Raw genomic sequence first — 224,788 nt, forward strand, 5'->3', positions numbered from 1 at the left:
CCAGGTCGGTGCCGTCGAGCGTCAGGGTGCGCCAGCTGACGAAATCGGCCTCGTTGACACGGTCCTGCAGACGCAGATCGCTCAGGCCGACACGGCCCTGGTAGCGCACGCTCAGGCCGCGGCGGGCGTCGTCTTGCACTTGCACCCGACCGGCCGCCTGGGCACGCGCCCCGGCGATGTGGATGTTGAGGTGGGGATCGAGGTAGGACTGCAGCACGCGCAGGTCCACGCCGGCCAGACCGACCTGGCCCTGCACGGACAGCGGCTGCGGCCGCACCTCACCCTGGAAGTTCACCTGCCCCTTGCCCTGGGCCTGGGTGCGCAAGTCAACTTTCAAGGGCTGGCGCAGATCGGTGGAGGCGTTGGCCACGCTCAGTTCGGTGCGCTGCAGGGACAGCAAGGCCGCAGGGCTGACGGTCTGGTCGGTGAGCTGGACGCGGCAGTCCTGGCAACGCAGCAGCTTGACGGTGACCGGCGGTAGCGCGGCCTCCTGCGGCTTCGCGGAAGTGCGATGTGCGGTGGCCGGTGCCGGACGGGGCGGCGCCATGCCCAGCCACTGGCCCTGACGGCCGCGGGTCACGCGGGCATCCAGGCCATTGACCGTCACCGTCTCCAGGCTCAAGCGGCGCAGACCGGGCTGGGCTGGCGCCAGCGACAGATGGGCATCGGCGCCCTCCACTGCCAGTTCGCCCAGCTGGATCTGATCGCGCACGCCTGCGGCCGTGGCCTGCGTCTGCAGACCTGCCAGACGGACGGAACCGCCGCTCAGGTTCAGCCCGGGTTGGGCCAGCTCAGAGGAGGTCGCGGCCGGGTCGGCCTGCAGGCGCGCGCTGAGTTGCGCCTGCAAGGACAAGGCGCCCTTTTGGACGGCCAGCGGCAAGCTCAACGATTGCGCCAGCGGCGCCAGCCAGGGTTGCACACCGGCCTGATCCAGCGCGAGCTTGGCCTCGACCTGCTGGCGGGCCACCTGGGCTTGACCGTTGGCGCGCAAGGTCATGCCATGCTGATCGGCCAGGTCGAGCTGCCAGGTGGCAGCAGGCGCCTTGGCGGAGGCGTCCAGGCCCTTGACGTCGAGCACCACGCGGTCCAGACGTGGCCAGGGCACGGCGGCGGTTTGCACGTCGATGGCCTGGGCCGCCAGATGCACGGTGCCCACGGACCACTGCCAGGGCGTGTCCGACGCACTGCGTGCAGGCGCTGCGTCTGAGGCGCGGGAGGCCGTCGAGGCGGCAGATGTGGCCGATGCCTCAGGCGCCACGGCCACACGCGAAGCGGCGGGCACCACCTGGGGCGCAGCACCCTCTGCCGATGCGGCGGCTCCGCCAGCCAGCGGACGCGCCTTCAGGTGCAGCCCGTCCAGGCTCACGCTGGCCACACGCACCTTTTTCTCCAGCGGCAGGGCATCCAGCCCGGCCACCTTCAGCAACTGCCAGCCCGTGTCCACCTGCCCCAGACCTGGCGCCTGCGGCAGACCCAGGCCCAGCTTGCTGAGCTGCAGTCCGCCAGTGATGCGCAACATCGGCACGGCGGGGGTCGGGCGCTGCTCGAACTGCACGGTCAGGGCCGTGTCGAGCTGCCCCTGCTGCGGCGTGAACTTCACGCTCGGCGGCAGGAAAGGCTGGGCCGCCGTCAACCAGTGCGCCACATCCACCGACTGCCAGGCCAGTTGCACCTCGGAGCGATGTCCCTCCTGGAAGGGCAGCGTCTTGCCTTCGATCTTCAGGGGGCTGCCGTCGATGCGCGCCTGCAGGCGGGGCTGCACGTCCACTGCGATGTCGCTGGGCAGGTTGGACACGAAAGGCACCCCGACCTGCAACTGCTCGACGCGGTGCTCCTGCTTCAGGACGCGGTCGGTGTAGCGCAGCAGGCCGTCGCGCACCTCGATGTTGAAGACGGCGAAGCGGGTCGGTTCGCTGTCGGGCTTCGGCTCCGGGGACGGGGCCATCAGGCGGGCCATCACCGGGCTGATGTTGAACTGATCGGCGCTCTGGCGCTCCAGCCAGAACATCGGCTCGGTCAACTGCACGCGGCGGATGACCGGCGCCAGGTGGCGCACGGAGGCCAGCGAGAGCTGGGTCTGCGCCTGCTTCAAGGTGAACCAGGGTGCGGTCTGCGGCCCCACGGCCACGCCATCGACCTCGACGGCCAGCGTCCAGGGATGGATGCGCACCGCGGCAACGGTCACCGGGGTGCCGAGGGCTTCGGTGGCCGCCGCTTCGATACGGGGCCGTGCCCAATCGGGCAGCCACATGCCCACCACGCCGGTCCACGCAGCGGCCACGGCCGCCACCCCCGCCAGGGGTTTGGCCCAGGCACGCCAACGGGCCGAAGGCGCCACGGGAGAAGCAGTTTCAGGACGGGTCATGGGTCAAGGCACAGCAGATCAGACAGATGTCAGGATGGTACCGCTGACACCTGCGCTGCGCACGTTCCCGGACCCGCATCGCCCTCGCAAGTTCAGCCGCGCGGACGCCCCTGGAAGCGCAGCACCACCTCGCCCAGGGCGCCAAAGCGCACGCGTAGCAAGGGCCCCACGGGCACCCAGGGTGCGCCGGCATACGAGCCGGTGATGACCACCTGTCCGGCCTGCAATCCCTGGCCCCGCGCCCTCAGGAACTCGGCCAACCAACACAAGGGCGCCATCGGCTCACCCGTCGGGTGCACGCCGCGCTGCGACAGCAGCACTTGTCCGTCGGCGTTCAGCTCGATATCCAACGACTGCGCCGTGCGTGCCCGGGCGAGGTCGATGGCTGGTCCCAGCCACAGGCCCTGGTTGACCAGCCCATCGGCCAGGCGATCGGCAAAGCGCAGCGGGGTGGCGTCGTCGTAGCGGTTGTCGATCAATTCCAGCGCCACGTGGGCGGTCGCCACGGCCGCCGCCACCTCCTCGGTGTCATAAGGCTGCGCACGCGGCGGCAGATCACGCCCGAGCACAAATGCCAGCTCGGGCTCGACCTTCACCTGCCCGTTCTGAGTCCACACGGGCCAACCGTCCGCCGGTGCGTCACCCAGTCCTTCACCTGGACCATCACCGCGGTACAGCGTGCCCGCATACAGCGGGGCCAGCACCCAGGTGTCCGGGCCCGGCAGGCCGCACTTCCAGCCCGCCACGCGCTCACCGGTGCGCTGCGCCAAGGCCTGGGTCACGGCGCCCTGCACGGCCAAGGCGTCGGCCAAGGTCGCGGGGCGACATGTGGCAGGCAAGGCCCCACCCACCTGCCCGGTGAGCCGACGCGTGGCCAGGGTGTGTGCCGCGGCCGTGATGGCATCGGCGGTCAAGGTCAGTTCAGGCGTGTGCATGGTGGCGCATCATAGACAACCACCCGAAACAAGCAGCAGGCACGGTCAGGGCGGCAAGGCACCCTCACCCGCTGCGGCACGCTGCACATCGCGGCTCACGGCCTCAGCTGCCTCGCGCCAGGCGGGCTCACTCTGCGCACGGCGCACGGCGGCGTCGGCGGCGGTGCGCGCGCCGGGCAGGTCGCGACGCTCCAGCCGCAGGCGGGCCAGGTTGTGCCAGGCGGGAGCACTGTCATGGCGCTGTGCCACCTGGGCGTAGGCCGCTTCGGCATCGGCCCACGAACCGGCCGCATACAGCGCATTGCCCAGACCCAGGCCCAACACCAGGCTGTCAGACCAGCGTTGCAGGGCCGTGCGGTAGGCTTGCGCCGCCAGCGGTGGCGGCGCCACGCGCTCAAAGGCCACACGGGCCTCGGTGACCGCAGCCTCATCGGCCTGTGCAGGCAAGCGATCGGGCGGCAGCACCACGAAGGCCCATTGGCTGGAGCGCGCCCAGGTGTGCTCGAAGGTGCTCAGGGGCATCACCTCGCGCTGGACTGTGCCCGAGCGCAACAGGATGTCGCCGGCCGGCAGGTCGTAGCCCACCACCACGGCGTAATGCCACAAGGGCCGGATGGACAAGCCGAGGTTGAGCAGCACCACCGGCGCCTGTCCGGCGGCCACCTCGCGCAGCAGCGACAACAAATCGGGTCGGATGCGGGTGGCAATCTGGCCATGCCGGCGCGGCGCGGCCAGCATCTCGATTTGCAGGCTGCCTTCGCGCGCCGGCACGAACACGGCCGTGCCCAGCACCTCGGGCACGATCGTCACACCCACCGCGCCGAGGGCGGTGGCCAAGGCGGCGGGACCGCACTGGTTGAGCTCCTGCGGGAAAAACGGCACCTGCGCCCACTCGACGCGCACCGGCAGGTCTGAGGGTCTCTGGGCGAGCAGGGCCCGGGTCTGCGAGGCCGTCAGGCTGGCGCAGCCGCTCAGCACCGCCAGCCCCCCCAGCGCCCCGGCTCTCGCCAGCCAGCGGCGACGTCCGGGTCGCATGCGGGTCACACGCCTCAGCGGATGGAACGGGTGAAGGGGAAGACCTTGGTGAAGCCCAGGATGTCGGTGATCAGCAGCACCAGGAAGATGAACACGATGGTGCCCAGCACACCGCTGGCACCAGCCGGAGCGTGTTCCAGTTGGTCGGCCAGGGCCACCACTTCCTGGTCGGACAGCGACGCGATGCGGGCCCGGGCCGCCTCCATGTCCACACCCTTGGCGACCAGGGCTTCGGACACGTCAGCACGATTCAGGGTGGCCAGAACCTGGGCACGACGTGACTCGACCTGCACCAGCTCGGTGCCAGCGGCGACCGATTCGGTGGCGATCATGCCGGCGTGAGCCGCTTGCAGGCCCGCCGTGTGACACAGGGCGGCGGCCACGATCCAGGAAACCAGTTTTTTCTTCGGGGTCATGCAACTTCCTCACCAATACAGGATGCGATACGGTGATCTTAGAGCAGCCTGCCGGTCTTTGTCTGCATGGATCTGTGAGGGGATGTATGTGTCCGGAGCCGGCCACGGTGGTGCGTTCCAACCCCACGCAAAATAAATGTGATGTCGGTGCGTGATCGTGTCAACGCGCCAGGATGGCGGCGCGTCATGTACTGACTTGCCACCGTCGCGGCAAGACGTTTCGCCTCTGGTACCCCTTTGAAAGGTCCACATCATGATGAAGAAGTCGATTCTCGCCGCCGCCCTGTTGAGCGTGTTTGCTGCTGCTTCCTTCGCACAGGCGCCTGCGCCCGTGGCCCCGATGCCAAGCGCCAAAGCCTCTGCCCCGGCCATGCACAACGCCGAGCACAAGATGGCGCCCAAGCACGAGCAGGCCATGGAGCACAAGGGCGAACACAAAGCCGAGCCCAAGATGGAACACAAGGCCAAGCACAGCGCCAAGAAGGCCAAGACCCGTGCCGAGCACAAGGCAGCACACCATGGCGCCACGCCTGCCGCACCGGCCGCCCCTGCCACGCCAGCGGTGCCCCCGACCAAGTAAGGGCTGCGGCCCTGCAGGGCAGCGCGGGTGAGGCCTGCCCTGCCCTGACTCAGCGAACGGCTTCGCGCGCCAACAAGGCTTGTTTGCGCGCCAGCCCCCAGCGGTAGCCGGACAGGCTGCCGTCGCGGCGCACCACGCGGTGACACGGGATGAGCACGGCCAGCACATTGGCCGCACACGCACTGGCCACCGCCCTGACGGCACGTGGCCGCCCCACTTGGTGCGCCAGCTCGCTGTAACTCACGGTCCGCCCGGGCGGGATCCGCCGCAAGGCGGCCCACACCGTCTGCTGGAATACCGTTCCGCCCAGATCCAAAGGCAAGCTCATGTCATGAGCCTGTCGTGGCGTGGCGTTGTCCAGTTGGGCGATCACGTCGTTCACCCACGGGTGCGCCGCCTCAACGTGCCGCAAGGGCACCCCCGGGAAACTGCCACGCAGCTCGGCCAGCAAGGCGTCATCGTCATCGGCCATCAAAACCGCGCGCACCCCGGTCGGTGTCCAGGCCACCAGCGCCCGTCCCATGTTAATGGGCTGAATCTGCCAGGTCAAAGCGGTGCGGTCGGTCGCGGAACGCGTCATGATGAAAGCTCCCCGGTGAGCCCTGGCCCATGCATGGCACCCGCCACGCATGCGCCGCTGGTGGGCGGCGTGAATCGAGCCGCTCAGTAATGCGGCGGCAACTCGTCACGCAGGCTGCGAAAGGCCGGACTGCCGCCCCCGTCGTCCTGCTGTTGGCGCAAGTGGGTCACTTCCCTCATCAGCAGGTCGATGTGCTGCTGCTGGCGGGCGACCGTTTCATTGAGGTTGTCGAGCAGGTCCTCCATGAACCCGATTTTGATTTCGAAGTCGATGAAGCGCTGTTCGGTGTCGGCGGGTGAAGGCATGGTGCGTGCGCGGCCGGCTCAGTCGATGTGCAATTCAGGCGCCTGTGCCAGCAAGCTCTGCATGAAGCCTTCGGGGCGCGGGACCACTTTCTTGTGCACCTTATCGACAAAAACGATGCCACTCTTGCCCCGTGCCACCTCGCGCCCACTGGAGACCTCGGTGAGGCAAAAGACCAGATCGAAGCCGTACTTGTTGAAGTCAGCCGGCACCATCTCGACCCGGATGACCTCGCCGTAGAAGCCTTCGGACTTGTACTGGGCCATCATGTCGCCCACCACGATGGCCACGCCCTCGACGTCGAACTCGGTGTAACCGAGCCAGCGGAAAAAGCGCGCGCGGCCTTCCGAGACCAGGGTCAGCAGCTGGGCGTTGTCGAGGTGACCGGCCTGGTTGACGTGGCTGACGTAGATCTGCACCTCGGTGGTGAAGATGAAGTGATCCGGCAGTTCAAATTGGACGCGTGCCATGGCTGTACGAGGTCAGGAGAGGGAAAAGGGGATCAGACACCGAGCGCATCGCCGATGCCAAACAGCACCAGCACGCCCAACACGGCAAAGATGGCTGCAGCAATGGTGTGCACCAGCTTCATGGGGATGCGGGCGGCGAACTTGTCGCCCACAAACACGGCGGGCACGTCGGCGATCAGCATGCCCAGCGTGGTGCCGATGACCACCAGCAGCGGCTGCGCATAGTGTGCGGCCATGGCGACCGTGGCGATCTGGGTCTTGTCGCCCATCTCGGCCAGGAAGAAGGTGATCAAGGTGGCACCGAAGACGCCCAGGCGGCTGGCAATGTTGGTTTCTTCTTCCTCGATCTTGTCGGGAATCATGGTCCAGATGGCCATGCCCAGGAAGGACAAGCCCAGCACCCAGCGCAGCACGTCCGGGCTCAGGGTGGTGGTGATCCAGGTGCCCAGGGCACCGGCCAGGCCGTGGTTGAGCACCGTGGCCACCAGGATGCCCAGGATGATGGGCAGCGGCTTTTTGAAGCGCGCGGCCAGGATGAAGGCCAGCAATTGGGTCTTGTCACCCATTTCAGCCAGGGCGACCACGCCCGTCGATACCAGAAGGGATTCCATACAGGTTGTTTCAAAGAAGCAGCCCGACATCGTAGCAGGCGGGTGGGTCGGCAGGTGCTTCAGTGGGGTGAGCCGGACCGCCCGGTGTCGGCCGGATACAGGCGCCAGCCGCCCTCGCCGGTCAGCTCCAGCACCTGCTGGTGGAAGGCCCCCACGGCTTCATGGTGGCTGACGCTGATGGGGGTGATCGACAGGCCCTCCAGCTGACCGTACAGCAGGGCCTCATTGGCCCCGTCCAGCGCGCTGGTGGCCTCGTCCAGCAAGAGGTAGCGCGGCTTGGCCAGCAGCGCACGGGCAAAGGCCAGGCGCTGTTGCTCCCCGGCCGAAAGCACTTTGCCCCAGTCCAGCTCGGCTTGCAGGCCGCCGAAGCGCTGCGCCAGATCGGGCAGGTTCACGGCGTGCAACCACTCATGCAATTCCGCGTCGGAGATGTCGCGCTCGGTGTGCGGGTAGAGCAGCTGGGTGCGCAGGTCGCCCAGGGGCAGATAAGGGTACTGGGGCAAAAAGAGCATGTCCGGCCCCGCCGGGCGCAACACCTGGCCCGTGCCGGTGTGCCACAAACCGGCCATCACCCGCAGCAGCGAGCTTTTGCCCGAACCGCTGGCCCCCGTGATCATCAAGCCCTGCCCCGGCGGCACGCTCAGCGACAAATCCCGCAGCAGCAGGTGCTCGCTGTGGGGCGTGTACACCGTCAGGTTCTCAAGGGACAGATGCGGGTCGGAGACGGTGAGGATGCGGCGCGGCGTCCCGGTGGGCTCCTCGCGCTCGGCCTCGGCCTGCCGGTCCAGCGTGTCGGAGAAGGCATGCAGGCGGTCGATGCCGGCCGAGAAGCGGCTCAGGCCTTCGAAGTGCTCGACGATGACCGTCAAGGCGCTGAGGATGGCGGTGAAAGCGCCAGTGGCCTGGATGGCGCGCCCCACTTCCAGCTCGCCCGACAGCACCTGGCCGGAGATGATCACCACCGGCAGGACGATGGTGAGGAAGCTGTGCGCGTACTGGAAGGTGTTGAGGCGCAGCTGCCAGGACAGCACCTGGCGGTAGTTGGCGAACAGCGCGCCGAACACCCGCATCAGGGCTGACATCTCGCGTGCCTCGCCGTTGTGGAAGGCGATGGGCTCGGCATGTTCGCGCACCCGCACGAGGTTGAAACGGAAGTCGGCCTCGCGCTGCAGCTGCTTGAAGTTCAGCCCGATCAGGCGGCGCCCGAACACGCTGGCCGTGAACACGGTGGTGACCAGGGCGTAGGCCAGCAGGAAGTACACCAGGCCCTGCGAGATCGTCCACAGCACGCTGGCAAAGGCGACCAGCTGGATCACCGAGGACAGCACGATCATCGAGAAGTACAGGGACTGCTGCGTGAACGAGTTGATGTCTTCGGCGATGCGCTGGTCCGGGTTGTCGATGCTGGCATCGGCATGGAGCCGGTAGTAGGCCCGCCCACTGAAATAGCGCGTCAGGAAGTGCTGCGTGAGCCAGCGGCGCCAGCGCAGCCCCAGGATGTCGCGCACGTAGTAATACAGGCCGTAGATGGGCACGGCCGCCGCAAGAATGAAGGTGTAGCGCCAGATGGAGGCCCAAAAGCGCTCGGCGTCCCCGGCGGCCAGGGCCGAGGTGAACTCGCCCGTCTCGTGGTTGAACAGCACGTTGAAGCCGGTCTGCCCCAGCAGCAGCAAGATGAGCAGGCCCAGCATGCCCACCGCCCGCCAGCGCTCTTCCGACGTGCGCCAGTAAGGCGCGGCGATGTGGGCAAAGCGGCGCCACAAGGTGGCGTTGAAACCGAGGGCGGCAGCGGGGCTCATGGTGGCAGCGAGAGACAGGTCTGACATGGTAAGGCAGCGGGTTTGTCACATGCCCTTTGGGCCCACGGCATATTTCAGAGGCACCACAATGGTGCCTTATTTGACTCCCCTGCCCCCATGTCTGCTGCCCTGCTTCGTCGGCTCCAGCACCTGCTGACCGCCGACACGCCTGCCTTGTCTCGTCCGGAGCGCCGGCGCGCCAGCCTGGGTGCGCTGCTGAGCGTGGCCTTGAGCGCCATGGTGTTGCCGTTGGTGCCCGGCGCGCACGCCTGGCTGATGGCGCCCATCGGGGCCAGCGTGGTGATCCTCTTCGCGCTGTCGCACAGCCCCTTGGCCCAGCCCTGGCCCGTGTTCGGCAGCTACCTGGTGGCCACGCTGATCGGTCTGGCCTGTGTGACCCTGATCCCCCATGCCGGCTGGGCGGCCGCCGTATCGGTGGGCCTGACGGTGTGGCTGATGGCGCGCCTGCACTGCCTGCACCCACCGGGGGGCGCCCTGGCGCTGTTGATCGTGCACGAGCACCATGGCCGCGTGATCGACGTGTGGCATACCCTGGAGATGGTGGCCTTGAACGTGGGCGTGCTCTTGCTGGGGGCGGTGCTGATCCACCGGCTGCTGTGGCGCCGGCCGTATCCCTATCGCGCCCCGGCCGACACCGCCCACCTACGTCATCAGACCCGTGATGCGGCCCCCTTGCAACGCGGCGGCCTGGACCACGCCGACCTTGCGCATGCGGTCAAGCAGCTCGACATCTTTGTCGACGTGCAGGAAAGTGAGCTGATCACGCTGTACAACCTGGCGGTGTCGCACGCCTTCGAGCGGCATCTGTGCCTGACCTGCGGGGACATCATGTCGCGCGACGTGGTGACGGTTGAGTTTGCCACCGAGCTGGAAGACGCCTGGCAGATGTTGCGTCGGCACAAGGTCAAGGCCCTGCCGGTGGTGGACAAGTTCCAGCGCCTGATCGGCATCCTGACCGTGGCCGACTTCTTGCGCCAGATGGACGACACGCGCACCGCCGGCCTGGCGGCCAGCCTGCAGGGGCTGTTGCGGCGCACGCCTGGGCCGAACTCGGACAAGGCCGAGGTGGTGGGTCAGATCATGAGCGCGAACGTGATCAGCGCGACGCCGGACACCCCCGTGGCCACCCTGGTGCAACAGCTCAGTGACCAGGGCCTGCACCGCGTGCCCATCATCGACGCACGCCGCCAGGTGCTGGGCATGGTGACGCAGTCCGATCTGATTGCGGCGCTGTACAAGCACATTGCGCTGTCGGCCGGTGGGCTCGGCACGACCGCGGAGCCGAGTCAGCTGCGCTAGCATGAGCGCCTCAATCAACAGGAGTGCGGCATGAAGGCGATCTGGAACGGCGTGGTGGTGGCGGAGAGCGACGACATCGTCACCGTGGAAGGCGAACACTACTTCCCCCTGGCGGCGCTCAAGAGCGAGTACACCAGCTTCAGCAACCACCGCACCAGCGACTGGAAGGGCCAGGCCTACTACCAGAGCCTGTTCGTCAACGGCGAGATGAAGGCCGATGCCGTCTGGCACTATCCCGAGCCCAGCGAGTCGGCCGCCAACCTGAAAGACCGCGTGGCCTTCACGGCCGGCGTGGCCATCGTCGATTGAGATTGACGACCGAGCCTGAGCTTGCGCACCCCAGACTGATCCCCGTGAACGATTCCGCTCCCCCTCCCGATACCGACACCCCCGAGCCCCCCGAGACGATCAAGGAGGCCCGCGTGTGGGCCGACAACGGCTGGACCGCGCGGGTCATCAAGAACGAAGACGACGACGGCTGGGCTGTGGCCATGTATGTGGACGGCGAGTCCGAGCCCGCCCTGGTCGGGCCCTGGACCATGGGCCGCGACAAGAAAAACCCCAAGCCACTGGACGTGTCCGCTTTCAACACGCTGGTGAAAACCGCCTCGGAAGTGATCCGACGCCACGAGCAGCAGCTGCGCGCGCAGCTGCACAAGAACGTGTCCGTGCAGGCGGCTGGCGCCAGCTGGCAGGTCACCCTCGACATCGTCCCCGACGAATTCGAGCCGCACGCGCTGCTGGCCGCGCTGGACGAATACGGTGAGCGCGTGGCCCAGGTTCGCGTGCGACCGGACTTCAAGCTCAACAGCGCCAGCGCCGTCCGCTGGATCGACAGCGGCTTTGCTCAGCCGTCCTGACGGCGGCTCTGGCGCAGGGTGTAGAGGTACAGGCCTTCGACCTTCTCGCGTGCCCACGGCGTCTTGCGCAGCACCTTGAGGCTGGAGGCGATGCTGGGGTTCTGCGCAAAGCAGCGCAAGGCAATGCGTTGGGCCAGGCCCTCCCAGCCGTAGTAATCCACCAGATCGGTGAGGAGCTGCTCCAGCGTCAGGCCGTGCAGCGGATTGCGGGGTTGTTCTTGATCGCTCATGGGACGAGGTTGTAACGCAAATCAAACTAGGGATGGACACCTTTGAAGGCGACCCTCTAGGCTGAGCGGGTCAACAACCCGGAGAACCCTCATGGCCTCATCGCTCCGTTCGCTTACCGCCACCGTGCTGAGTACCCTGCGGGGGCACTGAGGGCACTGCCATGCAAGCGCTGGGCGTGGGGGTGGTGTACTGGCCGATCCTGGACCCCTTGCTGAGGGAGCCCGGATCGCTGGCCAGCGTGGTCGAGATCGAGCCCCAGGCCTTCTGGGAAATGAGCCACGACGCACACCACGGCTGGCGCTACCGGCCCAACGCGGCCCTGCTTGATGAGCTGGCCGCCCTGCCCCAGGCCAAATTGATCCACGGCGTGGGCCATCCGGTGGGCGGCACCGTGACCGACCCGCTGGAGCACCTGAACTTGCTGCAGGACGCCGTCACGCAACTGGCGCCGGCCTGGGTCAGTGAACACCTGAGCCTGAACCGCTTCGAGCGCCCCCAGGGCGGACCCGAGCCCCTCGACCAGGTCGAGCATGCGGGCTTTCTGCTGCCGCCCAGCCAGACGCCCTCCACCACCCGAGTGGCGGCCGACAACCTGCAGCGGCTGCGCAGCGCCATGGACCGCCCGATGGCGTTCGAGACTGGCGTCAACTACCTGCGCCCCCAGGCCGGCGAGATGAGCGATGGCGATTTTTTCGCGGCCGTGGCCGAGACCAGCGACTGCGGCATCGTGCTGGACCTGCACAACCTCTGGTGCAACGCCTGCAACGGGCGCCAGTCGGTGGACGAGGTGATGGCGCGCCTGCCGCTGGAGCGCGTGTGGGAGGTGCACCTGGCCGGTGGCATGCGCCAAGGTGCCTACTGGCTGGACGCCCACAACGGGCGGGTGCCCGAACCGGTGGTCGAGCTGGCAGCACGCTGGATTCCGCACCTGCCCGCGCTGGGCGCGCTGATGTTCGAGATCCTGCCCGAGCACGTGCCCACCTTGGGACTGGACGAGGTAGCTCAGGAGTTGAGCCTGCTGCAGACGATGTGGGCCTTGCGCGCACCCCGCATGGTGCACGTGGCCCGAGGTCGCCCGGCCCCACCACCCACCGGCCACAGCCGCCCGGAGGACCGTGCCGCCGTGCGCGCGTGGGAGTGCCAGCTGGCCGCCGCCTTGCACGGTGAGGCCCCGCCCGACGACGCCTTGACGCGCGACCCCGGCTGCGCGCTGCTGGCGCGGCTGATCCAGGACTTCCGGCGGGCCAACCTGACGCGGGCCCTGCGCTTCACCCTCACCACCTTGCTGCTGGGCCTGGGCGAAGACGACACCGAGGCCCTGCTGCAGGCCTACGCGCGCCACAGCCCGCCCCAGCCCTTTGCGGCGCTGGAGGCCGAGCAGTTCGCCGCCTTTGTCTGGGGGCACATTGGGCACTGGCCCCACCTGCCGCACCTGTGCGAGGTGTTGGCCTTCGAGCACGCTCTCATCCGCGCCAGCCTGCATGGCGACAGCACCCAACTGCACTGGTCCGTCGACCCGACCCAGGTGCTGGAGGCACTGGAGGCAGGCCAGTTGCCCCCGCCCCTGCCCCCCGTGCACAGCGTCATGCACATCCAGGCGACATGAAGCCCCTGGTGTGCCCCCCCAGACCGCCAACACCCCCACCGTCTCCGCACGTCGCGCACATCGCATAGGATGGCAACCGCATTGCCACTTCCTTTCGGAGCGCCCTTCTGTGAACCAGCCCCTCGACACTGCCGCCCTCAACCAGCTTTTCACGCAGGCCCGCACGTTCAATGCGTTCACCGACCAGTCCGTGAGCGATGAGACCCTGCATCAGCTCTACGACCTGCTCAAGTGGGGCCCGACCTCGATGAACTGCCAGCCGGCCCGCTACCTGTTCCTGCGCAGCGACGCGGCCAAGGCCCAGCTGCTGCCGGCCCTGAGCCCCGGCAACGTCGACAAGACCCGCGTGGCCCCGGTGACCGTGGTCATCGCTTCGGACAAGCGCTTCCAGGACCAGCTGCCCACACAGTTCGCCGCCTACGACGCCAAGCCGATGTTCGACGGCAACCCGGCCCTGGCCGAGACGACGGCGTTCCGCAACAGCACCCTGCAAGGCGCCTACCTGATCCTGGCCGCCCGTGCCCTGGGACTGGACTGTGGCCCCATGAGCGGTTTTGATGCGGCCCAGGTGAACGCGGCCCTCTTCCCGGAAGGCCAGTGGCAGGTCAACTTTCTCGTCAACCTGGGCTATGGCGCGCCCGATGGGGTCTACCCGCGCGGCCCACGCCTGCCGTTTGACGACGTCGCCCGCATCCTGTGATGCCTGCGCTGACCTCGCCATGAACCGACTGCAATCCGAGTGGCGACGCCTGTATGCGCCCACGGGCACTGCCTGCCCTGACAGTCCGGATGCGGCGCCACAGGCCCACCCGATCGACGGTATCGACCTGGTCGATGCCCAAGGCCGCGTGCGCGCGCTGGTGCTGCAACTGGCCCGCCCAGCCGACTGGAGCGCCCTGTCGCGCGTCTGGCAGGGCGTGCAGCTGGACCTGGGCTGGCCCGCGCCGGCCATTGCGGTGTCCGGGACGGACGGCTATCAGCTGTGGTTTTCGCTGACGCAGGCCGTGCCAGTGGCGCAGGCCCGCGCTGTCCTGACCGCCTTGCAGGCCCGTTACCTGGGCGACATCGCCCCCGCCCGCGTGGACCTGTGGCCCATGCTCGACGCCCGCGCCCCGCGGGGGGTGCAGCACGCGCGCCCGATCCCCGCTGAGCCCGACCGCCCGGAGCAGTGGTCGGCCTTCGTGGCCCCCGACCTCGCGCCCGTCTTCAACGACACGCCCTGGCTCGACCTGCCCCCCAACCTTGAAGGCCAGGCCGAGCTGCTGGCCCGCCTGCTCAGCATCTCGCCCACCGAGTGGGAGGCGGCCCAGGCACAGCTCGGCGTCACGGCGGCAGCCCTGCAGACAAGGCCGACCGCCGCACCGCCAGCGCACAGCGCTCCGGCCACGCCAGTCGCGACCGGGCACTCACCAACCGGCTCGCAGACCGATCCGCGCCGTTTCCTGCTCGACGTGATGAACAACGAGACCATCGACATGTCCCTGCGCATCGAAGCCGCCAAAGCGCTGCTGCCCTGGGTGCCCCCGAACTGAGCCGGCGGGACGCGTGAGACCCTTGCCTTGACCAGCGCTCGACCGGCGACCGGCATCCAGCATCAGGGTCGCCATGCAGCCAGGAAGGCCTCCAGATCGGCCACATTCAGGGGCCGACTGAACAGATAGCCCTGATAGGCGTGGCAACCTTGCGCGCCCAGAAAAGCCGACTGGGCCTCGGTTTCCACGCCCTCGGCGATCACCCTCAAGCCCAGGCTCTCGGCCAGCACGATGACGGTGCGCGCGATCGCCGCGTCGTTCGGGTCGTCCAGGATGTCGCGCACAAAGCCCTGGTCGATCTTGAGCTGGTCCAGCGGCAGGCGCTTGAGGTAGGCCAACGAGGAGTAGCCGGTGCCGAAGTCATCGAGCGAAAAACACACGCCGCGGGCCTTGAGCGCGTCCATCTTGCGGATCACGCTCTCCACATCGGTCACCAGAGAGCTTTCGGTCAGCTCCAGCTCCAGGCGGGCCGGATCGGCGCCCGTGCGATCGAGGATGTCGCACACATCGGCCACGAAGCGCTCCTGGCGGAACTGCCGCGCACTCACGTTGACGGCGATGCTCAAGCCCGCCTTGTCGGGGTCGGCGGCCCACTGCGCCAGCTGCGCGCAGGCGGTCTCGATCACCCAACGCCCCAGCGGCACGATCAGGCCGTTCTCTTCGGCCACCGGAATGAAGTCGGCCGGCGACACCATGCCCCGCTCGGGATGACGCCAGCGCACCAGCGCCTCCACCCCAATGATCTGCCGCTCGGCCGAGACCTGCGGCTGGTACTGCAGGAAAAACTGCCCCTTCTCCAGCGCCGACCACAGCCCGGCGTCCAGCTCGGCGCGCGCGTGGATGTCGGCCTGCATCTTCGGATCGAAGAAGCACAGGTGGTTGCGCCCCGCCAGCTTGGCCTGCGCCATGGCCAGATCGGCGCGCTTCAAAGGCTCGTCCACGCTCTCGGCGGGGTTCTCGCCAAACAGCGTGATCCCGATGCTGGCCGAGCCCCGGTGCTCGGAGCTGCCCAGCTGGAAGGTCCGGTGCAAGGCCTGCAGGATCTTGGTGCCCACAATCTCTGCATGGCGGGCGGCCTCCATGTCGTCCTCGCTCAACGCCTCCAGCATCACCACGAACTCATCGCTGCCCAGCCGGGCCACGGTGTCTTCCTCTCTCACGCAGCTTTGCAAGATGCGCGAGACCTGCTCCAGCAGCAGGTCGCCCTCGTGGTGCCCCACCGTGTCGTTGACCGACTTGAAGTTGTCCAGGTCGACCACCAGCAGCGCGCCCTTGCTCTTGTGGCGGGCGCAAGAACGCAAGGCGTGCTCCAGACGCTCCAGCAACAGGCGCCGGTTGGGCAACTGGGTCAGGGGGTCAAAGAAGGCGAGCTTGCGCACCTGCTCTTCGGACGACTTGTTCGACGTGATGTCGATGAAGGTGGACACATAGTGCGTGACGCGACCGTGCTCGTCCTTGACGGCGCCGATGGAAATCGCCTGCGGGTAGATCTCGCCGCTCTTGCGCCGGTTCCAGATCTCGCCCTGCCAGGAGCCTCGCGATTGCAGATCGGACCACATCAGCGCGTAAAACGCCGCATCGTGGCGGCCTGAGCTGAGCAGGTGAGGCGTCTGTCCGATGACCTCGTCGGCCGCATAGCCGGTGACCTCGGTGAACGCCGCGTTGACGCGCACGATGCGCTGCTGCGCGTCGGTGATCAGCATGGCCACCTGGGAGTCGAAGGCCGTGGCCGCGATGCGCAGGTTCTCATCGGCCTGTTTGCGCTCCGTGATGTCGCGGGCTGACCCGAAAATCACCGGCTGACCATGCAGATCCAGCGAAAACGCCGTGATCTCGACCGCACGCTCGCTGCCATCGCTACGACGGTGCGTGGTCTCGAACGTGGTCACCTTATGCGAGGCACGCACCCGCGCGATCAGCGCCCGGATCTCCGCCTCGGACAGCGCAACGTCCCACTCTGTCACGCTCATGCCGATGGCCTCGCTGCGAGGCACCCCCAGCATCCGACAGAAGGCATCGCTGGCCTCGATCACCCGCCCCTGCAGGTCAAGGATGTGGATGCCATCGCTGGCGTTCTGCAACAGGATCTGGCTGCGGCGGTGGGCCCGCTCGTTCGCGCGGATCAGGCGCCACAGCAGCCAGGCGGTGCACACGGTCACCAGCAGGAACAGGCCTGAGAGGATGGCAGCCTTGCGCACGTCATCGCGCCACTGCGCCAGATAGTCGGCCTCGCCCAGGCCCACCACCACGAAAGCCGGCATCAGGGTCAACTTGCGGAAAGCATTGGTGCGGTTGACCCCGTCGGCGGTGCGCGCGCTGTAGAACGTGGCCTGCTGTTGGCCGCCAGCGATGATGTCGGTCAGCTCCTGCGACCCCCCTTTGCCGCCCACCCGCCCGGCCGGCGCATCCAGCCGCGGCGCCCGCGCGATCAGGACCGTGTCCATGTCACGCATGAGCGCAATGCCATGCGCCCCCAGATTCAGGCCCGCCAGCAAGCGGTCGAAATGCCTGACCGGCACGGCCGCTGTCACGACCCCGGCAAACCGGCCGTCGGGATGGCTATAGCGACGCGAGAACACCGTGACCCAGGTGCCCGCGATGCGCCCATACAGCAGCTTGCTCGCCATCGTACGCCCGTCGTTGTGGGCCTGGTGCGCGAGGAAGAAATCGCGGTCGCCATAGCTCACGCGGGTGTCAGGCGTCACCCCATGTCCGAGCAGCACATGGCCCTGGGCATCCGACACCCGCAACTCGGCGATCTGCGCGAGCCAGTTTTCGTGCAACTTCACCAGCGCCACCGTGTCGGCATCGCCCAGCGGCGTCTGGTTGCGCAAGCTCCGCTCCAGATGCAACTGCACCTCGCGCAAGGACTGATCGATCCCCCTGATCGACGAGGACACGTTTTGGTCCAGCAGCAAGGCCAGGTTTTCGACCGTGGTGCGTACCTCGGCCTCCTTGCGCACCTTGGCTTCGCTCAAGGCCACCGTGAACAGCCCCACGAGGAACAGGTTCAAGGCCACGACCGTCGCCACCAAGGCCAGCAGGATGGTCTTTCTTCTCTGTTGCATGACGGGGGGAAAGGAGAGGTCGGTACGGGGCGAGGAAAGCGAGCAAGGCGGCCTCAAGGCCCCTCAAGGATGTCATTCTGCCTTGGACTGAGCACATCCCGCCCCGTGGCTTCCCCTGAAAGCGCGAGATGGTTACGATGGGTGGTATCTGCACAGGAGCCTGGCCATGGACCATCAAGTCATTCGCGGCGTTGATCAGGAAGAAGCCATTGGCGCCCACAGCGGGTTTCGCATCCGCGTGGTGACCGCCTGGGATGCGCCGAGTCGGCAGTTTGTGGTGAATGCCTTTGTGCGCGGCTCGGAAACCGAAGAAGAGATCATGATGCCGACCCAAGGCCAGCACTTCGCCTTGATGCAGGATGCGGAGGATCACGGTTTTGCCGTGGCCACGCAATGGATTGATCAGCAGGCGAGTGGGTGAACGGGCCTCACGTCAGTAGATCTTGCCCCGACAATCGGGCCTTGGCTTTTTTGCATCCACACACCCATGAAAACGTACGACATCGAAATTCAGCGCCTGAAATCAGCCCGGCACCACAAAGGCCTGATCGAACTGGGCGTGGAGGTGTTGGTGCAGCCTCGCGCGGCGCGTGACGAGAGCAGCGTCATCAGTTGCCTGTCGCTGGAAGTGGACGATGCGCGCACCCTGATGATCCTGCTCAAGCAGCAGATCGCCGAGCTGGACAAGCTGCAACCGCGCAGCCGGCGATCAGGACGCTGCTGAGCGGGCTACCGCCAGGCAGGCCTGCACACCCCGGGTCGCAGCGTCGACCGCGCCGGCACGGTAGCCCGGGAACTGCAGCGACCACTCCCTGCCGATGATGGCGACGCGAGCACTGGACGGGCTCATGTGATGAGCCCCGTCAGATGACCCGTCTTGAGGTACATCGTCACGCCATCCGCACCGGCCGCGAGCGCGCCACTGGCGCCCGGCGGAAAACGCATCCAACTGCCGCGCCCGAACTGCTCGTGCCCCTCGGTCAGCTGACCGTCCAGCACCAGCAGTTCGGCGCCACCCTGCGTGTCCACGGTCACCAGCGCGCCAGACCGGAGCCGCTGGAGGCTCACCTGCTCGCGCTCGCTCTGATACAGCGGGCACACCTCCTGCGCGCCTTCTCGATGCCACAAGGCCGGATCGTGGGTGTCAATCCGCACCGTGGTCGACTCGTCCTCCGGCATCTGCCAGAGCTTCACGAAGATGAGTGCCCCGTCAAGGCTCGACGGCTGGTGCGAAGAGCCCGGTGGGTTGCGCAGGTACCAGCCCGGCCCGTAATCGCCGCTGTCATCGGAGAACGTGCCGGACAGCACAAGGATCTCCTCCCCCCCGGGATGTCCGTGCGCAGGAAAAACGGAGTGCGGTTGGTAGCGCACCAGGCTCGTTGCGCGAGCCCGCTCGCTGCCGATGCGGTCGAGCATCACGCGCTCGACACCCGGCTGCGGAGACGCCACCCAACGGTGGTCTGCAGCCGTGACGATGGCCCGACGTGAAAAATCCGAGTTGATGAGCATGGCCGTGGTGAGTCGACAAACAATGAAGACCGCATCATGCGGCCTTCGGACGCGGTCTGATCCGATTCATTCCTGCGTCACACCCAGCACAGTTGGCGCTCAAGATGGGTCACACGGGCATCCACGCGGCCACGGATGACCATGCCTGCGATGGGTTAGCATGGGCCGCATCCACCACTGAATCGGCGCCACTTGCTTCCCGGATGAAAACACCTCCCAGACTGCAGTCCCTTGTTGAAGAAGGCTTGATCGACACCGTCGTGCGTCAGCTGATGAGCGGCAAGGAGGCCATGGTGTACGTGGTCCGGCGTGGGGACGAAACGCTGTGCGCCAAGATCTACAAAGAGGCGACGAACCGCAGCTTCCGGCAGGCGGTCGACTACACCGAGAACCGCAAGACCAAGAACACCCGCCAGGCCCGCGCCATGGCCAAAGGCACCCGTTTTGGACGGCAGGCGCAGGAAGCCGCATGGCAGAGCGCCGAGGTCGACGCGCTCTATCGCCTGGCCGCGGCGGGGGTGCGCGTGCCGCAGCCCTACAACTTCCTGGATGGCGTGCTGCTGATGGAGCTGGTGGCCGACGCCGAGGGCGATGCCGCCCCCCGGCTCAATGATGTGTGCTTCACGGCGCAGGAAGCGTGCGACCACCATGCGACCCTGCTGACCGAAGTGGTGCGCATGCTGTGTGCCGGTGTGGTGCACGGCGACCTCTCCGAGTTCAACATCTTGCTGGCACAGGACGGCCCGGTCATCATCGACCTGCCGCAGGCGGTGGATGCGGCCGGCAACAACCACGCCAAACGCATGTTGCTGCGCGACGTGGGCAACCTGCGCGACTTCTTCGGCGGCTTCGCCCCGGATCTGCTGTCCACCCATTACGGGCCCGAGATCTGGGCGCTGTATGAGCAAGGGGCCTTGACCCCTGAGACCCCGCTGACGGGCCAGTTCACCCAAGCCAGCGGGCCGGTGGATCTGGGCGGGGTGATCCGCGAGATTGACGATGCGCGGGACGAAGAAGCCCTGCGGCGCCTGCGGATGCAGCAGTGAAGCGGCCCCGCAAGGCGTGCCTCTTCCTTGCTATGCTGTCCGCGCCATGATCCAGAACCCTGCCCTTGCATCACGCCTGATCCGTTTCAACAAACCTTATGGTGTCGTCAGCCAGTTCACGGCTGAAGGGGCCTGGCGTGGCCTGAAGGACTTCATCAATCTGCCCGATGTGTACGTGGCAGGACGGCTGGATGCCGACAGCGAGGGCCTGTTGCTGCTCACGAACGACGGCAAGCTGCAGGCTCGCATCGCCGATCCGCGCTTCAAAATGGACAAGACCTACTGGGTTCAGGTCGAAGGCGTCCCGGACGAGATCGCCTTGGCCACGTTACGCCAAGGCGTCATGCTCAAGGATGGCATGACCCGTCCGGCGCGGGTCAGACGGATGGAGGCACCGCCCCATCTGTGGGACCGAGACCCGCCCGTTCGCATGCGCAAAACCATTCCCACCTCGTGGATCGAACTGGTGATCAGAGAAGGCCGCAACCGCCAGGTGCGTCGCATGACGGCCGCCGTGGGCTTTCCGACCTTGCGCTTGATCCGCGCGGCCATCGGGCCGTATACCCTGGAAGGCTTGGCTTGTGGTGTATGGATGGATGCGGGCGTCGACGGGGTGTTGGGTCGGTAGTGGACGGCGTTCTCGCGGAACGCGGCTGCCTTCGCCTTCGCTTTCACCCTTCTCTCCCAGTGCGGGGACGAACTCTGCATAGCTCGCCAGGAGTTGTGACTTGCTTGCGGCTTAATGAACCCGCAGCACCTCAAACTGCTGTCGGCTTGGAGCGACCTGTATCGACACCTCATCACCCTCGCATTTACCCAGCATGGCCCTGCCCAAAGGGGATGCGCTGCTGATGACCTGAACGAGCTGAGTGCCGCTGACCAACTTCATGCTGCCCCCATCCGGGCCGAGAAAGATCTGTTGCTGCTTGTCGTCGGAATCGACCAGACAGACCAGCGCGCCGAGCTGTATGCCTTTGCTGGCGTCGTAGGGGCGCGGGCGGAATTGGCGCCAATGGGCCATCGCCTGGCGGATGGCTTCAGCGCGACGAGCTTGGCCGGTGGCCAGGTAGGCGGCTTCGAGTCCCAATGTGTCGTATTTGTTTTCGGCGATGTTTTCTTCGTGAGTCGCCGTTTCATGGGCCGCCCGCGCTGCCTGTTCGGCTTGCAGCAGATCTTCGGCGAGCCTCTCCAGCACCTGCTGCTGCAGCAAGAATTTATCCATGATGAAAGGTGGGCATCTCAAACAAGCGGGGGGCAGGTTTTGATTATGAAGGGCTCCACCAGCCTTCGACGCTTCTGTGGGTTGCGGGTCAACTTCAGCCATGGGGCGGTTGCTGCCGGCCAATGAGTGCAGTGCGAAGGTTCGCGACCAGCCTGAATCAGTCACAGCAGCACAAGCCGAAGGCCCCCTCTGCAGCGGTTGCGGACAATCACCTTCGAACCACCACAGTCTACTTTCGTTTAAAAAGCAGAATTAGGAACAGGGGTCAGCCGCATGTGCCCGTCAGCAAGGGGTTCGTGGCGATGGAGGGCCAATTTGCCTGTCGATGTTGCCTAGCTGTTGAATCACGAGCAAAACTGAGCCAGGCGTCACGTCCAAAACTGAGCCACTAGGTTGACGAAGAAATGGACTGCTCGGATGTGGATAAGTCTACTGTCTGGTCTGCTCCTTTGGGTGTTTTGATGCGGTTGGACTTGCTGGCGGCCGGTTGTGCCGTCGAGTGCCTGAATCGCCAGCTCTGATTGCCGGTCTCGACGATGTGGCAGTGATGGGTGAGCCGGTCCAGTAGCGCCGTGGTCATCTTGGCGTCGCCAAACACGCTGGCCCACTCCGAGAACGACAGGTTGGTGGTGACGACCACGCTGGTGCGCTCGTACAGCTTGGACAGCAGGTGGAACAGCAAGGCGCCACCGGCCTGACTGAAGGGTAGATAGCCCATCTCGTCGAGGATGACGAGATCGACGTACATGAGCCGATGCGCCAGTTGCCCGGCCTTGCCCAGTGCTTTCTCGGACTCCAGCATGTTGACCAGCTCCACTGTGGAGAAGAAGCGCACCCGCTTGCCATGTGCACGGATGGCGTGAATGCCAAGGCTGGTGGCCAGGTGAGTCTTGCCGGTACCCGGTCCACCCACGAACACCACGTTGTGGGCTGAGTCGATGAACTTGAGCTCGTGCAGCTGACGCACCAGCGCTTCGTCCACTTGGGCCTGATCGAAGGCGAAGCCCGCCAGGTCTCGGTGGTGAGGAAATCGGGCTGCCCGCATCTGATAGGCCATGGAGCGCACTTCACGATGTGCGCCCTCGGCCTTGATGAGCTGATGCACCAGGGCTTCGTGGTCGAGCGATTTGAGCCGGGCGATGCCCAGCAGTTCCGGCCAGGCACTGGCCATGCCGTGCAGACTCAAACCCTTGAGGGCTGCAGTGATGTCATTGGACATGGTCACCCTCCTGGATCTGGCGCAGGCGGTCATAGCGCGACACGTCGGCCTGAGGCGGCTCCTGCAACGTCAGTGAAGGCAAGGCGGTTTCGGGCAGGCTGTGCACAGCTTCGGGCTCCTTGAGCCGGGCCAGCACGTTGAGCACATGGTCGGCGCTCACGCGGCCGGATTGCAGCGCCAACTCCACGGCCACCAGCACGTCATCGAGCCCGTGCAGGGTGTGATGGCCATGAGCACCTGGGCCATCACCCGGTCGCCGCCAGGGTGGCGAAGCAGGTGCGCTTGCAGATGCTGCAAGGGCTCGGGCATGGTCTTGAAGGGGGCGCCGTTGCGCAAAGCGCCGGGCTTGCGTTCGAGCAAGCTGACGTAGTGCCGCCAGTCGTACAAGGTCTGCCCGCGCTCGAAGCAGCGCGGCAGGATGACAGGCAGCTCCGGTTCATCGGCGCTGGGCCCGACCACTACCAAGTGGTCAGGATAGGCCCGCACACTGACACTGGTGTGGGCCCACTCGCACGGCACGCTGTAGCGATTGCGCTGGTAGTGGATCAGCGAGGTGGCCGTCACACGAGCCATCTGCTCGACATAGCCGTCGAAGGCGGCTGGGTTGGGCATCAGGTGCGTTTGCTCTTGCTGCCAGACGTCGGCGATGGTCAACTCTGGCCACTCGGGGTGAGGCAGCTCATGCCAGGCGTCCAGGCAAGCCTGGTGCAGCCACGCATTGAGGCTCTCCAGGTCGGGCCAGCGGCGTTCCGCTGCCTCCATCCAGATGCCACGACGGCGATCCTGCACGTTCTTCTCGACGATACCTTCTCCCAGCCTGCGGCCCGGTTGCAGAACTCTGGCTCGAACAGGTAGTGACCCGTCATGGCCTCGAAGCGCGCATTGACGGTGCGGCTCTTGCCCTGACCAACCTTGTCGACGGCGGTCTTCATGTTGTCGTAGATGCCCCGGCGCGGCACGCCACCAAAAGCCGCAAAGGCCCGGGCATGGGCGTCGAACAACATCTCGTGGGCCTGGCTGAAGTAGGCGGTGAGCATGAAGGCCCGACTGGCCGCCAGCTTGGTGTGCGAAGCCTCCAGGCGTTTGCGCAGGCCGCCCACGAACAGGTACTCGCAGCTCCAGTCGAACTGGAAGGCCTCGCCCATCTCGAAACTCATGGGCACGAAAGCCATGCGCGTGGGCGCATCGGACTGCGCCTGCTGCCAGCGCTTGGCGAACTCATAGACCGGGCCTCGGCTGCCAGGGTAGCCCATGGCCTGCAGTGCCCGGAACATGGCCTTGATGCCACGGCGCTCGCGCTTGTTGCGGTGGCTGTCGGCCTTCAGCCAGTTAGCCAGCTGTTCTTTGTACGGATCCACAACGCTGGGGATGGTCGCCCGCTTGGGGTATCGGGGCTCGACCATCTCATCGGCTTGAAGCCACTTGGTGGCTGTGTTGCGAGAGATGCCCAGCCTGCGGCTGGCTTCGCGCACGCTCAGGTGGTCGCGGTGGACCATGCGGCGCAATTTGCTCAATGTGCTCACGTTGATCACTCCTGCACCCCACTGCTGCAAAAAACAGCAGGGTAGGTGGATAACGTGGCTCAAAATTGGGCGTGACGGATGCCCTTTAGTGGCTCAGTTTTGCTCGTGATTCAACAGCGCCAAGACGCTGCCCAGCCGGAGCACCCATGATCGCATTGTCTGCTTTGAAAGCGCCGTTGATGGGCGCCTTGCTCGGCCTTGGTGCCCTGGCCGCCGTGGCCGCCGAGGCCACACCCGCGGCCCCTGAACAGCCCCGCCATGGCGAGCTGAGCACAATTGCATCCCTGGATGTGCCACGCTACATGGGCACCTGGTTCGAGATTGCCAAGTACCCCACGTGGTTTCAGAAAAAATGCACCGGCGGGGGCACGACCGCCGAATACCGTCAACAAGCGGATGGCACAGTGCAGGTCATCAACCGCTGCCGACTCGAGAGCGGGGTCATGAGCGAGGCCATGGCCACGGCCAGGCAGGTGGGCTCGGCCACGTCCCCCAAACTGAAGGTGCGCTTCGCGCCCGCGTGGCTCTCGTTTCTGCCTTTCGTGTGGGGCAACTACTGGGTGATCGACCTGGATGAGGCGTATCAACTGGTGGCGGTGAGCGAGCCGAGTCAGGAGTACCTGTGGATCCTCGCGAGAACCCCGCAGGTGGACCCGACCGCCTACAACGCCCTGCTGGCCAGACTCGCCCAAAAGGGATTCGATGTGAGCAAGCTCGAACCCACGCGACAGGACTGACAGGCCTGGTTCACGATGTCGCGACCGCGGGGAGGTGAAACAAGGCCGCAACCAGATCCGATTGCGTCACCATGCCCACCACCTTCCGCTCCGCGTCAACCACGGGCATGTGGTGCAGTCCACCGTCCGAGAAGGCGGAGACCAGATCCGCGATCGGTTGATCAGGAAAGACGGCCACGACCGAGGTCGTCATGATCTCGCTCACGAGCCTTCCTGGCACGATCTTTCTCAAGGCCCGATCTGTAGGGCTGAGAAAGAAGTCATGCAGGGACACGATGCCGACCAGTTGCTGGAACTCATTGACGACTGGCAGTGCTTTGACTTTGTGCCGCGAAAGGCGGGTCCAGACTTCTTCCACACTGCAGGTGGCGCTGACCGTGACGACGTCACGGGACATGATGTCATCGCAGCGCACGGTCGCCCATTGGCGACGCTGTGCTTGCAGGTTCGCACGGAGCACAATGTCCTCCAGATCGTCGCGCTCAATGTCCAGCAGCTCGCCGAACGATGCCAGCGCGGCGTCCAGGTCTTGCGCCTGAACCCCCACGCGTTGACTTGGCAGGGGATCGCTGGTGTGGTGGGGTGATGTCGGCGATGGTGAGGGGCGATGGGGATACCGCCTACCGGCGAGGTTGTTCAGCAACAGCGCCATCAGCACCAGAACCATGGAGTTCAGCCCGACCTGCGTCAGCGCGAACTCGTACCCCAGCTCATGCGTCGGGACGCCACCCTGCGCGGCCATCAACGCGAACGCACCACCGGGAGGATGCAGGCACCTCAGCGCACACATCGCCGTGATCGCCATGGCTGCGGCCAGGGCGGCGCACCATCCCACGTCACCAAAGCACTGGTGGATGAACACGCCGATCAGCGCGGACAGCACGTTGCCACCGATCACCGCCCAGGGCTGCGCCATCGGGCTCACGGGCAGCATGAACAGCAGCACCGCCGAAGCCCCCATCGGGGGCATGAACCAAGGCGAACTGGCCCCCAGCCAATGACGGCTGACCCACTCTGTGCATGACAAGCCGACAGCGGCGCTGATCATGCCCAAGACAAGCGCTTGCCGGCCTGCGGGCACAGAGGGAGCGGGCAGCCAGTGCTGCAAACGCAGGAGCAAGAAAATTCGGATCTGGTCTGTTCTGGATACGTGATGCATGCGGGTGAGATCTGAATGAGCGGGGCACAAGCCATGCGGTTGTCCGCAGTGATGCATTGCAATGCACATGCCATAACCCTTCGTTTGTCATATCAAACACTTGCAGCACACAATGTCGAACTGACCTATCTTGAATTCGATTCAATATGACTCGAACACCCGTCAAAATGACAACAGCGCTGTGGTTGAGTACCTTGGTGGCATTGGTGGGGGACTTGCCGCAGGAGATCCCCGAGCGAGAGCGATATCGACGCTTGTTGCAAGCGGCACGCGCGCTGTTTTCCTGCGATGCCGTGGCTTTGCTCAAGCTGGATGGCGAGGTGCTGTTGCCCCTGGCCACTGAGGGGTTGAGCAGCGACACCCTGGGGCGTCGCTTCAAGGTCGCGGATCACCCGCGTTTTCAATGGCTGCTGGCCAGCGGGCAAGCCAAACGCTTTGACGCTGACAGCGCATTGCCCGATCCTTATGACGGCCTGATCGAGGGAGATCAGGCACACCACGAGGTTCATGACGGCATGGGATGCGTGCTGCAGGTGGAGGGACGGATTTGGGGTCTGTTGACCCTCGCGTCTCTGGAGCGCGGGCGATTCAGCGACGCGCATCTCGCGCTGTTGCAGTCGTTTGCCAACCTCGCGTCGGCCACAGTGGGGGCGGTGATGCGCATCAACCGATTGGCGACGCTGTTGCAGACCGAGCGCACCCGTGCGGAGTCCTACAAACGTGCAGCCGGGCAACCCGAGCGCGAACTGATCGGACAGAGTGCCGCCTTCAAGCAGTTGCTCAAGGAGATTGCCCTGGTCGGGCCCAGTGAGCTGACGGTGTTGATCACGGGCGAGACGGGTGTGGGCAAGGAGTTGGTCGCCCAAGCCTTGCATGCCCGATCTGGCCGAGCGGATCGCCCCTTGATCAGCTTGAACTGTGCTGCCTTGCCTGACACGCTGGTGGAGAGCGAGCTATTTGGGCACGTGCGCGGCGCATTCACCGGGGCCGTCAGTGAGCGTCAGGGCAAGTTCGAACTGGCCGATGGGGGCACCCTGTTCCTCGACGAGATCGGCGAACTGCCGTTGGCCGCTCAGGCCAAGTTGCTGCGTGTGCTGCAAAGTGGACAGCTACAACGTTTGGGGTCAGACCGTGAGCATCGGGCTGACGTGCGCCTGATTGTGGCGACGAACCGTGACCTGGCTGCCGAGGTGCGCGCAGGTCGTTTGCGAGCGGACATCTACCATCGGCTCAGCGTCTACCCCTTGGCAGTGCCCGCCTTGAGAGAGCGTGGACGGGACATCCTCTTGCTCAGCGGTTTCTTTTTGGAGGAGAACCGCGTGCGCCTGCACCTTGGCGGGTTGCGACTTGACCCCGATGCGCAGGCCGCCTTGCTTGCCTACGACTGGCCCGGCAATGTGCGTGAGCTGGAACACCTGATCGGGCGAAGCGTGTTGCGTGCCCTGGGTCGCCATCCGACACGACCGCGCATTCTGACCTTGACCGCCGAGGACATGGGACTGCAGGAAGGCGGGACCCCGTCGACGAGCGTGTCCAGCCTACCGTCTCATGCAGCGATGCCGGGCGCCGTCTCATCCACCCCCGCCCCGCAGTTGGGGCTGAGGCAGGCGGTGGAGGCATTCGAGCGAGATCTGGTGCAGGCCACGTTGGTTCAGCATGCGCACAACTGGGCCAGTGCAGCGAGGGCCCTGCAGATGGACCGGGCCAACCTGACACGTCTGGCCAAACGCCACGGTCTTTACGACAAGCGGGCGCAGCGCGCGCGGCACTCAAGTTGAGCCGTGCGCGCCGTGGGCGCTCCCGCAGCGACGGGTTTGCCGCCACGCAAGCACGCCCAGCGCCAGGGACATCAGCACCAAGCCGATGCCCGTGTGACGCTGGTCATCGATCAGGTAGTTCACGCACAAGCGTGCGGGCGTATCCCAATACAGCATGCCTGCGGTCGCGCTCATCCAGGCCAGGTTACCGATGAAGAACCACAGCACCTCAGGTGCCATCCGCTGCCAACTGTGACAGAGCCACCCGCCCACCCACCACCAACTGAGGTACTTGGTCGCCGCCATCCACGGAGACATGAGGGTGGCATCAAGGGCCAGGGGCAGCATCCAGAAAATGGCAACGCAACTGGTGGCGGTGGCACCGAGCCACCCATGGGGATCCAGCCATGTCAGGACGCGCACGGGACCTGCACCCCATGGCGTCACCCGCATGGAGCGCCAGGCAAGCCACCCTGAAGCGAGCAACATGGGGAACTCCAGCAGCATGTGCAGGGACATCCGGCTTTCCACCAGATGCCGAACCGTGGGCCAGCACAGCGCCAGCGGTGCGACGAGCATCAGGCTGCCTCCCACACCCCGCACGCCTTGTGCCCACCGGTTCCCGCCCGTCACAACGCGCCCCCCTTGGCACCGCTCGCGAAGCGGTAAGCGGCATTCAAGGCATCGCGCCACTGCCCCGGCTCATACAGGCCAAGCAGACGCCCATGAGCGTTCAGCACATGGATGGCACCGTTGTGCACGAAGCCATCCTGGCCGTCGGGTATCACCACCACGCCCAAGGACCGCAACAAGGCCGTCGCATCGTCCTGCGACGCGGGAACGCCTACTTGCCACCATTGTGGATCGGCATGCATCTGCGCCGCGTACGTACTCAGGCCAGGCACGTCGTCCCCAGCCACATCAAAGGACATCGACACCAATCGCACCCGTTTCGATGAGGGGTCCGTCGATGCTCGCAGGGCGCTTTGCATTTGCTGAAACTCGCTACCCAGGGCGCGGCAGACCGTGGGGCAGCGCGTGTAGATGAAGTCCACCAGATAGATGCGAGCGTTCGCATCCGAGCGGACGTGTGGCCATGGCCAAGATGGCGTGAACCCCTTCACGCTCACCTTTTGAGCCTGCATGGCCCCCTCAGCAATCTGTTGCTGCCGCCAGTCTTCAAATGTCCAGACGGTCAAACCCCGCGTCAGGCGCCAGACACCGCAGGTGAACAGCATCAGCAACACCAGGCAGAGGAGCCCACTGTGGCGTCTACGTTGGTCAACGCCTGCGGCGTGGGAGGGCCCGCTTGCAAGGAGGCTCATGGCGCAAGCTTCAGCTGATTCAGCTCCGCCTCACCGTGATAGGCCTCGGTGCGAGTGGCCGTGGCTTTGCGAACACGCGCCACGACATCGACGCCGATGGGCGCGGCCTGGTTGCCCCAACTCTTGCGAATATGGGTCAGGACGGCAGACATCTCGGCATCGGACAGTTGTGCCGCAAAACTGGGCATGACGCCTGAGTAGACCTTACCCTTGACCGTCAGCTGCCCCTGGATGCCGTGCAGCACGGCGGCGGCCAGGGTTTGACTGTCTCCCCGGACCCACTCCGAGCCGGCCAAAGGCGGGAATACGCCAGGCAGGCCTGCACCGCTCGCCTGATGGCACGCTGCGCATCGCGCACTGAAGATGCCGCCGCCATCGATGCTCCCGGCGGCATCGCCAGACGGCCCTTGCAGCTCGGCAACCGTGCGGCCGTCGCCCCATTCTGGCGGCGCATTGATGGTGGTGCGCCACAGGTACACGATGCCGAACAGCAGCAGCGCGATCACCAAAGCAGCCACGTACCATGGCAAGGCCCCGTCGTTCTCGTGAGGCTCCTCATGCTCGCGTTGTTGAGGTGAGGACGGTGGAAGCTGGTTCATGGCTGGGCTCCCTTCTGAGCCACAGTGGGAGAGACGGGATAGCTGCGATCGAGCGACTGCAAGTAGCGCACGAGGTCCAGCGCCTCGGGTCGCGCCACAACCACCTTGCCGGGCGGACTTTGTCCTGGGGGGAGTTGCACCTGAACATCGCCCGCGGCAACTTGATCGCTGGTCTTGAGTTCAAACAAGAACGGGTAGCTGGGCATGATGCTGCCCGGCACGTATGCGCGAGGCTGATACAGATGCCCCAGATGCCACTGTTCGCTGGGCTGGCGCACCCCGATGTTCATCAGATCCGGGCCTGTGCGCATGGTGCCCAGCAGGTGTGGGCGGTCATAGACGTAATCTGCCGCTACGGTGGCGCGGCCCCAGCCGCGGGCCAGATCGGGCCCGAAGCCCTGGGCACGCGGCTGCTGGGTGTGGCAATAGACGCATCCGTTGGCAATGTAGACGTCCCTGCCGCGCAACTGGGCGCTGGTGTAGGGCTTGAGCCCCTCGGCAGGCGCGATGTTTCGCACTTGAAGATAAGGCACCACCACCAAGGCACTCGTCGACAGGCTGAGCATGACCATGGCCCCTGTCAGCAGCTTGAACTCGCTTTTCATCGTGCCCCTCCTTTGTTCCACTGAACCGAGAGGACGGCAGCCCCCTGTCGCTGCGGACCGCGTTGAAGCACCAGGGAGATGAAATGCCATGCGAACACCAGATGGCTGAGCACCATGAGCCCCCCCCCTACGCTGCGGCCACGCAGATAAGGCAAGGTGATGGCCACCGACGCCATGAACGGCTGCTTGGCATCCAACATGGCCAACCCTTGCAGCCAGCCGCCCACCGTCAGACTGAGGAAGTAGATGGCAATGCCAATGAAGGCCAACCAGAAATGCGCCGAGATCAGCCGTGGATACGGCCACTCACGCGTGGTGACGCGTGGCAGCACGAAGTACATCGCCCCAAAGAAGACGAAGCTGACGAAACCATACAAGCCCAGGTGCGCATGCCCCACGGTGTAATGGGTGAAGTGCGTCACGGCGTTCATGCTGCGCAAGGCCTCAAACGAGCCTTGGATGGAGCTGGCCGTGTACATCAGCCCCCCCACCCCAATGAAGCGCAAGGTGGGTGAGTGGCGCAAGGCACCCAGATGTCCTTGCAGTGTCTGGTACTGGTTCACCGTGAAGGCGAGCACGGGAATGATCATCATCATGCTCTGGACGATCGACAGGGTGACCATCCACTGTGGAACCGGGCCGCCAATCAGATGGTGCCCACCGACCTGTCCATAGAAGAACGCCAGCCCCCAAAAGCCTAACAAGGACAGGTTGTAGGACTGGATCGGACGGCCGATCACCTTGGGCAGGAAGTAGTAGACCGACGCCAGTGCCAAAGGGGTGTAGAACAGCCCCAGCACGTTGTGGCCGAACCACCAGTTCACGGCGGCTTGTTGCACACCCTGGTGCAGCCCCGGAATCTTGGCGACGATGAACAAGACCGGCAACCAGAACAGCGCACAGGCCATGTACCAGACCGAAACATACAGATGCGCCACGCGTCGGTTCACCAAGGTGTAGATCAAAGGCATGGCCATCAAGGCGCCGCCTGCGGCGAACAGCATGTCGATCTGCCAGGGAATCTCCAGCCATTCCATGCCATCACTGATGCCCACAGCGACGCTGCCCAGCCCGGCGATCAGGGCGGCGTTCCACAGCATGGCGCCAACCAGCGCGTAACGCGCCCCCATGAGGGGCCGATTCAGCAAGCGTGGAATCACGAACATGGCGATGCCCAAGCCCGCCATGGGCGCCCACCCATAGGCCACGGCATTGAGATGCAAGGTGCGGATGCGCCCAAATGTCAGCCACGCTTGCTGCGTCAGCCAATCGGGTTCATGCAGTTTGACCGAGGCGGTCAGGCCAGCCGCAGAGGCGACCAGCAACCAGACCACGGCGCAACAAAAGAGCAACAGCACCAGGGGCGCCGTTGAGGCATCGGCCTGCGCCCGATCACGCAACGCCTGCGCATCCGCGTGCGATGCCGTCTGCCCCTTGACCGCGTTCATCGCTGACTGCAACTGCCCCTGCTGCTCAAGCGAGGCGGCGGGCTCCTCGACTTGACCGATCTCGCCAGAGGCAAAGATGATTTCTGCACCGCTGGCGCGACGGTCAAACAAGCCGTGGCTTTGCGACCAGATGAAAACCAGGAGCGCGACAAACGACAACACAAACGCCGACAAAAGTATGAAAGCCGTATCCACAGCAAAGAGCCCTCAGAGCCATAACCAAGACAAATGAACCACGCTGCTTCAGCGCAACTCGCGTGCCAACGGACTCTTGATGTGAATCAATAACTTACCTTTGATGGCGTCACAATGACTCCGATGAAAATGGAGTCGTTGTGACGCGCAGCATGTCAATACGACTCTATGCTCTGATGGCGTTGCTGGCTGAGAAGCTCGTCTAGAATGTTCAAGCCGGTCTGTATCTCCTGCGCCGTGCTGTTGAGCCGAGGCATGAAGCGCAAGCAGTGCGGCCGCGCGGCGTTCACCAGCAAGCCCTGTGCGCGGCAAGCCTGCACCACCTCGCCGGCGTTGTCGCTGCCCAGTTCCAGCGCCCACAACAAGCCGGCGCCTCGCACCTCGCCCAAGCCGTGCTGCCGCGACAGTTGCAGCAGCCCGTCTTGCAACTGCAGGCCCCGCTCACGCACCTGTGTCAGAAACTCCGGCTGTCCGCGCCGATCCAAATCTGAGCCACCGTGCCGATCCAATATTGAGCCAGGTCTGGTAGCCGACCAAAGGGTCGGTCAGCTGTGGATAAGTGTAGAGCCTGGCCTTGGTTTTGAGTCTTCCGGCCGGCTTGGTTGAACATCAAGGGGGAAGCCGCGCAGCGGCTTCCCCCTTCGCTTTGAGCTTCAGGCCTTGCCCTCTGCTGCAGCCTGCATCCGATACTGCTCTCGTGCCTTGATGCGCCTCTTGGCCGTGCTGGAGCTGTGCAGGAACCGATGTGACTCGTTGCCCGTCTCCAGGATGTGGCAGTGATGCGTGAGCCGGTCCAGCAGTGCCGTTGTCATCTTGGCGCACGCCCTGCAGCTCCACTTTGAGCTGCAGCACCTTGACGTTTTTGGTGGATGACCCGACGAGCTTGAGCGAGGGCCTGTTCGATGAGGTGACCATGGCTCACATGGTGCCGATGGTCTGGGGGGCTCATGCCGCCTGGCGTTGCTCTGCCGTGGCCTGTTGCGGTGGGCACAGCCGCCCACTCATCATGAGTCTGATTTGGTTCAGTCGCAGAGTTTTGAACGCGCGCACTACCTGCAGCCTTGTTGTTGAATCACGAGCAAAACTGAGCCAGGCGTCACGTCCAAAACTGAGCCACTAGGTTGACGAAGAAATGGACTGCTCGGATGTGGATAAGTCTACTGTCTGGTCTGCTCCTTTGGGTGTTTTGATGCGGTTGGACTTGCTGGCGGCCGGTTGTGCCGTCGAGTGCCTGAATCGCCAGCTCTGATTGCCGGTCTCGACGATGTGGCAGTGATGGGTGAGCCGGTCCAGTAGCGCCGTGGTCATCTTGGCGTCGCCAAACACGCTGGCCCACTCCGAGAACGACAGGTTGGTGGTGACGACCACGCTGGTGCGCTCATAGAGCTTGGACAGCAGGTGGAACAGCAAGGCGCCACCGGCCTGACTGAAGGGTAGATAGCCCATCTCGTCGAGGATGACGAGATCGACGTACATGAGCCGATGCGCCAGTTGCCCGGCCTTGCCCAGTGCTTTCTCGGACTCCAGCATGTTGACCAGCTCCACTGTGGAGAAGAAGCGCACCCGCTTGCCATGTGCACGGATGGCGTGAATGCCAAGGCTGGTGGCCAGGTGAGTCTTGCCGGTACCCGGTCCACCCACGAACACCACGTTGTGGGCTGAGTCGATGAACTTGAGCTCGTGGAGCTGGCGCACCAGCGCCTCATCCACCTGGGCCTGCTCGAAGGCAAAGCCAGCCAGGTCGCGGTGATGGGGAAATCGGGCAGCGCGCATCTGATAGGCCATGGAGCGCACTTCCCGGTGCGCTCCCTCGGCCTTGATGAGCTGATGCAGCAAGGCTTCATGGTCGAGCGACTTGAGCCGCGCGATACCCAGCAGTTCAGGCCAGGCACTGGCCATACCGTGCAGGCTCAAGCCCTTGAGGCCAGCGGCGATGTCATTGGACATGGTCACCCTCCTGGATCTGGCGCAGGCGGTCATAGCGCGACACATCGGCCTGAGGCGGCTCCTGCAACGTCAGTGAAGTCAAGGCGGCTTCGGGCAAGCTGTGCACAGCTTCGGGTTCCTTGAGCCTGGCCAGTACGTTGAGCACATGGTCGGCGCTCACGCGGCCGGATTGCAGCGCCAACTCGACGGCAACGAGCACGTCATCGAGCCCGTGCAAGGTAATCGCCATGAGCACCTGGGCCATCACGCGGTCGCCGCCAGGGTGGCGCAGCAGGTGCGCCTGAAGATGTTGCAGGGGCTCGGGCATGGTCTTGAAGGGCGCGCCGTTGCGCAAGGCCCCGGGCTTGCGTTCGAGCAGGCTGATGTAATGGCGCCAGTCGTACAAGGTCTGCCCACGCTCAAAACTGCGTGGCAGGCTCACTGGCGGCTCGGGCGCATCGGTGCTGGGGCCGACCACCACCAAGCGGTCAGGATAGGCGCGCAGGCTCACCGTTGCGTGCGCCCACTCGCAAGGCACGCTGTAGCGGTTGCGCTGATAGTGGATCAGCGAGGTGGCCGTTACCCGTGCCACCTGCTCGACATAGCCATCGAATGGCGCAGGGTTGGGCATCAGGTGCGTCTGCTCTTGCTGCCAGACGTCGGCAATGGTCAGCTCGGGCCACTCGGGGTGCGGCAGTTCATGCCAGGCGTCCAGGCAGGCCTGGTGCAGCCACGCATTGAGGCTCTCCAGGTCAGGCCAGCGGCGTTCGGCCGCCTCCAGCCAGATGCCGCGACGGCGATCCTGCACGTTCTTCTCGACAATGCCCTTCTCCCAGCCGGCGGCGCGGTTGCAGAACTCAGGCTCGAACAGGTAGTGGCCCGTCATGGCCTCGAAGCGGGCGTTGACCGTGCGGCTCTTGCCCTGGCCAACCTTGTCGACAGCGGTCTTCATGTTGTCGTAGATGCCCCGGCGGGGCACGCCACCGAAGGCAGCAAAGGCCCGCGCGTGGGCATCAAACAGCATCTCGTGGGCCTGGCTGAAGTAGGCGGTGAGCATGAAGGCGCGGCTGGCCGCCAGCTTGGTGTGCGCGGCCTCCAGGCGTTTGCGCATGCCGCCCACGAACAGGTACTCGCAGCTCCAGTCGAACTGGAAGGCCTCGCCCATCTCGAAACTCATGGGCACGAAGGCCATGCGCGTGGGCGCATCGGACTGCGCCTGCTGCCAGCGCTTGGCGAACTCATAGACCGGGCCTCGGCTGCCCGGATAGCCCATGGCCCGCAATGCCCGGAACATGGCCTTGATGCCACGGCGCTCGCGCTTGTTGCGGTGGCTGTCGGCCTTCAGCCAGGTGGACAGCTGTTCCTTGTAAGGATCTAGAACGCTCGGGATGGCCGCCCGCTTGGGATAACGGGGTTCGACCATCTCATCGGCTTCAAGCCACTTGGTGGCCGTGTTGCGGGAGATGCCAAGCCTGCGGCTGGCTTCGCGCACGCTCAGGTGGTCACGGTGGACCATGCGGCGCAATTTGCTCAATGTGCTCACGTTGATCACTCCTGTCCCCCGCTGCTGCAAAAAGCAGCAGGGTAGGTGGATAACGTGGCTCAAAATTGGACGTGACGGAGACCCTTCAGTGGCTCAGTTTTGCTCGTGATTCAACACACAGGAAGACTGGCGTTCAATGACCGCAAGACTTCATAGTGCAGCACTGTGGTGCCAATCACGAGGAGCAAACAGGTGACAAAGACGAGCAGCATATCGGGTTCTAGCGCGTAAATTTGGTTAACAGCCCCTGGGGTGCGGAGTCGATCAAAAGGGGAAATGAAGATGTCGAAAACAGGCCATACGTTGGAGTCTGAATTGAATCCCAGGTGAGGCTGGTGCTATGGGTGGGGACCACAACTTTCGCGCGGAGTCAGCTTCAGTGAAGCGCACAAAAAATCCGTCATGCGCTTTATGTGAGCTGGACCAAGGCTCTCGGTCAGGTCATGTCCGCCCGGTACGGCCAGACAGGCGGACGCCCCTGCGCCGCTGGCTTTAGCCAGGCGCAAGGCGTCAGTGAAGGGGACGGTTTCGTCATCCTGACCATGCACAAAGAGGGTCGGGCACGAGACCGCACCCGCACTACGCAGCGGGGCGATGTCGTCGAAGCGGGCACCGATCACCTCCTGCACATGGGACAGGATCCAGCGACCCGGCCAGCGTGTGGGAATACGCATCTGCGCCAGCCAACGTTGCATGACCTCCGCCGGATGAGCGAAGGCGCTCAGACTGATGACCGCGCGCACATCGGGCTGGCGCGTGGCCGACAGCAAGACCGCGCCCGCGCCCACCGAATGGCCGATCAAGGCCAGGCGGGAGGCGTCAACTTCCGGCTGCTGACGTAACCAGGCTAGGCCGGTATCTACGTCTTGCGCAAAGCGTGGCAAGGATTGAAAGTCCACGGCGCTGCTTAGACCATGGCCGCGAGCATCAAGCACAAGGAGGGCCAGCCCGGCTTCGTGCAACCAAGGCGCTGCTGGCAACATCAATCCAGCATGTGCACCCCACCCGTGGATCAACACTGCTCCCGGCGCGAGCAGGCTGTGCCTCGCAGGCGGAGCAATAAACCAGCCGAATAGCTTGCTACCGCCTTCACCTTCGATCCAGACCGGACGAATCTGCTGTCCTGGCAGTGCCAGCCCCTCGGGCATCACAGGGTGTGTCAGGCGCTGCGCCCGCAACCCCCACAGCAAGGCACGGTGGGCCAGAGCCTTGACCAGATTCAAGACGTTTTCCCCGGATGCTCTACACGACGAAGTAAGCGCACATGCATGGGACGCGTGAAGTCGGCGCCTTCGGGGCCGCAGTACGGCGCGAATGCCGTGGCCACACGCTGAATTAGGTCGTCGGTTAGAGCATGATCGGCAAAAGTTGGCCGCATCATTCGCTGCTCGAACTCGTTGAAATCGGCATAGTGCACCGGCATGTCAAACCAGCGCTCGTCCACCTGCTGCCATGGACCGTGAGCCAAAGCCCGGTCCACCGCAGCCTGTGCGGCGGCGCGCACCTCGCCCTCGTCATTGAAGATGCGTACGATCTCATTGAGGGGGCCGTCGTACACGGGCTCAGACACATACAGGAGTCCTCCGGGGCACAGCACGCGCGCGACCTCAGTCAAGGCCTGATCCAGCAGGCGCAAAGGCACATGGTGCAAAGACTTCAGCATCAGTGCCAGATCAAAAGACGCGTCAGCGAAAGGCACCGCTTGCGCGCCGGCGGCCACAAAGCTAAGTCGCTCTTGCTGCACTGCCAGGTTCTTAGCGTGTTGTCGTTCGTCCACCTCCAGGCCCGTTACATGACTGGTGGGATAGGTGTCCAGTAACTGGCGGGCGAGACGGGCATTGCCACAACCCAACTCAATGATGCGCAGACCTTCCAGCGGCACCAGGTCGCTCAGGACTTGCAGTTCGTCGTGGATCAAGGGTGAGGCGGCAGAGGCAGGCATGGCTGACATGGGTACAACAGGTTCAAGGGGCTTCGCGCAGAGCACGCAGGCGGGCTTTCAAGGCAGGTTCACTCAGCCCTCCAAAATGAAGATCGACAATCCGACCATCGGCGTTGACGAATAATGTCGCTGGCAGCCCAGCCACCCCGACCGCGGCCCCCAATGCCGATGACGGGTCCAGCCAGACGCCCTGCAAGGACAGTTTGGCACTTTGCAGGTAGGTACGCACGTCTTGCACCGACTCCCCCTGGTTGACGAACATGAATCGCACGTCAGTTTCGGTGCTTTGCAGCGCAGAAAAGATCGGCATTTCCTGACGGCATGGTCCGCACCATGAGGCCCAGAGATTGATGACCCGCAACTGCGCTCGCCCCAGCGACTGCAAGGACTGCGCTGAGCCATCTGCCTCGCTGTGAACGGTCACTTCGGGAAGGAAGGGCTGTGCGGACTCTGAGCTCACAGCCCAGGTGATCCCACCCCACACCACCGTACCGGCAACGGCCCCCACCCCGATGGCTTGTCGCCAACCGGGGTTGCGCCATGCCTTCCAGAACAGCCATACCAGCCCTGCAGCCCAACCGCTCCAAGCATGCCAGCCGCCGTCGCGCACATCGAGGATGGCAATGGGCCTGGCCAGATACAAGTCGGCATGCAGGCCTACGTATACCAGACGCGCGCACAGTAAGCCCCACCAAGCGGCATGGATGAGTTCGTCGCCTGGGCGCTCACCCGAAGGCGCATTCTGGCGATAACGAGCCCATCGACCTGCCGCCCAGGCGCCCAGCCACACGCCACAGATCAAAACCAAAGGGGCCACCGGCAATGCCAGAGGCCCTACGGAGAGAGAATTCAAGTTCGTCTCGCTTGGAAAATAGGCCCAGGAAAAGTCAAGGCTTAGTGCGCCTGAAGAGGCGTCAGGCTACATCAAAGCCACGAACACCGCGCACCCCTACAGACAGGACTCGCAAGGGTAGCCCCAATTAAATCGCGGAGAAGGACCAAGGCGGCGGGCAAGCCCAGCGGACTGTGAATGGCTGAGTAATCAGCGTAAAAGTCAATGCGTGCCACCTTACCGGCCTTCAACGAATTGAAAATCAGCGCTTTGTCTTTCGTGGGACACAGCCGCAAATTTGCCACCGCGGCTGAGAGGTAGTTCATGCAGGCTCACACCATCTTAGGATCGGATGGTCAAGCGCACGGGGATACCTCTCAGCGGTACTGCTGGAGGTAGCGGTTTTCAAAGGCGCGCTTGGCCCAGTGGAACAGGCGAGACGAAGGCAACATGATGTTGCGAGTGGGTGTGCGGTAGATCAGGGTACCGTGGTCCACGGCATCGACGATGCATATCAACTCCACCTTGAACGTGACGGATGATGGGTTCCCTGCCAGGTCGGCCAGCAAGTTGACGGCGGCGGCGCGTGCCTGTAGGTCGGCCATATGAGCCTGCTTTGGCATCCAGTCAGGTCCGGGGAAGCTGCCCGAGTCGCCCACCACGTACACACCTGGCCAGCCCGCAATGCGGCAATGAGCGTCAGCCTGCACCATGCCGCCTGGAGAACGCGGCAGATCGGTGGCATCGAACCAGGCATTGCCCGTCATGCCAGGCATGAACAGGATCAGGTCGGCGCGGAACTCGCCGCCTTCAGTGACCACCTTGTCAGCTTCGAAGCGAACCATCTTGTGCCCGAGGTGGGTGATGATGCTACGGCGCGCCATGTCACTCAGCAGATGCCTGACTGCCTTGGGGCCCAGACGGGCCCCTGGCTCGGTCGATGGATTGAAAAAGGTCAGATCGAAGCGGTCGCGCCGACCCTCCCTGCGCAGTTGCTCGTCGATGCCGAACAGGAACTCGAACATCGGACCACCGCGTACCGCTGTGGGCTCATTGGCGTTACCGGCAAATCCGATGGCGATATGGCCGCCTTGCAAGGCCTTGAGTCGGTCGCGGATCTGCTCGGCCGCAGCGATGCCCTCGCAGGGGGTGATGACGTGCTCAATGCCAGGCAGCTTCTTGATGAAGCGCCCACCCGTGGCAATCACCAAGGCATCGTTGCGCACCGGGCCAGCGGTGGTAAGCACCACTCGTCCTTGCTCGGTCAGTCCCTCCACCTCGGCCTGGATGAACTGGACGTTCATGCGTTGGAAAAAATTGTGCAAGGGCACCACCAGATCTTCGCGGCGGCGCAGGCCACAGGGAATCCAGATGATGCCGGGCAGGTAGTGCAACTCGGCTCTCGGCGCAATCACCGTGATGCGCACATCGCGGTCGTGTTTGCGCACTTCACGCACGGTGGAGAGCGCGGCAAAGCCTGCCCCTAGCACCACCAGATGCTGAGTAGAGGTTTGAGCGGACATGATGAACCTTTCAGTGCATCGATTTGAAATATGCGGCGGCCAACAGGCCCAGCATGCACGACCAGCCTGAAAACAGCCAACGCCACAACCAATACTTCGGCACGAAGCCCACGCCCCGTATGAAGCCAGCGCTCATGGCCCAGAACAGCGCCATGGCAAGGCTGTGATCCGCCTTGCCGGCAGAATCGGCCATCAGCGGCGGGTACAAGGTACCGACAACCATGATCAGCACGGCCACCAACAGTGAAGGCCAGTGCAGACCAGGGCGAGGCGACGGTGCTTCGGTGATTGGCGCGCTCATTTCAGCGCTCACCCTTAGCACGGGCTTCCTCGTTTTCGCCCCACATCGCGTTGAGGATGGCCAACAGCACGGCAAAGCCCACCCCCAGAATCCAAGCGAAATACCACATGACTGTCTCCTCAAGTATCGAAGTTGGCGCTCAGGTCAGTAAGCGGCATGGTCGTTCTCACGGATGTAGGCCTCGGTGACTTTGCCGCGCATCACGCGGTATGCCCAGCTCGTGTACATGACGATGAGCGGCATGAAGATGACGGTGGCCCAGAACATGATCCCCAGCGTCAGGTGGCTGGACACGCTGTCCCACACCGTCAGGCTGGCGTTGGGCATGCTGCTCGACGGCATCACGAAGGGGAACATGCTGGCACCCGCCGTGCCAATCACGCCCACGATGGCCAAGGCCGAAGACACGAAGGCCGTCAAGGTATGGCGCGCGCGCAGCAGCATGGCCGCACCCACCGCGCCCACCACCCCCAGCGCTGGCAAGATCCACAGCAGCGGCTGGGCCGCGTAGTTGCTCATCCAGGCACCAGCTTCACGCACCACGGTCTTGCTCATGGGGTCGGGCAAGGCAGACGGGTTGATGACCGAGGCGATGCGATAGCCATTGATACCCTGCAGCCAGATGCCCGCCCCGACAAAGCCCAGCACCATGACCACAGCGGCCCAGGTCGCCCCTTTGATAGCGCGGGCCTGGACACGGCCTTCCGTGCGGTGGGCCAGGTAGGCGCCCCCGTGCATCGTGATCATGGCACTGCTGACCACCCCGGCCAGCAAGGCGAAGGGGTTGAGCAGTTGCCAGAAGCTGCCGGTGTAGGTCGAAATCAGGTACTCGTCAAAGCCGAAGGGCACACCTTGCAGCAAGTTGCCGAAGGCCACGCCAAAGATGACGGGAGGCACGAAGCCGCCCACGAACAGGCCCCAGTCCCACACGCTGCGCCAGGTGGCGTTGTGGATCTTGCTGCGGTAGTCAAAGCCCACCGGGCGGAAGAACAAGGCCCACAGCACGGCCAGCATGGCCCAGTAAAAACCACTGAATGCCGTGGCGTACACCAGCGGCCAGGCCGCGAAGATGGCCCCGCCGCCCGTGATGAACCAGACCTGGTTGCCGTCCCAATGCGGGCCGACGGTGTTGATCACCACACGGCGCTCGACGTCGTTCTGACCCACGAAGGGCAAGAGCGTGCCGACGCCCATGTCATGGCCGTCCATGATGGCGAAGCCGATGAGCAGCACGCCCACCAGCAGCCACCAGATGATCTTGAGGGTTGGGTAATCCAACATGGTGTGACTCCGAATCTGCTCAGGCGTGAGCGGTGTGGTGCGTGGCTTCGCGGTCGTAGCGACCTGTGCCCAGGCTGCCCGGCCCCATGCGAGCGAACTTGACCATCAGGTACATCTCCACGATCAGCAGCACGGTGTAGAAGCCGATGAAGCCCGCCAGCGAGCCGTACAGGCTCTCCACACTCAAGGTGGACACGCTGAGGTGCGTGGGCAGCACGCCATAGATCGTCCAGGGCTGGCGCCCGTACTCGGCCACGAACCAGCCCACTTCACAGGCGATCCAGGGCGCGGGCAGCATCCACAACGCCGTGCGCAGCAACCAGGGGCGCTTTGTGAAAGTGCCCTTCACCGAGGTCCAGAAGGTCAAGGCGAACAGGGCCAGCATCGCGAAGCCCAGGCCCACCATCACGCGGAAAGACCAGAACATCGGCGTGACACGGGGCACGGTGTTGTCCACCGCCTTATCTATCATCTCGTTGGTGACCAGGCGCATGTTGTTCGTGTACTTCTTCAGCAGCAGGCCAAAACCCAGGTCGGCCTTGTACTGCTCGAACACCTGCTTGGCCCCCTCGTCGTTGCGGTCCTTGCGGATGGCCTCCAGAGCTTTGACGGCTTCGATGCCACGGATCACCCGGTCACGGTTCTTGGCCTTGATCTCGTGGATGCCGGGGATTTCCTTGTCGAGCGAGCGTGTGCCAATGAGGCCCATGACGTAGGGAATCTCGACTTCCCAGTCGTTCTTTTGCTCGGCTTCATTGATACCGGCGATCAGCTTGAGGCCGGCTGGCGCCGGTTCGGTTTCCCACATGGCTTCGAGGGCGGCCATCTTGGTCTGCTGCGCCTCGCCCACCGTGTAGCCCGACTCGTCACCCAGCACGATCACGCTCAGCACCGAAGCCAGGCCGAAGGCCGAAGCCACGCGGAACGAGCGCTTGGCAAACTCCACGTCACGACCCTTGAGCAGGTACCACGACGAGATCGACAGCACGAACATCGCGCCCGTCACATAGCCGGCCGAGACGGTGTGGACGAACTTGGCCTGGGCATCCGGGTTGAACACCACCGCCCAGAAGTCGACCATCTCCATGCGCATCGTTTGATAGCTGAACTCGGCACCCACGGGGTTTTGCATCCAGCCATTGGCAATCAAGATCCACAAGGCCGACAGGTTGGTGCCGACGGCCATCAGCGTGGTCACCAGCAAGTGCTGCGTCTTGCTCAAGCGGTCCCAACCAAAGAAGAACAGGCCGATGAAGGTGGACTCCAAGAAGAAGGCCATCAGCCCCTCAATGGCCAGCGGGGCGCCAAAGATGTCGCCGACGTAGTGGGAGTAGTAGGCCCAGTTGGTGCCGAACTGAAACTCCAGCGTGATGCCGGTGGTCACGCCCAGGGCGAAGTTGATACCGAAGAGCTTGCCCCAGAAGCGGGTCATGTCCTTCCAGATGACCTTGCCTGTCATCACATACACACTTTCCATGATGACCAGCAACCAGACCATGCCGAGGGTCAACGGCACGAACAGGAAGTGGTACATCGCTGTGGCGGCAAACTGCAGCCGCGACAGGTCAACCAGTTGTTCGGATATCACTTGGAGGCTCCTTGAGATGAGACGACACCGCCCAGGTGTTGGCCTATGCGGTCGGTGTCCACCGGAACGCGGGCGTCACGGATGAACAGCCACCACAGCGCCGTCAGCACGACGAGCTTGATCATCACGGCAGTGATCAAGTGGCGCAGGAGACGACGATCGGCAGATGTCATACCCTTACCTGTATACATGAACCGTGCCATGCAAAGTTTGCTCATGAGCATGAGGCAAATCAAGGACTTGGAGATACCCCTCTGATACTGGACTGACACCATGACTGCCAACATGGCAGAATTGACTGCCAACTTGGCAGGCTTTTTTCACATGCAAGGAGCGACCACCATGTCCGAAGACCTGCCCGCACTCATGTCCTATCTGGATGGATTGCCGGAGCCCCACATCGTGTTCGACATGGATTACCGCATCGTGTCGGCGAATGCGGCGTACCTGCGCGAGTACGCGCCAGGGCAGGACGTGCGGGGACAGACGTGCTACGAGGTGTCTCATCGCTTTCAGGCGCCGTGTGACCAAGCCGGTGAAAGCTGCCCCCGCGCGCGTGCGCTGGCATCGGGGCAACGCGAACGTGTACTGCACTTGCACCATACGCCATGCGGAGAGGCCTATGTCAATATCGAACTGGCTCCTTTGAAGGACCGACGCGGCCGCATCCGTTACTTCATCGAGAAGATGGAGTCACTGGCCCTCCAGCATGGCACCCCGGTGGAACAAGGCATGGTGGGGCGTGCGCCCGCATTTCGGTCCACCCTGGAGATGGGGCTGCGGGTGGCGCCATCGTCTGCGAGCGTGCTGCTGCTGGGCGAGTCAGGTACAGGCAAAGAACTGATGGCCAAGGCCATCCACGAATCCAGCCCACGCGCCAGTGCGCCGTTCGTGGTGGTGGAATGTGCCAGCCTCACCGAAACCCTGTTTGAAAGCGAACTGTTCGGCCACGAGAAAGGCGCGTTCACCGGGGCCACATCGACCCGTGTGGGCCTGGCCGAATCGGCCAATGGGGGCACCCTGTTCCTCGACGAGGTAGGCGACATCCCCATGAGCATGCAGGTGAAGTTGCTGCGCTTGCTGGAAACCGGCACCTTCCGCCACGTCGGGAGCAGCGAATTGAGACGAACCGATGTGCGCGTGATCGCGGCCACCCACCGTCCCCTGCAAGAGATGATCGGCCAACAGCAGTTCCGCGAAGACCTTTACTACCGCCTGAGCACCTTCCCCATCCGGCTGCCACCTTTGCGCGAACGACGGGAGGACATCCCTTTACTGGCCGAAACGCTGCTGGCCCGCGTGACCCCTTTGCGCCGACTGAGTATTTCTGCCGCCGGGCAGCATCGGCTGATGAGTCACCCCTTCAGCGGCAACATCCGCGAGTTGCGCAATGTGATGGAGCGTGCCGCGTTGTTCTGCGATGGCGACGTGATTGAGCTCTCACACATTGAACAAGCCTTGACTGCTGATGCGTGGGGGCCGGGCGCAGACTCTCCATCGGCTAGCGCGACCACAACACTGTCCTCAGACCATCGGCGGACCATGACCGATGCGTCCTTGTTGCAAGCGGCTCAAGCCCATCGGCTCAGCCGCGCCGAGTTGGCCGCGAGTTTGGGGGTCAGTGAGCGCACGCTGTATCGAAGACTTCAGGATCTGAAGATGACGCAGAAGCCAGACGAGTCGCGTTGATGCGTCAGCGGATCACAACGAGTTGGCGAGGCTCGATTGCGGCGCACAAGCGTCAGGTGATCTTCGGCTCATGAAGATCGCCATTGAGCGACCTGCCAGGCCAAAGGAATCCACTTGACGAGCCAAGATTGCAAGCCGTAGGATAGTAATAATTTACTATCTTAATCATGAGCGCCAAGCACCTGCCCGCAGACGAACGCCGCGCCGCCACGGTGGAGGCGGTGATGCAACTGGCTGCGCAGCACAACCCCAGCGACATCACCACCACCCGCATCGCCCAGCAGATGGGCGTGACGCAGGGGGCGCTGTTCAAGCATTTCCCCACCAAGGAAGCCATCCTGGAGGCCGTGATGAGCTGGGTGGCCGAGCGCCTGCTGGCACGCATCGACCAAGCGACGCAAGGCTGCGCTTCGCCGCTGGCCGCGCTGGAGGCCATGTTCATGGCCCACATCGGCTTCGTGGCCGAACACCCCGGTGTGCCACGCATGCTGTTCGGCGAGTTGCAGCACCAGGGCGACACCCTGCCCAAGAAGATGGTGCAAACGCTGATTCGACAGTACCGTGGACGGCTGCAGCAGGTGCTGGAACAAGGCCAGGCGATGGGCGATCTCGATGCTCACTTGGATGTCGATGCCGCGGCCGTGCTCTTCATTGGTTCCATTCAAGGCCTGGTCATGCAGTCGCTCATTGCCGGTGATGTGACGCGCTTGCGAGCCGACGCCCCGGGCGTCTGGGCCATTTACCGTCGCGGCATCGGAGGCGCACCATGACCTTTCCCCGTTTTCAACGCCGCACCCTCGCGGTCATCGCCGTGGTGCTGCCCTTGTTGCTGGTGTTCGGGTACGTCGCCCTGCGCTCTGGCCCCTTGGCCCCGGTGGCGGTCACCGTGACCGCGGTCGAGAACCTTTCGATCACGCCCGCCTTGTCGGGCATCGGCACCGTGCAGGCACGCTTCACCCACAAGATTGGCCCCACGGCAGCGGGCCGCCTGCTGCGACTCGACGTGCATGTGGGGGACGTGGTGCGCGCCGGCCAGGTGCTGGGTGAGATGGACGCCGTGGACCTGAACGACCGCATCACCGCGCAACAAGCCGCCATCCAGAGTGCCCACGCCGCGCTGAGGCAGGCCGAGGCCAAGCGGGCCTTTGCGCAAACACAGGCCCAGCGCTACGAACAACTGCTGCCCGCACGCGCCGCGACCGAGGAGTACGTGGCCACCAAACAGCAGGACCTGCTGCTGGCCCAGAGTGCGCTGGCTGCCACCCGCGAAGACCTCCGCCGTTTGCAGGCCGAGCTGCAGGCCCTGCAGGCCCAGCTTGACAACCTGCGGCTCATTTCGCCTGCGGCCGGCATCGTCGCTGCGCGCCAGGCGGACCCGGGCTCCACCGTGGTGGCAGGGCAGCCGGTGATCGAGGTATTCGATCCGGCCAGCGTGTGGGTCGATGTGCGTTTCGATCAGATCAGCGCGGAAGGACTTGCGCCCGGATTGCCTGCTCAGGTGACGCTGCGCTCTCGCCGCAGCCAAGCCATCGCGGGGCGCGTGCTTCGCATCGAGCCCCGTGCCGATGCGGTCACCGAAGAAACCTTGGCCAAGGTGGTCTTTGCCAACGTGCCGTCGTCGCTTCCCCCGCTGGGGGAGCTGGCGGAGATCACCGTGCAGTTGCCGGCGCAGCCCTCAGGACCGGTCATTGCCAATGCCTCCATCCGCACGGTCGACGGCCGTCGCGGTGTGTGGAAGCTGGTGGGCGACGATCTCACCTTCACCCCCGTCACCCTGGGTCGTTCCGATCTCGATGGCCGCGTGCAGGTCACCCAGGGCCTGACCTCGGGTGACCGCGTGGTGCTCTATAGCGAGAAGGCGCTGACGGCACGCAGCCGCATCCACATCGTCGAGCGACTGCACGGAGTGGCGCCATGATCAGCCTGGCCGGGCGCGACATTCTGCATGCCTGGGGCAAGTTCGTCTTCACCGGCATCGGGCTGGGCCTACTGATTGCAGTGACCTTGACCATGGCCGGGGTCTATCGCGGCATGGTCGATGACGGCAAGGTGCTGCTCGACAACAGCGGCGCCGACCTGTGGGTGGTTCAGCAAGACACACTGGGCCCGTATGCCGAATCGTCGAGCATCCCCGACGACCTGTGGCGCAGCATCCGCACCATGCCCGGTGTGGCGCAGGCCGCCAACGTCACCTATCTGACGATGCAGGTCGGCAAGGGCGATCAGGACGTGCGCGCGATGGTGGCGGGCATCATGGCCGGTGAGCCAGGCACGCCAGGCTGGCCACCTCAGCTCATTGCCGGGCGTCAGATCACCCGAAGCCACTACGAGGCCGTCGCCGATGTGGCCTCGGGCGCCCAACTGGGCGATGTGCTCAAGATCCGCCGCAACCAGTACACGGTGGTGGGCCTGACCCGACGCATGGTGTCATCGAGCGGTGACCCGATGGTCTTCATCCCCCTGAAGGACGCACAGGAAGCGCAGTTCCTCAAGGACAACGATGCCATCCTGATGCAACGCCGCCGCACCGAGGCCAACCCTGCGTTCAACCGACCGAACGTACCCGGTTTGCTTGATGCCGTGATCGAATCACAGACCCGCAACAGCGCGGTCAACGCCGTGCTGGTGCGCATCCAACCCGGCGCCTCGCCCGACGAAGTGGCCGAGCCCATCCGTCGCTGGAAGCGCTTCACCGTGCATGTGCGCTCGCAGATGGAAGGCATCTTGGTGGGCAAGATGATTGCCACGTCTGCCAAACAGATCGCCATGTTCCTGGTGATCCTGTCCATGGTCAGTGCGGCCATCGTCGCCTTCATCATCTACACGCTGACGATGGACAAGATCCGCGAGATCGCGGTGCTCAAGCTCATTGGCACACGCAACCGCACGATCGCCAGCATGATCCTTCAGCAGGCCTTGGTGCTGGGTGTGATCGGCTTCGTGGTGGGCAAGATCGCCGCCACCTTTGCGGCCCCGATGTTCCCCAAGTACGTGCTGCTGGTGCCCGGTGACTCGATCATTGGCTTTTTCGTCGTGCTGGGCATCTGCATGGTGTCGAGTCTGGTGTCCATCCGCATGGCACTGCGCGTGGACCCCGCCGAAGCGATCGGAGGCTGAACATGGCAGGCAAAGGCATCCACATCGAAGGGCTGAGCAAGCGCTACGGTGAAGGCGATACCGCTGTGCTGGCCCTGAAAGAGGTGACCATGCACGTCGAACCCGGCGAGGTGGTGGGCCTGATTGGCCCCTCGGGCTCGGGCAAGAGCACCTTGCTCAAATGCCTGGGCGCCGTGATTGACCCAACCTCCGGACGCATGCAACTGGGCGACGAGGTGATCTTCGACAACGGCTGGAAAGTGCCCGACCTGCGTGCCTTGCGCCGCGACAAGATCGGCTTTGTGTTCCAGGCGCCTTACCTGATCCCTTTTCTGGATGTGACCGACAACGTGGCCCTGCTGCCCATGCTGGCCGGCATGCCCAATGACCAGGCACGGCAGCGCGCACTGGAGTTGCTGACTGCGCTGGATGTGCACCACCGCGCCAAAGCCATGCCCTCGCAGCTGTCAGGCGGCGAGCAGCAGCGCGTGGCCATTGCGCGGGGCCTGGTCAACCGGCCGCCGGTGATCCTGGCCGACGAACCCACCGCCCCCCTGGATTCCGTGCGAGCGATGTCGGTGGTGCGCATCCTGCACGACATGGCGCAGCGTTTCGAGACCGCCGTCATCGTGGTCACGCACGACGAGAAGATCATCCCGACTTTCAAGCGGATTTATCACATCCGTGATGGAGTCACCCACAAAGAGGCGGGTGAAGGACGGGCGCTGCGCTGAGGATGGCTTGACGCCCGATGGGGACGGGGGTATTTTCCGGACAGATGTGGATGTGGCGCACAGCCCATGCCGAACGAGCGACGACCGTTCTTCGAGTTGCCCCTGCAGTCCCCAAGGCACTTGGCTGGGCACCGCGACCTTGTTGTTTCTTTGACCAAGGAGCGAAGCATGAAAGCCGTTCGAATGATCGTTTTGGCATCCTTCATCGGATTGCCAATGGGTGCCGCTGTGGCTCAGCACGGCGGTGGCAAGGGACCCGGTGCAGGTCCAGGTATGGGGCCGGGTCCGGTTCCGATGGGCGCCGGCCCGGTCGCCAGTGCGCCCGGCATGGGTATGGGGATGGGCATGGGGCCCGGCAGTGGTCACGGCGCTGCGCGCTGGGGTTCGGACTACACCCCAGGCTGGGCGCTCATGACGGAACAGGAGCGCAACGAACACCGCGAGCGCATGCGTGCGATGAAGACGTACGAAGAGTGCAAGACCTACCAGGAACAGCACCACGAACAGATGGCCGCACGCGCGAAAGAGCGCGGCGGTAAGGCGCTGCCGCAGCCACGGCGTGACGCCTGCAGTGGCTTGAAGAAGTAGTCCGTCAACCCAAAACAGGGAGAGCCCACATGAAAAGGCGTTTGTTCAACGCTTCGTTGTTCGCTGTAACCGCGGGGGCGCTCGTCGCCTGCGGTGGCGGCGGTGATGACGCCCCCACTTCCGTGATGACCGTTGACGCCAGCGGGATATCAACCTTCAACCTGGCCAGTCTGACCACCGTGTTGACGACCTACCCGCTGGCGTCGCTGTCGACTGCGGAAGCGGACAGCTTGGCGTTCATGCGGGAGGAAGAGCAACTGGCGCATGATGTCTATGCCGTCAGCGCGACGCTCTGGAGTCCACCGATTTTCGCGAACATTTCGGCCAGCGAGGCCACTCATGCGGCAGCCGTAAAGGCCCTGCTTGATCGCTACCAATTACCAGACCCACTGGCCGGCCTGCCGAACGGGACGTTCAAGACGCCAGCCTTCCAGTCACTCTACGACTCGCTGGTCGCCAGGAGCCAGGTGAGTTTGATCAATGCGCTGGTGGTCGGCGTGGAGATTGAGGAGCTGGATATTCGCGACATCGCCGTGCAGAAGGCCAGCATTGACAACGCCGACAGTAAGCGTCCGACCAAGGCCCAACTGGGCAGCGCACGACTGGTCAGCTAGAGCTTGATTTCATACAAGCGATCCTGGACGTCCTGCACGTTGAAGGCATTGGGATCGAGGGGGCGCCCGATCCAAGCGGTCATGTTGTCATGCTCCGGATGCGTCGGGTCGGCGATGGCCTGCAAGAAGTCAGCATAGCCAGGGGCGCCACCCACGTCCTCAGGTGGGCAGGCTCCAGCGCCTGCCAGGCACATGGGGAACTGCAGCTTGAGCTCGGCGGGCATGGTGTCGACCCGCTCGACCTTGATCCTGTGAGTCCAGTTGTCGCCGAAGTCATATGTCCAGTTGAACGTGGCGCTGTAGCCGAGTGCCTTGTTTAACGTCACCTTGGATTCGTCGTCCAGCGACTCATCGGGCCAATCTGGATCCGGCACGCCATATCTGCCTTCGGCGAACTCAAACTCATGCAGATGCCCGCCGTCCCACCCCATGGCACGCAGCAAAACCACATGAAGCTTGGGCAGGCGGATGCTCGATGGCACCAACACGCGCCGCCAGACCTTGGGGCGCACGCCTTGCAACTCGACCTTGAGTTGCAGCACTTTGATGTTTCTGGTGGGTGACCCCACGAGCTTGAGTGAGGGCCTGTTCGATGAGGTGACCATGGCCCACATTGTGCCGATGGTCCGCTCGCTCATGCCGCCTGGCGTTGTTCAGGTGTGGCTTGCTGCGGCGGGCACAGCCGCCACGGCAGCAGCTCATCAACGCGATTGATCGGATGATCGGCAATGCGTGTCAGCACCTGGTGCAAGTAGGCATACGGATCGATCCCATGCAGCTTGGCCGTGCCCAGCAGCGTGTAGACGATGGCGGCTCGCTCGCCACCCGCATCCGAGCCCAGATGCAGGTAGTTCTTGCGCCCGATGGCCACGCCGCGCAGTGATCGCTCGGCGATGTTGTTGTGCGCCTCCATGAGACCATCGTCCACGAAGCGCGTGAGTGCCCGCCAGTGGCTCAGGCTGTAGCCGATGGCCAGTGCCATCGGTGACTTGGCAGACAGCTTTGCCTGCGTCTCGATGAGCCATGTGTGCAAGTCTGCCAGGATGGGCGCGGTGCGTTGCTGTCGCTGCCTTCGTCGCTCATCAGGTGGTTCTCCCTGGATGTCAGCTTCGATGGCGAACACTCGGGCGATGCGCAGCAGGGCCTGGTGGGCCAAGGTGCCAGGCTGCTGGTGCTGCTGCATGTGTACGTCGTAGAACTTGCGCCGGGCATGGGCCCAGCAGCCGGCCTCGATGATCTCGCCGCTGTCAAACAGCCGGTCGTAGCCCGCGAAGGCGTCTGCCTGCACGATGCCCTTGAAGCCGGCCAAGTGACGCCTGGGATGCTCGCCTTTGCGATTGGGGGAGTATTGGAACCATACAGCCTGTGGCCTGGCGTCACCGCTGGCGCGGTCGTCGCGCACATAGGTCCACAATCGCCCAGTGCGTGCCTGTTGACCCTGGCCACCCAGAACCCGGATCGGCGTGTCGTCGGTGTGGATCTTGGCGGCGGCCAGCACATGACGGCCGATGGCTTGCGCCAAGGGGCTGAGCAACGCAGCCGCTGCCCCCACCCAGTCAGCCAGGGTCGAGCGCTCCAGATCCACACCCTGACGGGCATAGATCTGCGAGAGGCGATACAGCGGAGTGTGATCGGCATACTTGCTCACCAGCACATGGGCCAGCAGGCCGGCGCCGGCCATGCCACGATCGAGCGGACGGCTGGGCGCACTGGCTTGTACGATGCTGTCGCACGCCGGGCAGGCCAGGCGGGGCCGCACATGGCGGATGACCTTGAACTGACCGGGCAGGTAGTCGAGCACTTCACTGACGTCTTGGCCAATGGGGCGCAGCGCGTCCAGGCAGGCGCCGCAAGCGCAGCCCGCATCGGGCGTGTGCACCACGATCTCGCGTGGCAGATGGGCTGGCAAGTCGCGCAGGCCTTGGCGGCTTTTGCGTGAGCGCTTGCGGTTGTTGGCACCACCTTCAGGCTCGTCGTTGGCCGCTGGTGGCTCCACCGTTGTCGCGGGTGCCAACAGTTCCATCTGTGCGGCCACATCGAGTTGCTCGCTGCTGCGGCCAAAGTGCATGCGGCGCAGGTAGGCGATCTCGGTCTTGAGCTTGTCAATCAGCAGCTTGGCATGGGCCAGTTCCTGGCGGCTGTCGCGCAACTGGCGAGACAGCTCGCAGTGGTCATGCGGGTGCGGATCGTGTGGCATGACGATACTGTGCCCAAGCGACAGTGATCACGCCACAGGAGATGCGATGTCAACCAGATTCAGGTTGCACGTTCTGGTCGCCAGGTGCGCTCTGGCATGCGCCAGTCGATGCCCTCCAACAGCATCGACAACTGCGCCGGGCTCAGGCTGACCTTGCCGCCATCGGCCTGCGGCCACACGAAGCGGCCCTTCTCCAGGCGCTTGCTCAGCAGGCAAAGGCCTTGTCCATCCCACCACAGCAACTTGATGATGTCACCTCGCCGGCCACGGAAGACGAAGACATGGCCGCCGAACGGGTCTTGCAGCAAGATCTCTTGTGCCACAGCAGCCAGACCATCGAAGCCCTTGCGCATGTCGGTGTGGCCTGCAGCCAGCCAGACGCGGGTGCCAGCAGGCAATCCGATCATGGCAGTGAGCGCAGCACTTGCAGAATGCTGCGCAGATCCTGCGCGGCAAAGCCAGGCGGCAGGCACAGGGTGGCGCCATGGATGTTCAGTTCGATGGGCTGCGTGGCTGCTGGCTGTGCAGGTGGTGCATCGGGCTCTATCATCACCGGCAACAGCACTGGCGCACGGGCCATGGGCGCAGGCCCTGGCGGCAGCCACTTGCGAATCACGTTGGCGTTGATGCCATGGCTCAGGGCAATCGCCGACACCGATGCGCCGGGCATCAGGCATTGCGCCGCCACCTCGGCCTTGAACTGTTTGCTGTACGTCCGCCGCTTGCGTACACCCACAACGCCTGTCTTGGCGTCTGAGTCTTGTTTTGCGATCGCGTCCACCATCTTCTCCATAGTGGACGCGATCTTCACGCTGCCATCACGCCTTGGCTAGAGGGTGGCCGTCGGACGCTTACCGCCGACATCCTGATGGTGTACGACCACCTGCTGCGCGGCTCGCGCAATCACCTGAGAGCGTTCATGAAGGTTCTGACCCAGCAAGGCGGCACCTACGTCCCGCAGTACATCAGTCAGGTCGAATTCGATGCCATTGTGAATTCACCCATTGAGACAGGGCCTTGAGCATCGCTCTTACAGCGACAAACATATCGTGCAAGCTTGTGCGCTCATGAGTGCACAAGCTTGAATGTATTTGCTCATCCAGCGCGATGCGCATGCAGAGTCAGTGTGCTCAATCGTTTAGCAGCACACAGTGACCTACCAGTGCGTAATGATCGTAATGATCAATTGTCAGATTGCACACTGTGCCAGGCTGAAGCTTGTCAAAGGTCAGCCCACTGTTGCTGCGAGTGACCGTCCATGTGTGCTGATCATCATCAACCATGTAGGCAAGTCCTACCGTCGGCAGCACTTCGCTGGTCACAGCTTTGACTGTTGAACGCTTGACGACTTCGGGTGCCATCACGACTCTCTGTTACACAAGATACGTCGCTACTTTAATCCGGTTCACGGGTGAAGGTAAACCCTAAAAGATACATTTTTTTCGAGTGTTCGGGGGACTGCGGTTGTCTTTCAGCTTCGCAGGGCTGACGGCGTTTGCTCCATGTTTTATCTCGTCTTTCGAGCGGACATTTGCTGACGAACAACGAATGCCGAACGACTGGTATTGGGGACGGATCAGCCCGTCGAGACTCTGCCCATTGAATGGCTGGTGACGGTAATCGCAGTCACTCGGCTTTCGAATCTCAGTGACCCATGACAGCCTAGACCCGTCGCACGTCACAAGCCACAACCATGCCACTGCCATTAAAAGACATTGCCCCTCCGATCATGTTGTCTCAGACATTAATGCCATGTCTCAGACTTTAATGCGCTGTCTCAGACATTAATGGCAAAGAACATCAAGGCAGCCCCTGTTTACGATTTTCATTCCACGGTGACCGACTTGGCCAAATTACGAGGCTTATCGACATCCGTCCCCTTCGCGCACGCCGTGTGATACGCCAGCAACTGCAGCGGCACCACGTGCAGGATGGCAGACAGCGCGCCATAGTGCTCGGGCAGGCGGATCACGTGGATGCCGGGCTCGGCCTGGATCTGCGTGTCCACGTCGGCGCACACGTACAGCTCGCCGCCACGCGCCTTCACTTCCTGCATGTTGCTCTTGAGCTTTTCCAGCAGGGCATCGTTGGGCGCCACCACCACCACGGGCATCTCTGCGGTCACCAGCGCCAGCGGGCCGTGCTTGAGCTCGCCGGCCGGGTAGGCTTCGGCGTGGATGTAGCTGATCTCCTTGAGCTTGAGCGCGCCCTCCAGGGCGATGGGGTAATGCAGGCCCCGGCCCAGGAACAGGGCGTTGTCCTTGCGGGCAAAGGCCTCGGCCCAGGCCACGATCTGCGGCTCCAGCGCCAGCACGGCTTGCAGGGCCACGGGCAGGTGGCGCATGGCGCTCAAATGTTGAGCCTCAGCCTCGGCCGTCAGGTGGCCGCGTTGCTTGGCCAGCGTCAGCGTCAGCAGGAACAAGGCGGCCAGCTGCGTCGTGAAGGCCTTGGTCGAGGCCACGCCCACTTCCACGCCGGCACGCGTCACGTAAGCGAGCTTGCACTCGCGCACCATGGCCGAGGTGCTCACATTGCAGATGGTCAGCGTCTGCGTCATGCCCAGGCTGCGCGCGTGCTTGAGCGCGGCAATCGTGTCGGCCGTTTCGCCCGACTGGCTGATGGTGACGACCAGGGTGCGCGGGTCGGGCACGCTGTCGCGGTAGCGGTACTCGCTGGCAATCTCCACTTGCGTGGGGATCTTGGCGATCGACTCCAGCCAGTACTTGGCCGCAGAACCCGAGTAATAGCTGGTGCCGCACGCCAGAATCAACACGCGGTCGATCTGCTGGAACACGGCTTCGGCCTCGGCGCCGAACAGCGTGGGCGTGATGGCCTCGACGCCTTCGAGCGTGTCGGCGATGGCGCGCGGCTGCTCGAAGATTTCCTTTTGCATGTAGTGGCGATACGGACCCAGCTCGACCGCACCGCTGTGCGCGGTCACGGTGCGCACCGGGCGCTGCTCGGGCTCGACGCGCTGGTGCACGCCATCGGCGCCCAGGTGCTCGATCCAGTGGCGGCCCGGCTGCAGGTCCACCACATCGCCCTCTTCCAGGTACACGATCTGGTCGGTCACACCGGCCAAGGCCATGGCGTCCGACGCCAGGAAGCGCTCGCTCGCGTCCACGCCGCCCACGCCCATGATCAGCGGTGAACCCTGGCGCGCACCGATCACACGCTGCGGTTCGTCACGGTGGAACACGGCAATCGCGTAGGCGCCGGTCAGCCGTGCGGTGGTGGCCTTGACGGCGGCAAACAGATCGCCGTCGTACAGGTGGTCCACCAGATGGGCGATGACCTCGGTGTCGGTCTGGCTCAGGAACACATAGCCCTTGGCCTGCAGTTCGCGGCGCAGCTCTTCGTGGTTCTCGATGATGCCGTTGTGCACCAGGGCCACGCGACCGGGCTTGGTGGTGGGGGCGTCAGCACCGGGGCCATGCGAGAAGTGCGGGTGGGCGTTGTGCACCGCCGGCACGCCGTGTGTGGCCCAGCGGGTATGTGCGATGCCCACGGTGCTGGCAATGCCGTCGTGTTCGGTCTGGTGCCCCAGTTCGGCGACACGCTGGGTGCTGCGCGAGCGACGCAGTTGGCCGTCTTGCAGCACGGCCACGCCACAGGAGTCATAGCCCCGGTATTCCAGGCGCTTGAGGCCCTCGACCAGAACCGGAACGATGTTGCGCGACCCAACGGCGCCGACGATGCCACACATGCTTTGCTCTCCCAGACTGCGATGTCATTCAATCCAAGCAGCCATCCTAGAGACTTTGCATGGAAATATCCTCTCTAATTCATCGACACAACGGAAGGATCCACCATACCCAACTCGCGAGAGAAATTTTCATTAAACAAATGATCTATGGTGAAATATTCACCCATGAACAACCCGTCACCCCTTCAACTCGATGCCACCGACCTGCGTCTGCTCGCGTTGCTGCAGGACGACGCCAGCCTGTCCAACCAGGCCCTGGCCGATCTGGCCCACCTCTCGCCCGCCACCTGCCACCGCCGACTCAAGCGCCTGCGCGACGAAGGGATCATCGAAAAACAGGTCGCAATCCTCTCACCGCACCGCGTGGCCGAGGCGCTGGGCTGGGGGGTGAGCGCCCTGGTCGAGGTCAGCCTGGACGTGCAGACGCAAGAGGCGCTGGACGCCTTCGAGGCCCACGTGGTGGCCGATGCCCAGGTGCAGCAATGCTGGCGCGTGTCGCCCGGTCCTGACTTCGTGCTGGTGGTGCAGGTGCCCGACATGCCCGCCTACCAGGCCCTGGCGCAGCGCCTGTTCACCGCCCACCATCAGGTGCGCAATGTGCGCGCCTTCTTCGCGGTCAAGCGCGCCAAGTTCGGCACGCAGATTCCCTTGCCGCCCGCCTGATCAAATCAACGGGGGCGCGCTGCGGGCTTGGGCGCCGTGTCCGGCGCCAGCGGGTCGATCAACACCCCTTCGGTCCGCAGGTTCAGGGGAGTGCCATCCAAGGGATGACGCCCGGCCACAGCGCCGCGGCCGCCCCGGGGCGTCGCCACCGAAGGCAGACCACGCACGCTGCCCGAGGTAGACGCCTCGCCCAGTGTGGGCAGCACCTGCAACAACTCCTCGTCGGACAAGCGCGACAACTCGTCAACGCTCAAGACCCCTGAAGCGGCCCCTGCCGACGGCGTCCCGCGCGGCATCCCCCCCTCGGGCACCGACACGCCTGACGCCGCCGCACCATACGGCAGCGCCATCCCTTGCGTGAACTGGTTCGATTTGTACAGCTGCCACAACCAGACCCCGGCACCGATCACGATGAGCAACGCCAGCGCGCCGCCCACCCACACCACCGGCTGCCGCGTCAGGGGCCGGGGCGGCTCCAAGGCCGGGGCGTCGTACACCGACTGCCAGGGATCGGCCAGCTCATCGTCGGCCGCCCCAGCGTCTGTGAGGGAGGCCATGCCCGGTACCGCCAGGGCATCCAGGGCAATGTCCAAGTCCAGGTCCGCGTCGGCAGCTGCCGCCACATCGGGTGGGGCCGCATCCACCTCGATGTCCGGCACGAGCACCGCCAGCACCGTGTCGTAGGCCTGGCGGGTTTCCGGGTCGATCAGGGTTTCGTAAGCCGTGTTCAGGGCGCGCAGCTGCGCCTCGCGCTGCGCATCGTCCGGGAGCGCCAGTGCCAGCGCCCGGTACGCCGCACGGATCACCTCAGGCGGGGCATCCTGGGTGACTTTCAAGCGTTCGTAGTGGTTCACGGCAACAACATCCGGCACAGCAATTGGTGACAGGATGTTAGCCGTTCAGCGCTTGATTTTCTGGGGGCGTTTCCACTCAGCCAGGGTGACCTGTTTGCCGCGCGCCACGGCCAGGCTCTCAGCCGGCACATCCTTGGTGATGGTGCTGCCACCGCCCACGGTCACGCCGGCGCCCAGGGTGACCGGGGCCACCAGCACGCAGTTCGAGCCCACGTGTACGTCGTCGCCGATCACGGTGCGGTGCTTGTTGGCACCGTCGTAGTTGGCGGTGATGCTGCCGGCGCCATAGTTGACGCGCTCACCCACGGTGGCGTCGCCCAGGTAGGCCAGGTGGTTGGCCTTGGCGCCCTTGCCCAGCGTGCTGTTCTTGACCTCGACGAAGTTGCCGATGTGCACCTCGGCGCCCAGTTGCGCACCGGGGCGCAGGCGGGCAAACGGGCCGATCAGCGAACCCTCGCCCACGTGCGCGCCCAGCGTGTCGCCGTCAATGTGGGTAAAGGGGTGGATGACCGCACCGCGCGCGATCGTGGCGTTGCGGATCACGCAGTTGGCGCCGATCTGCACCTCGTCGCCCAGCACCACGTTGCCTTCGAAGATGCAGTTGACGTCGATGTCCACGTCCTGACCGCACTGCAGCGTGCCACGCAGGTCAAAACGGGCCGGATCGGCCAGGCGCACGCCCTGCTCCATCAGGCGTTCGGCCTGCGCGCGTTGGTGGCGGCGCTCCAGGTCGGCCAGTTGCGCCGGGCTGTTGACGCCCAGCACCTCCACCTCGTCGCGCGGCTGCGCGGCCACCACGCTCAGGCCCTCGGCCTGGGCCATGGCCACCACGTCGGTGAGGTAGTACTCGCCCTGGGCGTTGTCATTGTTCAGTTGCGACAGCCAGTGCTTGAGGCGCGCGGTGGGCGCGGCCATCATGCCGGTATAGACCTCGCAGATGGCGCGCTGCTCGGGCGTGGCGTCCTTGTGTTCGACGATGGCCAGCACCTTCACGCCGGTTTCGTCACGCACGATGCGGCCGTAGCCGGTCGGGTCGTCCAGGCGGATGGTCAGCAGCGCCAGCTGCTTGCCCGCGCACGCGTCCACCAGCGCCTGGGCCGTGCTGGCATGGATCAGCGGCGTGTCGCCATTGAGGATCAGGGTGATGCCGTCATCGGGCAGCACGGGCACGGCCTGCTGCACCGCGTGGCCGGTGCCCAATTGGGGCTCCTGGCGCACGAACTGCAGCGGGGCCTGCGCAAACTCGGTCTTCATCGCCGCTTCCACCATCTCGGCGCCGTGACCGGTGATCACCACCTGCTGCGCCGCGTGCAGACCCGAGGTGCTGGCGATCACATGCGACAACATGGGCCGTCCGGCCAGTTTGTGCAGCACCTTGGGGCGCGAAGACTTCATGCGGGTGCCTTTGCCCGCGGCCATGATGACGATCGAAAGCGACATGAAAACCCTGAATTGACTTGGAAGATCAGCGATTGTCCACCGGCCGTGTGACGGTCACGGTGCGGGGGCTGACAGCCGGGTGCGGAAAGTCCTTGAGCGCCGCCTCGAACAGGTAGGGCAGCAGGTCCAGATCGACGGTGTTCTGGCGGTCGTGCACCGCGTGAGTTTCGTACAGCACCTGGTTGCTGCGGCGATCCCGAATCAGCACGTCCACCTGCATCTGCACCCAGGTGGGCTCCATGCGCATGCTCATGCCAATGCCGCCCCAGCCACCGCTGCCCCACCAGCCGCCCCAGCCAAAACGCCCACCGCCCCAGAAGGGGTCGTAGCGCATGCTCTGGTCCTCGCGGCTCTGGGCGCTGAGCTGCACGCTCACCTCGGCCAACTCGGGCTTGGTCACCTTGCGGAAACCGGCCGCGCTCAAAGCTGGCTCGGCCGCCGCTTCCAGCCGGTCTTGCAGCCCCGCCTGGGCCTGCTGCGAGGGCAAACGCTCAAACACATACGTGCCCGGTGCGCGGCCAGCCGGCCAGCTGCCATAGCTGGACACCTGGCTCACCACATTCGGGGTGCCGGCACAACCAGCCAGCCCCAAGACACTCAGAGACCACAATACAGCCAGCAGCCAGCGTCGCATGTCACACCGCCTTTCGGATCGGGATGGCCGACAGGGACACGGCGGTCTCGGCCGGCAGGCCATTGTTCACATCACCGCAGCCTTCGTCCTCGTCGAACGCGATGTCACCGCCGGGCATGGGCTTGCCGGTGGCCTGGATCGTCGTGAACGGATAGAGCTTGCGGTCCATCAGGTGCGAGGGAACGATGTTCGACAGCGCCGTGAACATGTTGTCCACGCGCCCGGGGAACTTGCGATCCCACTCGTTGATCATCTCGCGCATCTGCTGACGCTGCAAGCCTTCCTGGCTGCCGCACAGGTTGCACGGGATGATGGGGAACTCGCGGTGCTCGGCGTAGCGGGCCAGGTCCTGCTCGCGGCAGTAGGCCATGGGGCGGATCACCACGTGCTCGCCGTTGTCGGTCACCAGCTTCGGCGGCATGCCCTTGAGCGTGGAGCCGAAGAACATGTTCATGAACAAGGTCTGCAGGATGTCGTCGCGGTGGTGGCCCAGAGCGATCTTGGTGCAACCCAGTTCGGTGGCCACGCGGTACAGGATGCCACGGCGCAGGCGCGAGCACAGCGAGCAGGTGGTCTTGCCCTCGGGCACCACGCGCTTGACCACGCTGTAGGTGTCCTGCTCTTCGATGCGGAAGGGCACCCCGACCTTGGTCAGGTACTCGGGCAGCACGTGCTCGGGGAAGCCGGGCTGCTTCTGGTCGAGGTTGACGGCCACGATCTCAAATTTGATGGGCGCCCGCTTTTGCAGGTTCATCAGGATGTCGAGCATGGCGTAGCTGTCCTTGCCACCCGACATGCACACCATCACCTTGTCACCGTCTTCGATCATGTTGAAGTCGGTGATGGCCTGGCCCACCTCACGGTGCAGGCGCTTGCTGAGCTTGTTGCGCTCGAACGCTTCCTTCTTCAGGCGCGCAACTTCGGCGGCATCGATGGCGGCGTTGGCCGCGTCCACGGCAGGGGCTTCAGGCAACAGAGTGGATTCGGACATGGCGAGGGCGGCTGGGGTCATAACCCTCCATTTTCGCCGATTCGCCTTCAGACACCAAACTGGCGGGCGCCATGCCCCCTCAGGCCGGGGCAGAACCCGCCCCCCCCCGGGAGCCCCCCAGTCTCAGGAACTCACCACTGACCGGCTTCCATGTGTATGGCGACTTCGCAATCGTCAAAAATTTCCAGCTTGGCGATGCGCACGCGCACACCCTGCACGCCGGGCAGCTCCATCAGGCGCTTGCACAGCTTGCCAATGAGCGTTTCGAGCAGGTTGACGTGCTGAGCGGTGCACTCTTCGATGATGATGGTGCGCACGCGGCGGTAGTCCAGCACGTGCATCAGGTCGTCGTCGCTGGGCAGCAGGGGCTGGCTGCCCATGTTCAGCTCGGCGTCCACCATGATCGGCTGCGGCGCGGTCTTTTCATGATCGAGCACGCCCAGGTTGGCGTCGAAACGCAAGCCGGTCAGGTTCAGGGTCTGGGTGCCTTTGGTCAGGGACATGTCTCTCACATCATGGAAAAGTCGCGCTCGAAGCGCTGAAGGTGCTGGCCGCCGTCGACGAGCAGCGTCGTGCCCGTCATCGAGCGGTTGCCCAGGGCAAAGGCCACGGTGGCAGCGACGTCCTCGGGGGTCGACGAGCGCCCCAGTGGCGACAGCGTGTGGGCCTGCGCGAAGGCCTCGCCCTGCAACCAGTCGCTGGTCAGCGTCAGGCCCGGGGCCACGCCCACCACGCGCACCTGCGGGGCCAGGGCCAGCGCCAGCAAGGTGGTGGCCGACTCCAGCGCCGCTTTCGACAGGGTGTAGCTGAGGAAGTCCGGGTTGGGGTTCCACAGTTTCTGGTCCAGCAGGTTGACGACCGCGCCTTGCGCGCCGCGCTGCGCCACATGCTCGGCCAGGCCCTGCGCCAGCACGATGGCCGGCGCGGTGTTGGCGCGCAGGTGGCGCTCCAGCATGGCGTAGCTGAAGGTGGCGGCGGTGTCGTATTCAAAGGTCGAGGCGCTGTTGACCACGGCATCGAGCTGACCCAACTCGGCCACGGCCAGCACGGGCAATGCCCGCGCCGCCGCCTCGTCCGACAGGTCGGCACTGAGCACCACGGCCTGCCGACCCAGGGCGCGGATCTCGTCGGCCGTGGCCTCGGCCTCGGCGCGCGAGGTGCGGTAATGCACGGCCACGTCCCAGCCCTGCTGGGCCAGGGTGAGCGCAATGTGGCGGCCCAGGCGCTTGCCGGCACCGGTCACCAGGGCCACGCGGCGCACACCGGAGGCAGCGGCGCCAGCGGTGGAGGCGTCAACCTGGGGCTGAGGCAAGGTCACAGACGAATCAGGCATGGGTGTTTTTACAATGGGGCATGAACCGCCCGACGACAACGGACCACAGTGTAGTGGCCGCCCCCCTGAACGGCCACCCGCTGGCCGACCTGATTGCGCACGAAATCCGCGAACGTGGCGGCTGGATGCGCTTTGAACGTTTCATGGAACTGGCCCTGTATGCGCCGGGCCTGGGCTACTACAGCGGCGGGCGGCGCGTGATCGGCACCGGCCCGCAAGACGGCAGCGACTTCGTGACCGCCCCCGAACTGACACCGATTTTTGGCCAGGTCGTGGCCACCCAGCTGCGCCAGGCGCTGGATGCCACCGGCACGCACGAGATCTGGGAGTTTGGCGCGGGCACCGGGGCCCTGGCCGAGCAGCTGCTGGGCGAGCTGGGCGAGCGCATCACGCGCTACACCATCGTCGACCTGTCGGGCACCCTGCGCGACCGCCAGCACCAGCGTCTGCAGAAAGAGCACCCGAGCCTGGTGCACAAGGTGGTGTGGGCCGACAGCCTGCCCGACACCCTGGAAGGCGTGATCGTCGGCAACGAGGTGCTGGACGCCATGCCGGTGCACCTGATGAGCTGGGACGGCCAGCGCTGGCTGGAGCGCGGCGTGGGCCTGGCTGGCCCCGAGGATGCGCCCGAGGCCGTTCCCGATGCGGCGCCGGCCGACGCAGCAGACACCGCCCCCCGTTTCATCTGGCTGGACCGCCCAGCACCCGAAGGCGTGCGCGCCCCCACTGAGCGCACCGACAGCGAGTACGTGCCCGGCACCGTCACCGAAACCCACGGCCAGGCCGAGGCCTTCGTGGCCACGCTGGCCGAACGCATGACGCGCGGCGCGGCGTTCTTCCTGGACTACGGCTTCCCCGAGGGCGAGTACTACCACCCGCAACGCACCGGCGGCACCCTGATGTGCCACCACCTGCACCAGAGCGACCCCGACCCGCTGGTCAAGGTGGGCGAGAAGGACATCACCAGCCATGTCAACTTCACCGGCATCGCCCTGGCCGGCCAGGAGGCCGGCTGGGAGGTGCTGGGCTACACCTCGCAGGGGCGTTTCCTGACCAACTGCGGTCTGGGAGAAGCGCTGGCGCGCACCGGCGAGGCCAGCACCGCCGAGCAGTTCAAGGCCCGTGGCGCCCTGCAGATGCTACTGGCCGAGCACGAGATGGGCGAGTTGTTCAAGGTGATCGGCTTCGTCAAGGGCCCGTGGTTCGAGGCCATCGGTTTTGCCCACGGCGACCGCACGCACACCCTGTGACGTTTTCAATCGTCGTGATAGACCCGCTTGACGGCACGAAATCGGTACAAACGCGATAATCCAAGGATGCTGCCACAACGCACCCTCAAATCCCTCACCCGTGCCGTTGGCGTGGGCCTGCACAGCGGCCAGCGCGTCGAGCTGACGCTGCGCCCGGCGCCGGTCAACACGGGCATCGTGTTCCGCCGCGTGGACCTGCCCGAGCCGGTGGACATCCCCGTCAACACCGGGGCGGTGTGCGACTGCCGCATGGCCACCACCATCTCGCCGGGCGGCGATCCGGGTCTGGCCAAGGTCAACACCATCGAGCACCTGATGTCGGCCTGCGCCGGCCTGGGGCTGGACAACCTGTATGTGGACATCACCGCCGAGGAAGTGCCCATCCTTGACGGCTCGTCGGCCGCGTTCGTGTACCTGCTGCAAAGCGCCGGCATCGAGCTGCAGAAGGCGCCCAAGAAGTTCCTGCGCGTGCTCAAGCCCATCGAAGTGCGCGAAGGCGAGGGCCGCTCGCTGAAGTGGGCGCGCCTGGAGCCGTACCACGGCTACAAGCTGACCTTCGAGATCGACTTCGACCACCCCGCCGTGGACCAGACCGGTCAGCGCGTCGAGTTCGATTTCAGCACTGGCCAGTACAAGCGCGACATCGCCCGCGCCCGCACCTTCGGTTTCACCAAGGATGTAGAGATGATGCGCTCGCGCGGTCTGGGCCTGGGCGCCAGCATGGACAACGCCATCGTGGTGGACGAGCACCGCGTGCTCAATGCCGACGGCCTGCGCTACGACGACGAGTTCGTCAAGCACAAGATCCTGGACGCCATTGGCGACCTGTACGTGGCGGGCCACCCGCTGCTGGCGGCTTACACCGCCTACAAGTCGGGCCACGCGATGAACAACCAGCTGCTGCACGCCCTGATGGCGCAGCAGGACGCCTGGGAGATTGTCACCTTCGAAGACGAGGCCAAGGCGCCGCGCGGCATGGCCGAGCTGGCCCCCGCCTGGTAAGCCGGCGCGGACACCCCCATGGTGCTGTTTCGCGCGCTGGCCGTCATCCTGGCCCTGGGCTTTTTGCTGAACATGGCCGTCTTCACCGTTACGGGCCAGCCACGTTGGCGGCAGTGGGCCATGCTGTCGCTGCGCTGGGGCGTGGTGCTGGGCCTGTGCTTCATCGGTCTGATCGTGCTGCGCCGCGCCGCGGTGTTCATTTGACGCAGATCAAGTCTGGGCGGACTGACCACGGGATATTCCCCTCCCCCCTGAATCAAGGGGCGAACTAGCATCTGCGACCTGAAGCTCCGGCTACCCGCTGGGGCGTTTCAGGAGCAAGCATGAGCTACCGCGCGCTGTACGAGCGTTCCATCCACGAACGCGACACCTACTGGGCTGAACAGGCCTCCCGCATCCACTGGCACCGCCCGTTTGACACGGTCTGCGATGTCAGCAACCCGCCGTTTGTGAAATGGTTCGGCGGCGGACTGACCAATCTGTGCCACAACGCGGTCGACCGCCATGTGCACGACCGGGCCGACCAGGCCGCCCTGGTCTTCGTGTCCACCGAAACCAACACCGAAGAGACGATCAGCTACGCTCAGTTGCTGGTCGAGGTCGAGCGCATGGCCGCCATCCTGCACGGCCTGGGCGTCGGCAAGGGTGACCGGGTGCTGATCTACATGCCCATGATCCCGCAAGCGGTGATCGCCATGCTGGCCACGGTGCGCCTGGGCGCCATCCACTCGGTGGTGTTCGGCGGTTTTGCCAGCCACGCGCTGGCCAGCCGCATCGACGACGCCACCCCCACCGTCATCGTCACCGCCGATGCGGGCTCGCGCGGCGGCAAGGTCATCCCCTACAAACCCCTGCTGGACGAGGCTCTGCGCCAGAGCAGCCACCACGTGCCCCACGTGCTGTTGGTCGACCGCAAGCTGGCCCCGGCCGAGATGGACACCCCACGTGACGTGGACTACTGGGACGCCCGCAGCAGCGTGATGGACGCCATCGTGCCCTGTGAGTGGGTCGAAGCCACCCACCCCAGCTACACGCTCTACACCAGCGGCACCACCGGCAAGCCCAAGGGCGTGCAGCGTGACACCGGCGGCTACGCCGTGGCGCTGGCCGCGTCGATGGAGCAGGTCTACTGCGGCAAGCCGGGCGAGACCTTCTTTTGCGCCAGCGACATCGGCTGGGTCGTGGGCCACAGCTACATCGTCTACGGCCCGCTGCTGACCGGCATGACGACCATCATTTACGAAGGCCTGCCGGTCCGCCCCGATGCCGCCATCTGGTGGTCGCTGGTCGAGAAGTACAAGGTCAATGTGATGTTCTCGGCGCCCACCGCCATCCGTGTCCTCAAGAAGCAGGACCCGGACTGCCTCAAGCGCCACGACCTGTCCAGCCTCAAGCAGCTGTTCCTGGCCGGTGAGCCGCTGGACGAGCCGACCGCCGCCTGGATTGGCGAAGCCATCGGCAAGCCCATCATCGACAACTACTGGCAGACCGAAACCGGCTGGCCCATCCTCAGCCTGGCGCGCGGCGTGGACCCGACGCTGACGCCGCGCCTGGGCTCGCCGGGGTTCCCGATGCCCGGCTACCAGGTCAAGCTGCTGGACGACCAGACCGGCGAGGAGCTGACCGGGGCCAACCAGAAGGGCGTGCTCACCATCGAAGGCCCGCTGCCACCGGGCTGCCTGCAGACCGTGTGGGGCGATGACCAGCGTTTCGTCAGCACCTACTGGTCCACCTTCCCGAACAAGCAGGTCTACAACACCTTCGACTGGGGCATCCGCGATGCGGACGGCTACTACTTCATCCTGGGCCGCACCGATGACGTGATCAACGTGGCCGGCCACCGCCTGGGCACCCGCGAAATTGAGGAGGCCGTCAGCAGCCACCCCGGTGTCGCCGAGGTGGCCGTGGTGGGCGTGGCCGACCAGCTCAAGGGCCAGGTGGCCAAGGCCTTCGTGGTGCCGCGCGATGCCAGCCGCGTGACCGACGACGAGGGACGCAAAGCCCTGGAAGCCGAGATCATGCACACGGTGGACCAGCAACTGGGCGCCGTGGCCCGCCCGGCGCGGGTGCACTTCGTCAACGTGCTGCCCAAGACCCGCTCGGGCAAGCTGCTGCGCCGCGCCATCCAGGCGGTGTGCGAGGGCCGCGAAACCGGCGACCTGAGCACCATCGAAGACCCGACCGCGCTGCAGCAGTTGCAGGAAGCGGCGCAACGCTGAAGTTCAGCGTGCCCCGAGGGCCTGCGCAAGGCCCTCGGGATGGTCAAGCGCAGCCCCATGTCGCACAATGCGGGTTTTGATGCCCTGAATTGCCCGACCATGAAAAAAACGCCCGCACTCACCGACGCCGAAATCAACGAAATCGACGAGCTGCTGGCCGCTGTGCCCGCACCCTTTGAAACCGTCGACGCCGTGATCCTGGACGGCTACCTAGCTGGCGTGCTGGTGCAGCCGGTGCTGCTGCAACCGGAAGACTGGCTGCCGCCGATCTTTGGCACCGAAGGCATGCCCGAAGCCGGCATCGAAGGCTGGAGCGAAGCCCAGCACAACCGCCTGGTCAGCCTGATCACCCGCCGCAAGGACGAGATCCTGCGCGGCATTCTGGAAGACGGCTGGTTCGACCCCATCGTCCCGATGATCGAAGACGACGATGGCAAGCCCGCCGAAGGCAAGGACGCGCTGGAAGGCATCGGCTACTGGGCCGCAGGCTTCGAGTGGGCGCTGGCCAACTTCCCGCAGCTGGAAGAAGCCGCCCTGTCGGGCGTGCCCGACCTGCTGGACTCCATCTGGCGCCATCTGCCCGAACAGGACGAAACCCAGCAGGCCATGACCAAGGCCCTGGACGAAGAGCACCCGCTCAAGAACCTGGACGAGGCCATCGAAGCCCTGGTGTTCGACGTGGTGGACCTGGCCCAGATCGGCCTGGCCGAAAGCCACAAGGTGGAAACCGTGATCCGCGAGCACCCCAAGCTCGGCCGCAACGACCCCTGCCACTGCGGCAGCGGCAAGAAGTACAAGAACTGCCACGGGGCCAACTGATTGCACGCTGACGGTCGCTTGACGCTCCAGCTGCTGTCTGACCTGCACCTGGAGACCGAAGACTTCACGCCCTCCCCGGCCCCCGGCGCCGACCTGCTGGTGCTGGCCGGTGATGTGGACAGCAGTTGGCAAGGCCTCTCGCGCTTTGCGAACTGGCCCGTGCCGGTGCTGTTCGTGCCCGGCAACCACGAGTTTGACGGTCGTGATGTGGACGCTGCGCTGGCGGGCCTGCGTGAGCGCGCCCGCGAACTGGGCTTCACCCTGCTGGAGCGGGAGACCGCTTTCGTCACCGCCCCCGACGGGCGGGTGATCCGCTTTCTCGGCACCACCCGCTGGTCGGACTTCGACCTGTTCGGCGAAGACCAGCGGCCCAAGGCGATGCGGGCCGCCCACTACTTCGTCAAGGTGATGCGGGCCACCCGAGGCGGCGAGCCCTTCGGCCCCGAGGCCGTGCGCGTCGAAGCGCTGCGCTGCCGTCAATGGCTGGCCGACACGCTGGCCACCGCGCCCAGCGCCACACAGAGCTGGGACGCCACCGTGGTCATCACCCACTTCGGCCCCAGCCTGCGCAGCGCTGACCCGCGCTATGGCCGCCAACCCGGCACAGCGAGCTTTTGCAATGCCGACGACGACCTGATGCCCGGCGTGGCCCTGTGGCTGCACGGCCACCTGCATTGCCGACACGACTACCTGGTCCCGCACGAACGCGGCGTCACGCGCGTGGTCAGCAACGCGCGTGGTCACGGTCACAAAAACGAATCAGCCGGCTACGATGGCAGCTGCTGCGTTCGGATCTAGGATCTAGACTGATCGCTGTGCTGGCATGACCAGTTTTTCTACAGACACAACCGAGGAACATCCATGAAGATCCTGCTCCCCGTGGACGGCAGCTCCTACACCAAGCGCATGCTGGCCTGGCTGACCACACACGACGAATGGCTGCAGGGTCAGCACGAATACACCGTGCTGACCGTGGTGCCGCAGATCCCGCCGCACGCCGCGGCCATGTTCCCGGCCGACCAACTCAAGTCCTACTACGACGACACGGCCGAGGCCATTTTCAAGCCCATCCGCAAGTTCACGGCCAAGCACGACCTGGGCACGGCCTATGTGGGCAAGATCGGCCACGCGCCCGACGTCATCGCCAAGATGGCCGAAAAGGGCAAGTACGACCTCATCATCATGGGCTCGCACGGTCACAGCAACCTGATGAACCTGGTGGCCGGCTCGGTCGCCACCAAGGTCATGGCCGGCTGCAAGACGCCCGTGCTGCTGGTGCGCTGAACGCGTTCAGCCTGTGGGGTGGCTCAGGCCACCACACTGCGGTGGCGACCGGCCGACTTGGCCTCGTACAAGGCCTGGTCCGCCCGGTGCACCGCTTGGTCGGTGCTCTCCCCCATGCCGTGCGCGGTGACGCCTGCTGAAAACGCGATGCGCAACGCCGATACCTCGTCGCTCACACACACGGTCGTCAACGCCTCGCGCAAACGCTCCACCAAGAGCGCGGCCCCCTCGGCCGAGGTTTCCGGCATGACGATGAGGAACTCTTCGCCACCCCAGCGGGCCACCACGTCGGCCTCGCGTGTGACCTGGCGGGCCTGCTGCGCAAAGACCTGCAGCACCCGGTCACCCATGGCATGGCCATGTTCGTCGTTGACCTGCTTGAAGTGGTCAAGGTCGATCAAGGCCAGCGCCAGGGGCCGCCCGTTGCGGTCCTTCAGGTGCACATGGTGATCGATCAACTCCTGCGCGTAGCGGCGGTTGTAGAGCCCGGTCAGGCTGTCACGGTTGGCCAGCTCCTGAATCCGGTCCAAGGCGGCTTCGAGTTCGCGCTTGCGACTGCGCAGGCGCCGGCGCATTTCACCGAACTGGGCGCCCAGCAAGGCGGCCATGAACTGCAGGGTCAGCAGGATCAGGAAGTGCACCGCCTCGACTTCGGGCGGGAAGTTGACCGGGGCGTGCACACTCATCCAGAGCATGCCGGCGCCCATGGTGAGCAAGGCGTACAGGCTCATCGCCCATTGACGCTCGCGCGAGAGGCTGAAGGTGCCAAAAGAGGTCACGGCCACACTCAAGCCAATGAGGGCGCCGCGGAACTCGTGCAGCATCACATAGGCCACCACGGCCATGGTCTGCCCCACAAGCATCTGTGTCATCGTCATGGCCGGATCACGGAAGTCGCGTGTCCAGCCCCAACGCACCATGGCGTAGCTGATGAGGCCGGCCGTCAGCGCCGCGCCCTGGAACACCCGGGCCGGCCTCAGGTCGGCCACGCCAATCGACACCGCCACCTCGGCAATCAGCACCCCGAGCAGATAGCTGAAGGCCGCCAGCAGGGTCCGGAGCACATAGCCCCGTTGCCGGCTTTCTCGTCCCAACAGCACATCCAACACGAATCGCAAATCACTCTCCCGAACAGGATTCGATTATGTCCACGCCCGGTGACGCCGCGCTGTCGCCAGAATATTCGCCCCCAGGTGTGTCGTGACTTTCTGGCGTCTCTAGAATGTTTGCGCGCCCATGCCGCAGGCATTTCCCTGTGGCAGACCCTTAGAAGGTGACCCATGTCCGATATCCGCATCCGCGGTGCCCGCCAGCACAACCTCAAGAACCTCGACCTCGACATCCACACGGGTGAGCTGACGGTCGTGACGGGGCCCAGCGGCTCGGGCAAGTCGTCGCTGGTGTTCGACACCTTGTATGCCGAAGGGCAGCGGCGCTATGTGGAGACCTTCAGCGCCTACGCGCGCCAGTTCCTCGACCGCATGGACCGCCCCGCCGTGGACCGCGTGGAGGGTGTGCCGCCGGCCATTGCCATTGACCAGAGCAACCCGGTGCGCACCTCGCGCTCGACCGTGGGGACGATGACCGAGCTGAACGACCACCTCAAGCTGCTGTTCGCGCGCGGCGCGCAACTGTTCGATCAGGACACGGGCCAGCTGGTGCGCGAGGACACGCCCCAGTCGGTGTTTGCCGAGCTGCTGCGGCGCTGCGCCGCCACGCCCGGCGGCCGTCGCGTGGTGGTCACCTTTGGCGCGGTGCTGCCGGCCCACACCACGCCCGAGCAAATGGCCGACTGGCTGTCGGTGAGCGGCTTTTCGCGCATCCAGGCGCAGCGCGTGGTGAAGGCGCACGACCTGCCCTCGGCCGCGCTGACCAGTGCGCAAGTGGCTGCCTCGCTGGATGAGGAAGGGGCGGCGGCCAAGAAGAAACCCGCCGCGAAGAAGGCCAGCAAGAAAACGAAGGATGCCGCCAGCGCCGAACTGGGGGACGACGAGCGCCTGGTGCTCGATGTGGTGGCCGACCGCTTCCGCATCGGCGCCGACCCGAGCGGCGCCGATCTGGACCGCCCCCGCGTGATCGAGGCACTGGAAGTGGCCTTCAAGCGCGGCAGCGGCCACATCACGGTCTACGCCCTGCCCGAGGGGAGTGACGAGGCTGAGCCCGAGCTGTGGCGCTTCTCCGCCGGCCTGCACTGCCCGGACAGCCACCGCCGTTACAGCGCCCCCACGCCGGGCATGTTCTCCTTCAACTCGGCGGCCGGCGCCTGCCCGACCTGCCGCGGCTTTGGCCGCGTCATCGGCGTGGACTGGGGCTTGGTCATTCCCGATGCGAAAAAGACGCTGCGCGGCGGCGCCATCAAGACCATCCAGACGCCGGCTTGGGCCGAGTGCCAGGAAGAGCTGATCAAGTACGCGGGCGAAGCGGGCGTGCCGCGCGACCTGGCCTGGTCACAGATGACGCCCGAGCACAAGGCCTGGGTGCTGGACGGCGACCCGAACTGGAAGGGCCAGTGGCAGAAGCAGTGGTACGGCATCAAGCGCTTCTTCGAGTACCTGGAGAGCAAGGCCTACAAGATGCACATCCGCGTGCTCTTGTCCAAGTACCGCAGCTACACGCCCTGCCCCACTTGCGAAGGCGCGCGCCTGCAGACCGAGTCGCTGCTGTGGCGCCTGGGTTCGCGCGAAGACGCCGATGCCGTGCTGGCCCCGGCCAAGCGCTTCAAGCCGCGCGGTGCCGCCCTGCCCCGCGTCGCGCTCGAAGCCCTGCCCGGCCTGAGCCTGCACGATGTGATGCTGTTGCCGATCTCGCAACTGCAGCGTTTTTTCTCGTTTGTCACGCTCGCCCATCAGGAAGACGCCGAGGCCCTGCAGTTGCTACTCGACGAGATCCGCACCCGCCTGAAGTACCTGGTGGACGTGGGCCTGGGCTACCTGACGCTGGACCGCCAAAGCCGCACCCTGTCGGGCGGCGAGGTGCAGCGCATCAACCTGACGACCGCTTTGGGCACCTCCCTGGTCAACACCCTGTTCGTGCTGGACGAGCCGTCCATCGGCCTGCACCCGCGCGACATGGACCGCATCAACGTGGCCATGCAGCGCCTGGTCGATGCCGGCAACACGCTGGTGGTCGTCGAGCACGACCCCGCTGTGATGCTGGCCGCCGATCGCGTCATCGACATGGGGCCGGGCCCCGGCCACCAAGGCGGCCGCATCGTGTTCGATGGCTCACCCGATGAGCTCAAGCATGCCGAGACCCTGACCGGTGCCTACCTGGGTTCGCGCCGCACCATCGGCCTGGGCCTGCGCCGCCCGGTGGCCGAAAACACGCCGCGCCTGATCCTGCAAGGCGCGCGTCAGCACAACCTGAAGAACCTGAACATCGAGTTCCCGCTGCAGCGCCTGGTGGGCGTGACCGGCGTGAGCGGATCGGGCAAATCGACGCTGATTCAGGACATCCTGCACCCGGCCCTGCTGCGCCACTTCGGCCTGGCCACCGACTCGCCCGGCGAGCACGATGAACTGCTGGGCGCCGACTGGCTGAGCGCGGTCAACTTCGTCGACCAGTCGCCCATCGGCAAGACGGCCCGCTCCAACCCGGCCAGCTATGTGGGCGCCTTCGACGCCGTGCGCACGCTGTTTGCGGTGACGCCGCTGGCCCGTGAGCGCAAGTACACCGCCGGCACCTTCAGCTTCAACGCGGGCACGGGGCGTTGCGCCACCTGCGGCGGTTCGGGCTTCGAGCACGTCGAGATGCAGTTCCTGTCCGACGTGTACCTGCGCTGCCCGGACTGCGATGGCACGCGTTTCCGCGCCGAGGTGCGCGAGATCACCATCGAGCGGCTCAACAAAAAGCTCAGCATCTCCGACGTGCTGGAGCTGACCGTGGCCGAGGCCGTTCGCCTGTTCGCGCAGGACGTGGACGTGGTGCGTGCGCTGCAACCGCTGGCCGATGTGGGCCTGGACTACGTGAAGCTGGGGCAACCGGTACCGACGCTGTCGGGCGGAGAAGCGCAGCGTTTGAAGCTGGCCGGCCACCTGGTCGAGACCGCGCAGCAGGCCAGCAAGTCGCGCCAGAAGCTCGCTCGCAAGGGCACGCTCTTCATGTTCGACGAGCCGACCACCGGCCTGCACTTCGACGACATCGCCAAGCTGATGCGCGCCTTTGCCAAGCTGCTGGACGCGGGCCACTCGATCATCCTGATCGAGCACAACCTGGACGTGATCCGCGCCTGCGACTGGCTGATCGAGCTCGGCCCCGAAGGCGGTGACGCCGGTGGCCAGCTGGTGGCCTTCGGACCGCCGGAGCAACTGCGCCTGGGCCAAACCCACACGGCCATCGCCTTGCGGGAGTACGAACAGGCGCTGGGCCTAGAGGTGCCCGCGCTGCCCGCTTCGACTGACCGCGGTGACGCCGCAAACGCGTCACAGGTCTTGCAGGTGGCCGAGAAAGCCCCGGCCTACCACCTGGGCCGCGACACGGCCGAAGACGGCCCTTCGCTGCAGGCCCTCATCAAGGCCCGCCGCGACGAGCGCCGTGCCCGCGCGGCCACCGCGCCGGGTCACGACAGCATCGAAGTCGTCAACGCGCACGAGAACAACCTCAAGGGCCTGAGCGTCCACATCCCGCGTGGCAAGTTCAACGTCATCACCGGCGTGTCGGGCTCGGGCAAGTCCACGCTGGCCTTCGACATCCTGTTCAACGAGGGCCAGCGCCGCTACCTCGAATCGCTCAACGCGTATGCACGCTCGCTGGTGCAACCGGCAGGCCGGCCCGAGGTGGACGCGGTCTACGGCATCCCGCCCACGGTGGCCATCGAGCAGCGCCTGTCGCGCGGCGGGCGCAAGTCCACCGTGGGCACCACCACCGAGGTGCACCACTTCCTGCGCCTGCTGTTCGTCAAGCTGGGCACACAGCACTGCACCACCTGCGTCGACGAAGACGGCCACCCCATCCCCGTGCTGCCGCAAACCCCCGAGGCCATTGCCGCGCAGTGGGTGCGCGACTACCGCGGCCTGCACATCGGCCTGATGGCGCCGCTGGTCGTCAACCGCAAGGGCATCTACACCGAGCTGGCGAAGTGGGCGTCGAGCAAGGGCTTCGACCACCTGCGGGTCGACGGCGAGTTCCTGCCCACGGCGGGCTGGGGCACGGCCAAGGGCCCGAAGATCGACCGCTACCGCGAGCACACCATCGAGCTGCCCGTGGGCGACGTGGTCGTCACGCCCGAGAACGAGCCGCGCCTGCGCGAACTGCTGGCCCAGGCGCTGGAGCACGGCAAGGGCGTGGTCCACCTGATCACCGGGCTGGAAGGTCTGGCCGAAGCGCTGGCCACCGGCAAGTCCACGCTGCGCATGGGCCGCGTCAAGGTGTTCTCCACCGAGCGCGCCTGCCCCAGCTGCGGCACCAGCTACCCCGAGCTCGACCCGCGCCTGTTCAGCTACAACAGCAAGCACGGCTGGTGCCCCGACTGCGTGGGCACGGGCCTGGCCCTGACGCGTGAACAGCGCAAGGTGATGGACGACTCTCAGCCCGACGAGAAGAAGGGCCGCGAATCCGGCCGCGAGCAAACCTTTGCCGAACCCGATGTGGAAGACGTGACCGACGCCGCCTGCGGCAGCTGCCACGGCGCGCGCCTCAACCCGGTGGCGCTGGCGGTGCAGTTGCGCGGTCAGTCGATTGCCGAGCTGTCGGCCCTGGCCGTCAAGGACGCCCGCAAGTGGGGCGAGAAGCTCAAGCTCGACGGCCGTGAAGCGACGATTGCCCGCGACATCGTCAGCGAGATCAAATCGCGCCTGGCCTTCATGGAGCAGGTCGGCCTGGGCTACCTCAGCCTGGACCGCGCCGCGCCCACGCTGTCGGGCGGCGAAGCCCAGCGCATCCGCCTGGCGGCGCAACTGGGCAGCAACCTGCAAGGCGTCTGCTATGTGCTCGACGAGCCCACCATCGGCCTGCACCCGCGCGACAACCAGCTGTTGCTCGATGCGCTCCACACCCTGGGCGCCGAGGGCAACACCCTGGTCGTGGTCGAACACGATGAAGACACCATCCGCCGCGCCGAGCACGTCATCGACATCGGTCCAGGCGCCGGCGTGCGCGGCGGCACGGTGGTCGCGCAAGGCAGCGTGCAAGACATCATGGACGCGCCCGACTCGGTCACGGGCCGCTGCCTGCGTGCCCCCATGGCGCACCCCTTGCGGGTCGATGCCGACGGCCAGGCCATTGGCCGCCGCACGGTGGACGCCGGCACGCCGACCTTGCACCTGAAGGGCGCCCGCCTGCACAACCTGCAAGGCGTGGACGTGCAGGTGCCGCTGCTGCGCCTGGTCGCGGTCACCGGCGTGTCGGGCTCCGGCAAGTCCACGATCGCGCGCGATGTGCTGCTGACCAACGTGCACGCGGCCGTCAGCATCCCTTTCAAGGAACGCGCCACCGCCGTCCCCCAATGGACCGGCTGCGACGGCCTCGAAGGCTGGGGCCAGGTGGACCGTGTGCTCGAAGTGGACCAGACCCCCATCGGCAAGACCCCGCGCTCCTGCCCGGCCACCTACATCGGCTTCTGGGACACCATCCGCAAGCTGTTTGCCGACACGCTGGAAGCGCGTGCGCGAGGTTGGGCGGCAGGCCGCTTCAGCTTCAACACTGGGGAAGGTCGCTGCCCGGCGTGCGAGGGCCAAGGCATCCGCACCATTGAGATGGCCTTCCTGCCCGACGTGAAGGTGCATTGCGAGACCTGCAACGGCATGCGCTTCAACCCCGAAACGCTAGCCGCCACCTGGCGCGGCAAGCACATCGGCGACGTGCTGAAAATGGAGGTGGACGAGGCCGTCGAGTTCTTCGCCTCCATGCCGTCCATCGCCCACCCGCTGCGATTGCTACAGGACGTGGGCCTGGGCTACCTCACGCTGGGCCAACCCTCGCCCACGCTGTCCGGTGGCGAGGCGCAGCGCATCAAGCTGGTGACCGAGCTCAGCAAGGTGCGCGACGACATCACCCGCCGTGGTCAGAAGGCGCCGCACACCCTGTATGTGCTGGACGAGCCCACCGTGGGCCTGCACATGGCCGATGTGGAAAAGCTCATCCGCGTGCTGCACCGCCTGGTCGACGGTGGCCACAGCGTGATCGTCATCGAGCACGACCTGGACGTGATCGCTGAAGCCGACTGGGTCATCGACATGGGGCCGGAAGGGGGCACGGGCGGCGGCAAGGTCGCGGCCGCTGGCTCACCCGATGAGATCGTCAAGCGCAAGACCCACACCGGCGTAGCGCTCAAGGGGGTCTTGCACCGCACCGCCTCGGCCTGACCCGAAAGGACAGGCCAAGCCAGGCCCGACGCGTCCGTCAGCGGCGTGCGTGCGCGCGCAGCTGCGCCTGCCACGCCGCCAACTCGGGGCAAGCGGGCAGCGGGTCGGCCTGGATGCTGGCCGCCAACTGCGCCAGCAAAGCCTGCTGCGCGGCGCTGTACGTCGTGGGGGTCAAGGCCTGCAGCACGACATGCAAAGGCCCGCGCGAGCCATCCTTGTTCGGAAAGCCCATTCCCGGCAGCGTCTGCTCGGCCCCATCGGCCAGCGCCAGCTTGATCAGGTGCCCCTCCAACGTCGGCACCTGCACCACGCCATGCGCCAGCACCGTGAAGAGGTCCACCGGCACGGTGCAGCTCAAGGTCTGGTCGGCGCGCCACGTGAACAGCGGGTGGGCTCGCAGGCGCATCGTCAGCACCAGATCGGCCTGTCGCGCGCCACAGCGCTGCCCCTGCCCGCGCAAGACCACCGTCTGGCCGTCCCGCATCCCCGCAGGGATGCGAACCTCGTAGTGATAGGCCCGTGCCGCAGCCAGCTCGCCGGATCCGCCACACGACTCACAGGCCTGCCGCTCGCGGCCATCGCCTCCGCAATGCGCACACGTGATCCACGATCCTGATCGGCCACCCGGCATACGCCCCTCGCCATCACAAGCATGACAGAGCGTGCGCGGCGACACCCAGCGTCCCATGCCCTCGCAGTCGGGGCACAGGTCCGTGATCAGACCCTGAACCCGGTGCGTGCAGCCCGAGGCCGCCGCCTCCAGCGTGATCTCCACCTCGTGCGTCAGCGGGCGCGGTGCGGCCTCGCCGTCGGGCTCCCAGCGCGGCTTGCCCCAGTCCCGCTCCCACCACTTGCGCTTGGCCTTCGGATCAGGAGGCGGTGATGCCTGTTCCCGCTCCGGCGGATCGGGCTCAACCGGTGCATCGGCATCGGCATCGTCCGCCCTGGCCTCCACCCGCTCACACAGCTGCCGGTACGCCTCGTTGATCCGCTGCATGCGTCGCACCGCTTGCGGATCGGCATTGCGATCGGGGTGCCAGCGCGCCGCCAGTCGCCGGTAAGCCTTCTTGACCTGCGCCAAGGTAGCATCGGCCTGCAGGCCCAGCTCTTCATGCGGCTCCACGCCGGCCCCGTCCACGCCTGCCACCTGACCTCACCCCTCGTCGCGCTGGTGAAAACAGTAGGTGCCGCGCCCCATCACCTTGGCACGGTACATGGCCTCGTCGGCCCCGGCCAGCAAGGAGCTCACATCGTGCGCCTGCACCGGGTACAAACAGATGCCCACACTGGCCCCGATGTGCAGGCTCACGTTCTGAATGTGGAAGGGCGCGTCCATCTGCTGCACGATGTCCTGCGCCACGCGCGCCGCATCGTCCGGCCCATGCACATCCCCCAGGATGACCGTGAACTCGTCACCGCCCCGGCGCGACACCGTGTCGCTTTCGCGCAGGCAGCCACGCATGCGCTGCGCCACTTTCTTCAGCAACAGATCGCCCATCTCGTGGCCGTGTGCATCGTTGACGTCCTTGAAGCGGTCCAGATCGATGTACAACACCGCCAGCTGCTGACCATGGCGACGCGCCCGCGCCATCTCCATGCGCAAACGGTCATCGAACAAAAGACGATTGGGCAGCTGCGTCAAGGCATCGTGGTAGGCCAGACCGGTCAGGTGCGCCTCGGTACGGCGCTGCTCGGTCACGTCATGCACCGTCTCCACGAACAGACGCCGACCATGCAGAAATGCGGGGTGGCGCTCGACAGCCACCGGAAACGTGCTGCCATCCGGACGCACGCCCACCGCATCACCCTCACGGGGCACGACCAGCTCATCAAAACGCATCCCGATCAGCGTCCCGGGGTCGCGTCCGAACAGGCGCTCGGCGGTGTGGTTGTTCTTGATGACGGTGACCCCATCCTCGTCCAGCACCATCACGCAGGCGGCCACCTTGTGAATGACCTCGTCGAGCAGATCGTGCTGCTCGCTCGCCCGCCGAATGCGCCGCTGGTACAGGGCAAACACGCCCACGAAGTTCAGCAGCGCCAGCGCGAAAGTGATGCCCTGGTACCAGCGCATGCGGGTGGCCTCGCTGCGCGTCAGCACCTCCAGCTCGGTGGTGAGCGCGTTCATCAGCGACAACAGCTCCAGGTTGTGCGCCTTGGCATAGGCCACCACCACCGGCAGACGCACGCGCAACTGCGCGGCATCGGCCACCAGCACGCCGCGGCTGAGCTCGCGGTAGGGGTCCCAGATCTCGCGGGCCTGCGCCACCAGCTGTCGCGTGTGCGGCTGCGTCACCGGCGCCAGGTACACGCGCTCGCCCTGCCCCCCCTCGGTTTCACGGCCCTCCCAGAACCCCTGCAAGGTCTGGTCGAACAACGCTGAGGTCAGGGCCAGCTCCTGCATGGGCTCGGCCAGGGGCTCACCCGCCCGCTGGGCATCTTCCAGCTGCAGCAAGACCTTGGCCATGCGCTGCGACAGCATGCGCTGACGCCCCGCCAGGTTGATGCCCACGGCCTCGCGCTCGATCTTCACCGACATCCACACGTTCAAGCCCAAGGCCGCAAAGTCGAACAGCAGGAACAGCGACACCGCCACGACCATGGAACGAGACAGACGTGGCACGTGGGACAAGGGCATGGGAAGCAGTTGCAGTCTCGGGTAGGCAGCCGACGTAGGCCAGTTGGCCCAATGAGCCGTTTATTATGAACTTCGGAACGGTGAGCTCATGATCAGCGCACGCGCAACATCGCCAAGATGCCGCCGCGGCGCACCACGCGCCAGCCCAGCAGCAGCGCCAGGATCACGGCATAGACCATGACCTCGCTCACATCGTTCTTGGCCGCCTTCTTCAAATAGAAATGCAGCAAGCCCAACAGCGCCACGGCATAGACCAGCTTGTGCAGCAGCTGCCACCTGCGCCCACCCAGCGCGCGGATGGCCGCATTGAAGGAGGTCAACGCCAGCGGCAACATCAAGGCAAACGTGAGCATGCCCACCAGGATGAAATTGCGCTTGAACACATCGGCCACGATGTCATCGATCACCCAGCCCTTGTCCAGCCAGGCGTACGACAGCAGGTGCAGCACCGCATACACAAAGGCCGTCACCCCCAGCGTGCGCCGGTAGCGCACCAGCGCCGGCAGCGCGGCCATCTCGCGCAACGGCGTCACCAGCAGGGTCAGCCACAGCCAGCGCAGCGCCCACTGCCCGGTTTCCTGAATCAGCGTCTGCGCTGGGTTCGCCCCCAGCCCATCGGTCAATGCCCCCACCAGCAGGGCCAACGCCGGCACCGCCGCCACCGCCCACAGCAGGGGCTTGCACCAGGGCTTGAGCAGCCATTGGTTCGCCATCGACAAAGCCATCAGTAAAACTTCCTCAAATCCATGCCGGCATACAACTGCCCCACCTGGGCGGCATAGCCATTGAACATCAGGGTGGGCTTGCGCGGGGCAAACAAACCGCCCTCCCCGATTCTGCGCTCAGTTGCCTGACTCCAACGCGGATGGTCCACCGTCGGGTTCACGTTCGAGAAATAGCCGTACTCGCGGGGATTGGCCTTCATCCAGCTCGACGGGCTGGGCTTTTCGGTCAGGCGGATCGCCACGATCGACTTGGCGCTCTTGAACCCGTACTTCCAGGGCACGACCAAGCGCAGCGGCGCGCCGTTCTGCGGCGGCAGCACCTCGCCATACAGGCCAAAGGCCATCAGCGTCAGCGGGTGCATGGCCTCGTCGATGCGCAAGCCCTCCACATACGGCCAATCCAGCACGCTGCCGCGCACGCCGGGCATCTGCTGCGCATCGGCCAGGCTGATGAACTCCACATACTTGGCCCGGCTGGTGGGCTGCGCCCGCTGCAACAGTGTCGACAGCGAATAGCCCACCCACGGGATCACCATGGACCAGCCTTCCACGCAGCGCAGGCGGTAGATGCGCTCTTCCATCGCCCCCAGCTTGAGCAGCTCGTCCAGCCCCAGCTTCAGCGGCCGGCCCACCTCGCCCTCGATGCTCAGCGTCCACGGACGGGTTTTGAGGGTGTGGGCGTACTCGGCCGGATCAGACTTGTCCGTGCCGAACTCGTAGAAGTTGTTGTACGTGGTGATGTGCTCGTAGGAGGTCAGCTTGTCCACCGCCAGGGCACCCGGCACGCTGCTGCGCACCGCAGGCAGGGCCGCACGTTTGCCCGGCCGTGTCACCGTGGCCGACGTGGCTGCGGCGGGCTGGGCCAGCACCACGCCCCCCGGCAGCGCCGACGTCAGTACCCCACCGCCCAGCAGCGCCGCCTCGCGCAACCACTGCCGCCGGCCGGCGTACACCGCTTGCGGTGTGATCTCACTGGGCACGGCATGCACCCTCCCACTGTCGGGGTGTGCCGCATGTCGAGAAGTCAGGATGAAAGGCATGGCCATGCTCCGCCACAAAGACAGAGCCGCACCTTACACCGGGCCACGCCCGGCTGCCGGTTCACTGAAACTTGGTCAACTCGCCAGCAGGGCCTCGGATCTGCATCAAGCGCCCCGCCAGCCGAGCCTGCACGGTCGATGGCAAGGGCGCAAAGCCCGTGCCCCGCGTCAACTCATCGCCATGCATGAAGCACCAGTAGACGAAGCGCGCCGTCCAGTCCGCCTCGCTCATATGCTTAGGGCGGGCATCCAGCAACACAAAGCTCGTGGACGTGATCGGCCAGGCATCCGGCCGAGGGCGGTTCAACAAGCTGGCCGTATCGTCCCCCTTGCGGTAGACGTCCGACGCCAGGATGGCCGCCCGGAAACCCGCCTCTGAGGCACTCAGCACCTGCCCCGTGCGGTTGCGCAGGCGCACCCCCACCAGCTTGTCCTTCACCACCCGGTCATACGAGACATAGGTGAAGCTGCCCGGCGTGGCCTTGACCAGGTTCGACACGCCATCGTTGCCCTTGGCCGCCAGCGTCTCACCCGGCCAGGCCGGCTTCTGGCTGATGGGCACCGCCTTGGCAAAAGCCGGCGACGCATCGGCCAGATAACGCACCCACACCTCGGTTGAACCCGATTTGTCCTCACGCACCACCCGCACCACAGGCAACGCGGGCAGTCTCAGACCCGGATTAAGCTCGGCAATGCGCGGGTCGCTCCACGTCGCGATCGCCCCTCGGGCCATGTCGGCCAGCACCTCGCCACTGAGCACCAGCTCATTGGGCTGCACGCCGGGCAGGTTCACCACGGGCACAAAGCCCCCCACCAGCAGCGGGATCTGAACCAGCTTGTGCTCGGCCAGTTGCGCAGCGCTCAAAGGGTTGTCGGTGCCACCGAAATGCACCGTGCGGGCCTGGGCCTGGCGGATGCCATCACCCGATCCCGTCCCTTGGTACTGGATCGAGGGGCCGGGGCGCTCGGCCATGAAACGGGCTGTCCAGCGCTCATACACCCGCGACGGAAAGGTCGCGCCCGCGCCCTTGATCGACGCCTGAGGCGTGGTCTGCGCCTGCGCCGACATCCCCCAGGCGCACAGCGCCAACACACCACCTGCCAACCACTGCGTGCCCCAGGCACGACGCCACTGCATTGCCATGTACTTCCATGTCCGATTCAACCGAGCGGAATGTACAAGGGCAATGCGTCAGGCGCGTGACGCTCCCGCCGATCAGGCGGCCTTCTTCGCCACCGCTTTCTTCGCAGCGGTCTTCTTGGCCGCCGGCGCCTTGGCAGCGCGGGGCTCGAACTCGAAGCCCACCTTGCCGGCCTTGGAATCCCAGCTCAGGAAGGCCTTGAACTTGCGCCGCGTCTTGTTCGAGACGAAGTTCTCCAGCAGATCGGTCTTGCCGGTTTCCAGCAGCTTGGTCACCTGCTCCGGCGTCACCGGCTGCTGCAAGATGATCTTGCCGCTCTTGAAGTCACAGGTGGCCGGCCCCGTCGTGTGTTCGCACACATAGTTGGCGCCGTGCTCGTACACGTCCCCACCGCACTTGGGGCACTTGCCCAGGCTGGTCTGCGCACTGAAGTCCACCGCCTCACCGGAGCCCTCGTCCTTCTTCGCGTCTTCCCCGAAGTCGAACTCCATCTTCCAGTTGGCCAGCTCCTCGTCGCGCACCATGCGCAGCTCGGCCGTGAACGGCCAGCCCGCCTTCGAGCGGAAGCCTTCCAGCGGCCCGATCTTGCGATCGCGCAGCAGTTGCTCCACCTCGTGCAGCTCAAAGCTGCGCCCGGCCGGAATCTTGGTCATGCTGAAGCCACAACCCGTTGTACCCTCGGCATCGCCACCGCCCTTGCCCGTGCAGGTGAAGCGGCGGTAGTTCTCCTTGACCACGCCGCCGCAATTCGGGCAGGGCGTGCTCAAGGTGGCGTAGTCACCGGGGATGGTGTCGCGGTCGTATTCCTTGGCCTTTTGCACCACGCGCTGCGTCATGGCGGCGATCTCGGCCATGAAGGCCTCGCGGCTCAGGCGGCCCTTTTCCATCTCGGACAGCTTGAATTCCCAGTTGCCGGTCAGCTCAGGCTTGGTCAGGTCTTCCACCCCCAGGCCGCGCAGCAGCGTCATCAGCTGGAAGGCCTTGGCCGTGGGGATCATCTCGCGCCCCTCACGGTAAAGGTACTTCTCGGTGATCAGGCCTTCGATGATGGCCGCGCGGGTAGCAGGTGTGCCCAAGCCCTTCTCGGTCATCGCCGCCTTCAGCTCCTCGTCGTCGATCAGCTTGCCTGCGCCTTCCATGGCGCTCAGCAGCGTCGCTTCCGTGTAGCGGGCCGGCGGCTTGGTCTTCAGGGCGTTGACCAGCACCTCTTCGTTGCGCACGGCCTCGCCCGGCTGCACGGCCACCAGCGTGGTGTCGTCGCCCTCTTCGGCCGCTTCCTTGCCGTACACGGCCATCCAGCCCGGCTTGACCAGCACCTTGCCGTTCGTCTGGAAGTGGTGCACCTGGTCGGCCACCGGCACCTTGGTGATGCGCGTCGTGACCATGAACTCGGCCGAGGGGTAGAACACCGCAATGAAGCGCTTGACCACCATGTCGTACAGCTTGGCCTCGGCCTCGGTGAGGCTGCGCGGCGCCTGCAGCGTCGGGATGATGGCAAAGTGGTCCGACACCTTGGCGTTGTCGAAAATGCGCTTGTTGGGCTTGATGTAGCCCTCGCGCACCGCCTTGCCGGCGTGCGTGGCCAGGGCGCGCAGCGGGCCGGGCAGGTCCTCGCTGGCAATCATCGCCATCGTTTCCTTCACCACCGGCAGATAGTCCTCGGGCAGCGCGCGCGAGTCGGTCCGTGGGTAGGTCAGCACCTTGTGCTTTTCGTACAGGGCCTGCGCCAGCGACAGCGTGGTCTTGGCACTGAAGCCAAAGCGCGAGTTGGCCTCACGCTGCAGCGTGGTCAGGTCATACAACAGCGCGCTGGCCTGCGAGCTGGGCTTGGCCTCTTCCGTCACGGTGCCGGTCTGGCCGCGCACCGCATCGGCAATCGCCTGCGCCTCGGCCGCCGTCCAGACCCGGTCCGCCTTCAGCTCGGCGTCCTGCGAGCCCTCCACGGCGTTCTTGACCTTCTTGAACTCCGGGTCGAACCACTTGCCGTCGTAGCTGCCGGCCGACACCTCGAAGCTGCCGCGGATTTCCCAATAATCGCGGAACACGTGCTTGCGGATCTTCTCTTCGCGCTCCACCACGATGGACAGCGTGGGCGTCTGCACCCGGCCCACCGTCGTCAGGAAAAAGCCCCCGTCGCGCGAATTGAACGCCGTCATCGCCCGCGTGCCGTTGATGCCCACCAGCCAGTCGGCCTCGGAGCGGCAACGCGCGGCACTGGCCAGCGGCAGCATCTGCTCATCGGTGCGCAAGGCGTCAAAACCATCGCGGATGGCCTGCGGCGTCATGCTTTGCAGCCACAGGCGGCGCACGTCCTTGCCCAGGCCCTTGGCACGCAGCGTGGCGGTGCTGTCTTGCGCGTACTGCGCAATCAGGCGGAAGATCAACTCTCCTTCGCGCCCCGCGTCACACGCATTGATCAAGGTGGTGACGTCCTTGCGCTTGATCAGCTTGACCAGGGCATTGAGGCGCCCCTTGCTCTTGTCGATCGGGTTCAGATCAAAGTGCGGCGGGATCACCGGCAGGTTCGCGAAGCTCCACTTGCCGCGTTTGACGTCGAATTCCTCCGGCGCCTTGATCTCGACCAGATGGCCGACGGCGGAGCTGACCACATAGTGCTCGCTCTCGAAGTATTCATCGTGTTTCTCGAACTTGCCATCCACCGGCGTCAACGCGCGCACGATGTCTTGGGCAACCGAAGGTTTTTCTGCAATGACCAGGGCTTTGCTCATGGGCGTGTTTATATATGCAAACCGTTCATACAATCGGGTTTCTCGCGCGCACACACGCGCGCACCCGCACATTTCAATATAAACACACTGGTCGATGACGCAAGCCGCGCACAAACCCACGCCCGCCGCCCGCACCGCCGCACACAGCGACAAGGCGTCCGGCACAGGCCGCCGCACCCAGGTGCGTGACTCGGGCATCCACGGCAAAGGCGTCTACGCCGTGCGCCCCATCCAGGCCGGCGAGCGCGTGCTCGAATACAAGGGCGAAATCATCACCTGGGAAGAGGCCCTCGACCGCCACCCACACGATCCCGAGCAGCCCAACCACACCTTCTACTTCCACCTCGACGACGGCCACGTCATCGACGGCAAGTACGAAGGCAACTCGGCCAAGTGGATCAACCACTCGTGTGAGCCCAACCTCGAAGCCGAGCAGGTGGGCAACCGCGTCTTCCTCGACGCCTTGCGCGACATCGCCCCCGGCGAAGAACTCTTCTTCGACTACGGCCTGGTCATCGACGCCCGCATGACGGCCAAGTTGAAGAAGGAATACGCCTGCTGGTGCGGCGCCCCCACCTGCCGCGGCACCATGCTGGCCCCCAAGGAACGCAAGAGCCGCTCAGGTCGCCGCTGACGATGTCTACCGCGCCCGCGTCCAGCCCTGATCACACCGACCGCGACCCTGCGCTGGCCCCGGTGCTGGCCGAGCTAAACGGCGCGGCCGAGCGCATCTGGCTGGCCAGCGCGGCCACCTGCCCCGGCCTGAGCATCGAGGTGCTGCCCGAGCTGGGCTCCACCAACACCGAGCTGATGGCGCGCGGCCGCCGTGGCGAGACCGCCCCCACCCTGCTCGCCGCCGCCCGCCAGACCGCCGGACGAGGACGCCTGGGCCGCAGCTGGCAGGCCGAGCCAGGCGACACCCTGACCTTCTCCCTGGGCCTGCCCCTGGACCTGGCCCACATCCCCGGCGGCGCGAGCGCCTTGTCGCTGGCCGTCGGGCTCTCCCTGGCCGAGGCACTCGATGCCGGCTTGGGCGCACCCAGGCCCCAGAGCCATACCTACCATGTGGGCCTGAAGTGGCCCAACGACCTCTGGCTGGCGGGCCGCAAGCTCGGCGGCATCCTCATCGAAGCCAGTCCCGCCCCCGGCTTGCCAGACGGCCACCGTTGGGTGGTCATCGGCGTGGGGCTCAATGTGCGACCGGGCTCGGCGCCGGCAGGCTCGGCCAGCCTCGCCGAGGTCAATCCCTCCACCCACCCTCGCATCGGCGATGTGTGGGCCTGGATGGCCCCCGCACTGATCCACGGTGTGCAGGCGTTTGCCACCCAGGGCTTTGCCACCCTGCAAGCCGCCTACGCCCAGCGTGACGTGCTGCGAGGTCAAGGCGTAGGCCTGTGGAGCACCCCCGGCCAGTATCCGGCCGATGGCCACCCACCTACTCAGACGGGTGTCGCGCAAGGCGTGGACGCCCAAGGCGCCTTGCTCGTGCATACTGAACAGGGTGTGCAGGCATGGCACAGTGGCGACGTCAGCGTACGACCGCACGCCGCCTGACGCCTGCCCCGATCAACCCTTCACGACCTGACCCGGCCCCCTCGCCCATGCTGCGCTCCCTGGTGCTGATCCTGCTGCTTCTCAACCTGGCCTTTTTCAGCTGGACCCAGGGCTGGCTCACCAGCCTGGTGGGCGTCCATCCTTCCCAGCAGCATGAGCCGCAGCGATTGAGCCTGCAACGTCATGCCGAACAACTGGAAGTGATCCCTCCGGAGGTGCTGCCCTCGGCCAGCGCCGCGTCGGCCGCCCTGGCACAGGCCATTGCTTCCGCTGCCTCGTCAGCCTCACAGGCCTCGGAGGAGAACGACGGCACCCCGCTGGCCGCCCCCCCCTCTGCCACGCCCGGCGCCTCTGCCGCAGTCGCCTCCGCGACGCCAGCCAACCCGGGCACACCGGCCAGCGCGACCGCTGCCCCCACCGTCTGCTTGGCCGCTGGCCCCTTCGGCTCGGCTGAAATGGGCATCGTGAGCTCGAACCTGCAAGGCATCCTGCCGCTTGAGAACTGGCGCACCGAAGACGTCACTCTCAACGGCCTCTGGTTCGTCTACATGGGCCCCTATCCCGACCGCGAGCTCTTCAATCGCAAACAGGCCGAGCTCAAGGCCCTGGGCGGCATCACCTTCCGCGAAGTGCGCACCCCCACCAGCCTGGCCAATGGCTTCGTGTTGGGCCGCTACGAGCAGGCGCAAGAGGCGCAAGCCGCCCTCAACAAGCTGAAAGAACGCGGCGTGCGCTCGGCCCGCGTCGTCGTCATCCGTCCGCGCATGCAGGCCCAGAACGTCATCGTGCCGCAGGCCACCGCCAGCGTGCAGACCAGCCTCAATGGCGTGCGCCTGCCTCAGGGCAAGCGCTTTACGGCCTGTCCCTGACACACCAGCCGCCGCCCTCCTCAGGCACAAAAAAACCTCCCAAGGCCTGAGCCCGGGGAGGTTCTTCGATCACAGCGCGGTGGCCTCAGCCACCCACACCCGTCAGATCACTTGGCGATGACGCGTGCCATTTCCAGGCACTTGTTCGAGTAGCCCCACTCGTTGTCGTACCACGACACGACCTTCACGAAGGTCTTGTCCAGGGCGATACCGGCTTCGGCATCGAACACCGAGGTGCAGCTCTCGCCACGGAAGTCCGAGGCCACCACCTTGTCTTCGGTGTAACCCAGCACGCCCTTCATGGCGCCTTCCGAAGCGGCCTTCATGGCCTTGCAGATGTCTTCGTACGAAGCTTCGCTGTTCAGCTCCACCGTCAGGTCCACCACCGACACGTCGGAAGTGGGCACGCGGAAGGACATGCCAGTCAGCTTCTTGTTCAGCTCAGGAATCACCACGCCCACAGCCTTGGCAGCGCCCGTGCTCGAAGGGATGATGTTTTCCAGGATGCCGCGACCGCCGCGCCAGTCCTTGTTCGACGGGCCGTCCACGGTCTTCTGTGTGGCAGTCGCTGCGTGCACGGTGGTCATCAGGCCGCGCTTGATGCCGAAGGTGTCGTTCAGCACCTTGGCCACAGGGGCCAGGCAGTTGGTGGTGCACGAAGCGTTGGAGATGATGGCCTGACCGGCGTAGGTCTTGTCGTTCACGCCGTAGACGAACATCGGGGTGTCGTCCTTGGAAGGAGCCGACATGATGACCTTCTTGGCGCCAGCCTTGATGTGGGCTTCAGCGGTTTCCTTGGTCAGGAACAGGCCGGTGGACTCGATCACGACGTCGGCGCCGACTTCGTCCCACTTCAGCTCAGCCGGGTTCTTCACGGCGGTCAGACGGATCTTCTTGCCGTTGACGACCAGGGTGTTGCCCTCGACGGACACGTCACCCTTGAAGCGACCATGCACCGAGTCGTACTTCAGCATGTAAGCCAGGTAGTCCGGCTCCAGCAGGTCGTTGATGCCGACGATTTCGACGTCGTTGGCGAAGTTCTGCACAGCAGCGCGGAACACCATGCGGCCGATGCGGCCAAAACCGTTGATACCAATCTTGATGGTCATGATCTTGTCTACCTTGCTCTAAGAAAACGAAAAACCGCTCAGAAAACCTGATTACTTCTTCTTGGACAGCACCTTGCGCACCGTCGCCACCACGTTCTCGGTGGTGAAGCCAAAGTGCTTGAACAGCACACCAGCCGGGGCCGACTCACCGTAGCTGTCGATACCGATCACGGCGTCGCAGCCATACTTCCACCAGAAGTCGGTCACACCGGCTTCAATGGCAATGCGCGGCAGCTTGTTGGGCAGCACGGCCTTCTTGTAGTCCATCGGCTGGCGGTCGAACACGGTGGTCGAAGGCATCGACACCACGCGCACCGGAATCTTCAGCTCGGCCAGTTGTTGCTGGGCGTGCAAGGCCAGTTGCACCTCGGAGCCGGTGGCAATGATCACGGCCACCGGCTTCTTCTTCAGGCCCACCTCAGCCGGCTCGGCCAACACGTAAGCACCTTGGGTGATCACGTCGGCATCGGCCTTGGGCGCGTAAGGCAGGTTCTGGCGCGACAAGAGCAGCGCGCTCGGGCGGTGCTTGTTGGCCAGAGCCATGGACCAGGCGACGGCGGTTTCCGTCGTATCAGCCGGGCGCCACACGTCCAGGCCCGGGATCAGGCGCAGGCTGGCGGCGTGCTCGACCGACTGGTGGGTCGGGCCGTCTTCGCCCAGACCGATGGAGTCGTGGGTGAACACGTGCACCACGCGGGTCTTCATCAGCGCGGCCATGCGGATGGCGTTGCGGCTGTAGTCCGAGAAGGTCAGGAAGGTGCCGGCGTAGGGGATGTAGCCACCGTGCAGGGCCACGCCGTTCATGATGGCGGCCATGCCGAACTCGCGCACACCATAGTTGATGTGGCGGCCTGGCTTGCCATCGGTGGTCACGACCTTGCCTTCGTCGTCCACGCGGAAGGCCGGGGTGCTCTTGGTGTTGGTCAGGTTCGAGCCGGTCAGGTCGGCCGAGCCGCCCAGCATTTCCGGCACGCCTGCGGTGAAGAACTCCAGCGCGATCTGGCTGGCCTTGCGGCTGGCCACGGTCTCGGCCTTGTCGTGCGCAGCGGCCACGGCCTGCACAGCGATCTCGGCAAAGTTGGCTGGCAACTCGCCAGCCATGCGGCGGGTGAACTCGGCAGCCTGTTCAGGGAAGGCCTTGGCATAAGCAGCAAAGCGCTGGTCCCAGTCGTTGACCAGCAGCTCGCCATCGGCCTTGGCATTCCAGTCTTCATAGACCTCAGCCGGGATCTCGAACGCACCGTGCGTCCAGCCCAGGTTCTCGCGGGTCAGCTTGATTTCATCGGCGCCCAGCGGCTCGCCGTGGGCCTTGGCCGTGTTGGCGCGGTTGGGCGAACCATGGCCGATGGCCGTCTTGCACACAATCAGCGTGGGCTTGTCGGTGCTCAGCTTGGCCTTCTCGATGGCGCCATCGATGGCGTCCACGTCATGGCCGTCCACATCGGCGATCACGTTCCAGCCATAGGCGGCGAAACGCTGCGGCGTGTTGTCGATGAACCAAGGCGTGACCTGGCCATCGATGGAGATGCCGTTGTCGTCGTACAGCGCGATCAGCTTGTTGAGCTTCCAGGCACCTGCCAGCGCGCAAGCTTCGTGGCTGATGCCCTCCATCAGGCACCCATCGCCCAGGAAGGCGTAGGTGTGGTGGTTGACGATGGTGTGGCCTTCGCGGTTGAACTCGGTGGCCAGCAGCTTTTCGGCCAGTGCCATGCCCACGGCGTTGGTGATGCCCTGCCCCAGCGGACCCGTGGTCGTTTCCACGCCCGGGGTGATGCCCACTTCGGGGTGACCGGGGGTCTTGCTGTGCATCTGGCGGAAGGCCTTGAGGTCGTTGATCGACAGGTCGTAGCCGGTGAGATGCAGCAGCGAGTAGATCAGCATCGACGCATGACCGTTGGACAGCACGAAGCGATCACGGTCAGCCCACTGAGGCTGCGCCGGGTTGTGGCGCAGATGGCGCCCCCACAAGGCCACCGCCATGTCGGCCATGCCCATCGGGGCGCCGGGGTGACCGGAGTTGGCTTGCTGGACGGCGTCCATGGCCAGCGCACGGATGGCGTTGGCCATGGCAGTGATGTTCTTGGTGGAGTTGGGCATGGTGGGAGGGCGCAGAGACGGAAAACCGGCATTTTAGCCGCTGCTAGGCATGAGCCCATTGAATCCCTGATCGCCCGGCGCCCTCTTAGACGCCCGCTAGCCATTGATGAGGCAAGCCTGACATCGACACCCCGGGCATCACTATGGGCAACACCTCGCGCTGCAACTCACGAAATCGCCCCAAAAGCGTCGTCTCACCGCCCTGAGCCAACAAACGCTTTAGGTGATCCATTTCCTCAAGCGCCTCGCTGAGATGCCCCGCATGGGGAAGCCGGTTCATTTTGCTGAACGGAAAACTGGTGACTCGGAGCTGATGAGATCGCCCCAACAGGTACGACGCGATGCGCTCCATCAAGAACACCTTGCGCTGTACAAGCTTGGACTCGCCAGTGGCAACGGTGTACAAAAAGCCTTCGCAGAGCCCGTCCCGTTGGTCTCCTTGCTCCGAAGCCTGAACGAGGCGCTCACACACCTCCAACCACATCCGCCAAAAATGGGGCTTCGCAAAAAAGAAGTTTGAAAACACCACACTCTGGGCGTGATGCACCATGCGTGCAACCTCACACTCATCGCCCATGCTGCGGAAAAAACGCTGACAGACTTCGAAGAAGTCCGGATCAAACACCTGCTGTTGCTCAAAAACGTTCAAAAAACTGGTCCCATGCTCCGGAAATGGTGAGAACAGCACCACATCAGCATCGGGAACCGACTCGATGAATGTGACCACCTCCGCGCCACTGAGCCCAGTTTTCATACCAAACTTGGGTGACAAGAAACCGTACATCACGGCTTCGTCAATCTCGCTCTCTAAAAAAAACTGCCGTATCGGCCAGTATTCAAACCAGTCCGGCCTGACAGCGTGGTCATTTGACAATGGCTCAAAGTCCGGATCGACCTGAGAACGAGTGACTTCGTTGTAAACGATCTGGTAGCCGCGGACCTCAGCCAAGGCGGGCGCGAACGAACGCGCGCGCCCCCGCCCCCGCCCCCAGCTCAAGATTCTTTTTACAAACCGCAAAGCAACTCCCCAAGCAACGACGAAGCATAGCAGCGCGCTGCGCGGAAGTCCGAGCAGGACAAGCTACCATCCCTAACCCTTGGCTTGCGTCACTTCCTGCGAACACCATGCATCATTACCACTGGTTGCGCAACACAATCCGCAACAAATTTCAACGCACCTTCATTGGCAAGGCGCTGACCAACCTCACCACACCGGATCAGCAATCAATTTGCTTCGTCTCGGCCACTCGACTCAACGAAAAAGAGTTCTGGAGCAAAAGCCTCTTGGGCCGGAGCCTGCGGCCACGCCTGAATCAGACCACCATCACCTGCCACATCGCCTTTGAAAACACACGCGGCCTACCAGAGCTCTACAACGAGGCAATCCAAGAGATAGACACAGACATCTTGGTCTTCCTGCACGACGACGTATGGCTGGAAGATACCCAATTGGTGCAAAAGATCCGGGCCGCACTAAAGCTCAACGATGTGATTGGCGTAGCCGGGAACATTCGCCGCGTCAAAGGTCAACCGGCTTGGTTGTTCTTACGAAGTGCATCCGGCAACTTGGAATTGGATCGTCCCAACCTCTCCGGTGCCATCAAGCACGGCAAGCCAGGTCAATATGAAGTTTCGAATTTTGGACCCACACCTGCGCAGTGCGAATTGATGGATGGCGTTTTCTTGGCTGCAAAAAGACGAACCTTGCTTAATGCGCAAGTTCAGTTTGATGATGAATTCAAGTTTGACTTTTATGACATGGATTTCTGCCGCACCGCCAGACAAGCCGGCCTGTCACTGAGCACATGGCCGATCGCATTGATTCACCTAAGCTCAGGCATCTTTGGTAGCGACTCCTGGAAAGCCATGGAAAAAGTGTACTTAAAGAAGTGGCCTGGTTGAGCAATCACCGATAGGGCGACTCACACACAGCAAGGAGCGCACATCCTCGGCTGCCCCCCGCTTGCAAGCATCTTAGAGGGTTTTCTCGGGCACGGCATCTCAAGTGCATGCGCCCCCGTCAAAGCACAGATTTCACAGAGAAACTTTCGACCGCCGATGACACCCAGTCCATACGCACAAAGAACAACCCGCCGCCCAGAAATACAAATTTCAACAACACGCCCTCCACGCAACAACCACACGAAGGGCACAACAAACAAAACCACCAATTATTTACGCTTCAGCATTTCCGAACCCAGACCCTCGAAAATGAATTCCAAATTTGAAGAAGCCACTTTACTTACCATGTTACGCTGAAGGCCCACAAACGCCCTGAGAGCTGCCTCATCACCTGAGCCCGCGTACACCTTCTTCAGATCATCCATCTGATACAACTTCTCTGCGAAGCCACAAGGATAATCGGGCAAAGGCACCTTTTCAATAGGATATGCGGCAACCTTGTACGAGTCTGAGTAGTGAATCACACACGACGCGACCCTCTCCATCAGAAAAACCTTCCTCTGCACAAGCTTTCTAGACCCATAAATATCCTTATAACTTAATTCTTCACATAAAACATCCGCCAGCACACCACCTTCAGACGCAAGAAACAGTTTTTCACAAACTGCCAACCACTCGCGCCAAAAAACCGGCTTGGCGAAAATAAAGTTGCAATAAACCACATCCCCAGAGTGATTCACCATCGTGCGCAAATTTATATGTGGAGAATGTTGAGCAAAGAATCTTTCCGCAACATTTAGCAACGACACATCAATAAGCCCTCCCTGCTCAAAAACATTCAAAAAAACTGCCGAATTATCAGCGAACGGAGAAAACAAGACGACATCAGCGGCAGCATTTTCCTCAACAAACGAAACGGCGTCAAAACCACTTAATCCGGTCTTGGCGCCGAATTTAGGCGACAGGAAGGCATAAAATGTTGCCTCATCAACTGCATTCGAAGAAAAATAACGCCTGATCACCCAATACTCATACCAATCCAAACGCTCAGCATCACCATTTTCCAAACACTCAAACTCCGGATCAACTGCCCCCCGAGTGATGTCATCATAAACTATTTGAAATGCGCGCACTTTGACTCCCGCGACCGCTTTCGCACGACCGACGCCACGGAGAAGTCTTTTTGAAAAATCAAAAATCATATCACCCTTACAGCTCCTGACGCCACCTGATTTATGACCGCAATTCTCCTTTGATCTTCCGTGTGCTCGGAGTACTTAACAACCCCACCCTCACCTGAAACAAGCGCATTGCAAAAATCCTCTTTCCTATCCGTAATGCGATCCGGAAAGTCGACCAGGAATTGGCGATCTTTCAAGAAAACAGCAACGAAGTCGTTCCACCCTCCATCCCCAGACTGCATGGAAACATATGACTCCATCAACTCAGCATCAATAGAGTTCCGCTTAGCCCAGGCAACCAATGCGCGCCCACTATCCGGATAAAACCTCCAACAATCAACCGGGTATCTATGAAAACTACCATTCGAGGGCACATTCAAATAGAACAAACCTTTAGGCTTTAAAACCCTCATCACCTCCAAAAACACCAACCAAAACATCTCAGAATGCTCAAAGCACGAGCTTGAGAGGACAATATCAAAGGATGCATCCTCAAAAGGCAGAGAGTAAGGATCATCCAATACATGATCCACCCCACGCCCCGCAACGAAATCAACCCCGGTATACCCCCACCCGGAAGGCGCAACAGATCGGAGCGTGCCATTCACATCTTGCGAGCCAATCTCTAGAATATTTACAAAACCATCAAAACCGAGGGAATAATTTTCAAAAAATTCCTTACAATTTTTTAAAGCGGTTTGGTGCATTTTTACCCCAAAATACTCACACAGTCAAAATACGTCAAGCAACATCAATACGCGCCGCTGACGCAATACAAAAATATCTTAAGCAATGCCTAGCGTCAATGCATGCCAAGTACCGGCACCCCATTCACAGCATAACAACGCAACACCTGTGCAGCGTGATGGACCGTTTCAACCGGCACTGACAACACCATCCCATCCTCGCCGTCCATACTGAACAACGGGAACCTATATTTCTCTTGTAGACGCAATAGACCTGGGTAACGTTCACGGCGGTCCTGCACAGGCATCTCCCTCACCAATACGCCAAGACCACGATGCACGGCCAATCGTCCGCCAGCTTGTCCAACGCGGAAAACCCAGTCTTCCTCCAAAGCCCAACCAACCCCTACAAGTTCATCGTCGAACTCCGCACACGGCACCTTGCCCACACGGATACCCAACATCACACCGTCCAGCACGGCCTGACCACCCATCAGCACCCCAGGCGAGCTGCCCAGGCATTGCACGTCATACATGCCTTCAGCATCTCGGGACTCAACTATGAATCCCCCCGCCTTGTATTCAAACTGATCACCGCGCCAATGAGAACGCGTCCATCGGCTGGCCCCTGCCAAGCTGACGACATCTTGGTCGGACAAGGCCTCCAGCACCTCTGGGAAAAAGTCGGGGGTCACAGCCTCTGCCACTCTCTGCATGACGACGAGCACGTCAGCCTCGCCACCCGCGAGCCAAGCCTTGTAGGCTTTCGCACGGGTGCGCTCCGCACAACGTTCAAAGCGCACATACCAGCCATCGGGCACCTCACACTGCACCCGCATGCGCATGACCCAAGCCTGGAAGTACTCGTCATCATCACAAGGCACCAGCACCACCAACTTCCCGCCCCCCCCCAAGGCCGCCGAGGCCTCAGGGAGTAAGCACTGCACCTCAGATACAGCCAAGCAGACGCGATAGAGCTTCAATTGCATGTCATCAAAGCGATCATCGCCCCCCAAGTGCTCCGCACGTGCCAGCCAAATCAACGCCTGCTCATGATTGCCCTGGATCATCAGCCAGCGGATGATGACAATCATGGCCCCCACCTGATCAACCCGATCAAAATGCGACAGACGCTCCGACAAGTATTGAATGGCTTCCGCTTGCAGGCCCTTATCACCCATTTGCTGCGCCACAAACAAGTGGGCACCACCATGTTCAGGATGTAGCGCCAAGCAATGATTCAGAATGCGCACGGCTGCATCGCCGTTCCCTGAACGCCAGACACCATAAGCGCGCCGCATGATCTCTTTAGCCGGCAGCGGCGGAATGGCATGCTGGTAATGCATGTGCCCGGCGTGCTTCTCTCCCAAATAGGCTTCGCAAGCCTGCTCGAAATCACGCGCAAACATCTTGCCGTTGCCCAATGGGGTCGTTTTGAAACCATCACGGGCCGTGCGCTTGAAGGTGCGCAAGAAGGTCAGGTCTTGGGCCGCCGCAATGGCCTTCTGCACGTATGCCTCATCGGTATAAGCCACCCAGTCTTCGAAGCCAAGATTCGCCATGGCTGACAAACCCATGCGGCTGATCAGCGAGTCACCCGCCCGCGTGATCACCGGAACTCCCATGTACGTGGCGAAACAGGTTGTGGTGCCGCCATTGAACGGGTAAGTGTCCAGGATGATATCGATATCGTTGTATGAATTGAAGTAGGCTACGCCACCCTGCGCATCCATCAAATCGACCCGGCTCATGTCGAATCCCGCCTCAGCCATGCGCTGGGCCATCGCCGCTTTGGCATTGGGATCCTCAAAGTTGATCGCGCGAATGAGCAGCCGACTGGTAGGCACCGCCGCCATGATCCGGTTCCACCACCCCATTACCTCGCCATTGATTTTGGCAATGTTGCCCACACAAGCAAAGGTGATGTGGCCCTTGCTGTCAACTGGCGGCGCGACTGCCAACTCACCTTCGTCCACCCCCATCGGGTCATAGCACCAAAATGACGATGGCAGCACCATCGGCTTTTCCGCGTAATGGTGAATCACATCCGCATTCACGATGTGGCGGTCCAAGATCTTGGCGTCAATCGAAGCCAAGCCAGTCGTCGGAGGGTAACCAATGCCAGAGACCTGCAAGGCAGCAAAACGATTGTTCTTGAACAGCAGCAGTCGATTGGCCGAGGTGTGCCCCGCCATTTCGACGAGGATGTCTAATTGATGCGAACGCATCAATTCAAAGAGTTGCACATCGTTGAGCAAGAACACATCGTGGAAGTGATCACAAGCGACCTTCATGGCCTCGGTCTGCGCGTCAGAGGCGAAGCAATCGTGATAGAGATGCACCTCGAATCGGGATCGATCATGATTCTCTAACAACGGGCGGAAAAAATATCGAACCGAGTGGTTGCGCAAATCCGGCGACCAATAGCCGATGCGCAGCTTTCGGGCGTTTGGCATCGCATCTGGCAAGGATGCAATTTGCCAATTTTCACCGGCCTCTTGGGCGCGACGCTGCGCCTCTTCGCTCAGCAGGGTGTCGCGCAAGGTGTCCGCCCAGAACCTGTGCTCCACGGCGGTTTCTTGTTCGCTGCCACAGTAACTGAGCGGGAACAAATAGGCATTGGCCATGCGCAGGCTGTCAAACGCCCCCAACCAGGCCCTCAAGTAGAAATGGCGCGCGCGCACCGTGTCACCCATCTTGAAACACAACGAAGCGTAAATCGCATAAATGTTGCCAAAGTCTGGCTCACAAATGTGGATGTGTTCAAGCAGCTCCAGTGCCCGAGTGGTTTCTCGGTTGTCAACCAAGGTCTTGGCGTAATTCGCCACGCCGGGAATGTAGCCGTCATCCAGCGAATACGCCAATTCAAACCTGTCGCGCCCTTCGCTTTCGCGTCCTACATCGACCAGGCACGCACCCAAGCTGTTGAGTAGCTCAACATTTCCTTCGTCGACCTCAAGACACTCTTCGTACAATGCGATGGCCTCGTGCAACTCACCGCGCATTCGGTGGTCATCCGCTGCCTTGATCTTGGATTTCAGATCAAACACATAGGTTTGGGATTTGCGGGCACCAAACAATCTACCAAATATCTTGGACAGCATCACATTGCACCAACGAAGCTAAAGCAATCAGATTTCAATTTTCTTGGACAGAGCAACCACCAAACCTTCTGTGGCCATGTCAGAGAAATCATCGGGATACCCGATTTCTTTCAAACCCCATTTAAACGAATTGGCCATCACAGCACGGCCAAAGAAGCCGATATGCTGAGCGTCCTTGAATTCAGACGCAGATTTATACACGCGCTCTAAGTGGCGAGTGATTTTATTGACCGAAACCTTACCTCGTCCATCGTTGATCAAGGCTGGCGGCAAGTCCTTGACCAACTGGAGCACCAACTGCGCCACAAACGCTTTCTCCTTGGCCCGGCTAAAGAAATTCAGAATACTCATGCAACACCTAAAATAGAAAAGCCCCTCGACGAGGGGCTTTGAGATTTTACATCAGTACTTAGCCGCGGCAAGAACCGGGGACATAGCGCTGATCAGAGCCGGAGCACTTCCAGGTCAAAGTGCCACCAGCAGCTGTAGCAGGCGTCAATGTCAAAGTAATCGCAGCACCAACCGAGCTCGTGGTCGAATCACCGGTCACGGTGATCACGCCACTGTTACTAACCGTCGCACCTGTCACCTTACCGGCTGCAACGATCGAGCAATCGGTTGCCAACGAAGAGGGGAAAGCTGCATTTGACTGATATGCCTCCGTCACACAGGTGCGGCCCGCACTAGCAGCCAGCATCAGTTCCGACACCTTGGCGCGAATGGTGTAGCTCTGGTAAGCAGGCAACGCCACAGCAGCCAAAATACCAATGATGGCCACCACGATCATCAGTTCGATCAGGGTGAAGCCCTTTTGTACTTGCTTCATCATCTTCATGGTCAACTCCTAGGGCCTTCGCCCGATTGATAACAGAGGTCACCCCCTGGAACAGAGGGTGTGTAAGTCTTTCATGCATATGGCGTGCCAAGCCATCACTCCGGATTTGTGTGCGAATTACCTCAAGTCCAGGCCTCGACGCCTGACAAAACACGCCACACCTCGCAACATTCCGCAGCATTGCCGACAAAAATGGTCACACCGTCACCGCTTGCGACCAATCCGGTCGTGTGCTCGCCAATTTTAATGGCGAACATCAACTCTTCACCGGTACGGGGAACTCGCTGAACAGCTGCCTGAAATAGGCTGATCGTGTGAACACCCACGCCATACAGACATCCAGTAGGGCAAAGCCCGCCATCGCCAACTGGCCCCTCGTGAACTCCCAACTTGACTGTGTCGACGAGTAAGCAAACCACGCCACATTGCAGGCGGCCGTGATGACCACCAATACATGCGCACGGCGCCATAACCAACGCCACGCAGCGCCGGCCTCGGGTTGACGGTTGCCCGCCGCCACGATGGCTGCCATGGCAAAAATCTCACCAGCCAAAGCCAGCCAAGGGATCTTGCCGCCCATCACGCCCAAAATGGCACCAGCCTGCCCTCCCGACATCAACATGGCCAGCATCAGCGCCCAATATCTCACCAACACAGCCATACCGAGCCAAAACATGCCCGGCACGCGCAACACGCCATATTGATCTACGTCCAATAATCTCTCGTCCATTTCGCGCCTTGTGATGGATCCATACTGCAGCGGGCATTCTGCCCTGCATTGAGTCACATCTGCCGCCTGTCCACGACCGGCGCATGAAACCTCTGCCCCTCCCGCAAGGGCTCGATCACATGCCGCGTGTCCAATGCCCGAATCTGTGACAGCACCGCCGGCACTTCACCGGGCTTGGGGTGGGTGATGTACACGCTCACCTCGCCGTCCAGCAGCAACAGCTCTTGCGCCAGCGTTTGCGGCGACAGGTGCCCGCTGATCTCGGCCAGATAAGCCTCTTCGTCGCCAAAGGCGGTTTCAATCACCAATTGGGCAATTTTCTGACCGGCCAGCACGTCCCACAGCGCGGGGTTGGGGCCGGTATCGCCGGTGAACACCCACCAGCCCAGTGGCGTTTCCACGCCAAAGCCCACAGCCGGCACGGTGTGCGCGGCGGGCAGCACATGCACCACCCGTTCAGGCAGCGCCCCGCGCGCCGCAAACGTCAGCACCTCCCCCACCGCCAGCTCATGGAACACCAAAATCGGATGCTGCACGCTGGGCAGCCGCGTGAAATCGGGCCAGATCACCCCATTGAACAGGTGATCACGCATTGCCTGCAGCGTTTCGGGCAGCGCATGCACATGCACCGGCTGCAAGGCCATGGGCCCCGCGCCGCCCATGCGCAGCTTGATCACACTGTCGGCCAGCAGCGGAATGCTGAGGATGTGATCCAGGTGGCTGTGACTGATGAGGATGTGGTTGATGCGGGCCAGCTCGTCCAGGCGCAACTCGCCCACGCCGGTGCCTGCGTCGATCAAGATGTCATCATCGAGCAGAAACGAGGTGGTGTGGCAACGCGCCGCAATGGAGCCCGAGCAACCCAGCACACGGATCATCTCAAAGCCTCCGACACGCAGTCGCCTGCATCAGCCCTGCATGAACTGCATTTGCGTGCCAGCCAGCTCAATCACGTCACCGCTCTTGAGGTGCACGGGTTCGGCCCCCACAGGAGCGCCGTTGACCGAGGGTCGGGCGGCACCTTCCACGTGGGCAAAGACATAGCCACCCGGCCGTTTGGTGAGCGAAGCCACCTGCACACCAGGCTTGCCCACGGTGGTCACCACCTTGGTCAGCGGCACTTCACGCCCGGATGCCGCACCGTTGAGCACCTTGATGAACGCTGGTGCCTGGGGCGCAAGGCCGCCAAAACCCGACGCCAAACCGCCGGGCGCCGGGCGCCGAGTGCCCGAAGCCTGCAGCGGCTTGCGGTGTGTAGGTGGCCGCCGGTGAAGGCGGTGCCGAACGCGGCGCCGCCATGGGCGAGCCCGCCAGCGGCGATGCCGAAGCCGCAGGAGACGGCGAGCCATGACGCATGATCATGGTCTTTTCGAACTCGTTGCTTTCTTCGCCCAGGTACTTGATCTTGTACTTGCCGATCTCGACCGTGTCGTTGTGCTGCAGCAGCTGCTTCTTGACCGCACGGCCGTTGATGTAGGTGCCGTTGGTGCTGTTGAGGTCTTCAATGAACACATCGCTGCCCACCATTTGCAGCACGGCATGCTCCCCACTGACAGCCAGGTTGTCGATCACAATGTCGTTGTAGGGACGGCGCCCCAAGGAGGTCTTGTCCTTCGTGAGTTGGACCTCTTTGATGACCACGCCGTCCAGCGAGACAACCAGCTTTCCCATTCGCAACCCCTTGGGTTTGGATCTATCAATGACAATCAAGCATGCCCACTCAGGCGCTTGAACGGCCACCACGACTTGGTGGTCGAAGGTTCGTTTGTCCCCACAGCCCGGGCCAGCACCACCGCGATATTATCCCGCCCGCCCGCTTCGTTCGCGGCCGCGACAAGGGCTTCCCCCATGTCGGACAAACTCGGGTGTGCAGCCATGATCTCGGCAAGCTGCGCATCGCGCAACATGTCTGACAGACCATCGGAACACATCAGGTACACATCGCCCGGCAGCACGTCGTGCTGATGGGTTTCAAGCAGCACCATGTCCTCCACGCCCAGGGCGCGGGTGACGAGGTTTTTGTTGGCGGCGTACTGCGCCTGCTCCGGGGTCAGCATGCCAGCGTCAATCTGCTCTTGCAGTAACGAATGGTCTTTGGTGATCTGCTGCAACACCCCGTTGCGCCAGCGGTAGCCCCGCGAATCGCCAATGTGGCCCATCAGCAGGCGGCCAGGTCGGAACACCCCCACCACCAGCGTCGTGCCCATGCCGGCGTAGGTGGGGTTAGAGTTGGCCGCACCGAAGATCGCCTGGTTGGCGTTGTCGACACAGATGTCCATGGCCCGCTTGACGTCGGCGTCGCTGGCGGCAGCCGAGGCCTCGTGCAGCCAGCGCCCCAGCTCGGCTTTGATGAAATCGCAGGCCATGCCGCTGGCCACCTCGCCGGCGGCGTAACCACCCATGCCGTCGGCCAGCACGGCCACAGCACAGCTTTCATCCAGGGCGACCGAATCCTCGTTGTTGGTTCGCACCCGCCCGGTGTCGGTTTGACTATAGAACTCGAAGTTCATGCGCTGATTGTCGCTGTGTTTTGGTGATCAGAAAGACCTCGCTCAGGCGAGAACTGGGGGGGTGAGCCGAACAGCCACAGCCCGCAGGTCATCGGCCATCTGTCGGCCGTTCGCGTAGCGGATGTTGGGATGCTTTTCGAGCGCCAGGGCCACGATGTCGCCCAGCGCCGGCGGCAGCTCGGGGCGCAGGTCGCACACATTGGGCACCTTGTCCCGCGCGATGGCACGCATCAGCGTCGCCATCGAGTCGTTGCGGTAGGGTAACTGGCCGGTGAGCAGCTGAAACAGGGTCACGCCCAGCGAGTACAGGTCGCTGCGCCCATCAATGACCTGGCCAGACAGCTGTTCGGGCGACATGAAGGTCGGCGTGCCTAGCACCACGCCGGTACGGGTGCGGGCGGCATCGGCCACGCGGGCCACGCCAAAGTCCATCACCTTCACGCGGTCGGCCGCCGGGTCGATCATGATGTTGGCCGGCTTGATGTCGCGGTGGGTCACGCCCCGCTCGTGCGCGTAGGCCAGCGCCTCGGCCACGCGGGCGATCGTCAGCAGCACCTGGCGCGCGGGCAGCAGGCGGCCGGGCAAGGTGTACTGGCTGAGGTCGATGCCCTCGACCAGTTCCATCGCGATGTAGGCCAGACCCTCGGCCTCGCCGGCGTCAATGATGCTGACCACATCGGGGTGTTGCAGGCGCCCAGACATCTCGGCCTCGCGCAGGAAGCGCGCCCGGGCATCAGCCAGGTCGGCCCCGCTGAACTCCTGGCTCAAGGACATGGTTTTGAGGGCGACTTTGCGATCGGCGACCGGGTCGTAGCCCAGGTAGACCGCCCCCATGGCACCCCGGCCGATTTCCTTCTCAACCACGTACTTGCCCAGTTGCTTGTGTTCGGCCTGCGGCGCCAGCGGTGTGGGCACCGTTCCCCACCGTTGCGCGGTGGCCGCTTGAGCCAGGCCGCGGGCGCGCATCAGGCGCGGTTTGATGTGGTGGCGCTCTGGCTCAATGTCCACCATCTGCTCGTACACATCGCGCGCCTGCTCATAGCGTGAGGCCCGCTCGAACGCCTGGGCAACACGGTCCATGGTCTCCAGCGCGATGTCACGGTGCGCCGCTTCCGGCACGAAGCCACGCAGCACCTCCCAGGCTCGGTCCAGCACACCGGCGTCGAGGTTGCGCAGGGCCTGGCGAATGCGGATGAGGTCGTTGCCATCCTGCGTGGGCGTGGGTGGCAGCGTGGAAGGCCCCGTGTCAGGCTCAATGTCCTCCGGGAACAGCGAGGACAGGTTGGACGCCGAAAACTCGGATTGGGGGCGGGTATTGGTCGGCACATCCATGTAGGACATGACCGTGGCGGGGCCGTCGTCGCTGTCATCGGCATGCGCCGCCGACGCGGAGGCGGCGTCCAGGGGCGCTGTATCGACAAAGGCCGAGGAGTCATGAACGCTGGGGCGCGTCATCCGGTGGGTGGGACGGCGCTCGCGCGCACGCAACTGCCACCACAGCCACAGCCCGACCCCGAGCAACAGTCCGATGAAAACGATCAACCCATCCAGAAGCGACATCGTGCGGCCTTGCGGGTCAGGTTTCGGACGCTGCGGCGCGATGCGCCAGCAGGCTCCCCAAGGCCAGCACCAACAAGGCACCCGCCACACCCGCCCCGTAGTGCAGCGCGGGGCTGTCCGGAATCAGGTGCAAGGTGGCCGGGTCGCTCACCGCCAGGGTACCGGCAATCCAACCCAGCAGCATGCCGCCGGCCGTGATGATGATGGGAAAGCGATCCATCAGTTTGAGCACGACGCTGCTGCCCCACACGATGATGGGGATGCTGACCAGCAAACCAAAGATCACCAGCGGCATGTGATGCCCGTCGTGACCACTGGTTTGCGCGGCACCGGCGATGCCGATGACGTTGTCCACGCTCATGATGAAGTCGGCCATGATGATGGTTTTGATGGCCCCCAGCAGCTTGTCGCTGGCCTGCAGGTTGCCATGCCCCTCTTCTTCTGGCACCAGCAGCTTCACGCCAATCCACAGCAGCAGAGCTGCGCCCACCAGCTTCAGGTAGGGCAACGCGAGCAGGGACATGGCAAAGAAGATCAGCACCACGCGCAGGACGATGGCACCGGCCGTGCCCCAGAGAATGCCACGTCGGCGCAGCTCGGGCGGCAGATTGCGGCACGCCAGGGCGATCACCACGGCGTTGTCTCCTCCGAGGAGGATGTCGATCATCACGATCTGGCCCACCGCCAGCCAGAACTCGGGTGTGAGAATGGATTCCATCATGCTCAAAAAAAATCAGCCCCTGAGTGTAGGGGCTGATGGGGGCCTGTCGGCAATTAAAGCGCACTCAGATCAGAGCAGGCCCTTGAGCAGCTTGCCCATTTCCGACGGGTTGCGCGTGATGGTGAAGCCGCACTCTTCCATGATGGCGAGCTTGGCGTCGGCCGTGTCGGCACCGCCCGAGATCAGCGCGCCAGCGTGGCCCATGCGCTTGCCCGGAGGGGCGGTGACACCGGCGATGAAGCCGACGATGGGCTTCTTCATGTTGTCCTTGCACCAGTAGGCGGCTTCGGCTTCGTCCGGGCCACCGATTTCACCGATCATGATGACGGCGTCGGTGTCGGGATCGTCGTTGAAGGCCTTCATCACGTCGATGTGCTTGAGACCATTGATGGGGTCGCCACCGATGCCGACGGCGCTGGATTGACCCAGGCCCAGTTCGGTCAGCTGCGCCACGGCCTCATAGGTCAGCGTGCCCGAGCGGGACACAACGCCGATGCGGCCCTTGCGGTGGATGTGACCTGGCATGATGCCGATCTTGATTTCTTCCGGCGTGATCAGGCCGGGGCAGTTGGGGCCCAGCAGCAGGGTCTTCTTGCCGCCAGCAGCTTCCTTGGCCTTCATCTTGTTGCGCACCATCAGCATGTCGCGCACAGGGATGCCTTCGGTGATGGCGATGACCAGGTCCAGGTCGGCCTCGACGGCTTCCCAGATGGCGTCAGCGGCACCAGCGGGCGGCACGTAGATCACCGACACGGTGGCGCCGGTTTGGTGGGCAGCTTCCTTGACGGAGGCGTAGATGGGGATGTCGGAGAACTTCTCGCCTGCCTTCTTGGGGTTCACGCCCGCGACGAAGGCGTTCTTGCCGTTGGCGTAAGCCTGGCAGCCCAGGGTGTGGAATTGACCGGTCTTGCCCGTGATGCCTTGGGTGATGACCTTGGTGTCTTTATTGATGTAAATGCTCATGACGAAGTCCTTGGGTTCTGGGCTCAGGCGACAGCGGCGACGATCTTGGTCGCGGCTTCGGCCATCGAATCGGCGGCAATGATGGGCAGACCGGAGTCAGCCAGCATCTTCTTGCCCAGGTCTTCGTTGGTGCCCTTCATGCGGACCACCAGCGGCACGCTCAGGTTCACGGCCTTGCAGGCGGTGATGACGCCATCGGCAATGGTGTCGCACTTCATGATGCCGCCGAAGATGTTCACCAGGATGCCCTTGACATCGGGGTTCTTCAGCATGATCTTGAACGCTTCGGTGACCTTCTCGGCCGTGGCGCCACCGCCGACGTCGAGGAAGTTGGCGGGCTCGCCACCGAAGAGCTTGATGGTGTCCATGGTGGACATGGCCAGACCGGCGCCGTTGACCAGGCAGCCGATGTTGCCGTCGAGCTGGATGTAGGCCAGGTCGAACTTGGAGGCTTCGATTTCAGCAGGATCTTCTTCGTCCAGGTCGCGGTAGGCGACGATTTCCGGGTGACGGAACAGGGCGTTGGCGTCGAAGTTGAACTTGGCGTCGAGGGCGATGACATTGCCCTTGCCGTCGCGGTTCAGCGGGTTGATTTCAACCAGCGACGCGTCGGTTTCCATGTAGCACTGGTACAGCTTCTTGAAGATGTCCTTGGCCTGGGCCTGGGAGTCGGCCGGCATGCCGATGCCGTCGGCAATCTCTTGGGCTTGGGCGTCGGTCAGACCCGCCAGCGGGTCGATGAAGACGGTGATGATCTTCTCGGGCGTGCTGTGCGCCACTTCTTCGATGTCCATGCCACCTTCGCTGGAAGCGATGAAGGCGATCTTCTGGGTGCCGCGGTCCGTCACGACCGAGACGTAATATTCTTTTTGAATGTCAGCGCCGTCTTCGATGTAGAGGCGGTTGACCTTCTGGCCTTCGGGGCCGGTTTGATGGGTCTTGAGTTGCATGCCCAGGATTTCGCTGGACAGGCGACGCACGTCGTCGATGGACTTGGCCACCTTGACGCCACCACCCTTGCCGCGACCACCGGCGTGGATCTGCGCCTTGACCACCCAGACCGGGCCGCCCAGCTTTTCAGCTGCAGCGACAGCTTCGTCTACGGAAAAAGCCGGGATACCTCTTGGGACCGGCACGCCAAATCGGCTCAGGATCTCTTTGCCTTGGTATTCATGAATCTTCATGGGGATCTCGCAGTCAGGTGTTGCGTTCTTGTCGAACATGGCAAACCCGCCTCATCCGATCGGGCGGAGGCGGGTACACGCAGCCGTTTGTCAGGCCTCGCGCAGTGCAACGCTCAGCATACATCGGCGCCCCCACAAACAGAGGGGGCGCGCCGTCAGGGTTTTTACTGATTCGACCGAGGTTTCACTCGTCTGTCAACAAACCGTCACCCCGCACCACCTTGCGCACGACATCGGAGGTAAAACCCCGCCCGAGCAAGAAGCGCATCTGGCGCGCCCGGTCTTCGGGCGTTTCAGGGGGGGCGCCGAAGCGGCGCACCCACAAGGCGTGCGCCCGCGCGAATTCGGTGTCACGCAAGGACTGGGTGGCGTCACGGGCCACCTCGGCTGGCAATTGGTGCTGAGCAAGCTCGGCCTTCAGGCGGGCGGTGCCATAGCGCGCAGCCTTGCGGTGCAGCATGGATTCGGCAAAGCGCTGGGCCGACAGCCAGCCTTTTTGCTCCAACTCGTCGAGCACCTGGGCCACCTGCTCTGGCGACTCGGCATGCGGCGCCAGTTTGCGGGTCAGCTCGACGCGCGAGTGCTCGCGCGCGGCCAGGTATTTCAGCGCCCGCCCCTTGAGTGACAAGGTCGGGCGGCGTGAGGCCCTTGGGCCTGAGTCCGGAGGGTCAGACCTCGTCATCAGCCACCGTGGCAGCCTTGCCGCCGCTCACGACCGCCGGCAACAGCGCCACGCCCAGCGAATCGCGGATCTTGTTTTCGATCTCGCGGGCCAGTTCGGCGTTTTCACGCAGGAATTCGCGGGCGTTGTCCTTGCCCTGGCCGATCTTCTCGCCACCGTAGGCGTACCAAGAGCCCGACTTCTCGACGACCTTGGCGGTCACCCCCAGATCGATGATCTCGCCTTCGCGGCTGATGCCTTCACCGTACAGGATGTCGAACTCTGCGGTTTTGAACGGGGGTGAGACCTTGTTCTTGACCACCTTGACCTTGGTTTCGTTGCCGATGATTTCGTCGCCCTTCTTGATGGAGCCGATGCGACGGATGTCGAGGCGCACGGAGGCGTAGAACTTCAGGGCATTGCCGCCCGTGGTGGTTTCGGGGCTACCGAACATCACGCCGATCTTCATGCGGATCTGGTTGATGAAGATGACCATGCAGTTGGTCTTCTTGATGGTGGCCGTCAGCTTGCGCAGCGCCTGGCTCATCAAGCGAGCCTGCAGACCGGGCAAAGAATCACCCATCTCACCTTCGAGTTCGGCCTTGGGGGTCAGCGCGGCCACCGAGTCGACCACGATCAGGTCGACCGAGCCGGAGCGCACCAGCGCATCGACGATTTCCAGGGCCTGCTCGCCGGTGTCTGGCTGCGAGATCAGCAGGTCTTGCAGGTTGACGCCGAGTTTTTGCGCATATTGGGCATCGAGCGCATGCTCGGCGTCGATGAAGGCGCAGACGCCGCCCTGCTTCTGCATCTCGGAGATGACCTGCAGCGTCAAGGTGGTCTTGCCGGACGACTCCGGACCATAGATTTCCACCACACGGCCACGCGGCAGGCCGCCGACGCCCAGGGCGATGTCCAAGCCCAGCGAGCCGGTGGAGACGACCTGGATGTCCTCAATCACCTCGCCCTCGCCCAGGCGCATGATGGAACCCTTGCCGAACTGCTTCTCGATCTGGGCGAGCGCCACCTGCAAGGCTTTGGCTTTTTCGGTGCTGAGGGCAGATTTGGCGTTGGCGTCCATGCAAGGTCTCCAGAGGTTCAGTGATTGGCTTGGGTGCATTATGGCAAAAGCTGGACATTCATACAGTGTTTTGGCAAATAATTTTCGCCCCACTGATGGGGGTGGCGCCGACCGCATATTGCAATGCAGCATTTACCGCTAGACTGACCCGATGAGTTCCAAGCGCACGCCCAAGGACCAGGCCAGCACCCAGAGCCTGGAGGAAGATCGCCAGGTTCACCGCCGCCCCCGCCGCGCTCGCGTCGGTAATGCGACCGCCTCACAGGGGCGTCCCCGTGTCAATCTGGCTTTGCAGGGGGGCGGCGCACATGGCGCATTCACCTGGGGCGTGCTCGACCGCCTGCTCGAAAGCGATGGCCTGGATATCGGCGGCATCTCAGGCACCAGTGCCGGCGCGCTCAATGGCGCCGTGATGTTGACCGGTTATGTCAAGGGCCATCAGGCGGGAGGCGAAGGGGCCGCCAGACAGGAGGCGCAGAAGTCACTGCGCGAGTTCTGGCGCGACGTGAGCCGCCACGGCCCGCTGTTTTCACCACTGAGCATCCAGTCCAACGGCTTGCTGAAGACCGAGTTCAACTTCGACCAGTTTCCCGCTTACCAATGGCTGAACGTGTTCATGCGTTCGTTCAGCCCCTATGAGTTCAACCCGCTCAATTTGAATCCATTGGAGGCCGTGCTGCAACGCCACGTGGATGCCGCCGCGCTGCACCAGGGTTGCGCGCAATGCGGCATCCCGCTGTTTGTGACGGCCACCTCGGTACACACCGGACAAGCACGGGTGTTCACGGCAGAGTCCCTGTCAATCGATGCGCTGATGGCCTCGGCCTGCCTGCCCTTCGTGTTTCAGGCGGTCGAGATCGAAGGCGAGCCATACTGGGACGGCGGCTACACCGGCAACCCGGCGCTCTACCCCTTGATCTACGAGACCAGCGGAATCGATATCCTGCTGGTACGCCTGACGCCGCTGCAGCGCATTGACAACCCGACGCGCAGCATCGACATCATCGACCGGCTCAGCGAGATCACGTTCAACGCCAGCCTGGTGAGCGAGATGCGGGCCATTGCCTTCGTCAAGCGGCTGATCGACGAGCACAAGCTGGACCGGGGGCACTACAAGCGGCTGCACATGCACATGGTGGCCGACGATGCGGGCATGAGCACCTTCAACGCCTCTAGCAAGTTCAACACCGACTGGGCGTTTCTGCAGGAGTTGCACCGCCTCGGGCACCAGGCCGCCGACCAGTGGCTGAAGGCGCATCGACATCAAATCGGTGCCGAAAGCTCATTTGACATCCACGATACGTTTTTGCAGCAGATGGCCTCGACACCCAGCCAAACTTGATCTGCCGCAAGACTGGCGGCCAGGATCAGGCACAAGATAGCTTCAACGGAAGATCCGTTCTTCCACGCTTTCAATGACCTTCAACAGGAGACACGATGGGACAAAACCTCGACAACCACCCGCTGGGACGCGACCTTCCTGAGTTCAAGGACAAGATCCATGAGTTGAAGACCAACGACACCCACTTCGCACGGCTGCATCGTGAATACGAAGAGGTGGACAAGGCCGTGGTGCGACTGGAGACCGGCGTGGAGCACGGCTCGGACGCTGAACTGGAAACCAAGAAGAAATTGCGCGTGCTGCTCAAGGACGAGTTGTACGCGTTGCTGAAGGCCTGATCGGCACCGCCTCACAAGTTAAGGCAATTGCTGCGGGCGGCTTGATCCAAGCGCCTCGACAGCGCCTCTGGGCATCGCGTCACAAGCGCGGTGCCCTTTCCTTTTGTGGGCCAGACGGCGTGGTTCGGACATTCTCGAGGCCCACCCTCTAAAATGGAAGGTTATGACCGCGTCTGCCCACCCTCCCTCCGCCTCGCCCCTGAGCGACACCGCCCTGCCCCACGCCGCCGCTGTGCCGCCCATGCGCCTGTCCGGCCTGGAGCCCGTGAACATCGGCGAGGGCTCGCTGTTCGTCAACGTGGGCGAGCGCACCAACGTGACGGGCTCGAAGGCCTTTGCGCGCATGGTCCTCGAAGGACGCTTTGAGGATGCCCTCTCGGTGGCCCGCCAACAGGTTGAAAACGGCGCCCAAGTCATCGACATCAACATGGACGAGGCCATGCTGGACAGCAAGGCGGCCATGGTGCGCTTCCTGAACCTGATCGCCGGCGAGCCGGAAATCGCACGGGTGCCCATCATGATCGACTCCTCCAAGTGGGAGGTGATCGAGGCGGGGCTGAAGTGCATCCAGGGCAAGGGCATCGTCAACTCGATTTCGCTCAAGGAAGGTGAAGAGGCTTTCAAGCACCACGCCCGCTTGATCAAGCGCTATGGCGCCGCCGCAGTGGTGATGGCCTTTGACGAACAAGGGCAGGCCGACACCTACCAGCGCAAGATCGCGATCTGCGAACGCGCCTACCGCATGCTCGTGGACGAGATTGGCTTCCCACCGGAAGACATCGTTTTCGATCCGAACATCTTTGCCATCGCCACCGGCATTGAAGAGCACGACAACTACGCCGTGGACTTCATCAACGCCACGCGCTGGATCAAGCAGAACCTGCCGGGCGCCAAGGTGTCGGGCGGCGTCTCGAACGTGTCGTTCAGCTTCCGCGGCAACGAGCCGGTGCGCGAGGCCATTCACACCGTGTTCCTGTACCACGCCATCCAGGCGGGCATGGACATGGGCATCGTCAACGCCGGCATGGTCGGCGTCTATGACGACCTGGACGCCCACCTGCGCGAGCTGGTCGAAGACATCGTGCTCAACCGCCAGCCCGTGTTCAAGGACGGCGAAGACACCTCGCTGACCCCGACCGAGCGCCTGCTGGCGATCGCCGAGCAGGTCAAGGGCGCGGCCAAGGACGACACGGCCAAGCTGGCCTGGCGCGGCACGGCCGAGCACCCCGCCACGGTGGAAAGCCGCCTGAGCCACGCGCTGGTGCACGGCATCACCGACTTCATCACGACCGACACCGAAGAGTGTTATCAAAAGATCAAGGCGGACGGTGGCCGTCCCCTGCACGTGATCGAAGGCCCCTTGATGGCCGGCATGAACACAGTGGGCGACCTGTTTGGCGCGGGCAAGATGTTCCTGCCGCAGGTGGTGAAGTCGGCCCGCGTGATGAAGCAGGCCGTGGCGCACCTGGTGCCTTACATCGAAGAAGAAAAGCGCCTGCTGGAGCTGGCGGGCGGCGATGTGAAGGCCAAGGGCAAAATCGTGATCGCCACCGTCAAGGGCGATGTGCACGACATCGGCAAGAACATCGTCACCGTGGTCCTGCAGTGCAACAACTTTGAGGTGGTCAACATGGGCGTGATGGTCCCGTGCAAGGACATCCTCGCCAAGGCCAAGGAAGTGGGTGCGGACATCGTGGGCCTGTCGGGTCTGATCACGCCCTCGCTGGAAGAGATGCAGTACGTGGCGGCCGAGATGGAGCGTGACGAGTACTTCCGCTCGCGCCAGATTCCGCTGCTGATCGGCGGGGCGACGTGCTCGCGCGTGCACACGGCCGTGAAGATTGCGCCCAACTACAGCGGCCCCGTGGTGTACGTGCCCGATGCCTCGCGTGCGGTGGGCGTGTGCTCCGAGCTGCTCAGCCCCGAGCGGCAGCAAGCCTACATCGCCGAGTTGAACGCCGACTATGCGCACGTGCGCCAGCTGCATGCCAGCAAGAAGGCCACCCCGCTGGTGAAGCTGGCCGAGGCCCGCGCCAACAAGGCCGAGGTGGACTTTGCCACCTACACGCCCACGGTGCCCAAGTTCATCGGCCGGCGCGTGTTCAAGAACTACGACCTGGGTGAGCTGGCGGCCTACATCGACTGGGGCCCGTTCTTCCAGACCTGGGACCTGGCAGGCCCCTTCCCCGCCATCCTGGACGATGCCGTGGTGGGCGAGGAGGCCCGCAAGGTCTACGCCGATGCGCAGGCCATGCTCAAGAAGATCGTGGACGGCCGCTGGCTGACCGCCAATGGCGTGATCGGACTGTACCCAGCGCAATCGGTCAAGGACGACACCATCGAGATCTACGAAGACGAGTCGCGCAGCAAGGTGCTAATGTGCTGGGACCCGCTGCGCATGCAGACCGAGCGCCCGGTGGTCGATGGCGTCAAACGCCCCAACCGCTCGCTGGCCGACTTCATCGCGCCACGCGATGCCAAGCCCGACTACATCGGCATGTTCGCGGTGACGGCGGGCCTGAACATCGAGAAGAAGGAAGCCGAGTTCATGGCCCACCATGACGACTACTCGGCCATCATGCTCAAGGCCCTGGCCGACCGGCTGGCCGAAGCCTTTGCCGAGCGCATGCACGAGCGGGTGCGCACCGAGTTCTGGGGCTATGCCGCGGACGAGGCGCTCGACAAGGTGGCGCTGATCAAGGAGCAGTACCGCGGCATCCGCCCGGCCCCGGGCTACCCGGCCTGCCCCGACCACACGGTCAAGCGCGAAATGTTCCGCGTGCTCGAGGCCGCTGACGTGCACATGCATCTGACGGAAAGCCTGGCGATGATGCCCGCCGCCAGCGTGAGCGGCTTCTACATGGCTCACCCCGATGCCACCTACTTCAACGTGGGCAAGATCGGCCACGATCAGGTGGAAGATTGGGCGCTGCGCATGGGCCTGTCGGTCACCGATGCGGAGCGGGCGCTGGCGCCGCTGCTGTCGTGATGACAGCCTGAGCTGTGCTGTGAAAAACAACGGGGCCTGAACGGCCCCGTTTTCACGTCGTCACAGCAAAGGGCGCAGGTAACGCCCGGTGTGGCTGCCCTCGTACGCGGCCACCTGCTCGGGCGTGCCTGCCACCAGCAACTGCCCGCCACCGGAGCCACCTTCGGGCCCCATGTCGATCAGCCAGTCGGCGGTCTTGATGACGTCGAGGTTGTGCTCGATGATGACGATGGTGTTGCCCGCGTCCCGCAACTGGTGCAGCACCTTGAGCAACAAGGCGATGTCGTGGAAGTGCAGCCCGGTGGTCGGCTCGTCCAGGATGTAGAGCGTGCGCCCTGTGTCGCGCTTGGAGAGTTCCAGCGCCAGCTTGACGCGCTGCGCCTCGCCGCCGGACAGCGTGGTCGCCGCCTGCCCCAGGCGGATGTAACCCAGGCCCACGTCCATCAGCGTCTGCAGCTTGCGGGCGATGGTGGGTACGGCACTGAAGAAGGTCAGCGCCGCTTCCACGGTCAGATTCAGGATCTCGTGGATGTTGAGGCCCTTGTACTGGATCTCCAGCGTTTCGCGGTTGTAGCGCTTTCCGTGGCACACATCGCAGGGCACGTACACGTCCGGCAGGAAGTGCATCTCGACCTTGATCATGCCGTCGCCCTGACAGGCCTCGCAGCGGCCACCGGCCACGTTGAACGAGAAGCGGCCGGCGCCATAGCCGCGCTCGCGCGCCGCCGGCACATCGGCCATCAGTTCGCGAATCGGCGTGAACAGCCCGGTGTAGGTGGCGGGGTTGCTGCGCGGCGTGCGGCCAATCGGTGACTGGTCCACGTTGATGACCTTGTCGAACAGCTCCAGCCCTTCGATCTCGTCATGCGGTTCGGGGTCGGTGTGGCTTTGGTACAGCTTGCGGGCCACGGCGGCATACAGCGTGTCGTTCACCAGGGTGGACTTGCCCGAGCCCGACACGCCCGTCACGCAGGTCAACAGGCCCACGGGGAAGTCGGCCGTGACGCCTTGGAGGTTGTGGCCACGCGCGTTGACCACGCGCAGGCGCGGCGTCTCGTCGGTGAAGGCGTGGCGCTGGGCGGGCACTTCGATGCGCAGCACGTGCGCCAGGTAGCGCCCGGTGATGCTGTTTGGGTTGGCCGTAACCTCCTCGGGCGTACCCTGGGCGAGCACGTGGCCACCATGCACGCCGGCACCGGGGCCCATGTCGATCACATGGTCGGCGGCGCGGATCATGTCCTCGTCGTGCTCGACCACCAGCACGCTGTTGCCCAGGTTGCGCAGGTGCTGCAAGGTGCCGATCAGGCGGTCGTTGTCGCGCTGGTGCAGGCCGATGCTGGGCTCATCGAGCACATACATCACACCCGTCAGGCCCGAGCCGATCTGCGAGGCCAGGCGAATGCGCTGCGCCTCACCGCCCGAGAGCGTGTCGGCGCTGCGATCCAGGCTCAGGTAGTTCAGGCCGACATCGTTGAGGAAGCGCAGGCGTGAACGGATTTCGTTGACGACCTTGGCTGCAATCTCGGCCTTGGCGCCTTGCAGGTGCAGGTGGTCAAAATAGTGCTGCGCTTCGGCCAGCGTGGCGTGCGCGATTTCGTAGATGGGCTTGGTGTCGCCCGTCTGCGCATCCAGCAGCTTGACGTGCCGCGCCTCGGTGCGCAGACGCGTGCCATGGCAGGCGGGGCAGGCCTTGGGTTGCTGATAGCGGGCCAGTTCTTCGCGCACGGCGCTGGAGTCGGTCTCCTTGAAGCGCCGTTCAAAGTTGGGGATGATGCCTTCGAAGGGGTGTGAGCGTTTGACCTTGCGCTTCTTGCCGCTGGTGCCGTCGGCTTCGTAGGTGAACTCGATCTCTTCGGTGCCTGAGCCGTACAGCAGCACCTGCTGAACGTGTGCGGGCAACTCTTCGAAGGGCTGCTCGATGTCCACGTCGTAATGGCGACCGATGGATTCGATCAGACTGTAGGTATAGGGGTTGCGGCGGTCCCAGCCCTTGACGGCACCGCTGCCAATGCTCAGCGAAGGAAAAGCCACCACGCGCTGCGGGTCGAAGGCGATGACATGGCCCAGGCCATCACAGGTGGTGCACGCGCCTTGCGGCGAGTTGAACGAGAACAGCCGGGGCTCCAGTTCCGACAGCGAATAGCTGCAGATGGGGCAGGCGAACTTGGCCGAGAACAGGTGCGTGACGCCGCTGTCCATCTCCAGCGCCAGCGCGCGGCCTTCGGCCAGGCGCAGCGCCGCCTCAAAGCTTTCGGCCAGGCGCTGCGTCATGTCGGCGCGCACCTTCAGGCGGTCCACCACCACGTCAATGTCGTGCTTCTCGTTCTTGACCAGAGGCTGCAGGTCCGCTGCCTCGACGATCTGGCCGTTGATACGGAAGCGCACATAGCCCTGGGCCTGCATCTGCGCAAACAGCTCGACATGCTCGCCCTTGCGGTCGCGCACGACCGGCGCCAGGATCATCAGCTTGGTGTCTTCCGGCAAGGCCAGCACGGCATCGACCATCTGGCTCACACTTTGCGCTTGCAGAGGTTCACCATGCTCCGGGCAGAACGGCGTGCCCGCACGTGCGTACAGCAGGCGCAGATAGTCGTGGATCTCGGTGACCGTGCCCACGGTGGAGCGCGGGTTGTGGCTGGTCGCCTTCTGCTCGATGCTGATCGCCGGCGACAGGCCCTCGATCACGTCGACATCGGGCTTGTCCATCAGTTGCAGGAACTGGCGTGCGTAGGCGCTCAGGCTCTCCACATAACGGCGCTGGCCTTCGGCATACAGCGTGTCGAACGCCAGGCTGGACTTGCCCGAACCCGACAAGCCCGTGATCACCACCAACTGGTTGCGTGGCAGGTCCAGGTCAATGTTTTTCAGATTGTGGGTGCGCGCACCCCGGATGTGGATGTGCTGCGGATCCAGCCTCGCGCCGGTCGGCGCAGGCTGGACAGAAGACACATCAACAGGAAGTTCAGGGCGAGACATCGGGCACACCAGCAGATTCAGGGCAACCGAGCATCATACGGCGCCCGCCGCCGGGATGCCAGCGACGGCTGGGTGTCAGGCTGACTGGCGCGCCTGATTCAACGCATCCCGCGTTTCCAGCGCCACCCGACGGGCCGCGCTGGCGAAATCATCGCCACTGCTGGCGTAGAGCACCGCACGCGAGCTGTTGACGACGATGGTGCCGGTGATGGCCCCGCTTGCATCCGTCATCAGCCCAGCCTTGACCGTCGCCACCGCATCGCCGCCCTGCGCGCCCACACCGGGGATCAGCAAAGGCAGCGTGGGCGCCAGTTCGCGCACCCGGGCGATCTCTTCGGGGAAGGTCGCGCCCACCACCAGGCCCATCTGGCCGTTGGTGTTCCACGGGCCTTGCGCTTGGCTGGCGATGTGCTCGTACACGCGCGGCTGGCCTTCGACATCGGCCAGGCGCAGGTTCTGCAAATCCGAGCCGCCCGGGTTGGAGGTGCGGCACAGCAGGATCACGCCCTTGCCGGGGTACTTCAGGAAAGGCTCCATGGTGTCGAAGCCCATGAAGGGCGACAGCGTCACGGCATCAGCCTGGTAGCGCTCGAACGCTTCGCGGGCGTATTGGTCGGCGGTCGAGCCGATGTCGCCACGCTTGGCATCCAGGATCACCGGCACCTGCGGAGCCACCCGGCGCATGTGCGCCATCAGTCGCTCCAACTGGTCTTCCGCACGGTGCGCCGCAAAGTAAGCGATCTGCGGCTTGAAGGCGCAGACCAGGTCTTTGGTGGCGTCCACGATGGCCGCACAGAAGTCATAGATGCGGTCGCTCTGGCCCTTCCAGGCGCCAGGGAACTTCGACGGCTCGGGGTCCAGGCCCACGCACAGCAGCGAGTTGTTTTGCTGCTGCGCATGGCGCAGTTGCTCGGTGAAGATCATGGCTGCGCCCTTGCCTTACTTGCCGATGCGCTGAGCCAACTCAACGGCCTTGCCGATGTAGTTGCCCGGGGTCATGGTGCGCAGGCGGGCCTTCTCGGCTTCAGGCAGCTCCAGGGTCTCGATGAAGGCCTGGATGGACTCCTTCGTGATGGCCTTGCCGCGGGTCAGCTCCTTCAGACGCTCGTACGGGTTGGGCAAGGCATAGCGGCGCATCACGGTCTGGATGGGCTCGGCCAGCACTTCCCACGAAGTGTCGAGGTCGTCGGCCAGGGCCTGCGGGTTGACTTCCAGCTTGCCCAGGCCACGGGCCAGGCTGTCATAACCCAGCAGGGCGTAGCCCAGCGCCACACCCATGTTGCGCAGCACGGTGGAGTCGGTCAGGTCACGCTGCCAGCGGCTGATGGGCAGCTTCTGGCTCAGGTGGGTCAGCACCGCGTTGGCCAGGCCGAAGTTGCCCTCGGCGTTTTCAAAGTCGATCGGGTTGACCTTGTGCGGCATCGTGGACGAACCGATTTCGCCCGCCTTGGTGCGCTGTTTGAAGTAGCCCAGGCTGATGTAGCCCCACACGTCCCGCGACCAGTCGATCAGGATGGTGTTGGTGCGGGTCACCGCGTCGAACAGCTCGGCCATGTAGTCGTGCGGCTCGATCTGGATCGTGTAGGGGTTGAAGGTCAGGCCCAGTTGCTTCTCGATGACCAACTGGCTGAAAGCTTCCCAGTCTTTGTCCGGGTAGGCCGACAGGTGGGCGTTGTAGTTGCCGACGGCACCGTTCATCTTGGCCAGCAGCTTGACGTCGGCGATGCGGGCACGGGCAGTGGCCAGACGGGCCACCACGTTGGCGATCTCCTTGCCTACGGTGGTGGGCGAAGCGGTCTGGCCGTGGGTGCGGCTCAGCATCGGGATCTCGGCCAGGTTGTGCGCCAGGCCGCTCATCGTGCCGATCAGGGCGTCGAGGGTGGGCAGGATGACTTGATCGCGTGCGGCCTTGAGCATCAGGCCATGGCTGGTGTTGTTGATGTCTTCCGAGGTGCAGGCAAAGTGCACAAACTCACCGGCCTTTTCCAGCTCGGGGTGCGTGGCAAAGCGCGACTTGATCCAGTACTCCACGGCCTTGACGTCGTGGTTGGTGGTCTTCTCAATGTCCTTGATGGCCTGTGCGTCCGACTCGGAGAAGTGCGTCACCAGGCTGCGCAGGAACATGCGCGAGGCATCCGACAGCGGGGGCAACTCGGGCAAGCCGGCATCGGACAGGGCGATGAACCACTCGATCTCGACCTGCACGCGGCGATGCATCAAGCCAAATTCGGACAGCAGCGGACGCAGAGCGGCCACCTTGGCGGCATAACGGCCGTCCAGCGGCGACAAAGCGGAGAGAGCAGACAGGTTCATGGCGGTGTCCGAATGAGAAAAAGAGTCAGCACGCCTGCGCGCGGTGCCGTGCAGGCCAACCGGTCATTTTACCGCGCCAAGCCCTCCTGCCAAGTGCGCGCCACGCCCCCGCGGGCGGTGGCGCACCGCTCCCTCTGTTGGGGGCCAGCTGCCACATCCTGCCCCTCCCCCCTTCCCGGTTCGAGTCAGACCGCTAAAATCGCCGCAACGCCACCTCATCCCTACCCATGAAACTGATTGGATCTCTCACCAGCCCCTTCGTCCGCAAGGTCCGGATCGTGCTGGCCGAGAAAAAGCTCGACTACAAGTTTGAGCTGGAAGATGTGTGGTCCACAGAAACCCGCATCGCCGAAGCCAACCCGCTGGGCAAAGTCCCCTGTCTCGTCATGGACGGCGGCGAGGCCGTTTTCGACTCGCGCGTGATCGTCGAGTACGTGGACACCCTGTCGCCGGTGGGCAAGCTCATTCCCCTGGGCGGGCGCGAGCGCGTGGAAGTGCGCACGTGGGAGGCACTGGCCGATGGCCTGCTGGACGCCGCAGTGCTGGCGCGCATGGAGCAAACATGGTCGGGCCGCACCGACGCACAGCGCAGCCCCGCCTGGATCGAACGCCAGCAAGACAAGATTCACCAGTGCCTGAAGGCCTTCAGTCAGGGCCTGGGCGACAAGCCCTGGTGCACCGGCAACCATCACAGTCTGGCCGACATCTCGGTGGGCTGCGCCCTGGGCTATCTGGACTTCCGCTTCGCGGACATTGATTGGCGCACCACCCACCCCAACCTCGACAAGCTCTACGCCAAACTGATGCTGCGGCCCAGCTTCACCGACACGGCGCCGCCTGCGGCCTGAGCCGCCCAGCGCGCCGGTTTGGCGCTACACTTGGGTTCACAGCGCCGATTTGTCCGGATTGCGGGCGCTCAAAAAATTCCGCTAAAGAGGGCGCTGCTCACCGGCCCCTGCTTTGATGCGAGGCCGGTTTTTTCTTTGTTCTGAACATCGTAGCGTCATGTCTTCTCTCGGGGTTGTCACCCCTGCTTCCATGCACTTTGAGGCGCCGCTGCCCCTGCAAAGCGGCGCGGTGCTCAAGGACTACACCCTGGTCTACGAGACCTACGGGCAGCTCAATGCCGACCGCAGCAACGCGGTGCTCGTGTGCCACGCGCTCAACGCCTCGCACCACGTCGCCGGCGTCCACGCCGACGCGCAGGGACGCCCGCTGCCCAAGAGCGAAGGCTGGTGGGACAACCTGATCGGTCCCGGCAAGCCGCTGGACACGAACCGGTTTTTCGTCATCGGCATCAACAACCCGGGATCGTGCTTTGGCTCGACCGGGCCGATGCACACCAACCCGGACACCGGCAAGCCTTATGGCGCCGACTTCCCGGTGGTGACGGTGGAAGACTGGGTAAACGCCCAAGCCCGCCTGCTGGACCAACTGGGCATCACCCAGCTGGCCGCCGTGCTGGGCGGCAGTCTGGGGGGCATGCAGGCCCTGAGCTGGACGCTGCAGCACCCCCAGCGCGTGCGCCACTGCGTGGCCGTGGCCACCGCCCCCAACCTGTCGGCACAGAACATCGCCTTCAATGAAGTGGCCCGCCAGGCCATCGTCACCGACCCCGACTTCCACCAGGGCCACTTCTACGCGCACGGCGTGGTGCCGCGCCGCGGCCTGCGCGTGGCGCGCATGATCGGTCACATCACCTACCTGTCGGACGACGTGATGGAAGAGAAGTTCGGCCGCGAGCTGGTGGGACGCACGCTGGGCGATGCGCCCAACTACAGCACCCAGGACATCGAGTTCCAGGTGGAGAGCTACCTGCGCTACCAGGGCGACAAGTTCAGCGACTACTTTGACGCCAACACCTACCTGCTGATCACCCGCGCGCTCGACTATTTCGATCCGGCCCGCTTGCACGGCGGCGACTTGGCTGCCGCCATGGCCAAGGCCCTGGCCAAGTTCCTGGTCATCAGCTTCACCACCGACTGGCGCTTCTCACCCGCCCGTTCGCGCGAGATCGTCAAGGCCCTGGTCGACAACCGCCACGACGTGAGCTATGCCGAGATCGACGCACCCCACGGCCACGACGCCTTCCTACTGGACGACCCGCGTTACCACGGTGTGGTGCGCGCTTATTTCGAGCGGATTGCGCAGGAGCTGCAAGCAGCGCAGGCGCCATTGATCACCTCACAGGGCCAGCCCCTGAAGGTGGCGGTGTGAGGGAAGAGAGCATGAGCCAACACGACGTGCATGACGTGATCGCGCAACTGGTGCCACCGGGCTCACGCGTGCTGGACCTGGGTTGCGGCAATGGTGCCCTGCTGGCGCACCTGCGCGACGCCCGCCAGTGCACCGGCTACGGGATCGAACTGGACGATGCCAAGGTGATGCAATGCGTGCAGCGCGGCGTCAACGTCATCCAGCGCAACCTGGAAGAAGGCCTGAGCCTGTTCGAGGACAACAGCTTCGACGTGGTGCTGCAACTCGACACCCTGCAACACCTGCGCAACACGGTGGACATGCTGCGCGAGACGGCCCGCGTCGGCAAACAGGGCATCGTCAGCTTCCCCAACTTTGCGCACTGGCCGCACCGACTGAGTGTGCTGCGTGGCCGCATGCCGGTGACGCGCAGCCTGCCCTACCAGTGGTACGACACGCCCAACATCCGCGTGGCCACGTTCGCCGACTTCGAGGTGCTGGCCGAGCAAAATGGCCTGCGCATCCTCGAATCGTTCGGCGTGCACGAGGGTGAGATCGTGACGCGCTGGCCGAACCTGATGGCCAGCAAGGCGGTGTTCAAGTTTGAGCGCCGCTGACAGCGGCGCCCGACCTGAATCAGAAGGCGTGACGCACGCCCACCACGTAGGTGTGCCCCTTCTTGAACCCGGTGCGCTGCTCGTCATCCAGCATGTAGGCCGCATACACGTCGGTGCGCTTGGACAGCCAGTGGTCGTAGGCCAACGTGAAGATGGCGTGCTTGGCATCCAGCGCGGCCCCGCCAGTGGCGGACTCCTCTTTGCTCTGCCCATATGACGCCAGCAGCTTGCCGCTCTTCGTGACCGGCACCGCCGCACCCACCTGATACAGACGGGTGTCGATGTTGGCAGCGCCCGCAAAGCCCTTGTTGGCAAAAGTACCGTACTGACCAAAGAACTTGGCAAAGCCAGCGTCGTAACTCACCCCCAGCATGCCGAAGTTCTGCGCTTGGCCCGCGATGAGATTGGACTTAGGCGCCTCGGCGGAGCGCAAGGTTTGCCATGCACCACCGATGGCGAAGGGGCCGGACGCATAACCCGCCGACAGCGCATAGCTGGTGCGCTCGCCCTTGCTCGCATCCTCCCCGAACTGGACCTGCAGCGCCCCGGTGAACCCGGACAGATTGGGCGTTTGGTAGGTCAGCGCATTGCTCCACCCCGAGTCAGACTTGTCGTTCCCCCATGGCGAGCCAAAGGTGAGCCGAATGGCGGGCGACAGGCCAAACGCCGCGCTGAGTGGGTTGAACGACAGCGTGTTCACGAACAGCAAGGTGCCCTGACGACCGACCGTGAGCTTGCCCAGGCTGTTTTGGGCCCACACATTGGCGGCGCGCGACCAAAACGGGTCGGCAGTACCGAAGCGTCCCGACTCCCCGGTGTCCGGACGCAGGAAGGACTCGATGACGAAACCCGTCTTCAAGCCGCCACCCAGATCTTCGGTCCCTTTGAAGCCGATGAAGCTGGTAACCATCTGGTTGCCGTCCACCTTGGTGACGCGGGCGTTGGCGGCACTTCCTTCCGTGCCACTGCTCTGGAACGAACCGGTCGTGATGTCGACCACGCCGTAGAGTTGCAGGGACGATTGTGCTTGAACGGAGGCACAAGCCCCCAAGGCAGCGAACATGACGGGAAGCAAAACTTTCGGATGAGGCATGGCAACTCCTGGTGCACTGAATGAGGTTTGCCACCGCGGCAAACTGTATACAGATTTGCAGAAAGCATGCCAAGCTGGCTGCACCTAAAACGGCGACAGATAGAACCATTTCGGTGCGGTTGCCAGCCAATGGCACCGCAATGGCATCTGTTCGGCACCAATGAAAAAAGGCGCCCGAAGGCGCCTTTGAGGGGTGACGTGAGGTCGCTTTAGAAAGCGTGACGCAGGCCCACAGCGTAGGTGGTAGCTGTGTCGTCGATCATGCCGGCATCCGACAGTTTCTTGGTAGTCAGAGCAGCATAGACGCCAGTACGCTTGGACAGCGAGTAGTCGTAGCCCAGCGAGAACTGCTTGAGCTTGGCCTCATCCACACCATCGTCGTACTTGGTTTGACCGTAGGAAACCATCAGGTTGCCAGCAGCAGTCACAGGCACAGCCACACCAATTTGGAAGAACTTGCGCTTGTCGTCAGCACCGCCCGTCGTGTCTTTCACAACCGAGTATTGCCCCATCAGCTTGGCCACACCGAAGTCGTAGCTGGCGCCCAAAGCATAGTTCTTTTGGCGTGCGGTATACGCCAAGCTGGACTTCCCAGACGATGTGTACACACCCATCACGCTCAGAGGACCTGCATTGTAGGCAGCAGACAGAGCATAGTTGTCCTTGGCATCGCCACTGGCAGTGGTCTCCTTCGGCGCCACCTGCAGCGATGCCGTGAAGCCGCCAAAGTTCGGGGTTTCGTAGGTCACCGAGTTCACCCATCCGGTGTCATAGCCCAGTGACGCCAGCGAAGGCGTACCGAACACCGTGCCCGACAGACCGTAGTACGACACCATGGTGGGCGAGAACACCATCGACGAACCGAACGGGTTGTACAGCAGACCATAGGTGAACATGGCGTTGTCGTACTGACCCAGGATCACGCGACCGAAATCACCGCTCAGGCCCACCCACGATGCACGGCCCCAGAAACCGCCAGCCATGTTGGTCAGGGTAGAACCAGAGTCATTGGCCAGGAAGCTCTCCAGCGCAAACTCGGCCTTCAAACCGCCGCCCAGATCTTCGGAGCCCGACAGGCCGATGAAGCTGGTCATCATGTTGCCGCTGCCCACTTCGGTGGTGCGCTCCACCGTGCCGGTGCTCAGGTTGAAGTTCTCATAGGAACCAACCGTACCTTCGACGTAGCCGTACAGCTTGACGCTGGACTCGGCTTGTGCGGTGCCAGCGACTGCCAGCAGGGCGGCCACGGCCACCAGGGATTTCTTTGCAAACATCAAGTTCTCCTAGCGATGAAAGGGGAAGGAAGCGGGAAGGTGTCACTGCTTGTCACACCGTCCTTGTGATGGATTGTGGAAGGGAAATGCACCACAGCCAAGCAGAAAGCAAAAACCAGGCCAACCTGCACCACAGTGAGGCGTGATATGTCGCCACCTCACAACAACGCTCACTTTCGCACCGTTTTGGTCGGCAAAACCCCCGAATTGGGGCGCATCAAGGCAATAAAAAAGCGCCCCGAAGGGCGCTTTGGTGATCAAAGACTCAGGCCTCAAGGGCCTGAACCCGATCAGAAGGCGTGGCGCAGACCAACGGCCACGGCAGTGGTCTTGGTGTTGTCGACGGTGGCGACATCGTTCAGCAGTGCTTCGTCCTTGATGTAGGTCACGCCGGCGTACACGCTGGTACGCTTGGACAGGCCGTGGTGGTAAGCCAGCGAGAACTGACGAGCCTTAACGTCTTCAACCTTGGTTTGACCATAAGAAGCGTGCACCGAACCGTTCTGGGTCACAGGCACCACAGCGCCCAGTTGGAAGAACTTGGCCTTGGCGTCGGCACCAGCTGCATCTTCAAACTTGTTTTGACCGTATTGTGCAAATGCCTTCACAGCACCGAAGTCATACGAAGCGCCCAACAACCATGCCTTTTGCACTTCGTCAGCGGCAGTACCCGCCGTGCTGCGCACGTTACCAATCACAGCGGACAGGCCCAGGGCGCCGGCGGTGTAGTTGGCGGCAACGGCAGTAGCGCCACCGTTGACGGTAGCGGCGGTCTTGCCAGTGTTACCTTCGCGTGCGCTGTGCTGAGCCGACAGAGTCAGGCCGCTCAGGCTGGGCGAGGTGTAGCCCACGGTGTTCTGCCAGCTGCCGCCCAAGCCGGAGAGGCCTGTGAACAGGTTGGTAGACACAGACAGAACGCGCGACGAACCGAAAGCGTCGAAAGCAGCAGCTTCGTTCTTGAACAGGCTTTCTTGGTTGCCCAGCTTCACGGTACCGAAGTCACCAGCCAGACCGACATAAGCGTTCTTGCCGAAGAAGTTGGTGCTGGCAGCAGCGCCCGTGTCGACGTTGATGGAGCTTTCCAGCTTGAAGATGGCCTTCAGACCGCCGCCCAGATCTTCTTGACCCTTCAGGCCGAAGAAGCTGTCGGTCAGGACAGAGGACTCGACGCTGGTCGTGGAGGCGGAGGTGGAGGCGCCGACAACAGGTTGGGTCTTGGTCTTGGAGTAAGCCAAGCCAGCGTCAACGTTACCGTACAGGGTCACGCTCGATTGAGCTTGAGCCGACACAGCCAGGGTGGCCAGAGCTGCAACAGCGATCAGATTCTTCTTAGCGAACATTCAGGTTCTCCTTTGATTCAGGGATTCATCAGCACGCGCTTGGTGCGTTGTCACGCCATGTTGGGGCGCAAGCCGAAGCTGATGAGCTGATTCTGCACAGTAAACGCGCGTCGGGCCAAGCCAAAGCCGGACAAATCCGTTGGCTCCCCCTAGGGAGCGACCGAAATTTACGTAATTTCGTTGCCCTATGGCAACACTTTTGGGCGAGGTTCAGGGTTTCAGGACCCGCAGGATCTGTTCGCCATACGCCTGTAACTTTTTGACCCCGACCCCGCTGATCTGCCCCAGTTCACCCAAAGTCTGGGGCGCGATGCGGGCCATATCGGCCAGCGTGGCGTCGTTGAAGACGATGTAAGCCGGCAGGTTGTGCTCACGTGCGACCTCGGCACGCCAGGCGCGCAGGTCGGCGAAGCGAGCCAGTGCGTCTCCCGTCAGGTCGGCTGGCGCGGCAGGCTTGCCCGCCCCCTTGCCGGCCTTGCTGCGGCGCGGGGCCTCGGCGGCTTCACGCAGGGTCAGTTGCACTTCGCCCTTGAGTACGGCGCGGGCGCTGTCGGTCAAGGCCAGGGTGTTGTACTCGCCTTCGGCCACCACATGGCCCAGGGCCACGAGTTGGCGCAGCACGGCACGCCACTGGTTTTCGGACAGGTCAGCGCCCACGCCGAAGGTGCTCAGACTCTGGTGGCCGTATTGCTGCACCTTGTCGGTCTCTTTGCCGCGCAGCACGTCGATAAGGTGGCCGGCGCCAAAGCGCTGCTGGCCGTGCTGCCAGAAGCGATAGATGCAGCTGAGCAGCTTGCGGGCCGCGTCGGTGCCGTCCCAGGTGGCGGGTGGGCGCAGGCAGTTGTCGCAGTTGCCGCAGGGCTGGCTGTCTTCGCCAAAATAGCTCAGCAGGCGCACGCGGCGGCAGTCGTGGGCTTCGGCCAGCGCCAGCAAGGCGTCGAGCTTGCCGCGCTGGATGCGCTTGAAGTCGTCGGCGGCCGGGCTCTCGTCGATCATGCGGCGCTGGTTGACCACATCGGCCAGGCCGTAAGTGAGCCAGGCGTCGGCCTCGCCGCCATCGCGCCCCGCCCGCCCCGTCTCCTGGTAGTAGCCTTCGATGTTCTTGGGCAGGTCCAGGTGGGCCACAAAGCGCACGTCGGGCTTGTCGATGCCCATGCCGAAGGCCACGGTGGCGACCATGACGATGCCGTCCTCGCGCAGGAAGCGATCCTGGTGGCGCTGGCGCACCTTGGCGTCCAGGCCGGCGTGATACGGCAAGGCGGTGAGGCCTTCCTGGTTCAGCCAGTCGGCGGTTTCTTCTACCTTGCGGCGGCTCTGGCAATAGACGATGCCGGCGTCGCCCTCGTGCTCGTCGCGGATGAAGCGCAACAGTTGCTGGCGCGGGTTGTTCTTTTCGACCAGGGTATAGCGGATGTTGGGCCGGTCGAAGCTGCTGATGAAGACGCGGGCGTCCTGCAATTGCAGGCGCTCGATCATGTCGGCGCGGGTGTGGTCGTCGGCGGTGGCGGTCAGCGCCAGGCGCGGCACGTCCGGGAAGCGCTCGTGCAGCATGCTGAGCTGCAAATAGTCTTCACGGAAATCGTGGCCCCACTGGCTGACGCAGTGCGCCTCGTCGATGGCGAACAGACTGAGCAGGCCGCGCTCGTGCAAGCTGGCCAGTTGCGCTTGAAAACGCAGGTTGGTGACGCGCTCGGGGGCGGCGTAGAGCATCACCATGCGCCCGGCCATCATCTCGCGCTCGATGCGCTGGGTGTCTTCCAGGCTGAGGGTGCTGTTCAGGAAGGCCGCGTGCACGCCCACTTCTTCGAGCGCGCCGACCTGGTCGTGCATCAGCGCAATCAAGGGCGAGACGACGATGGTGACGCCCTGGCCGGCCCGGTGGCGCGCGATGGCGGGCACCTGGTAGCACAGGCTCTTGCCGCCGCCCGTGGGCATCAACACCAGCGCGTCGTGCCCGGCGGTGACGTGGTCAACGATGGCCTGTTGCTGCCCCCGAAAGGCGGTGTAGCCAAAGACTTCGTGCAGGATGGCCAGCGGTTCGCGAGAGTTCACAGCTTGGGCTCCACGATGGCGCCGGTGTAGGCGGCCACGAAGGCCGGGGGCATGCGCCGCACCTTGCCTTCGGCAATATCGACGCAGACGAACTCGGAGCGCCCCCGGAACACGGTGAGCCCATCGTCTTCGCGGATGAACTGGTAGTGGCGCTGCAGGGTCAGCTTGTCGGCCCGGGTCAACCAGGTGCCCAGCACGATGCGCTCGCCCAGGCGCGTGGCGGCCAGGTAGTTGAGCTCGTGTTGCCGCACGACCATGCCGTGACCCAGTGCTTCATATTCTTGAGGCCCCAGGCCCAAGGCGGCCGAGTGCGCCCAGGCGACGTCCTCAAGCCACTGCAGGTACACCACGTTGTTGGTGTGGCGCATGAGGTCGATGTGGGGCTCCTGCACGGTGACGTTCAGGGTGTAGGGCAACTGGGGGAGGTCCCAGCTCAGGTTCTCGATGCTCATGGGCGAAGGGTCAAACTGCGGCGGTGGTGCAGGCCGGGATGATGCCATTGGCCGGCACGGACGGGTGGTGTTAAAAACGGTTGAACGCCCAAAGGTGGGTGACCAAGGAGTTTGAATGAAGCTGGCGGATTGCGTGGTGTTGGTGACCGGGGGCAGCTCCGGCCTGGGGGCTGCGGTGAGTCTGATGGCCTGGGAAGCCGGTGCGCGGGTGCTGATTGCCGATCGTGCGGCGCCGCGGGACGATAACCCCTTGCGCCTGCGTGATCCGCAGGGTGAGCGCTGGCTGTGGCAGGCCACCGATGTGAGCGATGAAGCCCAGGCCAGCGCCGCCGTGAACCAGGCACTCACGCGTTTTGGTCGCCTGGACGTGCTGGTCAATGCGGCTGGCGTCGCCGCCGTCGAGAAAGTGCATGGCCGCGACGGCCCGCATCAGCTGGCCTCGTTCCAGAAGGTGATCCAGGTGAACCTGCTGGGCAGTTTCAACATGATGCGCCTGGCGGCCGCCGCCATGCTGGCCTCGCCCGCCCGTCCGGGCACCAACGAGGTCGACTCACGTGGCGTGATCGTGAACACCGCCTCGATCGCGGCCTTCGATGGGCAGATGGGCCAGGTGGCGTATGCCGCCTCCAAGGGCGGCGTGGTGGCGATGACGCTGCCGGCTGCACGCGATCTGGCGCGTGACCGCATCCGGGTGATGACCGTGGCGCCAGGGGTGTTCCACACGCCGATGATGGCCTCCTTGCCCGAAGCGGCGCAGACCTCGCTGGCCGCGACCGTGCCCCACCCTGCCCGCCTGGGCCAGCCGGACGAGTACGCGGCCCTGGTGCGCCACATCGTCGAGAACGATTACCTCAATGGCGAGGTGATCCGCCTGGATGGCGCACTGCGCATGGCGCCACGCTGAAGTCGTCACGCCTTACTTTGAATGAGAGCGTCAGACCGGTTGCCCGCCCACGAAGGCGAGCAGCTGGCCCTTGTGCATCGGCACCCAGGCTTCGTTGAGCGTCAGGGGTTCGGTGGCGACGAGGGCCACGCGGTCACCGGGCTGGGTGTGCTCGGCAAAGTTCACTTCCACGTCCTGATCTTGCAGGCGGGCATGGCCAAAGGGGTGCTGGCGCAGCAGGTAGTGCAGGTGGGTGGAGCAATGCACCCACAGGGCCTCGCCCTGACTGAGCATGAAGTTGAAGGTGCCGTGGCGCGCCACCTGCGGCACCAACTCGCCCAGGGTGTGGTTCAACTCGGCCACCGAGGGCATGGCGGCGTGGCTCTTGGCCAGCTCCTGCATGAGCCAGCAAAAGGCCCGCTCGCTGTCGGTGTCGCCCACCGGCTTGAAGGTGCTGTGCAGCTTGGGTTCGAAATCGACCAGGTTGCCGTTGTGGGCGAACACCCAGTAGCGCCCCCACAACTCGCGCACGAAGGGGTGGCAGTTTTCGAGCGACACATGGCCCTGCGTGGCCTTGCGGATGTGGGCGATGGTGTTGAGGCTCTTGATCGGATAGTGCTTGACCAGCTCGGCCACGGGCGAGGCCACGGCCGCCTGGTGATCGACAAACAGGCGCACGCCGCGCCCCTCGAAAAAGGCGATGCCAAAGCCGTCGGCGTGCTCGGTGGCACGCGTGGCAAAGCCCGAGAAGCTGAACACGATGTCGGTGGGCGTGTTGCTGTTCATGCCCAGCAGCTGACACATGGGGAAATCCTGAAGAGATAAGGGAACGACACGAAGGATACCAAGGGGCAACCCGGCTCACCTGAAGGAGTGCCCTCTTCCTGAGGACTGGACAGGTCGGAGGCAACGGTCATAATCGCCGGGCTAACTAACGGCACCCTTTTTAACCAACCATCACCCATCAGGAATCAGGCCATGGCCTCCATCAACAAAGTCATCCTCATCGGCAACCTGGGCCGCGACCCCGAAGTGCGTTACACCCCCAGCGGCGCGGCCGTGTGCAACGTGTCGGTGGCGACCACCCGCAACTGGAAAGACAAGAGCAGCGGCGACAAGGTCGAGGAGACCGAATGGCACCGTGTCGTGTTTTACGACCGTTTGGCCGAAATTGCCGGCGAGTACCTGAAGAAGGGCCGCCCCGTGTACGTGGAAGGCCGCCTCAAGACCCGCAAGTGGCAGGACAAGGACGGCAAGGACAACTACACCACCGAAATCGTGGCCGAGCAGATGCAACTGCTGGGTGGCCGTGAAGGTGGTGGCGGTGGCGGCTATGGCGGTGGCCAGGGCGGCAACCCCGAGGACTACAGCCAGGAAGCCCCGTCGGCCCCGGCCCGCCCGGCTGCCCGTCCGGCTGCCGCACAACGTCCGGCTCCGGCTCCGGCCCCGGCCCAGAAGTCGTCGACGGGCTTTGACGACATGGACGACGACATTCCGTTCTAAATTGCCGGTTGCAGCGTGCGTCCTCAGCGACGCACCACCGACACCCGCCCGACGGCCCCGGCCCTCGGGCTTTTTTTTGCCCGCTGCTCAAAGGCGTCAGAAACGCAGCTTGCCGGTCAGCGTCTGCCAGAACATCACCCAGTCGCCCATCAGGCTGTAGAGCGGGTAGGTGAAGGTGGCCGGCCGGTTGCGTTCGAAAAAGAAGTGCCCGACCCAGGCAAAGCCATAGCCCAGCACCGGCACGGCCCACAGCCACGCCCAGTTGCCGGTGGTGAGCGCCGTGAACAACACCAGCAGCACCAGCCAGGAGCCCACGAAGTGCAGGCGGCGACAGGTGCGGTCGGCGTGCTGAGACAGATAGAAAGGGTAAAAGTCGCGGAACGAGGTGTAGCGGCTCATGACAACTCCGGTGCACAACGGCGGTGCGCACAGCATGCCGCACGCCGCCTGCCGCCGCCATGCGTCAAGACCCGCGGTCGGCCTGCAGCAGGGCCTCGATCATGGCCAGGGCGTAGCGGCAGGCCACGGCCCGGACGAAGCGCGGGAAGTCGATGTGGGCGGACTCGTCGGCCCGGTCGGAGATGGTGCGCAGCACGACGTAGGGCACGCCGAAGTCATGGCACACCTGGGCGACCGCCGCCCCCTCCATCTCGACCGCCAGCACGCCGGGCAGGTGATGGCGCAGCGTGTCGCAGTCGGTGGCGGCGCTGACGAACTGGTCCCCACTGGCGATCAGGCCCCGGTGGACGCGCGGCTGGCTCAGGCCCAGGGTGGCGAGGTGCACATCCCGCAAGGGGCCATTCACGCTGAGCGCATGCGGGCTGAGGACTTCGCGCACGGTGTCCACCACGCGGGCGGTCAGGTCGGCGGGCGGGTGCAGGCGGCTGACGCCCAGGCCCGGCAACTCGTAGCGCGGAAACAGCGGAGAGGCATCCATGTCGTGCTGCAAGAGCGCATCGGCCACGACCACGTCCCCCACGCGCACGTCGGCGCCCAGACCGCCGGCCACGCCGGTGAAGATGATCTGCTGGCAGGCCATCTCGGTGAGCAGCACGGTGGTGGTGGTGGCCGCCGCGACCTTGCCGATGCGCGAGAGCACCGCCACGATGTCGCGGCCTTGCAGGTGGCCGCACCAGAAGGTGCGCCCGGCACGCTGGATGGACTCGGCGTCGGGCATGGCGTCCAGCAAGGACTGGAGTTCTTCAGGAAGGGCGGCGATCACGCCAATGCGGCCAGGGGTCGACAACATGGAAAGCATAAGCAAAGGGCAAGACGCCCATCATCGCCGCATTCACGGCTCAGGCGACAATCGAGCCCATCGCTCCGATCCACTTTTGCCTGACAGGAATCGCCCCATGCCCACCCCTCTCCAGACCGTTTCTTTGGGTACCCCGCTGTCGCCTTCGGCCGCCCGCGTCATGCTGCTGGGATCGGGGGAGTTGGGCAAGGAGGTGCTGATCGCGCTGCAACGCCTGGGTGTGGAGACCATCGCGGTAGACCGCTATGACCATGCGCCCGGCCAGCAGGTGGCCCACCACGCCCGCACGATCACGATGAGCGACCCGGCGCAGCTGCGCGCCCTGATCGAAGCCGAGCGCCCGCATCTGGTCGTGCCCGAGATCGAGGCGATTGCCACACCGGTGCTCGAAGAGCTGGAAGCGGCCGGGGTGGTGCGCGTGATCCCCACAGCCCGGGCAGCCCGCCTGACCATGGACCGCGAGGGCATCCGCCGCCTGGCGGCCGAAACGTTGGGCTTGCCCACCAGCCCCTATCGCTTCTGCGACTCGCTGGCCGAATTGCAGGCCGCCATCGACGGGAGCGACGGCCAGCCGGGCATCGGCTACCCCTGCATCGTCAAGCCGGTGATGAGCTCGTCGGGCAAGGGCCAGAGCAAGATCGATGGCCCCACCGATGTGGCCACCGCCTGGGATTACGCGATGGCGGGTGGACGCGTCAGCCATGGCCGGGTCATCGTGGAAGGCTTCATCGACTTTGACTACGAAATCACCTTGCTGACGGTGCGCGCCGCCGGTCGCGGCGCCGAAGCGGGCCAGATCGCAACGCACTTCTGCGAACCGATTGGCCATCTGCAGGTCAGCGGTGACTATGTAGAGAGCTGGCAGCCTCATCCGATGAGCCCGACCGCGCTGCAGCGGGCACGCGACATCGCCCAGGCCGTGACCGACAACCTCGGCGGTCAAGGGCTGTTCGGGGTGGAGTTGTTTGTGAAGGGTGACCAGGTGTGGTTCAGCGAGGTGAGCCCGCGCCCGCATGACACCGGCCTGGTCACGCTGAGCACCCAGGTGCAAAGCGAGTTCGAACTGCACGCGCGCGCCATCCTGGGCTTGCCGGTGGACACGTCCCTGCGGGCGCCGGGCGCTTCGGCGGTGATCTACGGCGGGGTCGATGCGCAGGACGTGGTGTTCGAAGGTGTGGCCGACGCGCTGGCCGAACCCGGCACCGATGTGCGCCTGTTTGGCAAGCCCGAGAGCTTTGTGAAGCGCCGCATGGGCGTGGCGCTGGCCACCGCCGATGACACCGACTCCGCCCGCGCCAAGGCGCGCACCGCGGCCAGCCGCGTCAAGGTGAAAGCCGCTCAGCGCGGCTGATCGGGCTCAGGCTCGGGCAAGGCGGGCTTGCCCCCCGCCGAAGCCATGAAGTCGATCGTCTGCATCAGGGCCGGATCAATGGAGCCCGCCTTGGCCACCAGGGCGGCCATGTCGACGATCTCGATCTCGGCGTAGCGCAGCACCAGCACCCGCTCGCGCTCCATGGCGCGCAGCAACTTGTTGATGGTCTGACGGGAGGCACCCAGCATGCGCGCCAGATAGGCCTGCGGCAGCCGCACATGTCGGCGCGCCGCCCCCTGCGTGGCCTGCCCGAAGTTGGTGACGGAAAACAGCAGGCGGCGCGCGAGCTGCTGCTCCAGAGAGAGGCTGGCGTTGTCTTCGAGGGCCGTGAGCATGAGGCGCAGCTTGCCGCAGGCCAGGCGCGCCAGATCGCGCCAATGCTGGGGGTGCAACTCCAGCCAGGCTTCGATCAGCGGGCGTGAGACCACCAACACCGTCGAAGCGATGTCGGCCACGGCGTCCTGGCTGCGCGGCAACTGGTCGATCAGGGCGATTTCACCGAACCAGTGATAGGGTTCGACATAGAGCGTCAGGCGCTGGCTGCCATCGACCGGATTGACCGAACCCAACTTGAGGGCCCCGGCCACCACGCAGCACAGGGCCTCGGGTGGACCGCCTCGGTTGAAGAGGCTTTCGCCCGCCTGCAAATAAACCAGTCGCGAACGCGCGATCAGGGCCTCCTGAAACGGCGCGGGGCAGCTGGCAAACCAGAGGTGGGTCCGGAGCGCCGGCAGGAGACTGAGGGGGGTGGGCTCCGAACGCGGCTTCATGTGGAGATCATCATCGCAAACGATGCATTTTCGGACACATCGGCATCTGAGTTAGATGGATCGCGTCACATTGTCACCAAAATGACAGTCGAATAGGTGAAAACCCCATACGATCAACTGCGTAGTGATCAGCCCCCTCCTGAGTTTCCATGACGACCACCCCAGCAGTACACCCCGGCGCCATCCTGCGCGCCCAGTTCATGGAGCCGCACGGTCTGTCGGCCAGCGGCTTGGCCATTCGCCTGCATGTGCCCGCCCCCCGTGTCAACGACATCGTGCGTGAACGCCGCGGCATCAGCCCGGATTCGGCCCTGCGCCTGGCGCGCTACTTCGGCACCGCGCCGCAGTACTGGATGGACCTGCAAACCGCGTACGACCTGCGCGTGGCAGCCGAACTGGCGGGCGAGCAGATCCGCCGCGAGGTGGCACCCGCCAACGAACTGCACGGCGAGCTGAAGGCCGCCTGAGCGTTGGGGGCCTTCTCAGGCCCCTCCCCTCATCACTGAAAAGCCACCTCGGCAAAGCTGCGCAGCTTGCGGCTGTGCAGTTGTTCGGCACGGTTGGCGCGCAGGCGCTCCAGGGCACGCAGCCCGATGCGCAGGTGCTGATCGACCCGCTCGCGGTAGAACTGGTTGGCCATGCCCGGCAGCTTGAGCTCGCCGTGCAGCGGCTTGTCGCTCACGCACAGCAAGGTGCCGTAGGGCACCCGAAACCGGAAGCCGTTGGCCGCGATCGTGGCGCTTTCCATGTCCAGCGCCACCGCCCGGCTCTGGCTGAAGCGGCGCTCGGGCTCGCGCTGCGGCAGCAACTCCCAGTTGCGGTTGTCGGTGGACGCCACCGTGCCGGTGCGCATGATGCGCTTGAGCTCGTAGCCGTGCAGCTGCGTCACATCGGCCACCGCCCCTTCCAGCGCCAGCTGGATTTCTGCCAGCGGCGGAATGGGCACCCACAACGGCAGGTCTTCATCGAGCACGTGGTCTTCACGGACGTAGCCGTGGGCCAGCACATAGTCACCCAGTTGCTGTGAATTGCGCAGGCCCGCGCAGTGGCCCAGCATGATCCACGCGTGCGGGCGCAGCACGGCAATGTGGTCGGTGATGGTTTTGGCATTGGCCGGGCCCACCCCGATGTTGACCATGGTGATGCCCGTGCGGTCTTTGCGCACCAAGTGGTAGGCCGGCATCTGAGGCAGGCGCGGTGGCACGGCACCCAGGGCGTCGATGGCTTCCACGGCCTGCCCGACGCGGCGGGTGATCACATTGCCGGGCTCGATGAAGGCGATGCAGTCATCGTCGTCACGCGGGTGGGCTGGGTCGGGGGCATGGCGCATCAGCTCGTGGCCCATGCGCACGAACTCGTCGATGTAGAACTGGTAATTCGTGAACAGCACGAAGTTCTGGAAGTGCTCGGGCGAGGTGCCGGTGTAGTGGCGCAGGCGGTGCAGCGAGTAGTCCACGCGCGGTGCGGTGAACAAGGCCAGCGGCCGGGGGGCCCCACCGCGCCGATCGTAGGTGCCGTTGGCGATGCCATCGTCCATGGAAGCGAGGTCGGGCAGATCGAACTGGTCGCTCAGCAGCAGGCGCCGATCGGGTGAGAGGCTGCCTTCCAGGTGCTGGTGCTCGCCCAGGCTGAAGTGGATGGGAATGGGGTCGCTGCCCAGCCCCACTTCCAGCGAGACACCGTGGTTGCCCAGCAGCAGCTCGAACTGCTCGCGGTAGTAGTCGGCATACAGGTCGGGCCGGGTCAGCGTGGTCTCATAGGTGCCGGGGCCGGCCACAAAACCGTAGGACAGGCGCGAGTCGGCGCGGGCCACGGTGTCGGTGTGGATGCGCACGAAGGGGTACTTGGCGCGCACCGGATGACGGAAGGTTTCGCCCGCCACGAAACGCTGCAAGGCCTCACGCAGGTGCGCGATCTGCGCGTCGTAGAGCTGGGTCACGTAAGCCAGGGCCGCATCGGCCCGGTCGAATCGCTGGGTGGGGAACTTCGGGGCTGCCATCTCAGGTCCTGACCAACAGTCAACGTGAAACCATTGTGCGCTGCATCAAGGAGGCTGTGTCAGCCAGTGCCCCGGCGCGCCCAGCGCTGTCGTGTCAAGCCGACACCGCCCGCGCCAAGGGGGGCGTCAGGGGGCCGGTGGGGCGTCCGCTTTGGCTTCGGTGACAAAGGCCACCCGCTGCAGGCCGGCCTGCTGGATCACGCCGATGAGCTCGGCCACGCGACCATAAGGCACGCTCTGGTCGGCGCGCAGTTGCACCTCGGTGTCAGGCTGCTGGCGCGCCAGGGCCGTGGCCCGGCTGGCCAGCGCGGCCAAGGTGCTCACCTGCTCGTCCAGGTAGAGGCGGCCATCGGCGCGCAGCGCCACCTGCAAGGAGGCCGGTGGCGTGGCCACCGCCGGCGCATCGGCCTTCGGCAGGTCGAGCGGCAGGCGGGCCGTCAGCAAGGGCGCCGTGACCATGAAGATGATCAGCAGCACCAGCATGACGTCGATCAGCGGCGTCATGTTGATGTCGCTGAAGGGGCGTTGGCCCTGGGGGCGCGTCAGGCGACCGAAAGCCATGGCGTCCCTGCCTCAGTCTGGCTGGGCCAGCAAGGTGTCGCGCAGATCGAGCGCAAAGCCTTCGAGGTCGGCCTCGCACGCTGCGATGAGCTTGCCAAACAGGTTGTAGGCCAGCACGGCCGGAATGGCCACCGCCAGGCCCGCCGCCGTCATGATGAGGGCCTCGCCCACCGGACCGGCCACCTGGTCAAGCGCGGCCGAGCCCGACTGGCTGATGGCCTGCATGGCGTGAAACACGCCCCAGACCGTACCGAACAGGCCCACGAAGGGCGAGACGGCGCCCACCGAGGCCAGCAGCACCTGACCGGCCTGCAAGCGCGCGAGCACACCCTGCAGGCTGTCGCGCAGGCGGCGGGTGAGCTGGGCTTCCGGCAAAGCGCGAGTGGCCAGGGTGCCTGGGGCTTCCGGTGCTTGCACGGCCTCGACCAAAGGCAGTAAGACGCCATCGCGGTCGAAGGTGCGCAAGGCGGAGTGGGCAGAGCTCAGATCTGCGGCACGCCAGAACGCCGCCGTGCCCACCGCCAAGTCACGACGGGCCCGCGTCAGCAGCCAGGCTTTCCAGAAGATGACCGCCCAGGCGCTGAGCGACATCAGCAAGAGCACCAGGGCCACGGCACGGCCCACGGTGTCAGCTTGCTGCCAGTACGTTGCCAAGCCCTGCATGGTGCGGTGCGCGCGCCGGTCGGTTTACTTCAAACCCAGCACGTCGTCCATGCCGAACAGGCCATGGGGCTGGTTGGCCAGGAAACGCACGGCGCGCAGGCTGCCTTGTGCATAGGTGGCGCGGCTGGAGGACTTGTGCGTGATCTCGATGCGCTCGCCGATGCCGGCAAACAGCACGGTGTGGTCGCCCACCACGTCGCCGCCACGGATGGTGGCAAAGCCGATGGTGGACGGATCACGCTCACCGGTCACGCCCTCACGGCCATACACGGCGCATTCCTTGAGGTCACGCCCGACGGCCTCGGCCACCACTTCGCCCATCTTGAGGGCCGTGCCGCTGGGGGCGTCGACCTTGTGGCGGTGGTGGGTCTCGATGATCTCAATGTCGTAGCCTTCCTTGAGGGCCTTGGCGGCCTGCGCCAGCAGCTTGAAGACGACGTTGACACCCACGGCCATGTTGGGGGCCATGACGACGGCGATGTCGCGCGCGGCATCCTGGATTTCGGCCTTTTGCTCGTCAGTGAAACCGGTGGTGCCGATCACCATGTTGACGCCCAGTTCACGGCAGACCCGCAGGTGCGCCAGGGTGCCTTCCGGACGCGTGAAATCGATCAGGTACTTGGCGTTCTTCAGGCCCTCGTGCAGGTCGGGGGTGATGAGGACGCCGCTGTTCACGCCCAGGTAGGCGCTGGCATCGGCCCCCAGGGCGGGGCTGCCGGGGATGTCGAGCGCGCCAGCCAGGCGGGCATCTGGCGCATTCTGGATGGCTTCGATCAGCATGCGCCCCATGCGGCCCGAGGCGCCCGCGATCGCGATGGCGTGGAGGGAGTGGCTGGCAGGGGTGGAAGCGGCGGTGCTCATGCGGATACTCGGTAGACGGTCAAGAGGGGCCCCGCCGGACGGGGCCGGGATGTCAAAACGGCAGAAAGGGAACTCAGGCCCCGCTCAGCGGGTGCCGCCTTCGAGCGGCGGATAGCTGCGCACCGCCCCCTGGGGGCTGGGTGCCCCCGACTGGCTCTGGGCCGGCGCGGGCAGTTTGGCGATCTGCTCGGGCGTCAGGTTGGCGGGCGGGTCTTTGCGATCCAGCGGCTTGGCGATCGAGGCCACGAAGTCATTTTCAGCAGGCAACTCGGCCGTGTCAAAACGGGCCACCACATCGTTCTCGAAGAAGACGGTGATGTTGCGCTTCTGGTCGGCCACGCCCTGGCGACGGATGGTGAAGACGTAATCCCAGCGGTTGGCATGGAAGGGGTCGGCCAGCAGCGGCGTGCCCAGGATCTCGCGCACCTGTGCGCGGCCCAGACCGGGCTGGATCAGCGCCATCACCTCCTGGGTGACGACGTTGCCCTGCACCACGTCGACGCGGTAGGGCTCCAGCAGACCGAACAGGGTCTCGGGCTTGCTCCAGGACGCGTTGCCCGTGCTGCCACAGGCGGTCAACAGCACGACGGGGGCCAAGGCAAGGAGGGCTCGGCGAAGCGGGGTCTGCGTCATGGGTGAGGCTCGGTTCATACGGAAGGACACAAAAGGCGCACCAAGATGGCCCGACGGTTTCAAAGGTCGGAGCCATGTCGATATCATTGGGCATTCTAGCGGGGCCGATCAAGAACTGCCCGCACGACGGAGCCCACCATGAATCACGCAGAAGAACTCAAGAGCAGCGGGCTCAAAGCCACTTTGCCGCGCATCAAGATCCTCGAGGTCTTTCAACAGGCCGCGCAGCGCCACATGACGGCCGAAGAGGTCTACAAGGTCTTGCTCAATGAGGGCTCGGACATTGGCTTGGCCACGGTCTACCGCGTGCTGATGCAGTTCGAGCAGGCCGGCCTGCTGTCGCGCAACCACTTCGAGGCCGGCAAGGCCGTGTTCGAGTTGAACGAAGGGCAGCACCACGACCACCTGGTGTGCGTGCACTGTGGCCGGGTGGAAGAGTTTTACGACGCCGAGATCGAGCGGCGTCAGCAGCAGATCGCCGAAGAGCGCGGCTACAAGCTGCAGGATCACGCCCTGTCGCTGTACGTGGTCTGCAACCGACCGGAATGCCAGACCAAGGCCGGCACCGGCGGGCACTCACACCATCACGGTTGAACCCCCACCTCAACGACCACCGCGCTCCATGGCGCGCTGGTGGCGCTCGGTGAATTCCTTGTAGGTGTCGATGCCGCGCAGTTGCAAGACCGTGTTGCGCACGGCGGCTTCGACGAGCACGGCCAGGTTGCGGCCGGCGTCCACGGCGATCACGGCCTTGCGCACGGCCACCCCCATCACCTCTTCGTACAGGGGCTCATAGGGCAGGCGCTCGAACTCGCGCTCCATGGTTTCCTTGCGCACCAGGTGCACGATGAGCTTGAGGCGCATCTTGCGACGCACCGCGGTTTCCCCAAAGATGGCCTTGATGTCGAGCAGGCCGATGCCGCGCACTTCCAGCAGGTTCTGCAGCAGCTCGGGACAACGGCCTTCGATGGCGGTGCGCGAGACGCGGTAGAGATCGACCGCATCGTCGGCGACCAGGCCATGTCCACGGGAAATCAGCTCCAAGCCCAGCTCGCTCTTGCCCAGGCCGGACTCGCCGGTGAGCATCACGCCCAAGCCCAGGATGTCCATGAACACGCCGTGGCGGGTGATGCGCTCGGCAAAGTGATGGGTGAGGTAGCCGCGCAGCACGTCGATGACGTGCCCCGCAGGCTCTTGGGTCACAAACAACGGGATGCCGGCGCGGCCGCACATGGCCATCAGCTTCTCGGAGGGCGCCTCTCCATCGGCCACCACCACCACTGGGGGCTCCAGGGTCACGATGCGCTGGATGCGACGTTCCTGATCCTCGGGGGTGGCGTTCGTGAAATACGCGGTTTCGCGACGCCCGACGATCTGGACGCGATAGGGATGGATGTAATTGAGATAGCCAACCAGGTCGGCCGCGGACTGGGCGAACTGCACGGCGGCTTCGTCAAACCGGCGCTCAGGGTGGGCATGTCCGGCCACCCACTCCCAGTGCAGGGCCGGTCGGTTGGCTTCGAACAGCGCCTCGGCGCTGATGATGGCAAGTTCTTTGAGGCTCACGGGCATAAGGTGGGGGGCGTCCTACTCAGAGCCCCATGATGCCGCAAGCGCAAGCCTGCGGTCGGATCAGGCTACCGATTTGAGGGGTTGCCAGCGCTCGATGAGGCCATGCGCCTCGACGGCGTCGGTTTCGGTGCGCAAACGCTCACGCAGTTCGCGGTTGGAGAGCATTTCCGCAATCTCCGAGAGGATCTCGAGGTGGCTTTGGGTGGCGGCCTCGGGCACCAGCAGAAAGATCAGCAGGTTGACGGGCTCGTCGTCGGGCGCGTCGAACGGGATCGGGTGGCTGAGGCGGATGACCGCCGCCAGCGGGTGCTTCAAGCCCTTGATGCGGCCATGGGGGATGGCCACGCCGTGCCCCAAGCCCGTGGAGCCCAGGCGTTCGCGCGCAAACAGGTTGTCGGTGACCGTGGCCCGAGCGATGGCATGCTGGTTCTCGAACAGCAAGCCTGCCGCTTCGAAGACGCGCTTCTTGCTTGTGGCGTCCACATCCACCAGCACCTGGCTGGCGGGAAGGATGGCGGAAAGACGGTTCATCTGGTTACAAGCAGGCTGGGCGGCAAAGGCCATGCCCCGACGAGGGGGAGGGGTAAGCGGCGGATTATAGGAAAAAGACTGGGGTTTAACCGGATTTTGCGCCTAATGCTGCGCCGCAGCAAGTCACACAGGCTGCGGCGACCCTTCGCCCATGAAAAACGGCCCCTGAGGGCCGTCAACTTGGTGCTTACCTGCGCTGGCGACCCGCAATCAGGCCACACCAAGCACACTGCTCACAACGCGGTCAACCGCGTGCTTATTGCATGGCATCCATTCCGAGGTCATGGTGCTTGATGGATTCATGTTGGTGATCCTGGGTACGTTCCTTGTGACGGCAGACCTGACGGTCCAGTTTGTCCATCAACTGGTCAACGGCAGCGTAGAGGTCTTCGTGCGAGTTTTCCACGAAGATGTCCTTGCCCTTGACGTGCAAAGTCACTTCCGCTTTCTGGCGACGTTCCTTTTCCTTTTGCTTTTCAACCGACAACAGCACCGTGATGTCCACGACCTGGTCGAAATGACGGGTCACTCTCTCCAGCTTGGTCATCACGTACTCGCGCAATGCGGGAGTCACTTCAAGATGGTGGCCACTGATCGTCAAATTCATACTGCCTCCTTTCGAGAGCAGGGGGGTTGAAAACAACCGGCTGACTGGGCACCTGAGAGATGCTTTGTGCGCCACCCGGAAATCCAGTGTGCCCATGTCCAAGCCCGATGACAAGGGCATGACATGGGGGTTTGTCTGGATCATCGACACGCCGCATGGAAAAGATTTCGTCTCTTGAGACAGGTCAATCTGCAGGCGCGACTGGCCTGACAATAACGGCCCATGAGCACACCTGATGTTGGCATCCCGCCCCTGGGGCGCACGCCTGTGACCCTGTCCCCCGCCGGGTGGGCCTGGGCCTTGCTGGCCATCGTGGCCCCCACCTTGATTGCGGCCCACGACCCACCTTCCGTGACCTTCTACAACCAGGCCCTGGCCGTGCTGGGCTGGGGCTTGTGGCTGGCCTGGATGGGCCGCGCCCCCGGCGGGCTGGACCCGGCTGCAGCGCCACGGGCGCAGGCGGGCCGCTGGGCCCTGACCGGGTTGCTGGGCGTGCTGGCGGCGGCGGCCTTCGGTTCAGGCGCGTTCGGCACCCTGCCAGGCGGGCTGAGCCTGATGGGCGGGGGGCTGAGCTTGGCCGCCTTGCTGGCGTTTCACAGCGGCTGGCAGCAAGGCCGCGCCGCCACACGTGACGTGATCGCGGAGCTGTTCTTTGGCGCGCTGGCTCTGGCGGGGGGAGTGGGCCTGCTGCTGGCTGCGGTGCAGGTGTTCATACCCAGCTGGGCCGACGGCACCTTGATTGCCAGCCCGAACATGGCGGGCCGCGCGGTGGGCAATCTGCGCCAGCCCAACCATTTCAGCACCCTGCTGGTGTTCGCGGCAGCGGCAGCGGCCTGGTTGGGCGCGCGTCGGCGCCTGCGCCCGGATGTGGCGGCGCTGGGCGTGGCCCTGTGCATCGGCGGCATCGTGCTGACGGCCTCGCGCACGGGCATGGTGGCCATGGTCTTCCTGACGACCTGGGGCGTGCTGGACCGCCGCCTGCCCCGCACCTTGCGCGTGACGCTGGTGGCCGCTCCGCTGGTGTACGGCGCCTGGTGGGGCGGGATGTGGCTGCTGGCCCATGCCGACCGGGCCGTGGCCTTTGCGGGGGAGACGCGTCTGCATGACAGCAGCGACATTTCCTCGTCACGTTTCAAGATATGGGCCAATGTGCTGAGCCTGATCCAACAGCACCCGTGGTGGGGTGTGGGCTACGGTGAGTTCAACCTCGCCTGGACCTTGACGCCCTTCCCCAACCGGCCTGTGGCCTTTTTTGACCACACGCACAACGTGGTGCTGCAATGGGCGGTGGAGCTGGGATTGCCGGCGGCCATCGTGCTGAGCCTGCTGGCCTGGTGGGGCTGGTGGGCCCTGGTGCGCCCCGGCTCGGAGCAGGAGCGCCAGACGGGTGAGCCCGCCACCGTGGGCGCGGCCGCAGTGATCGTGACCACCGCGGGGCTGCACAGCTTGCTGGAGTACCCGCTGTGGTACAGCTACTTTCTGCTGCCCACGGCCTTTGCCTGGGGCCTGGGCCTGGCGGCACGCCAGGGCGCAGCCCGCACTGCCGACGCCGGCCGCCCCCGCTGGCGACTGGCCGGTGGTGTGGTGATGGCCCTGATGGCCCTCTGGTGCGCGCTGGACTACCAGGCCGCCGCCAACATCTATGCGCCGCGCCCTGGTGCCTCCAGTCTGGAGCGGCGGATTGCCTTTGCCAAGCAGATGCCCTGGTGGGGTTACCAGGCCGACTATGCCGATGTCACGGTGGTGGACAAGGACGAACCCAGCCCGCCCCCGCAGGCGTTTCGCCGCACCTTGCACAACCTGCTGGATGCGCGCCTGATGATGGCCTATGCCCGCTCGCTGGCGGAGCATGGCGAGGTCGACAAGGCTCGTTTTGTGGTGGCGCGGCTGAAGGAGTTCAAGAATGGGTCGGCCAAGGCCTTTTTGGCGGCCTGCGATGCCGCCCCGGTGTCAGGCCAGGAGCCGCCCTTCCAGTGCGCGCCACCGCAGCGTCATTACGCGTGGCGGGAGTTGCTACCCTGAGGGCGACGCGTGGTGGGCTGCCTCAGGCCGCCTGCCAGTGCCCCGACTTGCCGCCCTGCTTTTCGAGCAGGCGCACGTCGGTGATGACCATGCCTTTTTCCGCAGCTTTGCACATGTCGTAAATGGTGAGCAGGCCCACCTGCACCGCAGTGAGGGCCTCCATTTCGACGCCAGTGGGGCCCACGGTCTGCACCGTGGCGCGGCAGGTGACGGCGCTGGCCGCGTCGTCCAGTTCAAACTCGACGGCCACCTTCGACAGCGCCAGCGGATGACACAGCGGGATGAGGTCGGCCGTGCGCTTGGCACCCTGGATGGCGGCGATGCGAGCCACCCCCAGCACGTCGCCTTTGCCGGCACGGCCTTGGGCGATCAGCGCCAGGGTGCTGGGCAGCATCACGATGCGGCCCTGGGCCACCGCCACCCGCACGGTGGCAGGTTTGGCGGACACGTCCACCATGTGGGCCTGGCCCTGCGGATCGAAATGGGTCAACTCGGTCATGGCGCTGCGTAAAGAAATTCAAGAAGCCGAACTTTGAGACACCCGCAGGCTCTCAAGGACATGGCTTCGCAGCATACTGCACCGTCTCGTTCGACTTTTGCGTTCATGGCCTTGCTCCCTCCTTTGACCGGCGGTCTCCACCGACTTGCGGCGCTGGCGTCGCGTCAGCGCCTCCCGCACTGGCCCTGCGCCCTGGCGCTGGCCCTGTGCACGGTGCCCGTGAGCACCGGCGTGCTGGCGCAGGAAAGCCCCCCTCCCGCCGCGCCCTTGAGCTTGCCGGCCCTTGGCGACGCGGTGGGACAAGATCTGTCGCCACGGGCTGAACGCCGTCTGGGGGACCGCATCATGCGCGCGATCCGAAGCGACCCGGCCGTGATCGACGACCCGCTGGTGCTGGAGTATGTGCAGGCGCTGTGGGGCGACCTGCTGAGTGCGGCCCGCCAGCGCGGTGAGATCGGCCCGGACCTGGACGACAGCCACGCCTGGGAGCCCTTCCTGGTGCGCGACAAGTCGGTGAACGCGTTTGCGCTGCCCGGGGGCTACATCGGGGTGCACCTGGGCCTGATGGCGATGACCACGACGACCGATGAGCTGGCCTCGGTGCTGGCGCACGAGCTGTCGCACGTGACGCAACGCCACATCGCCCGCATGATGGGGCAGCAGGCCCGCACCTCGTGGATGAGCATGGCCTCGATGGTGCTGGGCATCCTGGCGGCCAGTCGCAACCCGGCCGCCGCCCAGGCCCTGATCTACGGCGGGCAGGCTGCCACAATCCAGGGGCAGTTGAACTTTTCGCGCGACATGGAGCGCGAGGCCGACCGGGTCGGCTTCACGGTGCTGTCCGAAGCGGGTTTCGAGCCCGGCGGCATGGCGCGCATGTTCGAACACCTGCAGCAGGCCTCGCGCCTCAATGACGACGGCAGCTTCCCATATCTGCGCACCCACCCGCTGACCAGCGAGCGCATCGGCGAGGCGCGCGCGCGCATGGGGCCCGATGGCTGGACACGCGCCCTGCAGACGGGCCCCTCCGAGCACCAGCGGACGGCTTGGCATGCCCTGATGTCGGCCCGCGCCCAGGTGCTGATGGACCCGCGCAGCGATGCCCTGCATCGGCTGGCCACCCTGGCCCAGCCCGAAGGCGCCAGCCCCTTACAGCAGGTGCGTGTGCACTACACCGTGGCCCTGGCGAAGCAACGCACCGGTCAAGTGGCCGGCGCTGCGGCCGCCATGGCCCAGGCCCGCCAAGCCGCCATGAACCTGCCCGCTGCACAACAACCCCTGGTGTGGCGCATCCTGACACTGAGCGAGGCCGACGGCCTGCTGGAAGCGCAGCGCCCGCAGGAGGCCGCGACGGTTCTGGCACGACCCGCTTTGCCCTCGCCGATGGTGTCCCCCTCGGCGGGTCGCCCCGAGTTGCTGCTGAATGCCCGCCTGGCACTGGCCCAACCGGCCGGCAGCACCCAGGTCAGCACCTGGCGCGAGGCCGCCAACCAGCTGCAGCCCCATGTCAGCCAGCACCCGCAGGATGCCGCCGCCTGGGCTCTGCTGTCGGAGCTGTGGCGCCGACTGGACCAGCCGCTTCGCGCCATCCGGGCCGATGCCGAAGCCACCGCTGCGCTGGGTGACCTGCCCGGCGCCATCGACCGCATCCAGGGGGCGCACCAGCGCTTTCGGCGCCCCAACGCGGCCGATGTGATCGAGCTGAGCGTGATGGATGCCCGTCTCAAGGTCTGGCAGCGTCAGCAGCGAGCCGACCTGCGAGACGACAGCTAATGTGACCATTCTAGCAACATGGTTAATGCATCATTTGCGAATGATTCGCATTAACATTCATGCAAGCGACCACACGCTCTCCTTGTGGTCGCCAGCGACACCAGCCATGGTGTAGGTGGAGCGTGGGGCTCCACCTTCTCTTCCTTCGCCGCCAAGGGGCCAGCCTCTTGGCGGCCTTTTTTTTGCCCATGCCCCCACGCTCACCGCAGGGGTTCGCGGTCTTGGGTATCATTTGCGCAGACCGAAGGGGGAGTAGCACCACGCTCATGCGCGGGTGACGCCTCGTCAACACGTTGGGTGCCCGCCTGGGCCACCCATCCGGGGCACACGGCAGACGCCTGTCTGCTTTGCAAGACCTTTCGGCGCTTCATGTTGTGCAACCCAGGGTGGGTTGCCCATGTTCGTGCCGAGAGGAGTTTGCATGCATACCCTAGCCCCACTGTGGTTGTGGTCCGTTTTCATCGTTTTTGTGTTGTTGGCCTTGTTCGTGGACTTCGTGGTCCTCAAGAAACAAGGCGCTCACGAGGTCACCGTGCCGGAGGCGATCCGATGGTCGGCCATCTGGGTGGCTCTGAGCCTGGCCTTCACGGGGCTGTTGTGGTGGGCCTTTGCGCAAGATCAGGGCGCGGCCGTGGCCCACACCAAGGCGCTGGAGTTCCTCACTGGCTACCTCATCGAGAAGTCGCTGGCGGTGGACAACATCTTCGTCTTCCTGATGATCTTCACCTACTTCTCGGTGCCGGCGGCCTACCAGAAGCGGGTGCTGATGATCGGCATCATCCTGGCCATCGTGCTGCGCACGGTGATGATCCTGATCGGCGGTTGGTTGATCGCGGAGTTCCACTGGATCCTGTATGTGTTCGGCGCCTTCTTGCTGCTCACGGGCATCAAGATGTGGCGCGGTGCCGATGAGGAGTCCGATCTGGAAGACAACCCGGCGCTGAAGATCTTGCGCAAGGTCATGCCCGTGAGCAAGCACTTCGATGGCGAGCGCTTCTGGACCGTGCAAAACGGAGCCCGCATTGCCACCCCGCTGCTGCTGGTGGTGACGCTGGTCGGCTTCACGGACGTGATCTTTGCGGTGGACTCGATTCCCGCCATCTATGCGATCACGGCCGACCCTTTCATCGTGCTGACGTCCAACATCTTCGCCATCCTGGGCCTGCGGGCGATGTTCTTCCTGCTGGCGGCCATGGCGGCCAAGTTTCACTTGCTGAACTATGGCCTGGCAGTGATCTTGGTGTTCATCGGCACCAAGATGCTGGTGATCGACCTCTACAAGATCCCGGTGCTGGTGTCGCTGGGCGTGGTGATCGGCATTTTGGCCATCACGATGATTTGGAGCGTGAAGACCGCGCCGAAGATTGGGCCGAGCAAGACGGTGAGCCGTTGAGCGGATGGATGAGCCCGACGGGCTCGTCGAGGTGAGACGCAACGCCGGCCTGGGTGCCGGCGTTGTCGTGTGGCGCGTGCATGAATACAACGCACGGCTTTACATTGCTATTGCGAATCATTATCATTTGCTCTACTTTATCCGCAGCAACCACTTGGTCATGCCCCGCGGGAACGATTCGCCCTGTGAGAGGGCTTTCATTTTTGGAGCACTTGGTTCATGTCCCGTACTGTGTTGTCCCCCGCGCCCGCCCAGGGTAGCCCCCGCTCGACAGCTTTGCCCCTGGGCGCCTTGGCCGCCGGTGTGGGTCTGAGCCTGATCGGCTCGGCCGCGCTGGCCCAAAGCGTTGCCGCCCCTGAAGCCGCTCCCGCCAGCGCGCAGGTGAGCCCGGCCGAAGACGCCAGCGTGCAGACTTTGCCGTCGGTGTCGGTCAAGGCTCAGGCCGACCGCAAGCCTGCAGCCAAGACGAGCTACCAAGCCGTCTCAACCAGCATCGGCAAGGGCAAACAGGCCCTGCGTGACGTGCCCCAATCCATCACTGTGGTGACGGAAAAGCTGATGGATGACCGCAACCTCGATGACCTGAAAGACCTGCTGCGCACCACGGCAGGCATCACCTTCCAGGCCGGCGAAACGGGCGAAGAGGACGTGCGCCTGCGTGGTTTCTCACTGAGCCAAGCCGGCGACCTCTATATCGACGGGATGCGTGACCCCTCGCTGTATGAGCGCGACACCTTCAACAACGACCGCGTCGAAGTGCTCAAGGGCTCGGCCTCGATGTTGTTCGGCCGCGGCTCCACGGGCGGTGTGGTCAACCAGGTCAGCAAGCAACCGTTCCTGATGACCCAGCATGAGGTGGAAGCCGCCCTGGGCACCGGCAAGGAAGTGCGACTGACCGGGGATTTCAACATCAAGACCGGCGACGCGGCGGCACTGCGGATCAACGCCATGGTTCAGGAAGCCAACAACGACGGCGCCACCGTTTCCAAGAAGGGCATTGCGCCCACCTACCGCTGGGGCATCGGCACAGACGATGAGTTCACGGTTGGCCTCTTCCACCTGGAGTACGACAACAACCCGATCTACAACCACCCCTGGTTCAGCGTCAACGGCAAGATCGTGCCCACCCTGGATGCCAAGAACTTTTACGGCATGGACAGCGACTACAACCGCGGTCACGCGACGTACGGCACGCTCAGCCACCTGCACCGTTTCGGCGATGGCGGGGAACTCAAGACCACGCTGCGCCATGGCCGCTACAAGCGTGAACTATGGGCCACGACCGTGTCCTTCGGCACCACCAACGGCGTCGCCACCACGCCTGCCAACCTCAGCGATGCCACCATCCTGCGTCGTGGCTCAAAGGGCCGCATCGCCGTCACCGATGGCACCGTGCTGCAAAGCGACTACAGCAACAAATTCCAGCTGGCAGGCCTGCGCCACAACCTGATCACAGGTCTGGACTGGTCTCAGGACGAAGCCAAGCGCGCCAACAGCTACGCTGGCGGCGTTCGCCCGGACACCACGGTGGGCCATCCCGACGCTGGTCAGAGCATCGCCGACACACGCGCGCCAGCGGCGTTCAATGAATTCACCTCGCGCAATCTGGGTCTGTATGTCCAGGACATGCTGGAAATCAGCCCGACGTTCAAGCTGCTGGCCGGCCTGCGTCATGATCGGTTCAAGGCCAGCTATGACACCGCCACCGGCGGGCACTTCGATCGCGCGGACAACCTGACCAGTCAGCGCCTGGGCGCCTTGTTCCAACCCAGCGACTGGGCCTCTTTCCACGCGTCCTACGGCACATCGTTCAACACGTCGGGTGACACCTACCAGTTCGCCGTGCAAGGCCCCAGCACCAAGGATGCGAACACGCCGGCAGAAAAGAGCCGCAATTTCGAGATCGGCACCAAGCTGGACCTCTTCGAGCAACGCCTGTCGGTCAATGCATCGGCCTTCTACACAGAGAAGTACAACGAACGCAACACCGACCCGGATACGGCCGCCGCGCAGCAACTGCTGTCAGGCAAGCGTCATGCCAAGGGCCTGGACATCGACATCGCCGGCCAGATCACACCCAAGTGGGACGCCTACCTGTCGTACACCTGGATTCCGGTGGCACGCATCGACAAGAGCAATGTGCTCACCGGCAATGCCCAGCGTCTTGGTGACCGCCCTGGCCTGACGCCCAAGCACAGCGCCAGCCTGTGGACCACCTACCAGTTGGCCCCCAAGTGGCGCGTGGGCGGCGGCCTGAACCACCGCGGCGAACAGAACCCGGAAGGCAACCGCGCCCTCATGGCCGACGCGTTCACCACGCTGGACCTGATGGCCGAGTACAAGATCGATTCAAGCATGAGCGTCAAGGTGAACGTGACCAACGTGACCGACGAGCTGTATGCTGACTCGCTCTACCGCGGCTTCTACGCGCCCGGTGCGGCCCGCAGCGTGCAGGTCTCGCTGAAAGCCTCGTTCTAAGTTCCACCACGCCCTCGTCGCCATGCTGCTTCACATCCCTGATGTCCTGACCTCAGACGAACTGCGCGAACTGCGCAGCCTCCTGGACGAAGCCGCATGGCGCGATGGGCGCGCCACCGCCGGCACCCAAGCGGTGCAGGCCAAGAACAACGAACAAATCACCACCGGCACGGACACGGCCAAAGCCGCCCAGCAACTGGTGTTGCAGGCCCTCAACCGCAATGCCCTGTTTTTCTCGGCCGCCCTGCCCCGCAAGATCTTCCCGCCGCAGTTCAACCGCTATGGCGGGGACACCAATTTCTACGGCGATCATGTGGATGGTGCCGTGATGCACGTCGCCGCCACGGCCGAGAAGGTTCGCACTGACGTCAGCTGCACCCTCTTCATCGCCGACCCTGCCGACTATGACGGCGGCGAACTGGTCATCAACGACACCTACGGCCAGCAGCGCGTCAAGCTGCCGGCCGGAGACATGGTGCTGTACCCCAGCACCAGCGTGCACCGCGTCGAGCCCGTCACGCGAGGCCATCGGGTCGCCAGCTTCTTCTGGGTCCAAAGCATGGTGCGCAGCGACGATCAGCGCCGTCTGCTGTTCGACCTGGACATGAACCTCATGCGCCTGCGCGACGCCCACGGCGAAAGCGGCCCCATGGTGGGCCTGACCGGCACGTATCACAACCTGCTGCGCCTGTGGGCAGACACCTGATGGCAGCGCAGCCGCCCTCGCGACACATTCCAGAGGACGTGGTCAATCTGGAAGACTATGCGCGACACGCCCAAGCCCGCCTGCCCGAAGCCACCTGGGCCTACCTCAGTGGCGGAGCGGCGGACGAGCTCACCCTGCGAGCCAACCGGCAAGCCTGGTCGGACTGGCTGCTGCACCCTCGAGTGTTGAAGCCCCTGCACGGCGCGCACCTGCGCACCACGCTGCTGGGCCGCCCACTGGCCCACCCCATCTTGCTGGCCCCGGTGGCCGCGCACCAGTTGGCCCACCCCGATGGCGAGCTCGGCGTGGCCTATGCCGCCGCCGCCCAGGCCGCAGGCCTGATCCTGAGCACCCAGGCCAGCAGCCCACTGGAAGAGGTGTCGCAAGCCTACTTGAGCGAACCCGGACACGGCCCGTTGTGGATGCAGCTGTACCTGCAAGCCGACCGAGGTGCCACGCTGGCCCTGGTGCAACGCGCCGAGGCAGCTGGCTATGAAGCCTTGGTGGTGACCGTGGATGCGCCCACCCACGGTGCCCGTGACCGCGAGCGGCGCGCCCATTTTCAGATGCCCGCCGGGATGCAGGTGAACCTCGACACGCCGCCCTTGCGCGCCCAGGCGGACGCAGGCTGGGAGACCGTGCTGGCCCAGGCACCGACCTGGTCGGACATCGCTTGGCTGCAGACCCAGACCCGGCTGCCCATCCTGCTCAAAGGCGTGCTGCACGAAGACGATGCCTGTGAAGCCTTGCGTCTGGGCGTTCACGGCCTGATCGTGTCGAACCATGGCGGCCGCACACTGGACACGGCCGTGAGCAGCGCCTGGGCCTTGCCGCGCATCGCCGATGCGGTGGGGGGCGATGTATGCCTGCTGGTCGATGGCGGCATCCGCCGGGGCACCGATGTACTCAAGGCGCTGGCGTTGGGGGCACAGGCAGTGCTGATTGGCCGCCCCTATGTCTACGCCCTGGCCACCGTGGGCGCCCTCGGGGTGGCGCATGTGCTGCGCCTGCTTCAAGATGAGCTGGCCATCGCCATGGCCCTGTGCGGCTGTTCCACCGTGCCCGACATCCACCGAGGGCTGCTGGTGCGCCCCTGAGGGCGACAACCGCGTCAACCGTTCACGTCGCCCGCAGCCGCGTGGGCCGCTTCTTGCGCCCCCACCCCATTTGCTTGAACACGGTCTTCAAAAAGACCCACAAGGCGCTCTCGTTCGGCCGCGGCGCCTCGCCACGCCCGATGCGCTTGAGCTGTCCGGTGTACCAGCTCACCTCCATCAGCCCCATGCGGTCGATCGGCGGGATGCCCGTCTTGATCGGCCGCACCTGCTCACGAGGGGCCTGCCCGCTCAACAGCCGGTTGACCACATCCGGCTCGATCGCCACAGCCCGCGCCAGACCCACCAGGTCCACCGCGCCCGACGTGAGCGCCGCCGCCATGCCCTCCAGCGAACGAAAGCCCCCCGTCACCACCAGCGGCACGGACACCGCCTGGCGCGCCTTCTCGGCAAATGCCAGAAAGTAGGCCTCGCGCTGGCGGGTGCTCTCCCTCACCGGGGCGTCCGCCGTCTTCACGCCCGTCATAGCGGGCGCCTCGTACGTCCCACCCGAGATCTCGATCAGGTCGATGCCCGCTTGCGCCAAGGCGCGGATGGTGTCGAGCGACTCTTCCTCCGTGAAGCCCCCGCGCTGGAAGTCGGCCGAATTCAGCTTGATGCCGATGGGGAAGTCCGCCCCCACCTCGGCGCGCATCGCCGCCAGCACGGCCAGCACAAAACGACGACGCTTCTCGGCCGAGCCGCCCCACTCATCGCTGCGCTGGTTGTGGTGCGGCGACAGGAACTGGCTCACGAGGTAACCATGCGCGCCATGGATCTGCACGCCCGTGAAGCCGGCGCGCTTGACGATGCCGGCCGCACGGCCAAAGCGCGCGATCAACTCGCGCACCTCGGCATCGGTGAGTTCGCGTGGGGTGGGGAAGAAGGCCTGCATGTCCTTGCGAAACGGCACGGCCGAAGGCGCCACATTCTCCTTGTTGAGGCCTTTGGGGGCCTGCTTGCCGGGGTGGTTGAGCTGGACCCAGCACTGCGTGCCGTGGCGGGTGGCGGCCTGTGCCCAGGCCTGCAGCTCAGCCATCTGACTGTCGTCTTCGATGGCCACATTGCCCGGCTCGCCCAGTGCCCATCGGTCGATCATCACATTGCCGGTGATGCACAGGCCCACGCCGCCATCGGCCCAGGCCCCGTACAGGCGCGCAAGCTCGGGCGTGGCCCGCCCTTGACGTGTGCCCAGCGCCTCACTCATCGCCGACTTGCACACACGGTTCTTCACCACGCCACCGCGTGGCAGGTGGAAAGGCTGGGCCAACACGGCTTGAGGCAACATCCAGAACTCCGGGAAAATAGGACAGCTCGCGGAAAACGCGCCCCCCGATTGAACACCAAAGGCCACCACCATGTGATTTTCACGGGCGACGACACGGTACAAAGGGTGCCACCAGGCGGTTTTGCCCAGGAAAAGCATTACCATCGCCGAGGCAAGCCCCAGATCGCTGCACACACATGCGGCCAACATCTGGGCTCGAATCAGATCTGACTCACCAAAATTGGAGTGATACACATGGCAACTGCAAAGAAAGCCCCGGCCAAGGCCGAAGGCACCAAGGCTCCGGCAGCCAAGCGCGCCCCCAATGCGGCTTTCCTCAAGCCTCTGACCCCCAGCCCGCTGCTGGCCGCCGTGATCGGTGCTGCCCCGCTGCCCCGCACCGAGGTCACCAAGAAGGTCTGGGAATACATCAAGGCCCACAACCTGCAAGACGCGGCCAACAAGCGCAACATCAATGCCGATGCCAAGCTCAAGCCCATTTTCGGCAAAGACCAGGTCACCATGTTCGAACTGACCAAGCTGGTCAGCCAGCAACTGAGCTGATCCGCCCCCTGCCAAGGGCTGCACTGACGAGTTCAGCCCCTGACACGCATCAAGCCCGGCTCTGCCGGGCTTTTTTCATGCCCGCCCCCGGGAAGCTACCAAGAGAGTGCCCCCCTGGGTGTGACGCACAATGTCCCGCGCTGCCCCACGCCGGGTGGCGCCGATGCCCAACAGGCATCCATCTTTGTGAACCACTTTCAGGAGAATCCCATGTGGAAGATTTTGGTGGCCTTTGTGGCCTTCGCGGTCCTGGCCATTTTCGTGCTGATGAAGAGCGGTGGCAACATCGACATGGGCGGTGAGAAGCACGGCATCGAAGTGGAGCACAGCGAAAGCGCAGCTTCGGGCGCATCGGCACCTGCCAGCGAAGCCGCTGTGGCGGTGGAGGCCGCATCGGCCGTGGCCAGCGCTGCCAGCAACTGATCGGCCGCGCCTCGGCTGAGGCGCGTCGCTCAAACCGGCTGACCCGCCTCGTGGTGCGTCAAGCCGGTGTGGCCCCGCTCTGCGGCCAGCCACTGCAACACCGGGATGGTGCCTGGCAAGACCGGCACCACCTCCACCGGCAACGTCTGCCAGGCCATGTGTTGCGACTCCTTCATCTCGAACTCACCCTGCCAGTCGTAGACCTTGCAAAAATGCAGGCGCACCCGTGCATGGGGATAGTCCATCACCTCCACCTGCCAAGGATGGGCCTCGCCAATGGTGATGCCGATCTCTTCGTGCAGCTCGCGGCGCAAGGCCTGTTCGACCGTTTCGCCGGCCTCCAACTTGCCGCCCGGAAACTCCCAGTGCCCCGCGTAGACCTTGCCTTGTGGTCGTGAGGTCATCAGGAAGCGGCTTTCGCGCCCCTGGGCATCGCGCTCGATGAGCACGCCCACGGCGACTTCGACCGGCGTGCGGTCGGTGGCGTCCATCACGTGGTACGACTTGCGCTCGGTTGAGGTCTCAGACATGGTCGGCTCCGGTGTGGTCACGGCCGGCGTAATCACGCGCGAACTGGTAGGCCACGCGGCCCGAGCGGGAGCCGCGCTCCAGCGCCCACAACAAGGCCTGCGGACGCGCGACGTCCATCACCCCGTCGGGCAGGCCGAAATGGGCCAGCCACTGCGCCACGATGGCCAGGTACTCGTCTTGCGTGAAGGGATAGAAGCTGATCCACAGCCCGAAACGCTCGGACAGGGAAATCTTCTCCTCCACCGCCTCGCCGGGATGCAGCTCGCCATCGCTGGTGTGTTTGTAGGTGGCATTGTCGGCGTGGTACTCGGGCAGCAGGTGGCGGCGGTTGGACGTGGCCATCAGCAGCACGTTGTCGCCGCCCGCGGACACGGTGCCATCGAGGATGGATTTGAGGGCCTTGTAGCCGGGCTCGCCCTCGTCGAAACTGAGGTCGTCGCAGAAGATGATGAAGCGCTCGGGACGGGTGCTCACCAGCTCGATCAGATCGGGCAGGTCAATCATGTCGGCCTTGTCCACCTCGATGAGGCGCAGGCCCTGTGCCGCGTGGGCCTGCAGACCCGCCTTGACCAGGGACGACTTGCCCGTGCCGCGTGCCCCTGACAGCAACACGTTGTTGGCCGGCTTGCCCGCCACGAACTGTGCCAGGTTGCGGGTGAAGCGCGCTTTCTGGGTGTCCACTTCCTGCAGATCGGCATAGGTGATGTGGGCCACGTGGCGCACCGGCTCCAAGCGACCAGCCGCCCAGGCCTGGCCACTGCGCTTGCGGTAGCGAAACGCCACCGAAGCCGACCAATCGGGTTCGGCCACGGCTTGTTGAGAGGAAGGCAGCAAGGCATCCAGTCGCGTCACCAGCGACTCGGCACGTTGCAGCAGGGAGATCAGGGCAGGGTCAAGCGTCGTCATGCGGGCAGTGTAGCGACTGCCGCACCTCACCTGCACGCGTGGACACGTTGGGGCAGGCCTCAGCGCAGCAGTTGCTGCACGCTGGCGTCGAGGTGCTCGGTGGGCAGGCGCTGGAAGCCGGTGCGCACGAAGCGCTGCAGGCGACCCAGCAACAGGCTCACCGCCAGCGAGGCCCCGGCCTGCGCATCGACCGTGGGCGTGAGCGAGCCGCGCGCCTCGGCCACCGCCTTGTGGCTCTGGCGCAGCAAGGACTCCAGCCGATCCCACAGCTGGTTGATGCGCACCGACAGACGCGCATGCTCCAGGATGAGGGCATCGCCCACCATCACGCGGCACATGCCGGGGTTCTTCTGTGCGAACTGCAGCACCAGTGCCAGCAGGCGGGCCACCTGCTGGGCCGGGTCGGGCTCACGCGCCTGGACCTGGTTGGCCAGGGTGAACAGGCTGTCTTCGATGAAAGCAATCAGGCCCTCGAACATCTGCGCCTTGCTGGCGAAATGACGGTACAGGGCCGCTTCGCTGACCTGAAGGTGCTTGGCCAACACCGCCGTGGTGATGCGATCTGCATCGGGCTGTTCGAGCAGCGTGGCCAGGGCCCGCAAAATCTGCTCACGACGCTCACCGGGCTTGGGGCGCTTGCGTGCCGGCGGGGCCACGGCCTCTTGAAGAGGGGCAGGCTCCACCGCGGCCACCATGGGGGACGGAACCGCAGCCGCCGCAGCCTGAGCCGCCTGGTGTGAGTACGCGTCCGACATCCAGCCTCCGTGTGTGGTGATCACCGTCTTGCTGTGCGAGCCCAGCTGTGCAGGGCCCGAAGCCGTTTGATTCTGACACACACCCAGGGGGGGCTCCCATGCAGGTGCCGGCCCACTTCCGGCCCATGCGGATTGTTCTGGAGGTAATGCTGCATCCACACCGTGCGCAGGCCCAGACGGCGGGCACTTTTGAGGTTGGCCACCGTGTCTTCGACCAAGACACAGCGGTGCGCCAGCAGCCGGTGGCGGGCCAGCACGACGCGCAACATGCGCACATCGGGCTTGGGCCGCAGGTCACCAAACACCCGCATCGCCTCGATCGAGATCACACCCTCGAAGCACGAGGCCAGGTCCAGCGCCGTCAGCACCCGCTTAGCATACTCGGCTGGCGCGTTGGTCAGCAGGAACTTGCGCCCCGGCAAACTGCGCAGTGCGGCACGATCGACCGGCGGGATGTGGAGTTGCGCCTCCAGGCCGGGCAGCGTGTGGGTCTGGGCCAGGAAGTGGGCGGCGCGGATGCCGTGGTGCTTTTCCAGGCCCAGCAAGGTGGCGCCATAACGGCGCCAGTAATGCATGCGCAGCCGATCGGCTTCGTCGTGCGGCAAGCCCAGGTGCTGCACGATGTAGTCGGTCATCGAGCGGTTGAGCCGCCCGAACACGGCCTGGCTGGCGTCGTGCAGAGTGTTGTCGAGGTCGAACAACCAGATGGGGGCCGCCCCCGGCCCATGGCTGCTCACCCGCCCCCCATCGTCAGCATGCATCAGCGATCAGTGCGAGCGGATCATGGTGCCGTAAGCCTGCTCGGTGAGGATTTCGAGCAGCATGGCGTGCGGCACGCGGCCATCGACGATGTGCACGGCGTTGACCCCGCTCTTGGCGGCGTCCAGGGCGCCAGCGATCTTGGGCAGCATGCCGCCGCTGATGGTGCCATCGGCCACCAGCTCGTCAATGCGGCGTGCGGTCAGGTCGGTCAGCAGATTGCCTTCCTTGTCGAGCACACCCTTGATGTTGGTGAGCAGCATGAGCTTTTCGGCTTTGAGGATCTCGGCCAGCTTCGAGGCCACCAGGTCGGCGTTGATGTTGTAGCTCTCGTTGTGCTCGCCAAAGCCAATCGGGCTGATGACGGGGATGAACTGGTCATCTTGCAGGGCCTTGACGACGCTGGGGTCGATGGCTTCAATTTCACCCACCTGACCGACATCGTGTTCCTTGGTGGCATCTTCCAGGTCCACCAGCTTGAGCTTGCGGGCGCGGATCATGCCGCCGTCGCGACCGGTCAGGCCCACGGCCTTGCCGCCAGCGGCGTTGATCAGGCCCACGATGTCTTGCTGCACCTCGCCAGCCAGCACCCACTCGACCACTTCCATGGTTTCTTCGTCGGTGACGCGCATGCCCTGGATGAACTGGCCCTTCTTGCCGATCTTGTTGAGTGCGGCGTCGATTTGCGGGCCGCCTCCGTGCACCACCACCGGGTTGAGACCCACCAGCTTGAGCAGCACCACGTCTTCGGCGAAGTCGGCCTGCAGGGCCGGGTCGGTCATGGCGTTGCCGCCGTACTTGATGACGATGGTTTTGCCGTGGAACTTGCGGATGTAAGGCAAGGCCTGCGCCAGGATCTCCGCCTTGTCACGGGGAGCAATGTGGGCAACGAGGTCGGGCTGGGCAGAGTCGGGCATGGCGTAGGCGCAAAGAGGTGGAAGGAAATTCAAATCGGCATTTTAGAAGGCTGAGCCCGTCCTTGTGCGGGAACCGGTCAACCCAGCGCCGTCATGAACGTTTCATGGATACTGTCAACCTTGTTTTGACAGAGGAGCACCCCGTGAAGCACACCCTGACCCGCACCCTCGGTGGCCTGATCCTGGGCTTGGGCGTCGCCCTGGGCGTTCAGGCACAACCTGTGGACGGCGAAGTCAAGAAGATCGACCTGGAGGCGGGCAAGGTCACCCTCAAGCACGGCCCGATCCAGAACCTCGACATTCCGGCGATGCAGATGGCGTTCCGGGTGGTCAATCCGGCTTGGCTGCAAAGGCTGCAGGTGGGCGACAAGGTGACGTTTGAAGCCGACAAGGTGGGCGGCCAGTTCACCGTGACGGCGATTGAGGTGCGCAAGTAAGAGGCAAGCGGGGCGAGGTGCGTTGAACCGCGCCGCGCTCAAAAGACCCAGACCAGGGCCCCCGTCATCATGACGTAGCGGGCCAACTTGCCCAGCGCCATGTAGGCCACGCAGGGCCAGAAGGGCAAGCGCAGCCAGCCGGCTACGGCACACAACGGGTCCCCCACCACCGGCATCCATGACAGCAGGCAGGCCTTGGCGCCAAAGCGTTCCAGCCAGGCCAGGGCCTTGCCGTGACCACGGCCCTGAAGGCGCGCGCCAGCGGGGTGGGCTTCATGCCAATGCTCAAGAGTGCGGTGTGCGCCAGCCCCCATCCACCAGGAGATGGCGCCGCCCACGGTGTTGCCCAGGGTGGCCACCAGCACGGCGGGCCAGAACAGATCTGGCTGAGCCTCGACCAGGGCAAACACCACGGGCTCCGATCCCATGGGCAGCAGCGTGGCAGAGACCAAGGCCACGATGAACACGGCCGGCAACCCCACCGACGGCAGCGCCAGCCAGCCCAGGGTGCTCGCGATCAATGAGTGCAGCCACGCGTCCATGTGCGAGATTGTGCGGCGAGAATGACAAAGGCCCCGACAAGCGGGGCCTTGTGATGCACAGCGCCGCGCGGCGCCCCCGCCTCGGATCAGAAGCTGTACGCCACCACGGCCGCGAACACGGAAGGATGGAAGCGGTAAGTCGCCTTCTGCATGCTGTGCTCGGTGTAGGTGGTGAGCTTGTGCTTGACAGCCGCCGTCATCCAACTGGCCTGCAGTGACCAGTTCTGGTCGAGCTGGTAGGTGACGCCAGTCTGAAAGGCCAGGCCCGTGGAGTCGGACAGTTTCACGCGCACGGCACCGTCGTGGTACAGCTCATTGCCGACGGCGTTCGTCGAGGACTTGAAGGTGGTGTGGTTGATGCCCACACCCACCCAGGGACGCAGAGCGTTGGTCTTGTCGCCGAACTTGTAGTTGACGAAGGCTGTGGGCGCCCACTGGCGGACTCCGGCGACGACGAGGCCGTTGTTGGCGGCCAGCTTGGCCCCCACACGGTTCACCTTGGTCGGCCCCAGGGTCTCATCGCCTGGCTGATAGCTGAGTTGCGGATTGTTCACCCGCAATTTCACGTCATGCTTGGGCGGGTGGCCCAGCCGCAACTCGAGCGACCAATGCTCATCCAGCGCACGCTCGATGCTGAACATGAGTGTGTCTTGGCGCTGAACCTCCAGGCTCACCCCCCCGTTCACGTTCACCGTCCCGTAGTACGTCCCGCCGACAACCGCCGGCAGCGTGCCCTTCAAATCCGAGCTGGTCGCACGCGGATCAATGGTGCCCATGCCCAGTTTGAGGGTGTAGCCGGACTGGGCGAAAGCGGCGCCGGCCATCAAAGTGGCGGCCAGGGAAAGAGTCAAGGGAAGGAACTTCATGAGAGGTGCGCGCAGCGCGTCAGGGAGGTCAGAACAATCTTTGCATTTTATTTGCAACGATTGCATTCTGCATGTAACCATTACCGCACAACACAGAGGGTTTACCCTCTGTTGACGTTGGCGCCTCCCCTGACATGAAAATGCCCGCACGGAGCGGGCATTGAGGCCATGAGAAAGGTGCCGCTCAGAACTTGCGGCCCACCGTGAGCATCCAAATGGAGGGGTTGAACTTGTACTTGCCGTACTGGGTCGCCCCCGACTCCGTCTCAATCCTGATGTTGTTCGCCACCTGGGCCGTGGCATAACTGGCGCTGATCAACCATTGATCATCAATGTGGTAAGCCATCCCGACCTGCAGCGCCAAGCCCCAGGAGTCGGACACCTTGGTTTTCACCTTGCCATCGTTGTAGAACGACTCCCCGGTTCTGGTTGGCTCGGGTTTGACATGCGTGAAGTTCACGCCCAGCCCAACATAAGGGCGCCAGGCGCTTTGCGGCGTGCCGAACTTGTAGTTGACGAAGGCGGTGGGGGCGAACTGTGTCAGCGTGGCCACCACCTTGCCGTCGTAGCTGTTGATGTGGTTGTACACCACCGACGGAAGAGAGCGATCACCGTTTGCATAGTCAGCCGCGCCTTTCTTCACCGTCGGATTGTTCATCCGCATCTTCACGTTGTGCTCAGGCGGAAAACCCAGCAGAAGCTCCCCCTCCCAGTTATCGCCGAAAGATCGGGCAATGCTGAAGATGAAAGCCGTCTGCGGTTGCACTTCCAATTGCGTATTCGGAGTGACCGTTCGTTTCTGCAGCGACGGCCCATCCGGAATATTGAGCGTCATCGTCCCCGTCAAGTCATCGCTGGTCGCATTCGGGTTGATGTAGGCCGCACCCACCTTGAAGGTGTATTGCTGGGCGCTGGCCGACGTGGCCAGCAGGGTGGCCGCCACGGCCAGGGACAGAGGCATCAACTTCATAGGTCTCTCCACATACAGGGACACGTTGGAAAAGCGACATGGCATGCCATGGCAAGCACCTTCATCCTACGTAACGCATGACGCGTGATGTCGGGTGTTTACGCTTACGTCACCCATCAGGTTTTCCCCCATCCTGAACGCTGCACCGCATGGGCATGTTTCCGCAGCCCAGGGTCGAAAAATCGTGCGCACGGGCGCTCTGACGGGCTATAATCTGCCTCTTTTTTAAGCAGCCCTGATCGTCCGTCGGTCGGGGCTTTGCCTCTTTCAGGCCCTCATGAATCCCACCTCCTCCTACGTCAGCGCCCTGGCTGTCGGCAACATCGTGTTGCCGAACCGCCTGTTCGTGGCGCCGATGGCTGGGGTGACGGACCGCCCGTTCCGCCAGCTGTGCAAGAACCTGGGCGCGGGCTATGCGGTCAGCGAGATGGTGACCGCGCGCAAGGACCTGTGGCACACACTCAAGACCTCGCGGCGCGCCAACCACGACGGTGAAACCCGCCCGATCGCGGTGCAGATTGCCGGCACCGACGCGGCCATGATGGCCGAGGCCGCCGCCTACAACATCGACCGCGGCGCCCAGATCATCGACATCAACATGGGCTGTCCGGCCAAGAAGGTGTGCAACAAGTGGGCGGGCTCGGCCCTGATGCAGGACGAGCCGCTGGCCCTGCAGATCGTGGAAGCCGTGGTGGGAGCCTGTGCGCCCCACAACGTGCCCGTGACGCTGAAAATGCGCACCGGCTGGAGCCAGGACCACAAGAACGCCGAGCGCATCGCCCGCGCGGCCGAGCAGGCCGGCGTGGCCATGCTGACCGTGCACGGCCGCACGCGCGAGCAAGGCTACAAGGGCCAGGCCGAGTACGACACGATTGCCGCCGTGAAGGCCGCCGTGCGCGTGCCGGTGGTGGCCAATGGCGACATCACCACGCCCGAGAAGGCGCTGGCGGTGCTGCGGCACACAGGCGCCGACGCGATCATGATCGGCCGCGCGGCCCAGGGTCGCCCCTGGATCTTTGGCGACATCGCCCACTTTCTGGCCACCGGCCAGCACCGCACCGCACCGCTGACACAGCAGGTCAAGCAGTGGCTGCTGGAACACCTGGGCGAGCACTACGGCCTGTACGGTGAATTCGCCGGCGTGCGCACCGCGCGCAAGCACATTGGCTGGGCCGTGCGCGCCCTGCCCGGCGGCGAGGCCTTCCGCACCCGCATGAACGCGCTCGACAGCTGCGAAGCGCAGGTGCGGGCCGTGGCCGACTATTTTGACGAACTCAGCCTTGACCACGATCGCCTGCCGGCTGCGGCCGTCGATGTGGCCGAGGACGACGACGCGCAGGAGGCCAGGGAGGCCGCCTGCACAGCGAACTGACCCGATATGAGCAAGAAGAACATCCAAGAATGCATCAAGGACAACCTGGAAGGCTACTTCCAGGACCTGCGTGGCGCCGAGCCGCACGCCGTGTACGACATGGTCGTCAACGCGGTGGAGCGGCCCATGCTGGAGGTGGTGATGTTGCGTGCCGAGGGCAACCAGTCCAAGGCGGCCGACTGGCTGGGCATCAACCGCAACACCCTGCGCCGCAAGCTGCTCGAACACAAATTGATCAAGTAAACCCCGCTTTGAACTGAAGGAAGAACCATGGCCTTGACCGCCCTGCTGTCCGTGTCCGACAAGACCGGCATCGTTGAATTTGCCCAGGCGCTGAACGCCCAGGGCGTGCGCCTGCTGTCCACCGGCGGCACAGCCAAACTGCTGGCCGAAAAAGGCCTGCCCGTGACCGAGGTCTCGGAGATCACCGGCTTCCCCGAGATGCTGGACGGCCGCGTCAAGACCCTGCACCCACGCGTGCACGGCGGCATCCTGGCCCGCCGTGACCTGCCCGAGCACATGGCGGCGCTGAAGGAGCACGGCATCGAGACCATCGACATGCTGGTGGTCAACCTGTACCCCTTCGCCCAAGCCACCGCCAAGGCCGACTGCACGCTGGAAAACGCCATCGAGAACATCGACATCGGCGGCCCCACCATGCTGCGCGCCGCCGCCAAGAACTGGCAGGACGTGGCCGTGATCATCGACCCGGTCGACTACGAGCAGGTGCTGTCAGAGATGAAGGCCGAGGGCATCACCCGCTCGACCAAGTTCATGCTGGCCAAGAAGGTGTTCGCCCACACCGCCGCCTACGACGGCATGATCACCAACTACCTGACATCGCTGGAAGCTGGCTCGGAGCTCAAGACCGAAGCCGTGCCCGCCAAGGAAGCCTACCCCGCCGTCTTCAACCTGCAACTGCACAAGGTGCAGGGCATGCGTTACGGCGAGAATCCGCACCAGTCGGCCGCCTTCTACCGTGAAGCCGCGCCCGTGGTCAGCACCCTGGCCAACTGGACGCAGATTCAAGGCAAGGAACTGTCCTTCAACAACATCGCCGATGCCGATGCGGCCTGGGAATGCGTCAAGGCCTTTGACGTGCCGGCCTGCGTGATCATCAAGCACGCCAACCCCTGCGGCGTGGCCATCGGCGCCGGCCCGCTGGAGGCCTACACCAAGGCCCTCAAAACCGACCCGACCTCGGCGTTTGGCGGCATCATGGCCTTCAACCGCGTGGTGGACGTGGACGTGATCGACGCCATCAACGCCAACAAGCAGTTCGTGGAAGTGGTGATCGCGCCGAAGTTCACCGACGCAGCCCGCGCCGCCTATGCTGCCAAGCAGAACGTGCGCCTGCTGGAAGTACCGCTGGACGATGCCACCCGCGGCCTGTCCAACGCGCTGGACTTCAAGCGCGTGGGCGGCGGCATGCTGCTGCAGTCCAGCGACAACATCGACCTGGTCGGTGACATCAAGGTCGTGTCCAAGCTGCAACCCACCGCGCAGCAACTGAAGGACATGCTGTTTGCCTGGACCGTGGCCCGCTTCGTCAAGAGCAACGCCATCGTGTTCTGCAAGGACGGCATGACCATGGGCGTGGGCGCCGGCCAGATGAGCCGCCTGGACTCGGCCCGCATTGCCTCGATCAAGGCCCAGCACGCTGGCTTGAGCCTGCAAGGCACGGCCGTGGCGTCGGACGCCTTCTTCCCGTTCCGAGACGGTCTGGACGTGGTGGTCGACGCGGGCGCAACCTGCGTGATCCATCCGGGTGGTTCGATGCGTGACGACGAAGTCATCGCCGCCGCCGACGAGCGTGGCATTGCCATGGTGTTCACCGGCACGCGTCACTTCCGTCACTGATCCAGGGTTCGCCAGCATCGGGCGCTGCCGCCTCTGATGCCACTCACCCCTTAAGGCCCTGCGGGGCCTTTTTTCATGCGCGCCAGCCTGACGATCTGTGCCTCACACGGGCAGGCTGAAGTAGAAGCTGGCACCATCGCCTGGGCGCCCCTCGGCCCAGCAGGTGCCGCCGTGGCGCTCAATGATGCGTCGCACGATCGTCAGCCCGATGCCACTGCCCTCGATCTCCGAGCCGTGCAGCCGCTTGAAGGGCTGAAAGAGCTGCCTGGCTTGCTCGGGCCGAAAGCCCGGACCGTTGTCCCGCACCTCCAGCTGGATCTCGCCGCGCGCCTGATCCGAACGCACCCGCACCTCGGGATGAGGCTGTGTCGCGGCAAATTTGATGGCATTGCCCACCAGGTTGACGAACACCTGCTGCAGCAAGACCGGGTCCACACTGGCCCGAGGTAAGGCATCTGCACGCACACAGGCCACCGCACCGGGCCCTTGACTGAGTTTCAGGGCGTCCAGCGCCTGCGTCAGCACGCTTTGCAGCTCGGTGTCTTGCCGAGCCAGTGGCATGTGCGTGACCTTGGCCAACGTCAGCAACTGACTGACGAGGTTGCCCAGCCTGTCTGACTCGCGCTGGATGACCAACAGATAGTCCCTCACACGGTCGGCGTCGCCAGCCTGCAAGCGCTGCAGGCAGATCTCCGTCAAGCCCCGGACGCCCCCCAGAGGGCCACGCAGATCGTGCGAGACCATGCGGTTGAAGGAATCGAGGTCGCTGACGATTTCCTCCAGCTCCGCAGTACGGTCTTTCACCCGCGCCTCCAGGGATGCATTGGCCTCGCGCAACGAGGCCTCCGCCTGGCAACGCCGCTCGATTTCGCGCTCCAACTCCAGGCGCAGACGTCCCATTGAGGCCATCAGCAAGCCCAAGCCCACCACAGCGGTACCCACGACGCCCCACGCACGCAAGCCTCTGAAATCCGGCGCAACCACCAGGTGCCCCACACCCAGAACCAGAACGGGGTGCAACAGAAAGACCCCCGCAGCCAGCACATAGGCCCCACCGGCAAAGGAGCGCATGCGGCGCACGCACAAGAAGGCGAAATAGGCAAACATCACGCCCGAGGCCCACGGCCCGGCCATGCCCCCTTGCCCCAGCGTCTCGAACATCGCACGCAGCCCAAACCACGCCAGGGCGCCGCCCAGCAACCAGGCCAGCGGAACCTTCAACGACAGATCCAGGTAGGCACGCACGCCCACATAGAGCGCCGACAGGTTCAAGGCAGCCAGCACGGCCGCCATGGCGGGCCACTCCGGCTGAGTGACCAGCGACGATGCCGAACCCAAGGCCCGCACCAAGGTCAGCGTCATGGCCAGACCAAACCACTTCAGCCCCCATGCAGGGCGCAAGCGGTCACCCACGACGAAGCTGACGGCCAGCACCACCAGAAAACCACTGACGGCCAACAAAGCCCCTGCTGTGGCTGTCCCCATGAAAGTCATCCAACCCCTCCCGCCATGACGAAGGAACGATGCTCACCGACCTCGAAACGGTAGCACGCTCGGCCAGGCCTCGCCAGCATCGGATCCCCCCACTCTGCGTGAACGATGCCCATCTGGATACGCAGCACACCCAGGGGAAAGTTCATTACTTCGCACACGAAGCATATATACTTCGCATGCGAAATAAATAAATGCACCCCATGTCTGATCCCTCCCGCCTGATCTTCCTGCTCAACAGCGCCCAGCGCCGGCTCCAGCAATGGATGACCGCGCAGCAGGCAGGGGCCACCGATGCCAGCGGCAGCCGCAGTGCCCCCACATCGGCCCAGAGTGGCGTGCTGTTCGTGCTGGCCAAAGTCGATGGCGCCACGATGGGACAGCTCGCCGAGTCGCTGGACTTGGCGCCTTCTGCCGTGTCCGGCCTGATCCAGCGCATGGAGGTTTTGCACTGGGTGCAACGCCGCCCCTGCCCGGACGATGCCCGCACGCAGCGCGTCTGGCTGCGGGACGCCGGCCGCACCCAGCTCCCGGCCCTGAAGCAGGCGCTCAAGCACATCAACGCCCGCCTGTCCGAAGGCTTCTCTGACGAGGAACTGCACACCGTGGCCCGCTGGCTGCGCCATGTGCAGCGCCTCGATGACCATCCCTCTCGCTGAGCTTCCCGCATGACACGCTCCACCCCTTCCGATGGCGCTGAACGCGTCGAGATCACCTGCGCCGACGGCGTGCGCTTGCACGGCCATTTCGTACGCCGCCGCCCGGAGGCCCCCGCAGGCCTGCCGGTGCTGCTGAGCCCGGCCACCGGCGTGAAGCAGCACTACTACCTGCGCTTCGTGCACTGGCTGGCCAAGCAGGGCCATGACGTGCTGGTATTCGACTACCGGGGGATCGGCCTGTCCCTGCACGGCCCGCTCCAGCGCTGCCGCGCCACGCTGGCGGAGTGGGGTCAGCAGGACCAGGTCGCCGCGCTGGAATGGCTGTTGCAGCGGACCGGTTGCGAGCAGGCCTTGCTGCTGGGCCACAGCGCCGGTGGCCAGATGATCGGGCTGCTGCCCAACCACCATCGCGTCGCCCGGCTGGTGGGCGTGTCGGCCTCGACGGGTTGGCTGCGCGGCATGCGTCCCGGCTTCCGCATGAAAGCCTGGTTCGGCCTGCGGGGCGTGATCCCGCTGGGCGTGCTGGTCAAAGGCTACGCCCCCACCGCTGCGGTGGGGCTGGGCGAGAACCTGCCCGCCCAAGTGGGGCTGCAATGGGGCCAGTGGTGCGCGGCCGGCGGCTACGCCACCAACGCCATCCGCCATCAGCCTGAACGCGACTTCCATGCCCAGGTGCGCACGCCCATCACGGTGCTGCACGCGGCCGACGACGACATCGCCACCGACACCACCGTGGCCGACCTGCTGCGCACCTTCCCGGCAGCGCCGAAGCAGGCGGTGCGCGTCCAACCCGGCCAGCATGGGCTCAAAAGCCTCGGCCACATCGACTGGTTCCGCCAGTCTCACCAGGCGGTGTGGCCCATGATCGCCGCCGCCCTGCGCGGTCAGGCCTGAGCCTCAAATTGGCGTAAGCTCCTGCCGGTTTGCATCCCTCAGGAGTGGGCCTCATGCCGAGGTATCTGACAGCGCGGCTCCAAAGCGCTTTGTTCACGGTCTGCGCGGCGCTGGCCTGCACCGCCCGGGCCGAGCCGCAGGTCATCGAGAACAGCCTCGGCATGAAGCTGGTGCGCATCCCGGCGGGTGAGTTCATGATGGGCAGCGCAGAGTCCCCGGCGGCGCTGGCGCAGGCTTTTCCCGGCTACGAGATGGAGCGCTTCACGCAGTTGCACGACGAGGCGCCGGTACACCGGGTGCGCATCTCGCGGCCCTTCTACATGGGCCAGCACGAGGTGACCGTGGGCCAGTTCCGGCGCTTTCTGGCGGCATCGGGCTACGTCCCGCAATCGATCGCCGACCAAACAGGCGGGTTTGGCTACAGCGCCGATCACGTGGCCCACCGCCAGCCCAATCAGGATGCGTTTGCTGGACGCGACCCGAAATACTCTTGGCAGAACCCCGGCTTTGACCAGGGCGACAACGAACCCGTGGTCAACGTGAGCTGGCACGACGCCCAGGCGCTCGCCACGTGGTTGAGCCAAACTGAAAAGCGCAGCTATCGCCTGCCCACCGAAGCCGAGTGGGAGTACGCCTGCCGCGCCGGCACCGCCACCCGCTACCCCCATGGCGATGATCCGGCGACCCTGACCCAGGAAGCCAATGTCTTCGATGCCGCGGCCGCCCCGTTTTGGCCGCTGTGGGCCGATCGCGCCCTGAAGGCCAGCGACGGCTTCGCCTTCACGGCTCCGGTCGGCAGCTTGGCCCCCAACGCCTTTGGGTTGCACGACATGCTGGGCAATGTCTGGGAATGGACGGCCGACTGGCACGAAGACGACTACTATGCGCACTCGCCCACCGTCGACCCGCGGGGCCCGCAAGACGGCACCGTGCGCGTGCGCCGCGGGGGCTCCTGGCACACCTGGGCGTTCTACGCCCGCTGCAGCTACCGCAACTGGAACGCCGCCAGCACGCGCTATACCCTGGTCGGCATCCGCCTGGTCATGCAAGATTCCACGGCCCCCTGACCCCCCCCCCGCACCGACACCCGCCCGCTTCATGAGAATCCTCGGCATCGACCCCGGTTTGCAGACCACCGGCTTTGGCATCATCGAATCGGAAGGCCCGCGCCTGCACTACATCGCCAGCGGCACCATCAAGACCAAAGAGGCCGCACAGGGCGACCTGCCTTCACGGCTCAAGCTGATCTTTGAAGGCGTGCGCGAGGTCGTGGCCCGTTACGAGCCCGAACAGGCCTCGGTCGAGATCGTGTTCGTCAACGTCAACCCCCAGTCCACCTTGCTGCTGGGCCAGGCACGTGGCGCGGCCATTGCTGGCCTGCTGTCCGCGCCCGGTCACCCCAGCGTGGCCGAGTACACCGCGTTGCAGATGAAAAAGGCCGTGGTGGGCCATGGCCATGCGGCCAAGGCGCAGATCCGCCACATGGTGATGCGCCTGCTGCAACTGCCGCGCGAACCGAACAATGATGCCTCCGACGCGCTGGGGCTGGCGATCTGCCACGCGCATGCCGGTCACGCCATGGCCCAGATGGCCAAGGCCACCGACCTGACACGGCGCACTCACGCCCAGATCAAGGGCGGTCGAGTCTACTGAGCCAACCCGAGCCGCTCAGAGCCCGTCTTTGATCATGCGCCCCGCAGTGGGCTGCACCGGCCGGGCGTTCATCGGGTAGAGGCGGTGGAACAGCTCGATCTGCTCGATCGACACCGTGACGGGCTGCTTCATCACCATCCACAGCACATTCTCGGTACACGGCGGGCTGGTGAGCGAGCCCATGTAGGTGTAGTACTGGTGGCGCTGTGCGGGCGGCGGCAGGATCTGGCTCGGGTCCATCGGCGCCTGGGCCGCCTGCTCCTGGTGTTTCTCCAGCGGCAGGTTGTTCCACACCTGCTGGATCAGTGCATGGGGCTCGCCCTGGTCGAGCAGCACGGCCACCACGGCAATCTGCCCCGCCGGGCTCTTGTGCAGCAACTGGGCCGACATCGGGTAGGCGCGGCCATTGACCCGCTCCTCACTGGGGCGGTGGAACTGCATCTGCACCAGCTCGTAACGCTGCCCCATCACCGTGATGCTGTTGCCCAGGTCCAGCTTGACCTGCACGGTGCGGCCCGTGTCGATCACGCGAAAGCGCGTGGGGCGGTAGTCGAACTGAATGGGGTCCAGATGCACCTGCAGGCCCTCGCGGATGTCGATGGGGCTCTGGCGCTTGCCCAGCAGGCATTGCCGGTAGGCGGGCCTGAGCTGCGCCCAGGCGTCCGGCCCCGTCGCCCCACTGTAGGCCCAGTCCACCTCACGGCCGGTGAGCAGACGCTCCTGGAGAGGGTCCTGGGCGGCCACCGAGCCTGCCAAGGCGGCACCCGACGCCACGGCCGCACGCTTGGCGCTGGGCGCCTGGGTCTTGACCTTCACCACCGGGGCCGCGGCCCGCTTGGCCGCCACCTCGGCGATCTTTTGGTCGATCATATTGGCCAGCTCGCTCATCGACACGCCCTGGGCCTCGGACTTGGGGGCCTCTTTGGCCGCGTCCTTGCGCTTGAAGAACTGGGGCGGCTTGGACAAGGTCGGGCGGATGCTGGCCGACGCGGCCGACGCGCTGTAGGCCGGCGCTTCGGCCGCATGGACTCCCGATGCCAGGGCCCATCCAGCCACCAAGGCCAAGGCAGTCAATCGAGGAAATGCAAGGGTGGGCAACATGGTCGAAATCTCCGGCGTACGCCTTCATTTTCGGCAGATGACACGCCCAACTTGACCCTGGCGTTGACAAAAATAAGTGTGAAGTCAGCCGATAGGCCGGATTCTGTGCAGTTCCGTGTCTCGCGACGCTGAACCGTGACCGCCATTCCTCTGGGCCGCCTGTCGCCAGAGCGGCTCGATGCCACCTACCCGCACACTCCCCGGGCCAGGTCAACGTGTGCCTATTTGGTGTTGCTGCGCGTAGAGATTGCCCGTTTCACCCGAACTGAATCGGCTCGTCTCTGTTGCTCTGATCCTCACCTTGCGGTGGAGAGGTGTTACCTCCTACGCTGCCCTGTGCAGTCCGGACCTTCCTCCAGTGCGCCCTTTCGGGCCTTGCACCAGCGGCGGTCTGGCTGACTTCACCCGCGCATTATCGCCGCTGCAGCACCCCCCAGGCAATCAGGCCCACCATCATCAGCAATAAAGCGGTAAACGCCAGCGCCAGGGTGCTGTGCATCACCAGCGGGGCCACCACCCCCGCCACCATGCCATTGGCCGCACTGCCCACAAAGGCCTGCATGGAGGCGGCCATGCCGCGGCGCTCGGGGAACAGGTCGAGCACCATGAGCGTGACGACCGGGGTCATCATGGCCCATCCCAGCGAGTAAAAGCCGATCGGAAACAGCGACCAGCTCACGTGCGCCTTGAACAGCAGGTTCGCTACCAGGTTGAGCACCGACACGACCAGCATGATGGCCAGCCCGATGCGCACCTGGCGCTCGGGCGGGATGCGCCCCGCCAGCCGGCCGCTCAGCCAGGCACCACCCATGATGCCGCTGATCGAGCAGACGAAGAACCAGAAAAACTGGGTGGGCGCCAGTTGTAGGTGCTCTCCCAGGAAGGTGGGCGCCGACAGCACGTACAGAAACATGCCGTTGAAGGGGATGCCGCTGGCCAGCGCCAGCAGCAGGAACCGCGGGTTGGTGCCCAGCTGCCAGTAGCCCCGCACCAGGTGCTTCACCGACAAGGACTGGCGCTGCGACACGTGCAGCGTCTCAGGCAACAAGAACCAGTTGCTCACCCACAGCAGCACACCGATGCCGGCCAGGAACCAGAACACCGCGTGCCAGCCTGCATGCACGAACAGAAGGCCCCCGACGATGGGCGCAATCGCCGGGGCCACGCCAAAGAACAGCGTCACCTGCGACATGACCCGCTGCGCATCGGCCGGCGGGAACATGTCGCGGATCACGGCGCGCGAGACCACGATGCCCGCCCCGGTGGCCAGGCCCTGCAGCGCCCGGAAAAAGATCAGGTGCGTGATGTCGGTGGACAGCGCACAGCCCACCGAGGCCAGCGTGAACACTGCCACCCCGGTCAGCACCACCGGCCGGCGCCCGAAGCTGTCAGACAGCGCGCCATGGAACAGGCTCATGAAGGCAAATGCAAACAGATAGGCCGACAAAGTCTGCTGAATCTGCAAAGGCGTGGCCTGCAAATCATGCGCGATGCCCGAGAAAGCCGGCAGATAGGTGTCGATCGTGAAGGGCCCCAGCATGCCCAGCGTGGCCAGCAGCACCGACAGGGCCCACATCGGGCCGCGCCACAGTTGTCGTGAATCAGGGTTCATGGTGCGCTCACAGTCCGGCGTTCTGAAGGCTGCGCAGGAAAGCCTGTGGCGCCTGGAAGCCGATCACCCGCGCCTCACTCAGCTCACGGCCCTGCGGGTCAAAAAAGATCAGCCCGGGCGGGCCGAACAGCTGAAAGCGCTGCAGCAAGGCCCGGTCCTCGGCGCCATTGCGCGTCACATCGGCCTGCAACAGCACCACCCCACGCAGGCGATCCTGCACCAGCGGGTCCGAGAAGGTGTCACGCTCCATCTCGATGCACGAGGTGCACCAGTCGGCATAGAAGTCCAGCATCACCGCCTGCCCATCGGCCTGGGCGCGCGCCAGAGCCGCGTCCAGCTCGGCCACTGAGCGCACGCGCTCAAAGGGCAGCACGCTCTGGTGCGCGGACGCGGCCGCCGGCTGTCCCAGCCACTGCGTCTGCACATAAGGCCAGGCGGGGCGGGCCACCCACAGGGCCATGCCCAGCATCAATACACCGAACACCGCCTTGACGGCTTTCATCCACGGCCCGGTGCGTGGCAACAGACTGCCCGCCGACAGGCCCACCAGCAGCAGCGGCACGCTCATTCCCCAGGCCAGGGCGTACAACGCGGCGGCGCCCAGCGTCACATCGCGGGTCTGACTGATGTAGAGCAGCGCGCCGGCCAAGGGCGCCGACACGCAGGGGCTGACGATCAGCGCAGAGGCCACCCCCATCGCGAACACGCTGACAAAGCGGCCGCCTGGCAGGTGCCGAGTGCCCTCCCCCAGCCAGCTCTGCACCGCCACGGGCAGGCGCAACTCATACAGGCCGAACATGGACAAGGCCAGCACCACCATCAAGGCGGCAAAGGCCAGCACGACCCAGGGGTGCTGCAGGTAAGCGGCCAGGCCCTGACCCAGCAAACCGGCGGCCACCCCCAGGGCGGTGTAGACCAGGGCCATGCCCTGCGAATACGCCAGCGCCAGCGCAAAGCCCCGCCCGCGACTCACCGTGCCCTTTTGCCCCACGATGATGGACGACAGGATGGGCACCATGGGCAGCACACAGGGTGTCAGCGACAAGAGCAACCCGGCCAGCAAGAAGGCCGGCACAATGACCCAGACACTGCCACTGGCCAGCGCCTGGCGGATGCCATCGGGCCGATCGTTCGAAAAGGTGGCCGCACCCGACGAGCCCGCCATGCCAGACAACAGCCCGCCGCTGGCGCCCCGTCCTGCCGCATCCAAGGCGAAAGGCTGCACCGAGGTGACCTGTCCTTGGGCGTCCAGACTCACTTTGAACGCCCGCTTCTGAGGCGGATAGCAGATGCCCGCATCGGCACAGCCCTGGTAGCCCAGGGTCAGCACAGCCTCCCCGCCCGCCTCGGCGGGCAAGGTCAGCCCACCTTGCAGACTCTGGTGGTACACCTCCACCGTTTTCTCGAAATTGGGGTCGAACTTCGACTCACCCGGCGGCAAATCCCAGCCCAGCGGCTGCTCGGCCCCGCCAGCGACGCGCCACGTGGCCGTCATCTGCTCGCGGTACAGGTACACGCCCGGCGCCTGCACAAACGACACCTGCACCGCCCTCGGCCCAGACGCCTGCACGTCCAGGCGGAAGGCCTGGTCCACCGGCAAAAATGTCTGCGCCAGCGCCGCCGATGCCACCCATAGCGGACACAGCCACAGCGCCAGCCACACCAGGCGGTGCCCGACCGCCCTCAAACTGAAATAATTCATACACCCTATTCTGACCTGAGCGGGCACATCGTGTAAGTTGTATGCCTTTGCCCCGCCCAGCGGGCCCCCTCTCTTTCTCGGAAGCGCCTCATGAAAGCCCAGAACATCCTCGAAACGATCGGCCAGACCCCGCATGTGCGCATGAACCGCCTGTTCGCCGGCAGTGAAGTCTGGATCAAGGCCGAACGCGCCAACCCCGGCGGCTCCATCAAGGACCGCATCGCCCTAGCCATGGTGGAAGACGCCGAGCGCAGCGGCGCCCTGAAGCCCGGCGGCACCATCATCGAACCCACCTCCGGCAACACCGGCATTGGCCTGGCCATGGTGGCGGCCGTCAAGGGCTACAAGCTCATTCTGGTCATGCCCGACAGCATGTCCGTCGAACGCCGCCGCCTGATGTTGGCCTACGGCGCCAGCTTCGATCTGACCCCGCGCGAAAAGGGCATGAAGGGCGCCATCGCCCGCGCTCAGGAGTTGCGTGACGGCACGCCAGGTAGCTGGATCCCGCAGCAGTTCGACAACCCTGCCAACGTCGAGGCGCACGCCCGCACCACCGCCCAGGAAATCCTGGCCGACTTCCCCGCCGGCCTGGACGTGCTGATCACCGGCGTGGGCTCGGGCGGCCACCTCACCGGCTGCGCCCGCGTGCTCAAAGCCGCTTGGCCGAACCTGAAGGTCTATGCGGTCGAGCCCAAGGCCTCACCGGTCATCTCGGGTGGCCAGCCCGCGCCCCACCCCATCCAGGGCATTGGCGCTGGCTTCATCCCGGGCAACCTGGACACCAGCCTGCTCGACGGTGTCATCCTGGTCGATGCCGAAGACGCCCGTGAGTACGGCCGCCGCGCCGCCCGTGAAGAAGGCATGCTCGTGGGCATTTCGTCGGGCGCCACGCTGTCGGCCATCGCTCAAAAGCTGCCCGAACTGCCCGCGGGCAGCCGTGTGCTGGGCTTCTGCTACGACACGGGCGAACGCTACCTGTCGGTCGAAGGCTACCTGCCGGCCTGAGCGCCCACGCTGAAACCTGAGGCGCCCTTCCGTTGACAGGGATTGCCTCAGGCGCCGGAAATTTGCGCCTGGGCCACAATGCGGCACGCTCCTGACGTCTGCCATGTCCTCGGCCCTCGCCTCCTCCAAACGCCCCGCCATCGTCACCCGCCCCTATGGCGGTGTGAAAGCCGAAGCCCGGCGCCAGGAGAGGCGGGCGCGGCTGCTGGCGGCAGGGCTGGCGGTCTTCGGCCAGCAGGGCTACCACCACACGACGGTGCGCAACATCTGTGATGCCGCCGGCCTGACCGAGCGCTATTTCTACGAGTCGTTCAAGTCGCTGCGCCTGCTGTTCGATGCGGTGCACGAACAGCTGCGCGACGAGCTGGCGCGCCTGACGCTGCCGACGGCCGAGCAGGCCCACCCCTCACCGCTGCAGCAGGTCGAAGCCTCGCTGCGTGCCTGGCTGGCTTTCCTGCAGACCGATCCGCGGCGCGCGCGCATCATGCTGATCGACGCCAGTGTGATCGAGGACCTCGACGCCGTGCGCCCGAACCATGCGGCACAGGCCTTCCAGGCGCACATGCTGCTCCTGCTGGAGCTCCTGCATCCCAACCTCTCCCGCCATGGCATCGAGCTGGAGCTGACCGCAGCGTCCCTCAACGGCGCCCTGCTGAGTCTGGCGCGCACCTGGGCCCAGGGTGGGTTTGCCTACGGGCTCGACGTCATGGTGCACCACTGCATGCTGGTCTTCCACGGCCTCGCGGCCCTGCACAACGAGCTCGATGCCGCGGCCGATGCGCGCGCCACCGCGGATGACGCCCAGGCCTTGCCCGGTGGCGCCCCCGCCGCCTGAGCAGCGGCGCGGCCGGCCGCCGCGGCTGGTGCTCAGCGCAGACGCCAGTGCAGCGTCTCGCCGCCGCGCAGCGGCTTGATCGCCGCCTCGCCAAACGGCAGCGACTCGGGCACCACCCAGTCTTCGCGCACCAGCGTGATGGTATCGGTGTGGCGCGGCAGGCCGTAGAAATCGGCGCCGTAGAAGCTGGCAAAGGCCTCCAGCTTGTCGAGCGCCCCCGCCGTCTCGAACGCCTCGGCATACAGCTCGATGGCACACGGGGCGGTGTAGCAGCCGGCGCAGCCCGAGGCATGTTCCTTCAGGTGCGAGGCGTGCGGCGCACTGTCGGTGCCCAGGAAGAACTTCGAGCTGCCGCTGGTGGCCGCCTGCACCAGGGCCACGCGGTGCTCCTCACGCTTGAGGATAGGCAGACAGTAGTAATGCGGCCGGATCCCGCCCATGAAGATGGCATTGCGGTTGTAGAGCAGGTGCTGCGGCGTGACGGTGGCGCCCACGAAGCGGTCCGCCTCGGTCACGTACTGCGCGGCTTCCTTGGTGGTGATGTGCTCGAAGACGATCTTCAGCTCGGGAAAGTCACGGCGCAGCGGAATCAGCTTGTCGTCGATGAAGGCCTTCTCACGGTCGAACACGTCGATCTCGCTGTCGGTGACTTCACCGTGCACGCAAAACACCAGGCCTTCGCGCTGCATGGCCTCCAGCACTTTGTAGGTCTTGCGCAGGTCGGTCACGCCGGCGTCGCTGTTGGTCGTGGCGCCAGCCGGGTAGAGCTTGAACGCCACCGCGCCCATGGCCTTGGCGCGCGCCACCTCGTCGGCGGGCGTGTTGTCGGTGAGGTAGAGCACCATCAGTGGCTCGAAGGACAGGCCGGCGGGCACGGCGGCGCGGATGCGGTCGCGGTAGGCAATGGCCTGCTCGGCCGTCGTCACCGGGGGGCGCAGATTGGGCATCACGATGGCGCGGCCAAACTGACGTGCCGTGGCCGGCACCACCGCGGCCATCGCCTCCCCATCGCGCACATGCAGGTGCCAGTCGTCGGGGCGAGTGAGGGTCAGGGTCTGGGGGGAGGTCGTGGTCATGGCGGGCCGCTCGGGTGCAGAGAGAAGACGGGAAAGTGAGGGGATTTTCTCACTTCCGCGCCCACCCCGGCAAACGTAGCCCCCTCGCCCTCCCCCACCTCCCCCCCCTTCAGCAGGCGTCCCGAGCGCCCCGCGCCTGCGCCACAATGTTTGCCATTCATCCCTTCCCATACAGAGGACTTTGCATGGCAGACCTGAACCCCCGCTCCGGCGGCCAGATCGTCATCCGCACCCTGCTCATCGGCGGCGCCGTGTTGTTCGGCTTGTGGGCCCTGAGCCCGATCGTCGTGATCTCGGCCGGTGAGCGCGGCGTCAAGACCACCTTTGGCAAGCCCGACGAGCAGGTGTACGAGCCCGGCATCCACTTCAAGATCCCGCTGGCCCAGGCCATGCACACCATGGACGTGCGCCTGCAAAAGGGCGAGGGCGAAGGCGACGCCGCCTCGAAGGACCTGCAGTCGGTGCACACCCGCATCGCCATCAACTACCACCTGGATCCGAAACAGGCCGTCAACGTCTTTCGCAACATCGGCCCCAGCACCGACATCGCGGCCGACCGCATCATCATCCCTGCCGCCCAGGAAGCCGTGAAGGCCGTGACCGCCCGCTTCACCGCCGAAGAGCTGGTCAGCCACCGCACCGAGGTGCGCGAGGCCATTGGCAAGATGCTGCGCGACAAGATGCAGCGCCACGGTCTGGTGCTCGACGAGTTCGCCATCGTCAACTTCGCGTTCTCACGCTCTTTCGCCGAAGCCATCGAGTTGAAGGTCAAGGCCGAGCAGGAAAAGCTCAAGGCCGAACGTGACCTGCAACGCATCGAGGTGGAGGCCAAGCAGAAGGTGGCCAGCGCCCGCGCCGAGGCCGAGGCCCTGGCGCTGCAGCGTCAGCAGATCACGCCCGACCTGCTCGCGCTGCGCCGCATCGAGAACGAACGCGAAGCGATCCGCAAATGGGATGGCAAGCTGCCCAACGTGACCTCGGGCGCCGTGCCCTTCATCAACGTGAGCGACAAGAACTGAGCCGGAGCGCAAGGGGTGCCCGCCCCTGACGCCGGTCAGCCGGTCAGCAACTCTGCCAACGGCACCGCCGACACCACGAAGTCGGGATTCAACACCTCGGCCTTGCCGTAGTGCAGCGGCGCGCCCTGCAGCGTGCAGACATGGCCGCCGGCGGCCTCGACCACCGCCTGCGCGGCCGCCGTGTCCCACTCACAGGTTGGGCCCAGCCGAGGGTAGACATCGGCCGCGCCTTCGGCAATGCGACAGAACTTCAGCGAGCTGCCGGCCTGCACCAGCTCATGCGCCCCCATGCGGGCGATCAAGGCGCGCGTGTCCTCGTGGAAATGGTGCTTGCTGGCCATCACCCGCAAAGGACGCCCGGCCTCGCGCGGCACCGCCACATGCAGTCGCTCGGCCCGCGCCTCGCCTGACCGACGGCGAAAGGCCCCGCCGCCGTCCCAAGCCCAGTAGCTCACGGCTTGAGCGGGCACAGTGACCACCCCCAGCACCGGCCGGCCCCGCTCGATCAAGGCGATGTTGACCGTGAACTCCCCATTGCGGGCCACAAACTCCTTGGTGCCATCGAGCGGGTCCACCAGCCAGAACAGCGACGCGGACCGCGCACCCTCGTCCGGCACACTGCCCTCTTCCGACACCACCGGGATGGCAGGGGTCAGTTGCTGCAGCCCGGCCACGATGCGGACATGGGCGGCCAGATCGGCTGCCGTCAAAAGGCTGTCGTCGGCCTTGTGCCGCACCGCGGTCGGCCCGGCGTTGTAGATGGCCATGATGTCCGCCCCGGCCGCCTCGGCCAGCGCGACCACCGACGGGACCAACTCCGCCAGCAAGGGCCGCCCGCTCGGCATGGTGGCCTGCGGGGGTGGGTTCGGTCTCATGGATGCGTCCTTTCTGCGTATGAGAGGGGCCTGTCTCGCACCGCCCCTGCCTCAGTCCTGCCCCGCCTGCTGCAGCCGCCACATCTCGGCATAGCGCCCATTGGCCGCCAGCAGATGCGGGTGCGTGCCGCGCTCGATGATGCGCCCGTGCTCCATCACCAAAATCTCGTGCGCGTGCACGATGGTGGACAGGCGATGCGCGATCACCAGCACCGTCTTGCCCTGGGCCACCGCCGCCAGCTCGGCCTGGATGGCACGTTCGTTGGCCGAGTCCAGCGCCGAGGTCGCCTCGTCGAACACCAGCACCGGCGGGTTCTTCAACAGCGTGCGCGCGATCGCCACGCGCTGCTTCTCGCCGCCCGACAATTTCAAACCCCGCTCGCCCACCATGGTGTCGTAGCCCTTGGGCGTGCCGCTGATGAAATCGTGGATGCGCGCCGCCTGGGCTGCGGCCACCACCTCGTCGTGGGTGGCATCCGGCCGGCCATAAGCGATGTTGTAGGCCACCGTGTCGTTGAACAGCACCGTGTCCTGCGGCACGATGCCGATGTGGCGGCGCAGGCTGTCCTGCGTGAGGCTGCGCACATCGTGGCCGTTGACGGTGATGCGCCCGCCCTGAACGTCATAGAAACGGTACAGCAGGCGCGCCAACGTGGACTTGCCCGAGCCCGAAGGCCCCACCACCGCCACGGTCTGCCCGGCCGGGATCTCGAAGCTCAGGTCGTGCAAGATGGGCCGGCTCGGATCGTAGGCAAACTGCACCTGGTCAAAGCGTACCGACGGCGGCCCTTTCAGCAGCAGCGGTCGCGCATCGAGCGCATCGGCCACCTCGCGATCGCGTGTCATCAGCGTGAACATCTTGTCCAGATCGGTGAGCGACTGCTTGATCTCGCGGTAGATCACGCCCAGGAAGTTCAGCGGGATGTAGAGCTGGATCATGAAGGCGTTGACCATCACCAGATCGCCCACCGTCATCCGCCCAGCCACCACGCCCTCGGTGGCGCGCCACAGCATGGCGATCAGCCCGACGGCAATGATGGTCTGCTGCCCCGTGTTCAGCAGCGACAGCGAACGTTGCGACTTCAAGGCCGCCTGACGCAGCCGGTCGAGCGACTCGTCGTAACGCTGCGTCTCGAAGCCCTCGTTGTTGAAGTACTTCACCGTCTCGTAGTTGAGCAGCGAGTCCACCGCCCGCGTGTGCGCCTTCGAGTCCAGCTCGTTCATCTCGCGGCGAAAGCGCGTGCGCCAATGCGTCACCGTCACCGTGAAAGCGATGTACACGACCAAGGCGGCCAGGGTGATCCAGGCGAACACCATGTCGAACTTGGTGGCCAGCAGGGTCAGCACCAGCGTGACCTCGATCAGCGTGGGGATGATGCTGTAGAGCGAGTACGAGATCAGCGAGTGCACGGCCCGCGTGCCACGCTCGATGTCACGCGTCATGCCGCCGGTCTGGCGCTCCAGATGAAAGCGCAGGCTCAGCGCGTGCAGGTGCCCGAACACCTGCAGCGAGATGCGCCTCGCCGCTCCCTCGGTGGCCTTGGCAAACACCAGCTCGCGCAGCTCGGTGAACAGCGAGGTGGACAGGCGCAGCAGCCCGTAGGCCACCAGCAAGCCCACAGGCACCACCAACAGCGCCTGCGCCGGGCCGGCCTTGGGGGCCAGCGTGTCCACCAGGTCTTTGAGCAACAGGGGCACGCCCACATTGGCCAGCTTGGCGCCCACCATGAAGGCCAGCGCCAGCAGCACGCGGCCCTTGTAGGCCCACAGATAGGGCCACAGCCGCGCCAGCGTGTCGCGCTCGGAGCGGGGCTGATCTGTGACGGAGTGCGGGTTTTCACCGGCAGGTGGCGAAGCGTAGCGTCGCATTCTGGAACAATGCCTGATTGAGTTCGAAACGTCGATTGTCGACCTGATTGATCATGACCCTCACGCCCAAGCCCAATATCCTCATGTGCCCCCCGGATCTGCACCCCGAAATGGAGTTGCTGATGCGCGTCGTGCCCATGCCCTCGGATGCCAATGGCAATGGCGACATCTTTGGCGGCTGGATCATGGCCCAGGTCGATTTGGCCGGCTCCATCCTGCCGGGCATCGTCTCGCGCGGGCGCATCGCCACCGTGGCCGTCAACCAGTTCACCTTCAAGCAGGCCGTCTCGGTGGGCGATGTGGTGTCGCTCTATGGCCGCGTCGAGAAAATCGGCCGCACCTCCATCACCGTGCACATGGAAGTCTGGGCCGAGCGCAACCCCAGCCAGCCTCAGCTGTTCAAGGTCACCGAGGCCAACATCACCTACGTGGCCATCGACCTCGAAGGCAAACCCCGCGCCGTCCAGGCGTGACTTCCGCGCCCGGCGTCATCACGCTCGCCGGCGCCACACACACGGATACAGCTCCGCACCGGGGCTTGTGTCAGACTCTGAATGGCTCGACTGCCGGAAGACACACCATGCATCACCCTGCTTCACACGCTGACCACGCCCGCCACGCGCTCTCCCGCGCCCCCCTTCGCCAGCAAGTGGCAACCCGCTTGCTGGCCGGCCTGATCGGCTTGAGCGTGCTCACCGCCGGGCTGTTGACCACGCTGTCGGCCCAGGCCGCCGAGCCCACGCGCACCAGCCAGTCCGCAGCCAAACGCGGCACAGTGACCGACGTCCAGGCCGTTCAGGTCAAAGGCGAAGGCAGTGGCGTCGGTGTGGTGGCTGGCGCCGTCGTCGGTGGCCTGCTGGGCAACCAGGTGGGCAAAGGCACCGGCAACGCCTTGATGACCGCCGGCGGTGCCGTGGCGGGGGGCTACGCCGGCAACGAAGTCGAAAAGCACGTCAAGAAAAAGACCCTGTACAAAACCAAGGTCAAGCTCGACAACGGCAACGTGCAGTCCTTCACCGTGGGCCAGCGCTACGCCATCGGCGCCCGCGTACAGGTGTCCGGCCAGAAGCTGAGCCCGGCGCCCTGATTTGATTCGCCTCAAGCCCTGTCGTCCGGCGGGGCTCCCGGACTGTGCGACCATCTCGGTATGGACGCCCTGATTTCCACACCGCCCAGCCTGGCTGCCGACGCATTGCGCGCCCAGGGCTGGGCCGTCATCCAACCCGATGACCTGCTCGACTGGCTGCATGCGGATCACACCGCCGCCGAGACCATCCACGCCAGCTGGTCCGACCTTCCGCCCGACACCCACCTGCGCGACGGCGGCGCCTACCGCTTCCGCCGCCACAGCTGTTTCACGCTGGACACGGCCTCGGGCGAACTGGTGCAAACCCCGCACCGCGCCCACTGGCAACCGGTCACCTACAACGCCTTGCATGGCGGCTTCGAGCGCTGGTTCGAGCCGGTGGCCCCCGCCATCTGCGCCCACCCGCTGTGGCAGGCCCTGTTGCGCCAGATTGGTTTGCTGGTGGCCCAGGCCAAGCCGGTGCCGATGTGGTTCATCGAGGCACACCAGTTCCGTGTCGACACCGCCGGTGGCATTGGCCGCCCCACTCCGGAAGGCGCCCACCGTGATGGCGTCGATTTCGTGGCCGTGCTGATGCTGGGGCGCCATGCCATCAAGGGCGGCGAAACGCGCGTCTTTGAAGCCGAAGGCCCGCGCGGCGTGCGCTTCACGCTGCAAACCCCGTGGAGCACCGTGCTGCTGGACGACGAGCGCGTGATCCACGAAACCTCACCCATTCAGCCGCTCGACGACCACGGCTGGCGCGACACCCTGGTGCTGACCTTCCGTCAAGGCGGCTTCCAGAGCGAGCGCTGAGGCCTTCCCGGCCTGACACGTCGCCACGCGGCGGCGCCGCGCGCTGCCTCACAGCTGCTTGTGCCAGTCCTTGTGCAGCAGCTGGCGCACGGGCTCGCCGTCGGCCATCACCACACGGTCACGGCCGGTGCGCTTGGCCACATACAAGGCCTGATCCGCGCGGGACACCAAGTTGGCCCAGTCCTCGTCGGCACGCAGGCTGCGCGCCCCGCCGATGCTGAGGGTCACGGAAAACGTGGTGTCCAGGCTCAGCAGCGGGTGCACCGCCACCACCTGGCGCAGGCGCTCGCCCACCTGGATCAGCTGCTCCGGCTCGGTGCTTTGCAGCACCACCAAGAACTCTTCCCCGCCGATGCGACCGACCTGATCGCCATCGCGCAGGTGCTGGCGCAGCAGCTGCGCCACCTGCGTGAGAACCTCGTCGCCCACCGCATGACCATGCCGGTCATTGATGGATTTGAAGTGATCGACGTCACACATGAGCACACACAACGGCTCATGCTGGCTGCGCCGGTCGGCGTGCAGCCGCTCCAGGTGCGACAGGATGGCGCGCCGGTTCATCAAACCGGTCAAGGGATCGCGCGTGGCCATCTCGGCCAGCTGCCGCTCCATCCGCTTGCGATCGGTGATGTCGAGGATGGTGCCCACCAAGCCATTGACCTGGCCCTCGGCGCTCCTCAGCACGGTCTTGTAAAAAATCACGTCCAGCCGTTGCCCCGAAGGGGTCTGGACCTGTGACTCATAACGCTGGCTCTCGCCCGCGCTCATCAGGGCCTCGTCGGCCTCGAAATAGACCTGCGCCAGGTCAGGAGGCGACAGCTCGTACACCGACTTGCCCACGACCTCCGCCGGGCTCAAGCCCAGCAAGGCCGTGAACGCCTCATTGCAGCCCCGATAAATGCCCGCCCGGTCCTTGAAAAACACGGGCATCGGCAACGCATCCAGCACGGGCTGGATCACGTCGGGGGACAGTTGAGACAGGAGCAAAAGCCATTCATCCACGGAGGGCGCCACGCGCACGATCCAAAGATTATGATCGCTATCGCCGCCCCATCTCCGTCCGCAGGCTTGATCCTGATCATCAAAAGCTCAGCACTTGGAGAAGTCCGGCTTGCGCTTTTCCATCACGGCGCTGATGGCCTCCTTGGTCGCCGGGCCCGTCAGCAGGCTGCCAAACTGCTGCAATTCGGCCAGCATGACGGCGTGCAGCGCCTCGTGGTTGCTCTGCCGCATCAAGGCCTTGGTCACGCGCAGCGAGGTGGCCGGCTTGGCCGCCAGCTTGGCCGCTTGCGCCTGGGCATAGGCATTGACCTCGGTGGGCGGCAACACGCGGTTGACCAGGCCCATGTCCAGGGCGTCTTCGGCCGAGAAGGGCTCGCCGAACAAGAGCTTCTCGGCGGCGCGCTGGTAGCCCACGATCTGCGGCAACAACAGGCTGGAGCCCGCTTCCGGGCACAGGCCCAGGTTCACGAACGGCAGGCTGAAGCCCGCGTTGTCACCGGCATAGACCAGGTCGCAATGCAGCAGCAAGGTCGTGCCGATGCCCACGGCCGGACCGGCCACGGCGGCGATCAGCGGCTTGGGGAAGTCGCGCAAGATGGCGAGGAAGCGCACCACCGGCGCCGGCTCGGCGCCCGGCGTCATGTCGGGCGGGTTGCTCAGGAAGTCCATCAGGTCGTTGCCCGCCGTGAAGCAGGTCGGATCACCCTGGATCACGGCCACGCGCACCGTGTCATCGGTGGCGGCCGCTTCCAGTGCCTCGGCCAGCGCGCTGTACATCGCGCGCGTGATGGCGTTCTTCTTGTCCAGACGGTGGAAGGTCAGGGTCAGGATGCCGCCTTCGCGGTTCGACAAAATGGCGTCGGTCATGGTGTGGTTCCTCGCGAACGGAAAAGGAAATCAGGAAGCAGCCGGCGCGGCGGGAGACACCCCCAGCCAGCTCAGGCTGTGCGCCCAGCCCTTGGGACCGGTGCGCGTGTGAAAGAAATCAAAGTGGCCCACCGAGGCCGCCCCCACATCCTTCGGATGCAGGGTCAGGTAGCGCACGGACGTGCCAGTGTAGAGGCCGTGAATGGCCTCGACCCCACGCCGGTGCGCCATCTTGTCGTCGGTGAACAGCACCGCCGTGATGGGCCGGCGCACGGCGGCATAAGCCTCACGCACATGCGGCCCTTCCACGCAGCAGAAGTCGGGCGAGGCGCACCAGCGCTTCCACTGCCCCACGACGCCACGCGGCAGGTCGGCCACCGCGTTGATGCGCTTGCCGGCGAAATAGCCATGGCGCGCCACGCTCAGCGGCACGATCACATGCCAGAACAGCAACATGCCATAGCGCAGCGGCCGCGCCAGCTGGGAAATGTGGCCACTGCCGCTGCCCAGCGTGACCACATGGTCGATCTGCGGCAACTGTGGCATCAGGCCATACAGGATGCCGCCCATGCTGTGGCCGAACCAGCTGATAGGCAGATCCGGGTGCCGGCTCACGGCGCACTGCATGATCGCCGGGGCATCGTGCAGCGGCCAGTCGATCAGCTTGGCCCGGTAGCGCCGCAGATCGGCCGGCGCCGACGCGCCCATGCCGCGCCAGTCCAGTGTGTAGACGATGCAGCCGTGGTCGCTCAACCAGCGGGCATAGCGCTCGTAAAACGACTGGGGCACCCCCAGCGCCGGCGCCAGGATGACCACGCGCTGCACCGCCACCGACGCATCGGCCGGGCGGTAACAGCGGGCGGCCAGCGTGTGGCCATCGTCGGTGTGAAGCGTCAGGTGTTCCATACAGCTCTCAGGAAAAAGCCCGCACGAGGGCGGGCTTTTTCAGGCGTCAAACGCGGTGAAGCCGATTACAGGCTGTCCACGCGCTCGAAGATGCCGGCAGCGCCCTGGCCGGTGCCGATGCACATCGTCACCATGCCGTACTTGCCGCCGGTGCGACGCAGACCGTGCACCACAGTGGCCGCACGGATGGCGCCGGTCGCGCCCAGGGGGTGACCCAGGGCGATCGCGCCGCCCATCGGGTTCACCTTGGCACGGTCCAGCACGTGGCCCTTGCTGTCCAGATCCTTGAGCACGGCCAGCGACTGCGCCGCGAAGGCTTCGTTCAGCTCGACCCAGTCCATGTCCGAAGCCTTCAGGCCAGCGTATTCCAGGGCCTTGGGGATGGCTTCGATCGGGCCGATGCCCATGATTTCGGGCGGCACGCCCTTGACCGCGAAAGCCACGAACTTGGCCAGCGGGGTCAAGCCGTACTTCTCGCAGGCTTCCTTCGAAGCCAGGATCAGGCAGCCAGCGCCGTCGGACGTCTGCGACGAGTTGCCGGCGGTGACCGAACCCTTGGCCGCGAACACGGCACGCAGCTTGGCCAGACCTTCGACCGAGGTCTCAGGACGGGCACCTTCGTCACGGGTGATGACCTTCTTGGTGATGGTCACTTCGCCGGTTTCGAGGTTGGGCGTGCGCACTTCGATTTCGATCGGCGTGGTTTCGGCATCGAACCAGCCAGCTTGCTGAGCGGCGATGGCGCGACGGTGCGATTCAGTGGCGAAAGCGTCCTGCTCTTCGCGGGTCACCTTCCACTGCTCGGCCACCTTCTCGGCGGTCATGCCCATGCCGTAGGCGATGCCGACGTTCTCGTCCAGGTCCACGACCTTGGGATTGAACGACGGCTTGGAGCCGCCCATGGGAACCATGGACATGGACTCGACGCCACCGGCGATCATGACTTCGGCTTCACCGACGCGGATGCGGTCAGCGGCCATCGACACGGCGGTGATACCGGCCGCGCAGAAGCGGTTCACTGTGGCCCCGGCCACGGTCTTGGGCAGACCCGACAGCAGCGTGGCGATCTTGGCCACGTTCATGCCCTGTTCGCCTTCCGGCATCGCGCAGCCGACGATGGCATCTTCGATGGCAGCCGGATCCAGCGTGGGCACTTGCTTGAGGGCGTTCTTGATGGTGGCCACCAGCAGATCGTCCGGGCGGGTGTTCTTGAACACGCCACGGCCAGACTTGCCGATCGGGGTACGGGTGGCGGCAACGACGTAAACGTCGCGGAGTTGCTTGGACATTGTGTGTGTCTCCGATCGATCAGTTGCGGACAGGCTTGCCGGTCGACAGCATGCCCATGATGCGCTCTTGCGTCTTGGGGTTGTCCAGCAGCGTGCAGAAGTGCTTGCGCTCCAGGGCGTGCAGGTATTCCTCGCTCACCAGGGTGCCGGCATCGACGTCACCGCCGGTCAGCACATCGGCGATGCACGAGCTGATGAGGTAGTCGTGTTGCGAGATGAAGCCGCCGTCACGCATATTGATCAGCGACGATTGCAGCGTGGCCTTGACGTTGCGGCCAGCCACCGGGAACAGCTTCTTGGCCGGGGCGCGATAGCCCGACTCGAACATGGCCTTGGCCTGGGCGATGGCCACATACAGCAGCTCGTCCTTGTTGGCCACGATCACGTCGCCGTCGATCAGGTAACCGAACTTCTTGGCTTCGATGGCGGAGGTCGCCACCTTGGCCATGGCCGCAGCCTGGAAGCCTTCCTTGACGAAGCCCATCAGCTCGCCACCGATCTGGCCGGACACGCCCTTGGACGGCTCCAGCAGTTCGGCTGCACGGCGGGCCAGGTAAGCCAGGCCACCGCCGCCGGGGATCAGACCCACGCCGACTTCGACCAGACCCACATAGCTTTCCATGGCGGCCACGCGCTTGGAAGCGTGCACGGCCAGCTCGCAGCCACCACCCAGTGCCAGACCGTGCACAGCGGCCACGCTCGGCACGTTGCTGTAGCGCAGGTTCAGCATGAAGTCTTGCAGGGCCTTCTCGAACGGGGCCACAGCCTTGCCACCACCGCTCATGAAGGCAGGCATCATGGACTGCAGGTCGGCACCGGCCGAGAACGGGCCGTCTTGCGACCAGATCACCAGGCCCTTGTAGCCGGCTTCGGCGATTTCCAGACCCTTGGCCAGGCCATTGGTCACGGCTTCGCTGATGGTGTGCATCTTGGACTTGATCGAAGCGATGACCACTTCGTCGTCCAGGGTCCACAGGCGGATGGCGGCGTCTTCGAACAGGGTCTTGCCTGCGGTGGCGGCGTTCGGGGCGTTGGAGCCCAGCACGCTTTCACGGAAGTACTGACGCTTGTAGACGGGCAGGTCGCGCACAGGCACGTACTTGCCAGCCTTGGGCGACCACGAACCTTCGGCGGTGTGCACACCGTCGCGGCCGTCGAACACCCAGGCGGGCAGCGGGGCCGACGACAGGGCCTTGCCCGCGTCGATGTCGGCCTGCACCCATTCAGCCACTTGCTTCCAGCCGGCTTCTTGCCACAGCTCGAAGGGGCCTTGCTTGGCGCCGAAGCCCCAACGCATGGCGAAGTCGATGTCGCGAGCGGACTCGGCGATGGACTCCAGCGTGACAGCGGCGTAGTGGAAACCGTTGCGCAGGATGGCCCACACAAACTGGGCTTGCGGGTTGCTCGACTCACGCAGGGCCTTCAGACGCTCGGCAGCCGGCTTCTTGAGGATCTCGGCGACGTCCTTGTCGGCCTTGCCGCCGCCGGCCACGTACTCACCCGTGGCGGCGTTGAACTGCAAGATGTCCTTGCCGACCTTCTTGAAGAAACCGGCCTTGGTCTTTTGACCAAAGTTGCCCAGCTCCAGCAGCTTGGTCAACGCGGCGGGGGTTTCGAACGCGCCAGAGAACACGTCGTCACGGGCACCGTTTTGCAACGTCTTGATGACGTGGTTCATGGTGTCCAGACCCACCACGTCGGCGGTGCGGAAGGTGGCCGACGAGGCGCGGCCCAGCTTCTTGCCGGTCAGGTCGTCGACGATGTCGTAGCCCAGGCCCGAACGCTCGACTTCGCGGAAAGTCAGCATCATGCCGGCCACGCCCACGCGGTTGGCGATGAAGTTGGGGGTGTCATACGCACGGATCACGCCCTTGCCGACCACGGAGGCCGAGAAGGTTTCCAACTGGTCAACCACCTCAGGAGCGGTGAGCTCCGTGGGGATCAGCTCCAGCAGGTGCATGTAGCGCGGGGGGTTGAAGAAATGGATGCCCAGGAAGCGCGAACGCAGCTGCTCAGGCAGCACGTTGGCCATGGCCGTGATGGACAGACCCGAGGTGTTGGTGGCCAGGATGGCGCGGTCGTTGACGAAGGGGGCGATCTTCTTGTACAGATCTTCCTTCCAGTCCAGACGCTCGGCGATGGCTTCGATGATCAGGTCGCAACCGCGCAGCTCTTCGAGGTGCTCTTCGTAGTTGGCTTGCTGGATCAGGGCAGCGTCATCGGCCACGCCCAGAGGCGCCGGCTTCATCTTCTTCAGGTTCTCGACCGCGCGGGTCACGATGCCGTTCTTGGGGCCTTCTTTGGCGGGCAGGTCGAACAGGACGACCGGCACCTTCACGTTGACCAGGTGGGCCGCGATCTGGGCGCCCATGACGCCGGCGCCGAGCACGGCCACCTTGCGCACATTGAATTGACTCATGTTCTCTCCTAGGGGAACTTCAGGTGTGTGGTTGGAACGAGAGAAAAGGGAGGGGGTGAACCCGCCTCCCTTTGAAGAACCTGTCGATTAGAACAGGGCTTCGTCCATTTCCATCAGGGGCTTCAGACCAGCCTTGGCGGTGATCATCGCGGTTTCGACTTCGGGCACCATCTTGGCGAAGTAGAAGCGCGCGGTGGCCAGCTTGGCGGTGTAGAACTTGTCGCCGGAGTCTTGCTTTTCCAGGGCGATCTTGGCCATGCGGGCGAAGAAGTAAGCGTAGACCATGTGGCCGACCACGCGCAGGTAGTCGACGGCGGCTGCGCCCACTTCGTCAGGGTTCTGCATGCCCTTCATGCCGATTTCCATGGTGAAGGCTTGCACCTTCTTGCCCAAGTCGGCCAGGGGCACGGTGAACTCTTGCAGAGCGGCGTTGTCGGCGTTTTCCTTCACGAAGGCCGAGACGCGCTTGCCGAACTTGGTCAGCTTGGCGCCACCGTCGCCCAGCACCTTGCGGCCCAGCAGGTCCAGCGACTGGATGGTGTTGGTGCCTTCATAGATCATGTTGATGCGCGCGTCACGCACGAACTGCTCCATGCCCCACTCGTGGATGAAGCCGTGGCCACCGAAGACCTGCTGGCAATGCACGGTGGCTTCCCAGGCGTTGTCGGTGATGAAGGCCTTCACGATCGGGGTCAGCAGGGCGACGGTGTCGTCGGATTCCTTGCGAACGGCTTCGTCCGGGTGGTTGTGGGCCTTGTCCAGCTCGACGGCGGTGAAGTACACCAGGGCGCGGGCGCCTTCGGCGTAGGCACGGGCGGTCAGCAGCATCTTGCGCACGTCAGGGTGCACGATGATGGGGTCGGCAGCCAGATCCGGACGCTTGACACCCGACAGGGCACGCATCTGCACGCGGTCCTTGGCGTAGTTGACAGCGTTTTCGTAGGCGACCTGTGTCAGACCCAGGGACTGGTTGCCCACGCCCAGGCGGGCGCCGTTCATCATCACGAACATGGCCATCAGACCACGGTGAGGCTGGCCCACCAGGGTGCCGATGGCGCCGTCCAGCACGATCTGGGCCGTGGCATTGCCATGGATGCCCATCTTGTGCTCCAGACCGCCGCAGTACACGCCATTGCGCGAACCCAGCGAGCCGTCGGCGTTGACGTTGAACTTGGGCACGACGAACAGGGAGATGCCCTTCGAGCCAGCGGGAGCGTCGGGCAGGCGTGCCAGCACCAGGTGGACGATGTTGTCGGCCATGTCGTGCTCGCCGGCCGAGATGAAGATCTTCTGGCCAGTGATCTTGTAGGTGCCGTCGCCCACGGGCTCGGCCTTGGTGCGCAGCAGGCCCAGGTCGGTGCCGCAATGCGGCTCGGTCAGGCACATCGTGCCGGTCCACTCGCCGGAGGTCAGCTTGGGCAGGTAGGTCTTCTTTTGCTCGTCGGAACCATGGGCTTCCAGGGCCGCATGGGCGCCGTGGCTCAGGCCGGGGTACATGGTCCAGGCCTGGTTGGCCGAGTTCAGCATTTCATAGATGGCCTGGTTGACCAGGATGGGCAGGCCCTGGCCGCCCCACTCCGGATCAGCCGACAGCGCGGACCAGCCGTTTTCGGTGTACTGCTTGTAGGCTTCCTTGAAGCCATCAGGCGTCTTGACTTCGTGGGTTTCCTTGTTCAGGACGCAACCCTGGGTGTCGCCCACCAGGTTCAGAGGCGCCAGCACTTCGGAGGCGAACTTGCCACCCTCTTCGAGCACGGCATTGACGGTGTCGGCATCCACATCGCCATAGGCGGGGATCTGCTTGAGTTCATCGACAGCGCCGAGCAGCTCGTGGATCACGAATTGCATGTCGCGCAGCGGGGGGGTGTAAGAAGGCATCGTGAAGCTCCTCGGTCAGAAAGGCACGTTAAACAAGAAATTACCTGATCTATAAGCCAGGTGATCGGGGGTCAAACAGGGGCGGCACCGGTCGGCGCCGCGTTCGGAAACAGGGGGTGGGGCGCCCCTTGCGCGTAGAACTGCACCACGCGCTCGAAGGCCACACGGGCCCGGTCCACCGCGCCGGCCGAGCGCAGGAAGCGCGCATCGTGGTGGAGCGAGAGGATCAGGCCATGAATTTCAAACAGCATCTGCATCGGGTCGGTGTCGGCGCGCAGGTGACCCAGGTCGATGGCCTGCTGGATGGCCTTGTTGAGTGCGCCGTGCCACAGCAGCACCATGCTGGCCAATGCATCGCGCACGGGTCCGGGCCGGTCGTCGAACTCGACGGCACCGCTGATGTAGATACAGCCGGAATCGATTTCCGTGGCCACCTTGCTCACCCAGTTCTTGATCAGGGCGCGCAGGCGCGGCAGGCCGCGCGGTTGACGCATGGCGGCACGGAACACCTCTTCCTCGAACCGCTCGTGGTATTCGCGGATGACGGAGATTTGCAGCTCTTCGCGGGAGCCAAAGTGCGCGAAGACGCCGGACTTGCTCATGCCGGTGACTTCGGCCAGGGCGCCGATCGACAGGCCCTCAATGCCCATCTGGGCGGCCAGGCTCAAGGCGGCGTCGAGGATGGCAGCACGGGTCTGCTGGCCCTTGTGCGCCCCGCGCCCACGCTCACGCCCGGCCTCATGGGCAGGCTTGACGTCGTGGGGGGTCACAGTGGCCACAGCTCTTCCTCAAAATAAAACGAACGGTCGTGCTATTTTGCAGAAAATGATGGCGGCTGTGTGAAGTCCGTGAAAAAAAAGTGGGATCTGTGGGTTCTTCCCCCCATCCTCGGGGGACAAGGGCCCCTTGCCAACCCCGGGTTGGCCCTTGGTTGCCAGCGCCCCAAGCCTGGGCCGATGCCAACATCTTGAGAATGTCACACAAGATGTTCTATCCTGTGCCCATCTTCGCCTGAATGAGGGCTGTATGGACGTGCTGCAACTTGACGTGTCAGGTCGTCCGCAGGCCTGGCTGTCGGCCAGGGACGCGGCGCTGCTGTATGCCACCGATGAGGTCGCCTGGACGATCGGCGACCCGTTCATGGTGTTGCGCGGCGGCGTCCAGCGACACTCGGGCCTGCCCTCGCGCCTGCCGCTGCACCCCATCGTTGCCGTGCGGGGCTGTGTCCCGACCCGGGCCTGGCGACAGGAGCCCGCGCTGTCCAACCCCAAGCTGTTTGCCCGCGATCGCCACCTGTGCGCCTACTGCGGCCAGCACTTCCCCTACGACGCCCTCACCCGCGAGCACATCGTGCCCACCTCGCGCGGCGGCCGTGACAGCTGGCGCAACTGCATCACCGCCTGCCGCAACTGCAATGGGCGCAAAGGCAACCGCACGCTCGATGAGCTGAGCTGGTCGCTGTACTACCTGCCTTATGTGCCCAGCCTGCACGAGGACATGATCCTGCGCGGGCGGCGCATCCTGGTCGATCAGATGGATTTTTTGCTTGCCAGCGTGCCGCCGCACAGTCGGCTGCACCAGGCGCTGAGTCCGGCGCTGTGCTGAGTGGGGATCAGGCCTTGCGCGGCCCAGGTTGGCCGCGCTCGATCACATAGCGCGCCTGGGTGCGCAAGCGGCTGTCGGCGCGCACGGGGTGCGGGGTGCTGCGGAAATCGATCTGCACCTGTCGGGGCGTGATGTCCAGCAAAACATAGCCGCGCTCATCACCTCGAACGTGCAGCAGATCGGGGTTGCCACGCTTGACCCAGCTGCTCAGCAGCTCGCTCAGGCCCCGGCTGCTCACCGACGTGGTGACGATTTCACTGGCGATGATCGGGGATGCCGGGTCCTCAGGGTCCAGGCGCAGGTTGGCGGCCACATGGCGATGGACATCACCGCCCAGGCAGACCACATCGGGCACGCGAGGCTGGGCAATGGCCTCGGTCAGGCGCCGGCGCGCGGCCGGGTAGGCATCCCAGCCATCGGCATACAGCAAGGGGCCCAGCGGCGAGCGCAACACGCCCGGCGAAATCTGTGAGGACTGGACGATGAACTTCCAGTCGCTGGTGCTGGAGGCCAAGGCTGCCGCCACGTCGTAGGCCTGGCTCTGGCCCAGCATCGTGCGCTCGGGCGCCTGGGCGGCATCGCACTGCCACAGCAGCTTGCCGTTCATCGGCGCGTGGCGCCCCGCACACACGGCCGGGTCGCGGAATTGGCGCGTGTCCACCGTGATCAGGTCCGCCAGTTGCCCCCATTGGTAGCGCCCATGCAAAGGCATGCTGCCACCGACGGGCGCCCGGTGCGGCGAGAAGGGCAGGTGCTCGAAATACGCCTGATACGCTGCGGTGCGTACGGCCAGGAAGGCCTGCGGGTCCGGCAGTTCCGGGCTGTGGCGCCCGGTGTAGTCAGCCGAGACCTCGTGGTCGTCCCACACCATCAGCCAGGGGTGGGCGGCATGGCAGGCGCGCAGGTCTGGATCGAGCTTGTAGGCCGCGTAGTGCTGGCGGTAGTCGGCCAGGGTGCGCCGATGCAAGTCGGGCATGACGTGCGGGTGGCGGCGCACACGCAGATAAGGCTTGGCCTGGGTGCCGTAGATGTAGTCACCTACGAACAGCACGAGATCGACATCGCTGGCGGCGATCTCGCGGTGAACGGTGTAGTAACCCGTTTCGTAATGCTGGCAGGACGCCAGCGCCACACGCATGCGGGTATTGCGCTCGCCTGAGGCGGGCGCGGTGCGGGTGCGGCCCACGGGGCTGCGCTGCCCCCCGGCCTCGAAGCGGTAGAAGCAGGAGCGCCCGGGAGGCAGGCCCTTGACTTCCACATGCACGCTGTGGGCAACGGCCGGATCGGCCACGGCGCTGCCACTTTGCAGCACCTGCGCAAAACGGGCATCGGCCGCCACCTCCCAGCGCACCGGCACGGCCTGCGCGGGCATGCCTCCGTCGGCCTGCAGGGGCTTGGGCGCCAGACGGGTCCAGATGACCACCGAATCGGAGCGGGGCTCCCCGCTGGCCACGCCCAGGGTGAAAACCTCGTCAGACACGTTCCAGGCACCCGGCGGCGGCACCTGTCCCCGCGCCTGAGCACGGTGGGCACACACTTGCTGCCAGGCCAGGGCAGCAGCGAGACGACTGAGATGAGAAAACAGGGCGCGGCGTTGCATGAAGGCGCCGATTATGCGTTGCCTGTTCCGAAGGCTGCCCAAGCCCGCGCCACAAAGGCACAATGGATCACACCACCCGTGACCGACAGGAGACCGCCATGACCACGCGACCACACAGCACCGATCCGTCCGGCTCCAGCCATGAAGGCGCCCTCCCCTTTGCGGGCCTGGGGGCAGGCCTGGGCTTTTTTCAGGACTGGATGAAGGCCGCCGGCGCCGCCCTGCCCGGCATGAGCGCCCCCACTGGCGCCACCGTCCCCGGCATGCCGGCCTGGTCCGTACCCACCCTTGATCCCGAGGAGCTGGACAAGCGCATCCAGGAGCTCAAGACCGTGCAGTTCTGGCTGGAGCAAAACAGCCGGATGATCGCCATGACGATCCAGGGCATGGAAGTGCAGAAGATGACGCTGTCGACCCTACAGGGCATGAACGTGTCGATGGACGCACTGCGTGACACGCTGAAGGCCCAGCCGGCGTCGGCATCCCCTGACACCGCCCCGGCCTCTGGGGCGGCGGCCGAACCCGCCGCGGAGACCCCGGCCCACGACCTGATCAACCCGATGCACTGGTGGGATACGCTGACACAGCAGTTCTCCCACCTGGCCACCCAGGCCTCGCAAACAGCGCAGACCGTGGGCCAGAGCGTGGAAGCCTCCATGCAGGACATGGTGGCCAAGGCCCAGGCGGCTGCCGCCCCCGCTGCGGCGGCCACCGCCGAAGCCCTGAAGCCCGCCACGCGCCAGCCTCGTGCTCGCACGGCGGCCAGCAAGACCCCGGCGCGCAAGCAGGCCGCCAGCAAGACCGCACGCAAGACGCCACCCCAAGCCTGATGTCCCCTGCTGCGCACCCCCTGGGCCTGCGTTGCCTGCACGCCCACGCCACCCACCCCCAGCCCGACTTGGCGCTGGAGCTGGTCTGGGCGCAACTGGCCTCGCAAGGTGCCCGTGACCTCGGGGCCACCCTGGGCTGGTGCTACCTGAGCGACGAACTGGCGCATGGGGCCGACGCCATCCTGCACGGGCTGCGCCAGCATCTGCCCGAGGTGGCCTGGGTGGGGGCCATCGGCGCCGGCGTCTTGGCCACGGGCGTGGAATACCTGAACGAGCCGGCCCTGGCGGTGATGCTGTGCAATCTGCCGCACGACGACTTCCGCATCTTCCATGGTCGCCAGCCTTTGCCACCAGCGCAGCCACTGAGCCACCCCGGCTGGCACGCGCACGTGGCGCAAGTGCACGCCGATGGGCAAACGCCGGACCTGCCCGAGCTGCTGCGCGAACTGGCCGAGCGCACCGACACCGGCTACCTGTTCGGAGGCCTCAGCGCGGGTCAGGCCCACAGCCTGCACCTGGCCGTCGACCCGCACGATCCGGCCGCCCACCTCGGCAGCCGGGATCCGGGGGCGCTCGGCTTGTGGCACGGGGGCCTGTCGGGCGTGGCCTTCCACCAGCGGGTGCGCCTGGTCTCGCGGGTCACACAGGGCTGCGCGCCGGTGGGACCTCGCCGCGAGATCACCGCAGCCGACCGCCACCTGGTGTACGAGTTGGATGGGCAACCCGCTCTGCAATGCCTGATGCAGGACCTGGGGGTGAGCGCCCCCTTGCGCTCACCCGACTGGCAGCGCGAGGCCTTGCCCAAGGTTCGGATGACCTTGGCGGGCCTGACCGAGGCCCATGAAGACCTGCTCAGCCACGGCGCCCACTTTGGCGCCGACAGCCGGGTACGCCACCTGATCGGTTTGGACCCGGCCCGACAGGGTGTGGCCTTGAGCGAAGCGGTCAGCACGGGGATGCAACTGGCGTTCTGCCAACGCGATGCCCACGCGGCCAGGCAGGATCTGGTGCGGATGTGCGCGGAGATCCGCGAAGAGTTCGACCCCAGCGAACACCCCGACAGCCAACCCGTGGGTGCGATCTACGTGAGTTGCACCGGGCGCGGCGGGCCTCACTTCGGGGGGCCAAACGCCGAGATGGCCGTCATCGCCCATGCGCTGGGCGACATCCCCTTGGTGGGCTTTTTTGCAGCCGGTGAAATTTCCCGCCATCACCTGCACGGCTACACGGGCGTGCTGACCGTCCTGGGTGGGTGAGCCTGCGCCACAGCGCCTGCCGAATCCCCACGCTGCCACACCCCCGCCGCCCGCGCAAGCCGGCGCTGGCGCGCAACATTCCCAGGGATCACCCGATAGGTGTTGCCCTGATCGCGACATTCGTCACGAATTCCTAGACTGCGCCATCGCCCAGAGCCAGGACGCACGCACGTCCGCCGGGGCCCACTCGCCCAGACACCCTTGGAGAGACACACCATGCGCCGCTTCCCCATCAAAGCCCAAGTCCTGGCCCTGGCCAGCCTCCTGCCCCTGGCCGCTTCGGCCGGCTACTTCCAATGGGAGGCGGTGGAGTTGCCCGCCAGCAGCGGCGCCGCCTGCGGCGATGGCTCGCCCTACCGTTTCTTCGTGAACAAGACCCCGTTCAGCACGAAGACCGTGGTGGTGTTTGAGGGCGGTGGTGCTTGCTGGGATCAAAATTCCTGCGCAGGCAAGGGCGAAGGCCCGCTCGGCCTGTCCATCCTGTCGGCCTCCAACCCCAATGGGGTCCCAGCCGACTACATGACCAATGTGTTCAACATCCTCAATGGCGGCATGTCGGGCCTGGCCCTGGGCGGCCTGATCACGCCGTTCTCCATGCGCGTGCACCCGCTGCAGTCCGTTCAGACCCAGAGCTGGAACATCGTCTACGCCCCGTACTGCACGGGCGACGTGCACACCGGCAACAAGATCACCGCCTACACCGATGCCGACCCCAGCAAGCCCCGCGTGCAGTACCACCGCGGCAGCGTCAACGGCTACGCGATGGCCCAATGGCTGGGCAAGAACTTCAAACAGCCCGCCCAACTGCTGGTGACCGGCTTCTCGGCCGGCGGCGCTGGCTCCACCGCCAACTACGGCTGGCTGCGCCTGGCCATGAACCCCAAGAAGTCGGCCCTGCTGGCCGATTCGGGTCCGCTGTTCAATGTGAACCGCACCGACAGCCCTGAAGTGTCGCCCTCGGTACTCCTGCACAACAAGATCCGCAATGTGTGGGGTCTGGACGGCAACGACGGCCTGGTCACCAAGCTGCTGACGATGTACCCCTATGCGGGCACGGCTGAAAACCTGGGCTCGCTGAGTACCGGCTTGGCCAAGATCTTCCCGCAAGACCGCTTCAACTTCAGCACCTTCCAGCGCGACGGCATCTACTCGGCCTTCTCCTACACCTCGTTCTACCCGGAGATCGCCGCCGCCGAATCGGGCACGCCGCGCGACACCCTGCTGAACCAGAAGTGGGTGCCCGAAGTGCAAAAGTGGGTGAACACCATGAAGCCCTACCCCAACGTGGGCTACTACGTGCCTTACCAGCGTGACCTGCTGAAGTCGCACACGCTGACCACACTCACTTTCTCGGGCACCGCCATCAAGGAAGCCAACATCAGCAGCCTCAAGGTGGTGGTGGACAACCTGATCGACGGCACCGGCACGCCGATCCGCGCCTACGAAACCCAAAAGAACGAGCAAAACACCAAGACCCCCGGCACGCTCGACGCGCTGCTGCAACCCCTCTTCAAGTTGCTCGGCCTCTGACGCCCCCACGCAGTGGCGCTTGGTCGCCGACGCCCTGCCAACCCCGTCCCCGGACGGGGTTTTCTTTTGGGCGCCTCATTGCACCCACACCCCACCTTGCCCCACCCAATCGAGGGGGAAACCCCGTCAACATTGGCGCCACCGCCCCACAAGCAGACACCCCTGCGGTATAAACACGGCAATTCGAACGATCGTTTGAAAAGGTCGTTCGAAACCCCACAGACCCACATACCGAGGTGACCCATGCCGCAATACAAGGCTCCTTTGCGCGACGTGCGCTTCCTGCTCAACGAGGTGTTCGACTACCCGGCCCACTACGCCCAGTTGCCGAGCGCCGAAGACGCCCCCCCCGACATGGTGGACGCCATCCTGGAAGGCTGCGCCACGTTCTGCGAAGAGGTGCTGGCCCCGCTAAACCTGTCGGGCGACCAGGAAGGCTGCACCATCGCCGACGGCGAGGTCACCACCCCCAAGGGCTTCAAGGAAGCCTATGCCGAGTACGTGGCCGGCGGCTGGCAAGGCCTGTCCCACCCCAAGGAATACGGCGGCCAGGAACTGCCCATGTCCTTGAACATGCTCAAGGCCGAGATGATGGGCACGGCCAACTGGTCCTTCACCATGTACCCCGGCCTCAGCCTGGGCTGCATGAACACCGTCTTCCAGTTCGGCAGCACCGAGCAGAAGAACACCTACATGCCCAAGCTGGTGAGCGGCGAGTGGACCGGCACCATGTGCCTGACCGAGCCCCAGTGCGGCACCGATCTGGGCCAGGTCAAGACCAAGGCCGAACCGGCCAGCGACGGCAGCTACAAGATCACTGGCACCAAGATCTTCATCTCCGCCGGTGAACACGACCTGGCCGAGAACATCGTCCACATCGTGCTGGCCCGCCTGCCCGACGCCCCCAAGGGCACCCGCGGCATCTCGCTGTTCATCGTGCCCAAATTCCTCATCAACGCCGACGGCTCGCTGGGCGCGCGCAACACCGTCAAGGCTGGTGCGCTGGAGCACAAGATGGGCATCCGGGCCTCGGCCACCTGCGTGATGAACTTCGACGACGCGGTGGGCTACATGATCGCCGAGCCCAACAAGGGCCTGGAAGCCATGTTCACCTTCATGAACACCGCCCGCATCGGCACCGCCGTGCAAGGTTTGGCCCATGCCGAACTGTCCTACCAGGGCTCGCTGCCCTACGCCAAGGAGCGCCGCTCCATGCGTGCGCTGTCTGGCAAGAAAGACGCCGACCACGTGGCCGACGCCCTGATCTGGCACGCCGACGTGCGCCGCATGCTGCTGACCCAGCGCGCCGTGGCCGAAGGGGCTCGCGCCATGATCTACAACGCCGCCAAGCTGGCCGACAACATGGTGGCAGCCGTCTCCAGCGGCAACCAGGCCCAGTATGAGGAGTTCGACGACCGCCTGGGCTTTTACACCCCCATCCTCAAAGGCTTCATCACCGAAATGGGCCTGGAGTGCGCCAACCTGGGCATGCAGGTGTTCGGTGGTCACGGCTACATCAAGGAGCACGGCATGGAGCAGATCGCCCGCGACGCGCGCATCTCCACGCTATACGAAGGCACGACCGGCATCCAGGCGCTCGACCTGCTGGGCCGCAAGGTGCTGCTGCAAACCCGTGGCAAGTGCATCTTCCATTTCACCAACGAGATGATCGCCCAGGCCAAGCCGCACCTGCTCTCGGGCGGCCCCATCGGTACCATGGCCCGCGCCTGCTTCAAGCGCGCCGTGCAGTGGAAGGCCCTGACGCTGCGCATCATGCTGCGCGCCAACAAGGACCGCGACATCGTCAGCGCCGCCTGCTACGACTACCTGATGTACTCGGGCTTTGTGATGATGGGCCACTTCTGGCTCAAGCAGGCCCTGGTCGCCCAGGACAAGCTGGCCCGCGGCGGCAAGGACTCGAAAGAGTTCTACACCGCCAAGCTGCAGACCGCCGAGTTCTACTTCGAGCGCCTGCTGCCCCGCGCCGACGGCCACAAGAAGTCGATGCTGTCGCCCACCCGCAGCGTGATGCAGATGGACCAGGAACACTTCAGCTTCATCTGACCGCAGCCTGACAGGCGCACACAGCGCTCACAACTGCTTGCAACTTGGCGGCATCGTCGGCACCCCTGTTGGAGGGGGCTGCGGCGATGCCGCGGTGCTTTTGCGCTAACGTCCCGGGTTCTGCGGCCGTGCGACATGACACGGCCGACGCACACAATTCTGGGATGGACACATGACGGATCTTGCCGGCATTCAGGCGGCCGTGGCCGGCTCGGCCCGCGAGCTGATTGGCAGTCTGCTGGCCGAACTCGGCGCACTGGGCCCGAACCAGCACACCCGACTGCTGCGCCTGCACACGCCCTTGGGCCCGGACGCCTTGCTGGCCGAACGTGCCACGGTCACCGAAACCCTCAGCCCCGGCCGCGCCTGCCTGCCCGCAGGCGCTGCGCCTCAAGGTGTCCCCGGCCTGCACACTGGCTTCGGCATCGACCTGCTGGCCGTGAGCACCCGGGCCGACCTGCATGCGCCCGACCTGCTGGGCCAACCCGTTTTGCTAGAGCTGCTCACCGCCCACAGCACCACCGCGCTGCGTCCGTTCCACGGCCATGTCACCCGCTTTGAGCTGCTGGGCGCCGACGGCGGCCTGGCCCGCTATCGTCTTCACATCGAGCCCTGGAGCGCCTTCCTCGCGCAACGCACCGACGCCTGGGTGTTCCAGGACGTGAGCGTGCTCGACATCACCGAAGCCGTGTTTGCCGACTACCAAAGTCAAGGCCGCCTGATGCCGCAGTGGCGCATCGACGTGGCCGACCGCGAGGCCTTCGCCAAGCGCTCGCTCTGCACCCAGTTCAACGAAACCGACCTCGCCTTCTTGCAACGCCTGTGGGCCGAAGAAGGGTTGTTCACCTGGTTCGAGCATCAGGGCGACGCGCATGACTTGCGCACGCTCGGTGCCCACACCCTGGTGATTGCCGACCACAACGGCGCCTTCCAGCCCAATGCGCAGCCCCGCATCCGCTACACCCAGCCCGGCGCCGTGCTCAAGGAAGACAGCATCACCCGCTGGCATGGCCACCGTCAGGTCGCGAGCAGCAGCGTGCAAACGGCCAGCTGGGACTACCGCACCGTGAGCAGCCACGCCGCCAGCGCCGAGGCAGATGCCGACCACGCGCAGCCCATGCCCATGAGGCATGTGGACCAGCCCGGCGCCTACGCCTACGAAACGCCCGCTCAGGCCGAACGCCGCGTGCGGATCCAGCAGCAAAGCCTGCAGGCCGAGCGCAAGCGCTTTGAAGGTGCGGCCACCGTGCGCACCTTGCAGCCAGGCACCACCTTCACGCTGCTGGAACACCCCGAGCACGACAGCGGCCTGACCCAGGGCAGCGATGACGAAGCCCGCTTCGTGGTGCTGGGCGTGGTGCACCGCGCCCGCAACAACCTCAGCGCCGATGTGCAAGCCGGCTTGCAGCACCTGCTGGGCAACGTGGTGCGCCCCGGCCAGCAAGCCGTGAACGCCAACGCCAGCGACGAGCCGCTGTACGAAGCGCGCTTCAGCGCCCAGCGCACCCGCGTGCCTGTGCGCCCGCGCCTGATGGATGCGCAAGGTCGCCTGGTTCACGCACGCCCCACCGTGTGGGGCACGCAGACCGCGCTGGTCGTGGGCCTGGACGCGCCCATCCACACCGATCGCGACGCCCGCATCAAGCTGCAGTTCCACTGGCAGCGCGGCGCGCAAGCCAGCCACCGCCTGAGCGCCCCGCTGGATGACAACGCCCCCGCATCGGATGCCTCGGGGACCTGGGTGCGCGTGGCCCAGTCCTCCTGGGCCGGGGCCAACTGGGGTGGGGTTTTCATCCCGCGTCTGGGGCAAGAGGTGCTGGTGGAGTTTGTGGACGGCGACATCGACCGCCCCGTCATCGTCGGCGCCACCTACAACGGCGAGGGCCAACCCGACGCCCAGGGCAACCGTGTCAACGCCGGGGCGGCGGGAGCCACCGGCAACGCACCGGCGTGGTTTCCAGGCAGTGCGCGACAAGGTGCCCATGAGGGCCACGCCCACACCGCCACACTCAGCGGCTTCAAGAGCCAGAGCCTGGACGCCTCGCAAGCGGGCAGCGGCGGGCACAACCAAGTGGTGTTCGACGACACGCCTGGTCAGGGTCGCACCCTGGTGCACACCACGCACAGCCAGACCTGGCTGCAAATGGGCCATCTGCTGCAACAGAGCGACAACCTGCGCCTGGCCCATCGGGGCCACGGGCTGGAGTTGCACACGCAGGCCCAAGGCGCGCTGCGCGCGGCCAACGGCCTGCATGTGAGCACCCACGCCCGCGCGGGCGGCACCAGCACAGCCCAGGGGCAGCCCATGAACAGCCGCGAGGCGCAGAGCCAACTGCGCGGCCATGGCGAGCTGATGACGGCCCTGCACGCCAACGCGCAGACGCATCTGGCCAAGCTGCCGGGCGAGGCTGCGCCTGACAAGTTGCCGGCTCATACGGCCTTGCAGGCCACGCTCCAAAGCTTGCGGGGCACGGTGCAGTCTGGGGGCATGTCAGCCCAAGCCGAAGACAGTGCATCGCCAGGCGCGACACGTGGCATTGACGGCGGGCACGGCCAGATCCCGGTCACCGAACGGCCTGATCTGGTGATGAGCGCAACGGGCGACATCGCGGCGCTGACCCCTGCAAACACGGTGCTGAGCACCGGCCAGCACACCACCCTGACCGCCGCGCAAGACACCAACCTGCTGGCCCAACGCCACCAGGCCTGGGCCGTCAAAGATGGCATCAGCCTGTTCACACGGGGCGAGGCCAAAGACCAACAACGCGCGGTACAGGACGTGGGGATGAAGCTGCACGCCGCCAGCGGCAATGTGCGCACCGAGGCGCAGAGCGATGCCTTCACGCTGACCGCGCAGAAAGCAATCGACCTGCAAAGCACGGCGGCTGACATCGTCATCACCGCGCCCAACCGGATTGTGCTCAATGGCGGCGGGGGTTACGTGAAGATCGAGGGCGGCAACATCGAGATTGGCACGAGTGGCAAGGCGAGCTTCAAGGCGGCGATGAAGGAGTTGACGGGAGGGGAGAGTGCGTCGGGCAATGGGCCGATGCTGACCAAGGCCAACGATCTGTTCGACGAGCAGTTCGCCATCACCGACGAACAGACCGGCGAGGTCTTGCCTTTCTACAAGTACCGCATGGAAAACGAGTCCGGTGAGGTGCTCGCTCGTGGCTTCACCGACTCCGCCGGCAAGACCTCGCGCATCCACACCGCACAAGGCCGGAAGATCCGTGTCGTGGCAGACGACAACTGAACCGCACTCACAACACACAGGACACCATGAGCACCGATAGCACCGTGCTAGGCAACGGCACCACCAACACCAGCCGAGGCACAGTCGCCCCAGCGAAAGCAACGTTCGACGCCGACCTGTTGCTGCTAGACCCCAAGCATGAGTCCGTCGTGGTGGTTCCGAAAGAACACGCCAAGGCCTTCATTCAAGAAGCCAATCAAATGGCAACGTTGTGCGATGCACTGGCGCAATCCAGGCAGAAGTTGCTGGATCTTGAAGAAAAACTTGCCACGGCTCAGGCTCAACGATTCCCACTCGTTGGTGAAATCCAGTCCTTGCAGAATCAGATCAAACAAGCCCAAAAGGCCTATGACACCGCCTATGCGGCGGTGAAGAAGGAGCTAGGAGACAAAGGCTACCTGGCCACTTCAGGCAATGGCAAGGAAATGCTGGAGCTCATCCCACTGGCCCAGCGCAAGCAAGGCGGCAAGCCCCAACCCTGGGCCCGCAAATGGACTTACGTCCGCTCGGACAAGGTCAGCAACCATTGGCGCAGCTACCAGTTCAACAAGCACGAGAAGGGTCAACCCGCCAGCTTCATCAAAAACGGCAAGATCGACGGCAAGGAGTTGAAGAACCAGCTCAGCAAGCTCGAACCAAAGCTGAAAGCCGAATGGACCCTGGGCCACACCGCTGGTTTCTGGTTCCCTGAGCTGCAATCCTGGGCTGAACAGGTCAACAAGAAGTCCGACGGCAACAACGTCAGCTTTGAATACGGCGTGCAGCTGTTTCGGTACTTTGCAGGTTGCGCGGCCAGCGCGGAGTGGAACCCACGAGGCGGCAAGATCGCGGCCAAGTTCAATGGCAAAGCCGAATTGATGATCCTCAGCGGCAAAGCCAAGGTCGAAGGCTACCTGCCAGCCAAGGATGGATGGGTCTGGACCCTGACCGGCCCCAAGAGCGGTAAGGAATTCCACATCGGCGCCGTGCGCTTTTTCGGCGAGGCAAAACTGGAAGGCGCATGTGGTGCCAGCGCCTCGGCTGAACTGGGATTGGAAGTGGACTACAGCCAGTTGACGGGCAAGTCCGGTGTAAAGGGAGCGCGGCGCAAGCAAGCTGCATCGGCCACCGCCACCAAGACAGGCAAGCTGGACCAATTGGGTGCCGAGGCAGGTGCCGGCGCCGACTTGTTTGCCGGAGCCAAGCTCAGCGGCGAGCTCACGGGTGCGCTGCAGTACAAGAGCCCGGACACAGGTGATGAATTCGGCTCGATGGCCCAGGTTGGCCCCAAGGTGGAAGCCCAGTTCGGGGTGGGGGCTGCAGCGGCGCTCATCGTGCACTACGACAAAGGCAAGTTCCGTTTGAAGGCAAAGGCGGGGGTCTGCTTGGGGCCTGGCGCCAAAGGCGAGATCGGCATGGAGGTTGATGCGAAGCGCATCTACACGTTCATGGAATGGCTGTTTCGCGCCTTGCTCAACGCGAACTTCGAGATGCTGGAGATCGTGACCGCCAAGGGCTACGAATCGGCCATCCGGGTTCAGACCCTGCTGATGAATGGGGTCACAGATGCCTATAGCGATGTTGCGGCACGTTGGGATGCATTCGGCCGCAAGATCGAGTTGGAAGACCAACGCATCACACTGATGAACCGCGTGCTCAAGAACCCACCAGAGTTGCGCATCTGCGTGCCTGAGGCGCACGGCATCATGCTGTATCAGTTGACCCGACACGGCACCATGACCAAGTTGCTGCCCCAAAACACGGGATTGAACCTCGAGGTCATGGGCGATCGAAAAAAAGCCGTCATGCAAATCTGTCGCTGGGCGCAAAGCAAACGCCAGTTCGAGAACATGGTGCAGCACATCGGGCCCAATGGAGAAAAAGGCGGCTTCAAGGGCAACCTCAAGGGGCTGATGCGCTTCATGGAGATCGGCCCCCTGGACAGCCAGTTCGATGATGAGTTGCAGGCGCTCTACATGCGACTGCCCTACGAACCACCGCGAGGACACACCTTGGCCCTCAACGATTCGACAGCGTTCAAAACCTATGCGCGAATGGGCGACTCACTGCCCTATCTGGCCTTGCTGCAAGGCAAAACCACGCCATTGGGCGGCATGCTGGCCTGACATCGACAGCTCCAGCAATCAGGCCAAAAGTGATCGGAGCAGAGACAAGCCTGCCTGAAACCAATGCAGCAGCCTGCCCTGATCAGCGACGCTGCCTCAACGACATGAACACCAAGTACGCACCCACGCACATGAATGGTGTTGAGAGCAGTGTCAGAAGGATCGGTAGCCCCCACAGGTAGGCCGAACGATTCAAGCGCATTACCTCATGCTCGCCTTGTTGCAGAAAAAGCACCTCTGTTCGCCCTCTTGCGACGAAGTCCGGTGCGGGTGATGCATTCCTCTCGACAATTTGTCGGCTCTGGCCATCAGGGGCGACAAAGGTGACGATCACGTCACAGGAAGTGCTTCGGCGAGGGCAATCAAAGCGATCAATGAGCCCGATGATTCGCTCGCCCTGGGTGTGGAGGGACAGCGCCTCGCCAATCCCGGATATGCCGAACCATGCAGGAACAAGGCCTGCGACCACGAATGCCATGGCAAATGGCCAGTTGGGTGTGCGCCTTCTTTTTTGCATGTGTCGCCTACCGAAAGTCCGCGCACCTGAACACCCGCGTCACGTCGATCACTTGATCGAATCGGGGCGATTCACGACACAGCGAAAACTCTCTCTGGTAAAGGGGAACGGCTCCGCATCCGTTGGCGCAACTCGATGTTCATTCGGGTCTTTGTGATAGCGCATCACATGCGGAAACGGAGAGAAATCTTCATGCGCAGGCTTGCCGCGCAAAACCTTTTCTTTGCCCGTAACGGGCCCCGTGGGGTTCTGGCTGGGACCATGCTGGTAAGCATCTGGCGCATACCAATCGTTCATCCACTCAAAGCCATTGCCCACCAAGTCATACAGCCCCGACGGGGACGGCTCATATCGCCCGACTGGATACAAAGCGCCATGTCGCCCCAACAGTTTCTTCTGCTGTGCGAATGTGGGATGACTCTTCCCCTCGATGATCTGCCCCGTCTTCGTGGGAAATGGCTGCCGGTAGCTGTTGATGCGGTTGCTGGCGACGAACTCCCACTGCGCCTCGGTGGGCAGGTCGAACGGCAAGCCCGTGAGCTTGCCAAGCCACAGGCAGTAGTCCTTGGCTTGCTGCCAGGCCACACCGGCGGGCACATCGTCTCCGGTGCGGGCGTCTTGCCAGATGCCATGGAAGTCATCGTTGCCCTTGGGCGGATGTGCCGGCAGCGCATTCGCCTGCACGTAGACATCAAAGTCACCGTAGGTGACCTTGTATTGCTGGATCGAAAACCCGTCCAGTTCAACCCACCTCGGCGGCTTGTTGTCTTCGTCGATGGTGAACTGCAAGCCCGCTCCCGATTTGGCGTCAGGGCCCGGGCGGGCATCGGTGTCTTTGGCCTGCTTGTCCATCAGCACACCAAAGTCCCCAAGCCAGAAAGCCCCTCCCGGCACGTGGCTGAGTTGCTTAAGCGTCTTGCCCTTGAGTGCATCCACCTTGGCCTGCGTCTCAGGCGCTTGAGCAAGCTTTCGCGCCTGACGCTGAGCCCACCACTCACACCCGGCAAGACTCAACACCCCATTCGCCAACACACAAAAGCCAATGAAGCGCGCAACTGGATACGCGCCACCACCCCGCGTCGAACTCAACAGCATGCCTATCCCTTGATATCGTTATGTCTGAACCGCCAAATTCTACGGCCCTGCTTCCTAGCAGGGTGTGAGCAATTGCTGCCGCTCGACATCACCGAAGCCGTGTTTGCCGACTACCAAAGCCAGGGCCGCCTGATGCCGCAGTGGCGCATCGACGTGGCTGACCACGATGCCTTCGCCCGCCGCTCGCTGTGCACGCAGTTCAACGAAACCGACCTCGGCTTCCTGCAACACCTGTGGGCCGAAGAAGGGTTGTTCACCTGGTTCGAGCATCAGGGCGACGCGCATGACTTGCGCACGCTCGGTGCCCACACCCTGGTGATTGCCGACCACAACGGCGCCTTCCAGCCCAACGCGCAGCCCCGCATCCGCTACACCCAGCCCGGCGCCGTGCTCAAGAAAGACAGCATCACCCGCTGGCATGGCCAGCGGCGGGCACAACCAACTGGTGTTCGACGACACGCCCGGCCAGGGCCGCACCCTGGTGCACACCACGCAAAGCCAGACCTGGCTGCAAATGGGCCACCTACTGCAACAGAGCGACAACCTGCGCCTGGCCCATCGGGGCCACGGGCTGGAGCTGCACACACAAGCCCAAGGCGCGCTGCGCGCAGCCAGCGGCCTGCATGTGAGCACCCACGCCCGCGCGGGCGGCACCAGCACGGGTCAAGGTCAGCCCATGAACAGCCGCGAGGCGCAAAGCCAACTGCGCGGCCATGCCGAGCTGATGACGGCCCTGCACGCCAACGCGCAGACGCACCTGGCCAAGCTGCCGGGTGAGGCCGCGCCTGACAAGTTGCCGGCTCATGCGGCCTTGCAGGCCACGCTCCAAAGCCTGCGGGGCGCGGAGCAGTCTGGGGGCATGTCAGCCCAAGCCGAAGACGGTGCATCGCCAGGCGCGACACGTGGCATTGACGGCGGGCACGGCCAGATCCCGGTCACCGAACGGCCTGACCTGGTGATGAGCGCAGCGGGCGACATCGCCGCACTGACACCCGCGCACACGGTGCTGAGCACCGGCCAGCACACCACCCTCACCGCCGCGCAAGACACCAACCTGCTGGCCCAACGCCACCAAGCCTGGGTCGTCAAAGATGGCATCAGCCTGTTCACGCGGGGGGAAGCCAAGGACAAACAGCGTGCCGTGCAGGACGTGGGGATGAAACTGCACGCCGCCAGCGGCAATGTGCGCACCGAGGCGCAAAGCGATGCCTTCACGCTGACCGCGCAAAAAGCGATTGACCTGCAAAGTACGGCAGCTGACATCGTCATCACCGCGCCCAACCGGATTGTGCTCAATGGCGGCGGGGGTTACGTGAAGATCGAGGGCGGGAACATCGAGATTGGCACGAGTGGCAAGGCGAGCTTCAAGGCGGCGATGAAGGAGTTGACAGGTGGGGGGAGTGCGTCGGCGAGTTTGGCGTTGAAGAAGGCATCGGCCATCAAGGGATGCGCCCAGCGTCAGGTCAAGGGGCTGGATGCCATCACGGAGTTCTGATCGGTGTCAACGTTTTACCCAGACCGGCAAACCACAGAGCAGTTCCGCTTTGCCTTGGTAGATGCCACACAGCGCGATTCACTGCCATCGTCATGGACACAAACCGTCATTGCCCCCGTCTTTCTGCAAGATGACACCGATCGGTGCCCAGCACTCATCGATCTGAGTTCTATCGCAGGCAGCGAACGCGCCGAATGGTGTGATGCACTCCATCACGAGACACTGAGCCGAGAAGAAACGCGAGTCAGCCTAATGCTCGCTGCCCGATCGTCCATCACAGCAATTGCACGACACCTCGCACAACGCTTGGTTTTACGCCCCCCCCGGCCAAAGCCGGCCCATGCAATGGCGCTTCTTTGACCCCGGCACGTTCTTGCAAATGCCTCGCATTCTGGGGAAAGACGGTATGTCGTGGCTGATGGGCCCCATTTCCTCGGTCGCAGCACCTTGGGCTGGCGAGTGGACCTGCCTGACATCGTGCGAAGCTGCCCGCCCCCATGACTTCCGTATGGATGATAGGCACATTGCCGCCTTGCTACGCATTGGTGTCATCAACCGCGTCCTCGCCCAGGGAGCCCCTCCGAAGAGCGCATCGCACTGGATCGATCAAGCCGCCGCGCTGGACGCCTGTGTACGGCAGAGGTTGGAACGAGATGGCCTGAGCTTGCAAGCCGATCTAGTCTGCTATGCCTTGCACGCGCACACGATTCATCCGGCCATTCACACCCACCCACGTATGCGCGCCATCTTGCAGACAATGCAGAGAGCAACCCATAAAGACGAACTGAACTATCAGGAGCTGACCTGTGTGCTGGCAACGGATGACTGGCAACGGATGGCAGTGGAACTAGAAAAACTCACACAACAGGAAGCATTAACGTCATGAGCGCCGCCCCAAAGATGTGCGACAACCCTTGCGAAACCTGCGCAAAGGAGGGGCTGCCATTGCTGCTGACCCGTTACGCACTCATGCCCGGTGAAACTGGCGCACCCAGGTTGAGCGGCAATCTAGACAGTGCAGAGCTGAAGAACGTGCCCTTGGGCAATGGCGCGCACTATGGCTTGCGGCTGCTGAGGAGCGGCTACGTCTACGTTCATGACGAAGCCCGCAAACGTTGGGACGAGTATTTCGTCACCGCCGACGGCTTCCTGACCAAGATGCCCTCCATGGTCATGGCCTTCAAGGTGCACCCCACACCTGCCACGACCTTCCGCTGCGCTCGCAACGGTACCGCCCCTCTCGCTGGCGTCATCACCATCCAGAACCCGAAACACGCCACCAAGATCTGGATATGCTTCAGCAGCGTGCAATGGACGCACACCGTCTGGCAGAAACACGCCGACGCCGCATTCAGACAAAAGCACATGCGCTGCATCACGGTCTCTGGCGGCAAAGCGAGCCAGCAACCAGGCACAGCACCAATTGAGTCGATCAAGACGCACGTCACAGAATTCAAGATGGAACAAGCGTCGGCCGCACAGGCATTCGGCAAGTGGTGCCCCCATCTTTATAACGGACGACAACTGGCCGGCGATGCCTTGCTCAAAGCGGTTCAGCAAGCCAGGCCGCAAGGCGGTGCCGCCATCGTGGCGCTGCATGATCCAGTTGGCTTGGCGATGGAGATTGCCTCGCTGATGGAGTACCGCAAAATCAAGTTCATGAACCACGAAGGTGCGGCCAAGCCACGCTTTGCCGCCAGCACCATTCTCAGCCTCGAAGGTGCAATCAAAGAACAGACCAAGCTCGCTGAGATGATCGCCGGGCAAGAGCTCGCTGACAGCATGGAGAACAGCCCCGCCGATTACAGCGCCAACGCTGCGATGGCTGGAGTTCCCTATAGCAACCCGTGGGCAGCCCGGAAGATCCGAGAGAGCATCACCCCTGCATCGTTGGAAGCCGTTGCCAGCAACAAGTGGCGCACGTACACCCACGACCGCATGGGCAAGCCGCGTTTTGACGCGGCAGCCAGCAAAGCATGGCTTGACAGCTACAACAAGGGGTTACAGAAGTTTGACGCAGAGCACATTGCACCGCTGGCCAAGGCTCACGTGGCATGGCTGCAGCACCGTTGCATGGTCAGCCACATGAGCTGCAACCACGATGACGCCAACCTCGACAGCGGCGCAGCGTTCACCGCGACGGTGGCGGGCATGTTGCGCCACACCAGCGAAAAGCAAGCCAGCTACCAGCTTTATCAAAAATGGCTTAAGCACGGAGACACCTCAGCAGCAGACAACTTACTGATGCGAGCGCTCGGGTTCAACCAAATGAAGCTGCTCGCAGAGATCAACAAGGCCGACTCGGCGCCGCTCGACGGCCGAGCTTTTCCGACTGACATGCTGGTGGGCTATACCAAAGAGGCGCTGGAGAAACTGCCGCCAGGAGGTCAAGCCGCCATGGCCGATCTGCTGCAAAGCGTAGCTGGCGCCCTGTTCAAGAACATGGACGAAGCGTTGAAAGGGGGCCCAGCATCACGCGCCGTGGCCGCCGTGGCCGCTGCAGGGGGCGTGCAATTCACGACGGTGCAGGTCAGTGGCAACCGGGGCAAGTTCGTGCAGCACATGATGCGAGCCGTAATGCAGGTTGACCCGAGCATGACCGTCAATCACAACCAGATGTCAAAGGCGATCGCAGCACAGATGCGTCTCATGGAAATCGACGGCCAGCCCATGGACAAGACCGACAAACGAAAATGGCTGATCGTACTGGACCGCTCGGCGGCCCAGCAGGCTGCGGCCAGCGGCAAGAAAGGGGCAACGCTGGCGCAGGAACTCGCCAAGAGCTTGCACAAGGTAGAGAGCCTACCCGACCTTAAGGCCGAAGCGTTCAAGAGCGGGGCGGCGAGCACGGGCTTCGGCGCAGTCAGCGCCTTTGTCACGGGGCTGGTGCAGAGCTACAACTTCGCCAAGTTGGTAAGCGACTACACCGATGGCATGCAACACGAAAAGAGCGAGGCTGCAGCGCGGCTGGTGGCAGGCGGCCTTGCCATCGTGGGCAGCGTTGGGGAGGCTACAGGACTGACCCTGCAGAAGGTGCAGGAAGCGAGGCTGAGGAATGCCATGGGGCTGACAACTTCTCAGGCCCCTGACTTTCTAAAAACTGCGGGGCGTCGACTTGGTCTCGGGGCGGGACTGGTGATGGCGGGATTGGATGTGATGAAAGCCGTTGAAGAAGGCAAGAAGGGTGATGTTGGTTTATCTACCGCCTACTTTCTCGTCGGTGGACTAGGCGCGGGTCTTGCCATCGCTTTCTACTTTTCGGCCAGCATCCCTTTTATAGGCTGGATCATCGTGGGCATTGCCGTTCTGGCGCTATTTGTCATCACCGCATGGATTGAAGAAAACAAAGACAACAAGGTTCAGGAATGGCTGATGCGCTGCCACTTCGGCACCAAAGGCGATAAGTACAAGAGCCACACCGAAGAGGCCGAACAACTCAAGCGGGCTTTTGCCTGACCTCGCAAATGGGCACACTCGACCCAAATGGCATGGTGACCTCTTTCAAGGTCAACCGACCTCTCAGCAAGAGCGAACAGCAGCACCGCTTCAACGTTCGCACGTCTGTCAGTGCGAAGCCGCATTACGAACTGTCGCTCAGCCAACTCAACAGCACTTTCGTGGAATGCGTGGACAAATGGTTTTCCATGCGTGGGTTTGTGGCCATGGGTGGAGCACTCATCGGCACAGTCATCACATATGGCTTGCTACACATGCCTGGCATCTATTTTCAAGGTACAGGGCATGAACTCATAGGGGTCATGTTGATGAGTTTCTTTGCAGCACTTTTGGCTGCTTGTGCTTACCTCTTCACCCGCGACGCCTTCACCTATACCCATTACCCCATCCGGTTCAACCGCAAGAACCGTCAGGTGTATGTTTTCAAGCGAGATGGCAAGGTTCTCAAAGCTGGGTGGGACGACATCTACTGGACCATCTATGGTCACGATTTGCCAACGCGAGATGGCTTCATTGCGGGCCACCTGCTCGCTGATGACAAGAAAACCGTGCTTGAAACCTTCGCCTTGAGCAAAGTCACCACAACGAACGCTGTTGGCGTACAAGGATTAAAAGACCACTTCGAATTTTTTCGCCGTTACATGGAAGAAGGCCCTGGCCCCGTGCTGGAAGCGATCAAACCTTTCCCACTCATCATGCTGCCCGGCATCTACAAGCAACGCGAAAGCTGGGCCTTCGGCTGGGAGCGCCTGACGCTGAACATGAACGGCTGGCCTTTGATGCAATGGATGTTCCAAGTTTTCATTTTGCCGGAGAGCGTCTTCCGCTGGATCGTCATGCGCACCAGCAAGATCCCCCATTGGCCGCAGTGGGTAGAGGACGAGTGCCGTATCGATCCAGACGACCCCTGGGTTCTGGACGAACGACACGCCGCCAAGTAACACTTGCACCGACACCCATGGACATCCGCAACGGCGACTACGCTTCAGCCCTCGACAAGCTCACGGCGCGCCCCGATGCCGCGGCAAGCCCGTCACCAGAACTCATCCGCGCACAACACACGAACCCCAGCCACACGGAGGCCAACGACACGCTCGCCCAAGAACACGGCTTGGGACCGCTTAACCCACGGGCATCTCGCCACCACCCACCAGCCCAAAAGTCCCACCTCATCTCATTGAAAGCCCCACGTAGCCGCTGGCAACGTGCGGCGGCCGCCCTTGGCGTTTTCCTGCTCGGCCAGGCCCTGGGCATGCTGTATGTCGGTTTGGTCAAGCCCGGCGAGCCCGACACGGTGTACTCCGCCATCACCGCGCTCACTTGGCTGGGGCCGCTGGTCGCATGGTTCGCTCTGCGTCATCGCTATCTCGGGCAACGTCAGATCCACGGCTACCCACCCAAGACCTTGGCTGTCATTTCGGCGGGGATGGCAGAGCCATGGATTGAAATCGTCATCCCTGACGACGACCTTCGACATGCCGGCGACGATGCATCCGCCCCCCTGACTCCCCCTCATCACCCTATGAACTCGCCGTCAACGAAGACCTTCTTGTCTACCTCGATGGTGTGTATGTACGAGCCAAATCGGCACATTCACAATCCGCCCCCGCTTCTCACGCAAGTGGCGCCATCAGTCTCCTTCAGCGCGCCATGGCCGCAGAGTTGTGCCTCGCATCAGATCAGGTGCAGGAAGTGAAGGAAGAGTCCACGTACTCCGCAGACATCGACCCAGAAATTGGTGCGTACATTGATCACTTATCGCTCGTCATCAAGCGCGGACAAGCATGGGACACCGACGAGTTATGTGAAGGCATCATCCGTGCCGCCAACACCCTGCGAACCCGATACGATCTGGAATTGGGTGATTGAGGACCACACACATGCCAGCCCCCACACCGCCACGTCGCCACTTTCTGGCCTCCACCCTTGCGCCAGCTGCTGCCTGCTGCGCCCTCGGAACAACGGGCTGCCAGGCCTCCACACCTCTGCGCGATCTGCACTTCGCCACGCTGTCCGAAGCCCAGCACGAACTGGACCGCCTGGCCAGCTTGGCTGACCGGCCGCAAACCGCCGTCTGGACCTGGCCCGCCACCCTCATCCACTGCGCGCAAAGCATCCGCTTCGCCATGTCTGGGTATCCGCAGGCCAAGTCCGAGCTGTTCCAACGCACGGTGGGCCGTGCGGCCTATCAGGTGTTTGCCTGGCGTGCCCAGATGAACCACGACCTCCGCGAGCCCATCCCTGGTGCGCCGGCATTGAGCCCTCAGGCCGACCCCCAAGTCGCTCTGGCCGAGCTACACCAAGCCATCGACGCTTTCCATCGCCACACTGGCGAGCTTCAACCCCACTTCGCCTATGGTCGGCTGAGCAAGGCCGAGTACGAACTCGCGCACGCCATGCACTTGGCCAATCACCTCTCAGCCTTCGACATCAAGCCGGCCGCCTGAGTCGCTCGGGTAGCGTGGGTGCGCTCAGCGCTGCCAGCACTTCTGCAGGAACGCCGCCTGCCGCGCCAGCGCCTCGTCCGCGCTCTGCATCAGCCCGGCGTGCGCCTGAAACACATGCCAGCGCTTCAGGTAAATCTCCAGCTCACTTCTTGAGCCTGAGCGCGTCGCCGCGTCGTTGTACCAAGGGGCGTTGTCAAACAGCACCTCATCCTCACCCACCTGCACCAGCGCCGGCGGCAAGCCACGCAAATCCTGCTGCATCGCGTCAGCCAGCGGGTGGTCGTGCGGCACGCGCAAAGCACGCTCCACATCCTGGCCCCAGGCCTGGCGGATCATCGGGTCGCGCGGCTCACGCTCATACGCAGTGGTGTTGGGCAAAGGCTCCAGACTAAAGGCCGGCGACATCATCACCATGGCGGCCGGCAAGGGCAGCCCCGCCTGTCGCAGGGCGACGGTCACAATCAAGGTCAGGTGCCCACCGGCCGAATCCCCGGCAATCGCGATGCGGTCTGCGGGGTAGCCTTCAGACAACAACTGCTTGTAGGCCAACACCCCATCTTCGATCTGCGCGGGAAACGGGTGTTCAGGCGCCAGCCGGTAATGCGGCACCAGCACCTCGGCACCGGTCAAGGCGCACAAGCGACGGGTGATGCTGCGGTGTGTGCGCGGGCTGCCCGCCACAAAGGCGCCCCCGTGCATGTACAGAATCGCCTGGGGCGCCCGAACGGCCGACCTGGGCACGATGCGCTCGACATGCATGTGGGCAATGCGATCGGCCTTCACCTGTGCCCGACGATCTTGTGGCATCAAGCCCGAACCGATGGCCAGGGCCGCCCTCTGCACGGCAAACGGCCAGGGTGGCCCCAGGAAAGGCTTGAGCCCCACACGCAGCGCGCCACGCATGAGGGCCGCCACGATCGACTCCTGCCATCCGGTAGGCGGCTCGTAGCGTCGCACTACGCCGCTCAGGGGGGCATCGGCGGCATGGGCCTCCACAACCAGGTTCGCAACAGACATGTCAGTCTCCAGATCAGATCAGCGGGCGCTCAACCGAGCATGCCCTTTTTCGCGAAGTGCGTGGTCAGCGGCTGGTACCAGCTGCCACAGAAGCGCACCACGACATCGAGGAATTTGGCGTCCGGGCCCACCAGCACGCGCCGCTGGTTGCCCGCCACGGCCTTGAGAATCTGGCGCGCGGCGCTCTCGGCGGTGGTGGTGTTGAGCAGCTTGTCAAAACGCTCCTTGGCCGCATGTGCGCTGCTGCCGGTGCGCGCCTCGATGCTGTGATCCATCTTGGCATCGCGGGCAATGTTGGTGCGGATGCCCCCGGGGTGCACGCAGGTGGCGCTCACGCCGCATTTCTCCAGGTCCAGCTCCTGGCGCAGGGCTTCGGTGAAACCGCGCACCGCAAACTTGCTGGCGTTGTAGGTGCCCTGGGTGGGCAGCGCCAGCAGGCCGAACAAGCTGGAGGTGTTGATGACATGCCCTTCGCCGGCCCGTTTGATGTGCGGCAGGAAGGCTTGCGTGCCCCACACCACGCCCCAGAAGTTGATGCCCATGATCCACTCGAAGTCCTCGGGCTTGACCGTTTCCAGAAACGCCCCCAGGGCCACCCCGGCATTGTTGAAGATCAGGTTGACCTTGCCATGGTCGCGTACCACCTGATCCGACCAGGCAAACATGGCTTCGCGATCGGCCACATTCAGCCGGGTCGTGGTGACCTTGATGCCATGCTGGCGAACCAGTTGCGCGGTCTCGGCCAGACCGGCCTCGTTGACATCGCTCAATGCCAGATGACAGCCACGCTGGGCCAGTTGCACGGCCAGTGTGCGGCCCATGCCCGATGCCGCTCCGGTGATGGCGGCCACTTTGTTGCGGAAGTCTTTCATCGGTCTCTTTGGGTTCGGTTGGGGTCGCGTCAGCGGGCGAGATCTGCCCCTCAGTTGAAGGGCACATCCTCACACATCGCGCTTGCCACGTTGGCACCATCCCCCGCGTGGGGCAAGATGCGGTCTGTTGAATGCGACAGGTGTTGCTCGCGACTTATTTGACAACGATCAGTTTCAAAAATACTATTTGACAATGTCTGTTTCCAAAAATCGGGAAAACCCTGCGCCCCCCTCCACTGCGGGGGCATCAGGCCGACGTTACGGTGGGGTGGACCCTCAGGAGCGTCAGCGCCAGCGTCAGGCCAAGCTGATCGAGGCCGGGCTGGTGGTCTTTGGCGACCAGGGCTACCACCACTCGACCGTACGAGACGTGTGCGGTCAGGCGCAACTGACCTCGCGCTACTTCTACGAGTCCTTCGACAGCATGGAGGCCTTGTTCCGTGCGGTCTACATTGCCGTCAATCGCGAGCTGATGCAGGCCACCATCCTGGCGCTGGCCCAATGCCAGCCCGAGCCGGACAAGCTGGCCGAAGCGGCGCTGCGCACCTTCCTGACTTTTGTGCGTGACGACCCTCGCCGCGCCCGCGTGGCCCTGATAGACGCGCCCACCGTCGGCGAGGGCATGACCGCCGTCACCGACCAGGCCACGCAGGACTTCGCCCACCTGATCACCGGCTTCATGCAGCAGATGTTCCCGCACCTGGATCGTCATGGCCTGGACCACCGCATCCTGGCCAGCGGCTTGGTGGGCGCCAGCACGCGCATCGCCACCCAATGGGTGATCGACCGCTGCAAAACGCCCTTGGAAGACGTGCTCCGCAACAACCTGGCCTTGTTCCAGGCCATGGTGCACTACGCGCGTAGCCTAGGAACATGTAAAGACGTGTGAAACCCTGCCTGACAGGTCGGTTCTGGCGACACAAAGGGTGTGCAAGGGTGGCAGGTTTGCGACAATGCCCTTTTGGCCGCTGCATGCGGCATGACTGCCCGGACCGATCCTCATGACCATCTTCTCGCGCCTGTCCCTTCGACCGCTGGCTTCGCTGGCCTTGTTTGCCGGCCTCTTCTCCTTGGCCCACGCCGCACCGGTGGCACCGGCACCCACGCTGGAGAACAAGGCCTACATCGTGATGGACTTCGACTCTGGCCGCGTCCTGGCCGAGTCCAATGCCGATGCCCCGCTGCCGCCGGCATCGATGACCAAGATGATGACCAGCTACATCGTCGAGCAGGCGCTGAAGTCCGGTCGACTCAAGCCCACCGACATGGTGCGAACCAGTGAGTACGCCTGGTGCCGTGGCACCAGCGCCGAATCCTGCATGTACCTGCCACTGAACGGTTCGGCCTCGGTGCTCGACATGCTGCGCGGCATCATCATCCAGTCCGGCAACGATGCCTCCAAGGCGGTGGCCGAGCACCTGGCCGGCAATGAGCCCGCGTTCGCAGCCATGATGAACAACGAGGCCAAGCGCCTGGGCATGAAGAACACGAACTTCATGAACGCCACCGGCCTGCCCGACCCCGCTCACAAGGCGTCTGCCCGCGACCTCGCCATCCTGGCCCGCGCCATCATCCACGACAGCTCCGAGTACTACGGCATCTACGCCGAGAAGGAGTTCACCTTCAACGGCATCAAGCAAGGCAACCGCAACGCCCTGCTCTACACGGACCCCACGGTTGATGGCCTGAAAACCGGCCACACCAACGAAGCCGGCTTCTGCCTGACCGCCTCCTCCAAGCGCAACGGCCAGCGCCTGATCTCGGTGGTGATGGGCGCCAACAGCATGCAGGCGCGCGCCGACCAGACCCGCGCCCTGTTCAACTGGGGCTTTGCCAGCTATGAAAACATCCGCCCCGTGCAAGGCGGCGCCACGGTGCAAAGCGTGCCGGTGCGTTTCGGCAAGGTGGACCAGGTCAACATCGGCCCGCTGCAGGACGTTGTCATGACGGTGCCGCGTGGCCAGGCCGCCCAGGTCAAGACCGAAGTGAAGCTCAATCCCGAGATCACCGCGCCGATCGCCAAGGGCGCCGTGCTGGGCAAGATCCTCGTGACGCTGGACGGCCAGCCGCAGGGCGAACAAGCCCTGGTGGCGCTGGAGCCCGTGGAAGAAGCCGGCTTCTTCAAGAAGCTGTGGCAGCGCATCCTGTCGCTGTTCAGCTGAGCGCCCCGCCCCGCCTCGCTCACACCATCTGATCGGGCCTGACCCACGCGTCGAACTGCTCGGCCGTGAGCAGGCCCAGTGCCAGCGCCGCCTCACGCAGCGAACACCCGTGGGCGTGCGCGTGCTTGGCAATGCGGGCCGCGTTGTCATAGCCGATGTGCGGGTTCAACGCTGTCACCAGCATGAGCGATTGCGCCATCAAGCTGGCAATGCGGGCGCGATCGGGCTCGATGCCCCGCACGCAATGGTGCTCAAAGCTGCGCATGCCATCGGCCAGCAGGCGCACACTTTGCAGGAAGTTGTGTGCCATCAGGGGCTTGAACACATTGAGTTCGAAGTTGCCCGAGGCCCCACCCACACTGAGCGCGACGTCGTTGCCCATGACCTGGGCACACAGCATCGTCAGCGCCTCACACTGCGTGGGGTTGACCTTGCCGGGCATGATCGAGCTGCCCGGCTCGTTTTCAGGCAACTGCAATTCCCCCAGGCCACAGCGCGGGCCCGAAGCCAGCCAGCGCACATCGTTGGCGATCTTCATGAGCGCCACCGCCAGGGTTTTGAGCGCCCCATGTGCGCTCACCAGGGCATCGTGCGCCGCGAGCGCGGCAAAGCGGTTGGCGGCCACCCCGAAGGGCAAACCCGTCTCGGTCGCCAGCGCGGCGGCCACGCGCTCGCCAAACTGCGGGTGCGTGTTCAAGCCTGTGCCCACAGCCGTGCCTCCCACCGCCAACTCGTGCAGCGGCGGCAGGGTCAGCGTGATGGCCTGCCGCGCATGGGCCAGCTGAGCCACCCAGCCTGAGGCTTCCTGCCCCAGGGTCAGCGGCGTGGCGTCCTGCAAATGGGTGCGCCCGATCTTGACGATGTCGGCCCAGGCCTGCGCCTTGGCCTGCACCGTGGCGTGCAAGGCATCCAGCGCGGGCAGCAACTCCGCACTCAGGCCCACGCAGGCCGCCACATGCATCGCAGTCGGGAAGATGTCGTTGGACGACTGGCCCCGGTTGACGTGGTCGTTGGGGTGCACCTTGCGGTCCTCGCCACGGCCCCCGCCCAGCAACTCGGAAGCGCGGTTGGCCAGCACCTCGTTCATGTTCATGTTGGTCTGGGTGCCCGAGCCGGTCTGCCACACGGACAGGGGAAAAGCCGCGGGATGGGCGCCTGCCAGCACCTCGTCGGCGGCCTGCACGATGGCGGCTGCCAACGGGGCGTCGAGCAAACCGAGGTCCGCATTGACCCGTGCGGCGACACGCTTGATGCGCGCCAGCGCCATCAGCAGCGCATCGGGCATGCGCTCGGTCGAGATCGCAAAGTGTTCAAGCGAGCGCTGTGTCTGCGCGCCCCACAGGGCCTCAACAGGCACCGCGATCTCGCCCATCGAGTCGCGCTCCATCCGGGTAGTGGCCGAGGACATGGTCTCTCTCCCGCCCCGCCTCGCAGCGGGTGAGTGCCCCAACGCCCCGGCCGGCGGCCTGACGAAAGAGCTTAGGCGGCGCCGGTCCCTGTCACGCCAGCGCCCATGGCCTGCTGGTCGGCATGGTACGAACTGCGCACCATCGCGCCCACGGCCGCGTGGGTGAAGCCCATCTGGCGGGCTTCGGCTTCGAACATCTTGAAGGTGTCAGGGTGCACGTAACGGCGCACCGGCAGGTGGTGGCCCGACGGCGCCAGGTACTGCCCGATGGTGATCATGTCGATGTCATGCGCGCGCATGTCGCGCATCACCTGCAGGATTTCTTCATCGGTCTCGCCCAGGCCCACCATGATGCCGCTCTTGGTGGGGATGTCGGGGAACAGGGCCTTGAACTTCTTGAGCAGGTTCAGGCTGAACTGGTAGTCGGATCCCGGGCGCGCTTCCTTGTACAGGCGCGGCGCGGTTTCCAGGTTGTGGTTCATCACATCGGGCGGCGCGGCCTTGAGGATCTCCAGCGCGCGCTCGTCGCGGCCACGGAAGTCGGGCACCAGGATCTCGATGCGGGTGGCGGGCGACTGCGCGCGGATCTGCTTGATGCACTCGACAAAGTGCCCCGCGCCCCCGTCGCGCAGATCATCGCGGTCCACCGAGGTGATCACCACGTACTTGAGCTTGAGCGCCGCAATCGTCTTGGCCAGGTTGGCCGGCTCGTTGACGTCCAGCGGGTCGGGGCGGCCATGTCCCACGTCGCAGAAGGGGCAGCGGCGCGTGCACTTGTCGCCCATGATCATGAACGTGGCCGTGCCATGGCCGAAGCATTCGCCGATGTTGGGGCAGGAGGCCTCTTCGCACACCGTGTGCAGCTTGTGCTCGCGCAGGATGTTCTTGATTTCGTAGAAACGCGTGCTGGGCGAACCGGCTTTGACGCGGATCCAGTCGGGCTTTTTCAGCACCTCACCTACCGGCACCACCTTGATGGGGATGCGGGCCGTCTTGGCCTGGGCCTTTTGCTTGGCCGTGGGGTCGTAGGCGACGGGCTGCTCGGCAGCCGGAGCGGAAGAGGTGCGTTCAGTGGTCATGGCGCAATTTCAAGGTGGGCACGGCCGCCGGATAGGCGACCGCGGCTGACACAGGCCGCCGCGGGTAGCACGGCCAATCCCTCACTGTAGCCGATCTGCCCTTTTGCCGGGGCGATTGAGGTCAAAGAGGACGGCCTCGGGCGCCAAGCCTGCACGCTCGCCCACGCGCCGCCGCCTCCCGCGGCGTGCGCGCCCTCAGGGGGCCAGACGCGCATCCAACTGCGCCGCCAGCACCGCCCCGATCTCCCACGGATCGACCTGCACACCCAGCGAGGCCAGGTCCACCGTGGCGAGGCCCGCGTAGCCGCAAGGGTTGATGCGCTGGAACGGGCTCAGGTCCATCACCACGTTGAGCGAGACGCCGTGGTAGGTGCAATGGCGGCTGACCTTGATGCCCAGCGCCGCGACCTTGCCCAGGCCGCGAAACGGGTCATCCGGGTGCGCGGGCGTGCTCAGGGCCGCATGGGCGAACGGATCGTTCAGGCGCACATAGATGCCCGGCGCGCCCGCAACCCGGTGCCCGGTCACGCCCACGTGCATCAGGGTGCGGATCACCGCCTCTTCCAGACGGTAGACGTATTCCTTGACGAAATAACCGCGGCGGCGCAGGTCCAGCAGCGGGTAGGCCACGATCTGCCCCGGCCCGTGATAGGTCACCTGCCCGCCCCGGTTGGTCTGCACCACCGGGATGTGGTCGGGCCCTTCGGGGTTGAACAGCACGTGGTCGGCCTTGCCGGCCAGCCCCTGGGTGAACACCGGCGTGTGCTGGCACACCCAGATCTCGTCGGGCGTGTCGGCCGTGCGTTGCTCGGTGAAGGCCTGCATGGCCGCCATCGTGGGCTCGTAGGGCACCAGGCCCAGGTTCTGGATGATCGTCACCCGCGCATTATCGCAAGGCGAATGTCGCCCTGCACGCGGCCCGGTGCTGCCGGGCACACCGCCCCTGGCGCCCCCGGCTCACGCTCAAGCGGCCGCCACCCGCTGAAACAGCTGTCCCGGCAGCCGCGCCACCTGCCCCATCAGCTCCAGCTCCAGCAAGCGGGCGCCCAGCTCGGCCGGCCCCCACCCTGTGCGGGCGGACAGCGCCTCCTGGCTGACCGGGTCGTAGCCCATGGCCGCCAGCACCGGGTCGGTGGGCGCGGCGTCGTCGGCCGCCTCGGCCAGGGCCAGCTCGCCCTGTGCGGGCGTGGCGCTGACGCCATCGGCCTGCAGGTGCAGCTCTTCGAGCACATCCTGCGCGGTCTCGACCAGCTTGGCGCCCTGGCGGATGAGCGCGTGACAGCCTCGCGACTGCGGCGAATGGATCGAGCCCGGGATGGCCAGCACCTCGCGCCCCATCTCCAGCGCCAGCCGCGCCGTGATGAGCGAGCCCGACTGCACCGCCGCCTCCACCACCAGGGTGCCCTGCGACAACGCCGCCACCAGGCGATTGCGCTTGGGAAAATTGGACGGCAGCGGCCCCGTGCCCAGCAGGAACTCGCCCAGCACCAGGCCCTGCTCGGCAATGCGACGCAGCAAGGGGCCATGGCCCTTGGGGTAGACCTGGTCCAGCCCCGTGCCCACGACCGCGATCGTGCTGCCCACCCCACCCGGGGCGGCCCTCGTCTGGGCACCTCGCAGTGGGGCACCCGCCAGCGCGCCCTCATGCGCTGCCGCGTCCACACCACGCGCCAGGCCCGACACCACAGTCACCCCGGCGGCACTGAGCGCCTGGGCAAAGGCGTGCGCGTTGTCCGCCCCCTGCGCGGTGGGATGACGGCTGCCCACCACGGCCACCGAGGGGGCCTGCAACAGGCTCAAGCGCCCCTGCGCGAACAAGAGCAAAGGTGGATTGGCCACATCCAGCAAACGCGACGGGTAACGTGGGTCGGCCAAGGTGAGCAGGTGGTGCCCGCCCTCGCCATCGGGCGCCGCCGGCACGGCGTCCAGCCACGCCGAGGTGGCCGCGCACTGCGCCTCCAAGTCCGGCGGGATCTGCGCCAGCGCTGCCGCCTCGCGCACCGAGACCAGCCGCGCCCAGGCCTGCGGGCCTGCCTCCCAGATCGCCTGGGGCGACCCCAGGCTGCGCAACAGCACCCGTGCGGTCACCGGCCCGACGTGGGGCGTCAGCACCAGGCGCAGCCAGGCGCGCAACTCTTCCCTCTCCATGATGTTCTTCCTGCATGTGACAACGCCGGGCCACCGCGTCCTGCAACGCAATGCCACCCGGCGCTGGGCAAGGCCCTGTCCATTCGGCAGGTGCCTCGCCAGGGTTTTCGACGACCCCGTGATCGCCCCGATCGGGGCTGTGAATCAGATCAAGGCTGCGTGAAGCGGTCGCCGCGCTTGACCGGCTCCTGCGCCGACAGGATCAGCGCGTAGGACATGCGGTTGAAGACGCGGAAGACGAACAGCAGGCCATGACGCTCGTCGGGCAGCTTGATCTGCTCGCGGCTGTCCGACGTCGTGTCGCGGATCACGCGACCGTCGTGCCACAGCGCCATCACATGGCCGCGCTCGATGCCGTCCTGGCTGCCACGGTTGAGCGCCACGATCTGGTTCTGGCCCGCGGTGATCGCTTCGCCATAGATGGACACGATCTGGCCCGCCATCGGCTGGCTGGGCGCGTGCGGCACCAGGTTGTCGAAGTCACGCGGCGGCACCGGTGCCAGGCGGTCGCCCACCCCGGCTTCCTGGCGGATGCTGGTGACGGTGACGGTGGACGGGATGACGGTGGTGTTGCCGTCGGCGCCTGTGCCCTCGGTGCCCTCGCGGGTCACCGACACGGTGCCCACATACTGTGCCTCGTAGCCCAGCACCTCGTTGGTGCTCGGGTCGCGCAGCGGCTTGGGCTGGCGGAACAGGCGCCAGTCACGCAGCTGGCCCACATCGCCGCGCACATAGGCGGTTTCGTTGCGCGACAGCAGCACGCGGCCTTCCTGAGTGGCCACCACGCGCGGGGCGTTCAACAGCTCATCGCTGTTGTCGAAAATGACGGCCTCGTTGAAATACGGCTCAATCAGGTGCAAAGGCACGGTCGAAATCGCGTCGTACAAACCGCCCTCCCGCACACGCGGCGAGAGTTTCGTGTCGCCGCCCACCGGCTGCCCCACGCGCAGACGGGCACGGCCATTGCTCTTGTCCAGATACAGATACTGGCCCGGGAAAATCAGGTGGGGGTTGCGGATTTGCTGCAAGTTCATGCCCCACAGTTCCGGCCAACGCCAGGGCGACTTGAGGAACAGCGACGAAATGGCCCACAGCGTGTCGCCGCGCTTGACGGTGTAGGAGTCAGGCGCCGTGGGCGACAGCTCGGACAAGGGCACGCCGGCCTCGGCCACCTTCTGGGCCGTGGCCTTTTGCTGCGACGTGATCGGGTAGTTGGGGAAGGCCTGGGCCTGCCCTGCGGCCATCGTGAGACCCAGTGCGGCCCAGAGCGCCAGGCTCAAGGCTCGGGGGGCGCGCACGGCACGCAACACGCTTGCGGGCCCTTGGTACAGCGATCGCTGGGTCATGAAAACAGTCTCCAATTACCTGCCGATGGGCATTTTCCGTGCACGGATACCCGAGTTTCGGCAAAATCTGGTCAATGATCGCTTGATTCTGCCCGCAAATCCTCCGCCGTCGCAATGAGAATTGCCCGGGGTTACCTGCAGGCCCCCGCGACGGACGCCCCGCGTCGTTGCGATCCATCCACAATGTTCTAGTCCACGTCCGTTTCTGCCATGGCTCTGCTGCCCATCCTCCAATACCCCGATCCCCGCCTGCACACGGTGGCCAAACCCGTGGCACAGGTGGACGAGCGCATCCGCCAGCTGGTCGATGACATGCTGGAAACCATGTACGACGCCAAAGGCGTGGGCCTGGCGGCCACCCAGATCAATGTGCACGAACGCGTGGTCGTGATCGACACCAGCGAAGAGCGCAACGACCCTCTGGTGCTGATCAACCCGGAAATCACTTGGGCCAGCAACGAGATGATCGTCTGGGAAGAAGGCTGCCTGTCGGTGCCCACCATTTACGACAAGGTCGATCGGCATGCCAAGGTGCGCGTGCGCGCCCTCAACCGCGATGGCGAAACCTACGAGTTCGAAGGTGAGGAACTGCTGGCCGTGTGCGTGCAGCACGAGCTCGACCACCTGAGCGGCAAGGTGTTTGTGGAATACCTCTCGCCACTCAAGCGCAACCGCATCAAGACCAAGCTGGTCAAGCGCCAGCGCGACGAGCAAGGCGCCTGATGACCACGCGCATGAAGGTGGCGTTTGCGGGCACGCCGGAGTTTGCCCGCGAAGCGCTGGCCGCCATCCTCGCCGCTGGCTTCGAGGTGCCCTTGGTGCTCACCCAGCCCGATCGCCCCGCGGGCCGCGGCATGAAGCTGCAGGCCTCGCCGGTCAAACAACTGGCGCAGCAGCATGGCATCCCGGTGAGCCAGCCGCACAGCCTGCGCCTGGACGGCAAGTACCCCGACGAGGCCGCCGCGGCACGCGACGCCTTGCTCGCCGCAGCTCCCGACGTGATGGTGGTGGCCGCCTACGGCCTGATCCTGCCGCAGTGGACGCTCGACCTGCCACGTCTGGGTTGCCTCAACATCCACGGCTCGCTGCTGCCACGCTGGCGCGGGGCCGCCCCCATTCACCGCGCCATCGAAGCCGGCGATGCGGACACCGGCATCACCATCATGCAGATGGACGCCGGGCTGGACACCGGCGACATGCTGCTGATCGAGCGCGAAGCCATCCGAGCCGATGACACCACCGCGGTGCTGCATGACCGCCTCGCCAGCCTGGGCGGCCGATTGATCGTCGAAGCTCTGGAGATGGCCGCCTGCGGTGGCCTGACCCGCACCCCACAGCCCGAGGTTGGAATCACCTACGCCCACAAGATCGAGAAGGCCGAAGCCGCGATCGACTGGCGGCGCCCGGCTGCCGACATTGAACGACGCATTCGGGCCTTTGACCCGTTCCCCGGTACGACGTTCCAGATTCCCAGCGAGGCCGGTTCGGAAATCATTAAGCTGTGGCGCGCCACTGTGGTGGAGCGGGCGGGCTTTCCAGGACAGGTTCTGCAGGCTGAAGGCGATCAACTCGTGGTCGCGTGCGGTGAACAAGCCCTGTCGCTGCAAACACTGCAAAGGGCAGGCGGCAAGCGCATACCTGCCGCCGCTGCATTGACGGCTTGGCCGAACAAACCGACCCAATTGGGATAAGGGTCGGTTCGCTCGTCAAGTCCATCAGGGCTGGTACAGCCGTTCTGTTGGGATCGCTGTGTAATCCACAGCCCCGGGCTTAAGCCAGGACAGGCGCATCACGGCATTGCTCAACAGATCGTAGTATTCGATCGCGATGTCATAGCGCTTGCCGGCTTCCAGGACGATCTCCGGGCTGACATCGGTTGCCGCTGTATGCGTCTTCCAATGGTCGATGACCTTCTGACCATTGATGGTCACTCGCACCCCGTCATCGCTCAGCGTGCGGAACTTGTAGCGCCCAGCCTCTTCTGCCTGCACAGATCCGGTCCACTTCACATTGAAGAAGTCCGCACGCACGCCGGCGGCTGGACGGGAGGTGCCCCAATCGAAGTTGGGGTTTTCGACGCGCGTGGTCACCAGGGTGTTAACGAAAATCCCCGTCTTGAAGTACTGCCCCTTCAGTCCGGTACCCGTGCCCACGGGCACCACAGGAGGAGGAAGATCGACCGGAGGCGGGGCGCCCGCACCGGCCTTGTACATGGCGAAGGAGGCCCCCTTGTCTTGCAGGATGATGCCATTGTCATTGATGCGGATCAGCGGCGAAATGCCCCAGACCTTAGAGAGATCCACGGTCTCGCCGGTCACCGTGTCCGAGTAGCACCCACAAAATGGCGTGGTTAGGGCATTGCCCCCCTCCTGCGCCACAACTTGCCCCTTGTTGTTGATGGACGTGACCAGCCCAGCCACTCGCGAACCACTGGCACCCGCGCTGACGTAGGCGATGCTGTATGAGCTGTAAGCCTTGACGCCACCAAAACCGACGACCGCCGCACCCGCGTCATTGAGTACCAGGTTGTCTGGCATCGCGTACTCATCATTTATCGAGGGATTGCCAGTGGGCGCCGCCGCAGCATACGACCAAGAAGCAAGCGACTCACCCGCCGCACCCAGAACGCCGGCCCGTGCATACCCACCTGGATTCCCCGGGTTGGCATTGAAGCCAGAGACATAGCCGATTTGTCCGCCATTGTTGAAGGATCGCACCGCGCCGGGAATGCTCAAAGCGGTTGCAACACCGCTGACCATAGACCACGTGCCCGCTGCCCCGACGGTGACAGCGCTGTCATTCACAAACAACCCACCGAACCCGATCGGAAGAATACGAAAGCCTGAGACCTCAGACCACAGGAAAGGTGTCGCCCCGTTAAGAAAGCCCGTGACGTATCCATTGTTGCTCAAGTCATTGGCGGTCATACTGGTGTACCCCGCCTGCAGCAACTCTGCACTCAGGTCAACTTGCCTTCGCGTACCTGGCACGGCATCCACAATCGTGAATGAGGCTGCGTCACGAACCAGAACTTGGTTTGCATTGTTGAGGTCGACTGCGGAGCCGTTGCCCTCATAGACTTTTCCAAAGTCAGTCGCGGTCAAAGCTGAGGCGATGGTATGCACACCCAAAACGGTGAGCAAAGCCACCCCTTGACGAATGATGGTCATGTGGAACTCCCTTGTTGGTTATAGATTTTTGAGCGCCGCGATCAACACAAGAACACGGTCCATTTAATTGTGCGAAGTGACCTCCACGCCATCACCACTCCGAAACCCTCCCCCCCTTGAAGCAAGGGGGAACGGAACCACCTATGCTCTCGTCCGTAGGATCACGTCGTTAATGAATTCGATCTCAGGAGAACCCGCTCATATGTTCAACATGATGAAAACTGCCATCCTGATGGCGGCGATCACCGCCCTCTTCATGGCCATTGGCGGCATGATCGGTGGCCGCAGCGGCATGATGCTGGCCCTGGTCGTGGCCCTGGGCATGAACTTCTTCAGCTATTGGTTCTCGGACCAGATGGTGCTGAAGATGTACAACGCCCGCGAGGTTGATGAAACCTCGGCGCCGCGTTTTTACGCCATGGTGCGCGAGTTGGCCCAGCGGGCCCAGATCCCGATGCCCAAGGTTTACCTGATCGACGAGGCCGCCCCCAACGCCTTCGCCACCGGACGCGGCCCGGACCACGCCGCCGTCGCGGCCACCACCGGCATCGTCAACGTGCTGACCGACCGGGAACTGCGCGGCGTGATGGCGCATGAGCTCGCCCACGTCAAGCACCGCGACATCCTGATCAGCACCATCAGCGCCACCATGGCCGGCGCCATCTCGATGCTGGCCAACTTCGCCATGTTCTTCGGCGGGCGCGACTCGGAAGGTCGCCCGAGCAACCCGATCGCCGGCATCGCCGTCGCCATCCTGGCCCCGCTGGCGGCCAGCGTGATCCAGATGGCCATCAGCCGCGCCCGCGAGTTCGAAGCCGATCGCGGCGGGGCCGAGATCAGCGGCGACCCGGCCGCCTTGGCCAGCGCCCTCGACAAGATCCACCGCTACGCCCAGGGCATCCCGCTGCACGCGGCTGAGGCCCATCCGGAAACCGCCCAGATGATGATCATGAACCCGCTGTCGGGCGGCGGACTGCGCGGCTTGTTCTCCACCCACCCGGCCACCGAAGAGCGAATTGCACGCCTGATGGAGATGGCACGCAGAACGTGAGGTATGTCACAAAAACAAGGCTGGTTACCCCTTGTTTCTTGTGTCAATTTGTATCAAATTCACATTTCTTGTGGTTTCCCCGCTGAGGCCCCCTGACGCAAGGCGTTCTCTGAATGTAAGCTGATGTGCTAGGCAGGAACCCACCGAATGCGGATTGAGATCACGAGGACCGAACAGGAGGCACGCAGGCTGCATCACAGCGCCTGGATCGTGCTCGTCGGCGGTTTGTTGCTCAGCGTCGCAGCCTGGTGGCAGGCCAGCGCCCCGGATGGGGCACCTTTTCAGCCCTCGGCCACGGCCTTGTTCGTGAGCGGCGCGGCCGGCTCCGTGCTCCTGTGGGGGCTCCTGCGACTGTGGGCGTTGCGCCATCAGCAATCGGCCGGCCTGGCCGAAGCCCTGCACCAGAAGGCCCTCGACAGTGAAGCGCGCCTGCGTGCCGTGCTCGACCACACCGACGAGGGCATCCTCACCGTGTCGCCCACGGGTGACA

The 224,788-nt window shown here is 64.6% G+C and carries 213 protein-coding genes, 1 other RNA gene, 3 pseudogenes and 1 riboswitch (2 of these 218 running past the window's edge); of the genes and pseudogenes, 88 read left to right on the forward strand and 129 right to left on the reverse strand.

Features of this window, described 5'->3' with window-relative positions; all coding sequences use genetic code 11:
• From AC3WW4_RS16005 to AC3WW4_RS16020, 4 genes are all read right to left on the reverse strand, one after another.
• A protein-coding gene (locus AC3WW4_RS16005; protein ID WP_488829436.1) for a DUF748 domain-containing protein crosses the window boundary here: on the reverse strand, positions 1-2,365 show its 5' portion. 1,427 nt of this gene lie to the left of the window's left edge; 2,365 of the gene's 3,792 nt are visible here — the first part of the coding sequence; the start codon lies at positions 2,363-2,365; the stop codon falls past the left edge of the window.
• Positions 2,366-2,457: 92 nt separating this feature from the next.
• A complete protein-coding gene (locus tag AC3WW4_RS16010) occupies positions 2,458-3,300 on the reverse strand; it encodes a 2-keto-4-pentenoate hydratase (protein ID WP_488829437.1) in 843 nt (280 codons plus the stop codon).
• Between the two features lie 45 nt (positions 3,301-3,345).
• Entirely contained in the window at positions 3,346-4,335 is a 990-nt protein-coding gene (locus AC3WW4_RS16015; protein WP_488829438.1) for a PA2778 family cysteine peptidase, read from the reverse strand.
• A gap of 14 nt (positions 4,336-4,349) precedes the next feature.
• Positions 4,350-4,751 (reverse strand): PA2779 family protein, encoded by a 402-nt coding sequence (locus AC3WW4_RS16020; protein WP_488829439.1) that lies wholly within the window; start codon positions 4,749-4,751, stop codon positions 4,350-4,352.
• A 253-nt stretch (positions 4,752-5,004) separates the two neighbouring features.
• Between AC3WW4_RS16020 and AC3WW4_RS16025 the strand changes: the two genes are divergently transcribed.
• Complete coding sequence (locus AC3WW4_RS16025; RefSeq protein WP_488829440.1) at positions 5,005-5,331, forward strand: hypothetical protein; 327 nt, start codon at positions 5,005-5,007, stop codon at positions 5,329-5,331.
• A gap of 49 nt (positions 5,332-5,380) precedes the next feature.
• Here the strand turns inward: AC3WW4_RS16025 and AC3WW4_RS16030 are convergent, their stop codons facing one another.
• The 5 genes from AC3WW4_RS16030 to AC3WW4_RS16050 form a co-directional block, all read right to left on the reverse strand.
• A complete protein-coding gene (locus AC3WW4_RS16030; protein ID WP_488829441.1) occupies positions 5,381-5,911 on the reverse strand; it encodes a methylated-DNA--[protein]-cysteine S-methyltransferase in 531 nt (176 codons plus the stop codon).
• 83 nt (positions 5,912-5,994) lie between these two features.
• Entirely contained in the window at positions 5,995-6,216 is a 222-nt protein-coding gene (locus AC3WW4_RS16035) for a SlyX family protein (protein ID WP_488829442.1), read from the reverse strand.
• 18 nt (positions 6,217-6,234) lie between these two features.
• Positions 6,235-6,684 (reverse strand): acyl-CoA thioesterase, encoded by a 450-nt coding sequence (locus AC3WW4_RS16040; RefSeq protein WP_488829443.1) that lies wholly within the window; start codon positions 6,682-6,684, stop codon positions 6,235-6,237.
• A 32-nt stretch (positions 6,685-6,716) separates the two neighbouring features.
• Positions 6,717-7,295: a TMEM165/GDT1 family protein gene (locus tag AC3WW4_RS16045; protein WP_488829444.1), complete on the reverse strand. Its 579-nt coding sequence runs from the start codon at positions 7,293-7,295 to the stop codon at positions 6,717-6,719.
• Positions 7,296-7,354: 59 nt separating this feature from the next.
• Complete coding sequence (locus AC3WW4_RS16050; RefSeq protein WP_488829445.1) at positions 7,355-9,121, reverse strand: ABC transporter ATP-binding protein/permease; 1,767 nt, start codon at positions 9,119-9,121, stop codon at positions 7,355-7,357.
• Positions 9,122-9,211: 90 nt separating this feature from the next.
• On the opposite strand from AC3WW4_RS16050, the gene AC3WW4_RS16055 reads away from it, so the two are divergent.
• From AC3WW4_RS16055 to AC3WW4_RS16065, 3 genes are read left to right on the forward strand one after another with little or no spacing between them, the layout of a single operon-like run.
• Complete coding sequence (locus AC3WW4_RS16055) at positions 9,212-10,414, forward strand: HPP family protein (RefSeq protein ID WP_488829446.1); 1,203 nt, start codon at positions 9,212-9,214, stop codon at positions 10,412-10,414.
• Positions 10,415-10,444: 30 nt separating this feature from the next.
• Positions 10,445-10,723, forward strand: a complete 279-nt coding sequence (locus AC3WW4_RS16060) for a DUF427 domain-containing protein (RefSeq protein ID WP_488829447.1) — start codon at positions 10,445-10,447, stop codon at positions 10,721-10,723.
• A 44-nt stretch (positions 10,724-10,767) separates the two neighbouring features.
• Positions 10,768-11,274: a hypothetical protein gene (locus AC3WW4_RS16065; protein ID WP_488829448.1), complete on the forward strand. Its 507-nt coding sequence runs from the start codon at positions 10,768-10,770 to the stop codon at positions 11,272-11,274.
• Here AC3WW4_RS16065 and AC3WW4_RS16070 read toward each other — a convergent pair.
• The gene (locus AC3WW4_RS16070; protein ID WP_488829449.1) at positions 11,262-11,504 is read right to left on the reverse strand and encodes a VF530 family protein; all 243 of its coding nucleotides are present in this window, start codon (positions 11,502-11,504) and stop codon (positions 11,262-11,264) included. The genes AC3WW4_RS16065 and AC3WW4_RS16070 overlap by 13 nt on opposite strands.
• 161 nt (positions 11,505-11,665) lie before the next feature.
• Between AC3WW4_RS16070 and AC3WW4_RS16075 the strand changes: the two genes are divergently transcribed.
• From AC3WW4_RS16075 to AC3WW4_RS16085, 3 genes are all read left to right on the forward strand, one after another.
• Positions 11,666-13,111, forward strand: a complete 1,446-nt coding sequence (locus AC3WW4_RS16075) for an MbnB/TglH/ChrH family RiPP precursor modification enzyme (RefSeq protein ID WP_488829450.1) — start codon at positions 11,666-11,668, stop codon at positions 13,109-13,111.
• Between the two features lie 109 nt (positions 13,112-13,220).
• Positions 13,221-13,811 carry a malonic semialdehyde reductase gene (locus AC3WW4_RS16080; RefSeq protein WP_488829451.1) on the forward strand — a complete coding sequence of 197 codons (591 nt, stop codon included), beginning with the start codon at positions 13,221-13,223 and terminating at the stop codon, positions 13,809-13,811.
• Positions 13,812-13,830: 19 nt separating this feature from the next.
• Positions 13,831-14,643: a hypothetical protein gene (locus AC3WW4_RS16085; protein WP_488829452.1), complete on the forward strand. Its 813-nt coding sequence runs from the start codon at positions 13,831-13,833 to the stop codon at positions 14,641-14,643.
• A gap of 62 nt (positions 14,644-14,705) precedes the next feature.
• Here the strand turns inward: AC3WW4_RS16085 and AC3WW4_RS16090 are convergent, their stop codons facing one another.
• A complete protein-coding gene (locus AC3WW4_RS16090; RefSeq protein ID WP_488829453.1) occupies positions 14,706-17,711 on the reverse strand; it encodes a bifunctional diguanylate cyclase/phosphodiesterase in 3,006 nt (1,001 codons plus the stop codon).
• A gap of 166 nt (positions 17,712-17,877) precedes the next feature.
• Here AC3WW4_RS16090 and AC3WW4_RS16095 point away from each other — a divergent pair, with 166 nt between their 5' ends.
• Entirely contained in the window at positions 17,878-18,132 is a 255-nt protein-coding gene (locus AC3WW4_RS16095) for a hypothetical protein (protein ID WP_488829454.1), read from the forward strand.
• A gap of 66 nt (positions 18,133-18,198) precedes the next feature.
• On the forward strand, positions 18,199-18,435 hold the full coding sequence (locus AC3WW4_RS16100) for a hypothetical protein (protein ID WP_290732485.1): 237 nt from the start codon (positions 18,199-18,201) through the stop codon (positions 18,433-18,435).
• Here the strand turns inward: AC3WW4_RS16100 and AC3WW4_RS16105 are convergent.
• Positions 18,421-18,561 carry a hypothetical protein gene (locus tag AC3WW4_RS16105; RefSeq protein ID WP_488829455.1) on the reverse strand — a complete coding sequence of 47 codons (141 nt, stop codon included), beginning with the start codon at positions 18,559-18,561 and terminating at the stop codon, positions 18,421-18,423. The two genes, AC3WW4_RS16100 and AC3WW4_RS16105, sit on opposite strands and share 15 nt — an antisense overlap.
• Entirely contained in the window at positions 18,558-19,220 is a 663-nt protein-coding gene (locus AC3WW4_RS16110; RefSeq protein WP_488829456.1) for a cupin domain-containing protein, read from the reverse strand. The genes AC3WW4_RS16105 and AC3WW4_RS16110 overlap by 4 nt, the downstream gene beginning before the upstream one ends.
• A gap of 203 nt (positions 19,221-19,423) precedes the next feature.
• Here AC3WW4_RS16110 and AC3WW4_RS16115 point away from each other — a divergent pair, with 203 nt between their 5' ends.
• Together AC3WW4_RS16115 and AC3WW4_RS16120 are read left to right on the forward strand one after the other, a co-directional pair.
• Entirely contained in the window at positions 19,424-20,266 is an 843-nt protein-coding gene (locus AC3WW4_RS16115; protein WP_488829457.1) for a PA4780 family RIO1-like protein kinase, read from the forward strand.
• Between the two features lie 46 nt (positions 20,267-20,312).
• A complete protein-coding gene (locus AC3WW4_RS16120; RefSeq protein WP_488829458.1) occupies positions 20,313-20,894 on the forward strand; it encodes a pseudouridine synthase in 582 nt (193 codons plus the stop codon).
• Positions 20,895-21,005: 111 nt separating this feature from the next.
• Here the strand turns inward: AC3WW4_RS16120 and AC3WW4_RS16125 are convergent, their stop codons facing one another.
• From AC3WW4_RS16125 to istA (AC3WW4_RS16135), 3 genes and pseudogenes are all read right to left on the reverse strand, one after another.
• Complete coding sequence (locus AC3WW4_RS16125; RefSeq protein WP_488829785.1) at positions 21,006-21,488, reverse strand: GreA/GreB family elongation factor; 483 nt, start codon at positions 21,486-21,488, stop codon at positions 21,006-21,008.
• A gap of 388 nt (positions 21,489-21,876) precedes the next feature.
• The gene (gene istB / locus AC3WW4_RS16130; protein WP_488829459.1) at positions 21,877-22,707 is read right to left on the reverse strand and encodes an IS21-like element helper ATPase IstB; all 831 of its coding nucleotides are present in this window, start codon (positions 22,705-22,707) and stop codon (positions 21,877-21,879) included.
• Positions 22,697-24,230 (reverse strand): annotated as a pseudogene (gene istA, locus AC3WW4_RS16135) (IS21 family transposase). The gene istB (AC3WW4_RS16130) and the pseudogene istA (AC3WW4_RS16135) overlap by 11 nt, the downstream one beginning before the upstream one ends.
• Positions 24,231-24,376: 146 nt before the next feature.
• Between istA (AC3WW4_RS16135) and AC3WW4_RS16140 the strand changes: the two are divergent.
• Positions 24,377-24,967: a lipocalin family protein gene (locus tag AC3WW4_RS16140; protein ID WP_488829460.1), complete on the forward strand. Its 591-nt coding sequence runs from the start codon at positions 24,377-24,379 to the stop codon at positions 24,965-24,967.
• Between the two features lie 10 nt (positions 24,968-24,977).
• Here AC3WW4_RS16140 and AC3WW4_RS16145 read toward each other — a convergent pair whose 3' ends face one another.
• On the reverse strand, positions 24,978-26,126 hold the full coding sequence (locus tag AC3WW4_RS16145) for an HPP family protein (RefSeq protein WP_488829461.1): 1,149 nt from the start codon (positions 26,124-26,126) through the stop codon (positions 24,978-24,980).
• Positions 26,127-26,293: 167 nt separating this feature from the next.
• Here AC3WW4_RS16145 and norR point away from each other — a divergent pair, with 167 nt between their 5' ends.
• Complete coding sequence (gene norR, locus AC3WW4_RS16150; RefSeq protein ID WP_488829462.1) at positions 26,294-27,904, forward strand: nitric oxide reductase transcriptional regulator NorR; 1,611 nt, start codon at positions 26,294-26,296, stop codon at positions 27,902-27,904.
• On the opposite strand, the gene AC3WW4_RS16155 is transcribed toward norR, so the two are convergent.
• The 18 genes and pseudogenes from AC3WW4_RS16155 to cydP all read right to left on the reverse strand — a co-directional run bounded on the left by AC3WW4_RS16155 (position 27,896) and on the right by cydP (position 43,164).
• A complete protein-coding gene (locus AC3WW4_RS16155) occupies positions 27,896-28,462 on the reverse strand; it encodes a hypothetical protein (RefSeq protein ID WP_488829463.1) in 567 nt (188 codons plus the stop codon). The two genes, norR and AC3WW4_RS16155, sit on opposite strands and share 9 nt — an antisense overlap.
• Positions 28,463-28,512: 50 nt before the next feature.
• On the reverse strand, positions 28,513-29,121 hold the full coding sequence (locus tag AC3WW4_RS16160) for an SCO family protein (protein WP_488829464.1): 609 nt from the start codon (positions 29,119-29,121) through the stop codon (positions 28,513-28,515).
• A gap of 83 nt (positions 29,122-29,204) precedes the next feature.
• Positions 29,205-29,807: a c-type cytochrome gene (locus tag AC3WW4_RS16165; protein WP_488829465.1), complete on the reverse strand. Its 603-nt coding sequence runs from the start codon at positions 29,805-29,807 to the stop codon at positions 29,205-29,207.
• Positions 29,804-30,412: a cbb3-type cytochrome c oxidase subunit II gene (locus AC3WW4_RS16170; RefSeq protein WP_488829466.1), complete on the reverse strand. Its 609-nt coding sequence runs from the start codon at positions 30,410-30,412 to the stop codon at positions 29,804-29,806. Before AC3WW4_RS16170 ends, AC3WW4_RS16165 begins: the two co-directional genes overlap by 4 nt.
• Positions 30,409-32,055 (reverse strand): cbb3-type cytochrome c oxidase subunit I, encoded by a 1,647-nt coding sequence (locus tag AC3WW4_RS16175; protein WP_488829467.1) that lies wholly within the window; start codon positions 32,053-32,055, stop codon positions 30,409-30,411. Before AC3WW4_RS16175 ends, AC3WW4_RS16170 begins: the two co-directional genes overlap by 4 nt.
• Before the next feature lie 155 nt (positions 32,056-32,210).
• Positions 32,211-32,540, reverse strand: a complete 330-nt coding sequence (locus tag AC3WW4_RS16180) for an aminotransferase class III-fold pyridoxal phosphate-dependent enzyme (protein WP_488829468.1) — start codon at positions 32,538-32,540, stop codon at positions 32,211-32,213.
• A 168-nt stretch (positions 32,541-32,708) separates the two neighbouring features.
• Positions 32,709-32,873 (reverse strand): annotated as a pseudogene (locus AC3WW4_RS16185) (ATP-binding protein); the annotation flags it as partial.
• A 298-nt stretch (positions 32,874-33,171) separates the two neighbouring features.
• Positions 33,172-34,002: an IS21-like element helper ATPase IstB gene (gene istB / locus AC3WW4_RS16190; protein WP_488827110.1), complete on the reverse strand. Its 831-nt coding sequence runs from the start codon at positions 34,000-34,002 to the stop codon at positions 33,172-33,174.
• A complete protein-coding gene (gene istA, locus AC3WW4_RS16195; protein WP_086558084.1) occupies positions 33,992-35,524 on the reverse strand; it encodes an IS21-like element ISPa65 family transposase in 1,533 nt (510 codons plus the stop codon). Before istA (AC3WW4_RS16195) ends, istB (AC3WW4_RS16190) begins: the two co-directional genes overlap by 11 nt.
• Positions 35,525-35,862: 338 nt before the next feature.
• Positions 35,863-36,672 (reverse strand): alpha/beta hydrolase family protein, encoded by an 810-nt coding sequence (locus AC3WW4_RS16200; protein ID WP_488829469.1) that lies wholly within the window; start codon positions 36,670-36,672, stop codon positions 35,863-35,865.
• Between the two features lie 71 nt (positions 36,673-36,743).
• Positions 36,744-37,466, reverse strand: a complete 723-nt coding sequence (locus AC3WW4_RS16205; protein WP_488829470.1) for a class I SAM-dependent methyltransferase — start codon at positions 37,464-37,466, stop codon at positions 36,744-36,746.
• A gap of 22 nt (positions 37,467-37,488) precedes the next feature.
• Positions 37,489-38,319, reverse strand: a complete 831-nt coding sequence (locus AC3WW4_RS16210; RefSeq protein ID WP_488829471.1) for a prolipoprotein diacylglyceryl transferase family protein — start codon at positions 38,317-38,319, stop codon at positions 37,489-37,491.
• Positions 38,320-38,675: 356 nt separating this feature from the next.
• Entirely contained in the window at positions 38,676-39,821 is a 1,146-nt protein-coding gene (locus AC3WW4_RS16215) for an NAD(P)/FAD-dependent oxidoreductase (protein WP_488829472.1), read from the reverse strand.
• 10 nt (positions 39,822-39,831) lie between these two features.
• Positions 39,832-40,122 (reverse strand): cyd operon YbgE family protein, encoded by a 291-nt coding sequence (locus tag AC3WW4_RS16220; protein ID WP_488829473.1) that lies wholly within the window; start codon positions 40,120-40,122, stop codon positions 39,832-39,834.
• A gap of 1 nt (position 40,123) precedes the next feature.
• Positions 40,124-40,231 carry a cytochrome bd-I oxidase subunit CydX gene (gene cydX, locus AC3WW4_RS16225; RefSeq protein ID WP_320362444.1) on the reverse strand — a complete coding sequence of 36 codons (108 nt, stop codon included), beginning with the start codon at positions 40,229-40,231 and terminating at the stop codon, positions 40,124-40,126.
• Positions 40,232-40,266: 35 nt separating this feature from the next.
• Positions 40,267-41,403, reverse strand: coding sequence for a cytochrome d ubiquinol oxidase subunit II (gene cydB, locus AC3WW4_RS16230; RefSeq protein WP_488829474.1), 1,137 nt, complete (start codon positions 41,401-41,403; stop codon positions 40,267-40,269).
• A 19-nt stretch (positions 41,404-41,422) separates the two neighbouring features.
• Entirely contained in the window at positions 41,423-42,991 is a 1,569-nt protein-coding gene (locus tag AC3WW4_RS16235) for a cytochrome ubiquinol oxidase subunit I (protein WP_488829475.1), read from the reverse strand.
• Positions 42,988-43,164: a cytochrome oxidase putative small subunit CydP gene (gene cydP, locus AC3WW4_RS16240; RefSeq protein ID WP_488829476.1), complete on the reverse strand. Its 177-nt coding sequence runs from the start codon at positions 43,162-43,164 to the stop codon at positions 42,988-42,990. Before cydP ends, AC3WW4_RS16235 begins: the two co-directional genes overlap by 4 nt.
• Positions 43,165-43,333: 169 nt before the next feature.
• On the opposite strand from cydP, the gene AC3WW4_RS16245 reads away from it, so the two are divergent.
• From AC3WW4_RS16245 to AC3WW4_RS16275, 7 genes are all read left to right on the forward strand, one after another.
• Positions 43,334-44,680 (forward strand): sigma-54 interaction domain-containing protein, encoded by a 1,347-nt coding sequence (locus AC3WW4_RS16245; protein WP_488829477.1) that lies wholly within the window; start codon positions 43,334-43,336, stop codon positions 44,678-44,680.
• A gap of 167 nt (positions 44,681-44,847) precedes the next feature.
• Complete coding sequence (locus AC3WW4_RS16250; protein ID WP_488829478.1) at positions 44,848-45,450, forward strand: TetR/AcrR family transcriptional regulator; 603 nt, start codon at positions 44,848-44,850, stop codon at positions 45,448-45,450.
• Positions 45,447-46,598: an efflux RND transporter periplasmic adaptor subunit gene (locus tag AC3WW4_RS16255; protein WP_488829479.1), complete on the forward strand. Its 1,152-nt coding sequence runs from the start codon at positions 45,447-45,449 to the stop codon at positions 46,596-46,598. The genes AC3WW4_RS16250 and AC3WW4_RS16255 overlap by 4 nt, the downstream gene beginning before the upstream one ends.
• Positions 46,595-47,797 (forward strand): ABC transporter permease, encoded by a 1,203-nt coding sequence (locus AC3WW4_RS16260; RefSeq protein ID WP_488829480.1) that lies wholly within the window; start codon positions 46,595-46,597, stop codon positions 47,795-47,797. Before AC3WW4_RS16255 ends, AC3WW4_RS16260 begins: the two co-directional genes overlap by 4 nt.
• A gap of 2 nt (positions 47,798-47,799) precedes the next feature.
• Complete coding sequence (locus tag AC3WW4_RS16265) at positions 47,800-48,510, forward strand: ABC transporter ATP-binding protein (RefSeq protein ID WP_488829481.1); 711 nt, start codon at positions 47,800-47,802, stop codon at positions 48,508-48,510.
• A gap of 168 nt (positions 48,511-48,678) precedes the next feature.
• The gene (locus AC3WW4_RS16270; RefSeq protein ID WP_488829482.1) at positions 48,679-49,098 is read left to right on the forward strand and encodes a hypothetical protein; all 420 of its coding nucleotides are present in this window, start codon (positions 48,679-48,681) and stop codon (positions 49,096-49,098) included.
• 29 nt (positions 49,099-49,127) lie between these two features.
• Positions 49,128-49,712, forward strand: a complete 585-nt coding sequence (locus AC3WW4_RS16275) for a DUF2202 domain-containing protein (protein WP_488829483.1) — start codon at positions 49,128-49,130, stop codon at positions 49,710-49,712.
• On the opposite strand, the gene AC3WW4_RS16280 is transcribed toward AC3WW4_RS16275, so the two are convergent.
• From AC3WW4_RS16280 to AC3WW4_RS16295, 4 genes are read right to left on the reverse strand one after another with little or no spacing between them, the layout of a single operon-like run.
• Positions 49,709-50,350 carry a plasmid pRiA4b ORF-3 family protein gene (locus tag AC3WW4_RS16280; RefSeq protein ID WP_488826799.1) on the reverse strand — a complete coding sequence of 214 codons (642 nt, stop codon included), beginning with the start codon at positions 50,348-50,350 and terminating at the stop codon, positions 49,709-49,711. The two genes, AC3WW4_RS16275 and AC3WW4_RS16280, sit on opposite strands and share 4 nt — an antisense overlap.
• On the reverse strand, positions 50,347-51,909 hold the full coding sequence (gene tnpC / locus AC3WW4_RS16285; RefSeq protein ID WP_488826798.1) for an IS66 family transposase: 1,563 nt from the start codon (positions 51,907-51,909) through the stop codon (positions 50,347-50,349). Before tnpC ends, AC3WW4_RS16280 begins: the two co-directional genes overlap by 4 nt.
• Before the next feature lie 59 nt (positions 51,910-51,968).
• The gene (gene tnpB, locus AC3WW4_RS16290) at positions 51,969-52,316 is read right to left on the reverse strand and encodes an IS66 family insertion sequence element accessory protein TnpB (protein WP_488826797.1); all 348 of its coding nucleotides are present in this window, start codon (positions 52,314-52,316) and stop codon (positions 51,969-51,971) included.
• Positions 52,313-52,720 (reverse strand): transposase, encoded by a 408-nt coding sequence (locus tag AC3WW4_RS16295; RefSeq protein WP_488826795.1) that lies wholly within the window; start codon positions 52,718-52,720, stop codon positions 52,313-52,315. Before AC3WW4_RS16295 ends, tnpB begins: the two co-directional genes overlap by 4 nt.
• On the opposite strand from AC3WW4_RS16295, the gene AC3WW4_RS16300 reads away from it, so the two are divergent.
• A complete protein-coding gene (locus AC3WW4_RS16300; protein ID WP_488829484.1) occupies positions 52,670-52,930 on the forward strand; it encodes a DUF2202 domain-containing protein in 261 nt (86 codons plus the stop codon). The two genes, AC3WW4_RS16295 and AC3WW4_RS16300, sit on opposite strands and share 51 nt — an antisense overlap.
• Before the next feature lie 109 nt (positions 52,931-53,039).
• On the opposite strand, the gene AC3WW4_RS16305 is transcribed toward AC3WW4_RS16300, so the two are convergent.
• On the reverse strand, positions 53,040-53,270 hold the full coding sequence (locus AC3WW4_RS16305; protein WP_488829485.1) for a hypothetical protein: 231 nt from the start codon (positions 53,268-53,270) through the stop codon (positions 53,040-53,042).
• A gap of 464 nt (positions 53,271-53,734) precedes the next feature.
• Positions 53,735-55,615, reverse strand: a complete 1,881-nt coding sequence (gene glmS / locus AC3WW4_RS16310) for a glutamine--fructose-6-phosphate transaminase (isomerizing) (RefSeq protein WP_488829486.1) — start codon at positions 55,613-55,615, stop codon at positions 53,735-53,737.
• 165 nt (positions 55,616-55,780) lie between these two features.
• Between glmS and AC3WW4_RS16315 the strand changes: the two genes are divergently transcribed.
• Positions 55,781-56,278 carry an Lrp/AsnC family transcriptional regulator gene (locus AC3WW4_RS16315; RefSeq protein ID WP_488829487.1) on the forward strand — a complete coding sequence of 166 codons (498 nt, stop codon included), beginning with the start codon at positions 55,781-55,783 and terminating at the stop codon, positions 56,276-56,278.
• A 5-nt stretch (positions 56,279-56,283) separates the two neighbouring features.
• On the opposite strand, the gene AC3WW4_RS16320 is transcribed toward AC3WW4_RS16315, so the two are convergent.
• The 6 genes from AC3WW4_RS16320 to AC3WW4_RS16345 all read right to left on the reverse strand — a co-directional run bounded on the left by AC3WW4_RS16320 (position 56,284) and on the right by AC3WW4_RS16345 (position 61,530).
• On the reverse strand, positions 56,284-57,132 hold the full coding sequence (locus tag AC3WW4_RS16320) for a DnaJ domain-containing protein (RefSeq protein ID WP_488829488.1): 849 nt from the start codon (positions 57,130-57,132) through the stop codon (positions 56,284-56,286).
• A 45-nt stretch (positions 57,133-57,177) separates the two neighbouring features.
• The gene (gene glmU / locus AC3WW4_RS16325) at positions 57,178-58,572 is read right to left on the reverse strand and encodes a bifunctional UDP-N-acetylglucosamine diphosphorylase/glucosamine-1-phosphate N-acetyltransferase GlmU (protein WP_488829489.1); all 1,395 of its coding nucleotides are present in this window, start codon (positions 58,570-58,572) and stop codon (positions 57,178-57,180) included.
• Positions 58,573-58,597: 25 nt separating this feature from the next.
• Positions 58,598-59,206 (reverse strand): DUF4136 domain-containing protein, encoded by a 609-nt coding sequence (locus tag AC3WW4_RS16330; RefSeq protein WP_488829490.1) that lies wholly within the window; start codon positions 59,204-59,206, stop codon positions 58,598-58,600.
• 1 nt (position 59,207) lies between these two features.
• Complete coding sequence (gene ttcA / locus AC3WW4_RS16335) at positions 59,208-60,197, reverse strand: tRNA 2-thiocytidine(32) synthetase TtcA (RefSeq protein ID WP_488829491.1); 990 nt, start codon at positions 60,195-60,197, stop codon at positions 59,208-59,210.
• Positions 60,198-60,328: 131 nt separating this feature from the next.
• A complete protein-coding gene (locus AC3WW4_RS16340) occupies positions 60,329-60,700 on the reverse strand; it encodes a dihydroneopterin aldolase (protein WP_300156268.1) in 372 nt (123 codons plus the stop codon).
• A gap of 5 nt (positions 60,701-60,705) precedes the next feature.
• Positions 60,706-61,530 (reverse strand): SDR family oxidoreductase, encoded by an 825-nt coding sequence (locus AC3WW4_RS16345; protein ID WP_488829492.1) that lies wholly within the window; start codon positions 61,528-61,530, stop codon positions 60,706-60,708.
• Positions 61,531-61,550: 20 nt separating this feature from the next.
• On the opposite strand from AC3WW4_RS16345, the gene AC3WW4_RS16350 reads away from it, so the two are divergent.
• The 7 genes from AC3WW4_RS16350 (at position 61,551) to AC3WW4_RS16380 (ending at position 68,104) form a co-directional block, all read left to right on the forward strand.
• Positions 61,551-62,780, forward strand: coding sequence for a class I SAM-dependent methyltransferase (locus tag AC3WW4_RS16350; RefSeq protein WP_488829493.1), 1,230 nt, complete (start codon positions 61,551-61,553; stop codon positions 62,778-62,780).
• A 66-nt stretch (positions 62,781-62,846) separates the two neighbouring features.
• Entirely contained in the window at positions 62,847-63,782 is a 936-nt protein-coding gene (gene lpxC / locus AC3WW4_RS16355; RefSeq protein ID WP_488829494.1) for a UDP-3-O-acyl-N-acetylglucosamine deacetylase, read from the forward strand.
• A gap of 18 nt (positions 63,783-63,800) precedes the next feature.
• Positions 63,801-63,986: a hypothetical protein gene (locus AC3WW4_RS16360; protein ID WP_488829495.1), complete on the forward strand. Its 186-nt coding sequence runs from the start codon at positions 63,801-63,803 to the stop codon at positions 63,984-63,986.
• 119 nt (positions 63,987-64,105) lie between these two features.
• Positions 64,106-66,001, forward strand: coding sequence for a propionate--CoA ligase (locus AC3WW4_RS16365; protein WP_488829496.1), 1,896 nt, complete (start codon positions 64,106-64,108; stop codon positions 65,999-66,001).
• 99 nt (positions 66,002-66,100) lie between these two features.
• Positions 66,101-66,820: a UPF0149 family protein gene (locus AC3WW4_RS16370; protein ID WP_300156258.1), complete on the forward strand. Its 720-nt coding sequence runs from the start codon at positions 66,101-66,103 to the stop codon at positions 66,818-66,820.
• An 18-nt stretch (positions 66,821-66,838) separates the two neighbouring features.
• Positions 66,839-67,618, forward strand: coding sequence for a metallophosphoesterase (locus AC3WW4_RS16375; RefSeq protein ID WP_488829497.1), 780 nt, complete (start codon positions 66,839-66,841; stop codon positions 67,616-67,618).
• Between the two features lie 63 nt (positions 67,619-67,681).
• On the forward strand, positions 67,682-68,104 hold the full coding sequence (locus AC3WW4_RS16380; RefSeq protein WP_488829498.1) for a universal stress protein: 423 nt from the start codon (positions 67,682-67,684) through the stop codon (positions 68,102-68,104).
• 23 nt (positions 68,105-68,127) lie between these two features.
• Here AC3WW4_RS16380 and AC3WW4_RS16385 read toward each other — a convergent pair whose 3' ends face one another.
• Complete coding sequence (locus AC3WW4_RS16385; RefSeq protein ID WP_488829786.1) at positions 68,128-69,213, reverse strand: GGDEF domain-containing protein; 1,086 nt, start codon at positions 69,211-69,213, stop codon at positions 68,128-68,130.
• A gap of 171 nt (positions 69,214-69,384) precedes the next feature.
• Between AC3WW4_RS16385 and AC3WW4_RS16390 the strand changes: the two genes are divergently transcribed.
• Positions 69,385-75,405 (forward strand): excinuclease ABC subunit UvrA, encoded by a 6,021-nt coding sequence (locus AC3WW4_RS16390; protein ID WP_488829499.1) that lies wholly within the window; start codon positions 69,385-69,387, stop codon positions 75,403-75,405.
• Between the two features lie 37 nt (positions 75,406-75,442).
• On the opposite strand, the gene AC3WW4_RS16395 is transcribed toward AC3WW4_RS16390, so the two are convergent.
• The 6 genes from AC3WW4_RS16395 to AC3WW4_RS16420 form a co-directional block, all read right to left on the reverse strand.
• Complete coding sequence (locus AC3WW4_RS16395) at positions 75,443-76,543, reverse strand: DnaJ C-terminal domain-containing protein (RefSeq protein ID WP_488829500.1); 1,101 nt, start codon at positions 76,541-76,543, stop codon at positions 75,443-75,445.
• A 15-nt stretch (positions 76,544-76,558) separates the two neighbouring features.
• Entirely contained in the window at positions 76,559-78,043 is a 1,485-nt protein-coding gene (locus tag AC3WW4_RS16400; RefSeq protein WP_488829501.1) for a diguanylate cyclase domain-containing protein, read from the reverse strand.
• A gap of 92 nt (positions 78,044-78,135) precedes the next feature.
• The gene (msrQ, locus tag AC3WW4_RS16405; RefSeq protein ID WP_488829502.1) at positions 78,136-78,756 is read right to left on the reverse strand and encodes a protein-methionine-sulfoxide reductase heme-binding subunit MsrQ; all 621 of its coding nucleotides are present in this window, start codon (positions 78,754-78,756) and stop codon (positions 78,136-78,138) included.
• Between the two features lie 11 nt (positions 78,757-78,767).
• On the reverse strand, positions 78,768-79,808 hold the full coding sequence (gene msrP / locus AC3WW4_RS16410) for a protein-methionine-sulfoxide reductase catalytic subunit MsrP (protein WP_488829503.1): 1,041 nt from the start codon (positions 79,806-79,808) through the stop codon (positions 78,768-78,770).
• 61 nt (positions 79,809-79,869) lie between these two features.
• The gene (gene pstS / locus AC3WW4_RS16415; protein ID WP_488829504.1) at positions 79,870-80,952 is read right to left on the reverse strand and encodes a phosphate ABC transporter substrate-binding protein PstS; all 1,083 of its coding nucleotides are present in this window, start codon (positions 80,950-80,952) and stop codon (positions 79,870-79,872) included.
• Positions 80,953-81,024: 72 nt separating this feature from the next.
• Entirely contained in the window at positions 81,025-83,679 is a 2,655-nt protein-coding gene (locus AC3WW4_RS16420) for a DNA topoisomerase III (protein WP_488829505.1), read from the reverse strand.
• A gap of 94 nt (positions 83,680-83,773) precedes the next feature.
• Between AC3WW4_RS16420 and AC3WW4_RS16425 the strand changes: the two genes are divergently transcribed.
• From AC3WW4_RS16425 to AC3WW4_RS16435, 3 genes are read left to right on the forward strand one after another with little or no spacing between them, the layout of a single operon-like run.
• Positions 83,774-84,313, forward strand: coding sequence for an SET domain-containing protein (locus AC3WW4_RS16425; RefSeq protein ID WP_488829506.1), 540 nt, complete (start codon positions 83,774-83,776; stop codon positions 84,311-84,313).
• A gap of 2 nt (positions 84,314-84,315) precedes the next feature.
• Positions 84,316-85,233, forward strand: coding sequence for a biotin--[acetyl-CoA-carboxylase] ligase (locus AC3WW4_RS16430; protein WP_488829507.1), 918 nt, complete (start codon positions 84,316-84,318; stop codon positions 85,231-85,233).
• Positions 85,191-86,102, forward strand: coding sequence for a hypothetical protein (locus AC3WW4_RS16435; protein WP_488829508.1), 912 nt, complete (start codon positions 85,191-85,193; stop codon positions 86,100-86,102). Before AC3WW4_RS16430 ends, AC3WW4_RS16435 begins: the two co-directional genes overlap by 43 nt.
• Before the next feature lie 107 nt (positions 86,103-86,209).
• On the opposite strand, the gene gap is transcribed toward AC3WW4_RS16435, so the two are convergent.
• From gap to AC3WW4_RS16450, 3 genes are all read right to left on the reverse strand, one after another.
• On the reverse strand, positions 86,210-87,211 hold the full coding sequence (gene gap / locus AC3WW4_RS16440; RefSeq protein WP_488829509.1) for a type I glyceraldehyde-3-phosphate dehydrogenase: 1,002 nt from the start codon (positions 87,209-87,211) through the stop codon (positions 86,210-86,212).
• Positions 87,212-87,262: 51 nt separating this feature from the next.
• Positions 87,263-89,308, reverse strand: coding sequence for a transketolase (tkt, locus tag AC3WW4_RS16445; protein ID WP_488829510.1), 2,046 nt, complete (start codon positions 89,306-89,308; stop codon positions 87,263-87,265).
• An 85-nt stretch (positions 89,309-89,393) separates the two neighbouring features.
• The gene (locus AC3WW4_RS16450; protein ID WP_488829511.1) at positions 89,394-90,257 is read right to left on the reverse strand and encodes a hypothetical protein; all 864 of its coding nucleotides are present in this window, start codon (positions 90,255-90,257) and stop codon (positions 89,394-89,396) included.
• 176 nt (positions 90,258-90,433) lie between these two features.
• On the opposite strand from AC3WW4_RS16450, the gene AC3WW4_RS16455 reads away from it, so the two are divergent.
• Complete coding sequence (locus AC3WW4_RS16455) at positions 90,434-91,210, forward strand: glycosyltransferase (RefSeq protein ID WP_488829512.1); 777 nt, start codon at positions 90,434-90,436, stop codon at positions 91,208-91,210.
• Between the two features lie 269 nt (positions 91,211-91,479).
• Here AC3WW4_RS16455 and AC3WW4_RS16460 read toward each other — a convergent pair whose 3' ends face one another.
• The 16 genes from AC3WW4_RS16460 to recA form a co-directional block, all read right to left on the reverse strand.
• Entirely contained in the window at positions 91,480-92,412 is a 933-nt protein-coding gene (locus tag AC3WW4_RS16460) for a hypothetical protein (protein ID WP_488829513.1), read from the reverse strand.
• Positions 92,409-93,098 carry a methyltransferase domain-containing protein gene (locus AC3WW4_RS16465; protein ID WP_488829514.1) on the reverse strand — a complete coding sequence of 230 codons (690 nt, stop codon included), beginning with the start codon at positions 93,096-93,098 and terminating at the stop codon, positions 92,409-92,411. The genes AC3WW4_RS16460 and AC3WW4_RS16465 overlap by 4 nt, the downstream gene beginning before the upstream one ends.
• A gap of 95 nt (positions 93,099-93,193) precedes the next feature.
• Entirely contained in the window at positions 93,194-96,181 is a 2,988-nt protein-coding gene (locus tag AC3WW4_RS16470) for an O-linked N-acetylglucosamine transferase family protein (RefSeq protein WP_488829515.1), read from the reverse strand.
• Positions 96,182-96,208: 27 nt separating this feature from the next.
• Positions 96,209-96,532: a hypothetical protein gene (locus AC3WW4_RS16475; RefSeq protein WP_488829516.1), complete on the reverse strand. Its 324-nt coding sequence runs from the start codon at positions 96,530-96,532 to the stop codon at positions 96,209-96,211.
• A gap of 58 nt (positions 96,533-96,590) precedes the next feature.
• Positions 96,591-97,010, reverse strand: coding sequence for a pilin (locus AC3WW4_RS16480; RefSeq protein ID WP_488829787.1), 420 nt, complete (start codon positions 97,008-97,010; stop codon positions 96,591-96,593).
• Between the two features lie 262 nt (positions 97,011-97,272).
• Positions 97,273-97,746: a DUF2919 family protein gene (locus AC3WW4_RS16485; RefSeq protein ID WP_488829517.1), complete on the reverse strand. Its 474-nt coding sequence runs from the start codon at positions 97,744-97,746 to the stop codon at positions 97,273-97,275.
• Positions 97,747-97,799: 53 nt separating this feature from the next.
• Complete coding sequence (locus AC3WW4_RS16490; protein WP_488829518.1) at positions 97,800-98,624, reverse strand: MBL fold metallo-hydrolase; 825 nt, start codon at positions 98,622-98,624, stop codon at positions 97,800-97,802.
• A gap of 30 nt (positions 98,625-98,654) precedes the next feature.
• The gene (locus AC3WW4_RS16495) at positions 98,655-98,867 is read right to left on the reverse strand and encodes a hypothetical protein (protein ID WP_488829519.1); all 213 of its coding nucleotides are present in this window, start codon (positions 98,865-98,867) and stop codon (positions 98,655-98,657) included.
• Position 98,868: 1 nt separating this feature from the next.
• Positions 98,869-99,417 (reverse strand): FHA domain-containing protein, encoded by a 549-nt coding sequence (locus tag AC3WW4_RS16500; protein WP_488829520.1) that lies wholly within the window; start codon positions 99,415-99,417, stop codon positions 98,869-98,871.
• Positions 99,418-99,452: 35 nt separating this feature from the next.
• Positions 99,453-100,256 carry a Stp1/IreP family PP2C-type Ser/Thr phosphatase gene (locus AC3WW4_RS16505; RefSeq protein ID WP_488829521.1) on the reverse strand — a complete coding sequence of 268 codons (804 nt, stop codon included), beginning with the start codon at positions 100,254-100,256 and terminating at the stop codon, positions 99,453-99,455.
• 42 nt (positions 100,257-100,298) lie between these two features.
• Positions 100,299-101,816 carry a protein kinase domain-containing protein gene (locus tag AC3WW4_RS16510; RefSeq protein WP_488829522.1) on the reverse strand — a complete coding sequence of 506 codons (1,518 nt, stop codon included), beginning with the start codon at positions 101,814-101,816 and terminating at the stop codon, positions 100,299-100,301.
• A gap of 16 nt (positions 101,817-101,832) precedes the next feature.
• Positions 101,833-102,534: a TerC family protein gene (locus AC3WW4_RS16515; RefSeq protein WP_488829788.1), complete on the reverse strand. Its 702-nt coding sequence runs from the start codon at positions 102,532-102,534 to the stop codon at positions 101,833-101,835.
• 72 nt (positions 102,535-102,606) lie between these two features.
• Complete coding sequence (sucD, locus tag AC3WW4_RS16520) at positions 102,607-103,500, reverse strand: succinate--CoA ligase subunit alpha (RefSeq protein WP_488829523.1); 894 nt, start codon at positions 103,498-103,500, stop codon at positions 102,607-102,609.
• Between the two features lie 23 nt (positions 103,501-103,523).
• Positions 103,524-104,684 (reverse strand): ADP-forming succinate--CoA ligase subunit beta, encoded by a 1,161-nt coding sequence (gene sucC / locus AC3WW4_RS16525; protein ID WP_488829789.1) that lies wholly within the window; start codon positions 104,682-104,684, stop codon positions 103,524-103,526.
• Positions 104,685-104,868: 184 nt separating this feature from the next.
• On the reverse strand, positions 104,869-105,366 hold the full coding sequence (gene recX, locus AC3WW4_RS16530; RefSeq protein WP_488829524.1) for a recombination regulator RecX: 498 nt from the start codon (positions 105,364-105,366) through the stop codon (positions 104,869-104,871).
• Entirely contained in the window at positions 105,353-106,426 is a 1,074-nt protein-coding gene (recA, locus tag AC3WW4_RS16535) for a recombinase RecA (protein ID WP_488829525.1), read from the reverse strand. Before recA ends, recX begins: the two co-directional genes overlap by 14 nt.
• A gap of 151 nt (positions 106,427-106,577) precedes the next feature.
• Between recA and AC3WW4_RS16540 the strand changes: the two genes are divergently transcribed.
• The 3 genes from AC3WW4_RS16540 (at position 106,578) to metH (ending at position 111,095) form a co-directional block, all read left to right on the forward strand.
• Positions 106,578-107,768, forward strand: coding sequence for a patatin-like phospholipase family protein (locus tag AC3WW4_RS16540; protein ID WP_488829526.1), 1,191 nt, complete (start codon positions 106,578-106,580; stop codon positions 107,766-107,768).
• A gap of 95 nt (positions 107,769-107,863) precedes the next feature.
• Positions 107,864-108,106 (forward strand): HP1242/YdcH family protein, encoded by a 243-nt coding sequence (locus tag AC3WW4_RS16545; RefSeq protein WP_488829527.1) that lies wholly within the window; start codon positions 107,864-107,866, stop codon positions 108,104-108,106.
• 241 nt (positions 108,107-108,347) lie between these two features.
• The gene (gene metH, locus AC3WW4_RS16550; protein ID WP_488829790.1) at positions 108,348-111,095 is read left to right on the forward strand and encodes a methionine synthase; all 2,748 of its coding nucleotides are present in this window, start codon (positions 108,348-108,350) and stop codon (positions 111,093-111,095) included.
• 60 nt (positions 111,096-111,155) lie between these two features.
• Here metH and uvrA read toward each other — a convergent pair whose 3' ends face one another.
• The 3 genes from uvrA to purB form a co-directional block, all read right to left on the reverse strand.
• Positions 111,156-114,071: an excinuclease ABC subunit UvrA gene (uvrA, locus tag AC3WW4_RS16555; protein ID WP_488829528.1), complete on the reverse strand. Its 2,916-nt coding sequence runs from the start codon at positions 114,069-114,071 to the stop codon at positions 111,156-111,158.
• 75 nt (positions 114,072-114,146) lie between these two features.
• On the reverse strand, positions 114,147-114,995 hold the full coding sequence (gene pyrF / locus AC3WW4_RS16560; protein ID WP_488829529.1) for an orotidine-5'-phosphate decarboxylase: 849 nt from the start codon (positions 114,993-114,995) through the stop codon (positions 114,147-114,149).
• A gap of 15 nt (positions 114,996-115,010) precedes the next feature.
• Positions 115,011-116,384 (reverse strand): adenylosuccinate lyase, encoded by a 1,374-nt coding sequence (gene purB / locus AC3WW4_RS16565; protein ID WP_488829530.1) that lies wholly within the window; start codon positions 116,382-116,384, stop codon positions 115,011-115,013.
• Between the two features lie 227 nt (positions 116,385-116,611).
• Here purB and AC3WW4_RS16570 point away from each other — a divergent pair, with 227 nt between their 5' ends.
• The 3 genes from AC3WW4_RS16570 to metW all read left to right on the forward strand — a co-directional run bounded on the left by AC3WW4_RS16570 (position 116,612) and on the right by metW (position 119,197).
• The gene (locus AC3WW4_RS16570; RefSeq protein WP_488829531.1) at positions 116,612-117,232 is read left to right on the forward strand and encodes a glutathione S-transferase N-terminal domain-containing protein; all 621 of its coding nucleotides are present in this window, start codon (positions 116,612-116,614) and stop codon (positions 117,230-117,232) included.
• A gap of 31 nt (positions 117,233-117,263) precedes the next feature.
• A riboswitch (SAM riboswitch) is annotated at positions 117,264-117,338 on the forward strand.
• A gap of 51 nt (positions 117,339-117,389) precedes the next feature.
• A complete protein-coding gene (metX, locus tag AC3WW4_RS16575) occupies positions 117,390-118,601 on the forward strand; it encodes a homoserine O-succinyltransferase MetX (protein ID WP_488829532.1) in 1,212 nt (403 codons plus the stop codon).
• A gap of 11 nt (positions 118,602-118,612) precedes the next feature.
• Positions 118,613-119,197: a methionine biosynthesis protein MetW gene (gene metW, locus AC3WW4_RS16580; RefSeq protein ID WP_306564558.1), complete on the forward strand. Its 585-nt coding sequence runs from the start codon at positions 118,613-118,615 to the stop codon at positions 119,195-119,197.
• A 19-nt stretch (positions 119,198-119,216) separates the two neighbouring features.
• On the opposite strand, the gene AC3WW4_RS16585 is transcribed toward metW, so the two are convergent.
• The 5 genes from AC3WW4_RS16585 to AC3WW4_RS16605 form a co-directional block, all read right to left on the reverse strand.
• Positions 119,217-120,290 (reverse strand): porin, encoded by a 1,074-nt coding sequence (locus AC3WW4_RS16585; RefSeq protein WP_488829533.1) that lies wholly within the window; start codon positions 120,288-120,290, stop codon positions 119,217-119,219.
• 209 nt (positions 120,291-120,499) lie between these two features.
• Positions 120,500-121,564: a porin gene (locus AC3WW4_RS16590; protein ID WP_488829534.1), complete on the reverse strand. Its 1,065-nt coding sequence runs from the start codon at positions 121,562-121,564 to the stop codon at positions 120,500-120,502.
• Between the two features lie 290 nt (positions 121,565-121,854).
• Complete coding sequence (locus AC3WW4_RS16595) at positions 121,855-122,904, reverse strand: porin (RefSeq protein WP_488829535.1); 1,050 nt, start codon at positions 122,902-122,904, stop codon at positions 121,855-121,857.
• A gap of 210 nt (positions 122,905-123,114) precedes the next feature.
• Positions 123,115-124,956, reverse strand: a complete 1,842-nt coding sequence (gene recQ, locus AC3WW4_RS16600; protein WP_488829536.1) for a DNA helicase RecQ — start codon at positions 124,954-124,956, stop codon at positions 123,115-123,117.
• Entirely contained in the window at positions 124,953-125,408 is a 456-nt protein-coding gene (locus AC3WW4_RS16605; RefSeq protein WP_488829537.1) for an acyl-CoA thioesterase, read from the reverse strand. Before AC3WW4_RS16605 ends, recQ begins: the two co-directional genes overlap by 4 nt.
• A 115-nt stretch (positions 125,409-125,523) precedes the next feature.
• Between AC3WW4_RS16605 and AC3WW4_RS16610 the strand changes: the two genes are divergently transcribed.
• Positions 125,524-126,312 carry an SDR family NAD(P)-dependent oxidoreductase gene (locus AC3WW4_RS16610; RefSeq protein ID WP_488829538.1) on the forward strand — a complete coding sequence of 263 codons (789 nt, stop codon included), beginning with the start codon at positions 125,524-125,526 and terminating at the stop codon, positions 126,310-126,312.
• Positions 126,313-126,342: 30 nt separating this feature from the next.
• Here AC3WW4_RS16610 and AC3WW4_RS16615 read toward each other — a convergent pair whose 3' ends face one another.
• Entirely contained in the window at positions 126,343-127,095 is a 753-nt protein-coding gene (locus tag AC3WW4_RS16615) for a class II glutamine amidotransferase (protein ID WP_488829539.1), read from the reverse strand.
• Positions 127,096-127,269: 174 nt separating this feature from the next.
• Between AC3WW4_RS16615 and ssb the strand changes: the two genes are divergently transcribed.
• Entirely contained in the window at positions 127,270-127,794 is a 525-nt protein-coding gene (ssb, locus tag AC3WW4_RS16620) for a single-stranded DNA-binding protein (protein ID WP_488829540.1), read from the forward strand.
• A gap of 96 nt (positions 127,795-127,890) precedes the next feature.
• Here ssb and AC3WW4_RS16625 read toward each other — a convergent pair whose 3' ends face one another.
• Positions 127,891-128,193, reverse strand: coding sequence for an Mpo1-like protein (locus AC3WW4_RS16625; protein WP_488829541.1), 303 nt, complete (start codon positions 128,191-128,193; stop codon positions 127,891-127,893).
• A gap of 64 nt (positions 128,194-128,257) precedes the next feature.
• Positions 128,258-129,043 (reverse strand): 5'-methylthioadenosine/adenosylhomocysteine nucleosidase, encoded by a 786-nt coding sequence (locus tag AC3WW4_RS16630; protein WP_488829542.1) that lies wholly within the window; start codon positions 129,041-129,043, stop codon positions 128,258-128,260.
• A 106-nt stretch (positions 129,044-129,149) separates the two neighbouring features.
• Between AC3WW4_RS16630 and purT the strand changes: the two genes are divergently transcribed.
• Complete coding sequence (gene purT, locus AC3WW4_RS16635; RefSeq protein ID WP_488829543.1) at positions 129,150-130,403, forward strand: formate-dependent phosphoribosylglycinamide formyltransferase; 1,254 nt, start codon at positions 129,150-129,152, stop codon at positions 130,401-130,403.
• Here the strand turns inward: purT and AC3WW4_RS16640 are convergent.
• Positions 130,391-131,194 carry a Crp/Fnr family transcriptional regulator gene (locus AC3WW4_RS16640; protein ID WP_488829544.1) on the reverse strand — a complete coding sequence of 268 codons (804 nt, stop codon included), beginning with the start codon at positions 131,192-131,194 and terminating at the stop codon, positions 130,391-130,393. The genes purT and AC3WW4_RS16640 overlap by 13 nt on opposite strands.
• 149 nt (positions 131,195-131,343) lie before the next feature.
• Between AC3WW4_RS16640 and AC3WW4_RS16645 the strand changes: the two genes are divergently transcribed.
• Positions 131,344-131,661 carry a HigA family addiction module antitoxin gene (locus AC3WW4_RS16645; RefSeq protein WP_488829545.1) on the forward strand — a complete coding sequence of 106 codons (318 nt, stop codon included), beginning with the start codon at positions 131,344-131,346 and terminating at the stop codon, positions 131,659-131,661.
• A 32-nt stretch (positions 131,662-131,693) separates the two neighbouring features.
• Here AC3WW4_RS16645 and AC3WW4_RS16650 read toward each other — a convergent pair whose 3' ends face one another.
• The 5 genes from AC3WW4_RS16650 to AC3WW4_RS16670 form a co-directional block, all read right to left on the reverse strand.
• The gene (locus tag AC3WW4_RS16650; protein ID WP_488829546.1) at positions 131,694-133,193 is read right to left on the reverse strand and encodes an AMP nucleosidase; all 1,500 of its coding nucleotides are present in this window, start codon (positions 133,191-133,193) and stop codon (positions 131,694-131,696) included.
• Between the two features lie 126 nt (positions 133,194-133,319).
• Positions 133,320-133,754 (reverse strand): ExbD/TolR family protein, encoded by a 435-nt coding sequence (locus tag AC3WW4_RS16655; RefSeq protein ID WP_488829547.1) that lies wholly within the window; start codon positions 133,752-133,754, stop codon positions 133,320-133,322.
• A gap of 12 nt (positions 133,755-133,766) precedes the next feature.
• Complete coding sequence (locus AC3WW4_RS16660; protein WP_488829548.1) at positions 133,767-134,417, reverse strand: MotA/TolQ/ExbB proton channel family protein; 651 nt, start codon at positions 134,415-134,417, stop codon at positions 133,767-133,769.
• A gap of 24 nt (positions 134,418-134,441) precedes the next feature.
• Complete coding sequence (gene dapB, locus AC3WW4_RS16665; RefSeq protein WP_488829549.1) at positions 134,442-135,278, reverse strand: 4-hydroxy-tetrahydrodipicolinate reductase; 837 nt, start codon at positions 135,276-135,278, stop codon at positions 134,442-134,444.
• A gap of 84 nt (positions 135,279-135,362) precedes the next feature.
• Entirely contained in the window at positions 135,363-135,911 is a 549-nt protein-coding gene (locus AC3WW4_RS16670; RefSeq protein WP_488829550.1) for an outer membrane protein assembly factor BamE, read from the reverse strand.
• Positions 135,912-136,049: 138 nt separating this feature from the next.
• Between AC3WW4_RS16670 and fur the strand changes: the two genes are divergently transcribed.
• The gene (fur, locus tag AC3WW4_RS16675; RefSeq protein ID WP_488829551.1) at positions 136,050-136,505 is read left to right on the forward strand and encodes a ferric iron uptake transcriptional regulator; all 456 of its coding nucleotides are present in this window, start codon (positions 136,050-136,052) and stop codon (positions 136,503-136,505) included.
• A 9-nt stretch (positions 136,506-136,514) separates the two neighbouring features.
• Here fur and hprK read toward each other — a convergent pair whose 3' ends face one another.
• The 3 genes from hprK to hpf form a co-directional block, all read right to left on the reverse strand.
• A complete protein-coding gene (gene hprK / locus AC3WW4_RS16680; protein WP_488829552.1) occupies positions 136,515-137,477 on the reverse strand; it encodes an HPr(Ser) kinase/phosphatase in 963 nt (320 codons plus the stop codon).
• Between the two features lie 66 nt (positions 137,478-137,543).
• A complete protein-coding gene (locus AC3WW4_RS16685; RefSeq protein WP_488829553.1) occupies positions 137,544-138,014 on the reverse strand; it encodes a PTS sugar transporter subunit IIA in 471 nt (156 codons plus the stop codon).
• A 256-nt stretch (positions 138,015-138,270) separates the two neighbouring features.
• The gene (hpf, locus tag AC3WW4_RS16690; protein ID WP_488829554.1) at positions 138,271-138,621 is read right to left on the reverse strand and encodes a ribosome hibernation-promoting factor, HPF/YfiA family; all 351 of its coding nucleotides are present in this window, start codon (positions 138,619-138,621) and stop codon (positions 138,271-138,273) included.
• 222 nt (positions 138,622-138,843) lie between these two features.
• Here hpf and AC3WW4_RS16695 point away from each other — a divergent pair, with 222 nt between their 5' ends.
• On the forward strand, positions 138,844-140,643 hold the full coding sequence (locus AC3WW4_RS16695; RefSeq protein ID WP_488829555.1) for a PglL family O-oligosaccharyltransferase: 1,800 nt from the start codon (positions 138,844-138,846) through the stop codon (positions 140,641-140,643).
• 22 nt (positions 140,644-140,665) lie between these two features.
• Here AC3WW4_RS16695 and moaC read toward each other — a convergent pair whose 3' ends face one another.
• Entirely contained in the window at positions 140,666-141,142 is a 477-nt protein-coding gene (gene moaC, locus AC3WW4_RS16700) for a cyclic pyranopterin monophosphate synthase MoaC (protein WP_488829556.1), read from the reverse strand.
• A gap of 105 nt (positions 141,143-141,247) precedes the next feature.
• Here moaC and AC3WW4_RS16705 point away from each other — a divergent pair, with 105 nt between their 5' ends.
• From AC3WW4_RS16705 to AC3WW4_RS16725, 5 genes are all read left to right on the forward strand, one after another.
• Complete coding sequence (locus AC3WW4_RS16705; protein ID WP_488829557.1) at positions 141,248-142,915, forward strand: M48 family metalloprotease; 1,668 nt, start codon at positions 141,248-141,250, stop codon at positions 142,913-142,915.
• A 421-nt stretch (positions 142,916-143,336) separates the two neighbouring features.
• Positions 143,337-144,308 carry a TerC family protein gene (locus tag AC3WW4_RS16710; protein WP_488829558.1) on the forward strand — a complete coding sequence of 324 codons (972 nt, stop codon included), beginning with the start codon at positions 143,337-143,339 and terminating at the stop codon, positions 144,306-144,308.
• A gap of 219 nt (positions 144,309-144,527) precedes the next feature.
• A complete protein-coding gene (locus AC3WW4_RS16715) occupies positions 144,528-146,786 on the forward strand; it encodes a TonB-dependent receptor (protein ID WP_488829559.1) in 2,259 nt (752 codons plus the stop codon).
• 22 nt (positions 146,787-146,808) lie between these two features.
• On the forward strand, positions 146,809-147,492 hold the full coding sequence (locus tag AC3WW4_RS16720) for a Fe2+-dependent dioxygenase (protein ID WP_488829560.1): 684 nt from the start codon (positions 146,809-146,811) through the stop codon (positions 147,490-147,492).
• Positions 147,492-148,589 carry an alpha-hydroxy acid oxidase gene (locus AC3WW4_RS16725; RefSeq protein ID WP_488829561.1) on the forward strand — a complete coding sequence of 366 codons (1,098 nt, stop codon included), beginning with the start codon at positions 147,492-147,494 and terminating at the stop codon, positions 148,587-148,589. Before AC3WW4_RS16720 ends, AC3WW4_RS16725 begins: the two co-directional genes overlap by 1 nt.
• Positions 148,590-148,611: 22 nt before the next feature.
• Here AC3WW4_RS16725 and AC3WW4_RS16730 read toward each other — a convergent pair whose 3' ends face one another.
• Positions 148,612-149,874 carry an NADH:flavin oxidoreductase/NADH oxidase family protein gene (locus AC3WW4_RS16730; protein WP_488829562.1) on the reverse strand — a complete coding sequence of 421 codons (1,263 nt, stop codon included), beginning with the start codon at positions 149,872-149,874 and terminating at the stop codon, positions 148,612-148,614.
• A 234-nt stretch (positions 149,875-150,108) separates the two neighbouring features.
• Between AC3WW4_RS16730 and AC3WW4_RS16735 the strand changes: the two genes are divergently transcribed.
• Both AC3WW4_RS16735 and AC3WW4_RS16740 read left to right on the forward strand, forming a co-directional pair.
• Positions 150,109-150,417: an SWIB/MDM2 domain-containing protein gene (locus AC3WW4_RS16735; RefSeq protein ID WP_300157166.1), complete on the forward strand. Its 309-nt coding sequence runs from the start codon at positions 150,109-150,111 to the stop codon at positions 150,415-150,417.
• Between the two features lie 210 nt (positions 150,418-150,627).
• Entirely contained in the window at positions 150,628-150,840 is a 213-nt protein-coding gene (locus tag AC3WW4_RS16740; protein ID WP_488829563.1) for a hypothetical protein, read from the forward strand.
• Between the two features lie 29 nt (positions 150,841-150,869).
• On the opposite strand, the gene AC3WW4_RS16745 is transcribed toward AC3WW4_RS16740, so the two are convergent.
• Genes AC3WW4_RS16745 through argB form a run of 5 tightly spaced genes read right to left on the reverse strand, consistent with a single transcriptional unit; the run spans position 150,870 to position 154,708 of the window.
• The gene (locus AC3WW4_RS16745) at positions 150,870-151,370 is read right to left on the reverse strand and encodes an NUDIX domain-containing protein (protein WP_488829564.1); all 501 of its coding nucleotides are present in this window, start codon (positions 151,368-151,370) and stop codon (positions 150,870-150,872) included.
• Entirely contained in the window at positions 151,363-152,277 is a 915-nt protein-coding gene (locus AC3WW4_RS16750; RefSeq protein WP_488829565.1) for an ATP-binding protein, read from the reverse strand. The genes AC3WW4_RS16745 and AC3WW4_RS16750 overlap by 8 nt, the downstream gene beginning before the upstream one ends.
• A gap of 59 nt (positions 152,278-152,336) precedes the next feature.
• Entirely contained in the window at positions 152,337-153,032 is a 696-nt protein-coding gene (slmA, locus tag AC3WW4_RS16755) for a nucleoid occlusion factor SlmA (RefSeq protein ID WP_488829566.1), read from the reverse strand.
• Positions 153,033-153,052: 20 nt separating this feature from the next.
• Complete coding sequence (locus AC3WW4_RS16760) at positions 153,053-153,793, reverse strand: pyrimidine 5'-nucleotidase (protein WP_488829567.1); 741 nt, start codon at positions 153,791-153,793, stop codon at positions 153,053-153,055.
• A gap of 6 nt (positions 153,794-153,799) precedes the next feature.
• On the reverse strand, positions 153,800-154,708 hold the full coding sequence (gene argB / locus AC3WW4_RS16765; protein ID WP_488829568.1) for an acetylglutamate kinase: 909 nt from the start codon (positions 154,706-154,708) through the stop codon (positions 153,800-153,802).
• A 143-nt stretch (positions 154,709-154,851) separates the two neighbouring features.
• Between argB and AC3WW4_RS16770 the strand changes: the two genes are divergently transcribed.
• Complete coding sequence (locus tag AC3WW4_RS16770; protein WP_488829569.1) at positions 154,852-155,145, forward strand: copper-binding protein; 294 nt, start codon at positions 154,852-154,854, stop codon at positions 155,143-155,145.
• Between the two features lie 38 nt (positions 155,146-155,183).
• On the opposite strand, the gene AC3WW4_RS16775 is transcribed toward AC3WW4_RS16770, so the two are convergent.
• The 3 genes from AC3WW4_RS16775 to AC3WW4_RS16785 form a co-directional block, all read right to left on the reverse strand.
• Entirely contained in the window at positions 155,184-155,687 is a 504-nt protein-coding gene (locus tag AC3WW4_RS16775) for a YqaA family protein (RefSeq protein WP_488829570.1), read from the reverse strand.
• 86 nt (positions 155,688-155,773) lie between these two features.
• Positions 155,774-156,553, reverse strand: a complete 780-nt coding sequence (locus tag AC3WW4_RS16780) for an OmpW/AlkL family protein (RefSeq protein ID WP_488829571.1) — start codon at positions 156,551-156,553, stop codon at positions 155,774-155,776.
• 184 nt (positions 156,554-156,737) lie between these two features.
• On the reverse strand, positions 156,738-157,496 hold the full coding sequence (locus AC3WW4_RS16785; RefSeq protein WP_488829572.1) for an OmpW/AlkL family protein: 759 nt from the start codon (positions 157,494-157,496) through the stop codon (positions 156,738-156,740).
• 304 nt (positions 157,497-157,800) lie between these two features.
• Here AC3WW4_RS16785 and dusB point away from each other — a divergent pair, with 304 nt between their 5' ends.
• Genes dusB through purH form a run of 3 tightly spaced genes read left to right on the forward strand, consistent with a single transcriptional unit; the run spans position 157,801 to position 160,755 of the window.
• Positions 157,801-158,895 carry a tRNA dihydrouridine synthase DusB gene (gene dusB, locus AC3WW4_RS16790; RefSeq protein WP_488829573.1) on the forward strand — a complete coding sequence of 365 codons (1,095 nt, stop codon included), beginning with the start codon at positions 157,801-157,803 and terminating at the stop codon, positions 158,893-158,895.
• A 6-nt stretch (positions 158,896-158,901) separates the two neighbouring features.
• On the forward strand, positions 158,902-159,138 hold the full coding sequence (locus tag AC3WW4_RS16795; RefSeq protein WP_290728551.1) for a Fis family transcriptional regulator: 237 nt from the start codon (positions 158,902-158,904) through the stop codon (positions 159,136-159,138).
• A 27-nt stretch (positions 159,139-159,165) separates the two neighbouring features.
• Complete coding sequence (gene purH / locus AC3WW4_RS16800) at positions 159,166-160,755, forward strand: bifunctional phosphoribosylaminoimidazolecarboxamide formyltransferase/IMP cyclohydrolase (RefSeq protein ID WP_488829574.1); 1,590 nt, start codon at positions 159,166-159,168, stop codon at positions 160,753-160,755.
• A gap of 102 nt (positions 160,756-160,857) precedes the next feature.
• Here purH and AC3WW4_RS16805 read toward each other — a convergent pair whose 3' ends face one another.
• Positions 160,858-162,240: a sensor histidine kinase gene (locus tag AC3WW4_RS16805; RefSeq protein WP_488829575.1), complete on the reverse strand. Its 1,383-nt coding sequence runs from the start codon at positions 162,238-162,240 to the stop codon at positions 160,858-160,860.
• A 209-nt stretch (positions 162,241-162,449) separates the two neighbouring features.
• Between AC3WW4_RS16805 and AC3WW4_RS16810 the strand changes: the two genes are divergently transcribed.
• Genes AC3WW4_RS16810 through ruvC form a run of 4 tightly spaced genes read left to right on the forward strand, consistent with a single transcriptional unit; the run spans position 162,450 to position 165,452 of the window.
• Positions 162,450-162,905, forward strand: a complete 456-nt coding sequence (locus tag AC3WW4_RS16810; protein ID WP_488829576.1) for a MarR family winged helix-turn-helix transcriptional regulator — start codon at positions 162,450-162,452, stop codon at positions 162,903-162,905.
• A gap of 9 nt (positions 162,906-162,914) precedes the next feature.
• Positions 162,915-163,799 (forward strand): alpha/beta hydrolase family protein, encoded by an 885-nt coding sequence (locus AC3WW4_RS16815; protein WP_488829577.1) that lies wholly within the window; start codon positions 162,915-162,917, stop codon positions 163,797-163,799.
• Positions 163,800-163,852: 53 nt separating this feature from the next.
• Positions 163,853-164,866, forward strand: a complete 1,014-nt coding sequence (locus tag AC3WW4_RS16820) for a formylglycine-generating enzyme family protein (RefSeq protein WP_488829578.1) — start codon at positions 163,853-163,855, stop codon at positions 164,864-164,866.
• 31 nt (positions 164,867-164,897) lie between these two features.
• Positions 164,898-165,452 (forward strand): crossover junction endodeoxyribonuclease RuvC, encoded by a 555-nt coding sequence (ruvC, locus tag AC3WW4_RS16825; protein ID WP_300157138.1) that lies wholly within the window; start codon positions 164,898-164,900, stop codon positions 165,450-165,452.
• Positions 165,453-165,467: 15 nt separating this feature from the next.
• Here ruvC and AC3WW4_RS16830 read toward each other — a convergent pair whose 3' ends face one another.
• The 4 genes from AC3WW4_RS16830 to dsbD all read right to left on the reverse strand — a co-directional run bounded on the left by AC3WW4_RS16830 (position 165,468) and on the right by dsbD (position 169,867).
• Entirely contained in the window at positions 165,468-166,553 is a 1,086-nt protein-coding gene (locus tag AC3WW4_RS16830) for a carbonic anhydrase (protein WP_488829579.1), read from the reverse strand.
• Between the two features lie 76 nt (positions 166,554-166,629).
• Positions 166,630-166,956, reverse strand: an RNA gene (gene rnpB, locus AC3WW4_RS16835) — RNase P RNA component class A.
• A gap of 9 nt (positions 166,957-166,965) precedes the next feature.
• Positions 166,966-168,165: a multidrug effflux MFS transporter gene (locus tag AC3WW4_RS16840; RefSeq protein ID WP_488829580.1), complete on the reverse strand. Its 1,200-nt coding sequence runs from the start codon at positions 168,163-168,165 to the stop codon at positions 166,966-166,968.
• A gap of 7 nt (positions 168,166-168,172) precedes the next feature.
• Positions 168,173-169,867, reverse strand: a complete 1,695-nt coding sequence (gene dsbD / locus AC3WW4_RS16845; RefSeq protein WP_488829581.1) for a protein-disulfide reductase DsbD — start codon at positions 169,865-169,867, stop codon at positions 168,173-168,175.
• Between the two features lie 90 nt (positions 169,868-169,957).
• Between dsbD and cysK the strand changes: the two genes are divergently transcribed.
• Complete coding sequence (cysK, locus tag AC3WW4_RS16850; RefSeq protein ID WP_488829582.1) at positions 169,958-170,872, forward strand: cysteine synthase A; 915 nt, start codon at positions 169,958-169,960, stop codon at positions 170,870-170,872.
• 103 nt (positions 170,873-170,975) lie between these two features.
• The gene (locus tag AC3WW4_RS16855) at positions 170,976-171,707 is read left to right on the forward strand and encodes a TetR/AcrR family transcriptional regulator (protein ID WP_488829583.1); all 732 of its coding nucleotides are present in this window, start codon (positions 170,976-170,978) and stop codon (positions 171,705-171,707) included.
• Positions 171,708-171,739: 32 nt separating this feature from the next.
• Here AC3WW4_RS16855 and pyrC read toward each other — a convergent pair whose 3' ends face one another.
• Positions 171,740-172,783, reverse strand: coding sequence for a dihydroorotase (pyrC, locus tag AC3WW4_RS16860; RefSeq protein ID WP_488829584.1), 1,044 nt, complete (start codon positions 172,781-172,783; stop codon positions 171,740-171,742).
• 185 nt (positions 172,784-172,968) lie between these two features.
• On the opposite strand from pyrC, the gene AC3WW4_RS16865 reads away from it, so the two are divergent.
• Positions 172,969-173,802, forward strand: a complete 834-nt coding sequence (locus AC3WW4_RS16865; RefSeq protein ID WP_488829585.1) for a prohibitin family protein — start codon at positions 172,969-172,971, stop codon at positions 173,800-173,802.
• Between the two features lie 35 nt (positions 173,803-173,837).
• On the opposite strand, the gene cysQ is transcribed toward AC3WW4_RS16865, so the two are convergent.
• Together cysQ and AC3WW4_RS16875 are read right to left on the reverse strand one after the other, a co-directional pair.
• Positions 173,838-174,677 carry a 3'(2'),5'-bisphosphate nucleotidase CysQ gene (cysQ, locus tag AC3WW4_RS16870; protein WP_488829586.1) on the reverse strand — a complete coding sequence of 280 codons (840 nt, stop codon included), beginning with the start codon at positions 174,675-174,677 and terminating at the stop codon, positions 173,838-173,840.
• Positions 174,678-174,728: 51 nt separating this feature from the next.
• Complete coding sequence (locus AC3WW4_RS16875; protein WP_488829587.1) at positions 174,729-176,546, reverse strand: ABCB family ABC transporter ATP-binding protein/permease; 1,818 nt, start codon at positions 176,544-176,546, stop codon at positions 174,729-174,731.
• Between the two features lie 53 nt (positions 176,547-176,599).
• On the opposite strand from AC3WW4_RS16875, the gene AC3WW4_RS16880 reads away from it, so the two are divergent.
• The 3 genes from AC3WW4_RS16880 to AC3WW4_RS16890 all read left to right on the forward strand — a co-directional run bounded on the left by AC3WW4_RS16880 (position 176,600) and on the right by AC3WW4_RS16890 (position 178,428).
• Complete coding sequence (locus AC3WW4_RS16880; protein ID WP_488829588.1) at positions 176,600-177,019, forward strand: acyl-CoA thioesterase; 420 nt, start codon at positions 176,600-176,602, stop codon at positions 177,017-177,019.
• Between the two features lie 107 nt (positions 177,020-177,126).
• On the forward strand, positions 177,127-177,633 hold the full coding sequence (locus AC3WW4_RS16885) for a glycine zipper 2TM domain-containing protein (RefSeq protein ID WP_488829589.1): 507 nt from the start codon (positions 177,127-177,129) through the stop codon (positions 177,631-177,633).
• 60 nt (positions 177,634-177,693) lie between these two features.
• Positions 177,694-178,428 (forward strand): 2OG-Fe dioxygenase family protein, encoded by a 735-nt coding sequence (locus AC3WW4_RS16890; RefSeq protein WP_488829590.1) that lies wholly within the window; start codon positions 177,694-177,696, stop codon positions 178,426-178,428.
• A gap of 48 nt (positions 178,429-178,476) precedes the next feature.
• On the opposite strand, the gene AC3WW4_RS16895 is transcribed toward AC3WW4_RS16890, so the two are convergent.
• The 7 genes from AC3WW4_RS16895 to AC3WW4_RS16925 form a co-directional block, all read right to left on the reverse strand.
• Complete coding sequence (locus tag AC3WW4_RS16895) at positions 178,477-179,430, reverse strand: GGDEF domain-containing protein (protein WP_488829591.1); 954 nt, start codon at positions 179,428-179,430, stop codon at positions 178,477-178,479.
• 87 nt (positions 179,431-179,517) lie between these two features.
• Positions 179,518-180,297 carry an enoyl-CoA hydratase gene (locus AC3WW4_RS16900; protein ID WP_488829592.1) on the reverse strand — a complete coding sequence of 260 codons (780 nt, stop codon included), beginning with the start codon at positions 180,295-180,297 and terminating at the stop codon, positions 179,518-179,520.
• A gap of 30 nt (positions 180,298-180,327) precedes the next feature.
• Positions 180,328-181,203 carry an alpha/beta hydrolase family protein gene (locus tag AC3WW4_RS16905; RefSeq protein ID WP_488829593.1) on the reverse strand — a complete coding sequence of 292 codons (876 nt, stop codon included), beginning with the start codon at positions 181,201-181,203 and terminating at the stop codon, positions 180,328-180,330.
• Positions 181,204-181,268: 65 nt separating this feature from the next.
• Positions 181,269-182,492: an acetyl-CoA C-acyltransferase gene (locus AC3WW4_RS16910; RefSeq protein WP_488829594.1), complete on the reverse strand. Its 1,224-nt coding sequence runs from the start codon at positions 182,490-182,492 to the stop codon at positions 181,269-181,271.
• A gap of 19 nt (positions 182,493-182,511) precedes the next feature.
• Positions 182,512-184,911 carry a 3-hydroxyacyl-CoA dehydrogenase/enoyl-CoA hydratase family protein gene (locus AC3WW4_RS16915; protein WP_488829595.1) on the reverse strand — a complete coding sequence of 800 codons (2,400 nt, stop codon included), beginning with the start codon at positions 184,909-184,911 and terminating at the stop codon, positions 182,512-182,514.
• An 87-nt stretch (positions 184,912-184,998) separates the two neighbouring features.
• On the reverse strand, positions 184,999-186,789 hold the full coding sequence (locus AC3WW4_RS16920; protein ID WP_488829596.1) for an acyl-CoA dehydrogenase C-terminal domain-containing protein: 1,791 nt from the start codon (positions 186,787-186,789) through the stop codon (positions 184,999-185,001).
• A gap of 71 nt (positions 186,790-186,860) precedes the next feature.
• Entirely contained in the window at positions 186,861-187,568 is a 708-nt protein-coding gene (locus AC3WW4_RS16925; RefSeq protein ID WP_488829597.1) for a TetR/AcrR family transcriptional regulator, read from the reverse strand.
• 247 nt (positions 187,569-187,815) lie between these two features.
• Here AC3WW4_RS16925 and AC3WW4_RS16930 point away from each other — a divergent pair, with 247 nt between their 5' ends.
• The gene (locus AC3WW4_RS16930) at positions 187,816-188,394 is read left to right on the forward strand and encodes an HNH endonuclease (RefSeq protein WP_488829598.1); all 579 of its coding nucleotides are present in this window, start codon (positions 187,816-187,818) and stop codon (positions 188,392-188,394) included.
• A 7-nt stretch (positions 188,395-188,401) separates the two neighbouring features.
• Here the strand turns inward: AC3WW4_RS16930 and AC3WW4_RS16935 are convergent, their stop codons facing one another.
• Positions 188,402-189,994 (reverse strand): alkaline phosphatase D family protein, encoded by a 1,593-nt coding sequence (locus AC3WW4_RS16935; protein WP_488829599.1) that lies wholly within the window; start codon positions 189,992-189,994, stop codon positions 188,402-188,404.
• Between the two features lie 98 nt (positions 189,995-190,092).
• Between AC3WW4_RS16935 and AC3WW4_RS16940 the strand changes: the two genes are divergently transcribed.
• The 6 genes from AC3WW4_RS16940 to AC3WW4_RS16965 all read left to right on the forward strand — a co-directional run bounded on the left by AC3WW4_RS16940 (position 190,093) and on the right by AC3WW4_RS16965 (position 201,035).
• Complete coding sequence (locus tag AC3WW4_RS16940; protein WP_488829600.1) at positions 190,093-190,824, forward strand: PhaM family polyhydroxyalkanoate granule multifunctional regulatory protein; 732 nt, start codon at positions 190,093-190,095, stop codon at positions 190,822-190,824.
• On the forward strand, positions 190,824-192,080 hold the full coding sequence (locus AC3WW4_RS16945; RefSeq protein ID WP_488829601.1) for an FIST signal transduction protein: 1,257 nt from the start codon (positions 190,824-190,826) through the stop codon (positions 192,078-192,080). The genes AC3WW4_RS16940 and AC3WW4_RS16945 overlap by 1 nt, the downstream gene beginning before the upstream one ends.
• Positions 192,081-192,296: 216 nt before the next feature.
• Positions 192,297-193,610, forward strand: a complete 1,314-nt coding sequence (locus AC3WW4_RS16950) for a pectin acetylesterase-family hydrolase (RefSeq protein ID WP_488829602.1) — start codon at positions 192,297-192,299, stop codon at positions 193,608-193,610.
• 243 nt (positions 193,611-193,853) lie between these two features.
• Positions 193,854-195,674 (forward strand): acyl-CoA dehydrogenase C-terminal domain-containing protein, encoded by a 1,821-nt coding sequence (locus AC3WW4_RS16955; protein ID WP_488829603.1) that lies wholly within the window; start codon positions 193,854-193,856, stop codon positions 195,672-195,674.
• A 172-nt stretch (positions 195,675-195,846) separates the two neighbouring features.
• Positions 195,847-198,930 (forward strand): type VI secretion system Vgr family protein, encoded by a 3,084-nt coding sequence (locus AC3WW4_RS16960; RefSeq protein ID WP_488829604.1) that lies wholly within the window; start codon positions 195,847-195,849, stop codon positions 198,928-198,930.
• Between the two features lie 26 nt (positions 198,931-198,956).
• Positions 198,957-201,035 carry a hypothetical protein gene (locus AC3WW4_RS16965; RefSeq protein WP_488829605.1) on the forward strand — a complete coding sequence of 693 codons (2,079 nt, stop codon included), beginning with the start codon at positions 198,957-198,959 and terminating at the stop codon, positions 201,033-201,035.
• An 82-nt stretch (positions 201,036-201,117) separates the two neighbouring features.
• Here AC3WW4_RS16965 and AC3WW4_RS16970 read toward each other — a convergent pair whose 3' ends face one another.
• Together AC3WW4_RS16970 and AC3WW4_RS16975 are read right to left on the reverse strand one after the other, a co-directional pair.
• Positions 201,118-201,513: a hypothetical protein gene (locus AC3WW4_RS16970; protein WP_488829606.1), complete on the reverse strand. Its 396-nt coding sequence runs from the start codon at positions 201,511-201,513 to the stop codon at positions 201,118-201,120.
• Positions 201,514-201,600: 87 nt separating this feature from the next.
• Positions 201,601-202,647: a formylglycine-generating enzyme family protein gene (locus tag AC3WW4_RS16975; RefSeq protein ID WP_488829607.1), complete on the reverse strand. Its 1,047-nt coding sequence runs from the start codon at positions 202,645-202,647 to the stop codon at positions 201,601-201,603.
• Positions 202,648-202,779: 132 nt separating this feature from the next.
• Here AC3WW4_RS16975 and AC3WW4_RS16980 point away from each other — a divergent pair.
• From AC3WW4_RS16980 to AC3WW4_RS17015, 8 genes and pseudogenes are all read left to right on the forward strand, one after another.
• Positions 202,780-203,169 (forward strand): annotated as a pseudogene (locus tag AC3WW4_RS16980) (contractile injection system protein, VgrG/Pvc8 family); the annotation flags it as partial.
• Positions 203,066-204,142, forward strand: a complete 1,077-nt coding sequence (locus AC3WW4_RS16985; protein ID WP_488829608.1) for a DUF2345 domain-containing protein — start codon at positions 203,066-203,068, stop codon at positions 204,140-204,142. The pseudogene AC3WW4_RS16980 and the gene AC3WW4_RS16985, both read left to right, overlap by 104 nt.
• A 340-nt stretch (positions 204,143-204,482) precedes the next feature.
• On the forward strand, positions 204,483-205,028 hold the full coding sequence (locus AC3WW4_RS16990; protein WP_488829609.1) for a hypothetical protein: 546 nt from the start codon (positions 204,483-204,485) through the stop codon (positions 205,026-205,028).
• Positions 205,025-207,598, forward strand: a complete 2,574-nt coding sequence (locus tag AC3WW4_RS16995) for a T6SS effector BTH_I2691 family protein (RefSeq protein ID WP_488829610.1) — start codon at positions 205,025-205,027, stop codon at positions 207,596-207,598. Before AC3WW4_RS16990 ends, AC3WW4_RS16995 begins: the two co-directional genes overlap by 4 nt.
• An 8-nt stretch (positions 207,599-207,606) precedes the next feature.
• Positions 207,607-208,539 carry a DUF6708 domain-containing protein gene (locus tag AC3WW4_RS17000; protein ID WP_488829611.1) on the forward strand — a complete coding sequence of 311 codons (933 nt, stop codon included), beginning with the start codon at positions 207,607-207,609 and terminating at the stop codon, positions 208,537-208,539.
• A gap of 17 nt (positions 208,540-208,556) precedes the next feature.
• Positions 208,557-209,294, forward strand: a complete 738-nt coding sequence (locus tag AC3WW4_RS17005) for a hypothetical protein (protein WP_488829612.1) — start codon at positions 208,557-208,559, stop codon at positions 209,292-209,294.
• The gene (locus tag AC3WW4_RS17010; RefSeq protein WP_488829613.1) at positions 209,249-209,467 is read left to right on the forward strand and encodes a hypothetical protein; all 219 of its coding nucleotides are present in this window, start codon (positions 209,249-209,251) and stop codon (positions 209,465-209,467) included. The genes AC3WW4_RS17005 and AC3WW4_RS17010 overlap by 46 nt, the downstream gene beginning before the upstream one ends.
• An 11-nt stretch (positions 209,468-209,478) precedes the next feature.
• Positions 209,479-210,045, forward strand: a complete 567-nt coding sequence (locus AC3WW4_RS17015; RefSeq protein ID WP_488829614.1) for a DUF1569 domain-containing protein — start codon at positions 209,479-209,481, stop codon at positions 210,043-210,045.
• Between the two features lie 24 nt (positions 210,046-210,069).
• Here AC3WW4_RS17015 and AC3WW4_RS17020 read toward each other — a convergent pair whose 3' ends face one another.
• Complete coding sequence (locus AC3WW4_RS17020) at positions 210,070-211,062, reverse strand: alpha/beta hydrolase (RefSeq protein WP_488829615.1); 993 nt, start codon at positions 211,060-211,062, stop codon at positions 210,070-210,072.
• 29 nt (positions 211,063-211,091) lie between these two features.
• Positions 211,092-211,934 carry an SDR family NAD(P)-dependent oxidoreductase gene (locus AC3WW4_RS17025; RefSeq protein WP_488829616.1) on the reverse strand — a complete coding sequence of 281 codons (843 nt, stop codon included), beginning with the start codon at positions 211,932-211,934 and terminating at the stop codon, positions 211,092-211,094.
• 193 nt (positions 211,935-212,127) lie between these two features.
• On the opposite strand from AC3WW4_RS17025, the gene AC3WW4_RS17030 reads away from it, so the two are divergent.
• Together AC3WW4_RS17030 and AC3WW4_RS17035 are read left to right on the forward strand one after the other, a co-directional pair.
• The gene (locus AC3WW4_RS17030) at positions 212,128-212,823 is read left to right on the forward strand and encodes a TetR/AcrR family transcriptional regulator (RefSeq protein WP_488829617.1); all 696 of its coding nucleotides are present in this window, start codon (positions 212,128-212,130) and stop codon (positions 212,821-212,823) included.
• Positions 212,824-212,935: 112 nt separating this feature from the next.
• Complete coding sequence (locus AC3WW4_RS17035) at positions 212,936-214,096, forward strand: D-alanyl-D-alanine carboxypeptidase family protein (protein ID WP_488829618.1); 1,161 nt, start codon at positions 212,936-212,938, stop codon at positions 214,094-214,096.
• A gap of 19 nt (positions 214,097-214,115) precedes the next feature.
• On the opposite strand, the gene fumC is transcribed toward AC3WW4_RS17035, so the two are convergent.
• The 5 genes from fumC to AC3WW4_RS17060 all read right to left on the reverse strand — a co-directional run bounded on the left by fumC (position 214,116) and on the right by AC3WW4_RS17060 (position 219,975).
• Positions 214,116-215,504 (reverse strand): class II fumarate hydratase, encoded by a 1,389-nt coding sequence (fumC, locus tag AC3WW4_RS17040; RefSeq protein ID WP_488829619.1) that lies wholly within the window; start codon positions 215,502-215,504, stop codon positions 214,116-214,118.
• A gap of 71 nt (positions 215,505-215,575) precedes the next feature.
• Positions 215,576-216,583 carry a lipoyl synthase gene (gene lipA / locus AC3WW4_RS17045; protein WP_488829620.1) on the reverse strand — a complete coding sequence of 336 codons (1,008 nt, stop codon included), beginning with the start codon at positions 216,581-216,583 and terminating at the stop codon, positions 215,576-215,578.
• A 195-nt stretch (positions 216,584-216,778) separates the two neighbouring features.
• Entirely contained in the window at positions 216,779-217,462 is a 684-nt protein-coding gene (gene lipB, locus AC3WW4_RS17050; RefSeq protein WP_488829621.1) for a lipoyl(octanoyl) transferase LipB, read from the reverse strand.
• An 84-nt stretch (positions 217,463-217,546) separates the two neighbouring features.
• Positions 217,547-218,731 carry a DNA-processing protein DprA gene (gene dprA, locus AC3WW4_RS17055; protein WP_488829622.1) on the reverse strand — a complete coding sequence of 395 codons (1,185 nt, stop codon included), beginning with the start codon at positions 218,729-218,731 and terminating at the stop codon, positions 217,547-217,549.
• A 149-nt stretch (positions 218,732-218,880) separates the two neighbouring features.
• Positions 218,881-219,975: a LysM peptidoglycan-binding domain-containing protein gene (locus tag AC3WW4_RS17060; RefSeq protein WP_488829791.1), complete on the reverse strand. Its 1,095-nt coding sequence runs from the start codon at positions 219,973-219,975 to the stop codon at positions 218,881-218,883.
• A gap of 312 nt (positions 219,976-220,287) precedes the next feature.
• On the opposite strand from AC3WW4_RS17060, the gene def reads away from it, so the two are divergent.
• Positions 220,288-220,800, forward strand: a complete 513-nt coding sequence (def, locus tag AC3WW4_RS17065) for a peptide deformylase (RefSeq protein WP_488829623.1) — start codon at positions 220,288-220,290, stop codon at positions 220,798-220,800.
• A gap of 11 nt (positions 220,801-220,811) precedes the next feature.
• Positions 220,812-221,768: a methionyl-tRNA formyltransferase gene (gene fmt / locus AC3WW4_RS17070; protein ID WP_488829792.1), complete on the forward strand. Its 957-nt coding sequence runs from the start codon at positions 220,812-220,814 to the stop codon at positions 221,766-221,768.
• Between the two features lie 24 nt (positions 221,769-221,792).
• Here fmt and AC3WW4_RS17075 read toward each other — a convergent pair whose 3' ends face one another.
• Complete coding sequence (locus AC3WW4_RS17075) at positions 221,793-223,247, reverse strand: PA14 domain-containing protein (protein ID WP_488829624.1); 1,455 nt, start codon at positions 223,245-223,247, stop codon at positions 221,793-221,795.
• A gap of 202 nt (positions 223,248-223,449) precedes the next feature.
• On the opposite strand from AC3WW4_RS17075, the gene htpX reads away from it, so the two are divergent.
• Both htpX and AC3WW4_RS17085 read left to right on the forward strand, forming a co-directional pair.
• Positions 223,450-224,298, forward strand: coding sequence for a zinc metalloprotease HtpX (htpX, locus tag AC3WW4_RS17080; RefSeq protein WP_488829625.1), 849 nt, complete (start codon positions 223,450-223,452; stop codon positions 224,296-224,298).
• Between the two features lie 147 nt (positions 224,299-224,445).
• Positions 224,446-224,788, forward strand: partial view of a sensor domain-containing protein gene (locus AC3WW4_RS17085; protein ID WP_488829626.1) — the beginning only. Its footprint extends 2,039 nt past the window's final position; 343 of the gene's 2,382 nt are visible here — the first part of the coding sequence; it begins with the start codon at positions 224,446-224,448; its stop codon lies beyond the right edge, outside the window.

The organism is Aquabacterium sp. TM01, from assembly GCF_057808345.1.

What these genes read in the sequence shown, in the direction of transcription:
- AC3WW4_RS17075 (WP_488829624.1), bottom strand. Translation starts at nt 223,247, where the DNA reads ATGACCATCATTCGTCAAGGGGTGGCTTTGCTCACCGTTTTGGGTGTG.
- AC3WW4_RS16840 (WP_488829580.1), bottom strand. Translation starts at nt 168,165, where the DNA reads ATGAACCCTGATTCACGACAACTGTGGCGCGGCCCGATGTGGGCCCTG.
- AC3WW4_RS16250 (WP_488829478.1), top strand. Translation starts at nt 44,848, where the DNA reads ATGAGCGCCAAGCACCTGCCCGCAGACGAACGCCGCGCCGCCACGGTG.
- AC3WW4_RS16745 (WP_488829564.1), bottom strand. Translation starts at nt 151,370, where the DNA reads ATGTCTGAGACCTCAACCGAGCGCAAGTCGTACCACGTGATGGACGCC.
- AC3WW4_RS16875 (WP_488829587.1), bottom strand. Translation starts at nt 176,546, where the DNA reads ATGCGACGCTACGCTTCGCCACCTGCCGGTGAAAACCCGCACTCCGTC.
- cysQ (WP_488829586.1), bottom strand. Translation starts at nt 174,677, where the DNA reads ATGAGACCGAACCCACCCCCGCAGGCCACCATGCCGAGCGGGCGGCCC.
- AC3WW4_RS16120 (WP_488829458.1), top strand. Translation starts at nt 20,313, where the DNA reads ATGATCCAGAACCCTGCCCTTGCATCACGCCTGATCCGTTTCAACAAA.
- norR (WP_488829462.1), top strand. Translation starts at nt 26,294, where the DNA reads ATGACAACAGCGCTGTGGTTGAGTACCTTGGTGGCATTGGTGGGGGAC.
- lipA (WP_488829620.1), bottom strand. Translation starts at nt 216,583, where the DNA reads ATGACCACTGAACGCACCTCTTCCGCTCCGGCTGCCGAGCAGCCCGTC.
- AC3WW4_RS16810 (WP_488829576.1), top strand. Translation starts at nt 162,450, where the DNA reads ATGTCTGATCCCTCCCGCCTGATCTTCCTGCTCAACAGCGCCCAGCGC.
- gap (WP_488829509.1), bottom strand. Translation starts at nt 87,211, where the DNA reads ATGACCATCAAGATTGGTATCAACGGTTTTGGCCGCATCGGCCGCATG.
- AC3WW4_RS16145 (WP_488829461.1), bottom strand. Translation starts at nt 26,126, where the DNA reads ATGCATCACGTATCCAGAACAGACCAGATCCGAATTTTCTTGCTCCTG.
- AC3WW4_RS16720 (WP_488829560.1), top strand. Translation starts at nt 146,809, where the DNA reads ATGCTGCTTCACATCCCTGATGTCCTGACCTCAGACGAACTGCGCGAA.
- AC3WW4_RS16510 (WP_488829522.1), bottom strand. Translation starts at nt 101,816, where the DNA reads ATGTCGCTTCTGGATGGGTTGATCGTTTTCATCGGACTGTTGCTCGGG.
- AC3WW4_RS16915 (WP_488829595.1), bottom strand. Translation starts at nt 184,911, where the DNA reads ATGAGTCAATTCAATGTGCGCAAGGTGGCCGTGCTCGGCGCCGGCGTC.
- tkt (WP_488829510.1), bottom strand. Translation starts at nt 89,308, where the DNA reads ATGCCCAACTCCACCAAGAACATCACTGCCATGGCCAACGCCATCCGT.
- AC3WW4_RS16045 (WP_488829444.1), bottom strand. Translation starts at nt 7,295, where the DNA reads ATGGAATCCCTTCTGGTATCGACGGGCGTGGTCGCCCTGGCTGAAATG.
- AC3WW4_RS16965 (WP_488829605.1), top strand. Translation starts at nt 198,957, where the DNA reads ATGAGCACCGATAGCACCGTGCTAGGCAACGGCACCACCAACACCAGC.
- ruvC (WP_300157138.1), top strand. Translation starts at nt 164,898, where the DNA reads ATGAGAATCCTCGGCATCGACCCCGGTTTGCAGACCACCGGCTTTGGC.
- AC3WW4_RS16975 (WP_488829607.1), bottom strand. Translation starts at nt 202,647, where the DNA reads ATGCTGTTGAGTTCGACGCGGGGTGGTGGCGCGTATCCAGTTGCGCGC.
- AC3WW4_RS16805 (WP_488829575.1), bottom strand. Translation starts at nt 162,240, where the DNA reads ATGGGGACAGCCACAGCAGGGGCTTTGTTGGCCGTCAGTGGTTTTCTG.
- AC3WW4_RS16010 (WP_488829437.1), bottom strand. Translation starts at nt 3,300, where the DNA reads ATGCACACGCCTGAACTGACCTTGACCGCCGATGCCATCACGGCCGCG.
- AC3WW4_RS16900 (WP_488829592.1), bottom strand. Translation starts at nt 180,297, where the DNA reads ATGACCGACGCCATTTTGTCGAACCGCGAAGGCGGCATCCTGACCCTG.
- AC3WW4_RS16945 (WP_488829601.1), top strand. Translation starts at nt 190,824, where the DNA reads ATGTCCCCTGCTGCGCACCCCCTGGGCCTGCGTTGCCTGCACGCCCAC.
- AC3WW4_RS16085 (WP_488829452.1), top strand. Translation starts at nt 13,831, where the DNA reads ATGAACCGACTGCAATCCGAGTGGCGACGCCTGTATGCGCCCACGGGC.
- AC3WW4_RS16610 (WP_488829538.1), top strand. Translation starts at nt 125,524, where the DNA reads ATGAAGCTGGCGGATTGCGTGGTGTTGGTGACCGGGGGCAGCTCCGGC.
- AC3WW4_RS16270 (WP_488829482.1), top strand. Translation starts at nt 48,679, where the DNA reads ATGAAAGCCGTTCGAATGATCGTTTTGGCATCCTTCATCGGATTGCCA.
- AC3WW4_RS16730 (WP_488829562.1), bottom strand. Translation starts at nt 149,874, where the DNA reads ATGTTGCCTCAAGCCGTGTTGGCCCAGCCTTTCCACCTGCCACGCGGT.
- AC3WW4_RS16360 (WP_488829495.1), top strand. Translation starts at nt 63,801, where the DNA reads ATGGTGCTGTTTCGCGCGCTGGCCGTCATCCTGGCCCTGGGCTTTTTG.
- AC3WW4_RS16885 (WP_488829589.1), top strand. Translation starts at nt 177,127, where the DNA reads ATGCATCACCCTGCTTCACACGCTGACCACGCCCGCCACGCGCTCTCC.
- AC3WW4_RS16455 (WP_488829512.1), top strand. Translation starts at nt 90,434, where the DNA reads ATGCATCATTACCACTGGTTGCGCAACACAATCCGCAACAAATTTCAA.
- AC3WW4_RS16920 (WP_488829596.1), bottom strand. Translation starts at nt 186,789, where the DNA reads ATGCCTTCTTACACCCCCCCGCTGCGCGACATGCAATTCGTGATCCAC.
- AC3WW4_RS16470 (WP_488829515.1), bottom strand. Translation starts at nt 96,181, where the DNA reads ATGCTGTCCAAGATATTTGGTAGATTGTTTGGTGCCCGCAAATCCCAA.
- AC3WW4_RS17005 (WP_488829612.1), top strand. Translation starts at nt 208,557, where the DNA reads ATGGACATCCGCAACGGCGACTACGCTTCAGCCCTCGACAAGCTCACG.
- AC3WW4_RS16430 (WP_488829507.1), top strand. Translation starts at nt 84,316, where the DNA reads ATGTCTACCGCGCCCGCGTCCAGCCCTGATCACACCGACCGCGACCCT.
- def (WP_488829623.1), top strand. Translation starts at nt 220,288, where the DNA reads ATGGCTCTGCTGCCCATCCTCCAATACCCCGATCCCCGCCTGCACACG.
- argB (WP_488829568.1), bottom strand. Translation starts at nt 154,708, where the DNA reads ATGCCCGACTCTGCCCAGCCCGACCTCGTTGCCCACATTGCTCCCCGT.
- AC3WW4_RS16630 (WP_488829542.1), bottom strand. Translation starts at nt 129,043, where the DNA reads ATGTTGTCGACCCCTGGCCGCATTGGCGTGATCGCCGCCCTTCCTGAA.
- AC3WW4_RS16940 (WP_488829600.1), top strand. Translation starts at nt 190,093, where the DNA reads ATGACCACGCGACCACACAGCACCGATCCGTCCGGCTCCAGCCATGAA.
- AC3WW4_RS17025 (WP_488829616.1), bottom strand. Translation starts at nt 211,934, where the DNA reads ATGAAAGACTTCCGCAACAAAGTGGCCGCCATCACCGGAGCGGCATCG.
- moaC (WP_488829556.1), bottom strand. Translation starts at nt 141,142, where the DNA reads ATGACCGAGTTGACCCATTTCGATCCGCAGGGCCAGGCCCACATGGTG.
- AC3WW4_RS16485 (WP_488829517.1), bottom strand. Translation starts at nt 97,746, where the DNA reads ATGGACGAGAGATTATTGGACGTAGATCAATATGGCGTGTTGCGCGTG.
- AC3WW4_RS16780 (WP_488829571.1), bottom strand. Translation starts at nt 156,553, where the DNA reads ATGAAGTTCCTTCCCTTGACTCTTTCCCTGGCCGCCACTTTGATGGCC.
- AC3WW4_RS16905 (WP_488829593.1), bottom strand. Translation starts at nt 181,203, where the DNA reads ATGGAACACCTGACGCTTCACACCGACGATGGCCACACGCTGGCCGCC.
- dapB (WP_488829549.1), bottom strand. Translation starts at nt 135,278, where the DNA reads ATGAGCACCGCCGCTTCCACCCCTGCCAGCCACTCCCTCCACGCCATC.
- AC3WW4_RS16215 (WP_488829472.1), bottom strand. Translation starts at nt 39,821, where the DNA reads ATGTCCGCTCAAACCTCTACTCAGCATCTGGTGGTGCTAGGGGCAGGC.
- AC3WW4_RS16255 (WP_488829479.1), top strand. Translation starts at nt 45,447, where the DNA reads ATGACCTTTCCCCGTTTTCAACGCCGCACCCTCGCGGTCATCGCCGTG.
- AC3WW4_RS16890 (WP_488829590.1), top strand. Translation starts at nt 177,694, where the DNA reads ATGGACGCCCTGATTTCCACACCGCCCAGCCTGGCTGCCGACGCATTG.
- AC3WW4_RS16515 (WP_488829788.1), bottom strand. Translation starts at nt 102,534, where the DNA reads ATGGAATCCATTCTCACACCCGAGTTCTGGCTGGCGGTGGGCCAGATC.
- lpxC (WP_488829494.1), top strand. Translation starts at nt 62,847, where the DNA reads ATGCTGCCACAACGCACCCTCAAATCCCTCACCCGTGCCGTTGGCGTG.
- AC3WW4_RS16140 (WP_488829460.1), top strand. Translation starts at nt 24,377, where the DNA reads ATGATCGCATTGTCTGCTTTGAAAGCGCCGTTGATGGGCGCCTTGCTC.
- AC3WW4_RS16715 (WP_488829559.1), top strand. Translation starts at nt 144,528, where the DNA reads ATGTCCCGTACTGTGTTGTCCCCCGCGCCCGCCCAGGGTAGCCCCCGC.
- slmA (WP_488829566.1), bottom strand. Translation starts at nt 153,032, where the DNA reads ATGTCGGACGCGTACTCACACCAGGCGGCTCAGGCTGCGGCGGCTGCG.
- AC3WW4_RS16660 (WP_488829548.1), bottom strand. Translation starts at nt 134,417, where the DNA reads ATGCAGGGCTTGGCAACGTACTGGCAGCAAGCTGACACCGTGGGCCGT.
- AC3WW4_RS16990 (WP_488829609.1), top strand. Translation starts at nt 204,483, where the DNA reads ATGCAATGGCGCTTCTTTGACCCCGGCACGTTCTTGCAAATGCCTCGC.
- AC3WW4_RS16930 (WP_488829598.1), top strand. Translation starts at nt 187,816, where the DNA reads ATGGACGTGCTGCAACTTGACGTGTCAGGTCGTCCGCAGGCCTGGCTG.
- AC3WW4_RS16435 (WP_488829508.1), top strand. Translation starts at nt 85,191, where the DNA reads ATGGCACAGTGGCGACGTCAGCGTACGACCGCACGCCGCCTGACGCCT.
- AC3WW4_RS16570 (WP_488829531.1), top strand. Translation starts at nt 116,612, where the DNA reads ATGAAACTGATTGGATCTCTCACCAGCCCCTTCGTCCGCAAGGTCCGG.
- fumC (WP_488829619.1), bottom strand. Translation starts at nt 215,504, where the DNA reads ATGTCCTCGGCCACTACCCGGATGGAGCGCGACTCGATGGGCGAGATC.
- htpX (WP_488829625.1), top strand. Translation starts at nt 223,450, where the DNA reads ATGTTCAACATGATGAAAACTGCCATCCTGATGGCGGCGATCACCGCC.
- AC3WW4_RS16795 (WP_290728551.1), top strand. Translation starts at nt 158,902, where the DNA reads ATGAGCAAGAAGAACATCCAAGAATGCATCAAGGACAACCTGGAAGGC.
- AC3WW4_RS16475 (WP_488829516.1), bottom strand. Translation starts at nt 96,532, where the DNA reads ATGAGTATTCTGAATTTCTTTAGCCGGGCCAAGGAGAAAGCGTTTGTG.
- AC3WW4_RS16735 (WP_300157166.1), top strand. Translation starts at nt 150,109, where the DNA reads ATGGCAACTGCAAAGAAAGCCCCGGCCAAGGCCGAAGGCACCAAGGCT.
- AC3WW4_RS16960 (WP_488829604.1), top strand. Translation starts at nt 195,847, where the DNA reads ATGACGGATCTTGCCGGCATTCAGGCGGCCGTGGCCGGCTCGGCCCGC.
- AC3WW4_RS16055 (WP_488829446.1), top strand. Translation starts at nt 9,212, where the DNA reads ATGTCTGCTGCCCTGCTTCGTCGGCTCCAGCACCTGCTGACCGCCGAC.
- recX (WP_488829524.1), bottom strand. Translation starts at nt 105,366, where the DNA reads ATGACGAGGTCTGACCCTCCGGACTCAGGCCCAAGGGCCTCACGCCGC.
- AC3WW4_RS16625 (WP_488829541.1), bottom strand. Translation starts at nt 128,193, where the DNA reads ATGAGCCGCTACACCTCGTTCCGCGACTTTTACCCTTTCTATCTGTCT.
- AC3WW4_RS16695 (WP_488829555.1), top strand. Translation starts at nt 138,844, where the DNA reads ATGAGCACACCTGATGTTGGCATCCCGCCCCTGGGGCGCACGCCTGTG.
- AC3WW4_RS17035 (WP_488829618.1), top strand. Translation starts at nt 212,936, where the DNA reads ATGACCATCTTCTCGCGCCTGTCCCTTCGACCGCTGGCTTCGCTGGCC.
- AC3WW4_RS16035 (WP_488829442.1), bottom strand. Translation starts at nt 6,216, where the DNA reads ATGCCTTCACCCGCCGACACCGAACAGCGCTTCATCGACTTCGAAATC.
- AC3WW4_RS16595 (WP_488829535.1), bottom strand. Translation starts at nt 122,904, where the DNA reads ATGTTCGCTAAGAAGAATCTGATCGCTGTTGCAGCTCTGGCCACCCTG.
- AC3WW4_RS16950 (WP_488829602.1), top strand. Translation starts at nt 192,297, where the DNA reads ATGCGCCGCTTCCCCATCAAAGCCCAAGTCCTGGCCCTGGCCAGCCTC.
- tnpC (WP_488826798.1), bottom strand. Translation starts at nt 51,909, where the DNA reads ATGCCACACGATCCGCACCCGCATGACCACTGCGAGCTGTCTCGCCAG.
- AC3WW4_RS16420 (WP_488829505.1), bottom strand. Translation starts at nt 83,679, where the DNA reads ATGAGCAAAGCCCTGGTCATTGCAGAAAAACCTTCGGTTGCCCAAGAC.
- AC3WW4_RS16935 (WP_488829599.1), bottom strand. Translation starts at nt 189,994, where the DNA reads ATGCAACGCCGCGCCCTGTTTTCTCATCTCAGTCGTCTCGCTGCTGCC.
- AC3WW4_RS16500 (WP_488829520.1), bottom strand. Translation starts at nt 99,417, where the DNA reads ATGGGAAAGCTGGTTGTCTCGCTGGACGGCGTGGTCATCAAAGAGGTC.
- AC3WW4_RS16160 (WP_488829464.1), bottom strand. Translation starts at nt 29,121, where the DNA reads ATGCTGTTCACCTGCGGTGTCTGGCGCCTGACGCGGGGTTTGACCGTC.
- dsbD (WP_488829581.1), bottom strand. Translation starts at nt 169,867, where the DNA reads ATGAATTATTTCAGTTTGAGGGCGGTCGGGCACCGCCTGGTGTGGCTG.
- AC3WW4_RS16390 (WP_488829499.1), top strand. Translation starts at nt 69,385, where the DNA reads ATGTCCGATATCCGCATCCGCGGTGCCCGCCAGCACAACCTCAAGAAC.
- uvrA (WP_488829528.1), bottom strand. Translation starts at nt 114,071, where the DNA reads ATGTCTCGCCCTGAACTTCCTGTTGATGTGTCTTCTGTCCAGCCTGCG.
- AC3WW4_RS16305 (WP_488829485.1), bottom strand. Translation starts at nt 53,270, where the DNA reads ATGGCACCCGAAGTCGTCAAGCGTTCAACAGTCAAAGCTGTGACCAGC.
- AC3WW4_RS17020 (WP_488829615.1), bottom strand. Translation starts at nt 211,062, where the DNA reads ATGTCTGTTGCGAACCTGGTTGTGGAGGCCCATGCCGCCGATGCCCCC.
- msrQ (WP_488829502.1), bottom strand. Translation starts at nt 78,756, where the DNA reads ATGGCGAACCAATGGCTGCTCAAGCCCTGGTGCAAGCCCCTGCTGTGG.
- AC3WW4_RS16670 (WP_488829550.1), bottom strand. Translation starts at nt 135,911, where the DNA reads ATGACGCAGACCCCGCTTCGCCGAGCCCTCCTTGCCTTGGCCCCCGTC.
- AC3WW4_RS16540 (WP_488829526.1), top strand. Translation starts at nt 106,578, where the DNA reads ATGAGTTCCAAGCGCACGCCCAAGGACCAGGCCAGCACCCAGAGCCTG.
- AC3WW4_RS16105 (WP_488829455.1), bottom strand. Translation starts at nt 18,561, where the DNA reads ATGAGCCCGTCCAGTGCTCGCGTCGCCATCATCGGCAGGGAGTGGTCG.
- AC3WW4_RS16605 (WP_488829537.1), bottom strand. Translation starts at nt 125,408, where the DNA reads ATGAGCATCGAGAACCTGAGCTGGGACCTCCCCCAGTTGCCCTACACC.
- tnpB (WP_488826797.1), bottom strand. Translation starts at nt 52,316, where the DNA reads ATGATCGGATTGCCTGCTGGCACCCGCGTCTGGCTGGCTGCAGGCCAC.
- recA (WP_488829525.1), bottom strand. Translation starts at nt 106,426, where the DNA reads ATGGACGCCAACGCCAAATCTGCCCTCAGCACCGAAAAAGCCAAAGCC.
- AC3WW4_RS16545 (WP_488829527.1), top strand. Translation starts at nt 107,864, where the DNA reads ATGGGACAAAACCTCGACAACCACCCGCTGGGACGCGACCTTCCTGAG.
- AC3WW4_RS16280 (WP_488826799.1), bottom strand. Translation starts at nt 50,350, where the DNA reads ATGAGCGAGCGGACCATCGGCACAATGTGGGCCATGGTCACCTCATCG.
- AC3WW4_RS16370 (WP_300156258.1), top strand. Translation starts at nt 66,101, where the DNA reads ATGAAAAAAACGCCCGCACTCACCGACGCCGAAATCAACGAAATCGAC.
- AC3WW4_RS16465 (WP_488829514.1), bottom strand. Translation starts at nt 93,098, where the DNA reads ATGCACCAAACCGCTTTAAAAAATTGTAAGGAATTTTTTGAAAATTAT.
- AC3WW4_RS16830 (WP_488829579.1), bottom strand. Translation starts at nt 166,553, where the DNA reads ATGTTGCCCACCCTTGCATTTCCTCGATTGACTGCCTTGGCCTTGGTG.
- AC3WW4_RS16100 (WP_290732485.1), top strand. Translation starts at nt 18,199, where the DNA reads ATGAAAACGTACGACATCGAAATTCAGCGCCTGAAATCAGCCCGGCAC.
- AC3WW4_RS16955 (WP_488829603.1), top strand. Translation starts at nt 193,854, where the DNA reads ATGCCGCAATACAAGGCTCCTTTGCGCGACGTGCGCTTCCTGCTCAAC.
- AC3WW4_RS16365 (WP_488829496.1), top strand. Translation starts at nt 64,106, where the DNA reads ATGAGCTACCGCGCGCTGTACGAGCGTTCCATCCACGAACGCGACACC.
- AC3WW4_RS16205 (WP_488829470.1), bottom strand. Translation starts at nt 37,466, where the DNA reads ATGCCTGCCTCTGCCGCCTCACCCTTGATCCACGACGAACTGCAAGTC.
- cydB (WP_488829474.1), bottom strand. Translation starts at nt 41,403, where the DNA reads ATGTTGGATTACCCAACCCTCAAGATCATCTGGTGGCTGCTGGTGGGC.
- AC3WW4_RS16315 (WP_488829487.1), top strand. Translation starts at nt 55,781, where the DNA reads ATGAACAACCCGTCACCCCTTCAACTCGATGCCACCGACCTGCGTCTG.
- purT (WP_488829543.1), top strand. Translation starts at nt 129,150, where the DNA reads ATGCCCACCCCTCTCCAGACCGTTTCTTTGGGTACCCCGCTGTCGCCT.
- AC3WW4_RS16910 (WP_488829594.1), bottom strand. Translation starts at nt 182,492, where the DNA reads ATGTCCAAGCAACTCCGCGACGTTTACGTCGTTGCCGCCACCCGTACC.
- sucD (WP_488829523.1), bottom strand. Translation starts at nt 103,500, where the DNA reads ATGAGCATTTACATCAATAAAGACACCAAGGTCATCACCCAAGGCATC.
- cydP (WP_488829476.1), bottom strand. Translation starts at nt 43,164, where the DNA reads ATGACATCTGCCGATCGTCGTCTCCTGCGCCACTTGATCACTGCCGTG.
- AC3WW4_RS16710 (WP_488829558.1), top strand. Translation starts at nt 143,337, where the DNA reads ATGCATACCCTAGCCCCACTGTGGTTGTGGTCCGTTTTCATCGTTTTT.
- msrP (WP_488829503.1), bottom strand. Translation starts at nt 79,808, where the DNA reads ATGCCTTTCATCCTGACTTCTCGACATGCGGCACACCCCGACAGTGGG.
- sucC (WP_488829789.1), bottom strand. Translation starts at nt 104,684, where the DNA reads ATGAAGATTCATGAATACCAAGGCAAAGAGATCCTGAGCCGATTTGGC.
- metW (WP_306564558.1), top strand. Translation starts at nt 118,613, where the DNA reads ATGAGCCAACACGACGTGCATGACGTGATCGCGCAACTGGTGCCACCG.
- istB (WP_488827110.1), bottom strand. Translation starts at nt 34,002, where the DNA reads ATGTCCAATGACATCGCCGCTGGCCTCAAGGGCTTGAGCCTGCACGGT.
- AC3WW4_RS16115 (WP_488829457.1), top strand. Translation starts at nt 19,424, where the DNA reads ATGAAAACACCTCCCAGACTGCAGTCCCTTGTTGAAGAAGGCTTGATC.
- AC3WW4_RS16865 (WP_488829585.1), top strand. Translation starts at nt 172,969, where the DNA reads ATGGCAGACCTGAACCCCCGCTCCGGCGGCCAGATCGTCATCCGCACC.
- AC3WW4_RS16350 (WP_488829493.1), top strand. Translation starts at nt 61,551, where the DNA reads ATGAACCGCCCGACGACAACGGACCACAGTGTAGTGGCCGCCCCCCTG.
- AC3WW4_RS16590 (WP_488829534.1), bottom strand. Translation starts at nt 121,564, where the DNA reads ATGTTTGCAAAGAAATCCCTGGTGGCCGTGGCCGCCCTGCTGGCAGTC.
- AC3WW4_RS16750 (WP_488829565.1), bottom strand. Translation starts at nt 152,277, where the DNA reads ATGACGACGCTTGACCCTGCCCTGATCTCCCTGCTGCAACGTGCCGAG.
- pyrC (WP_488829584.1), bottom strand. Translation starts at nt 172,783, where the DNA reads ATGACCACGACCTCCCCCCAGACCCTGACCCTCACTCGCCCCGACGAC.
- AC3WW4_RS16095 (WP_488829454.1), top strand. Translation starts at nt 17,878, where the DNA reads ATGGACCATCAAGTCATTCGCGGCGTTGATCAGGAAGAAGCCATTGGC.
- cysK (WP_488829582.1), top strand. Translation starts at nt 169,958, where the DNA reads ATGAAAGCCCAGAACATCCTCGAAACGATCGGCCAGACCCCGCATGTG.
- fmt (WP_488829792.1), top strand. Translation starts at nt 220,812, where the DNA reads ATGAAGGTGGCGTTTGCGGGCACGCCGGAGTTTGCCCGCGAAGCGCTG.
- AC3WW4_RS16740 (WP_488829563.1), top strand. Translation starts at nt 150,628, where the DNA reads ATGTGGAAGATTTTGGTGGCCTTTGTGGCCTTCGCGGTCCTGGCCATT.
- AC3WW4_RS16070 (WP_488829449.1), bottom strand. Translation starts at nt 11,504, where the DNA reads ATGAGCGATCAAGAACAACCCCGCAATCCGCTGCACGGCCTGACGCTG.
- AC3WW4_RS16880 (WP_488829588.1), top strand. Translation starts at nt 176,600, where the DNA reads ATGACCCTCACGCCCAAGCCCAATATCCTCATGTGCCCCCCGGATCTG.
- AC3WW4_RS16220 (WP_488829473.1), bottom strand. Translation starts at nt 40,122, where the DNA reads ATGAGCGCGCCAATCACCGAAGCACCGTCGCCTCGCCCTGGTCTGCAC.
- AC3WW4_RS16985 (WP_488829608.1), top strand. Translation starts at nt 203,066, where the DNA reads ATGGCCAGCGGCGGGCACAACCAACTGGTGTTCGACGACACGCCCGGC.
- cydX (WP_320362444.1), bottom strand. Translation starts at nt 40,231, where the DNA reads ATGTGGTATTTCGCTTGGATTCTGGGGGTGGGCTTTGCCGTGCTGTTG.
- AC3WW4_RS16340 (WP_300156268.1), bottom strand. Translation starts at nt 60,700, where the DNA reads ATGTCCCTGACCAAAGGCACCCAGACCCTGAACCTGACCGGCTTGCGT.
- purB (WP_488829530.1), bottom strand. Translation starts at nt 116,384, where the DNA reads ATGAACCTGTCTGCTCTCTCCGCTTTGTCGCCGCTGGACGGCCGTTAT.
- AC3WW4_RS16170 (WP_488829466.1), bottom strand. Translation starts at nt 30,412, where the DNA reads ATGAAAAGCGAGTTCAAGCTGCTGACAGGGGCCATGGTCATGCTCAGC.
- AC3WW4_RS16970 (WP_488829606.1), bottom strand. Translation starts at nt 201,513, where the DNA reads ATGGCATTCGTGGTCGCAGGCCTTGTTCCTGCATGGTTCGGCATATCC.
- AC3WW4_RS16155 (WP_488829463.1), bottom strand. Translation starts at nt 28,462, where the DNA reads ATGCTCGTCGCACCGCTGGCGCTGTGCTGGCCCACGGTTCGGCATCTG.
- AC3WW4_RS16855 (WP_488829583.1), top strand. Translation starts at nt 170,976, where the DNA reads ATGTCCTCGGCCCTCGCCTCCTCCAAACGCCCCGCCATCGTCACCCGC.
- glmU (WP_488829489.1), bottom strand. Translation starts at nt 58,572, where the DNA reads ATGTCGCTTTCGATCGTCATCATGGCCGCGGGCAAAGGCACCCGCATG.
- AC3WW4_RS16820 (WP_488829578.1), top strand. Translation starts at nt 163,853, where the DNA reads ATGCCGAGGTATCTGACAGCGCGGCTCCAAAGCGCTTTGTTCACGGTC.
- ttcA (WP_488829491.1), bottom strand. Translation starts at nt 60,197, where the DNA reads ATGTCCGAATCCACTCTGTTGCCTGAAGCCCCTGCCGTGGACGCGGCC.
- AC3WW4_RS16685 (WP_488829553.1), bottom strand. Translation starts at nt 138,014, where the DNA reads ATGAACCGTCTTTCCGCCATCCTTCCCGCCAGCCAGGTGCTGGTGGAT.
- AC3WW4_RS16265 (WP_488829481.1), top strand. Translation starts at nt 47,800, where the DNA reads ATGGCAGGCAAAGGCATCCACATCGAAGGGCTGAGCAAGCGCTACGGT.
- AC3WW4_RS16200 (WP_488829469.1), bottom strand. Translation starts at nt 36,672, where the DNA reads ATGCCCGAGGGGCTGGCACTGCCAGGACAGCAGATTCGTCCGGTCTGG.
- AC3WW4_RS16165 (WP_488829465.1), bottom strand. Translation starts at nt 29,807, where the DNA reads ATGAACCAGCTTCCACCGTCCTCACCTCAACAACGCGAGCATGAGGAG.
- dprA (WP_488829622.1), bottom strand. Translation starts at nt 218,731, where the DNA reads ATGGAGAGGGAAGAGTTGCGCGCCTGGCTGCGCCTGGTGCTGACGCCC.
- fur (WP_488829551.1), top strand. Translation starts at nt 136,050, where the DNA reads ATGAATCACGCAGAAGAACTCAAGAGCAGCGGGCTCAAAGCCACTTTG.
- AC3WW4_RS16400 (WP_488829501.1), bottom strand. Translation starts at nt 78,043, where the DNA reads ATGCCCTTGTCCCACGTGCCACGTCTGTCTCGTTCCATGGTCGTGGCG.
- hpf (WP_488829554.1), bottom strand. Translation starts at nt 138,621, where the DNA reads ATGAATTTGACGATCAGTGGCCACCATCTTGAAGTGACTCCCGCATTG.
- glmS (WP_488829486.1), bottom strand. Translation starts at nt 55,615, where the DNA reads ATGTGTGGCATCGTCGGCGCCGTTGGGTCGCGCAACATCGTTCCGGTT.
- AC3WW4_RS16655 (WP_488829547.1), bottom strand. Translation starts at nt 133,754, where the DNA reads ATGGCTTTCGGTCGCCTGACGCGCCCCCAGGGCCAACGCCCCTTCAGC.
- AC3WW4_RS16490 (WP_488829518.1), bottom strand. Translation starts at nt 98,624, where the DNA reads ATGATCCGTGTGCTGGGTTGCTCGGGCTCCATTGCGGCGCGTTGCCAC.
- AC3WW4_RS17015 (WP_488829614.1), top strand. Translation starts at nt 209,479, where the DNA reads ATGCCAGCCCCCACACCGCCACGTCGCCACTTTCTGGCCTCCACCCTT.
- purH (WP_488829574.1), top strand. Translation starts at nt 159,166, where the DNA reads ATGGCCTTGACCGCCCTGCTGTCCGTGTCCGACAAGACCGGCATCGTT.
- AC3WW4_RS16345 (WP_488829492.1), bottom strand. Translation starts at nt 61,530, where the DNA reads ATGCCTGATTCGTCTGTGACCTTGCCTCAGCCCCAGGTTGACGCCTCC.
- AC3WW4_RS16050 (WP_488829445.1), bottom strand. Translation starts at nt 9,121, where the DNA reads ATGTCAGACCTGTCTCTCGCTGCCACCATGAGCCCCGCTGCCGCCCTC.
- AC3WW4_RS16330 (WP_488829490.1), bottom strand. Translation starts at nt 59,206, where the DNA reads ATGCGACGCTGGCTGCTGGCTGTATTGTGGTCTCTGAGTGTCTTGGGG.
- AC3WW4_RS16650 (WP_488829546.1), bottom strand. Translation starts at nt 133,193, where the DNA reads ATGGCAGCCCCGAAGTTCCCCACCCAGCGATTCGACCGGGCCGATGCG.
- ssb (WP_488829540.1), top strand. Translation starts at nt 127,270, where the DNA reads ATGGCCTCCATCAACAAAGTCATCCTCATCGGCAACCTGGGCCGCGAC.
- AC3WW4_RS16015 (WP_488829438.1), bottom strand. Translation starts at nt 4,335, where the DNA reads ATGCGACCCGGACGTCGCCGCTGGCTGGCGAGAGCCGGGGCGCTGGGG.
- AC3WW4_RS16585 (WP_488829533.1), bottom strand. Translation starts at nt 120,290, where the DNA reads ATGCCTCATCCGAAAGTTTTGCTTCCCGTCATGTTCGCTGCCTTGGGG.
- istB (WP_488829459.1), bottom strand. Translation starts at nt 22,707, where the DNA reads ATGTCCAATGACATCACTGCAGCCCTCAAGGGTTTGAGTCTGCACGGC.
- AC3WW4_RS16995 (WP_488829610.1), top strand. Translation starts at nt 205,025, where the DNA reads ATGAGCGCCGCCCCAAAGATGTGCGACAACCCTTGCGAAACCTGCGCA.
- AC3WW4_RS16020 (WP_488829439.1), bottom strand. Translation starts at nt 4,751, where the DNA reads ATGACCCCGAAGAAAAAACTGGTTTCCTGGATCGTGGCCGCCGCCCTG.
- AC3WW4_RS16030 (WP_488829441.1), bottom strand. Translation starts at nt 5,911, where the DNA reads ATGACGCGTTCCGCGACCGACCGCACCGCTTTGACCTGGCAGATTCAG.
- AC3WW4_RS16025 (WP_488829440.1), top strand. Translation starts at nt 5,005, where the DNA reads ATGATGAAGAAGTCGATTCTCGCCGCCGCCCTGTTGAGCGTGTTTGCT.
- AC3WW4_RS16705 (WP_488829557.1), top strand. Translation starts at nt 141,248, where the DNA reads ATGGCCTTGCTCCCTCCTTTGACCGGCGGTCTCCACCGACTTGCGGCG.
- AC3WW4_RS16505 (WP_488829521.1), bottom strand. Translation starts at nt 100,256, where the DNA reads ATGAACTTCGAGTTCTATAGTCAAACCGACACCGGGCGGGTGCGAACC.
- AC3WW4_RS16090 (WP_488829453.1), bottom strand. Translation starts at nt 17,711, where the DNA reads ATGCAACAGAGAAGAAAGACCATCCTGCTGGCCTTGGTGGCGACGGTC.
- metX (WP_488829532.1), top strand. Translation starts at nt 117,390, where the DNA reads ATGTCTTCTCTCGGGGTTGTCACCCCTGCTTCCATGCACTTTGAGGCG.
- AC3WW4_RS16040 (WP_488829443.1), bottom strand. Translation starts at nt 6,684, where the DNA reads ATGGCACGCGTCCAATTTGAACTGCCGGATCACTTCATCTTCACCACC.
- AC3WW4_RS16645 (WP_488829545.1), top strand. Translation starts at nt 131,344, where the DNA reads ATGACGACCACCCCAGCAGTACACCCCGGCGCCATCCTGCGCGCCCAG.
- pyrF (WP_488829529.1), bottom strand. Translation starts at nt 114,995, where the DNA reads ATGATCTTCACCGAGCAACTGCGCCATGCGCAGCAGCAAAACAACTCG.
- dusB (WP_488829573.1), top strand. Translation starts at nt 157,801, where the DNA reads ATGAATCCCACCTCCTCCTACGTCAGCGCCCTGGCTGTCGGCAACATC.
- AC3WW4_RS17060 (WP_488829791.1), bottom strand. Translation starts at nt 219,975, where the DNA reads ATGGCCGCAGGGCAGGCCCAGGCCTTCCCCAACTACCCGATCACGTCG.
- AC3WW4_RS17000 (WP_488829611.1), top strand. Translation starts at nt 207,607, where the DNA reads ATGGGCACACTCGACCCAAATGGCATGGTGACCTCTTTCAAGGTCAAC.
- AC3WW4_RS16640 (WP_488829544.1), bottom strand. Translation starts at nt 131,194, where the DNA reads ATGAAGCCGCGTTCGGAGCCCACCCCCCTCAGTCTCCTGCCGGCGCTC.
- AC3WW4_RS16110 (WP_488829456.1), bottom strand. Translation starts at nt 19,220, where the DNA reads ATGCTCATCAACTCGGATTTTTCACGTCGGGCCATCGTCACGGCTGCA.
- AC3WW4_RS16380 (WP_488829498.1), top strand. Translation starts at nt 67,682, where the DNA reads ATGAAGATCCTGCTCCCCGTGGACGGCAGCTCCTACACCAAGCGCATG.
- metH (WP_488829790.1), top strand. Translation starts at nt 108,348, where the DNA reads ATGCGCCTGTCCGGCCTGGAGCCCGTGAACATCGGCGAGGGCTCGCTG.
- AC3WW4_RS16275 (WP_488829483.1), top strand. Translation starts at nt 49,128, where the DNA reads ATGAAAAGGCGTTTGTTCAACGCTTCGTTGTTCGCTGTAACCGCGGGG.
- AC3WW4_RS16125 (WP_488829785.1), bottom strand. Translation starts at nt 21,488, where the DNA reads ATGGATAAATTCTTGCTGCAGCAGCAGGTGCTGGAGAGGCTCGCCGAA.
- AC3WW4_RS16425 (WP_488829506.1), top strand. Translation starts at nt 83,774, where the DNA reads ATGACGCAAGCCGCGCACAAACCCACGCCCGCCGCCCGCACCGCCGCA.
- AC3WW4_RS16245 (WP_488829477.1), top strand. Translation starts at nt 43,334, where the DNA reads ATGTCCGAAGACCTGCCCGCACTCATGTCCTATCTGGATGGATTGCCG.
- AC3WW4_RS17030 (WP_488829617.1), top strand. Translation starts at nt 212,128, where the DNA reads ATGTCTGTTTCCAAAAATCGGGAAAACCCTGCGCCCCCCTCCACTGCG.
- AC3WW4_RS16060 (WP_488829447.1), top strand. Translation starts at nt 10,445, where the DNA reads ATGAAGGCGATCTGGAACGGCGTGGTGGTGGCGGAGAGCGACGACATC.
- AC3WW4_RS17010 (WP_488829613.1), top strand. Translation starts at nt 209,249, where the DNA reads ATGGCCGCAGAGTTGTGCCTCGCATCAGATCAGGTGCAGGAAGTGAAG.
- AC3WW4_RS16775 (WP_488829570.1), bottom strand. Translation starts at nt 155,687, where the DNA reads ATGGACGCGTGGCTGCACTCATTGATCGCGAGCACCCTGGGCTGGCTG.
- AC3WW4_RS16725 (WP_488829561.1), top strand. Translation starts at nt 147,492, where the DNA reads ATGGCAGCGCAGCCGCCCTCGCGACACATTCCAGAGGACGTGGTCAAT.
- AC3WW4_RS16615 (WP_488829539.1), bottom strand. Translation starts at nt 127,095, where the DNA reads ATGTGTCAGCTGCTGGGCATGAACAGCAACACGCCCACCGACATCGTG.
- AC3WW4_RS16075 (WP_488829450.1), top strand. Translation starts at nt 11,666, where the DNA reads ATGCAAGCGCTGGGCGTGGGGGTGGTGTACTGGCCGATCCTGGACCCC.
- AC3WW4_RS16460 (WP_488829513.1), bottom strand. Translation starts at nt 92,412, where the DNA reads ATGATTTTTGATTTTTCAAAAAGACTTCTCCGTGGCGTCGGTCGTGCG.
- AC3WW4_RS16260 (WP_488829480.1), top strand. Translation starts at nt 46,595, where the DNA reads ATGATCAGCCTGGCCGGGCGCGACATTCTGCATGCCTGGGGCAAGTTC.
- pstS (WP_488829504.1), bottom strand. Translation starts at nt 80,952, where the DNA reads ATGGCAATGCAGTGGCGTCGTGCCTGGGGCACGCAGTGGTTGGCAGGT.
- AC3WW4_RS16480 (WP_488829787.1), bottom strand. Translation starts at nt 97,010, where the DNA reads ATGATGAAGCAAGTACAAAAGGGCTTCACCCTGATCGAACTGATGATC.
- AC3WW4_RS16760 (WP_488829567.1), bottom strand. Translation starts at nt 153,793, where the DNA reads ATGCATGCTGACGATGGGGGGCGGGTGAGCAGCCATGGGCCGGGGGCG.
- AC3WW4_RS16815 (WP_488829577.1), top strand. Translation starts at nt 162,915, where the DNA reads ATGACACGCTCCACCCCTTCCGATGGCGCTGAACGCGTCGAGATCACC.